We start from the raw sequence: 227,113 nt of genomic DNA, 5'->3' as shown, positions 1-227,113 counted from the left end.
CCCGTCCTCGAGCACGATCGGGTCGGTCACGATGTCGCGATGGTAGAACCGGTCGGATGCCGAGACGTCGCCCGGCAGCGTGAACCCCGGCAGGGCGGCGAGGGCGGCGTTCGCCGCGCGGCCGATGCCCGTCTCGAGCATCCCGCCGCACCAGACCGGCACCCCGGCATCCCGGCACAGGTCGTGGATGCGCACGGCCTCGAGATAGCCACCGACGCGGCCGGCTTTGATGTTGATGACGGATGCCGCGCCGAGCGCCAGCGCGTCCGCGGCGGCTTTCCGCGACGTGATCGACTCGTCCAGGCAGATCGGGGTGCCCAGGCGCGCGGCGAGGGCCGCGTGATCGACCAGGTCGTCCTCTTGGAGCGGCTGCTCGATCAGCAGCAGGTCGAACCGGTCGAGCTCGGCCAGCACGTCGGCATCGGCGAGCGTATAGGCGGAGTTCGCGTCGACCTGCAGGGGAATGGCGCCGAACGCGTCCCGCACCGCGGCGGTCTCGGCGATGTCGCGCCCGGGCTTGATCTTGATCTTGATCCGCACATAGCCCTGATCGAGGTAGCCGGAGACGGCGTCGACGAGAGCGGTGGGACTCTGCTGGATGCCGACGGACACCCCGCTCGGGATGCGATCGACCGTCGCGCCGAGGTAGGCGCCGAGCGGGCGCCCCTCGGCGCGGAGCGCCGCGTCGAGGACGGCCAGCTCGAGCCCCGCCTTGACCATGCGGTGGCCGACGAACGGCTCGAGCGTCGTCGCGACGTCCTCGGGGCGCAGGGTGCGCGCGTCGAGCAGCGCCGGGACGAGCCAGCGCTGCGCGACATCCCACGCGCCCCGCGTGTACTCGCTCGAGTACAGCGGCGCCGCCTGCGTCACGATCTCGCCCCACCCGTCGCCGCCCGCCGTGCGGGCGCGCACGACGATGACCTCGCGCACGGACTCGGTGCCGAACGAGGTCGTGAAGGGCGAGACGAGCGGCAGGTGCAGCACCCGCAGCTCCACCGCCTCGAGGGCTACCGGCGCGGCGGGGCGGGTGATCGGCATGTGGTCAGGGTACGCCCGCGGTCTTCAGCCGGGCGGACGCGTGCCTGTCGGCGGGGCGGCGGGGCCGGCGCGCAGCACGGTCGCAGCAGCGCGGCGGGTCTGGCGGCGGCAGCCGCTGCAAAAGCAGGGCCGATCGGGCCTCGTGAGGCACTCACGCCTCGTACGAGGCGATCGGCCCTGCTTTCCGAACCACAGCAGCCCGGGCGCCCGGCCCGAAGTGCGAGATCAGTCGTCGACGACGGTGACGGTCACGTCGATGTTGCCGCGCGTCGCGTTCGAGTAAGGGCAGACCTGGTGCGCCGCGTCGGCGAGCTGCTGGGCGACGTCGTGCGGCACCTCGGGGATGTTCACCTCGAGCTCGACGGCGAGACCGAACCCGCCCTGCCCGTTCGGGCCGATGCCGACGCGCGAGCCGACGCTCGATCCCTCGATCGCGATCTTCTGCGCACGGGCGACCGACTGCAGCGCGCTGTGGAAGCAGGCCGCGTATCCGGCGGCGAACAGCAGTTCCGGGTTGGGTGCGCCGCCGGCGCCGCCCATCTCCTTCGGCACGCGCACGTCGGTGTCGAGGATGCCGTCGGTCGTGCGCACGTGCCCGTTGCGGCCGCCGCCGGTCGCGAGCGCTTCTGCGGTGTAGAGGATGTCCATGGGGGTTCCTTTCGTGGAGGGGGCGGAGGACGTGGAGGCCGGGGAGAGCGGAGAAGACCGGTTCACGCGGCGGCGCGCAGGTCCGCGGCGAGCGCGCGCATGTTCGCGGTGATGGCGCCGAGCTGCGCGAGCAGGTCGGCGAGATCGCGACCGCTGTCGACGAAGGCGGGCACGAGGCATCCGGCCGCGGCGATCACCTCGCCGTGGATCGCCGACCCTTCATCCGTGAGTGACACCCGAACGATGCGTTCGTCGGTGTCGTCGCGGCGCCGCGCGACGATCCCGCGCTGCTCGAGGCGGCGCAGCAGCGGCGACAGGGTGCCCGAGTCGAGGCCCAGCTCGTCGCCCAGCTCGCCGACCGTGCGCCCCCCCGCCGCGAGCACGATCATGGCGAGGTACTGCGGGTAGGTGAGCTTCCAGGGCTTCAGCACTTCGCGGTAGGCCTGCGTCGTGGCGTGCGACGCGGTGTACATCGCGAAGCACACGAAGTCGTCGAGCGTCGGAGTCGGGGTGGTCACATTCGAAGCATTGCACACAATTCAATTGTGCACAATTAAACTCACACGGATGCCGCGCCGCCCGTCACGGTCGGCGCCCGAAGAGGTACCCGCGCTGGTCGAACCCGATGACGACGAAGCCGTCCTCGCCGAGGCCGCCGAACGCGTCGCGCACCCGGTAGCGCCACTCCAGCGCTTCGGCGGGATCGGTGAGTCGCAGCGCCTCGATGTCGTGCGGCACGGCGACGGAGGTCACGACCTCGCGCTCGGCGGGCACGGATGCCGGGGCGGCGAGCGCCCACGACACCATGAGACGGTCCGACTCGTCGCCGCGGTTGACCGCGTCCTCCATCGCTCCGTAGTGGTCGACGAGGTACTCGGTGACGCGCGCGCCGAGCACCCGCAGGTTGAAGTGCGCGTTGCGCGCGACGAGCGGATCGAACGTCCACGTGATGTGGCCGACGTCGCGCGCGAACGCCCACGCGCGCTGGTGCTGCTTGAGCAGGCGCCCGAGCCCCTGCGAGCGGTACGCCGCGAGGACTCCCGTGATGTGCGAGTGCATCGAGCGTGCCGCAGGCGCCGCGAAGAAGGCGACGGATGCCCCGATCATCCGTTCGTCCTGGCCCGCCGTGTCGTACAGGGCGACCGCGTAGTTGCCCGAGTGCGCGAGCGCGCGCAGCATGTTCGGCGGCATCCCGCCGCGATCGCCCCACACCTCGTCGAGCAGGGCGGATGCCGCGAAGACCTCCTCGACCGTGTCGAGCGGACGGATCTCGATGCCGGCCGGCATCCCTTCGCCGGGAATCGCGTCGGCGGGATCGGTCGCGGGAGCGCTCATGCGCCCACCCTACGCGGCGGCCTCCAGGTAGCGGATGACGGCGAGGACGCGGCGGTGGTCGTCGGCATCCACCTGCAGCCCGAGCGCGTCGTAGATGTTGGAGGTGTGCTGCACGACCGCCTTCTCGGTGAGGAACAGGGTCGCCGCGATCGCGGCGTTGCTGCGGCCCTCCGCCATGAGGGTGAGCACCTCGACCTGGCGCGGCGTGAGTCCCGCGACGACCTGGTCGCCGCGGCTCGCGCGTGTGACCATCACGGACACGACCTCCGGGTCGAGGGCCGTGCCGCCCGCCGCGACGCGGCGGAGGTCGGCCGTGAACGTCGTGACGTCGGCGATGCGCTGCTTGAGGAGGTAGCCGAACCCGCCGCGATCCTGGCCGAGCAGCTCCGAGGCGTAGCGGCGCTGCACGTACTGCGACAGCACGACGACGCCGACCGCCGGGTGCGCGTGGCGGATCCGCAACGCCGCGACGAGACCCTCGTCGGTGTACCCGGGCGGCATGCGGATGTCGGTGATCGCGAGATCGGGGCCGTGTCGCGCGACCTCGCGCTCGAGCTGGGCGGCGGTGCCGACGGCAGCGACGACGTCGAACCCGTCGCCCGCGAGCACGTGCCCGAGGCCCTCGCGCAGCAGCACCTCGTCCTCCGCGATGACTACACGCACGGCAGTTCCACCCTCACCCTCGTTCCCTCCCCCGCAGGCGAGGCGACATCGATCGCGCCGCCCAGCACGTCCACCCGATCGACGAGACCACGGAGCCCCGAGCCGCGGTCCAGCCGCGCACCGCCGACGCCGTCGTCGGCGACGTCGATGCGCAGGCGCCCGCCGTCGATCCACAGCCGCACGTCGACGCGCTCGGCCCGCGAGTGCTTGACCGCGTTGGCGAGCACCTCGGCGATGACGAAGTAGGCCGTGTGCGTCGTCGCGGGCGAGAGCTCCGCGCGATCGATGTCGGATGCCAGGGTCGCGGGCATCCCGAGGCGGTCGACGAGATCTTCCGCGGCGGCCGTGAGACCCTGCTCGACGAGCGTCGCCGGGATGACGTCGTGGACGAGACGGCGGAGGTCTGCCGCCGCCTCGTCGATGCCGCGCCGGAGCGTCCCGAGCGCGGTACTCACGGGTGGCGTCGCGTCGACGGAGTTGGCGATGGTCTGCGCCCTGAGCGCGAGCAGGACGAGCTGCACCTGCAGCCCGTCGTGCAGGTCCCGGGCGATGCGCGCGCGCTCGCGGACGGCCGCTTCGACGAGGCGCAGCCGCGACTGGACGAGCTCCTCGTTCGTCGCGAGCAGCTCGGCGGTGAGCCGCTCGCGATCGATCGCGATCGCGAGCACTTCGCCGGCGCGGCGCACGGCACCGGCATCCCCCGTCAGCCGCGTGTCGTAGCCGATCGCGCCGACGAGCCGGCCGTCGACGCGCACGTCGATCCAGGCCCGGGCGGCGTCGTCGGGGTCATCCGGAATGCGGGCCGCCGGCGCGCCGGTCTCGTCGACGTAGCCGCCAGCCGGCTCCGACCAGTAGACGACCCGCAGCGAGTCGTCGCCGAGGGTGGATGCCAGGGCCCGCTGCGCGGCCGGACGCGCGGGGCCGCTGATGGCGAGCCACGCGCTGAGCGCCTCGAGGGCGGTGGTGCGCTGGAAGCCGCCGCGGAGGACCCCGACGAGGAACGCGAGCGGCAGGCCCGCGATGAGGACGAGCTGGACCGCGACGCTCACCGCGCGGTCCGCCTCCAGCAGGCGCGTCAGGAGCGGAGCCAGGGGGATCGCGAGGACGGCGAGGATGCCGTAGAGGAAGAGCGGCAGCAGCACGCGCCGGTGGCGCGGGTCGGCCGCGATGAGGCGCCGCACGAGGATGACGGCGGTGAGGGTCATGACGGCGAGGCCGACGATCGTCTGGGCGAGCTGCACGAACTGCTCGGCGTCGGCCGCAGCGCCGGGCAGGGCGGCGCCGGACGGGCTGGAGCCGGACGAGGCATCCTTCGCCGCCGCGTGCGCGAGGAGCGTCGTCGCGAGATCGCCGACGATCGCGAGGACGTAGGCGGTCACGACGGTGGCGATCGAGGCCGCGCCGCGCAGACGCCCCGAGGGGAAGGCGTGCAGCAGGTGCACGGTGACGGCGAGGACGCTCGTCGCGAAGATCGAGCTGATCACCTCGAAAGCGGGCACCTGCATGTTGGCCATGCCGCCGAGGAACACGCCGACGCTGCCGACGACGAGGAGCGGCCCGATGCCGTTGCCGGGGCGGCGCACCCACGCGACGATGCCCGCCCCGAGCCAGATCCAGAACAGGATGGTGAACGCGCAGACCGCCCAGACGACGACGTCCATGCCGACCGCGATTCCCGCCGCGATGCCGACGCCGAGCTGCGTGCCGCCGAGCAGGATGCCGAGCGCCGCCACCGCCGCGAGGGCGCGCTCGAGCGAGCCCGCGCCGCCCCCGCGGAGGTGCGCGGGGGTCGGGCTCGTGAGCGGCGAGATCGGCCCGTGGGACGTCATGGCACGAACCTACTCGGCGCGCGCCGCGGCCTCACCGGACCCAGGTCGCGTGGTCGCGCGCCGGTCGGCCCGCTCGACGCGACCCAGGTCCCTTCTGGCCGCCCCCGGCACCCTCGTACCTTCTCCTTAAGACGAGAGAAACAGGGAATGCCATGACGTCGATCATCAGGATGCGGCGGTCACGGCGCGTGGCGCGCGCGACCGCCGCCGCACTCGCCGCGGCCCTCATCGCGGCGGGGGCCACGGCGTGCACGGGCGGCGCACCGGGGCCCGGGCCGTCCGCACCCCCGACCACCCCGATCGACGTCGGCGAGGCCCCCAACCAGGACGCCGTCGCCCTGTACACCGATCGGGACGCAGCGATCGCGGCGGCGCTCGAGAAGCTCCCGGGACACATCGAGGACGCGATGACGCGCTCGAAGGTCCCCGGGGCGCAGGTCGCGGTCGTGTCGGGCGACAAGACCGTCTACACCGGAGCCTTCGGGGTGAAGGACGTGACGACCGGAGACGCGGTCGACGACGAGACCCAGTTCCTCATCGCGTCGATGTCGAAGCCGATCTCGGCGACGATCATCGCGAAGGCCCTCACCGACGACCCGAGCCTGTCCTGGTCGACGCCCGTGCACGACCTGCTGCCCTCCTTCGAGATGGGCGACCCGTACGTCACGACGCACGCGACGGTCGGCGACTACTTCGCGCACCGCACCGGCATCCCGACCGGCGGCGGCGACGACCTCGAGGACCTCGGCTTCGACCGCGACTACATCCTCGCCCACCTGAAGTACATCCCCCTCGCACCCTTCCGCACGACGTACCAGTACTCGAACTTCGGCCTCACGACAGGCGCGGCCGCGATCGCCGCGGCGCGCGGCGAGACGTGGGAGCGGACCGCGAAGGAGCTCCTCTTCGACCCGCTCGGCATGACCTCGACGACGACGACGCACGCCGAGTTCCTCGCCGCGACGAACCACGCCGTGCAGCACGCTCGCCTCGGCGACGACGACTTCGAGCCGCTGTTCGACCGCGATCCGGATGCCGAGGCGCCGGCCGGCGGCATGTCGTCCACCGCGACCGACGTCGCGAAGTGGATGGCGATGGTGCTGGCGAACGGAGAGCACGACGGCGCCCCGTTCATCGACCCGGCACCGCTGACCGAGGCGTTCTCGGCGCAGATCGTGAACTCGCACAATTCGGCGCTCGACCAGCGCCCCGGGCATTACGGCTTCGGCATCAACGTGGGATCCGCCGTCGGCGGCCGCGTCGTGCTCAGCCACTCCGGCGCGTTCTCGATGGGCACGGGGACCGCGGTCTCGCTCGTCCCCGATCTCGATCTCGGGATCACCGTCCTCACGAACGGTGCGCCGATCGGCGTGCCGGAGGCGATCAACCAGGCCTTCCTCGACGACGTCATGTACGGCACGCAGACCCGGGACTGGGTCGACGCGTTCCGTGCGCGTCTGGAGCCGTTCAACCACCCGGTCGGCGATCTCGCCGGACAGACGGCTCCCGCAGGGGCGACGATGGCCGGCCCGGCATCCGACTACGTCGGCACGTACACGAGCCCGTACTTCGGCACCCTCACGGTAACGGAGCACGCGGGCGGACTGCAGGGGGCGCTCGGCCCGACCGGCGGGTACACGTTCGCGATCACCCCGTGGGAGGGCGACACGATGGCGTTCGAGCCGACGGGTGAGAACGCCCCGGTCGGCTCGCTCTCCTCGGCCGTGTTCGCGAGATCGGGCGGCGCGGTGACGGGCGTCACCCTCACCTACTTCAACGGGTACTCGGCGGTGCCGGACCCGTCCGGGCTCGGCGTGTTCACGCGCGTCGGATGAACGGGTGCCAGGTCCCGGCTGGGGAAAACGGGGCCTGGCACCCACTTCTCCCCGCCCTCGCCTCCCCCGCCACCGAGCGCCCGCGCGATACCGTGGCCGCATGAACGCGCGACACCCCGTGGCATCCACGACCGATCCGACCGGGGACCGCGACACGCGCTTCTTCGGGCAGCCGTGGGCGCTCACGCACGTGTTCGGCGTGGAGATGTGGGAGCGTTTCAGCTTCTACGGCATGCAGGGGATCCTCGCGATCTACCTGTACTACTCGGCGACGCAGGGCGGGCTCGGGGTCGAGCAGTCCACCGCCCTGTCGATCGTCGGCGCCTACGGCGGCGCGGTCTACCTCTCCACGATCCTCGGCGCGTGGGTCGCCGACCGCCTCCTCGGTGCCGAGCGAGTGCTGTTCTTCAGCGCGATCGTCATCATGGCCGGCCACATCGCTCTGGCGCTCCTCCCGGGATTCCTCGGTGTCGGCGTCGGCCTCGTTCTCGTCGCGATCGGTTCGGGCGGACTCAAGGCAACGGCGACGAGCGTCGTCGGCACGCTCTACGCCCCGGAGGACGTGCGGCGGGATGCCGGGTTCTCGCTCTTCTACCTCGGCATCAACCTCGGCGCGTTCGCCGGCCCGCTCCTGACGGGCCTCCTGCAGTCGACGCTCGGCTTCCACTGGGGATTCGGGCTCGCGGCCGTCGGGATGGCGCTCGGACTCCTCCAGTACTCGTTCGGGCGTAAAGGCCTCCCTGCGGAGGCGAGCGCGGTGCCGAACCCGCTGCCGAAGGAGCGCTACCCGTTCGTGATCGCCGTCGGAGCGATCGCCGTGGTCGGGATCGCGGTGCTCGTGCTCGTGAGGGTCATCCGCGCCGACAACCTGGCGATCATCGTCATCATCGCGGTCGTCGCGGCGGCGATCGCATACTTCGCCGTCATCCTCTCCAGCCGGCGTGTCACCGGCGAGGAGCGCAGCCGCGTCTGGGGCTTCCTGCCGCTGTTCGTCACGTCCGTGGCGTTCTGGTCGCTCTACCAGCAGCAGTTCACGGTGCTGACGGTCTACTCGGACAAGCGCCTGGACCGCGACCTGTTCGGCTGGGAGATGCCCGTCTCGTGGGTGAACTCCATCAACCCGATCTTCATCATCGTGCTGTCCGGGGTCTTCGCCGCGATCTGGACGAAGCTCGGCTCCCGCCAGCCGTCGACCCCCGTGAAGTTCGCCCTCGCGGCGATCATCATGGGTGCGGCGTTCCTGCTCTTCCTGCCCTTCGCCGGCGGCGGCGAGAACTCGACGCCGCTCCTCGCGATCATCGGCATCCTGTTCGTCTTCACGGTCGCCGAGCTGCTGCTCTCCCCCGTGGGCCTCTCGGTCACGACGAAGCTCGCGCCGGGGAGCTTCCACACGCAGATGGTCGCCCTCTTCTTCCTGTCGGTGTCGCTCGGCACGGCGATCGCCGGCCAGCTCGCGACGCTGTACGACCCCGAGGACGAGGTGCCCTACTTCACGACGCTCGGATTCGTCGCGATCGCGGTAGGCATCCTGCTGCTCGTCTCGGCGAAGCCGGTGCTGCGGCTGATGCGTGGCGTGCGCTGAGGTCGATTAAGTCCGGCGTCACATTCACGTCGAGAAGAGGCCGTCGGCCGTATCCTGGCCCGGCATCGGTCGCATCCGGCCGCGGCCTCGAGGAGGAACCCATGCCCGTCGCCACCACCACATCCGGCAGTCTGCCCCGCACGCAGGCGCTCATCGACGCCAACAGGGCGCGCGCCTTCGAGGACGACGGCTTCACGCTGCGCCGGTCGCCCGAGGTCGACGCGCTCACCGCTCAGGCGGTCGCGGACGTCGTGGAGCGCCAGCGCGACGCCGGCATCACGCTCGTCGGCGACGGCGAGTTCGGAAAGGCGATGACCGGCGCCGTCGACTACGGCGCCTGGTGGGGGTACTCGTTCCAGCGGGTCGCCGGGCTCTCGCTCACGGAGGTCAACGCGTTCAACGAGCCGCCGGTGGAGTCGTCGCCCGGCAACGTGCGCCTGACGAGCTTCCTGAACCGCCGCGACCGGCAGCTGTTCCCCGCCGTCTACGCCGAAGCGGTGGAGGCCGGGCGCACGGCGACCGCGTTCCCCACCACGACCGGCCCGCTGTCGTACCGCGGGCAGGATGCCGTGGCATCCGACATCCGGAACCTGACGGCCGCGCTGCGGCCGGGCGAGCAGGGCTTCCTCACCGCGATCGCTCCGGGATCGGCCGCGCGCGTGCGCAACGAGCACTACGCGAGCGACGAGGAGCACATCTTCGCGTGGGCGGACGCTCTGCGCGAGGAGTACGCCGCGATCGTCGAGGCGGGCCTCATCCTGCAGCTCGACGACCCGTCGCTCGCCGAGAACTTCGACCAGATCACTCCCGAACCCTCCATCGCCGACTACCAGGCGTTCACGCGGATCCGCATCGACGCGATCAACCACGCGATCGCGGGGCTGCCGAAGGAGCGGGTCCGCCTGCACCTCTGCTGGGGATCGTGGCACGGCCCGCACACCACCGACATCGAGCTGAAGGACATCCTGCCGGTCGTCCTGCAGGCGAACGTCGGGGCGATCTCGTTCGAGGCGGGGAACGTCCGGCACGAGCACGAGTTCGGCGCGTGGGCGGAGACGTCCGTACCGGACGACCTCGTCCTCGTTCCCGGCGTCGTGAGTCACGCGACGAACGTCGTCGAGCACCCCGAGCTCGTCGCGCAGCGCATCCGCCGCTTCGCCGACATCGTGGGGCCCGACCGTGTCATCGCGTCGACCGACTGCGGCCTCGGCGGGCGCATCCACCCCGACATCGCGTGGGCCAAGCTCGCCTCGCTCGGCGAGGGCGCCCGGCGCGCCTGACCGGCCGGCCCGGAGTCCACGCCCTCAGCGGCGGCGGCGATGGACGGACTGCGGCGTGAGATACGCCGACAGCCCTTCGATGCCGTACTCGACCCCGAGCCCGGAGTCGTGGCGTCCGCCGAACGGCGCGTGATGGTTCGACGCGAAGAAGTTGATGCCGATCGAGCCGGTGTCGATGCGGCGGGCCACGTCGAAGGCGGCATCCTCGTCGCGCCCGAAGACGATTCCGCCGAGCCCGAACGGGGTGTCGTCGGCGATCGCGACGGCCTCATCGACAGACTCCGCCCGGAGGATCGTCAGGACGGGACCGAAGATCTCCTCGCGCGCGATCGTCATGTCGGGACGCACGTCGGCGAAGACGGTCGGCACGAGGAAGGCACCCTCGGGGAACGGCGCCGGGACGTCGCCGCCGCTCACCACGCGCGCCCCTTCGGCGATGCCGGAGCGCACGTACCCGCGCACACGATCGCGCTGTGCGTACGAGGCGAGCGGGCCGAACACGGTCTCCGGGTCCAGCGGGTCGCCGAGCCGGGCGGCACCGACGGTCGCGGCCGCCATCTCGACGACGGCGTCGTAGTTGGCCTCGGTCGCGATGATCCGCGTCGAGATGTAGCAGGTCTGACCGGTGTTGCGCAGGCAGCTGCGCACGAGGATCCTCGACATCGCATCCAGATCGGCGTCCGGCAGCACGATGGCCGATGACTTCCCGCCCAGTTCGAGGGTGACCGGTCGCAGCAGCTCTCCGCAGATCGCCGCGATCCTCCGCCCCACGGGCGTCGAGCCCGTGAAGGCGACCTTGTCGACGTCGGGATGGCGCACGAGGGCGTCACCCGTCTCTGCGCCGCCCGTGACGAGATTGACGACGCCGGCGGGAATGCCCGCCTCGGCCGCTGCCTCGACGAGGAAGCGGATCGACAGCGGCGTGGTGGGGGCGGGCTTCAGCACGACGGTGCATCCGGCCAGCAGCGCCGGCGCGAGCTTGATCACGACGAGGTTGATCGGGAAGTTCCACGGTGCGATCAGGGCACAGACACCGATCGGGTCGCGCGCGACCACCGTCTCGTCCGCACCGTTCGGAAAGACGCGAACATCGGACCGTTCGAGGAACCAGGCCATGTCCGCGAACACGCGCAGGATGCCGGCGGCGTTCGCCGCGGCGCCGCCGGTCTCGGCGAGGGGCGACCCGTTCTCGAGCGAGTTCGTGATCGCCAGCAGCTCGGCCCGCCGCTCCACGGCATCGGCCATCCGGCGGAGGGCCGATGCGCGCTCCGACGGCGGCGTCGTCGCCCACCCCGGCAAGGCGCCGCGCGCGGCCGCGACCGCGGCATCCACCATTGCGCCGTCCGCGTCGGGCACCGAGCCCCAGGCCACCCCCGTGGCCGGATCGACGACGGGCGTGCGTGCCTCCCCATCGGCGGGTCGGGCGTCACCGCCGATGAGGAAGTCGTGGACGTGCCGGTACGGCAGCCGCGCGGCGGCGTGCTCGTGGGAATCGCGCATCGTGGATGCCTCGTGGGCCGTTGCTGCGTCGATCACGTCAACAGGTCCGTCTTCAGCAGCGCCTCCGACCGGGCGAGGTCGGCTTCGGCCATCTGCACCGCCGCATCGGTGAGCAGTTCGGGAACGATCTCGAGACGGAGGCGCCGGGTGTACTCGGCCGGCGTGAGCGAGAACCAGCCCGAGGCCAGGGCGATCCCGGTGGGCGTGAACCGCCAGAGCCGGTCGGCATCGCGCACGAGCGAATCTTCCAGCGAGCGCGAGACGGGGCGGGTGTCGTGACCGTCGATGATGTCGGTGACGCGCGTGACGAAATCCTCGTCGTACCCGAGCCCCGGCAGCACCTCTCGAGCGATGTCGCAGCCGTGACGCTCGTGCTCGAAGCGGATGTCGGCTTTACGCCAATCACCCGTGAAGCCTTCGGACACGATCTTGGACTCGTCGACCCGTGCCCAGCCGGTGTCGTGCAGCAGGATCGCCACGCGGACGACGAGCGCGTCGGCCGCGGGGTACGCGTCACACAGCCGCTCGGCGAACGCGAAAGAGATGGGGAGGTGGATGTCATTCGATCGCGCCCGCGACTCGGTGACGATCGCCCGCCACAGCGGGTCGAGATCGTCGCATCCGGCCGCCGCCGCGATCGGCGAGGTGTCGACGGGACTCAGCGCGGGAAGGGTCATACCGGCTCCGATGCTCGGGCGAGGGAGGATGCGACGTCGGGTGCGGGCGCCGCGTCGACGACGGACTGCTTGAGGGGGACGGAGGTGTCCGCGGCCGCCGCCGCCGGGATGGTCAGCCCCTTGGCGATGGCGGAGCGCACCGTGAGGAACTCGACCGGTTGGTTCACGCAGTCGGCGGCGATGAGCCGACCGGCGCGGTAGTAGAGGACGGCGAACTTCTCAGCGTCGACGTCTCCGCGCACGACGACGTCGTCGTATCCGGTCGACAGACCCGCGATCTGCAGCTTCAGGTCCGACTGATCCGACCAGAACCACGGCACCGAGCGGTAGGCGGCCTCTTCTCCCATGAGGGTGGCGGCCGCGATCTTCGCCTGCTCGAGCGCGTTGTTCACGCTCTCGATGCGCACGAGCCCCGCGACTCCGAGCGCATACGGGTTCGGCATGATCGCGCAGTCGCCGGCGGCGACCGTGCGCCCGTCCGAGGCTCGGCATGCTTCGTCGACGACGATGCCGGCGGCGACCTCGAGTCCCAGCTGATCCGCGAGCTCGGTGCGCGGCACGACGCCGATGCCGATGACGACGAGGTCCGCCGGGATCACCTCCCCGCTCTCGAGCTGGACTCCCGTGACGCGGCCTCGTTCGCCCGCGACGTGGCCGTCCTCACCGACGATGCATGCGATGCGGGCATCCAGGACGACGCGCGTGCCCCTGCGGCGGTGGGCAGCGAGGTAGAACGCGCTCGTCTCCTCCGCCACGACCCGGCCGACAAGGCGCGGAGCCGCCTCGAGCACGGTCACGCTCTTGCCGAGCCCCCGCGCGACAGCGGCGACCTCGAGGCCGATGAAGCCGCCCCCGATCACGACGATGCTCTCGACGGCAGGGAAGATCCCGCGCAGATCGATCGCGTCATCGGCATCGCGCAGGTAGCGCACGCCCTGATAGTCGGTGCCCTCGAGGAGCAGTCGGCGCGCGGCCGCGCCGGTCGTGAGCGCGAGCCGCTCGAAGGCGAGCGCCCGACCGCCCTCGGTGGTCGCGACGCCTGCCTCTCCCGTCCGATGGACCGTGACGACGCGGTCGCCGGTGATCAGCTCGATGTCTCGGTCGGCGAACCATTCCCGCGTCCGCAGGATGACGTCGTCTGCTTCGAGCTCGCCCTTGATCCATCCCTTCGACAGCGGCGGGCGCTGATACGGGCGATGGGCCTCGTCGCCGATGAGGGTGATGGGGGCGAGCTCGCCCCGCTCGCGGAGCGTCGCGGCCAACTGCACGCCCGCTTGGCAGGCGCCGACGATCAGGATCGGCCCGCCGGTCACCGCGGGGCTCACAACTGCTCCCTCGGGGTGGTCACGTGGTACTCGCACCCCTCCGTCAGGGCGATCTGGCACGACAGACGCGAGGTGTCCTCACGGTCGACGGCGGTGCCGTAGAGCATCTCGTCCTCGAGGTCACCCGGCCCGCCCACCTCGGCGAACGTGGCCGGCGCCGCGAACACGTGGCAGGTGGCGCACGACAGGCTGCCGCCGCACTCGCCGACGATGCCGGGGACCCCGTTCCGGACGGCGGTCTCCATGACCGAGTCGCCGACGCGGCCGGCGATGGTCGTGACGGTGCCGTCGAAGGCGGTGTAGACGACGGTGCTCATCTGCTCTCTCCTGGGTGGGCGCGGGTGGTGCGGGTTCGGTGCGTGGGGCGGGATTCAGAGGAACTGGCGGCCGCCGTCGACGACGAGGGTCTGTCCGGTCACGAACCCCGATGCCGGTCCGGCCAGGAACATCACCGCACCGACGATGTCGACGGGCTCGATGGCCCGCGCGATCGCGCCTCGGTCGACGCCGTACTGCGCGGCATCCGGGATCAGCCCCAGACTCGCCTCGGTGAGGGTGAAACCGGGTGCGACCGCGTTGACCGTGACGCCTCGGGCACCGAGTTCTTTCGCGAGCACGCGGGTGAGGCCGATCACTCCGGCTTTGCTGGCGACATAGTGCGCCCACTGGGCGGAGCCGCTCATGACGGTGGCCGACGAGACGTTCACGATCCGCGCACCGTCGCCGAGGTACGGCGATGCCGCCTTGACGACCTGCCACGGGCCTTTGAGATTGACGGCCATCACGCGGTCCCACTCGGGCTCGTCGATCTCGTCGAACGGCGCGCGGGTGAGTGTCGCGTAGATCGCGGCGTTGTTCACGATGACGTGGATGCCTCCGGCCCCCGCCGCGTCGGCGGCCTCGGCGAGCGCGCGGGCCGACGAGGCATCCGTGACATCCACGGGGACGGCGATCGCCCGGCCGCCTGCGGCCTCGATCTCGGTCGCCGCGCGGGCCGCGCCCGCCGCATCGATGTCGGCGACGACGACGAGATCCCCCGCCGCCGCGAAGGCATCGGCGAAGGCCCGCCCGAGGCCCTGGGCGCCCCCGGTGATCACGACCGTGCGCGCCGTCTTCTCGTTCGTCATCGCCGTCCCGTCAGTCGAGGATCGTCACGGTGCCGTGGTGGCCGTCGACGCGCACCCGCATGCCGGTGCGGATCTCGACGGACGCCGTTCCGGTGCCGGTCACGGCGGGCATGCCGTACTCGCGGCACACGATGGCGGCGTGGCTCATCATGCCGCCGATGTCGGTGACCGTGGCCCGGATCTTGCCGAAGATCGGCCCCCAGCTGGGCGCGGTGACGGGGGCGACCAGGATCTCGCCGTCCTGCACCTCGGAGAGCTGTTCGGCGCTCGAGATGACCCGGGCGGGGCCCTCGGCGACGCCGGGAGACGCGGCCATCCCCTTCAGGGTGCCCTCGGGGACGTCGCCCTTGCCCAGCCAGTTGGCGATCTGGTCGTCGGTGATGCCCCAGAGCATGAGGGTGAAGGGCTCCGTGATCACCGCCGGCGGCGTGTTCAGCGCGGGCTGCGGACGCTCGGTCTGGAGGGCCGCGACGATGCCCCGGCGACGCTCGACCTCGTCGGGCCAGTAGTCGGGACCGATGGCCGGGGCACCGACCATCCAGCCGTTGACGTAGTCGAACAGCGCTTCGCGCACCTCGTCGCGGCGCAGGTAGAACATGTCCTGCGGCTGCGTCCAGAAGCCCGCTCCGTGCAGCACGGCGGAGAGCTGGCGCGCCTTGCGCCAGAACACGCCCATCGTCCAGTGCTCGATGTAGAAGTTGTGGTTCTCGACGTACGGGTACACCGTTCGAGCGAGGCCCAGCTTGCCGCGGAAGGTCTCGAGCGTCTCGCCCGAGAGCAGCTCGGCGTACTCCTCCGTGATCCGGTCGCGCTCCGCGACGAGCTCGTCGACGTGACGGTCGATGTCGGCGCCGGAGAGCAGGCGGTCGATGTAGCCCTTGACGAACGCGAGCGGTTGGCTCGGGTTGTCGCGCCAGTACTCGTCGTGGGCGTAGAAGCCGTTGCCGGTCGTGAAGTTGAACCAGGGGTCCTGCGCGTCCTGCCAGGTGGAGATGAACTCGGCGCCGGCGGGGTGGGCGCCGATGGCCGCAAGGGTGGCCTCGGCATCCGACACATCCGCGAACAGGCTCACGAGGTCGTCACGCACCGCGATCTTCGCGAGTTTCTTCAGCTCGTCGTCGGGACGGAACAGCTCCATGTCGACGCCCTGCACCATCGTGGCGATGGCGAGGTCGGAGATCCGCGGGAAGACCTCCTTGCAGAACATGAAGAGGTCGAGGTAGGCGACGTAGCCGAGGTTCAGGAACTCGAAGTGGTACTGCCACGCGCGGTAGGCGAGCGTGATGAGCCGGTCGTAGTTCTCCAGCAGCTCGCTGGCGGGCCCCACGCCCTTGCCCGAGAGCACGTCGTCGACGGGGATCACGTCGGGCAGCGCCGAGAAATCGAGCGCCTCGAGCTCGGCGATCGTGCCCTTGAGCTTCACGTGCCAGTTCTCGAGCAGGTTCTCCCAGTTCTGGAAGTAGTGACCGGCGCGCTGCATGAACTGCGGCACGCGGGCCTCGATGTGCTCGGGGTCGACGGCGACCGGCGACATGAACACGTACCCGTTGTGGATGCGGTACTCGATGCCGTTGGCGGTCGGGATCAGCAGCTGACGCGCGTTGTACTGGCCGAGGCATCCGACCGCGAACTCGAAGCCGATCGTCTCGAACGGCTTCGTGACCGTCGGCCAGTGCTGACTGTCGCAGAACCAGAACTTCCGCTCCTCGACATCGCGTCGGTTCTGCTGGAAGACCAGGTTGTAGGCGTAGAGATCCTGCCAACCCTCCGCGCCCGCGGGGGCGGCCAGCTCGTAAGGGCTCGGGAAGGAGCTGCGGCCGACGGCCGGGCTCTCGGTGACAGTGGTCGCCTGTGACATGTCGTGCCTTTCGGGTGTATTCGGGTGGTGGTGCGCGATTCGGGTCGTGCGGGTCTGGCGGTCTGGCCGGTCTGGCGGTCAGCGGCCGATCTGGGCCATGAGCGAGCGGGTGATGCTGTCGATGCCGAAGCCCGACGTCGTCGTGGCGGGAGCCTCGGCCGCTTTCGCCGCCCAGACCGTCTCGGGGCGCGATTGCAGCAGCAGCAGGTTCTCGCCCTCGGGCAGCGCGCGGTCGATCGCCCACTCGATGTCCTGGGGCGATCCGAAGTGCTTCTCGGCCCGCTTCGCGATCTCGGCGATGCGGCGCACTTCGGCGTCGCTGAGGCATCGGATGCCTCGCCGCTCGGGTTCGACCTCGCGTTCGGCGACGCCGCCGGTGCCGTCGGGCACCAGCTCGATGTGCTTGTCGCCGATGTGCTCCGCGCTGACGGCGAGCATCACTTTGTCGACGTGCAGGTTGTCGGGCGTGACGGTCCCCGAGACGACCGTCTCGCCGAGTCCCCACGCCGCGTCGATGACGATCGTCGAGCGGTCCCCGTTCGACGGGTCGAGGGTCATCGCGACCCCCGCGCACCGCGCGTCGACCATCTTCTGCACCGCGACGGCCATCGAGAGCCCCTCGTCGGGGATCCCCGCCTTCAGGCGGTAGACGATCGCGCGGGACGTGTAGAGCGACGCCCAGCAGCGGCGGACGTGCTCAGCCACCGCGGCACGCCCGTTCAGCCACAGATAGGTGTCCTGCTGACCGGCGAAGCTCGCGTCGGGCAGGTCTTCGGCCGTCGCGGACGAACGGACGGCGACCGGCTGCGGTTCGCTGAAGCGCGCCTGGAGCGCGGCATAGGCCTCGTCGAACTCGGCGTGGATCTCGTCCGGCACCGGCCGCGAGACCATCAGGTCGCGGATCCGCGCCGACACCTCGTCGACCTGCGTGACGTCGTCGGCGTCGAGTCCGGAGAGCAGCGCATGGATCTCGTCCGAGATGCCGGACAGCTCGACGAACGCCGTGTACGCCGCCGTCGTCACGGCGAAGCCGGGGGGCACCGGCATCCCCGCGTCCGTCAGGTTCACGAGCGACGCGCACTTGCCGCCGAGGTCCTCGATGGCTGCGGGGCCGGCCTCGTCGAAGAAGCGGATGAACAGGCTCATGTCAGGCCTCCCAGGTGACGGGGACGGAGGTGGGCACGCGGAACGACAGGTTCTCGCGGAAGTCGATGTCGGCGCCGTCCTGCAGGCGCAGGGTCGGCGCGAGCGCGATGGTCTCCTCCAGCACGATGCGGTCCTGCAGCTTGGCGAGCATGTTGCCCAGGCAGTAGTGGATGCCGAAGCCGAACGACAGGTGACCGCGCGCATCGGCGCGGGTGATGTCGAAGGCGTCCGGATCGGCGAAGACGTCGGCATCCCGATTCGCGGAGCCCATGAGCAGCAGCACTCCCGCACCCTGCGGAATCGCGACGCCGCCGATCTCGGTATCCACGAGGGCCTTGCGCCGCCAGGCGACGATCGAGCCGCTGTAGCGGAGCACTTCGTCGATCGCGCCCGGCACCAGGACCGGGTCGGCGACGATGCGCTCCCACTGCTCGCGATGCGACAGCAGCACACGGATCGAGTTCGCGATCAGCGTCGTCGTGGTCTCGTGCCCGGCGAACAGCAGGCTGTAGCAGAGCGAAGCGATCTCGTGATCCGTGATCTCCGCGCCGTCCTGCTGCGCGGCGACGAGGTCGGAGATCAGGTTGTCGCCCGCATCCCCCGCCGCGATGCGCGCATGCGCCTCGGCGACCAGGCGCTGGCATTCGGCCCAGTACTCGACGAGGTTGTGCGCGTGCGGCAGCTGCTCGTCGTCACCGAGGTCGCCCCACGTCATCGCGGCACGCGAGTCCGACCAGCGCTTGTACGTGGGGACCATCTCGGGGTCGACGCCGAGCAACGTCAGGATCGTGATCGTGGGGATGTCGAAGGCGACGTCGGCGAGGAAGTCACCGGTCCGTTCGGGTGAGGCGAGCATGCGCTCGATCGCACGACGGGTGTTCTCGCGGATGGTCGGCTCGAGCGCCTTGTACCGGCGCGGCGTGAAAGCGCGCTGCGCGATCGCGCGGAGGCGCGTGTGGTCCGGAGGGATCCGAGCGGAGAGACCGGAGTAGGCCGTGAACCCACCCTCCTTCATGATGCGGGATGCCTCGGCGCCGCGTTCGCGCACCGGCGCCTGAGCGTTCTCGCTCGAGAAGGTCTCCCAGTCGTCGAACACGGCCTTCACGTCGGCGTGGCGGCTGACGACCCAGTAGCCGATGCGTTCGTCGTACATGACGGGCTCGTGCGCGCGGAGCTCGGCGTAGGCGACGAACGGGTCCTTCATCTGGAACGGCTCGTAGCCGTGATGGCGGTCCGAGCCGTCCGCGCCGCCCCCGGTCATCGCGGCCCGCAGCGCCTCGTGGTCGACCGGGCAGCCGGCGGCCCGTGCCTGGTCGGCGATGCTCTCAGCCTGGGTCGGGGTCATGGTCACTCCCTCGTGATGATCGATCTCGGCGCGATAGGGATCATTCAAGGTCGGCCGCCTTCGGGGATGAACTCGCCTTCCGCCCAGTGGAAGCGACTTGGCCTTCCGCGGCGCGCGCGGGTCGCATCGACCGGAGCGGGAAGGCACCGACGCTCTGTTCGATCCGGCGCGCGATCCCGCGCAGCGCCGGCAGGTGCCGTTCGATCGCGGCCAGGTTGTCGTCGGTGGTCACGATCCCCAGCGCCGCCCCGATCCCGCCCTCGCGCTGGAAGACCGGGACGGCGATCGACGCCGAGCCGAGCCGCACTTCGGCGTTGGTCAGCGCGTACCCCCGCTCACGGATGACGGCGAGCTCCGCGCGCAGCGCCTGGGGATCGACGTGGGTGTGCGCGGTCCGGCTCTCCAGCGGCTGGGCGAGGACGGCCTCCCTCAGCCACGCCTCCTCATAGGCCAGCAGCACCTTGCCGACGGCCGTCGCGTGGAGCGGCAGACGCCCTCCCACCCGCGAGGCCTGCGGCACCCGGCGAGATCCGTACACCCGGTCGATGTACAGCACCTCGGTGCGCTCGCGCACCGCGATGTGCACGGTCTCCTGCGTGAGGCTGTACAGGTCCTGCAGCAGGGGGCGCGCGATCTCGCGGACCTGACGTCCGGCGTGCTGACCCAGCTCCCACAGTCGCAGGCCGACCTGGTACCGCCCTTGGGCGTCGCGCTGCAGGGCGCCCCACTGCTCGAGCTCGCCGACCAGGCGGTGTGTGGTGGACAGCGCCAGCCCGGTCTCCTGGGCGATCTCGGTGAGACTCCGCGGCGCGAGAGACTTCTCGAACACCGCGAGGATCGATAGGACGCGACCCGTGACGCTTTCGCCAGGTCCCGCAGTTCCGCCCGCCATTGTGGCCCCCCTCCACGCACGACCTCGTGCGCTTCTGCTGGACGGAAGTGTAGTTGCCGCTTCGGGTACGTCGGTGCGAAGGTCCTGCCATGCGGAGGGAGTCGACGAGCACCCGGTTGGCGCGTGATGTGCACGCCCACATCCCACCCGCGGACGAGGTGCGTTCGATCATCTCCCTGCCGCCGGAGCATCGTGCGATCTGGGAGCTCGCGGCGCCACATCTCGCCGTGCGCAACAACGACAGCCACACGCTCTACGCGTATGGGATCGCACGCGCCCTCGTCGCGCGCATCGCACTCCGCGATGCCGGACTGGACGCCGAGGTGGCGCTGTGCGCCATCCTCCTGCACGACACCGGCTGGTCGACCGTCCGGAGCGACGAGATCCTCGAGGCGATCGCCCCCGGCGGGGGACGCCCCGATCTCGTCCGCCGGCACGAGATCGAAGGCGCGCGCATCGCGCGCGAGATCCTGACCTCCCTGGACCACCCGCCCGAGCGTGTCGCCCGCGTCGCCGAGATCATCGACGGGCACGACTCGCGCCCGTACGCGCTGACCCTCGAAGACGCGATCGTCAAGGACGCCGACAAGATCTGGCGCGTCACGCCCCACGGGCGAGGCATCGTCTGCGGCTGGTTCTCGCTCACACCCGAGGAGTCGCTGCGGATCACCGCGGCGCGCGTCGAGGACGCCCTGTTCACCGACGAGGGTCGCGCGATGGCGGCGGCGTTCATCGCAGCGGCATCCATCGACCTCGCGCCCGAGCGCGCCGGCCTGGTCTGAACGCCGAGGCATCCCCGATCCGGCAGAATCGAGGGATGCCACCTGTGCACCCCGCCCATCTGCCCGCCGACCACGCCTGCCTCATCGTGCACGGCAGCGACAAGCCCGGGATCGTCGCCGCCGTCTCGGCGATGATCACGCGCATCGGCGGCAACATCGTCGCGTTCGACCAGTTCTCCGACGATCACCGCGGCGGCGCGTACTTCCAGCGCGTGGTGTTCCACCGCCCCGATTTCGCGGCCGATCGCCCCGCGATCGAGGCGGACATCTCGGCGACGCTCGACGAGTTCGAGCTCGAGTGGTCGCTGACCGATCAGTCGATCCCCAAGCGCATGGCGATCCTCGCGTCGAAGCAGGACCACTGCCTGCTCGACCTGCTCTGGCGCCACCGCCGCGGCGACCTGCCAGTGACGATCCCGATGGTGATCTCGAACCACACGACGACCGCCGAGGACGTGCGGAGCTTCGGCGTGCCGTTCTTCCACGTGCCGTCGGTCGCCGGCCCCGACAAGTCGGCGTCCGAGGCCGAGATCCTGAAGCTCCTCGTCGGCAACGTCGACTTCGTCGTGCTCGCGCGCTACATGCAGATCCTCTCCCCCGACTTCCTCGAGAAGCTCGGGGTGCCGGTGATCAACATCCACCACTCGTTCCTGCCCGCGTTCATCGGCGCCGAGCCGTACCGCAAGGCCAAGGAACGCGGCGTGAAGCTCATCGGCGCGACGTCGCACTACGTCACCGGCGACCTCGACGAGGGCCCGATCATCGAGCAGGACACCGTCCGCGTCACCCACGCCGAGTCCTCCGCCGAGCTCGCCCGCCGCGGCGCCGACGTCGAGCGTCAGGTGCTCTCTCGCGCCGTGCTGTGGCACGCGCAGGACCGCATCATCCGGCACGGGAACCACACGATCGTCTTCTGAGACTGCGAGCTCCGCCAGGAATGTCCCAGACATCCGCCAGGCATGTCCCGCATCCCGCGCCATGCATGTCCCGCATCCCGCGCCAGGCATGTCCCGCATCCCGCGCCATGCAGGTCCCGCATCCCGCAGCATGCATGTCCCAAAAGTGGTCGGTCTGAGGCGCCGAAACCGACCATTTGTGGGACAACCCCGACCATAAGTGGGACAACGCCCGCCGCAAGTGGGACGACGCGCGGGCCGGGGCGCGTCAGAACACGTACTCCATGAGGTCGGCGCCGAGCGCGCGGAACGCATCGTGCGCGCGCAGCCGGTGGGCGATCGACAGGTCGTCGAACCCGACGACCAGGGCGTAGGCCGCACCGCCCGCGGGACCCGCGAGCACGCCCGCCTCGGCGCGGATGCCGTCGGCGCGGCCGGTCTTGTTGACGAACAGCATGCGGTGGCGGTCGTCCTCGTGCGCGAACGGGTCGAGCGCGGTCGCCGTGCCCACGAGGGCGAGGTCCTGGTTCAGGTTCAGCCACTCCCCGACCTGCGCGCTCACGGCCGGCGACACGATCTGCGCATTGACGATCGCGGCGAACAGCGTGGACAGCTCACCCGCCGACGCCAGCGCCACCTGCGGGGCGTCGTCGAGGCCGCGCTCGTCGCGGAAACGGTCGATCAGGGCGGTCTTCTGCAGCCCGATGTCATCCATGCGCGCGCGCACCGCCGCGAGCCCCACCCGGTTCAGCAGCACGTTCGCCGCCGCGGCGTCGGATGCCGCGGCTGCGAGCACCGCGAGATCGGCGACCGGGAGCGCGGGCGCCTTGAGGTGCTGCCACAGTCCCGCGACACCGACCGGCGGGGTCGAGCCGCGGTCGAGGATCTCGAGCGGGTCGAGCTGTCCGAACTCGATCTGCGCCGCGACCTCGATGAGGAGCGGCACGACCCCGAGCCCCGCGATGGGGAGAGTGAGGTGGTCATCGCCCGTGAGGACCTCCTCGCCCGAGTCGAGGTCGGCGACGCGCACCGAGACGTGAGCTCCGGCCGACGACAGCACGTCGAGGGCCTTCAGCGTGCCGATGAACGATCGCCCGCGCAGGGACGACCGAGTCGGCGCCGTCTCGGTGCCCGACTCCCCGCGGCGGCGGGAGCGGCGGAGCGCCGCGGACCCCGCCGGCGTGGCCGGATCGGCGGCGCGGAAAGTCGCGCGTCGCCCCGCGCGCGACGACGGCGCGGGCTCCTCGCGCGCGCTGTCGTCGTCGGCGCCGTGGCGCCTGCGCAGGGTCTCGCTCACCAGATCGTCACGCGCTGATCGGCGTCGAGCCAGAGGGCGTCCTCGCCCGTCACATCGAACGCGCGATAGAACTCGTCGACGTTGCGGACGATCTGGTTGCAGCGGAACTCGTTCGGCGAATGGGGGTCGATCGTGAGCAGACGGATCGTCTCGGCATCCCGCCCCTTCTGCTGCCAGATCTGCGCCCAGCTGAGGAGCAGGCGCTGGATGCCGGTGAACCCGTCGATCACGGGACCGTCCGGGCCGTCCGCCTCGGCCCCTGAGCCTGTCGAAGGGTCTCCGCTAGCGGCCAGGTGCAGCCGGTAGGCCTTCAGCGCGATGCCGAGACCGCCCAGGTCGCCGATGTTCTCACCGATCGTGAGCGCCCCGTTGACGTGGTGGTCCTCGCTGAGCCCCGCGCCATCCGCCCCCCGGGGCACGAGCGCGTCGTACTGCGCGATGAGGGCCTTCGTGCGCTCCTCGAACGCGGCGCGGTCCTCGTCGGTCCACCAGTCGTTGAGTGCGCCGGTGCCGTCGAACGCCGACCCCTGATCGTCGAAGCCGTGGCCGATCTCGTGACCGATGACCGCGCCGATGCCGCCGTAGTTCGCCGCGGCATCCCGCTCGAGGTCGAAGAACGGGTACTGCAGGATCGCCGCGGGGAAGACGATCTCGTTCATGAGCGGGTTGTAGTAGGCGTTGACCGTCTGCGGGGTCATGTACCACTCGTCGCGGTCGATGGGGGCGCCGAGCTTCGCGAGCTGCCGGTCGTGCTCCCACGCGTTCGCCCGGAGGACGTTGCCGATGAGGTCGGCCGGATCGACCTCGAGGGCCGCGTAGTCCTTCCACTTCACGGGGAAGCCGACCTTCGGGGTGAAGGCCGCGAGCTTCTCCAGCGCGCGCTCGCGCGTCGCCGGTATCATCCACTCGAGGCTCTCGATCGACTGCCGATACGCCTCGATGAGGTTCGCGACGAGCTCGTCCATCGCGTCCTTCGCGGCGGGTGGGAAGTGCCGCTCGACGTAGACCTTGCCGACCGCTTCGCCCATCGCCGCTTCGACGAAGCTCACGCCCCGCTTCCAGCGCTCGCGATTGACCGGCACGCCCGTCAGCTCGGTGCCGTAGAACGCGAAGTTCGCATCGACGAAGTCGCTCGAGAGGAAGGCGGCGGACGCGCGGATGACGTGGAGGCGCAGCCACGCCTTCCAGTCGTCGAGCCGGTCCTCCGTCAGCAGCGCGCCGAGGCCCGCCAGGGCACTCGGCTGGTTCACGTTGATCTCGGCGAACCCGGCCTCATGATCCGGCGCCACCGCGTCGCGCCACGGGTCGAGGTCGATCCCGGCGAGCTCCCGCACGTCGTCCCATGACATGAGGTTGTAGGTCGCGACGGCGTCGCGCGAGCGTACGTTGTCCCAGTGGTGACTCGCGATCTCGGTCTCGAGCGCGAGGACGCGGTCGGCCTGAGCACCCGCATCGCCTGCGGCACCCGCGTCGTCTGCGGCATCCGCCGCGCCGGCGAGGCTCAGCACGTTCGCGACGTACTCGCGGAACGCCGCGCGCGTGCCGGAGAAGTTCTCCAGCCGATAGTAGCTCTCATCGGGCAGCGACAGCCCCGACTGCACGAAGAACACGACGTAGCGCTGCGGGTCGCCCGGGTCGGGCTCGATGTACGCGCCGATGAGCCCTCCGACGCCTTCGCGTTCGAGTTCGCCGGCCGTGCGCAGCAGGGCGGGCACGGAGTCGATCGCATCGATGCGGGCGAGTTGACCCTGAAGCGGCGCGGCCCCCAGCGCCTCGATGCGCTCGGTGTCCATGAAGCTCGTGAACAGGTCGCCGATCTTGCGCGCCTCGGTGCCCGGCTCGGCCGTCGCCGACTCCTCGATGATGGTGCGGACGTCTTTCTCCGCCTGCTCCGCGATGAGGTGGAACGACCCCCACCGCGCCTTGTCCTCGGGGATCTCGGTGCGCTCGATCCACGAGCCGTTCACATACCGGAAGAGGTCGTCCTGCGGCCTGATCTCAGTGCTCAACTCGGACAGCTCGATACCCGAGCGGGGGGAGTTCTCGGTCATTCCTCTACAGTAATCCGCGCTCCCGGCGTCGCCACTCGAGATCGAGACTCTGTGGGTATTCTCATCGATTCCACGCGACGTCGGTCGTCGTGCACGCGGGGGCTCCCGCCGTGTACTCGCCGGCGAATCGGGCATGCGTCCACGCGATGGCGTCGGCGACCATCGGCGAGTAGGTCTCCATGACCTGCGCGTGCTCGTAGCCCGCATAGCGCCGGTAGTCGACGCGCTGCGGACGGAGACCGGGCTCCGCGGGGGCGCAGAGGCGGTCGACGTAGGCATCCTGCATCGCAGGCAGCACGATCGAGTCGCTCTGGCCCTGCCCGAGGAACACCGGTGGGCCGATCTCGGTCGGGGCCATGCTCTCGCGCAGCCGCTGCCCCAGCTCGCCGTAGGCGGGGTCGGTCGAGAAGAGGTCGGGGTCGAGGCTCGTGCCGAGGACGGCTGCGACGGACAGCGCCATCGTCGGGTCGGTGAGGCACCGCTCCGACATCGCGCGCAGCACGGGCTGCAGGCCGGGACGGATGTACCGCTCGTACGTGATGCCAGGGTAGATCTCGGAGTACGCGGCGAAGGCGTACGAGGCGAAGATGAGCCCGCCGGTGACCTCCGAGACGTGGTCGACGAGCGCGGGCGGATCGCTCGCGGGGGCGAACGCGGCCACGCCGCGGATCCACACGTCGGGGGCGTACTGACGCGCGAACCCGCCCGTCCACAGCGCCGCGCCGCCGCCCTGCGAGTGTCCCCACACGACCGTCGCGGGGCTGAGATCGGCTTCGTCGAGCTGGCGCGCGGCGCGCACCGCGTCGAGGGATGCCATGGCACTCGCCTCGCCGAACAGATACGGATGCACGCCGTCGGTGCCGAGTCCGACGTAGTCGGGCGCGACGATCGCCCACCCCTGCGCGAGCACCTTCCTCACGGGGTACAGGCCGCCCGACCAGAACGGCCGCTCCTGCAGGCTCGGCGCGCAGTGCTGCGCGAATCCCGTCGTCGAGTGGTTCCAGTCGATCACCGGCCACGGGCCGCTGCCCCGCTTCTTCGACGGGGTCGGGACGGCGACGAGACCGCTCGCGACCCGGATGCGCCCGTCCATCCCGGTCGTCGTGTAGAGGATGCGCCAGGCCTCGGCATCCTGCGGCACCTCGCGCGTGAACGGCTCGGCCCGGATGAGCTGCCCCGGTCGATCGGGGATCGACCTGGGCGCCGCGTAGAACTCGTCGACGACGGTGGATGCCTCGTGCAGCGGCGCCGTGACGACCGCGAACGCCGTCGCCGCGACGACGGACAGGACCGCGACGGCCGCGCGTCCCCACCGGCGCCGGGGCGGGCGCGGGTCGGGCAGGGCCTGTGCGTCGCGGCGCGCGTCCCGCCGGTGCCGCAGCGCGAGCCAGAGGTCGGAGATGCCGCGCATGATGAGCATCGCCCCGAACACGACGGCGACGACGAGCAGGGTGATGTCGGGCCAGACGAGCGCCAGGATGCCGAAGATGATGCCCGTGCCGCCGAACGCGGCATCCGCGATCCGGGAGTCCCAGCCGCGGTCCTTCGCGAACGCGCCGCCGATGCCGGCAGCGCCCGCCGCGAGCAGGAGGAGCCCTGTGATGACGGCGATCGCGCGCACCGTCAGGCCCGGCCAGGCGAGGACGAAGACGCCGAGGACGATCCACCCGACCGCGAGCGCTCCGCGCCAGCGGCGCTCGCCTTCGTCGACGCGGCCCGTGGCATCGAGGATGCCGGTGAGCACCATGCCGCCGCCGACGAGCAGCGCGAGGAGGTCGAGCGCCGTCGTGGGGCGCAGGACGATGACCGCGCCGAGCACGATCGACAGGATCGACAGCGCGATCCGCACCCACGCGGGCATGCGACGGGTGAGCCTCACGAGGGTGAGGCGCTCCGTCCAGTGCGCGCGGGCCATCCCTCCAGGCTACGAGAGCGCGGGCGGGCGGCGGCGCGGGTGTCGGCGGTGTCGGCGGGCGGCCGTAGGCTCGGAGGCATGGCCGCCGTGACCCTCAACCGTGAGATCCTCCGGTTGGCGGTTCCGGCGCTCGGCGCCCTCATCGCCGAGCCGATGTTCCTCATCGTGGATGCCGCGCTCGTCGGCCACCTCGGTGTCGTGCCGCTCGCGGGGCTCGGCATCGCCTCGGCCGTGCTGCAGACGATCGTGGGCCTCATGGTCTTCCTCGCGTACTCGACGACCCCGGCCGTCGCGCGCCGCTTCGGCGCCGGCGAGCATTCCGGCGCCGTGCGGGCGGGGATCGACGGGCTGTGGCTCGCGCTCGGCCTGGGTGTCGTGCTGGCCGTCGTCGGGTCGGCGCTCACTCCGTGGCTCGCGGGCCTGTTCGGCGCGGCGCCCGACGTGACGCAGCAGGCCGTCGTCTATCTGCAGCTGTCGATGTGGGGGCTGCCGGCGATGCTCATCGTGTTCGCTGCCACGGGACTCCTTCGCGGCATGCAGAACACCGTGACCCCGCTCTGGATCGCGGGGTTCGGCTTCGCCCTCAATGCGCTCCTGAACTGGCTGTTCATCTACGGGTTCGGCTGGGGCATCGCGGGCTCCGCGGCGGGCACGGTCGTCGCGCAGTGGAGCATGGTCGGTGCCTACGCCGTCGTCGTGGGGCGACTGGCGCGGCAGCACGCGGCATCCCTCCGCCCGGAGCGCTCGGGACTGCGCGGGTCGGCAACGTCGGGCGGGTGGCTCTTCCTGCGCACGGTGTCGCTGCGCGCGGCGTTCCTGCTCACGGTCTTCGTCGCGACGGGGCTCGGGACGGACGAACTGGCCGGGTGGCAGGTCGCGTTCACCATCTTCTCGACGGCGGCGTTCGCACTCGACGCACTGGCGATCGCCGCGCAGGCTCTCGTCGGGCGCGGCCTCGGCGCCGGCGACGAGCCGTTCGTGCGACACGTGCTCGGCCGCACGGTCGCATGGGGTGCGTGGTTCGGCGTCGTCGTCGGGGCCGTCATCGCCGCATTGTCCGGCGTCATCGGCCTCGTGTTCACGGGGTCGCCGCAGGTGGCCGCGCTGATCCAGCCGGCGCTGCTCGTCCTCGCGGCCGCGCAACCGGTCTGCGGCCTCGTCTTCGTCCTCGACGGCGTGCTGATGGGCGCGGGCGACGCCCGCTACCTCGCGATCGCGGGCGGGCTCAACCTCGTCCCGTATGTTCCGGCGCTCGTCGTCGTCGCCCTGCTGCACCCGACGGGGGCGGAGGGGCTGGCGTGGCTCGCCGGGTGCTTCTTCGGGGTGTACATGCTCGCACGGCTCGGCACGCTCGGCTGGCGTGTCCGCCGCTCGGAGTGGCTCACCGCCGGGACGTGAGCGCGCCGCCGGATCACGCGAAGCGGCATCCCTCGCACGTCACGAGGGCGGCGGAACGTGCCCGAATCGGTGCGCGAGGATGACGGCGTGCACGCGGTCGCGGGCGTCGATCTTCGCGAGAACGCGCCCCACGTGAGTCTTCACCGTGGACTCGGCGACGAACAGCTCGGCAGCGATCTCGGCGTTCGTGAGTCCACGTGCGATCGCACGGTAGACCTCGCGCTCACGATCGGTGAGCCGAAGGTACGGATCGTCTCGCTCGCCGTTTCTCGCGCCGCCGGGCGCGACCGTGCCGAGGTCGACGTGGTCGAGCAGCCGCCGGGTCGCGCGCGGCGACAGCACCGCGTCGCCGCGATGGACGGCGCGGATGGCCGCGGTCAGCTCTGCCCGCTGGACGTCCTTCAGGAGGAACCCGCTGGCTCCCGCCTGGATCGCGCCGAAGGCGTACTCGTCGAGATCGAACGTCGTGAGCACGAGGACCCGAGTCGCAGGTCGCGCCTGCACGATCGCGGCCGTCGCCGCGATGCCGTCGACATTCGGCATCCGGACGTCCATCACGATCACGTCGGGCTCGAGCGCCGCCGTCTGCGCGATCGCCTCCGCTCCGTCCGCGGCCTCTCCGACCACGGCGAGGTCGGGCTCAGCGTCGACGACGAGCCGGAATCCCAGCCGGATGAGGGGCTGATCATCGACGAGGAGGACGCGGATGCCGTCGCTCATGAGCCAGCGACCGTCCGATGCCCGAGCGGCAGCCGCGCCCGCAGCGCCCACCCGTCCGCCCCGTCACGTTCGGAGCGCACCGACCCACCCACATGCGCGGCGCGCTCGGCCAGGCCGCGCAGACCGAAGCCCGCGTCGGCTCCCGCGGGGGCCAGGCGGGCTCCATCGTTGTCGATCTCGATCTCGACGTCCTCCTCGGCATAGGCGATCCGGACGGCGATGCGCGTCGCGCCCGGCGCGTGCCGCATCGCGTTCGTCACACCCTCCTGAACGATCCGCCCGACGGCGAACGCCACCGGCCCGTCCGGGATCACCGTCCCGCGAACGTCGAGCGTCGCGGGATAGCCGGCCCTCCGCGCTGCGGCGATCGTGTCGGCCGGGCTCACCGGCACGGCCGGGGCGAAGGGCGCGGCGGGATCCCCTTCGCGCAGCACGCCGAGCATGGCGCGCATCTCGGTGAGCGCTCCGCGCGCGACATCGGCCGCGGCATCCGTCGCGTCACGCGCGCGAGCGGCATCCGCCGTCGCGGACGCCCCCTCGGTCAGGGCGACGATGACGGTGAGCGAGTGCGAGACCACGTCGTGCATCTCCCGCGCGATGCGGGCCCGCTCATCGGCCGCGGCGAGCTGCGCCCTCTGGTCGCGCTCGACGAGGAGCTGCCGCGACCGATCGATGACGGCCGCCAGATAGCGTTTGCGGTTGCCGACGTTGACCCCGACGAGCGCTCCCAGCAGTGCCATCAGGAACTCCGCGACCATCCCGTTGAGTGCGATCGACCACGGGATCCTCCCCGTGATCGCGAGCCCCGTCGCGAGGATCGCGAGCGTGCCGATGCCGACCGAGACGGCGATCCAGCACGCCCGCACCGACCGGTACACCGCCACGGTGTAGACCGTCACGAGCACGAGCGGCCCGCCGGTGGCGACCGGAAGCCCCAGGTAGAGCGCAGCGACCACCATCGCGGCCGTCACGTTCACGAGCGGCAGCCGGCGCCGCCAGATCAGGAGCGCGCACGCCGCGATGAGCGCCGCCCCCAGCACCGGCCACCCTTCGGCGCTGCGCACCACGACCGTGCCGCCGTCTCCGGTCGTGCCGACCGTGCTCGACGGGCCGAACGACATGAGGAGGCAGACGACGGCGATGAGGATGTCCGACAGCAGCGGGTGGCGGATCCAGAACTGTCGGATCACGCCAGGGGGGCGGGGCAGCCGCAGCCCTTCCTCCGCCCCCACCATCGAGTCCTCGGCGGGGACGGAGGCGCTGCGGTCGCGGCGGCCAGGCACGGCTCGACTCTACGCGTCGCGGGTTCGCAGCGCCGCCCACGCAGCGAGCAGTCCACCCGCGCTCCACCCCGCGAGAGCGAGGGCTGCGGGCAGCGCCTGCGGGGCCTCGGGGGCGGACGACGTCGATGCGAAGATGAGGTGGTTGGCCGCGGTCATCGGCAGGTAGTCGCCGGCGTCGACGATCCACTGCCAATCGGGCCCGGCGATCGTGAACATGTTCACGACGATCGGCAGGACGAACAGCACCCCGACGGTCACCGCGATCGCGCCGGCGCCCGAGCGCAGGAGGTAGCCGAACGAGAGGCCGATCAGGGCGAAGACGGCCATCGAGACCGAGGCGGCGAGCAGGGGCAGCCACGTGTCGTCGAGCGACGCCCAGTCGATCGCCTGCTCCGACGACAGCAGTGGCGTGACCGCCACCGCGGCGACGAGGAAGATCGCGAGCGACGCGACGAACATCGCCACGGCGACGACGACGGCCTTCGCGGCGAGCGCCATGCCGCGCACCGGCACCGCCGTGAGCGTCGACCGGATCATGCCCGTGCCGTACTCGCCGGTCACGGCGATCGCGCCGAGGATGCCCGCGAGCAGCATCGTGAACTGCACGGGAGAGGTGACCGCGTTGATGCCGGTGAAGCCCGGGGCATCCATCGCTCCGGCGATCAGCAGGGCGATGCCGATCGTCAGCACGGCGGTGATGGCGATCGACCACCACGTCGAGCGGAGCGTCGTGAACTTGATCCACTCGGACCGCACGACGTGCGGGAACGTCAGTCGTTGGGCGGCGGGCTCGGAGACGACGGCGGGGGCGCCCGCGCCGAGCGCGTCGAGGGTGGGGGTGCTCATGAGATCTCCTTCGTCTTGTACTCGACCGACTCGCCGGTGAGCGCGAGATAGGCCTCTTCGAGAGAACCCGTCGTCGGGGTCAGTTCGTGCAGCGGGATGCCGTGGGCGGCGGCCACGTCGCCGATGCGGTCCGCGGGCAGGCCGCTCACCTCGAGCAGCCCTTCCTCGACACGGGCGATCGCGATGCCGTCACCGCCGATGCGGTCCGCGAGTTCGGCCGCGCGCGGACTGCGCACGCGCACCTGCGAGTTCGTCCAGGAGCGGACGAGCTCCGCCAGCGGCGCATCGGCGAGCACCTTGCCGCGACCGAGGACGATGACGTGGTCCGCGGTCTGCGACATCTCGCTCATCAGATGGCTCGACAGCAGCACGGTGCGCCCCTCGCGCGCGAGATAGCGCACGAAATCGCGCACCCAGCGCACACCCTCCGGGTCGAGCCCGTTGACCGGCTCGTCGAGGATGAGGGTGCGAGGGTCGCCCAACAGCGCCGAGGCGATGCCGAGCCGCTGACCCATGCCGAGCGAGAACTTGCCCGCGCGCTTGCCCGCGACCGACGCGATGCCGGTGAGCTCGATCACCTCGTCGACGCGACGATTCGGGATGCCGTGCGTCGCCGCGATGGCGCGCAGGTGGTTGCGGGCGCTCCGGCCGGTGTGGACGGCCTTGGCGTCGAGCAGCACGCCCACGTCGCGCAGTGGCGCACGCAGGTGCCGGTAATCGGTGCCGCCGACCGTGGCCCGTCCCGAGGTCGGGCGATCGAGCCCCACGATCATCCGCATGGTGGTCGACTTGCCGGCGCCGTTCGGCCCCAGAAAGCCCGTGACCTGACCCGGTCGGACGGTGAAAGAGACGTCGTCGACGGCCGTCTTGGCGCCGTAGCGCTTGGTGAGGTTCTCGGCTGTGATCATGCTCCGACGCTACGGGGCAGGGGCCTGCGTCACATCCGCCGCACGGGCGATCTTGACCTGCTCGTGTGGTACCACGGCATGACATCCGCGTGGAGCCCCGGACTCACGCGAAGCGGCGGCACCACTCGTACATGACGACGGCGGCCGCGGCGCTCGCGTTGATCGAGCGCGTCGAGCCGTACTGGGTGATCTCGACGACGGATGTCGCCGCGGCGACCGCTTCGTCGGACAGGCCCGGTCCCTCCTGCCCGAAGAGCAGGACGCAGCGCTCCGGGAGGTCGGCGCGATCCACCGGCACCGACCCGGGAACGTTGTCGACCGCGATGATCGGGATGCCGGCATCCACCGCCCACGCGGAGAACGCGGCGATGTCTTCGTGGTGACGTACGTGCTGGTAGCGGTCGGTCACCATGGCGCCGCGGCGGTTCCAGCGGCGCCGCCCGATGATGTGGACTTCGGCGGCGCCGAACGCATTGGCGCTGCGCACGATCGAGCCGATGTTCATGTCGTGCTGCCAGTTCTCGATCGCGACGTGGAAGACGTGGCGGTGTTCGTCGAGGTCGGCGACGATGGCGTCCATCGTCCAGTACCGGTACCGGTCGATCACGTTCCGGCGATCGCCCGCCGCCAGCAGTTCGCGGTCGTAGCGCGCGTCCTCCGGCCACTGGTCGGGCTCGCCGGGCCACGGCCCGACGCCGACCGGCAGCTCCGGCTCGGCCTCCCGCTCGTCGTTCTCGCCCGTCGCATCACCGTGCAGCACCACCCCGCAAGGCTATCCCCGCCCCAGATTTTTCGGCGCGCCGAAAAATCCCCTGCTACAGTTTTCGGTGTGCCGAAATATCCCACATCGCCTCCCGTGACAGCCCGCGACCGCACGAGCGGCCGCTCCCGCGCGGCCTGGCTGCTGGGGCCGGCGCTCGTCGCGGGCGTGGCCTATCTCGATCCCGGCAACGTCGCGAGCAACATGACCGCGGGCGCGACGTTCGGGTACCTGCTCGTCTGGGTCGTCGTGCTCGGCAACGCGATGGCGTGGCTCATCCAGTACCTCTCCGCGAAGCTCGGCATCGTGACGGGGCGGAGTCTCGCCGAGACTCTCGGCTCCCGTTTCGGGAGCGACACCGCGCGCCGCGCGTACTGGCTGCAGGCCGAGGTCGTCGCAATGGCCACCGACATCGCCGAGGTGATCGGCGGCGCGGTCGCCCTCTGGCTGCTGTTCGGCGTGCCCCTGCCGATCGGCGGCCTCATGACGGGCGCGGTCTCGATCGCGCTGCTGCTCGTCCAGCAGCGGCGCGGCGCCCGCACGTTCGAGTTCGTCGTCATCGGCCTGCTCGCGGTCATCGCGCTCGGCTTCACGTACGGCGTCGTCGTCGCGCCACCCGACCCAGCCGGCGTCGCGGGGGGTCTCGTCCCCCGCTTCGACGGCACCGACTCCGTGCTCCTCGCGGCATCGATCCTCGGCGCGACGATCATGCCGCACGCGATCTACGCGCACTCCGCCCTGGCCCGCGACCGCTTCACCGCAGACACCGCCCACCCCACCGATCGCGCGGCGGGCACACGCCGACTCCTTCGCGCGACCCGCTGGGACGTCACGATCGCCCTCTTCATCGCCGGCACCGTGAACCTCGCGATCCTGTTGCTGGCTGCGGCGAACCTCGCCGGCGTTCCCGGCACCGACAGCCTCGAGGGCGCGTACGCCGCCCTGCAGTCCGGGCTCGGCGCCACCGTCGCGACGCTGTTCGCGGTCGGCCTGCTCGCGAGCGGTCTGGCGAGCACCGCCGTGGGCGCCTACGCGGGTGCCGAGATCATGCACGGTCTTCTCCGGGTGCGCATCCCGCTCCTCGCGCGGCGCCTCGTGACGCTCGTCCCCGCCATCGCGATCCTCGCGGCGGGCGTCGACCCGACCTGGGCGCTCGTGCTCAGCCAGGTGGTCTTGAGCTTCGGCATCCCGTTCGCCCTCGTGCCGCTCGTGTGGCTCACGGCGCGCACGGACGTCCTCGGCGCCTTCCGCAATCGCTGGTGGACGACCGCGGCGGGCGCCCTCGCGGCCGTGCTCCTCATCGTGCTGAACGCCGTGCTCCTGTGGCTGGTGCTGAGCGGCGGCTAGCCTGGACGCGTGCCCGCCGCCGCCCCCTCGACCGCGATCGACGATTATCTGAAGACGATCTACCACCACACCGAGTGGCAGAACGACCCCGTGACGCCCTCGCAGCTCGCCACGACGCTCGGGCTCGCCCCCTCGACGGTGACCGAGATGGTGCAGAAGCTCGCCGCGCAGGGCCTCGTCTCGCATCGACCGTACGGCCCCGTGTCGTTGACGGATGCCGGGAGGCTCCGCGCCGCCGCGATCATCCGCCGGCACCGCCTCGTCGAGACGTGGCTGGTGCGGGAGTTCGGCTACGCGTGGGACGAGGTGCACGACGAGGCCGAAGTCCTCGAGCATGCGGTCAGCGACCGGCTGTTGGAGGGCATCTCCGCGCGGCTCGGCCATCCGGCGCGCGACCCGCACGGCGATCCGATCCCGGATGCCGTGGGCGCCGTCGACCGCGAGCCCTTCCTCCTGCTCGGCGACGCCCCGATCGGGCACACGGGGCGCGTGCTCCGCGTGAGCGACCGTGATCCGGCGCTCCTGCGCGCGCTCGAGGCGGCCGGCGTCGATGTCGGGCACTCGGTCACGGTCACGGGCCGCGGTGCGGTGCGGGTCGACGGCGGGTCGTCGATCGAGCTCGCGGATGCCGCGGCATCCGCCGTCTGGCTCACCGCCTGACGACACCCGCGGACGGCCCCGGGCACAGCCCCCACGGTCGGCCCCGCGGACGGCTCGCGCGGTCGGGGTGTCGCCGGTGCGTGAACTCCGCACGATGCAACGTACTCCGCACCCGCAGGGCCGAAGGGATGCGGAGCACGCGCACATCTGCGGAGTTCATGCAGCACCTCCCGCCCGGGCGACGACGCGCACCGCTCAGAACAGGACGAGACCCGCTCAGAACAGGACGAGCCCCGCGAGGTAGCTGACCGCCATCGTGCCGATGCCGACGGTGAGGCTGCGCACGAGCACGCGCCACACCGTGAGGTGCCCCGCCTTCGCGGCGATGACGGACGTCAGGGTCAGCGAGACGATGACGGCGATGACGATGACGGTGTCCTCGATCTGCACGGGCGCGAGCCACGTGATCAGAAGAGGGATCGCGGCGCCGATCATGAACGCGATCGCGGCCGAGATGCCCGACCACACGGGCGCCGCGGCGGCCATGAGCTCGTCGATGCCGTACTCCGACTCGAGCTGGGCGGCGAGCGCGTCGTGCGCCGTGAGCTGCTCGGCGACCGCCAGCGCCGTCTCGGGTGTGAGCCCCTTCGACTCCCAGTGCGCCGCGAGCTCCGTGATCTCGCCGTGGAGATCGGCCTCGAGCTCCGCGCGCTCTTCCGCGGCGAGGCGCTGCTCGGCCTCGCGCTGGGCGGCCTCTTCCGCCCACTTCGCGCCGCCCGCCGACAGCCCGCCGGCGATCATCGCGGCCGTCGCCGCGAACAGCAGCAGCCGGTCGCTCGCGCCCGCACCGGCGAAGCCCTGCAGGAGGCTCGCCGTCGCGATGATGCCGTCGTTGGCGTCGATGACACAGCCGCGGAAGCTCGAGGCATCCGACACCGCGGCGCGCAGCCGCTGCCACGGTGTGCGCCGCGCGGGGGCGGGCGCGGTCACCTCCGGCGTCGCTTCCGACTGGCCTTGAGGTAGGGCCATTCGACCCCCGTCGCGTGCTCGCAATAGTTCCAGAGGCGCGCCGCGATCTCTTCGTCGCGCGTGATCTTCGCGGCCTCCGCGCGTCGCGGCGCCCCGCCGACGACGCGCGCCGGCCCCCAGAACGATCCGCTCTCGGCGTCGGGGTCGACGAGGGCTCGCACGAGCGACCACGCACCGTGCTCCTTGGACTGCGTGATCGGAGCCTGCAGGTTACCGAAGAAGCGCTTCGTGCGCGAGGGCTCGTTGACTCCGAGGATGCCGCGCGTGCGGCCGCTCACGGAGTATCCCGGGTGCGCCACGATGCTCGAGATCGGGACGTTGGCCGCGCGGAGGCGCCGGTCGGCCTCGAAGCCGAGCGCCGTCGTGACGACCTTGGACTGCACGTACGCCCGCCACGGGGTATAGCCGTTCTCGAGCTCGGGATCGATGGGGTCGTACGGCCACATCGAAGTCGACATGGATCCGACCCACACCATGCGCCCGCGCCCGGCGGCGAGGGGCAGCAGCAGCTCGCCGGCGAGGGCGTAGTGGCCGAGCGCGTTCGTCGCGAAGACGACCTCGTGCCCGTCGGGGGTCGTCTGACGCTCCCGCGGCGGATGCACGACCCCCGCGTTGAGCAGGAGGCCGTGCAGCCCGGCGCGCCCGCGCGCGGTGGCGGCGGCGGCGCGGACCGAGCCGAGGTTGCTCGTGTCGAGCAGGAGGGTGTCGACCTCGGCATCCGTCACCTGCCGCCGGACGGCGGCGCGGGCAGCGGCGAGGCGCTTCGGGTTGCGGCCCGTCATGATGACGTGCGCGCCCGCGGCGGCGAGCTGCAGACACGAGAAGAACCCGAGCCCGGCGGTCGACCCCGTGACGAGATAGCGCTTGCCGCCCAGGTCGGGGAGCTGCGCCGGATCCCAGCGGTCTCGTGCCACGTGTCCGACCCTAGGCGCAATCGCCCCGCTAGGCTGGGCCCCATGCGGACACGCGCCGATATCGAGTGCTGGCTGACCGACATGGACGGCGTGCTCGTCCACGAGAACAAGCCCATTCCGGGTGCGGCCGAACTGCTCGCGCAGTGGCGCGACACCGGGACGCCCTTCCTCGTGCTGACGAACAACCCGTTCTACACGCCGCGCGATCTGAGCGCCCGGCTGCGCATCTCGGGCCTCGAGGTGCCCGAGGACCGCATCTGGACGTCCGCGCTCGCGACGGCGGACTTCCTGCGCTCGCAGCATCCCGGCGGTACGGCGTTCGTCATCGGCGAGGCCGGTCTCACGACGGCACTCCACGAGGCGGGGTACGTCATGACCGAGACGCAGCCCGACTACGTCGTCATCGGCGAGACCCGCAACTACTCGTTCGACCGGATCACTCAGGCGATCCGGTTCATCAACGCGGGGGCGCGGTTCATCATCACGAATCCGGATGCCACGGGACCGACCCCCGCCGGCGTCGTGCCGGCCACCGGCTCGTTCGCGGCGCTCATCACACACGCGACGGGCAAGGCGCCCTACGTCGTCGGCAAGCCGAACCCGATGATGTTCCGCTCGGCGATGAACCGGATCGGCGCCCACTCCGAGAACACCGGCATGATCGGCGACCGGATGGACACCGACGTCGTGGCGGGCATCGAAGCGGGCCTGCACACGATCCTCGTGCGGACGGGCATCTCCGACGACGCCGAGATCGAGCGCTACCCCTTCCGCCCCGACGAGATCGTCGACTCGGTCGCGGATCTGCTGGCGCGAGAGCCGGTCGAGTCGGAAATGCCGGAGGGTCTGTGATCTCCCCCGGCGAGCAGATCGCGCTCTACGTCACGAGCATCGTGATCCTGCTCGGGACGCTGACAACGTTCATCGTCCAGTTCATGCGGTCCCGGCGACGCCGGGGCCCGGGTGGGCCAGGCGGTTCCGGGGGCCCGGGAGATGCCGGCGGGGGCGACCGCTGATGGCGCTCATCCTGATCCTCACGGGGCTCGCGCTGCTCATCATCGCGCTGATCCTCTTCGTGCAGGGGCGGAAGGACGCCCCACAGGGCACGCCGCTGCCCAACGGCCGCGGCATCCTCGCGCTGACGCTCGCCGGCCTGCTGCTGGCCCTGGCATCCCAGCTGCCGGTCTTCCGCGGCTGATCGCCCCGCAACAGAACTCCGGTGATTCACGCGGTCACATCGATCACACTCGCGTGATGCTGCGGGGCTTCGCCGGCGAAACCGCGATTCTTCCGGAGTTTCATCGCACCCGTCGGTGTCACGTCCTTAGTCACGGCGCTGCGAGGGTGCGGGCGGGCGCGCGAATCCGTAGCGTGGAGTCACGGATGCTCCCGACGGAGGGATGGACCATGAACGACGCGATCATCGTCGGCGTCACGGATGCCGCGGTTTCGGAACGAGCGATCGATTGGGCGGTGCGCCGCGCGGTGGACCGCGGCGGGCGCATCGAGCTCCTGTCGGTGGTCGGGGGCGCGATCGGCGCGGTGGGCGAAGACGCCGTCGTCTCCGACGCGCTGCGCGCCGCCGAGGCGATGCTCGAGGACAGGGTCCGCGACATCACGGCCGACGGCATCGAGGTGACGACGCGCACGGAGGCGGGGAACCCGGTCGCCGCGCTGATCGAGGCATCCCGTTACGCGTCGCTGCTGGTGATCGGCAGCGACTATCGCGGGCCGGGCACCGGGCACGCGCGCGGCGCCCACGGCGTGCGGATCGCGGCGGGCGCGCACTGTCCCGTCGTGGTGGTTCCCGATGTGGATGCCGGCGCCGATCGCAACGGCGTGATCGTCGGCGTCGACGGGTCGCCGGTGTCGGAGCATGCGCTGCGCTTCGCAGCCGCGGAGGCTGACCGGCTGCGCGAGAAGCTCATCGCGGTGAGCGTGTGGACGCCCGTCGTCGCGCCGCGGAACGACTTCGCCGTGTACCCCGACCTGTACCTGGAGAACATGCAGGCCGCGACGGAGGAGGTCCTCGCCCTCGCCCTCGCCGGCATCGCGAGCGACTACCCCGATCTCACGGTGGAGCGCGTCGTCGAGCAGGGTTACCCCTCGCAGGTCATCAACACGCACGCGGAGAACGCCCGACTGGCGGTCGTGGGCACGCACGGTCGCGGCGCGATCGCACGCTTCCTGCTCGGCTCGATCAGCCAGGAGGTTCTGGCCCGTCTTGCGACGGTGACCGCCGTCGTCCGCTGAGCCGGGTCCTTCGCTGACCTGTCGAGCAGACAGCGGAGGAGGCGTCAGAGACGCGGGACGTCGGCGCCGCCGTCCGTCCGCCTGCCGATCAGGAGCCACGCGATCGAGCCGACGAACGGGAACAGCAGGACGACGAGCACCCAGATCGCCTTCTCGCCGCCACGAACCTTCGACGCACCGATACTGACGAATGCGCCGATCCAGAGCGCGAGCGCGCCGAGCACCAGCAGCACGATGAGCACATGCGGGAAGTCGACGTCCATCTCTCGATCATCCGTCGCACCGGGAGTGAGTACAAGCGTCCGTCGCCGCTAGCATCGCGATATGACGGACACGACCTCCGCCCCGCGAACGAACACGCTCGCGCTCGTCGGCTTCATCGCGGCCTTCGTGATCCCCGTCGCGGGGCTCGTGATCGGGATCGTCGCGCGCAACCAGCTCAGCCGGCCTGGCAATCTCGAAGGCGGCCGCGGTTTCGCGCGTTGGGCGATGATCATCGGAGCCGCGGGCACCGTCTTTCAGCTCGCCTTTTTCGCCGTCTGGTTGTCGCTCTTCGTGACAGCGATCACCAACGCGCCGCACTGACTTCAGGGCAAGAGCTCGAGCGTCTGCGGACGCGCCTTCATAGCGTGGATGACGAGTTCGTTGCCGCTGTCGAAGACGAGAACGACGGTCGAGGAGGCGCCCCTGGGTATCGAATCCGAGGCGCAATTGGCGGGCGGGCGAATCCTCGTCGAGGTCTTCGACCCACAGCGGCCAGGAAACTGCCTGCCGAATGTCGTCGGACGCGATGCCATGCTTGAGAGCCGCCTGATGAATCTTCACGCCGCGTACGCAGCGATCGCTTCACGAATCAGGTCGGACCGCGATTTGTGTTCCCGGGCGGCCCGGGCGTCGAGGGCTGCGAGCTCATCGGCAGTCAAACGGAGCGCCACCACCTGCGCCGGCTCCGCTCCGCGCCCGGGTCGTCCGCGTCCGCGGCGTTTGAGCGCGTCGACGTCATAGCCGGATGCCGCCTCTGCCGCCCATGCCTCGATCTGCGCTTCGGTGACCGGCGCGCCGTCGATCGCCTCGCCGTCGATCGCCTCGCCGCTGTTCATGAGTACATCGTATTACGAAATTGAGACCAGCTGGAGATTCCGACGCCGCGCCCGCCGCGCGCGGACCTCAGGCCGCGTCTTCGGGGCGGATGCGGTTCGCGGCGGCCAGGTTGGCGCGCATCTCGTCGGCGGTCTGGCGCGCGCCGTACCCGGGGCGGTCGCGCTCGAGTCGCCACGATTCGTCGAGAGTGCCCGCCGAGACGGTGTCGAATCCGAGGGTGTCGTAGACATCGGTGACGACCGCGATCGCCTCCGGGTGATCGGATGCCGTGCCGAGGGCGCGGCGCCCGGCCGTGCCGGCGGGCGTTCCGGTCGTCGTGATCTCAGCGGCGTAGATGTTGTTGAACGCCTTGGCCACCTTCGAGGCCGGGAGATGCGCCTGCAGCAGACCGGACGTCGTCGCCTCACCGGCATCCAGCGCCGGAATGTGGCCATCACGCTCCCAGTAGTAGTTGTTCGTGTCGAGCACGACCTTGCCGGCGAGCGGCTCGACGGGCAGATCGCCGATCGCGCCGAGCGGCACCGTGACGACCGCGACCTCGGCGGCCTCAGCCGCCTCCTCCGCCGTCGCGGCACGGGCGAGCGGCCCGAGCTCCTCGATGAGGTCCGTGAGCGTCTCCGGCCCGCGCGAATTAGCGATCACGACCTCGTGGCCCGCGCGCGTGAGAGCGCGTGCGACCTGGGATCCGATGTGGCCTGCTCCGATGATTCCGAACGTCGTCATGCGCGGTGAAACCAGGTGCACGGGCCGCCTATTCCTGCGCACCCGTGGTTCTTCACCTCGTCCGTCGAAGAAAAGAGAAAGCCCCGACTGTTACCACACAGCCGGGGCGAGACGAATGAGAAGCTCGCCTATCACCACCAGTATACGACGCGTACCTGGGAGGAGCCCGGCATCGGGTAAGCGCCCGGAGGGTTACCTCCGTGGTCTCCCCCAGATAGCCTCGGGGTAACGAAGGGAGACGTCATGCCCGGACTGATCGCGGCGATGACTGCCGGGGGCCTCACGGTACTTGCGGTCGCCCTCATCTCTGCCATCGCTGTGCCGCGCATGCGTCGCAGCCGCGTGGATCCGCGACTCGGCGGCGAGTTGCGCCGCGCGGGCGAAGAGATCCAGGCGCAGATCGACGCGGGTCGTTCCGGCCTGCTGCGCTGACGCGCACCGGGGAGCAGCGCACAGGCCTGTGGCCTCGCTCTACTGCGCCTGCAGCCCCAAGTCGTCGAGGTCGATGATCGACCGCCACTCGAAGCCCGCGGCCTCGACGGCGGCCTGCGCACCGGTCTTCCGGTCGACGACGGTGACGACCGCGACGACGTCGGCCCCGGCATCCCGCGCCACTTCGGCGGCCTTGAGCGGCGAGCCGCCCGTGGTCGACGTGTCCTCGACGATCACGACGCGCTTGCCGGCGACCTCGGCGCCCTCGATCTGGCGACCGCGTCCGTGGTCCTTGGGCTCCTTGCGCACGACGAAGGCATCCACCGGCGTGCCGGCGGCGACCGATGCGTGCAGCACGGCGTTCGCGATCGGGTCTGCGCCGAGCGTCAACCCGCCCACGGCATCCACGTCGAGATCCCGCACGATGTCGAGCACCAGGCGACCGATCGCCGGCGCCGCGCGGTGGTCGAGCGTCAGCTTGCGCATGTCGACGTAGTACGTCGCCTTCTTGCCGCTCGACAGGGTGAAGTCGCCGTGGAAGACGGCCTCGTCGCCGATCAAGGCGATGAGGCTCTGGCGGTCGGACTCGAGGGCGGGCGTGGAGGCGACGGTCATGCCGAGAAGTCTACGGAATGGGGAAGAACCGCGAAGTTTTCCCGGGCCGACCGCGGGTGCGCCCACGAGGCCTCCCCCTATAGTCGGGACGGAACCACAACCGGGGAGCACCATGTCACGCATCGGGATCGTCGCCGAACAGCCCGGGGAGAATCGCGTCGCCGCCTCCCCGACGACCGTCCAGAAGATCATCGCGCTCGGGTACGACGTCGTCGTCGAAGCGGCCGCCGGCGCGCACTCGTCCTTTCCCGACGACGCCTACCGTGCCGCGGGCGCGGAGATCGTCGACACGGATGCCGCGTGGGCCGCCGACGTCATCGCGAAGATCAACGCCCCGACGGATGCCGAGATCGCACGCCTCCGCGACGGACAGACCCTCATCGGCCTCCTCTCCCCCGCCCTCAAACCCGACCTGCTCGCCGCTCTCGCCGCCCGCGGCGTGACGGCGCTAGCGATGGATGCCGTTCCGCGCATATCCCGTGCGCAGTCGATGGACGTGCTCTCCTCGATGGCGAACATCGCCGGCTACCGTGCCGTCGTGGAAGCGGCGAACGAATTCGGCCGCTTCTTCACCGGCCAGGTCACCGCGGCCGGCAAGGTGCCGCCCGCGAAGGTGCTCGTCGCGGGCGCGGGCGTCGCGGGGCTCGCCGCCATCGGCGCGGCATCCAGCCTCGGCGCGATCGTCCGCGCGACGGACCCGCGCCCCGAGGTCGCCGATCAGGTGAAGTCCATCGGCGGAACCTACCTCGATGTCGTCGTGCCCGACGAGGCGAAGGAGGTCTCGAGCGACGGCTACGCGAAGGCGACGTCGGCGGCGTACGACGCGGCCGCCGCGCAGCTCTACAGCGACCAGGCCGCCGATGTCGACATCATCATCACCACCGCCCTCATTCCCGGCCGGGCGGCGCCGCGCCTGATCACCGGCGCCGACGTGGCATCCATGAAGCCCGGCAGCGTCATCGTCGACATGGCGGCCGGCCAGGGAGGCAACGTCGAGGGTTCCGTCGCCGGTGAGAAGGTCGTCACCCCGAACGGCGTCACGATCCTCGGGTACACCGACCTCGCCGGGCGGCTGCCGCAGCAGGCGTCGCAGCTGTACGGCACGAACATCCTGAACCTGCTCGCGCTCCTCACCCCGCAGAAGGACGGTCAGCTCGTGATCGACGAGCGCGATGTCGTGCAGCGGGGCGTCACCGTCGCGCAGGCCGGCGCCGTCACCTGGCCTCCACCGCCCGTGCAGGTCTCGGCCGCACCAGCGGCCGCACCCGTCGCGGTGGCGGCCGGCGCCGCCGCCCCCTCGGCCAAGAAGGGGCTCTCCCGCGGCGCGAGGACGGCGCTCATCGCCGTCGGCATCGCGGCGCTCTTCCTCGTCTGCGCGGTCGCGCCCGCGCCGCTCCCGCAGCACTTCCTCGTCCTCACCCTGTCGGTCGTGATCGGCTTCTACGTCATCGGCAAAGTGGCGCACGCGCTGCACACGCCGCTCATGAGCATCACGAATGCCGTCAGCGGCATCATCATCGTCGGCGCGATGACGCAGATCGTCGTGCCGAACGCGCTCGTGCAGGTGCTCGCCGCGATCGCCGTCCTGCTGGCATCCATCAACATCTTCGGCGGCTTCGCCGTGACCCGCCGCATGCTCGCCATGTTCCAGAAGGGCGACCAGAAGTGACCATCGTGACCACCTCCGCGGCGTCCGGGGCGCTCCTGCTCGCGCAGTCCATCGCCACTGCGGCATACATCGTCGCGGCTCTGCTGTTCATCCTCGCGCTGGCGGGCCTCAGCGCGCAGTCGTCCGCGCGCCGAGGCATCGTCTACGGCATCGCGGGCATGACGATCGCGCTCGTCGCGACCCTGATCCTCGTGCTCGCGCAGGGCGCACTCACGGGCGGCGCGACGCTCGGCATCGTGCTCCTCGTCGGCGCCGTCGTGATCGGCGGCGCCATCGGACTGTGGCGCGCGCGCGTCGTCGAGATGACCGGCATGCCCGAGCTCATCGCGCTGCTGCACTCGTTCGTCGGCCTCGCGGCCGTGCTCGTCGGCTGGAACGGCGCCCTCTACGCCGAGGGGATCGCCCCCGAGCTCGTCGGCATCCACCACGCCGAAGTGTTCATCGGCGTGTTCATCGGCGCCGTGACCTTCACGGGGTCGATCGTCGCGTTCCTGAAGCTCTCGGCGCGCATGTCATCGCGCCCGCTCATGCTGCCGGGCAAGAACGCGCTCAACGTGGGCGCGCTCGTCCTGTTCGTCGCGCTCACGGTCTGGTACGTCATCACGCCGGAACTGTGGCTGCTCATCGTCGTGACGCTCGTCGCGCTCGCGCTCGGGTGGCACCTCGTGGCATCCATCGGCGGCGGAGACATGCCGGTCGTCGTCTCCATGCTCAACAGCTACTCGGGTTGGGCGGCCGCCGCCGCCGGCTTCCTCCTGAACAACGACCTGCTGATCGTCACGGGCGCTCTCGTCGGCTCCAGCGGTGCATACCTGTCGTACATCATGTGCAAGGCCATGAACCGGTCGTTCCTCTCGGTCATCGCGGGCGGCTTCGGCATCGAGGCGCCGCGCGCGGATGCCGAGGAGGAGGGCGAGATCCACGAGACGGACGCCGCGGCGGTCGCAGAACTCCTGCGGGACGCGTCATCGGTGATCATCACTCCCGGCTACGGCATGGCCGTCGCGCAGGCCCAGTACCCCGTCGCCGATCTGACGAAGCGGCTGCGGGAACGCGGCGTGGAGGTGCGCTTCGGCATCCACCCCGTGGCCGGGCGCCTGCCCGGCCACATGAACGTCCTCCTCGCCGAGGCGAAGGTGCCGTACGACATCGTGCTCGAGCTCGACGAGATCAACGACGACTTCGCCTCGACGGACGTCGTGCTCGTCATCGGCGCGAACGACACCGTCAACCCCGCCGCCGCGGAGGACCCGGGCTCCCCGATCGCGGGCATGCCCGTGCTGCACGTGTGGGAGGCGAAGGACGTCGTCGTGTTCAAGCGGTCGATGGCTTCCGGGTACGCGGGCGTCCAGAACCCGCTTTTCTTCCGCGACAACACCCAGATGCTCTTCGGCGACGCGAAGCAGCGCGTGGAGGACATCCTCAGGGCACTCTGACAGCCATCCCGCCTGCCTGCCGGGTCACGGCGGGTGCAGGATGAAGTCGTGGCGGAGGACGAGATCACGACGTCGGCGACGAGCGAGAGCGACCTGGCATCGTTCGCGGCCATGATCGACGAGGCTGAGGTGCCGATGCCGGTCGACGCTGACCTCGCCCGCCGCCGGCGGCGTCGTCGGCGCGTGGGCTGGATCGCCGCGCTCGTCGTCGTGCTCCTCTTCGCCGCGGCGGGCGGCTACGCCGCCTACACGTTGAACGCCCCCATCGCGCTCCCCGCTGCGGCGACGCGCACCCCGCCGCCCACGGCGGGAGCGCCCGTCGCCCTCGCTCTGCCGAGCGAGGGCGCATCGTCGATCGACGTGCAGGGGGCCGCCGACTTCCTCGGCGCCAACGGGCTGACCGCGGCATCCGGCTCCGCCGACCCGCAACCGATGGCGAGCATCAGCAAGCTGGTCACGGCGCTCGTCGTGCTCGATGCGCACCCGCTCGCGGGGCCCGACGATGCAGGCCCGACGCTCACGTTCAGCAAGGCCGACCACGACCTCTACGACGCGTTCTACGTCGAGGGCGCCACGATCGAGGAGATGCCGACCGGCAGCACGATGAGTCTCCACGACGCGCTGGAGCTCATGCTCGTCGCCTCGGCAAGCAACTACGCGCAGGCCGTCGCGGTGTGGGCGTTCGGCTCCGAGAGCGCCTTCCTGCACGCCGCCGACGACTGGATGGCGCGCAACGGTCTCACCCAGACGACGCTCGACGAGCCCACCGGCATCGACGCGCGCAACACCAGCACCCCCGCCGACCTGCTGACACTCGGAAAGCTCGCATTGGCCAATCCGGCGGTCGCGGCGATCGTCGCGAAGCCGCAGCTCGACGTGCCCGGGTTCTCAGGCTCCAACACGAACACCCTCCTCGGCACGGACGGCGTCCGCGGCATCAAGACCGGCACCCTCGACCACTCCAACCTGCTGTACTCGTCACTGCTCGACGTCGGCATCGGCGCGCCGCTCCAGGTCACCGGCGTCATCCTCGGCGGAGCCGACCACGCCAGCGTCGACGCGGACGTCCAGGCATTGCTCTCGAGCATCCGCGGCGGGTTCCACCGCGTTCCGCTGGCGACGAAGGGTCAGTCGTTCGGCAGCTACACCACCGCGTGGGGCGCGGAAGGGAGCCTCGTGCTCGCAGACGACGCGTCGCTGCTCACCTGGTCGGACACTCCGATCACGGCGACCGTCGTGACCACGCCCCTGAAGACCGGGAGCGCCGGAGAGGAGGTCGGCACGGTCACGTGGACCGATGGCCCCCACACCGTCTCGGCTGCTCTCGTGCTCGACCGCGACATCGCCCTGCCGGATGCCTGGTGGCGGCTCACGCACCCGTTCGAGCTCGGCGGCTGACGCCCGCGTCGCGCCAACCAGCGCCGCGAGCGGCACGCGCCGGGCGAGCGGCACGCGCCGGTCGAGATCACCGCGGGCGACGAGGATCGCGGGCGAGGAACGGGCGCGGCCATGCGCCCAGCGCGAGCACCGCGAGCACGACCTGCGCGAGTCCCGTGGCGAAGTACACGCCCTGCAGCGGCGACCAGACGAGCAGCAGTGCGATCTCGACGAAGATCCAGGTCATCATGACGAGCCCGGCCGCCGCGCTCATCCCCGCGGCGAGGCGGTAGCGACCGTGCAGAGCGAAGAGCGCGAGCGCCTGCACCCCGCCCACGACGACGCCGAGGATCACCCCCGGCCACACGAACGACGAGAACCCCGAACGATCGAGCCACTCCTGAGGAACTCCGGCGCCGCCGAAGAACACGCCCATCGCGCCGCCGACGAGCGCCGACGCGAGCTGGAACCAGGCGAGCGCAGCCAGCGCGACGCGGATCCCGCGCGGGACCTTTCCCATACCGGCGAAAGTACGCCGCTCGCCTGCCTCCCTTCGCGCCCGCAGCCGGGACAAACCCCTCCCTCCCGCCCGGGGCGCGGGGGTGTCGGCGCGCGACCCTAGGCTGGATGCCATGCGTATCGCCACCTGGAACGTCAACTCGATCCGCGCCCGGGTCGTCCGCACCGTCGAGTTCTGCGTGCGGGAAGACGTCGACGTCCTGCTCATGCAGGAGATCAAGTGCAAGCCCGAGCAGTTCCCGTACGCCGAATTCGAAGCGGCCGGATACACCGTCGAAGCGCACGGGCTCAACCAGTGGAACGGCGTCGCGATCGCGAGCCGCGAACCCATCGAGGACCTGCAGATCGGCTTCCCCGGCATGCCGGGCTTCGCCAAGGGCCACGACGGACCGGATGCCCCGCAGGAGGCCCGCGCGATCGGCGCGACGATCGGCGGCATCCAGCTGTGGAGCCTCTACGTCCCCAACGGCCGCGGCCTCGACGACCCGCACTACACCTACAAGCTCGCGTGGCTCGAAGCCCTGCGCGGGTACACCGCCGACGCGTTGCGCGCCCGGCCCGATCTGGCGCTGGCGCTCACCGGCGACTTCAACATCGCCCCCACGGATGCCGACAACGGCGACCCGACCGTCATCGAGGGCGTCACGACGCATGTCTCCCCGCCCGAGCGCGAGGCGTTCCAGGCGTTGCTGGATGCCGGTCTGCACGACACCGTGCGCCCCCTCATCCCCACGGGGTACACGTACTGGGACTACAAGCAGCTGCGCTTCCCGCGGAACGAGGGGCTGCGCATCGACTTCATCCTCGGGTCGCACGCGTTCGCGGATGCCGTCGTCGCGGCATCCATCCATCGCGACGAGCGCAAGGGCGAGATCCCGAGCGACCACGTGCCCGTCGCGGTCGACCTCGATCTCGCCGGGCCCGACGACGACGACCGCCCGATGATCTGGTGAGACGGATCTGGTGACAGGGAGCCGGTGACGGGCAGTCCTGGCGTCGGTGACGACGTCCGGGCGGCATGCTCGGGAGGGTTTCTGCATTCGGGAGGGCGAATCCCGATCAGGAGTCCTCCCGAATGCGGATGACCTCCCGAATGATGCCGCCGAGGGCCGCGCGGGTGCCGCGCGCCGCGCTCAGCCGCGCGCGATCGCCATGACGGGCGCGGTGACCAGCACGCTGTCGCGCTCGCGCACCGTCTCGCTGCCGGCACGCCACAGCGCGACGACCGCCCACACGAACAGCCCGACGACCATCGCGTTGCGCGCGAGCAGCACGAATGCGGCGAACGGGTGCCCGTCGATGAGGGGCATGTACAGGATCGGGAAGACGAGCGTCGTGAGGAAGCAGGTCGCCGCCATCCACTGCGCGGCGCGCTTCCACGCGGCCGGCGCGACCGCGAGGCCGACGGCCACGATCGGGGCGAGCCACATCATGTACTGCGGCGACCCGACCTTGTTGAAGACGATCAGCGCCGCGGTGAGGGCGAAGCTGCCGCTCAGGACGAGCTTCTGCTCGAGCTGGGGCGTGAGGCGGTTCTGCGAGACCGCGAGGCGCCGCGCGCGCCAGAGCAGCAGCACGATGACGACGAACGAGATCGGCATGAGCCAGCCGACGACCTCGCCCGCGAGGTGCGCCCCGGGCCCGGCGACCTCGCGCGTCGCGAGCACGTAGTTCTGCTGGATCTGCGAGCCGGGGATGCCGAGGACGGTCGCCCACACCCAGGGCGTCGCGACGGGCGCCTCGAGCTGCAGCGAACGGTCGCCCTGGATCGTCGCGAAGCTCAGCAGGTTCGATCCCCCGCCGGCAACCACGACGCTGGCCGCGATGACGGCGGTCACGACGATGCCGCCGAAGATGATCCGCAGACGCGTGGATGCCACGGTCACCGCCGCCGCCGCGATCGCGGCGGGCCACACCTTGATCCAGGTGGCGGCCGCGATCAGGGCGCCCGCGACGGCGGGGCGACGCAGCAGCACGACGAGACCGGCGATCGCGAGCGGAGCCGAGAAGCCCTCCAGGCGCAGCATCGAGACCGGCGCGAGAAGGAGGACGATGGCGAGCCAGTACCACGCCGCGCGGTAGCCGGAGCGGCGACGGAGGTTGCCCGTGAGGGCGAGCACCGCGAGGAGGTTCGCGCCGATCATCAGCACGAACCAGCCGAGCTGGTAGTTGTAGGCGCCGGCCGCGATCGCTCCCATGATGGGTGCGAGTGCACCGGCGGGGTAGACCCACGGCATGTCCATCACGGGCCAGTAGCCGAGCTTCGCCTGCTCCGCCCAGAGACGGTACAGCGGCAGATCGCCCTGCGTCTGGCCGGAGATCATGGTCGGCAGGAGCGCGAGGAAGAACATCGCGTGCACGACGGCGAAGCCGATCATGAGGCCGCGAGGCGTCTGCGCGGCGCGCAGGAAGGGGTCACGCAGAGCCGAGATGCGTTCCTGCCAGGCGCCCGAGCTCCGGCCCTCCGTCGCGTGGACGGGGGTTTCGAGGGGCTCAGGGGCGTGCTGGGGGGCGCTCGTCACTCGCTTGAGTGTAGAGATCACGACTGCGCGGCAGGTGGATGCGACATGTCGATCTCCTGTCAGTTTGCTGAGCGTGATGGTGCCGCGGCCGCCACCGCGTCGCCCGGATCCCCCGCACGGGGGAGGCTGTGGCATCCGATTCCCCCGTAGTTTTGAAGGATGAGCGAGCCGACCCTCGTGCCTCCATCGACCGCGGCACAGCGCCTCACCGCGGCGCAGCGCCGGCAGGACGCGTGGCTCGCCGCCGGTCTGCTCGTCGCCGCCGTGCTCAGCGCGTGGCTCGGAAGCACGGCGAGCGTCTACGGCACGGAGTCCGCACCGTTCTCGTGGGCGCTCCTGTACGCGGTCGCGCTGACAGTGCCGATCGCGTTCCGACGGCGGATGCCGATCGCCGTCCTCGTCGTCATCGCGGTGGCGTTCTTCGCGGGGGTGTCGCTGCGGATCCCCGAGGTCTATGTCGGCAACGTCACCCTCTTCATCGCGATGTACACGGTCGGCGCGTGGGTCGAGGATCGGCGCCGGGCGACCCTGGCGCGCGTGCTCGTGATCGTCGGCATGTTCGTGTGGCTCACGGTCGTCACGTTCCAGGCGTCCGCCGGCGAGGACGGCAATCTGTCGCGGGCGGGGCTCTTCTCGCCCTTCGCGGCGTACATGGTGCTGCAGTTCCTCGTGAACGCCGCCTTCTTCGGCGGGGCGTACCTGTTCGGCGAGCGCGCGTGGATGCAGGCGCGCTCGCGGGCGGCGCTCGAGGCGCGCACCGTCGAACTCGAACGCGAGCGCGAGCTCACGGCCGCCCAGGCCGTCGCGCTCGATCGCGTGCGCATCGCGCGCGAGCTGCACGACGTCGTCGCGCATCACGTGTCGGCGATGGGCGTGCAGGCGGGGGCGACACGCGTCGTGCTGGACCGCGACCCCGCCGCCGCGCGGGCGGGGCTCGAGGCGGTCGAGCAGTCCGCCCGGGACGCCCTCGTCGAGCTGCGACAGCTGCTGGACACGCTCCGCACGCCGGATGCCGAGACGCCGGGTGATTCGACGGTGCACCTGAGCGCCCTGCCCGAACTCGTCGCGCACGCGGGCGCCAACGGCCTGCCGACGACGCTGACGATCGTCGGCGAGGCCCGCCCCCTCCCCGAGCTCGTCGAGGTCAACGTGTACCGCGTCGCGCAGGAGGCGTTGACGAACGCCCGTCGGCACGGCGGCTCCGGCGCGACCGCCGACGTGCGCGTCCGGTACGGCGCCGACGGTGTCGAGCTGGAGGTCACGAACGTCGGCCGCACCGCGGTGGCGACGCGCCCCGGCCTCGGTCTCGTCGGCATGCGCGAGCGGGCGGCGGCCTCCGGCGGGACCCTCGACGCCGGCCCGCGCCCGCGCGGCGGCTTCCGGGTGCGGCTGCACGTTCCGAGCACGGTGGTGGATGCCGCGGCGGACGCGCCGAGCCGGACCGGAGCGGAGCGGGTATGAGCGACGCGATCCGCGTCCTCCTCGTGGACGACCACGCCGTCATGCGCGCCGGGTTCCGGATGATCCTGGAGGCGCAGCCCGACATCACCGTCGTCGGCGAGGCGGCGACGGGCGTGCAGGCGCTGACGGCGGCATCCGACTGCCGACCCGACGTCATCTGCATGGACGTGCAGATGCCCGACATGGACGGCCTGGACGCGACACGGCGGATCGTCGCCGACCCCGCGCTGCGCGCGGCCGTCGTCGTGGTGACGACCTTCGACCGTGACGACTACCTCTTCCAGGCGCTCGACGCGGGCGCGAGCGGCTTCCTGCTGAAGAACGCCGGGCCCGAGCAGCTCGTCGAGGCGGTGCGAGTCGCGGCGGCCGGCGACGCGCTGCTCGCCCCCGCGGTGACGCGACGCGTGATCGAGCGGTTCGCGGCGTCCCCCGGCGCGAACTCCCGCACGACGGCGGCGCTCGAGACGCTCACCGAGCGCGAGCACGACGTCCTGCGCCTGCTCGCCGATGCCCGCAGCAACGCCGAGATCGCCGCGGAGCTCTACATCGGCGAGGCGACCGTGAAGACGCACGTGTCGAACGTGCTGCAGAAGCTCGGCGTCCGCGACCGCGTGGCCGCCGTCGTCTACGCCCACCGCCACGGGCTCGCCTGAGCGCGTCGGCCGCGTCGGCCGCGTCGAGTGTCCAAGACACGCGGATCATGAGAGCTCGGATTCCGCGTGTCCTGGACACTCGGCGGAGCTCTCCACCGCAACGGGGAGAGCGGAATCCGCCGCGCGGGGGAGGTGCGCGGCATCCGGCGCCCCTAGCGTCGGAAGCATGCTGGAACTGAACGGGATCACCAAGAGCTACGGCACGCACCGCGTGCTCGACGACGTGTCGTTCACGGTCGTCCCCGGCCGCATGACGGGCTTCGTCGGCGGCAACGGGGCGGGCAAGACGACGACGATGCGGATCATCCTCGGCGTTCTCGCCAAGGACGGCGGCGCGGTCACCCTGGGGGGCGCACCGGTGACACCCGCCGATCGGCGCCTCTTCGGCTACATGCCGGAAGAGCGTGGTCTCTATCCGAAGATGAAGGTGCTCGAGCACATCGTCTACCTCGCGCGACTGCACGGCTTCGGGACGGCGGATGCCACGGACCGCGCCCGCGCGCTGCTCGAGCAGCTCGGCCTCGGGGAGCGCCTCGGCGACAACGTCGAGACGCTGTCGCTCGGCAACCAGCAGCGGGCGCAGATCGCCGCGGCACTCGTGCACGAACCCCAGGTGCTGATCCTCGACGAGCCGTTCTCGGGCCTCGACCCGCTCGCCGTCGACGTCGTGGCGGGGGTCCTCGCCGAACGCGCCGCACAGGGCGTGGCCGTCCTCTTCTCCTCGCACCAGCTCGATGTCGTCGAGCGGCTGTGCGACGAGCTCGTGATCATCGCCGACGGCCGCATCCGCGCCGCGGGAACGCGCGAGGCGCTGCGCGCCGAGCACGCGCAGCGCCGATTCGAACTCGTCTCGGATGCCGACCTCGGATGGCTGCGCGACGAGCCGGGCGTCGCCGTCCTCGACTTCGACGGCGGCTACGCGCAGTTCGGCACCGATACCGACGAGACGGCGCAGCGCGTGCTGCAGCGCGCCCTCGCCGCCGGGGCCGTACGCGGCTTCACCCCCCAGCATCCCTCGCTCGCCGAGATCTTCAAGGAGGTCATCCAGTGACCACGACCACCCCTGCCGCCGGCACCGCCGCGGCCGCCCCCGCAACCCCTCCCGCCCCCGCCGCCCCGAGCTTCGCGCAGAGCGCGTGGCTCGTCGCCGAGCGCGAGATCGCGTCGAAGCTGCGCAGCAAGGCCTTCATCATCTCGTTCGCGATCCTGTTCATCGGCGCGCTCGCGCTCGTCGTGTGGGCGGGGTTCCAGGCGAAGACCGTCTCGACGACGTCGGTCGCGGTCACCGCCGACGCGCAGCAGTACGTCAGCGGCATCCCGAACCTGGAGGTGACGGATGTCGCGGACCGCGCCGCCGCCGACGCGCTCGTCGAGTCGGGCGACGTCACCGCCGCGATCGTCGCCGACTCCGCCTCGCCGACGGGCTTCGCGCTCATCGCCGACGACAGCGCGCCGACGTCGCTCCTCATGACGTTCGCGCACGTGCCGACGGTCGAGCTGCTGAACCCGTCCACGACGGATCCGGGGCTCCGCTACATCGTCGCGATCGGCCTGGGGATCGTCTTCCTGCTCTCGGCACAGCTGTTCGGGTCGACGATCGCGCAGAGCGTCGTGGAGGAGAAGCAGACCCGCGTCGTGGAGCTGCTGATCTCGGCGATCCCGGTGCGGGCGCTCCTGGCGGGCAAGGTGCTCGGCAACACGATCCTCGCGATGGGGCAGATCCTCGTACTCGCCGCGATCGCCGTCGTCGGGCTCACCGTCACGGGGCAGAGCGAGGTGCTGCAGGTGATCGGCGCGCCGCTCGCGTGGTTCGCGGTGTTCTTCCTGCTGGGGTTCATCCTGCTCGCGGCGCTGTTCGCCGCGGCCGCCGCGATGGTCTCGCGCATGGAGGACGTCGGCTCGACGACCGCACCCCTCATCTACCTGATCATGATCCCGTACTTCCTCGTCATCTTCTTCAACGACAACCCGCTCGTCCTCGGCATCATGTCGTACGTGCCGTTCTCGGCCCCCGTGGGGATGCCGATGCGGTTGTTCACCGGCGAGGCGCAGTGGTGGGAGCCCCTGCTGTCCCTCGGCATCCTCGCCGCGACGTGCGTGGGCGCGATCTGGGTCGGCGCGAAGATCTACGAGAACTCGCTGCTGCGCATGGGCGCGCGCGTCAAGCTGACGGAGGCGCTGCGGGGCTGAGGCCCCGGTCCGTCATCGCGCCGCGGTTCACGATCCGCGGCGCGATGACGCCGTGCATGAGGATGCTGCCGACGACCGTGAAGACCATGACCGCGAGGACGTCGTAGGCCTCGGCATCCGGCAGCTTGTTGAACGCCAGCAGACCGAACACGATCGTCGCCGTGCCGCGCGGCCCGATGAAGCCGATCATGGTGCGCTCACGCCAGGACACCGGCGACCGGAGCATCGCGAGGTACACCGGCACGACGCGGAACACCGTCAGCGCGAGCGCGGCGACGAGGAGCATCCTCAGATCGAACCCGTCCAGGATGACGACGACCGTCATCGCGCCCAGCACGAACCAGACGAGGCTCGCGGCGAGGGTACCCGCCTCTTCGACGAGCAGCACCTCGGTGTGCGGGATGGCGTGCTCGGTCGTGCCGCGCGTGCGCATGAGGCGGTACAAGATACCGGCGACGAACGCCGCGACGAATCCGTTGGCCGCGACGGCCGAGATCGTCGCCGTGCCGAACGCGAGCAGCGGCACGATCAGCATGACGTAGCGGATGCCGCCCGCCGCCGCCCACCCGCGGCTGTGCGCGAGGCGGGCGAGCAAACCGAACAGGCCGCCGAAGACGACGCCGATGACGACCGCGAGGAGGGTCGCCGGCACGGCGCCGAAGAACGCCGCGATGAACTCGGCGAGGTGCTCTTCGAGCTGCGCCTCCGTGGCGGCGTCGATGGTGTCGGCGTCGGCGGCGGCGAGGAGCGTCGGAAGGACCACCGCGGCGGCGAGCGCCATCGCGAACACGGGTGAGACGAGGCCGTCGTTGTACCCGCTCTCGACGTTGAGGATCTGTCGCACGCGCGGCGGGATCCGCGGTGAACGCAGAAGGGTCGCGGCGGGCGCGAAGTCGGTGGGCATGACGACGCAGGCGATGACGAGCAGCACGAAGACGTTGAGGTGCGGCAGCATCCAGATGCCGCTGATCACCACCGCGAGCAGCGACAGCGGGAGCGCGATGAGCACGAGCCGGGCGGTCGCCCGACCTTGACCGCCGAAGACTCCGCCCCGCACTTCGCACGCGTCGACGAACAGGAGCACCGCGAGGATCAGCTCGACGACGTGCTCCGCGGCCTCGCCCGCGACGGCGGCGGCGAACCCGTTCACATCGATGAAGACGAGCGCGGCGCCGGCGAGGGTGAGTGCCGCGGGCCCCGCGACGCCGTAGCGCGCGAACCGGTGCTCGACGAGCGACCACAGCGCGATCGCGAGGAAGGCGCAGAGGAAGATGAGCGGCATCCGACCTCCCAGACAGCTCCCCTGCGGCCGTGCGGCCGGGGCGGCAGGCGCCGCCCGTCCACACTGTAGCGGGTGCCGGCGTCAGCCCTAGCGTCAGTCCTCGGAGGCTCCGGACTCGGCACCGGCGTCCGCTCGGGCGTCGCTCGCGGCATCCGCGATGACCGACAGGACGTTGCCCGCGGGGTCGCGGAACCACGCGATGTCGGGCCCGCGCCCGCGCGAGATCCCGCGCCGATCGGTGCCGTAGTCGGGGTCGTCGTAGATCTTCGTGACGATGCCCGCCGCGTTCAGCTCGTCGACCGCGACGTCGATGTCGGCGACGCCGAAGTTCAGGATCGTGAAGGAGGCCGGGGTGTGGTCGCCCTTCGGATAGGCGATCGCGTGCCCGCCCCCGGGGAGGGAGATCTCGAGGATCCCCATCTCGTTCACGCGGACGTCGAGGCCGAGGCTCCCGCCGTAGAACCGCTCCGCGGCGGCGATGTCGTCGACGGAGAAGCCGGAGAATGCGTTGTCGATCGTCACCATGATCACTCCTGTCATCGCTCGACGAGGATGCCGTCGGCGTCGGCCCACACGTGCACGCCGGGGCGGAAGACGACGCCGCCGATCTCGACGGGCACGTCCACTTCGCCGATCCCCGCTTTCGCGCTCTTGCGCGGGTTCGACCCGAGGGCCTTCAGCCCCAGGGGCAGTCTGCCGATCGCCTCGCGGTCACGGATCGCACCGTGCACGATGATCCCCGCCCAGCCGTGCTCGACGGCGGATGCCGCGATCAGATCCCCCACCAGGGCCGACTCGAGCGAGCCGCCGCCGTCCACGACGAGCACGGCGCCGTCGCCGGGCGTCGCGAGCGTCGCCTTGACGAGCGCGTTGTCGCGGTGGCAGCGGATCGTCCGGACGGGCCCGTGGAACGCGACGCGACCGCCGATGTCGTGCAGCTGCAGCGCGAGCGAGTCGAGCGCGTCTCCGCGCTCGTCGTACAGGTCGGCGGTCGCGATGGTGGTCATGGATGCCACGCTACGCCGACGGCGGCCACGCCGCCGGGGGTCGCGCCGCGAAGTCTGCGGATTCTTCCGCCGCCGTGGATTCCGTGGAATACCGGCGGGGTGCATACCGTTGCATGCACCGGGTTCTCCGAACCCGTCTCGAAGTTCCGGGCCGACGACGTCCCTCCCTGTTCACACACCCAGGCCCGTTCACACACCCAGGAGGCACCATGAGCGCCGCTGTCACCGAAGCCCCCATCCTCGACGTGCTCGCCGAGCGCTGGAGCACCCGCGTCTTCGACGCCGAGACCCCGATCGACGAGGCCGCTCTCGCGAGCGCGCTGGAAGCCGCCCGGTGGGCGCCGTCGGCCAACAACTCGCAGCCCTGGCGCTTCGTCGTCGCGCGTCGCGGCACGCCCGAGCACGCGCAGATCGTCGCCGCGCTCATGGGCTTCAACCAGTCCTGGGCCGCGGATGCCGCGGCGCTCGTCGTGTTCGCCGCCTCGGCATCCCTCGACGGCAAGCCGCTGCCGTGGGCCGCGTACGACACGGGCCAGGCCGCGGCGCACTTCACGGTGCAGGCCCACGCCTCGGGCCTCTACACGCACCAGATGGGCGGGTTCCACCGCGACCAGATCGCCGAGGCCTTCGGCTTCGGCGAGGACATCGCCGCCGTCACGGTCATGGCCGTCGGCACGCTCGGCGACGTCCAGGCCGCCCCGGACGCCCTGCGTGAGCGCGAGCTCGCCCCGCGCACACGACGCCCGATCGCGGACTCGCTCGTCGTCAACGCCTGAGCCGCGCACACCGCGCACACCGCGTGCAGAGGTGGCGCGTACGCCGAGATCCCTGACGGGTTCCCCGGCGTTCGCGCCACCTTTTTCGTGCCCGTGCGCACGCCGGAGCGGCAGCCCCATTTGTCGTTCCGCAGATGCGGAACTATCGTCCCTCTCATGACGCATTTCAGGATCAGTGAGGCGTCCTCCCTGATCGGCGTGAGCGACGACACCGTCCGCCGATGGGGCGCGGACGGCACCCTCGACATCTCGCACGACGGCGCGGGGCGCCAGGTCGTCGACGGCGCACAGCTCGCGCGCCTCGCGCAGAGTCTCGCCGCAGACGTCGCCGACGTGGGCGGCGTGCGCCGGAGCGCGCGCAACCGTTTCACCGGGCTCGTCACGAAGGTCGAGATCGACGGCCTGATGGCGCAGGTCGAACTGCAGTGCGGTCCGCACCGCGTCGTCACCCTCATGTCTTCCGAAGCCGCGCGCGAGATGCAGCTGGAGATCGGATCCAAGGCCGTCGCCGTCGTGAAGGCGACGATGGTCATCCTCGAGACCGAGAAGGACACCCCCGTATGATCACGCTCCGCCGCCACGCCCTCGCCGCACTGACCGTCGCCGCCGCCCTCGCTCTGGCGGGGTGCGCCTCTGGAGGCGCGTCGACCGATGCCGCCTCCAGCGCCGCGCCCACGCCGACGGCGAGCGCCGGGCCCGAGCTGACGGGGGAGCTCACGATCTTCGCCGCGGCATCCCTCTCCGGCGCGTTCGACGAGCTCGCGACGCAGTTCGAGCAGCTCCACCCGGGTCTGGATGTCGCGCCGATCAGCTACGACGGCTCGTCGGTGCTCGCGACGCAGCTCCTCGGCGGCGCGACCGTCGACGTCTTCGCGTCGGCCGACGAGAAGAACATGGCGAAGGTGACGGACGCCGCCCTCGCGGCGGCGGCCGCGCCGTTCGCCACGAACACCCTCGAGATCGCGGTCGCCCCCGGCAACCCGAAGAAGATCTCGTCGCTCCAGGACCTCGCCGCTCCGGGCCTCACAGTCGTCGTGTGCGCCGCCGAGGTGCCGTGCGGCTCGGCCGCGCAGAAGCTGCTCACCGCCGCGGGCGTCGCCCTGACGCCCGCGAGCGAGGAGCAGAACGTCACTGCGGTCCTCACGAAGGTGAAGTCCGGCGAGGCCGACGCGGGCCTCGTCTACCGCACGGACGTGACCGCCGCGGGCGACGCCGTCTCGGGCGTCGAGATCGACGGGGCGGATGCCGCGACGAACGTCTACCCGATCGCCGCGCTCACGGCGGCCCCGAACCCCGAGGCGGCGCGCGCGTTCGTCGCGTTCGTCCTCTCCGCGGACGGCCAGAAGGTACTGAAGAGCTTCGGCTTCGGAGCGCCGTGACCGCGGCGGGAGCACCGTGACCCCCGCGGGGGCGCCGCGGGCCTCCGCGGGGGCGCGTCGGCGCCCGCCCGCGTGGCTGATCGTGCCTGCCGGCATCGCGACGCTCCTGCTCGCGATGCCGTTCGTGGCCCTCCTCGTGCGCCTCGATTGGGCGGGCGTGCCGGCGGCGATCGCCGCGCCGGCCGCCCTGCAGGCCCTCGCCCTGTCGCTCACGACGGCATCCCTCGCGACCGTCATCTGCCTCGTGCTGGGTGTCCCGCTTGCGCTCGTCATCGCGAGGAGCACGGGACCCCTCGCGGCAGCGCTCCGCACGCTCACCGCGCTGCCGCTCGTGCTGCCGCCGCTCGTCGGCGGGATCGCGCTGCTGTCGCTGTTCGGCCGTGCGGGCCTGCTCGGCGGAGCCCTCGCCCTCGTCGGCGTGCGCATCCCGTTCACGACCGTCGCGGTCGTCATCGCGCAGACGTTCGTCGCGCTGCCGTTCCTCGTGATCTCGGTAGAGGGCGCCCTGCGCACGAACGGCACGGCGCACGAGGCGGTCGCGGCATCCCTCGGAGCGAGGCGCTTCACGGTGTTCCGGAGGGTGACCCTGCCGCTCGTCGCACCGGGACTCGTCGCCGGCACGGTGCTCTGCTTCGCGCGGGCGCTCGGCGAGTTCGGCGCGACGGCCCTGTTCGCCGGCAACGCGCCGGGGGTCACGCGCACGATGCCCCTCGCGATCTACACCGCCTTCAACGGCGCGGGCGTCGGCGAAGACACCGCGATCGCGCTCTCGCTGCTGCTCATCGCCGTCGCGGTGGCCGTTCTCGTGCTGATGCGCGGGTGGAAGGCCGACGCGATCCGATGACTCTCTCCGCCGAGATCCGCTGCCGCACGGGAGGCTTCACGCTCGACGTGGCGCTGCGCGCCGAGCCGGGGGAGGTCGTCGCGGTGCTCGGGCCGAACGGGTCGGGCAAGTCGACCCTGCTCGGCGCCATCGCGGGTCATCGCCCGGACGCCGAGGGGACGGTCACGCTGGGTGAGCGTGCGCTCGGCGCCCGCGTGCCCGCCGAGGAGCGTCGGATCGGGATGCTCGGCCAGCGCGCCCTGCTGTTCCCCCATCTCACAGCCCTCGAGAACGTCGCCTTCGGCCCTCGCGCCCAGGCCGTGCGGCGAGACACGGCGCGAGAACGGGCGCGGGAGCATCTCGCCGCAGTCGGGCTCGAGGAGCTCGCCGCCCGGCGACCGCATCAGCTCTCCGGCGGGCAGCAGCAGCGGGTCGCGATCGCGCGCGCCCTGGCCGCCGCCCCCGACGCGCTGCTGCTCGACGAGCCGTTCGCGGCCCTCGACGCGCTCACCGCGACTCAGGTGCGCCGCATCGTCGCGGAGCTGCGCGATCGCGTCGCGATCCCGATCGTCCTCGTGACGCACGACGCGATGGATGCCGTGGTGCTCGCCGCCCGCACGATCGTGCTGCGCGAGGGCCGGGTGGAGCAGGAGGGCGCGACCGCCGAGGTGCTCGGCCACCCGCGTTCGCCCTTCGTCGCCGCCGTCGCGGGTGTGAACCTCCTGCGCGGCACGGGCACGGCCGACGGCGCTGTCCGGGTGCCGGCGCTCTCGGGACCGGACCTGCGCTTCCGCGGGCACGGCACGGCTCCCGCGGAGGGCGCGCCCGGTTCGGTCGCCTTCGCCCCCGCAGCCGTACGGCTGCGCCCCCTCGCTACAGGTGCGGAAGGCCTCGGGAACGCCGACAACGCGTGGGCGGGCACGATCGACCTCATGGAGCCGGTGCCCGGCGGCATCCGCCTCACCTGCCGGGAAGCCCCGGACATCGCGGTGGTCTGCCCATCGTCCACCGCCGCGGCGCTCGGGGTCGCCACGGGAGCGCGCCTCGTCTTCCACGTCGACGAGGGCGAGGTCTCCACGCGATCCTCGGAGTGAGCAGTGCTACTGTTGCCAGCCAAACGGGGGGCGGGCGATGACGATCACAGCGACGGCGCCGCGCACGGCTCGAGCCGCGCACGCGCAGCGGCTCCCCTCGACGGGCATGCTCGCGGACCGATTCCGCCGGCCCCTGCGCGATCTCCGCATCTCCCTCACCGATCGGTGCAACTTCCGCTGCGTGTACTGCATGCCGCGCGCGGTGTTCGGAAGCGACTACGCATTCCTCGACCGCGATGAACTGCTGTCGTTCGACGAGATCGAGCGGATCGCCCGGGTCGCTGCGGGCCACGGAGTGCGGAAGCTGCGTCTGACGGGCGGTGAACCGCTGCTGCGACGCGGCGTCGAAGACCTCATCGGCCGACTCGCGGCGCTCCGCACCCCCGACGGAGATCGCCTCGAGATCGCGCTCACGACGAACGGGTCGGCGCTCGCGGTCAAGGCACAGGCGCTGAAGGATGCCGGGCTCGACCGTCTGACGGTGTCGATCGACTCGCTCGACGACGAGCTGTTCCAGCGGATGAACGACGTCCGCTTCCCCGTGTCACGCGTCCTCGACGGGATCGGCGCGGCCCACGCCGCGGGCATCGGGCCGATCAAGCTCAACATGGTCGTCAAGCGCGGCCTGAACGACGGCGAGATCGAGGCGATGGCGGCACGCTTCAAGGGCACGCCCTACACCCTGCGCTTCATCGAATACATGGACGTCGGCACATCGAACGGCTGGGAGCTCGACGAGGTCGTCTCCGCCGCCGAGATCGTCGCCCGCATCGCGGCGCTGTTCCCCCTCGAGGAGATCCCCGCCGCGGTCCCGGGCGAGACCGCCCGCCGCTGGCGCTACCTCGACGGCGGCGGAGAGATCGGCGTCATCTCCTCGGTCACGAACACCTTCTGCGGCACGTGCAACCGCGCACGGATCTCGACGGAGGGAAAGCTCTTCACGTGCCTGTTCGCGACGGAGGGGCACGATCTGCGGGCGCTTCTGCGCGGCGGGGCGAGCGATGACGAGCTCGCGGCGGCAATGGCATCCATCTGGGGCGCACGGGATGACCGCTACTCCGAAGAGCGCGCGAGTCTCACGCCGGAGCTGCGCGCCGCCCGCCCGCGCATCGAGATGAGCTACATCGGCGGCTGACACCCGCGGCTCCGGGGCGGGCTTCGGTGATCGAGTGCCGGCGCGCAGCGCGGCTCCGGGGAGCCCTTCGGTGATCGAGTGCCGGCGCGCAGCGCGGCTCCGGGGAGCCCTTCGGTGATCGAGTGCCGGCGCGCAGCGCCGGTGTATCGAGATCACGCTCAGAGGCCGATCCACTCCGAGACGCCGTCGTCGTAGTGCTGACGCTTCCAGATCGGCACGCCGCGCTTGATCTCCTCGACGAGCAGCTCGCACGCGGCGAACGCCTCGGCGCGGTGGCCCGCCGATGCCGCGGCGTACAGTGCGACATCGCCGATGCGGAGGTCGCCCACGCGGTGCACGGCGGCGACGAGGCATCCGGTCTGCGCGTTCACGCGGGCGACGATGTCGGCCAGGAATCGCTCGGCATCGGGGTGCGCGCGGTAGTCGAGCGCACGCACGGAGCGTCCGCCGTCGTGATCGCGGACGACACCGCAGAAGAGGACGACCGCGCCGTCGGCATCCGACCCCACCGCGTCGCGGACGGCCGCCTCGTCGATCGGGCCCTCGACGACGTGCGCGTACAGGGTCATGGCCGGGCTCCCTCGACAGCGGCGACCTCGAATGCGCCGGTCTCGACCGTTCCGCCGAGGTCCGCGTACGCACGGATGCCGCCGGCGAGATACGCGGCCTCGAACCCGCGCCCCTTCAGCACACGTGCGGCGCGCTGCGAGCGCGGACCCTGCGCGCAGTAGACGATCAGCGCCGCTCCCGGCGCCGGGCTCGCCCCCGCCTCGAGAGCGGGCAGGGGCAGCAGCTCGCCGCCGGGGATGCGCTGGAGCTCCGCTTCATCCGGCCCGCGCACATCGAGGAGGCGCACCGGCTCGCCGGCCCGGATGCGGCGGAGCAGCTCGGCCGCGGACACGGCCGCGTCGTCACGATCCGAGCCGTCCGTATCGCGGCGAGCCTCGGCATCCGTGAGCGTCGTGACGGGTGCGCGCGTCTCGTCGGCGGCGTACGCGATCTCGCGCGTCCGCGCCGTGAGGGCGTCGTAGAAGAGCACGCGGCCGATCAGCGGCTCGCCGATCCCGGTGATGAGCTTGATCGCCTCCGTCGCGAGGAAGGAGCCGACGGCGGTGCACAGGCTCGGCAGCACGCCGCCGATCTCGCATGAGAGCACCTCGCCCTCGGCGAGCTCGTCCGGCGGGGCGGCGAAGAGGTCGCGGTAGCCGGGCCCGTGGCCGGGCCCGGAGACGCCGACCTGACCCTGGAAGCGCAGGATCGAGCCCCAGACGAGCGGGACGCCGGCGAGTTGGGCCGCATCGGCGGCGAGGTACCGGGTCGCGAAGTTGTCGCTGCCGTCGATGAGGAGGTCGTAGGACGCCAGGATGCCGGGCAGGGTGGCGCTCGTCGCGCGCACCCGGTGGACCTCGACCACGATGTCGGGGTCGATCGCGCGGAGGGTGTCCCGGAGCGAGTCGACCTTCGGGCGGCCGATGTCGGCGACGCCGTGGCTGAGCTGCCGGTGAAGGTTCGAGAGCTCGACGGCGTCGTCGTCGATGATGCCGATCGCACCGACGCCGGCACCGACGAGGGCCGGAGCCACGGCGCTCCCGAGCCCGCCCGCCCCGATCACGAGGACGCGCGCCGCACGGAGGCGGCGCTGCGCGAGCTCACCGAAGCCGGGCAGCGCCAGCTGGCGGCCGTACCGGGCGATGTGCTCGGGTCCCAGCGCCGGGCCCGGCTCGACGAGCGGGTTCATGGCTCACAGAATACGATGACACTCATGTCGATCGTCTCGGTGCGCTACTTCGCCGCGGCCTCCGACGCCGCAGGGCGTGAGCAGGAGGAGCTCGTGCTCGACGCGAACGCGACCCTCGGCACCCTGCGCACCGAGCTACTGCGCCGCTACGGCGACCCGATGGCGCGCGTGCTGCGGTCGGGTTCGTTCCTCGTCGACGGCATCGCGCGATGCGATGCCGCACATCCGCTCGGGCGCCAGGTCGACGTGCTGCCGCCCTTCGCCGGCGGGTGACGCCGTGACCGTGACGCCCCCGTCGACGCCCGCTCAGCACGCGCGCGCCGTCGAAGCGCTGCTCGCGCCGGTGCTCGCGCGCCTCGCCGACCCGACGCGCGCCGAACGGGTCGACCTCTCGGGCTCCGCGGCGCTCGGCCGGGTCCTCGCCGTCGCAGTGACGAGCCCCGTGGCGGTGCCGCCGTTCGCGAACGCGCAGATGGACGGCTACGCCGTGCGCGCCGCCGATATCGCGGATGCGTCGGCAGAGGCATCCATCCGACTGCCGATCAGAGGGACGAGCGCGGCGGGCGATCCGGTCGGCGCGCACACTCCGGGCTCGGCGACCGCCATCATGACGGGGGCGCCGTTGCCAGTCGGCGCGGACGCCGTCGTGCCGATCGAGGTCGTCGATCCGCCCCGATTCGTCGGCATCGGCGGCGGCATCCATGATGCGCCGGCGGATGCCGCGGTCGCCTTCCTCGCGCCGACCTCCCCCGGCACCTACGTGCGCCCGGCGGGTGCCGACCTCGCCGTGGGCGACACGATCCTGGATGCCGCGACCCGCCTCGGCCCGGCCCAGCTGGGCGCCCTCGCCGCCGCCGGGATCACGACCGCCCTCGTGCGTCCGCGGGTGCGCGTGCTGCTCATCTCGACGGGGCACGAGCTGCGCGCGCCCGGCGCCGCCCTAGGCAGCGGCCAGATCTACGACGCGAACACGTCATCGCTCCGCGCCGCCCTCGTCGACTGCGGTGCGCTCGTCGAGACGGCCTTCGCCCCCGACGACGCGGCAGCCGTGCGCGACGCGATCACCGCCCCTCTCGATGTCGATCTCGTCGTGACGACCGGCGGTGTGAGCGCGGGGGCGTTCGAGGTCGTCCGCGACGCGCTGGAGCCGGTCGGCGTGCGATTCGGGCACGTCGCGATGCAACCGGGCGGCCCGCAGGGGCTCGGAACGGCGCGGCTCGCAGGCGACACCGGCACCGGCACGGACCCGGGCGTGGCTTCGGCGCGCGAGGTGCCGGTGATCGCCTTCCCCGGCAATCCCGTGTCCGCACTGCTGTCGTTCGAGATGTTCCTGCGACCCGTGCTGCGTCGGGCGGCGGGGCTCGCGCCGTACCGCCCCACCGACCGCGCCCCGCTCGCTCATGACATCTCGTCACCCGAGCACAAGCACCAGGTGCGTCGCGGCGCGCTGCGTCCGGACGGTACCGTCGAGGTGAGCGCGCCCGGTTCGCACCTGCTGCGCGACTACGCGCGCGCGACGGTGCTCGTGCACGTGCCCATCGGCGTCGCAGCCCTCCCGGCCGGCGCCGAGGTGGAGATCTGGAGGATCGATGAGTGACCTGACGCATCTGCGCGCCGACGGGTCCGCCCACATGGTGGACGTCACCGACAAGGCGGTCACGCGGCGCGAGGCGCGTGCGCAGGCCGTGCTCGTGACGACGACCGAGGTCGTCGCGCGCATCGCCGACGGGACCCTCCCCAAGGGCGAAGCCCTCGGCACGGCGCGACTCGCCGGCATCATGGGCGCGAAGCAGACCTCGACGCTCATCCCGCTCTGCCACCCCCTGCCCCTCACGAAGCTCGCCGTCGACCTCGAGCCGCAGGGCGACCGCGTGCGCATCGTCGCGACCGCCGTCACGAACGGCGTCACCGGGGTCGAGATGGAGGCGCTGACCGCGGCGAACATCGCGGCGCTCACGCTCTACGACATGATCAAAGCCGTCGACAACCGCGCCGTCATCACGGACGTCAAGGTGCTCGCGAAGTCGGGCGGCAAGAGCGGCGACTGGTCGATCGAGTGAGCCGCACGGCCGCCGTCCTCGTCGCCTCGACCCGTGCTGCGGCGGGCGTCTACACCGATCGCACGGGCCCGATCATCGCCACCTGGCTGCAGGAGCACGGCTTCGGCGAGGTCGACCCGGTCGTCGTCGCGGATGCCGACGTCGCCGCCGCACTGCAGCGGATCGTCGCCGCCCAGCCCGACCTCGTGCTGACGACGGGCGGCACGGGCATCGCGCCCGGCGACCGGACGCCCGAGGCGACGCGCGCGCTGCTGGATGCCGAGCTGCCCGGCATCCCGGAAGAGGTGCGCCGCCGGGGTTCGGCGGCCTCGGCATCCGCCCTGCTCAGCCGTGCCGTCGCCGGCATCGCCGGCCGCACGATCGTCGTGAACCTGCCCGGATCGAGCGGCGGCGTCCGCGACGGCCTCGCGGTGCTGGGCGACGTGCTCGACCACCTGCTCGATCAGCTCGCCGGCGGCGACCACCCCGCCTGAGCCTCGTCGATCCGCCGGCCTCGCCCGGCGTCAGGCTTCCGGCTGTGCGCCCGCGCTCGTGAGCACGAGGCCCGACCCGTCCGCCGCGACGTCGACCCGCACGAGGTCCCCGTCGCGCACACCGCCCGAGAGCAGCGCCATCGCGAGGCGGTCCTGGATCTCCGACTGGATGAGTCGGCGCAGCGGCCGGGCCCCGAAGATCGGGTCGTAGCCGCGCTCGGCGAGCCAGGCGCGCGCGTCGGGCGTCACCGCGAGCGTGAGCCGGCGGTCGTGGAGGCGCCGCTGGAGAGCGTCGACGGACAGCTCGACGATCTGCGCGAGGTCGTCCTCGCTGAGGGCCGCGAACATCACGATGTCATCGAGACGGTTGAGGAACTCGGGTCGGAACGCCGTCCGCACGAGCGCCATGACCTGCTCGCGCTTCTGCTCGACGCTCAGGAGCGGGTCGATGAGGATCGGCGAACCGAGGTTCGACGTGAGGATCAGGATCGTGTTCGTGAAGTCCACCGTGCGCCCTTGACCGTCGGTGAGGCGGCCATCGTCGAGCACCTGCAGGAGGATGTCGAACACCTCGGGGTGGGCCTTCTCGACCTCGTCGAGCAGCACGACCGAGTACGGCCGGCGCCGGACGGCCTCGGTGAGCTGGCCGCCCTGCTCGTACCCGATGTAGCCGGGAGGGGCACCGACCAGGCGCGCGACGGAGTGCTTCTCGCCGTACTCCGACATGTCGATGCGCACCATGGCGCGCTCGTCGTCGAAGAGGAACTCGGCGAGCGCCTTGGCGAGCTCGGTCTTGCCGACGCCGGTCGGGCCGAGGAAGAGGAACGAGCCGGTCGGCCGATTCGGGTCGCTGATGCCCGCGCGCGACCGGCGCACCGCGTCGGAGACGGCCTTCACGGCATCCTTCTGCCCGATCAGACGCTTGCCGAGCTCCGCCTCCAGGTGCACGAGCTTCTCGCTCTCGCCCTGCAGCAGGCGTCCCACCGGGATGCCGGTCCACGCCGCGATCACGGCGGCGATGTCCTCGTCGGTCACCTGCTCGTTGACCATGCGATCCCCGACGGGGTTCGCCTCGGCGCGCTCGGCCTCGGCGACCTCCTGCTCGAGGCGCTTGATCGTCTCGTACTCGAGCTTCGACGCGCGTGCGTAGTCCGCTTCGCGGAGTGCCCGGTCTCGGTCGGTGTAGGCCTGGTCGAGCTGCTTCTTCAGCTCGCCGACGCGGTTGAGTCCCGCGCGCTCCTTCGCCCATCGGGCCTCGAGCGTCGCGAGCTCGGACTCCGCGGCATCCATCTGCTCGCGCAGCTTCGTACGCCGTTCCTTCGACGCGTCGTCCTTCTCCTTCTTGAGGGCGAGGTCTTCGAGCTTCATGCGGTCGACCTGACGGCGCAGCTGATCGATCTCGACGGGCGACGAGTCGATCTCCATCTTGAGGCGGCTCATGGCCTCGTCGATCAGGTCGATGGCCTTGTCGGGCAGCTGACGGCTCGGGATGTAGCGGTTGGAGAGGGATGCCGCGGCCACGAGCGCCGCGTCGGCGATCGTCACGCCGTGGTGCGCCTCGTAGCGGCCCTTGAGCCCGCGCAGGATAGCGACGGTGTCCTCGACCGACGGCTCCCCGACGTACACCTGCTGGAAGCGGCGCTCGAGCGCGGCATCCTTCTCGATGAACTCACGGTACTCGTCGAGCGTCGTCGCGCCGATGAGGCGCAGCTCGCCGCGCGCGAGCATCGGCTTCAGCATGTTGGATGCCGCGACCGAACCCTCCCCGCCGCCGGCGCCCATGAGCACGTGCAGCTCGTCGATGAAAGTGATGATGCGCCCGTCGGACTCGGTGATCTCCTTGAGGACGCTCTTCAGACGCTCCTCGAACTGGCCGCGGTACATGGCGCCCGCGACGAGCGCGGAGATGTCGAGGGAGACGAGCTCCTTGTCCTTCAGCGACTCGGCGACGTCGCCCGCGACGATGCGCTGGGCGAGGCCCTCGACGACGGCGGTCTTTCCGACGCCGGGTTCGCCGATGAGGACGGGGTTGTTCTTGGTGCGCCGCGTGAGCACCTGGCTGACGCGGCGGATCTCGCTGTCGCGCCCGATGACGGGGTCGAGCTTGCCCTGCCGGGCGCGGTCGGTGAGGTTGATGCCGAACTGTTCGAGGGGGCTCTTCTGCTCCTCCTGCCCGGGCTGGGGCTGCGCGTTCATGTGTTCTCCTGAAAACTGCTGGGACTCAAACTTGAGTCGCTTAGGCTCAAGTTTAACACCCCTCGCACGGTGCCGACAAGAGGGCGCGCGCCTCCCGCGGCGTGAGACTCAGGCCGCCGGCGCGCACGCGAAGCGGGCGCGGTACGCGGTGGGGCTGAGCCCGAGCATGCGGGTGAAGTTCTGCCGCAGCACCGCCGCAGAGCCGAAGCCGCTCTCGAACGCGATCGCGTCGAGCCCCAGATCCGTCTGCTCGAGCAGACGCTGCGCGTGGATGATCCGCTGACGGGCGAGCCACGCCGCGGGCGTCGTGCCGTAGTCGGCCTTGAACCTGCGGGCGAAGGTACGCGGCGACATGTGCGCGCGTGCGGCGAGCTGGTCGACCGACAGGTCGAGACTGAGGTTCTCGAGCACCCAGTCGGTGACCGGAGACAGTGAGAGCGAGGTGCTCACCGGCAGCGGCGCGGCGATGAACTGCGCCTGCCCCCCGTCGCGCTGCGGGGGCACGACCATGCGCCGGGCGATCGTGTTGGTCATCTCGGCGCCGAGCTCGATGCGCAGCAGGTGCAGGCAGGCATCCAGCCCCGCCGCTGTTCCCGCGCTGGTGATGATGCGCCCGTCCTGCACGTAGAGGACGTTCGGATCGACCTCGATCTCGGGGTACATGCGCGCCATCGTGTCGGCGTAGCGCCAGTGGGTCGTGGCGCGGCGCCCGTCGAGGACTCCGGAGGCGGCGACGACGAACGAGCCGCTGCAGACCGTGAGCACCCAGGCGCCCCGCGCAACGGCGCGGCGCACGACCTCGCACACCCGCTCGTCGACAGACCCCCACGCCTCGCGCGGGATCGGCGTGATCACGACGAGGTCGGCCTCGTCGGCGAACGCGAGGTCGGCGTCGACGTTGATCGAGAAGCCGATGTTGCTCGGGACGACGCCCGGGTCAGGCGCGACGATGCGGAAGTCGAAGGTCGGGATGCCGTCATCCGACCGGTCGAGCCCGAACGCCTCGCACGCGAGGCCGAACTCGAACGGCGCGAACCCGGGCTGCACGACGCACGCGATGGTCTTCATGGCAGAAATCATACACATGGAGTCACTTCTGCCACTCGTGGCGTGATCCTCGCGGTCGTAGCGTTTCTGCCATGTTCACCGTCATCGCCGTCTTCGGCATCCTCTCGGCCGTCGCGACCGTGGCGACCATCCGTGCCCTGCGGACCGACGGCTACCGCCGCCTCCCCACCGACCCGTCCCGGCTACCGTGACCCGCTCGCCGTCGCCGCACGAAAACTCCGGTGATCCGGGCATCGGCAGCACGATCACATCGATTCGGCGGCCTCTCGTCGCTCGGATCGCCGGAGTTATCGTGTCCGGCGCCGCGGCAGCGCGCCCACGGCGTCGAGCAGAACGGCCGCCGAGCGCGCCCAGTCGAAGCGTGCGATGTGCGCCGATCCGGCGGCCACGACGGCCGCGCGGGTCGCCGGGTCATCCAGCGTGCGGATGCCGGCGGCGAACGCCTCCGCATCCGTCCCGGGCGCATACAGCGCACCGCCGCCGGCGACCTCTCGGAAGATCGGCATCTCGGTGACGACAGCGGGAACGCCCATCTCGACGGCTTCGGCGACCGGCAGCCCGTAGCCCTCGTCGAGGGATGCCGAGACCAGGACCGCGCGATCGGCGAGGAGCGCCGCGTACTCGGCATCCGTCACCCCGCCGTGGAAGACGACGTCGGCACCGGCGGGATCGATGAGCGACGCCAACTCGGCCCGGCGTTCGGGTGAGATGCGTGAGAGCAGGTGGAGCGTCCGCCCGGGCAGGTGCGCCGCTGCGCGGATGAGCGTCTCGACGTTCTTGTAGGGCATGAACGAGCCCATGTAGACGAGGTTCTGCGCTCCGGACTCCACCGCGACGTCGGCGGGGAGCAGCTCGGCGAGCCGCTGCGGTGCGTTCGGGATCACCACGACGGGACGCTTCGTCAGCTTCACGCGCGCGAACTCCGCCGCGCTCGTCTCGCTCACGGTGGCGACGACGTCCGCCGCGTTCAGGGTCAGCCGCTGCGGCACGTACGACAGGTGGAACAGGCGCCAGCCGAGCCGGACATACCAGGGCAGGTCGCGCGGGGGTGTGCGGTGCCGGTAATAGATCGTGTCGTGCAGGGTGAGGATCAGCCCGAACCGACGCCCCATCGACCCGATCGTCTGCATGGGCGAGAACACGGCATCCGGGCGGTAGCGGTTCAGCAGGAGCGCCGTGAACGGCTCACGCACGGCGGTCGGCGCGTGGATGGTCAGGGTCCGCGCCCCATCGGGCAGGAACGGGATCTGGGCGTCGTCCCAGACGAGGAACACCACGTCGACCCCGTGCGTGGGCGCCGCCGCGTGGACGGCTGCGGCCAGCTCCGCCGAGTACCGGCTGATGCCGTCGTGGAAGTCGGTGCGGATGTACCGCGCGTCGAACAGGAGCCGCATGCGTATCCCCGCCTCAGGCGTCGAGCGGCTCGCCGCGGTACAGCTTCTCGAACGTGTCGAGTGTCGTCTCGATGTCGTGGATCTCGACGCCGTCGAGGGATGCCTGCTGCATGCGCAGGTACTCCTCCGGCGAGGCGGTGAGGACCCGACGCAGCTTGTCGGCGAGGTCGTCGACGTTGCCCGGCTCGAACAGGTAGCCGTTGACCCCGTCATTGACGAGGTGCGGCAGCGCGACGGCGTTCGCCCCGACGACGGGCAGGCCGGATGCCATGGCCTCCATCGTCGCGATGGACTGGAGCTCGGCGATCGAGGCGATCGCGAAGACATCGGCCTTGCCGTACGACGCGCGCAGCTCTTCCTCGGATACGCGGCCGTGGAACGTGACCCGGTCGGTCAGCCCCAGCTTCTGGGACACCTGCTCGAGGTTGCGGTGCTGGTCGCCCCCGCCGACGATGTCGAACGTGATGTTCGGCAGCTCGGGCACGAGCTTCGCCACGGCGGCGAGCGTCACCTCGACGTGCTTCTCGGTGGTCAGCCGCCCGACGAACAGCACGCGGTGGTGCTCCCGCGGGGCGAGGTCGGGCGCGTAGTTGCGCTTGTCGATGCCGCAGCTGATCGGGATGACGTTGTGGATGTCGATCGTCTGCTCGAGGAACTCGGCGGCCTTGCGGGTCGGCGTCGTGACGGCGCGCGACATGTCGAACGTGCGCTTGGCATCGGCCCAGGCGAGCTTGACGACATACTTGTCGAGCAGCGGCGGCAGGGTCGTGAAGTCGATGATGTTCTCGGCCATCACGTGGTTCGTGGCGATGACGGGGATGCCGCGCTGCTTCGCGATACGCGTGAGCCCCCGGCCGATCACGATGTGGGACTGGCTGTGCACGACATCGGGCTGCACGGCATCCAGCACCTTGCGCGCGTAGTGCTTGGCGCGCCAGGGCCACACGAAGCGCAGCCAGTCGTGCGGGGGCCAGCGGACTCCGGGCAGGCGGTGGACGGTGAGGTCCTGCCCCTCGATGTGCTCCGTGAACACGCCGTGGTTGCGGTGCCCGACGCTCGGGGTGACCACGTGCACGTGGTGGCCGCGGCCGGCGAGACCGGCCGCGAGGCGCTCGGCGAACCGGGCCGCGCCGTTGATGTCGGGCGCGAACGTGTCGGCAGCGATGACGATCGTCAGCGGGCCAGGAGAGGGGTCGGGAGCACGGCGGGCGGAGGGCTCGGGCGTCGCGGATCCGGTCACGGGGTACGGGGCCAATCTGTGCGGCGGCGGCACCCCGCCGATCGCGCGGGTGCCGATCTCGAGTCTACCCGAGCACCCTCTTCGAGCCCGGAGCCACGGGCGTCGTGCACGTAGCCTGGAATCATGGTGAGACTTCACGCGGACGCCGACCCGACGCGCTGGATGCCGGTGACCGAGTCCTTCGGGTTCCGCGGGCGCCGCGCCCGCAAGAAGGCGATCCGGATGCTGCTCGGCCAGGCCGGCGGCCTGACGGGCGCGCAGCCGCGCCCCGGCGGCGCGTTCGCTGCGTGGGCGATCAGCCAGGCCACGCCCGCGTTGATGCGCAAGGCCGCCGGGCGCGTTCTCGTCTGGGTGTGGAAGGCGGAGCCCGACCTGCTCGTCGTGATGGCGCAGATCCAGGAGCTCACCCCGCAACTGCGCACGGCACGCGCCATGATGCCGATGGAGTACGACGACACCGAGACCTTCCGCGGCACCTATCTCGGCGTCGGCGAGAAGCTCGCGATGCCGCTCCCCGAGACGTCGACGACACCGCCGTTCGCGACCTACACGTGGGACACCGGCACCCACCTGATCACCGTCACCGCCGTCTGCGCGGACCGCGAGCGGTTCGGCATCGTCATCGGCGCGGTCGACGACCTGGCCAGGTCGCTGCGGATCAGCGACGAGATCACCGCCGGAGAATCGCCGTCCGTCCTGCGACTAGACCCCTCATAAGGTCCCGTTCCACGCCCCGGGCAGCGCCCGATCGCTAACCTGGCCGCATGAAGGCATCGACTCACGGCGTCTCGCAGCGCTCGCTCGACTGGGAGGAACGCACGGCGTGGCCCATGTTCGCGCTGTCGCTGATCTTCTTCGCGGCGTGGGTCTGGCTGCTGGCCGACCCCCACCTCCCCTCCGGCTGGAATGCGCTGCTGGTCGCGGTCGTGTCCGCGAGCTGGGCGCTGTTCATCGCCGATTTCGCCGTCCGGTTCCTGCTCAGCGGCGACCGCCGCGTCTTCCTGCGCACGCGCTGGTTCGAGGCCGTGTCGCTCGTCTTCGCCTACGTCCGTCCGTTCGTGATCCTCGCCTATCTCTGGCGCCTTCCGTGGTTCCGGGCGAGCGCCCAACGCCAGCGGATGCGGCTGATCATCATGGTGTCGATGTTCACGTTCCTCTTCGTGTTCACGGCATCCACCCTTGTCTGGCTGGCCGAGCGTCAGGACCCGCACGCGAACATCGTCAATCTCGGCGACGCGATCTGGTGGGGCTTCGCCACCATCGCGACGGTCGGATACGGCGACTTCGTGCCGGTCACCGTGCTGGGGCGCACCATCGCCGTGGGGCTCATGATGGGCGGCCTGGTGGTGCTCGGTGTCACGAGCGCGACCGTGATCTCGGCCCTCACCGACCAGATCCACCGCACCGGCCGCACACTCACCGACGAGCGCGCCGCCCGGTCTCCGGACTCCGACGACGGGTGACCTCACCCCTCGCGGAGAACCATCGCCTCTTCGAGCGTCGGCGGGACCTCCGCGACGGATGCCGGAATGCCCCCGAGTGCGGCGCGCACCTCGTCGGGGGTCGAACCCGCGACCCGGATCGCGCGCCCTGAGAGCATCGTGGGCAGGCCCGCAGCGCTGAGCACGGCGAAGGCGCGCTGCCAATCGTCGGTCTCGACGAGCGTGGCACGCGCTTGTGCCGTCAGCTCGACCACCGATCCGGTGCCCACGAGGCGCCCCTGCGAGAGCAGCGCGAGACGCGTGCACTGCTCGGCCTCCTGCAGGTAGTGCGTCGTGACGATGACTCCGACGCCGGCATCCGCCTGCGCGTGCACGATGTCCCAGAGCCGCGCGCGCGAGAGCGGATCGACGCCCGACGTCGGCTCGTCGAGCACGAGCAGCTCCGGCTCGTGCGCCAGCGCGAGGGCGAAGGCGAGCTGACGCTGGCGCCCGAGGCCGATCGCACCGACCGCGTCGCGGTGGACCGCGGCGAGGGATGCCGGCAGCGCGGGCTCCGGCACGCGGTACACCCGCGAGAAGAACTCGGCGTTCTCGTCCACGCTGATCGTGCGGTACAGCCCCAGCCCCTGCGGCACGTAGCCGAGGCGCTCTCGCGCGCCGGAGCTCGGCGGCGCGCCGAAGAGCTGCACCTCGCCCCCGTCGGGCGTGTCGAGGCCGATGAGGCACCGCAGGAACGTCGTCTTGCCGGCCCCGTTCGCGCCGATGAGCCCCACGATCTCGCCCGGCGCGACCTCGACCGAGACGTCATCGACGGCGAGGTGCGCGCCGAACCGGCGCGTGACGTTCCGCCCGGCTGCGAGAGCCGCGCCCGTCGCAGCCGCACTCGCCGGTTGCGGGTCGCGAACGGGCGCCTCGTCGCGTCCGACACGGGCGATTGCGACCCCCGAACCGTGTGCACCCGCGCCCGCGCGCGCTTCGCGGCGGGTCGCGAGGTGAGACTCGCGTGCGAGCGTGAGCGCGATGAGCGCGTCCTCCAGGTCGACCGTCACCTCTGCGCCATCGCCCGCGGCCCTGCCCGAGGCCGTGCCCGCACCAGCAACGCTGCCCGCTCCCGTCGGCGGCACCCAGCGATGCCGCGCCGTGCCGCGGCGCCAGGTGTCGGCGCCGAAGACCTCCGCCGCCTCGACGATCCGTCCCGGAACCGATGCCACGACCTCGTCGGGGGTTCCCGAGGCGATCACGGCCCCGGCATCCAGCGCCGTCACGGTCGCGGCGCGCGCCGCCTCGTCGAGGTACGTCGTCGCCATCAGCACTGCCGTGTCGCCCGTCGCGGCTTCGGCGATGAGGCGCCACAGCTCGACGCGGCTCACCGGGTCGACGCCCGTGCTCGGCTCGTCGAGGAGGACGAGCCGAGGCTCGTGCACGATCACCAGGACGAAGCCGAGCTTCTGGCGCATGCCACCCGACAGGTCGCGGCCGAGGCGTTTCCGCGCATCGGCGAGGCCCGCGCGCTCCAGCAGCTCGCCGCCGCGCGCACGCAGCGCCCGCGCCGACATCCCGTACGACTGACCCACGAACGCGAGGTTCTCCTCGACCGAGAGACTCCCCCACACCCCCGACGTCGACGGCTGGTACCCGATCTGCTCCTTCCGAAGTGTCTGCACCTCGCCCGCCTGGACGCCGACGCGCCCCGCGAGCACCCGCAGCAACGTCGACTTGCCCGCGCCATCGCCGCCGACGACCGCGGTCACCTCGCCTGCGGGCACCTCCAGGGTCACGTCGTCGAGCGCGACCGTGTCGCCGAAGACGACGCGGATGCCTCGGACGCCGAGCGTCTTCACCCCGGTCGCGGGCGTCATCGCCCGGCCTCGACGTTGCCGTGCCGCCCCGCGCGCGGCTGCTTCGCGGGCGCGATGCTCGCGTGCAGCCGCACGACGGCGAGGGCGAACAGGATGAGCGCCATCCCCGCGAGGATCACGAGCGGCAGCCATAGGGCGTCCCAGCCCGAGCCGCGCAGCATGACGCCCTGCGAGATCATCGTGAAGTAGGTGAGCGGCAGGAGGTACCCGATCCAGCGGACGCCGGCGGCCATGGCATCCAGCGGGAAGATCATTCCCGACAGCAGGATCTGCGGCAGCAGCGTCATCATCGCCATCTGGATCGCCTGCCCGCTCGTCTTCGCGACGGTCGAGATCAGCACCCCGATGCCGAGGACGGCGAACAGGAAGAACGCCGCGCCGACGGCGAAGACCCACACGCTCCCCAGGAAGGGCACGCCGAACAGGAGGATGCCGAGGACGGCGATCAGCACCATGTCGAGGGCCGCCAGCAGGAAGTACGGCGTGATCTTGCCGAGGATCACCGCCGACGCCTTCAAGGGCATGACGGCGAGCTGTTCGAACGTGCCGGCCTCGCGCTCGCGCACCATGCCGATCGAGGTGATGATCGTGCCGATGAAGGTGAGGATCAGTCCGATGATCGCCGGGATCATGACCCACGCGGTCTTCAGATCGGGATTGAAGAGCACCTGGATGTCGACCTTCGGAGCCTGGGGATTCTGCGCGAGCTGGGCGGAGACCTCCGTGAACAGCACCTTCGCGGATTGCGCCGCGAAGAGGTTCGCGCCGTCGATGTGGACCGTCACGGCGCCCGCCGCGTCCGCGAACAGCACGACGTCGGCACGCCGGTCGACGAGGTCTTCGCGCGCGTCCGCTTCGGTGCCCGTGGCATCCGTCGACACGATGTCGAGGTGGCTGCTCACCTCGTCGTTCTGGGCGATGAGGTCGGTGACGTCGGATGTCTGGCTGCCGACCACCGCGACGCGGAGCGTGTCGACCGTGAAGTTCGCCGCGTAGCCGAAGATCACGAGCAGTAGGAGGGGCATGACGATGAGCATCGCGAGGGTCAGGCGGTCTCGCCGCAGCTCCTGGAACTCCTTGAGGAAGACAGCACGCATGAGGCGATTATTCACCGAAGGATGAATATCTGGCAAGAGGCGCCCACCGCGCTTTAGGCTGGCACCATGACCGACTCGCCGCGCCGTCGCCGCGGCCGCCCGCGCGGCGGGTCGAGCGACGCACGCGAGCGGATCCTCGCCGCCGCGGCGGCGGAGTTCGGCGCGCAGGGTTACGACGCCACGACGATGCGCACGATCGCCGAGCGCGCCCGGGTCGACGCCGCGCTGCTGCACCATTACTTCGGCACCAAGGCCGCGCTGTTCACGGCGACCGTCGACGTTCCGGCCGACCCGACACAGCTGCTCCCGGCCGTCATCGAGGGCGACCTCGCCGCCGCCGGCGAGCGGCTCGTGCGCATGATCGTGACGACGTGGGATGCCCCGCACTTCCGCACGCGGGGAGTCGCGCTGCTGCGCACCGCCATCGGCAGCCGCCGCGCCGCCTCGATGCTCGTGGGCTTCCTCTCGCGCGAGGTCCTCGGGCGCATCGGCGAGCGCCTCGGCGGCGACGACGCCGACCGCCGCGTCGCGCTGGTCGGCAGTCAGGTGATCGGGCTGATCGTGACCCGCTACGTGCTCGAACTCGAGCCGCTGGCCTCGGCATCCGTCGACGAGGTCGTCGCCGCGATCGGACCCACGATTCAGCGGTACCTCACCGGCGACCTGCAGGAAGCGCCGCCGACACGCGACGCCTGATGCGCCGTGCGCTCACGCGCCGCCGTCACAGCGAGCGCCCCGTGCCATCATGGCGGCATGGTGATCGTCGATCGGCCCGTGCCCGCGTCGTCCCCCGCGCGCGAGGCGGCCGGGCAGGCGGCGCGCACGGCGGCTCCGCGGCGCACGCTCGCGGAGCTCGTGACGACGGGGCGCGATCCCCTCGGCATCCTCGCGGCGCAGAACTCCACGCGGGTACCCGAGCTGGTGCCGCTGCGGCGTGAGCGCATGGCGGCGAGCGCGTTCGCGTTCTACCGCGGGACGGCCGCGCTGATGGCCGCCGATCTCGCGGCGTCGCCGACGAGCGGCATCCAGGTCGCCTCGTGCGGCGACGCGCACGTCGCGAACTTCGGGTTCTACGCCTCTCCGCAGCGCACGCTCGTCTTCGATCTGAACGACTTCGACGAGGCCGCGTGGGCGCCCTGGGAGTGCGACCTCAAGCGACTCGTCACGAGCATCGTGATCGCGGGGCAGGCCACGGACCGCGCCGAGGATGTGACGACGGATGCCGCGCGCGCCGCGGTGCGCAGCTACGTCACGGCCCTGCGCGGCGGCCGCGATGCCACGCCCCTGGCGCGCTACTACCAGCACTTCGACGCGGTGGGCGGGCTCGGCGCGGGAAGCCGGTCGACGCGACGCGTCGTGAAAGCCGCGATCGCCGACGCGGAGAAGCGCACGGGCGAGCGGGCGAGCCGGAAGCTCACGACGCTGGGCGACGACGGCAGGCTGCGCTTCGTCGAGCGGCCGCCGACCATGACCCACGTCGATGCCGAGCTCGAGGAGCTCGTCACGTCGTCGGTGACCGACTACCTGTCGACGACCCGGGCGGATGTGCGCCTCCTGCTGGCGCACTATGCGGCATCCGACACCGTGCGTCGCGTCGTAGGTGTCGGCAGCGTCGGTACGCGCTGCTACGCGACGGCGCTCGTGGACGGTGACGGCGCGACGCTGCTGCTGCAGACGAAGGAGGCGGGGCGGAGCGTCCTCGCGGAGCACGGCGCGCGCGTTCAGCCGCCCGACGTCGCCGCGTACATCGACGAGCACGGCGAAGGCGGACGGGTCGTCGCGATGCAGCGGATCCTGCAGGGCGTGTCGGACCCGCTGCTCGGGTCGTTCCGCGGCACCGAGCGTGACTACTACGTGCGCCAGTTCCGCGACATGAAGGGCGGCATCGACGTGGAGACGGTGGATGACGCGTCCTTCCGCCTCTACGCGCAGGCGTGTGCCGCCGTGCTCGCCCGCGCGCACGGCCAGTCGCCGACGGCAGCGGAGGTCGTCGGCTACATCGGCGACGGCCGCCTCGTCACGCGCGCGATCGTCGAATGGGCGCGCGCGTATGCGGAGCTGTCACGGCAGGACTACGACCTGTTCGTCGCGGCAGGGTGAGAGCCGCGATCAGTACGGCACGCCGGCATGCAGGATCACGTTCGCGAACGGCGTGAACTCCCCCGTGCGCACGAACGCGCGTGCGCCGCGCGACAGCTGCTTGAACTCGAGGTGCGGCACGAGCACGGGCTCGACGCCGATCGACGCGAGGCGCTCGCGGAGCGCCTCGAACAGCTCGGGGTTCTCCGCGGCGGTCTCCTCGGCGACGGTCGCGCCCTCGACCGACATCTCGGCGAGGATCGCATCGAGGACGTCGACGAAGCCCGGCAGGCCGGGTCGGAGCGCAAGCTCGATGCGCTCCGACCCGGGCGGGATCGGCAGGCCCGCGTCGGTCACGACGACGAGGTCGGTGTGCCCCGCCTCGGCGATCACCCGCGTGAGCGCGGGATGCAGTATGCCTGACCCTGTGCGCATCGTCAGGCGTTGACGGTACCGGTGAGGTTGACCTTGATGCCGATGCGGTCGAACATCGCGGCCTTCGCGACGAGGGCCTTGTCGGCGGTCGCGGCATCCGGCGCGTAGACGACCTGCGCGTGGTTCGCCTTGTGGCGTGCCATGAACTGGTCGCGCGTGATCCCGTGGAGCACGACGTGCGCGATCGGCCACTCGGGGTTGGTGGCGTTCTTCCGGCGCTGCGTCTCGTCGGAGGGGAGCTCGACGACCGTCCCGCGGAAGACGTCGGCCTGGAGGATGCCGTCCTCGATGAACACGCGCGAGAGCACCACCTCGCCCGGCTTCGAGACACCGTTGATCGTGGCGCCGCCGGCGGGGAAGAAGACGTGCCCCTGTCGCCAGCCCTCGGCCTTCTCCCAACCGCCGAGGTGCGAGGCGGGCACGGAGCCCGAGATCTCGTAGACCCAGACGAACTGCCCGTCGTAGTCCTCGCCCCACCTCACGTCGTGCAGGGTGTTGTCGGGGACGAGGCCCATGGCCGTCCACACCCGATCGGTGATCAGCGCGTCGACCGCGACACCCTCGTCGACCTCGTTGAAGTGCGGGAACGCGCGGCCCGCGTGCAGCTCGCGCTTGCCGTCGCGCGAGAACACCGGCGGCCGCTCGGTCGAGTTGAGGATGCCTTCGGCGAGGTCGGATGCCGGGACCACGTCCTTCAGGCCCTGCTGATACTGGATGCCGACGGCATCCAGTCCGAAATCGTCCGCCAGACGCAGCGCCGCGATGTACATCTTCAGCTGCCACTGCACCTGCTCGCGGGTGAGCTCGGTCGCGGCATCCTCGCCGTAGACGAAGGTCATACCGTGACCGATGAGCCAGTCGTACGCCGCGTTCGCGTCGTCCTCGGAGACCGTGAGCATCTCCGCGTACAGCGCCGACTGCGAGAGGCGCTCCTTATAGATGCCGAGCGGGTTCAGCAGTTCGTCATCGAAGATCGCGTTGTACATGCCCATGCAGCCTTCATCGAAGACGCCGATGATCGCCTTGTCGGCGAGCAGCTGATCGCCGAGCGCCTCGCCGAGGGTCTTCTCGGGCGAGTCGGGCAGCGCGGGGAGCGGACGCACGTGCGATGCGTCGTGTGTGATCGTGCCGGTCTCAGTCCACTCCTTCAGTCCCGCGCGGAACCACTCGTCGGTGAAATCGACCGACCAGATCGTCGAGTAGTCCTTGCCCATCTTCGTCAGGCTCGCGTTGAGGTTCAGCAGACCCACGAGGCCTGGCCAGTCCGGCGCGAAGTTCGCGACCGTCAGGATGGGGCCGGTGTGGGTGCGCAGGCCTGCCAACACGTGGTGCGAGTACTGCCAGTTCGCCGTCGCGACCACCAGCGGCGCGTCGGTCGGGATCTTCTTGAATACCTCGAGACCCATGCGCTGACTCGAGATGTAGCCGTGCCCGGTGGCGGGGTCGACATCGAACGGGCGGATGACCGCCCAGCCCAGCGCCTCGAACGCGCGCGTCACCGCGGCTTCCAGGTCGCGCTGCACCGGCCAGCCGGCGACGTTCGCCGACTCGCGCAGGTCGCCCGAGGTGATCAGGTAGAGCGTCTTCGGCTCCGTCGCCGGGCGCAGGGTGGGGGTGGGGAGGATGTAGGTCATGGTGTCTCCTGTGGTGTGAGGTCGAGATGCCCGGTCAGAGTGTCGCCCGCGCGAAGAAGGCGCGGTCCGGATGCCGTGTGCCCCCGGAGGAGCAGCCGTTCGAGGTCGAGTTCGCCGCCGTCGAGCCGCAGTTCGATCGCATCGCCGGTGACCGTGACGCGGCCCCAGCCGGTGCCGGTGGTGAACAGGTGGCGGCCATCGGCGGGCGGATCGAAGGAGAGGCAGCGCTCGGCGGCATCCCACTGCGCGCCGCTGAAGGCGAGCAGCAGCCCCCACGAGGCGAGCGAGCGCGCGTAGTGGTTGCCGCACTCGATCTCGTTCCACGGGTTGCGCACCGTGCCGTCGTAGCGGGCGCGCAGGATGCGTTCCACGCGCAGGGCCTCGTCGGTGAGTCCGGCGAACGCGAGCGTCGTCGCGACCTGGTGCTCGATGCCGGTCCACACCTCATCCGAGTAGACGAACGGGATCGCAGGCTGACCGCCGCGGGGCCAGGAGGCCAGCAGCAGTCCCCCTTCGTCGTTCAGCGCATACACCCGCTGCAGGTTCTCGTGCCCCGTGAGGTCCTCGCGCAGGTTGTGGCGCACGATCGCCTCGAGCGCGCTGCGCAGGTGCTCTCGCGGCAGCAGGTCACCCAGACCGTTCAGGTAGGCGTGAAACTGGCCGAGCAGCTGATCGGAGAGGATGCCGTCGCCGTACTGGTACCGGTGCGCATCGACGTCGTCGATCACCTGACGGTAGTACTCGCCGTTGAACAGCACGGCATCCATCGCACCAGCCGCGCGGTCGGCGCGCGCCGACCAGTCCGCGGCACGCTCGGCTTCGCCCAGGTGCTCAGCCATGCGCGCCCCAGCGCGCAACGCCGCGAGGAACACCGAGTTCGCCAATGGATCGATGCCGTGGAACTCGATGTCGTACGTGTTGTGGAGCTCGCCGTCGAGCAGCCCGTCGCCGTCGCGGTCCCATTCCCGGATCGCGTGGTCGAGCGTGCGGACGGCAGCGGGCCACAGCTCCCTCAGGAACGCGTCATCGCCGGAGAACCGCCACTCGCGATGCAGTCGCAGGAAGGTGCCGAGCTGCCCGTCGACGGCCGGCGTCATGAACCAGGCCGGGCCGTCGAAGACGCGGTTGCTGCGGAACTTCTGCGCACCGTCGGTGTCGGTCTCGAGCAGGAACTCGATGCGCCGGGCGCTGCGCTCCAGCTGCGGGAACAGCCACGCGAGGGTCTGCGCATACGACCATACGTGCGTGCAGGTGCCCTCGCAGGAGCCCCCGTGCTCGAACGAGCCCTCCCACGCGGCGAAGACGGGACCCGCACCCACCGCGGAGGTCGGCGACTCGACGACGAATCCCGTCGTCGATCGCGCCGCGGCGATGTTCGCGCCGACCGCGTCGGCGATGACCGGGTCGAGCGTGCCGCCGTAGAGCGCCTCGACGAAGGCGATCGTGGCCGCCTCGAGCTGCGGCATCCTCTCGTGCAGGTCGCTCGCCGCCGTCCAGGCATCCGGCCAGATCGTGGAGTAGTGGTTACGCACGACCTCGTCCTTGTGCGGATCGGCGAAGACGATGTGCCCGAGCCACCCGCGACGCCGGTTCGGGAAGCTCCAGCTCAGCACGAACTCGAACTCTCGGCACTCGCCCGGGGCCAGCTCGTGGACGATGCCGAGCGTTCCGGTGCGCAGGCGCGGCAGCCTGTCGAACAGCTCGGCCTCGGTCATCGGCGCAGCCGATCCCGCGTCGGCGAACAAGCCGCGCGGGCGATCTTCGAGCGTCAGGTGCGGCTCGGGTTCGAGCAGACCGTCGGCGACGAAGTCGTTCCAGAACAGCCGGGCGCCGTCCGGCCAGAAGCCGACTGCCCACTGCGGCTTGACGGTGGTCGAGGCGTCGGTGGTGGTGAGGCTCATCGTGCCGTACCCGAAGTCGTCCTCGGGCAGGTCGATGCCGAAGTCCAGCCCCCGGACGCGGCCCTCCTCGCGCCAGGCCACCCGCTGCGCAGCACGCGTGCCGAAGGGGCCCTCGCCGCGTCCCGCCGTGTGCGTCAGCGACCCCGCGATGGTCACGGCGACCGGCACGTCGCCCGGGTTGGTCACGGAGTAGCGCAGGACGGCGGCGGGGATGCCGGAGTCATCCGCATCGAGCGGGACGAGCGGCGTGAACGCGCGCAGCGACACGTCGACGGGCAAGACGTCATCGGTGAAGTCGATGTCGACGACGGGATACTCGCCGTGCATCGTCGCGCCGGCGAGTCGCGGCAGTCCTGCGAGCCGGTCGAACGGGTAGCCCGCGTCTGCGTCGTGGCGGCCGGTCATGCGCGCTTCCAGCACGCGCGCGACCCCGTCGCGGCCGGCGGGTCGAGCGTGGATCGCGAAGAACGAGTACGGGTTGAACCGGCCCTTGTCGGGCAGGTTCTCGAGTTCCCAGTCGCGTAGCTCGCCGCGGGCGCCGAGCGAGACGTTGCCGGTGCCGATGCCTCCGAGGAGGAAGGCGGCCGGTTCGGAGGTGTGCGGGATGCCGCGGGCGCGGCGCGGGGTCGTCATACGGACTCCTTCTGCAGGACGGCCAGGTCGTGGGCCAGCGTCTTCGTGGCCTCGTACAGTTCGAGGTAGCGCGCGAACTGCGCGTCGTACCGCGCCGCGACCGTGGGGTCGGGCGTCACGGTGCGTGCGATCGGGTTCCAGTCAGTGATGCGCACTTCGCCATCCGCCCGTGCGGCGGCGGCGAGGAATGCCGCCCCGTAGCTTGCGCCGATCGTGGCGGCCGGCACCTCCTGCACGAGCCCCGTGATGTCGGAGACGATCTGCAGCCAGAGGTCGCCCTGTGTCCCGCCGCCGACGGCGACGATGCGGCGGATGTCGGCGCCCGCGGCGCGCATCGTCTCCACGTTGTGGCGAACCCCCATCGCGGTCGCCTCCAGCGCGGCCCGGTACAGATGCCCGCGACCGTGCGTCAGAGTGAGCCCCGCGATCACCCCGCGCGCGTCCGGGTCGAGGATCGGGGTGCGCTCACCGGCGAAGTAGGGCAGCATCACGAGCCCGTTCGCGCCGGGGCCCGCCGCGGCCGCCTCCGCGAGCAGCGCGGGGTAGTCCGCACCCGTGAGGTCCTTCAGCCACGTCGTCAGCGCGCCGCTGGTGGCGAGCCCGCCCGCCAGGTTGCGGGTGCCGGGGAAGGCTCCGACCGTCGTCCACATCGACGGCGTGCGGAGGGTCTCCTCCCCCGTCGCGACGAGGAACATCGTGGTCCCGTACATCAGCATGAGGTCGCCGAACTCGTGCGCGCCGACGCTGACCGCCTCGGACCACGCGTCGATCGTGCCCGTGATGACGGGTGTGCCCGCCGGGATGCCGGTGCGTGCGGCAGCGGCATCCGTCACCTCGCCGGCGACGTCGCCCGCCCAGCGCAGCTGCGGCGCCTCCAGGCCGCGCGCGTAGCGCTCCCACAGCGGCACGTCCCACGCCTCGGCCTCGACGTCGTAGAGGGGGCTCATCTGGCTCGCCGACTGGTGATCGAGCGCGTATGCGCCCGTGAGCCGCCGTACGAGCCAGGATGCCGGCATGAACAGGCGCCGCGCCCGCGCGTACGCGTCCGGCTCCTCCTCGGCGATCCAGACGACCTTCGGCCCACCGGCCTGCGAGGTCAGCCGCGAACCGCCGACGCGGACGACCTCGTCTTCGCCGAGGTCCTCCGTCATCCGCTCGCCCTGCCGGGTCGCACGGGTGTCGACGCCATAGAGGATCGCCGGGCGCACCGGCTCGTCGGTCGCATCCGTAAGCAGCACGCACGGGCCCATCCCGCTCACACCGACGGCCGCGACAGCGGCATCCGGGACCGCCTCCCGCAGCTCCTGCGCGATCGAGACGAACTCGTCCCACCACACCGCGGCATCCATCTCGACCCAGCCCGCGTGCGGACGCTGGACGTCGTGCGCGCGGGTCGCCGACGCGAGGATGCGGCCGTCGCCGTCGACCAGCACGCCCTTGGTGCTGGAGGTGCCGACATCGACACCGAGCGTGCAGGCCACCGCCATGCGTCCTCCTTGATCGCGATTCCCGTTCACTGTAGACGAAATCGATTTCATGAGCAACCGAAGGAAATCGCTTCCATCGTGAAAGGAGGATGAAACCCGGCTGAAAGCGCTCGGCCTCAGCGCTCGCTGGAGACGCGAGCCGGCTGGACCTCATTGCGCAGCACGATGGTGCGGGCAGGCTGGTCGTCGCCGCCGATCCGCTCCAGCAGCATCTTCGCCGCCGTCACGCCCATGTGCCGAGCGGGGAGCCGGACGACCGTCACCGCCGACGGCGACAGCGTCGTGAACGGCAGCGAGCCCACGACGGCGACGCCGAAGCGCGGCGGCGTCAGTCCGTGCTCGGTGAGGACCTGGATGGCCCCGACCCCGAGCAGGTTGTTGGCGGCGACCACGGCGTCGGGCGGCTCGGGCAGCGCGAGCAGCTCCTCCATGACCTGACGCCCACCGTCGACCCGGAACGTCGAGTACCGCAGGAGCTCGTCGGGGTCCGCGTCGGCGAAGTTCCGCAGGATCACCGAGCGCCAGCCGGCGGCGCGCTCCTGGGCCGTCTCGATCTCCTGCGGGCCCGTGATGCAGGCGATCCGGCGGTACCCGGCCTGAACGAGATTCTCCGTGGCTGCCTGTCCTGCCGGGCGATTCGACATCATGACCCCGTCGATGTCGTACCCGGTGCCACGGTCGACCGCGACGACCGGGCGGCCCGTGGCCAGCAGCGCGTCGAGGTTGGTGTGATCGCTGGAGGCCGCGAGGATGACGCCCGCCATGTGCTCGGAGATCGCGATCTGCAGGTAGGTGGCCTCCTTAGCGATCTGCGAGTCGGAGTTGCAGAGGACGACGGAGTATCCCGCTTCGGATGCCACGTCCTCGACACCGCGCGCCATCTCGGTGAAGTACGGGTTCTCGATGTCGGGGATCACGAGCGCGATCACCTCGGACGCCTGGCGCCGAAGGGTTCGGGCGGTGCGGTTCGGCGTGAACTTGAGCTCGGCCGCCGCCGTTCGCACCGCCTCGGCACGCTCGGCGGAGACGCCCATGCCGTTGAACACGCGGGACACGGTGGCAGGCGAGACACCCGCCAGCTTCGCGACCTCGTAGATCGTCGCCATGGGTGCTCCTCGTTGCGCCGGCGCGCGTTGACATCCGTCGTGATGCCACCATACAGTGAAGCAGTCCATGGTGAAATCGATTCCACCGATGACATGACTGCAGATGAGTCCGCCGGCGCCGCGCGACCGACGCCGTGGACCATCCGACCGCCACGAGGAAGTGCCCCGATGTCTGCTCCCCTGCCCTCCCCTGACCTCTCGTCGATCGCCGCACTGCGCCGCGGAATCCAGACCCGCTCCATCTCGCCGGAGAACTTCGACGGCGCGGTGGGCGGAGGCGGCCGCGCAACCGAAGGCACCGGCGCATCGTGCGCACGTGATCTCGGCCCGGGCTGGAAGATCTCCCCGAGTGTCGACATCAAGGCGGGTGAGACCTTCGACCTCGCGAACATCTCGGGCGCCGGCAAGATCACGCACATCTGGATCACCACGCACACCGACAACTGGCGCACTCTCGTGCTGCGCGCCTACTGGGACGGCGCCGAGGAGCCCGCCGTCGAGGTGCCCTACGGCGACTTCTTCTGCAACGGCTGGGGTGTCTTCGCGCAGGTCAACTCCCAGGTGATCGCGGCCAATCCGCACGGCGGCTTCAATTCCTACTGGCCGATGCCGTTCCGCGAGGGTGCGCGCCTCACGATCGAGAACACGTCCGTGGTCGATGTGCGCATCTACTTCCAGGTGACGTACGAGATCGGCGGCGATTACTCGAACGACGGCTACTTCCATGCGCAGTGGCGCCGGTCGAACCCGCTCGACGAACTCGTCCCGCACACGATCCTCGAAGGCATCGAAGGCGCCGGGCAGTACGTCGGCACGTATATCGCCTGGGGGGTGAACGCCAACGGATGGTGGGGTGAAGGCGAGATCAAGTTCTACCTCGATGACGACACCGACTACCCGACGATCTGCGGCACCGGAACCGAGGACTACTTCGGCGGGGCCTGGAACTTCGACATCCCCGGACAGGGGTACACCGACTTCTCGACGCCGTACCTCGGGATGCCGCAGGTCATCCGCCCGGATGGCCTCTACGTCTCGCAGCAGCGTTTCGGCATGTACCGGTGGCACCTGCTCGACCCCATCTTCTTCACCACGGGGCTGCCGAAGGTCGACATCCAGGCCCTCGGCTGGCGATCGGGGTGGCGCTACCTGCCGCTGCGCGACGACATCGCCTCGACCGCCATGTTCTACCTCGACCGGCCGACCGCCCGCCTCCCGAAGGCACCCAGCGCCGACGACATGGAGGTCCACCTAGGGACCGCTCCGGTTCCCGACATCGGCGCAACGCCGCCGCGGGCCCCTCAGGACTGAGCTCGGCCGGTGAGACCGACACTCGCCGTCGACGGCGCCCCGGTGAGCCTCGACACCGGACCGCTCCGGCTCCGCATCGCCCACGTCGATCAGGCGAACACCGTGCTCACCGCGAGCGACGGAGACCTCTGGCCCTCCACGTGGGCCGATGACGATGCGCTCTACACGGCGGCCGGAGACGGCACCGGCTTCGCGCGCCACGGATGGAGCGACATCCTCGTGCACCGGATCGACGGGATGCCCGAGACGGGTCTCACGGGCGAGCGGCTCAGCGACGGCGACGCCGTCGCGCCGATCTGGGATCCCCCGCGCTGCAACCGCAAACCCACCGGCATGATCGCCGTCGACGGCAACGGCGACGGCCGCGATGAGCTGTACCTCGCGGTGCAGGATCTGCGTTGCGGGGAGGGCCCGGACACGTTCAACGAAGCGCCGACCGCGACGATCGTGCGCTCCGACGACGGCGGCCGCACGTGGGCGTGGGGCGCACAGCCGATGTTTCCCGACCACGTCTTCACGACGATCATGTTCCTCGACCTCGGCCGCTCGGGTGGACGCGGCGACTGGGTGTACGCGTACGGGATCGACGGCAACTGGCGCACCTCGTTCTCGCGCATCGTCGCGGACCCCACGTGCCTGTACCTCGGTCGAGCCCCCGCGCGCGCCGTGCTCGACCGATCCCAATGGGAGTTCCTCGCTGGGTGGACACCTGACGGCGCGCCCGTGTGGTCGTCCGACATCTCAGCCAAGATCCCGGTGCTCGTCGACGAGCGTCGCTTCTACCCCACCCCCGCGTTCGGGATGGGCGCGCACGACTTCACGTGCATCGCGCAAGGATCGGTCGTGTGGAACCCCGGGCTGGGGCGCTATCTCTATTCGACGTGGAGCGAGTACACCTTCGAGTTCTTCGAAGCACCGGCGCCGTGGGGGCCGTGGCGGCACCTGCACAGCCATGACTTCGGGCATTTCCCGTGGCATGGCCCGCGCTCTCCCCTCGCCAAGCACGGCGGATACGCGCCGACGATCCCCTCGAAGTTCATCTCTCCCGATGGCACGTCGATGTGGCTGCAGAGCAACTGGTTCGTCCCGGCATCCACTCGCGGAGGTCGTGCGTACTGCTTCGGGCTGCGGCGGGTCGTGTTCGATCCTGGAACTGATGCCGTGACCCCCGGGTCACGCGCGAACCTCGCGCTCGACGGCGCGTCACCGGTGGTCTCGCGCGTGCGCGAAGGGCAGGAGATCGTCCTCAACGACGGCCGTCGTGACATCGCCGAGGACTCGGCGTTCGGGCCGGGCAGCGGGGAGGATGTCTGGGGCTACGAGTGGGCATCACCCCGACGGATGTCGCGGGTGGTGTACGTCCCGGGCCCTCAGGATTCGCTCGGCGGCTGGTTCGCCGACGGCCCTCGGCTCGAGGCGCGCATCGACGGCACGTGGGTGGAAGTCTCCGCGGAGCCGGCCCCTCCCTATCGCAACGACTACGCGGCGCTGGAGGAGGAGGAGTACGTCTTCCGCTTCGCGCCCGTCATCGCCGACGGCATCCGCATCATCGGCACCGCCGGCGGCCCGATGCGCTTCACCTCGATCGCGGAGCTCGAGGTGTGGGACGACACGGCCCGACGGGCCGGCGCGCCCGGGACGAAGGACGAATGATCGACGTGCTCGTGGTCGGAGCGGGCTTCGGCCGCGACTTCCTGCACCTCTACCAGCTGCACCCCGACGTGGACCGGGTCGGGCTCGTCGAACCCGACGGGGGTGTGCGCCGCACCGTCGCCGACGCCTACGGCCTCGACGCCGACTACGCCGGACTCGACGAGGCGCTCGCGACCGGACGATGGGATGCCGTCCACCTGCTGTCGCCGGTGCGTTTCCACGTGGAGCAGACTCTCTCCGTGCTGGCGAGCGGCCGCGCGTGCGCGAGCGCCGTCCCGATGGCAACGAGCCTCGACGACGTCGATCGGGTCGTGGAGGGTGCCGCTGCGGCATCCGGGCGATACATGATGATGGAGACGGCGCTCTACCAGCGTGAATACCTGCACGCTCTGCATCTGCGCGACACCGGCGCCCTCGGTCGGCTCACCTACCTCAGCGGCGCGCACATGCAGGACCTCGACGGATTCCCCCCGTATTGGATGGGCTATGCGCCGATGCAGTACGCGACCCACATCGTGGCGCCGCTGCTCGGCCTGGCCGACGCGGTCGCGGACTCGGTCGTGTGCGTGGGCTCGGGCGAGCTGCTGCCGCAGCACCGCGGCGACGGGAGCAATCCCTTCCCCCTCGAGTCGGCGCTCTTCCAGCTGACGACCCCGTCGCCGTTGGCGGCGCAGGTGACGCTGTCGTTCTTCGAGAACGCCCGGGCCTACACCGAGGGCTTCAACGTGTACGGAGACCTCGGCGCCCTGGAGTGGCCCTCGATCGAGGGCGACGCCACCGTCCTGTTCACCGCCGGTCCGCAGGACGGTCGGCACCGGGGCCGCCCGATCGAGCGTCGAGAGATCGAGCCGCCCGACCGCGTCGACGCTTTGCCACCCACTATCCGCCCATATACGCGCCCCAGCATGTATCAGCCGCCCGGTGGCCGGCCTGCGCGAGAGGTGCACGCGTGGCACGGCGGCTCGCACCCGCATCTCGTGCACGAGTTCGTGTCGTCGGTGGTCGAGGGGCGCGAGCCGTCCGTCGGTGCGCGGCGCGCAGCGTCCATCACCGCCCCGGGCATCGTCGCGCACGAGTCGTCTCTGCGCGGCGGGCTCAAGCTCGAGGTGCCGCGGTACTGACGCAGAGGGGCTCCGCGACCGTGAAGCGCACGACCTACTTGAGCCCCGCCATCTTGATGTTCCCGATGATCTGGCGCTGGAAGATCAGGAACAGGATGATCACCGGTGCCGCCGCCAATACCGAGCCCGCCATGAGCAGACCCAGCTCGGTGCTGCGTTCGGAGCGGAAGGTCGCGAGGTACTGCTGGACGACGAAGCGCTCGGGCGTGGTGATCGTGAGGATCGGCCACACGTAGGAGTTCCAGTACGCGAGGAATGCCGTGATGCCCATGACCACGAACGGTGGCTTGGACAGGGGCAGGAACAGCCGCACGAAGATCTGGAACCGGCCGCAGCCATCGAGCATGGCGGCTTCCTCGAGGCTCGCCGGGATCGACAGATAGAACTGGCGGATGAAGAAGATCATGCCCGCGCTCGCCGCCCCGGGAATGACGAGCACCGCGAGAGTGTCGAGCATCGAGAGTTTGGTCACGACGATGAAGCTCGTCAGAAGGATCGTCATGCCGGGGATGAACATCGTCGTGATGACGATGACCCAGAGTGTGCGCTTGAAGCGGAAGTCGAGCCGGGCGAACGCGTAGGCGGCGCACGAGTTCACCGTCAAGGCGAGAACCGTGAAGAGGACCGCGCCGCCGAAGGTCCATGCCATGGTCCGCAGGAAGTCCGGGTCGCTGAGGATCTGCGCGTAGTTCTCCCACTTCCACACCTCGGGGAAGAACTGGAACGGCGTCTTGAGCACCTCGGTCTTGGTCTTGAATCCCGCGACGACCATCCATGCGAGGGGGAACAGTGCGGCGAGGAGGAAGACGATTCCGGCGATCGCCTTGCCGATCGCGAACGCCCACCAACGCCCGTCCCGCTGCACCTTGCGGTGCTCGATCTTCATGGGCTTCGCGCCCGCGGTGGAGGTCACGACGGCCATCAGTCGACCAGCCTCTCGGAGTTGACGAAACGGAAGACGAGGGCCGACACGGTGCCCAGGACGACGAAGAGCAGCAACGCTGCCGCAATGGAGTAGCCCACGCTGATGTCGTTGCGGAAGTGGTTGAAGATGAAGAGGTTCGGCAACGTCGTCGAGTCCAACGGACCGCCCTGCGTCATGACGAGCGGCAGCTCGAACTGCTGGATCGCGGCGACGAAACCCGTGATCAGGAGGTACAGCAGGATGTTCTTCATCTGCGGCAGGGTGATGTAGAAGGTCTTCTGCCACCAGTTGGCACCCTCCATCGCCGCCGCCTCGTAGAACTCCGTCGGGATGTCCACCATCGCGGCGACCATGATCAGCGAGGTGAGACCCATTCCGAGCCAGACGGCCGGCACCGCGATCGCCACCAGGGCCCACGCGGGGTCGCCGAGCCAGGCGATGGGATCGATCCCGAACATTCCGAGGACCGCGTTCAGGAGGCCGCCCGAGTAGTCGTAGATCAGCACGAAGATGATCGACGTGATGACGCCCGAGATGATCGTCGGGATGTAGATGCTCACCTTCAGTACCCCGGCGAAGTGGCGGGAGACGCTCACTACGAGACTCGCGAAGAAGAAGGCGAGGACGAGCATGATCGGCACGGTCATCAGCACGAACTGGAACCCGCGAACGATCGCCGCCCAGAAGAGCGGATCAGTCAGGACGTTGACGAAGTTCCGGAACCCGACGAACTGCGGATCCTTGTAGAAGCTCCAGTCCTGGAAAGACAGGAACCCGGCGTAGACCGCCGGCCAGATCACGAAGACTCCGAGCAGGGCGACGGCGGGCGCCAGCATCAGATACGCCATCTTCGTATCGCGATAGCGCGCGCGGTTCATCGCTCTGCGGCGAAGCTTGTCATCGGGAAGCGTCAGGAGCTCGGTGAGTCCGCGCTCACCGACGGTCTGAGTCGTCGTCATCGTTACCTCGCGGTGGATCGATACCGGGCATGGGGCCGGGGGTCGGGAGCGCATCCCGACCCCCGGCGAACGGACATCAGTTCTTCGGAGCCTTGCTGGGGAGCTCCTGCTGCTGGATGACCTTGTTGATCGCATCCTCGGCGGTCTTGATCGCGTCCTCGGGCGAGGCCGCGCCCTTCATGACGGACTCCATCGCGGTGCCCACGGCGAGCGACACGTCCCACGGGTAGGTCGGCTCGGGGATGGCCTTCGGGGCGATCTCGTTGGTGACGACCTGCGACCACGGCGCATCCGCCGCCTTGGCATCCGCCGCGACGGCATCCTGCACCGACGTACGCACCGGGACCTTGGTGAACTGGGTGTCGACGAAGAACGGCACGACGTTCGCCGGGTCGCCGCCGATCGACCACTCGAGGAACTTGCCCGCGGCCTCTGCGTTCTTGCTCTTCGCGTCGACCACCCACTTGAAGTTGCCGAGCGTCGAGGTGGTGTCGCCCTTAGCGTCGTCCGCGCTCGGGAACGCGCCGACACCGGTCTTGGTGAGCAGATCCTTGTAGTCCGAACCGATCTCCGACATCATCCACGAGCCGGAGACCTTGAACGCGACCTTCTGCTCGCCGAAGTCCTTGCCGCCGACGTAGGAGTCCAGGGCCTGCTTGGGCATGTACCCCTTGTCCCACAGCTCCTTGTAGTTGGCCATCAGCTGCTTGTAACCGTCGGTGTTGATGTCCGGCGCGGTCCAGTCATCCGTGAGCGCGAGGTGGCCGTTGAAGTTGTACTGCTGCCCGACCGTCGACCAGGCGAACGTGACCGCGTCACCGGCGGGGGAGATGCAGTACTGGCCGTCCTGCAGCGTGGGCTGGATCTTCGCACAGTCGGCGAGCAGGTCGCTCCACGTCGCCGGGCCGTTCTCGGTATCGACGCCCGCCGCGGAGAGCATGTCCTTGTTCCAGAAGAGGACCGCCTGCGCCTCCTGCAGCAGCGGATACGCGTAGTACTTGTCCCCCATCTTCGAGATCGATTGCGCCGCGGGAAGGATCTGGTTGAGCGAATCCGCCGACACGATGCCGTCGAGCTCGTGTAGCTGGCCCGCGTTCACGGCATCCTGGATCGATCCGGCGTGCGTGTAGACGTCGGGGGCCTTGCCGGCCGCCTGGGCCGCCTTCATCTTCTGGTCCCACGCATCCGCAGGGACCTCCGTGTCGACGACCTTGATGTCGGACTGCGCGGCATTGAACTTCTCGACGATGGACTTGTACCACGCGTTCTCGGCAGGCGTGAACGTGCGGTGCCAGAACTGGATCGTCGTGACTCCGTCCGCTGATCCGCCGTCCGTCGCCCCTTCGCCCGGGGTGCCCGAGCCGCAGCCCGCGAACATCGCGCCGACAGCGACGACCCCCAGAGCGGTAGCGGCGAAGCGCCCCGCACGACGTGTGCTCCTCATCATGTGTCCCTCCTCAGGAACGTGGCTCTCCGCTGAGCCGATGCTCTGCCGATCATTATCGATCGGACGTTCGTGGCGCTCGGTTGTCGCCGTTGACGTTGATCGACACTGTAGGCGAAATCGATTTCATCCGCAATGGCCTCCCACCCGTGATCTCTCCGAGTTCGAGGAAGCTGGCGGGCGGAAGAAGAGCGACATGACGCGCAAATCCGCGGGATGACGGGCCGTATATCGATTTCACAACGACGCGATCAATCGGCCTTATCGAGATCGACGGAGAACCAGAAGACGTTGTATGGACCCCAGAGGGACAGGGTGAAATAGAGCCGCCGCCCGCCGTCATCCGTGTAGCGGGGGTTGAGGTACGGCGAGTAGAGACCGGGGTAGTCGTCCGCGGAAACCATCTCGATCGGTTCACCCCACGGCCCCCAGGGTGCGAGCCCCTCGCGGATGTAGGCGCTCCCGGCGTCCGAGTAGGTCATGACCCACCGCTGCAGGTACTCAGACCACATCACGGAGAGCTCCCCGACGGTCGGATCGACGATCGTCTCCGCTGCGTCGGGGTCCGCGCTCCATTGAGGCGTGCCGGTCTCGTCCGTGCCCGCGAAGTAGGTGTAGGCGGCGATGTCCTCGACAGCCGTCGTGCTCGCAGGCACGCGCATGAGCTCCACACCCCCGAAGCGCCCAGCGGGGATGCCCCAGAGGTACACGTACTCCGCCCCGGCATCCATCACATGGGCTGTCGCGAGCTGCACGAAGTTCGAATCGCCCGGCCAGCGCACATCCGGCAGGTCTGTCCAGGAGGCTCCCCCGTCTCTGGAGACCACCATCCCGGCATGATTCGCCTCCCAGACGCCCGGATCACCCCAGTGGTTCACGGACATGTAGCCGACGTACATCGCGTCTCCGACCGCGAACCCGTAGGTCGGGATCTTCGTGACTTCGCCCCCGCCGTCGTTCGCATCGTGGTCGCCCTCGATGAGCGGCGCGGCCCAATCGAACTCGTCCACCGGCGCCCAGCCTCCGAAGGTGATGCCGTCAGACGGGTCGTCATCGGTCGTCCACGCGGACACATTCGAACGCCAGGCGCCGCCCTGGCCGCCGTACGAGTCCGGACCGCGCTCGCCGAAGGTATCGCCGAAGAAGAAGTACGTGCGATCGCCGACGTTGACCATCGATCCGAGATCGGTCCCGGCGACGCCGACCTTCTCCGTGTCGTTGATCGCGCCCGGACCGGTCAGCTGCGCGACCTGCGTCAGACCGCTCACGCCCGCGAGGACGAAGTCGTCACCCGCACGGTCGGCAGTGGGAGTCGTGGACCCGCACGCACCGAGCATCAGTGTCGCGGCGATCGTGGCAACGGCGCACAGGCGCCGTGAGCGACTTCGGTGATGAGACATGGCATGTGCGCCTCCTTGCGCAAACGGGCGCAGTCGTCCGCCCGCGTGAAATCGATTCCAATCGATCTCAGCAGGACACACGTCGATTGGCAAGCCCCGCGGCCGCGTGGCGCGTCGACGGGCCTCAGTCCGCGGCCGGCGGCCGCCACACGACGACCTCGGTCGCGCGGCGCACGCGCGTGCCGGCACGCAGCGTCACGACCGAGCCGCTCGAGCCGGCCGCGAAGACGCGCGACCTGGTGTCGGCGGCATCCCGCAGCCGACCCTCGAGATCGCTCACCCGGGCACGCAGTGCGCGCACGGTGTTCTCGAGCTCGATGAGGCGCGAGATGGCGGGCAGGCTCATACCCTCGGCCGACAGCGAGGCGACCTCGCGCAGCTGCTTGACGTGGCGCAGCGAGTAGCGGCGCGACCCGCCCTGCGTCCGGGCGGGCACGACGAGGCCGAGCCGATCGTACTGGCGGAGCGTCTGCGGGTGCATCCCGGAGAGCTCGGCCGCCACCGCGATCGCGAAGATCGGGGACTCGTCGTCGACCTCGTCGTGCGCCATGACTACTCCCGGGCCTTGGCCATCATCTCGGCGCGCGGATTCTCCTTGGGCTCCGCCGCCTGGAAGGCGAGAAGCGCCTCCTTCGCCTTCTCGTCGAGGTGCGCGGGCACGGCCACCTGCACTTCGGCCAGAAGGTCACCGGTCCCCTTCGACGATGCGACGCCACGGCCCTTGACGCGCAGCACGCGCCCCGAGGGCGTGCCGGGGGCGACACGCAGCTTCACCGGATCGCCGCCGAGCGTCGGCACCTCGATCGTCGCGCCGAGCGCCGCCTCGGTGAAAGTGACCGGCACGGTGACGCGCAGATTGAGTCCGTCGCGCGTGAAGACGGGGTGCGGACGCACCGTCACCTGCACGACGATGTCGCCGGACTCGCCGCCGTCGGGCGACGGGCGTCCGCGACCGCGCAACCGGATCTTCTGCCCGTCGGAGACGCCGGCGGGGATCTTCACCTTGAACGGCTTGCCGTCCTCGCCCGCGAGCGAGATCGTCTCGCCGCGCACGGCGGTCTGGAAGTCGAGGGTCGTCCGCGCCGTGACATCCGCCCCGCGCTGCGGGCCGCCGAAGCCCTGGAACCCGCCGGTCGACTGGCCGAAACGTCCCGAGCCGAACCTCCCGCCGCCCTGCTGCTGACCGAACATCGCGAACAGGTCGTCGAAGTCCGCCGACTGGTACGAGCCGCCGCGGCCGCCGCCCCCGCCGCCGAAGCGGCTGAACACGTCCTCGAACCCGCCGGAGCCGCCCGCACCGGGCGCCTGGAAGCGGGCGCCGCCCGATCCCATCGCACGGATCTGGTCGTACTCCTCGCGCTGGTCCTTGTCGGAGAGCACGGCGTACGCCTCGCTGATCTCCTTGAACTTCGCCTCCGCGGCGACATCCCCCTGCGTCGAATCGGGGTGGTACTTGCGTGCGAGCTTGCGATAGGTCTTCTTGAGATCGGCTTCGGAGACGTCCTTGGCGACGCCCAGTGTCTTGTAGAAGTCCTTATCGAACCAGTCCTGACTGGCCATGGACACCTCCTCCCTTTACTCGGGCGAACCCGCGACGACGACCTTCGCCGGGCGCAGCTCGATGTCGCCCAGACGGTAGCCGACCTCCACGACATCCAGGATCGTGCCGTCCTCGACGCCGCCGGGGTTCGGTGCGTGGAAGATCGCCTCGTGCTGCTGCGGGTCGAACTTCTCGCCCGCGACGCCGTACGTCTCCACGCCCAAGCGGCTCACGACGCCGCGCAGCTTGTCGGCGATCGCCGCGATGGGCGACCCCTCGGTGAGATCGCCGTGCTTCTCGGCGCGGTCGAGGTCGTCGAGCACGGGCAGCAGGCCCTTCGCGACCGACCCCTTCGCGCGGGCGATCTCGAGCTCGCGCTGCTCCTCGGTGCGGCGGCGGTAGTTGGCGTACTCCGCCTGCACACGCTTGAGGTCGAGGAGCAGATCCTTGTCCTCGTCGGATGCCTCGGCCACGGCAGCCTCATCGGTCTGCTCGGCGCCCAGGATGTCGTCCACCGTCAGGGAGTCCTCCTGCGAGTCGGGGCCGGATGCCGTGGCATCCGACCCCTCGTCGCCGGGGACTTCGTTCTCGAAGTCCTTCGTCATGTTCCGATTCTCTTACTTCTTGTCGTCCTCGTCGTCGACGACCTCGGCGTCGATGACGTCTTCCTCGGGGTTCGGCGTCTCACCGTTGCCGGGCTGGCCGACATTCGGGTCGGCCTGCTCGCCCGCGGCCTGCTGCGAGGCGTAGATCGCCTCGCCCAGCTGCGACTGCGAGGCGTTGAGCTTGTCGAAGGCCGCCTTCACGGCATCCTCGTCCTCGCCGGCGAGCGCGGACTTCAGCGCGTCGACGTCGGCCTGGACGGAGTCCTTGACCTCGGCGGGCAGCTTGTCCTCGTTGTCCTTGATGAGCTTTTCGATCGAGTACGAGAGCGTCTCGGCCTGGTTGCGCACCTCGGCCGACTCGCGGCGCTTCTTGTCCTCGGCGGCGTGCTCCTCGGCTTCGCGCACCATGCGGTCGATGTCCTCCTTCGGGAGGCTCGAGCCGCCCGTGATCGTCATCGACTGCTCCTTGCCGGTGCCCTTGTCCTTCGCGGACACGTGCACGATGCCGTTGGCGTCGATGTCGAAGGTGACCTCGATCTGCGGGATGCCGCGAGGCGCGGGGGCGATGCCGGTCAGCTCGAAGGTGCCGAGCGGCTTGTTGTCGCGCGTGAACTCGCGCTCGCCCTGGAAGACCTGGATCGCGACCGACGGCTGGTTGTCGTCGGCGGTCGTGAAGGTCTCGCTGCGCTTGGTCGGAATGGCCGTGTTGCGCTCGATGAGCTTCGTCATGATGCCGCCCTTGGTCTCGATGCCGAGGCTCAGGGGGGTGACATCGATCAGCAGCACGTCCTTGCGCTCGCCCTTGAGGACGCCGGCCTGGAGAGCAGCGCCGACGGCGACGACCTCATCCGGGTTGACGCCCTTGTTGGGCTCCTGGCCACCCGTGAGCTGCTTGACGAGCTCGGTGACCTGCGGCATGCGGGTCGAACCGCCGACGAGCACGACGTGGTCGATGTCGCCGACCTTGATGCCCGCCTCGGCGATGACATCGTTGAACGGCTTCTTCGTGCGATCGAGGAGGTCCTTCGTGAGGTCCTCGAACTTCGCGCGCGTGATCGTCTCCGAGAGCGACACGGGCCCCGACTCGGTGAGCGACAGGTACGGCAGGTTGATGGACGTGCTCGTCGAGGACGAGAGCTCCTTCTTCGCCTGCTCCGCGGCCTCCTTGAGGCGCTGCAGGGCGATCTTGTCCCCCGAGACGTCGACGCCCGTGGTGTCCTTGAACTGCTTGATCAGGAAGTCGACGAGGCGCTGGTCCCAGTCGTCGCCGCCGAGGCGGTTGTCACCGGCCGTCGCGCGCACCTGGATCGTCGAGAAGTCGTCGTCCTTGCCCACCTCGAGCAGGGACACGTCGAACGTGCCGCCACCGAGGTCGAAGACGAGGATGAGCTCGTCCTCCTTGCCCTTGTCCAGGCCGTAGGCCAGGGCCGCGGCGGTGGGCTCGTTGATGATGCGGAGGACGTTGAGGCCGGCGATCTCACCGGCATCCTTCGTCGCCTGACGCTCGGCGTCGTTGAAGTACGCCGGGACGGTGATGACCGCGTCGGTGACGCTGTCGCCCAGGTACTGCTCGGCGTCGCGCTTCAGCTTCTGCAGGATGCGCGCCGAGATCTCCTGCGGCGTGTACTGCTTGCCGTCGATCGACTGGGTCTTCCAGTCGGTGCCCATGTGGCGCTTGACCGACGAGAGCGTACGGTCGACGTTGGTGACGGCCTGGCGCTTGGCGGTCTCGCCGACGAGCACCTCGCCGTCCTTCGTGAACGCGACGACCGAGGGGGTCGTGCGGAAGCCTTCGGCGTTGGCGATGACCTTCGGTTCGCCGCCCTCGAGGACGGAGACGACGGAGTTGGTCGTCCCGAGGTCGATACCCACTGCACGTGCCATGTGTGTTTCCTTTCGCGGAGAAATCTGTGGAGTTGAGTCACGGAGGCTCAACTTGTGATGGATGCCACGCTACCCGGGCGGTCGGACCATGTCAAGTGAACTTGATGCGACCCATATCAAGTTTCCTGTTCCTGCGACTCAGACCAATGATCGGGCGGCGACCGCGTCGGCGATATCGGTGAGCGCACGCGAGCATGCATCGCCGACCTCGCGTGTGAATCGCGCGATCGGCAGCGCGATGCTCAAAGCGGCGCGCTGACCTCCGACCTCCCCGACAGAGATCGACATCGCCGCCACCCCCGGCTCGCTCTCCTCGAAGTTCCACGCGACGCGAGACTCCCGCACGTCGTCGAGCTGCTCGCGCAGCGCGTCGAGATCGACGTCGAGGCGCTGACCACGCGGGCCGGTGAGCGCCAACCGGTAGCGCGCCTCGACCTCTTCATCGGACAGGTCGGCCAGCAGCGCCTTCCCCCCCGAGGTGATGTGCGCCGGCAGCCAGACCCCGACGCGAAGACCGAAGCGCAGCAGGTGTGTCGTCGCCTCGATGCCGTCGATGTGCTGGATACGGGTGCCGACGAGCGTCGCGACATGCACCGTCTCACCCGTGCGCTCGAACAGCGCCTCCAGGGCGGGGCGCAGAGTGTCGGTCAACTGCGGGGTGGGCGCGCGCAACGCCGGGCTCATCATCGCCGAGCCGGGAAAGTACCGCCGGCCGGCGCCCTGCACGGCGAAGCCGTCGTGCGCGAGCGTCGCGAGCAGGCGCTGCGCCGTCGACGCATTGACGTCGAGTGCCGCCGCCGCGTCGGTGACCCCGATCGAACCCTCCTCGACGATCAGCTTCAGGAGGACGAGGGCTCGGTGAACGGACTCGACGCGGCCGGGCTTATTGCGCTCCACGCAATTGACTCTATCAATACTTGCTTGATCCGCAATCATCCTCCTAGGCTCACACGTCATCCGGGTCGGAGCGGCCCCGGACACCGTGTGAACCGAGAGGACGAAGATGTCGAGGCACCAGAGCACAGCGCGAGGGGCCGTCGTCGTCGGCGCCTCCAGCGGCATGGGGGCAGCCATCACCCGCCGACTCACCGCCGACGGCCTGGCCGTCGCGGCGCTCGACGTCGTCGACGCACGCTGGCCGGACGGATTCGACGCCCGCGTGACCGGCACCATCGACGTCACCGACGCCGCGGGGGTCGAGGCGGCCATTGCCGACGCGGTCGACGCGCTCGGGGGGATCGAGATCGTCGTGAACTGCGCCGGCATCCTCGGCCCCGTGACGGCGACGATCGACTCCGACCAGGAGAGCTTCGAGCGGGTCGTCCGCCTCAATCTCGGCGGCGCCTTCGCCGTGACCCGCTCGGCACTCGCCCACCTCCTGCCCCGCGGCTCCGGACGCATCATCCACATCGCGTCGATCGCCGGCAAAGAGGGCAACCCTCAGATGGCCGCGTACTCGGCCTCGAAGGCGGGGGTCATCGGGCTGGTCAAGGCCGTCGGCAAGGAGTACGCCGCGAGTGGCGTCACCGTCAACGCCGTGGCCCCCGCCTCGATCGAGACGCCGCTGATCCTCGGGATGAGCCCCGAGCGGCGCGAGACGCAGAAGTCGCTCATCCCCATGGGCCGGCTCGGCACGGTCGACGAAATCGCCGGACTCGTCTCGTTCATCGCCTCCCCCGCCTCCTCCTTCACCACCGGGTTCGTCTTCGACGCGTCCGGCGGCCGAGCCGACTACTGAGAGACGCAGCCATGAGCGAGATCCTCACCGCATCCCCCGCGGGCACCGCCCGCAGCGCGATCGTCACCGGTGGTGCGGGCGGCATCGGCCGCGTCGTCTCCGAGCGCCTGGCGCACGCCGGCTACCGCGTCGTGGTCGCCGATGCGTCCGCGGCGGCGGCAGAGGCCGTCGCCGCGGCGCTCCCCGCCGGGCACGGCACGCACCGTGCCGTCGCCGGCGACCTGACCACGGTCGAAGCCAACCGCACCGCCGTCGCCGTCGCGCGTGACCTCGGCACGCTCAGTGTGCTCGTGAACGGAGTGGGCATCTCGCCGAAGGACGACGGGCGAAAGCGCCCCTTCTTCGACGTGACGCCTGAGGAGTGGGACCTCGTCCTGGCCGTGAACGTGAAGGCGCCGTTGCTGCTCGTGCAGGAGGCCTTCCGGCACATGCCGTCGGACGGCTCGGCGTCGATCGTGAACATCCTCTCGATCGTCTCGAAGTGGGGCACCGGCGGCCTGCCGAGCGACACATTCCCGCCGTTCCTGCCCTCCTCCGTCGCCTACGCGGCCTCCAAGGGTGCGCTGCAGAACCTCACCGCGTCGCTCTCACGCGAGCTGTCGAGCTTCCGCATCCGCGTCAACGGCGTCGCTCCCGGATTCGTCCAGACCCAGATGACCGGCGGGATGCCGCAGCAGGAGGCTGCGCAGATGACCGGACAGATCCCGATGGGCCGCTTCGCCCGACCCGACGAGATCGCCGACGCCATCGAGTTCCTGGTCGGCCCGCGAGCCTCGTACATCACGGGCGCCAGCCTCGACGTCAACGGCGGCGCCCTCACCTGCTGAAACCCGCACCACCCGCATTCCGTCCACCCCCTCAAGGAGAGAGCAGATGTCAACGAAGACAGGACTATTCACCCAGACGGCGAGCGTGCGTGCTCCCGGCAATCAGAGCAAGCGCTCCTCGCTCGCGGGCTTCATCGGCTCCGCGCTGGAGTACTACGACATGTACATATACGCGTCCGCCTCGGCGCTCGTGTTCTCACGCGTGTTCTTCCCCGACATGGGCGCGACCGGCCTGCTGTACTCACTGGGCCTCTACGGTGTCGCGTACCTGGCCCGTCCCCTGGGCGGCTTCCTCGCGGGGCACCTGGGCGACCGCTTCGGCCGCCGCAACGTCATGATCCTGACCCTCCTCGTCATGGGCGTCTCGACCTTCCTCATCGGATGCCTGCCGTCGTACGACTCCGTCGGGGTCCTCGCCCCGACGATGCTCATCGTGCTGCGACTGTGCCAGGGACTCTCCGTGGGCGGCGAGCTGTCCGGGGCATCCTCGCTCACCCTCGAGCACGCCCCCGCCGACCGACGGGCGCTGTACACGTCGTGGGCGATCAACGGCATCTGGGTCGGCTACATCCTCGCCACGCTCGCGTTCATCGGCGTCGCCGCCCTGCCTGAGGAGCAGCTGCTCGCGTGGGGATGGCGCGTGCCGTTCTGGCTGAGCGCGGCGATCCTCATCGTCGGCCTCATCATCCGTCGCACGGTGCGCGACACGGAGGCGTTCACCACCGAGAAGGAACTCGGCACCACCGCGAAGGTGCCCCTCGCCGAGGTGCTCCGCACGCAGCCGTGGGACGTCGTGCGTGTCATCTTCGCCGCCTTCCTCGTCGTGATCAGCACGACCGTCCCGGTCTACGGCCTCACCTACGCGACCAACATCGTGCACATCCCCGCGAGCACGATGCTGTGGGCGGTCATCGTCGGCTACGTCATCGCCCTCGTCACCCAGCCGCTCCTGGCACACCTCAGCGATCGCATCGGCCGCAAGCCCGTCCTCATCGGGGGGAACCTCTTCGGCGCGGCAGCGGTATGGCTGTTCTTCTGGGCAGTCGGCGCAGCGAACATCCCGATGATCTTCGTCGGCGTGATCCTGTGCATCGCGGTGGGCTTTGCCGCCACCAACTCGGTCTACCCAGCGTTCTTCAGCGAGATGTTCAACGTGCGCTACCGCGTCACGGGCATGGCCGTGGGCCTGCAGCTCGGCCTTGTGCTGACGGGCTTCTCCCCCGTCATCATCCAGGCCATCTCGTCCGCCAACGGCGACGCCTGGTGGCCGGCCGCGGCCTACACGACAGTCGCCTGCGTCCTGTCGGCGATCGCCGTCGCCACTGCGCGGGAGACCTACAAGACCCCGCTCGACGAGCTCGGAGTGAAGCGATGACCCTGACCACGGACCTTCTCGTCCTCGGCAGCGGCATCGCCGGTCAGACGGCCGCCACCGCGGCGTCCGAGGCGGGTCTCGACGTGATCCTCGCCGAGAAGACGGCGACCCTCGGCGGATCGACGGTGATGAGCGGCGGCTGGTTCGCCTTCAGCGGCACCGACGAGCAACGGGCTGAGGGGGAGGACGACTCGACCGAGCTGTTTCTGAAGGACATGCAGGAGGTCGGCGAGTTCCGTAACGACACCGCGCTGCTGCATGCCTACCTCGACCGCCAAGAGGCCGCATACCGCTGGCTCATCGCCCACGGCGTGCGCTTCCGCGAGATCGAGATCAGCTCGGGGCAGTCCGCCAAACGCAGTCACAACTCGGCGATCGTCGAGGTGATGGCCACGCTCCACCACCAGTTCGCCGAGGCGGGCGGGACCACGCTGCGCGAGCATCGTGCCGTGCAGCTCCTCACGGCCGAGACAGGCGCCGTGACGGGCGCGCGCCTCCTCTCACCCGCCGGCGAGGTCGACGTGAGCGCCCGGTACGGTGTCGTGCTGGCCACCGGCGGTTTCAGCCGGGGCGAAGCGCTGCTGCGCATCTTCGCGCCCGAGCAGCTCGCCGCGATCCCGTTCGGCGGCAAGGGCAACACCGGCGACGGACTGCGCCTGGCGTGGAGGCTCGGGGCCGACATGGCCGACATGTCGTTCGTCAGCGGCACCTATGGCTCGCATCCCGACACAGGAGACGTGCACGAGCTGCTCACCGCCTATTACATGGGCGCGATCATCGTCAACCGCGGCGGCGAGCGCTTCACCGACGAGTCGCAGTCCTATAAGTCGCTCGGGCGGGCGGTGCTCAGGGAGGAGGACGGCCTCGGCATCCAGATCTTCGACGCCGACGTGCGCGCGAAGTCGCACCCCGGCATCCCGCTGAAGGACATGGATGCCATCGAGGCGCTCGGCCACCTGCACCACGCCGCCACGCTGTCCGAACTCGCCACGCTCGTCGGCGTCGACGGGGAGCGGCTCGAGCGCACCATCGAGCGCTACAACGCCGCGATCGCCGCGAACGAGACCGACGAGCAGGGCCGATCGAGCCTGTGCAACGGCGTCGGGGCGCTGCGCCCGATCGTGCGCGCGCCGTTCTACGCCTATCCCGCCAAGTCGCTCATGACGACCACATACTGCGGAGTGAAGGTGAACACCGACGCCCAGGTGATCGATGTCGAAGGTGCCGTGATCGACGGGCTCTACGCGGTCGGCGAGGTCGCGGGCGGGTTCCACGGCGCGGCCTATATGACCGGCACCTCACTCGGCAAAGGCGCGATCTTCGGCCTTCATGTGGCGCGCGAGGCGGCGGCCCGCGCCGAGGCGCAGCGCGACGAGGTCGTCGCGTGAACGCCTTCGACGTCATCGTCGTCGGCTCGGGCATCGGCGGGGCTTCCGCCGCGGCGGCTGCCGCCCGCGCCGGCGCCCGCGTCGCCGTGCTGGAGAAATCAGCCGATTTCGGCGGCTCGGCGGCACTGTCGGCGGGGATGCTCTGGACCGCGCCAGATCTCGACGCGTATCGTCGCCGCATCCCACGCGGCGACGCCGCCCTCGGCGAGCGGCTGGTCGCCGACTTCCCCGCGGCGATCGCCGAGGTGCGCGCCACGGGAGCGCGGGTGGCGGACACCCCCACGACCGGAATCATGACGTTCGGCATCGGCTACTCGACCGACATCCATGCCATCCTCGCCGCCTGCCGGAAGATCGTCACCGACGCGGGCGGGATCGTCGTCGCCAACGCACCGGTCAGCGAGCTGATCATCGAGGGTGGTGCCGTGGTCGGGGTCGTCGCCTCGCCTTCCAGCGGCCCGGTCACCTACCGGGCACCGAGCGTAGTGCTCGCCACTGGCGGGTTCGGGCGCGACCGCGAGCTGCTGACGCGCTACGTGGGGCCCCACGCCGATGCCCTGCTGCTGCGCTCGCATCCGGGGAACGTGGGCGACGGTCTGCGACTGGCGCGCGCCGCCGGCGTCGGCGGCAGCAGCGCGATGGCGTCATACTACGGGCACCTCCTGCCCTGGCCGTTGGCGGAGTTCGAACCGGAGCACTACCTGCCCTACTCCCAGTACTACTCGGGCTCGACGCTCATCCTGAACCTGCGCGGGGAGCGCTTCGTCGACGAGACCCTCGGAGACGAGATCATCAACCAGGTCGTGCTCGACCAGCCGCAGAGCCGCGGCGTGCTCATCTTCGACGAGCACGTCCACCTCGCCGAGGCACGCCAAGAGCCGTTCCCCGGTCTCGGCGCGACCGACCGGTTCGAGACGGCGAAGGCGGCCGGCGGCCTCTGGGCCAGCGCCGACACGCTCGACGCGCTCATCGACCAGGTGGCCGCGTGGGGGGTGGATGCCGCGACGTTGGCCCGCACGGTCGCAGACTACGCGGCGACCACCGCGGCCGGCGGGTGGGTCGGCGGCGCACCGGTCTCGCCGGGAGCACGCGCGCCGCAGACAGCGCCCTTCCATGCCCTCATGGTGCAGCCGTCGATCACCTTCACGTTCGGGGGCGTTCCCATCTCATCGAGCGGCGAAGCGCTCGACCCCGACCGCACACCGATCCCGGGCCTGTACGCGGCCGGCGCCGACGTCGGGGGGCTGTCCAACGTCGGCTATGCGGGCGGGCTCGCGCCCGCCTACATCACCGGACGATGGGCCGGGCGCGCCGCCGCGGAGCGCGCCCGCGCAGAAAGGAGAAACCCGTGAACGTCACGACGGATGTCCTGATCATCGGCGGCGGGGGTTCGGGCCTGAGTGCCGCGATCTCCGCGGCCACGAGCGGTGCGGAGGTGACCGTGCTGGAGAAGTGCCCCCAGCCGGGCGGCAGCACCGGTATGTCGGTCGGCAGTTTCACCGCAGCCAACACCGCGTACCAATACCGGGCCGGCGTGAACGACTCGATCGAGCTGTTCATCGAAGATATGAAAGTCGCCAACGGCCCCGATGAGGCACGCGAGAACACGGCGCTGCGCCGGATTCTCGCCGAGAACGCGGGCCCGACCCTCGAGTGGCTCTCGAGCATCGGCGTGCAGTTTCTGGGCCCGACCCCCGAGCCGCCGTATGAGAAGCCGCGGATGCACAACGTGCTGCCGAACTCGAGCGCCTACGTCACGGCCCTTCTGCGCGAAGCTCGTCGCCGTGGTGTGCGGATCGTGACCGACGCCCGCGTCGACCGGCTGCTGCGCAATGCCCGTGGCGAGGTGGTCGGAGCAGCCGTGGCCGGCACCCGCTATCTGGCCCACCGCGCCGTCGTGCTCGCGACTGGGGACTACTCCGCCGCGGCAGACCTGAAAGCCGCATATGTCGGCGAGGACGCCGCACGCGTACCCGCTGTGAACCCGAACAGCACGGGTGACGGGTTCCGGCTGGGCTGCGAGGTGGGCGGGGTGATGCTCCAGATGGACCGCCTGTACGAAGGGCTGCGCTTTCCGCCCGGACGCTTCCCCGACCCGATCAAGCTGCTGCCGTCGCATCCCTCCGTGTCGCGGGTAGTGCGCCTGATCGCCGAGCGCCTTCCCAAGCGGCTGCTCGCCGTGTTGCTCCGCGGCGCCCTGACTAGCTGGGTCGGGCCCAACAACACGATGTATGCGGCGGGGGCGATCCTGGTCAACAAGCATGGTCGACGCCTCGCGAACGAAGACACCGACCGGGCGCTCGCCCGCGGAGTCGCCGCCGACAGCGGTGCCGGGTACATGATCTTCGACGCCGCAGTGGCAGAGCGCTTCTCGGCCTGGCCGAACCCTGTGTCGACCTTCCCCGGCGTGGCGTATGCGTACGTCCCCGACTATGCCCGCTACCGACCTGACATGTTCCACACGGCAGCGACGATCGAGGAGCTGGCGATGAGCACGGGCATCGACCCGGAGGGCCTCGCCGAAACGTTGGCGAAGATCCGGGAGTATCGGGCGGCGGGCCACGACCCCGAGTTCGGCCGGGAGAGATTCGGCGCCGGCATCGGCGCAGGCCCGTACTTCGCCCTCGGCCCGATGCGGTCGTACGTCACACTCGCCGACGGCGGGCTCGCCGTCGACACGACGCTGCGCGTGACGACCGCCGAAGGCGATGTCATCCCCGGCCTGTATGCCGCGGGTTCGACGGGGCAAGGCGGGCTGCAGCTGCTCAATCACGGTCTCCACATCGGATGGGCGATGGTGTCGGGCCGCATCGCGGGGCGTCACGCCGCGCACGCCGCCGCCCGCGACGACCTCATCCCGGTGGGTGCGACGCACTCGGTGCTCGACACGCCCGTCGCCGAGTTGAGCGTCCTTCCCTGACATCGGATCGCACGACACCCCTGCTGAGCACTGAGAAAGGCACGAGAGATGCAGTTCTACCGCGACGGGTACCGGCCCGGCGACCCCGACGTCCTTCCCGCCGCGGTGGTCGACGAGCGCCGCACCGACTCGCCGGATCTCCCCGATGAGATAGACGTGTTGATCGTCGGCGCGGGCCCGGCCGGAACGGTGCTGGCGGCGCAGCTCGCGGCGTTCCCGTCGATCGCCACACGCCTCGTCGAGCGCCGCGAAGGACCGCTCGAGGTCGGCCAGGCGGATGGGGTGGCCTGTCGCACCGTCGAGATGTTCCACGCGTTCGGCCTGGCCGACGCGCTCCTGCGCGAGGCGTACTGGGTCAACGAGGTGCGCTTCTGGGGGCCGTCCGAGGACGATCGATCCCGCATCCAGCGCACCGGTTGGGTGCACGATACCCCCGAGGGCCTCAGCGAGTTCCCGCACGTCATCGTGAACCAGGCGCGCATGCAGCAATACCTCCTCGACCATGCCGCCCGATCGGCGAGTCGGTTCCAGGTGGACTACGGGGTCTCCTTCGCCGGTCTCAGCATCGGCGAGGGCGACCATCCGGTCACCGTCACGCTGCGCCGAGGCGATCGCGACGTGATCGTGCGCGCGCGCTACGTCGTGGGCTGTGACGGCGCGCGCAGCGAGGTGCGCCGCGCCATCGGACGCGCACTGGTCGGCGACTCGGCGAACCACGCGTGGGGCGTCATGGACGTGCTCGCCGTCACCGACTTCCCCGATTGGCGCACGAAGAACATCGTGCAGTCCGACGGCCACGGCAGCCTCCTGATGATCCCGCGCGAAGGCGGCAACATGGTGCGCCTGTACGTCGACCTCGGCGATATACAGGCTGGCGACACGGCGGTGCGCACGACGACGGTCGAGCAGTTGACGGCGGTCGCCAACGGCATCCTGCACCCCTACGCGATCGACGTGCGGTCGGTCGCATGGTCTTCCGTGTACGAAGTCGGTCAACGCGTCACCGACCGCTTCGACGACGTGGCGGATGCGGACGAGGACCGCGAACCCCGCGTGTTCATCGCGGGGGATGCGTGCCACACCCACTCGGCGAAAGCCGGGCAGGGCATGAACGTGTCCATGCAGGACGCGTTCAACCTCGGCTGGAAACTCGCCGCCGTGCTCGAGGGACGCTCGCCGGCCTCGCTGCTGCACACGTACTCGGCCGAGCGTCACGCGATCGCCCGGGATCTCATCGACTTCGACCGACACTGGTCCGCCTTCATCGCCCAGCCGGTAGCCGACGCCGACCACCCCGAGCGCGGCGGTGTGACCGCCGCGCAGATGCAGGAGGAGTTCGCGCGACAAGGTCGCTATACGGCCGGTCTCGCCACGCGGTACTCTCCCTCGGTGCTCACCGGCACCGACGAGCATCAGCACCTGGCCGCGGGGTTCGAGATCGGTACGCGCTTCCACGCCGTCCCCGCCGTCCGCGTCGCCGACGCCCGCCGCATGCACCTCGGCCACACTCATCGCGCCGACGGACGCTGGCGCCTCTACGCCTTCGACGACTCGCAGGGCACAGGCTTGATCGAGCTCGCGCAGTGGCTCGAGCGCGCGCCGGGCTCGCCACTGCGGCGTTTCGGCAGGGCGGATGACGACCTCGACGCCGTCCTCGACGTGCAGGCCATCTTCCGCGGTTCGCACCACGATCTCGACCTCACGAGCCTGCCGGCGGTGCTCCTGCCCCGCACCGGTCCACTCGGACTCCAGGACTGGGAGAAGGTGTGGACTCCCGACCCCGCGAACGACCTGTTCGCGGCCCGCGGCATCCACGCCGACGGCGCGATCGTGCTGGTGCGGCCCGATCAGTACGTCTCCCGCGTGCTGCCGCTGACGGCCAGGGACGAACTGACCGCGGTGTTCGCCGGGTTCCTGGCGGCGTGATCTCGCCGAGGCATCCGTCGATGCGAGGCCACCGAGTCGCGGGGGCTGCGCTCTGAGCGTCTACCCTTTGACGCCGGTCGACGCGATCCCCTGAACGAACACGCGCTGCGTGAGCACGAAGATGATCAGCGTCGGCAAGGATGCCACGAGGGTTCCGGCCAGCACCACGTTTCGGAAGTCAAAACTCATCGTGTAGGCCATGAGACGGTTGACGGTGAGCACCACGGGGTAGAGCTCTTCGGACTTCAAGAGGGTCACCGGCCACAGGAAGTTGTTCCACGCGTAGACGAACATGAACACGGCTAAAGTGACCATCGCGGGCTTGATGAGCGGTACGACGAACTGGAGCACGATCCGTATTTCGCCCGCACCGTCCACGCGCGCGGCTTCGATGATCTCATCGGGGACCCCCAGGATGAACTGCCGCATCAAGAAAATGCCGAACGCGTTGGCGAGCCACGGCAGCATGACACCGATATAGCTGTCTCCGACGCCCATCGCGTTGACCATCGAATACAGCGGCACGAGTGTGACGACGGGCGGCAGGAACATCGTCGCGACGATCGCCCAGAAGATCGCGTCACGCCCACGGAATGAGTGCTTCGCGAAGACGTATCCGGCGAAGACGCTCGTGATCAGCACCGACAGCGTGCTGCCGCCCGCGATGATCACGCTGTTGAGAAGCGACTGCGCGAACGGAACCGCCGTCAGCGCCGTCTCCATCTGGCCGAGCGTCGGATCTGCGGGAAACCACGTCGGCGGAATCTGTGAGAACTCCTGCGGTGTCTTGAACGACGAGATGACGAGCCAGTAAAGAGGAAAGAGCGGCACGACGGCGACCCCGACGAGGATCACGTAGAGCGCGACGCGCTGGATGCGGGGGCGGGCGGGCCGACGGCGGACGGCGGCGAGCTCCGGGATGACTGTCGCGGTCATCTGAGTCACTTTCTTCTCCTCACCACGATGACGGCGATCGCGCCGACGAGTACGACGATCATCAACAGCGACACCGACAGCGCTGCGGCATCGCCCGCCTTGCCGTACTCGAACGCCGCACGTTGGATCTCGTAGGAGAGAACGTTGGTTGCGTTGGCGGGGCCCCCGCGGGTGAGCAGATAGATGGGGTCGAAGACCTGAATCGAGTTGACGACGGTCATGAGGAGCACGAAGAGCAGCGTCGGGCGAAGCAGGGGCACCGTCACCGACCACGTCTGGCGGAAGATGCCGGCTCCGTCGATCTTCGCGGCCTCGTAGAGCTCTTCGGGGATCTGCGTCAGCCCCGCCGTGATGAGGATCACGTAGTAGCCGAGCATCTGCCACACGTTGAAGATGACCACCGAGAAGAGAGCGATGCGCGGGTCGCTCAGCCATCCCGGCGATGGGAGCCCCACCGCCGTGAAGATGGCGGAGAAGGGGCCGTACCCGGGGGCATAGAGATTGCCCCAGACGATCACGACGGCGATGGTCGGAATGACGTAGGTGGCGAACAGCGCCACGCGGACGAAGCCCGCCCCCTTGAGCTTCGGGAAGTACAGCAGCATCGCCACGAGCGCAGCGAGCGGGACCGTGAAGACGACGGACAGGACGACGTAGGCGACCGTGTTCCATATCGCCTGGAGACGGGTCGTGTTGGCCAGGAGCGCCTCATAGTTGCGCAGACCGACGAACTTCCAATCGCCCAGCGCCCGGAACACCGACCAGTCGGTGAAACTGATCACCACCGTGATGATGAGCGGAATCACCGTGAACAGGCCGATCACGAGGATGGTGGGGCTCAGGAACAGGGCCGACCAGAAGCCGACATGCTGTCGGCCGCCCGTGCGTCGGCCCCTGCGGCCGGTCGTGACCGTGACGGTCGCCATGCGGTCTCCTTCGATGTCAAGGTGCGGGGGAAGAGGCACCGAGATGCCCCTTCCCCCGAGCGGGTAGCGAACTCAGCGGGCGGCGGACAGTGCGGCATTCACCGCGGCGTCGGCATCCTTCATCGCCGTGGCAGCGTCCTTCTGGCCGTTCAACAGCGCCTCCAGCTCCGTCTGGAGGGCGGTGGTCGCCTCGGCGACACCGTTGACCGTCGGGAAGGGCGTTGCGGTGGCCTGTGCCTCGACGTATGACGTGAGGAACGGGGTGTTCAGCTCAGCGGCGTGCGCGTCGAGGTCGCTGGTGCGGCTCGGCAGGATGCCCATGCCGATCAGGATGTCGCCCATGGCCGACGAGCCGGCCGCCCCCGAGTCCGGGCCGTTCAGATAGGTGAGGAACTCCCACGCGGCCTTCTGCTTGGCTTCGTCAGCCTTGCTGCTCACGACGTTGGCCCACGTGTACGAGATCGACGACGACACGTCGCCCGACGGACCGACCGGGATCGGTGCGCTGGCGATGTCGGAGAACCCGTCGCCCATCGCCGACTCGAGCGTCCCCTTCCACCAGTTGGCCATCACGATCATGCCGGTGAGGTTCTGCGAGAACGAGTCGAGATACGGACCGGTCGTGTTGGCATCGGCCGTCGACAGCGAGATGTCGGTGAGCCCCTTGTCCACGAGCTCTTCATAGAGGCGCGCGACTTCGAGCGCTTCGGGCGACGTCAAGGCCGATGCGGTGCCGTCTGCATTGAGGAACGATCCGCCGTTGGAGGCGAGCAGCGACAGGAAGGGGTGGACGACGCCGTTGCCCCACGCCGTGATGAAGCCGTACGGGTTCTTCACGCCCGCGCCCTTCAGCGCCGTCGCATCGGCGATGAGGGCATCCCAGTCGGCGGGCGCCTCGCTGATCCCGGCCGCCTGGAAAAGCTCCGTGTTGTAGTTGAGCTGGTAGAGCGCGACCTCGTTCGGCACACCGTAGACGCTGCCTTCGGTGGATGCCGCGGCCGCGAATCCCGCGCCGTAGTTCGCGGTCACGTCAGCGGCGACGTCGGCCGGTGCCGGGCCGACGATCCCATCGGATGCCAGCTGGGGGAGCCAGGCGGTGTAGATGTTGGTGATCGTCGGGCCATCCGGGCCGCTTCCCTGAGTGGCCAGCGTCGAGAGCAGCTGATCGAACGGCACCGACTGAACCTTGATGGTGACATCAGGGTTCTCCGCCGTGAACGCGGCGGCCGCAGCCTCGAGCTGAGCCGTCTGCTCGGGCCCCCAATGGGTGAGGTACGTGATCTCGACGCCGCTGCCGTCACTCGGCGCGGACGAAGTGGTCCCGGCGCAGCCGGCGAGTGATGCGATGGCCACGAGGCCGATTCCGGCAGCGGCGAGCTGGTGTTTCCTGTTCATGGTGGTGCCTTCCTGTGTGAGTGCGATGTGACTGCAGCGAGGGTGAGAGGGGAGATCAGGGGCCCGCGAGGGTGAACTTCTCCGTGCCGGCGGACTTCAGCGCAACGGCCCGCTCGGCTCCCACGAGGCATCCCTTCACCGTCATGAGGGCCGAGTAGTAGTCGATGAACCGGAACCCGTAGGTCTCTCCGCGGGCGAATGCGTGCTCGCTGATGCCTTCGAGCCAGCGGTCGAAGGCATCTGGCGGGATCTCGATGTAGGTGTCGGCCTCGAACCCCTCCATGTCCTCCCAGTTCTCCGCGTGGAGGATCGTGGGCACGGTGTGACGGGGTGCCTCGATCTCCTCGCGCGGAATCGAGGCGAGGAAGACCGCGCGCAGCGCGGCCTGAGCGGCACGCTCGTGATCGCGGTGCATCGACGACAGCCAGTGGGTGATGACGACATCCGGTCGCGCTTCGCGCAGGATGGCGGAGATGTGCTCGGCCACTTCTTCGTCGTCGGGAAGGAACCCGTCGGAGTAGTCGAGCACGTGCAGTTCGGCCCCGATCGCATCTGCGAAGAACTGCGCTTCGTGCAGTTTCTGGGGGCGGTACTCGCTCGGGGTGAGGCGGGGGTGTCCGCGCTCGCCATAGGTGCAGTCGATGATGATGGCGCGCCCTCCTTCGAGAACGACCTTGGCCAGCACGGGGCCGGCCATCAGTTCGGCGTCACCGATGTGACCTCCGATTGCGACGACTGTTCTGCTCATCGGGCTCTTCCTCTCACAGCTCAGCGCTGAGGATGTCGAACGTCCGGGTCGCGATGAACCCGGTCTTTGCGTACAGGCCAGATGCCGTCGATCCCTCGTCGGCCCACAGGAACCACGCCGAGTGGGCGCCGAGGGCGACCATGTTCTGCATCGTCAGGTGCAGGATGACTTTGCCGAGGCCGAGGCCGCGGCTCGACGGCAGGACTCCGAAGGGCCCGAAGCGTTCGATCACCTGTTCGTAGGTGCCGTGCTGCGCCCACCCGATGAGGGCCCCGGCCGGGTCTTTCGCGATGATGATGCGTTCGAGCGGCAGGGAGCCAGCCACCACTCCTTCTCGGATGGCGCGGGCCCAGTCGGAGTTGAACTCTGTGCCGGCGAGCCGGATCAGGGCGACGAGATCGTCCGACGTCGGGTGACCGAGGTACCACCCGGCCTTGCGGAGTTCGGTGATGCGGTCGGCGACGTCGTCGGGAACGGCGTATCCGATGAGGGTGCGGTCCATCGCGCTCGGGTGTTCGAAGCGGGTGAAGCCGAGCGAAGCGAGGAGCGCGGACGCCTGGGGATAGCGGTCGGCGTCGAGCCCGGGGAGCACGTAATTGGGGGTGTAGGCGGAGAACACGACCGTAGACCGATCGTGCATCCGGAGCCAGTCCATGGCCGCAGTGACCAGAGTGCGCCCGAGCCCGCGACCTCGGGCGGAGGGCACGACGAAGAAGAACGGAATCCAGCCTGTGTCGGGTTCGAGATCATCGCCGTCGTGGGCGACGGTGCGCCGCACAGCGTAGGAGGCGCCGACGATCTGGCCGTTCTCTTCCGCGATGAACAGGCCGGTCTCGTCGAAGTTCCGATCGAGCAGGATCACATCGCGCAGACGCGTGGGGGTGATGGCGTCTTGGGGTGCGGCGGCCGTCCACGCGGCAGCCAGATCGTTCAGATCGCCGGCACGAAAGCGCCGGACGAGCGGACCTGCTGAGCTCACGAAAGCCCTCTCTGATCAAGGTTGTGTTCGGGTGAGCCCCATTCTGACAAGAATGTTCAGAGATTGCGAGTTGAACGGAGAAGTTTTACATGCCCGTTACCAACAGAGCCGTTCCTCAGGGTCGGCCGGAGCCGTGCGTCGCGGCGCGCGTCACCCGCAGCGCCTCGAGCGTCTGCTGATAGCGACCCTGTGCGATCGCGGTGAACAGACAGTCCACGAGCGCCAGTTGCGCAATGCGACTGACCATCGCCCCGGCCCGGAAGTCGGTCTCACGGGCTTGCGTCGTCAGCACGATCCCCACGTTCTGTCCGAGCGTCGAATCACGCACGCTCGTGACGCCCACGGTCGAACCCGCCGCATCACGAGCGATCTGGACGAACCGGTTGGTCTCGGGGGTCTCGCCGCGGTGCGAGAAGGCGATGGCGACCGTCCCCGGGTGCGGGAGTGCGGCACAGGCCCATGCCTCGTGCGGATCGCTGAGCACGACGGCGGGGCGGCCGATGCGCAGGAGTTTATGGCCGAGGTCCGCAGCGATGAACTGACTCGCCCCGACGCCATACAGCAGAATGCGGTCCGACTCGCTGATGAGCGACGCGGCACGACCGAGGTCGTCGACGTCGAGCGCCGCGAGCGTCTCCTCGATGGCGAGAATCTCACGGGAGCGAATCTTCGCGACGATGTCGCTGAGTGAGTCCGCATCGGTGATGTCAGAGCCGAAGCTCATCCCGTCGCCGAACTGCGCGCGCTCCTTGCCCATCTCGGAGGCGAGCGCCATACGGAGCTGCGCATAGCCGGAGAGGCCTATCGAACGGCAGAACCGCACGACGGAGGCGACGGAGGTGTTGCACAGCCCAGCCAGTTCGTTGATGGTGTTGTCGACGACGGCCGCCGGGTTGGCGCGAATGAACTCAGCTACCCGCGCGAGCGACGGCGAGAGCGTGCCCGCCGTCGCGTCGATCGTGGATTGTATGCTCATGGTTCCTCCCGCCCCAGTATGTCGCCAGAGCGCGCAAGGCCGCGAAGCGCACCGTCACTTCTGGCAATGAATTACGCAAAAGGATAGTTCAATGTAGAGTTCTTACGAACTTCCGAGCATCCCTTGAGCAGGAGGCCCTCCATGACGGTACGCACGGTCTTCCTCGCCGACATCGGCAAGTCCACGACGCGCGTCGCCCTCGCCCACAACGGCGTCATCGGGACCGTACTGTCGGGCCCCGGGACTCCCGGCCTGGCCGAGAGCGGTGGGGCGAGAGCCGCGCAGGCGCGGATCGACGCCCTCGCACCCGGGCTCGGGTCCGATGCCTTCCACGCGGTCTCGGTCGGAACCGCTGGGGCGCTCAGCGCTCCGGAGGCCGCAGAAGAGCTCGCCCGCCTGCTCGCGGATCGGTGGTCGACGCCGGCCAGCGTCACCTCCGATGTCGTCGCAGCCCATGTCGGAGCGCTCGACGGAGAGGTCGGCACCGTCCTCATCGCCGGCACCGGCGCCGTGGCACTGGGGGTGCGTGACGACGGCGGCTTTCACCTCGCCGACGGGCTCGGGCCCGAGCTCGGCGACCACGGCAGCGGATACTGGATCGGCCGCGCGGGACTTCGGTCGGCGCTTCGCGCGGGCTCGGAGACGATGCTCGCTGCGCATGCCCTCGAGCACCTCGAGCACCTCGATGCCCCTCGATGGCTGGCGCAGCAGGAGCATCCCCTTGCCGCGGTCGCGCGCTTCGCGCCCGTCGTGCTCGACTGCGCCCGCACCGGCGACGATGTCGCCCGGCGCATCTGCGACGCGGCCATCCGCGAGCTGACCGCGACGACCCGCGACGCGTCGAGTGACGGCGACAGGGTGAGCGTCCTCGGCGGACTCGCCTCACACGCGTGGTTCGCGAACCGGCTGCGAGAGTCGCTCGCCCAGGCCGGATTGCGACCCGAGGGCGCGCGCGGATCTGCGATGGACGGCGCACTCCTCATCGCCGATCGCGCCACCCTCCCCCACGAAAGGCTCATCCATCGTGTCCTCTGATTCCCCCTCGCTGCGCGCGATCATCTCCGAGCTCGAATCGCTCACGACGGAGTCGATGCTGGTCGACCGCGCCGACCTCGACACTCTCGCGACGCGCGATCTCGTCGATGCGATGAACCTCGAGGACACCCGCGTGCCCGCCGCGGTCGCTGCAGCCGGCGACGACATCGCGCGCGCCGTCGACGGCATCGCCGACCGGCTGCGCCGAGGCGGCCGCCTGATCTACCTCGGCGCCGGTACCGCGGGGCGCGTCGGCGTGCTCGATGCAAGCGAATGCCCCCCGACGTTCGGCACGTCACCCGACCTCGTCGTGGGCTTGGTCGCGGGGGGCCCCGGGGCCATCCAGACTGCCGTCGAGGGTGCAGAGGATGACCCCGACGGCTCCGCCGCGGACTTCGATCGTCTTGCGGTCGGACCCATGGATGTCGTGGTCGGGATATCTGCCTCCGGCCGCACCCCGTACGTCACCGGCGCACTCGACCGCGCCCGCGCCCGCGGCGCTCTGGCGATCTCGGTGGCCGCCAATGCGGACTCGGTGATCAGCAGGCATGCTGACGTCGCGATCGAGACGGTGGTCGGTCCGGAGTTCGTGTCGGGGTCGACACGGCTGAAGGCAGGCACCGCCCAAAAGCTCGTCCTCAACATGCTCTCGACCCTCAGCATGATCAAGCTCGGCAAGACCTATCACGGCGTCATGGTCGACCTGCAAGCGACCAACGAGAAGCTCCACGCGCGCTCCGTTCGGACGGTCGCCACGATCACCGGGTGCGACTACGCCACGGCCGCTGATGCCCTGACGGCCGTGGGGGGTGGGGTGAAGCCGGCCATCCTGACGATCCTGACCGGGATGCCGCCGGCCGACACGACTGCTGCGCTGGATGACGCGCAGGGCATCTTGCGCGTGGCGATCGGCAAGGCCCAGGCACGGTGACGACCCCGTCGACCACCGTGCCCGCTGGATCGATTGCGCCCGCGGTCGCAGCGGCGGTGGCGGACGCATCCCGCATCAAGACCCGTGCGATCGACCGCGTCGCCTATGCAAGCGACGCCTCACACTTTCTGCTGACGCCGCGCGCCGTCGTCGTCGCGGAAGATGCGGCGGAGGTCGCCGCCGTGCTCCGGGCGGCGAGTGCGGCCGGCTCGCGCGTCACGTTCCGATCGGGCGGCACGAGCCTGTCGGGACAGGCATCGGGTGACGACCTCCTCATCGACACGCGCCGCGGGTTCCGCCGGATCGACGTGCTGGACGGCGGGATGCGCGTGCGTGTGCAGCCCGGGGCGACCGTGCGACAGGTCAATGCGCGCCTCCTCCGCCACAGCCGCCGCCTCGGACCCGACCCCGCGAGCGAAGTCGCCTGCACGATCGGCGGTGTGGTCGCGAACAACTCGAGCGGCATGGCGTGCGGTATCACGGAGAACACGTACCGGACGCTCGAGTCGATGGTCATCGTGCTTCCGAGCGGTACGACGATCGATACGGGTGACCCCGACGCCGACACCCACCTGCGCGACCGCGAGCCCGACCTCTTCGAGGGCCTCGTGCGCCTGCAGCGCCGCGTGCGGTCGAACCCGCAGTCGGTCGCGCTGATCGAAAGCCAGTTCGCCATGAAGAACACGATGGGCTACGGCATCAACGCGCTGCTCGACTTCGACTCCCCCGTTCACGCACTCGCGCACCTCGTCATCGGCAGCGAGGGGACTCTCGCGTTCGTCGCCGAGGCGACCTTTCGGACGGTGCCGATCAAGCCCAAGACCACCACGGCGCTCGCCGTGTTCCCGACCCTGGACGACGCGACGCGGGCACTCCCGGCACTCGTGGCGACGGATGCCGCGACCCTCGAGCTCATGGATGCCACGAGCATCCGCGTCGGCCAGTCGTTCGCCGATGCCCCGGCGCAGATCCTCGGATTCTCCCCCGCGACGGAGGCGGCACTGCTCATCGAGTACCACGCGACGGGGGATGACGAACTCGCAGCGCTCGCGGCGCGCGGCGCGGACGTCCTGGGCAGCATCGCGCTCCGCGCTCCCGCGGTCTTCTCGTCCGAGGTCAAGGCGCGCGCGACGGCATGGAAGCTCCGGAAGGGCCTCTACACATCGGTCGCAGGGGCGCGGCCCTCCGGAACGACGGCGCTCCTCGAAGACATCGTCGTGCCGGTCCCCTCGCTCGCATCGACGTGCGACGGGCTTCAGCTGCTCTTCGAGAGGTACGGCTACCGCGACTCCGTCATCTTCGGCCACGCGAAGGACGGCAACATCCACTTCATGCTCACCGACCGCTTCGAGGGCGCCGAGGCGATGGCCCGCTTCTCGGGCTTCACGGAGGAGATGGTCGATCTCGTGCTCGGTGCGGGCGGCAACCTCAAAGCCGAGCACGGCACCGGGCGCGTCATGGCGCCATTCGTACGGCGTCAGTACGGCGACGAGCTGTACGGCGTCATGCGCGAGCTGAAGCGGCTGTGCGACCCGACCGGCATCCTCAACCCGGGCGTCATCATCGGCGATGATCCGCATGCGCACCTCCGTGACTTCACGCGCGCCGAGCCCATCGAGGCCGAGGCAGATCGGTGCGTGGAGTGCGGATACTGCGAGCCCGTGTGCCCCTCGAAGGACCTGACCCTCACACCGCGCCAGCGCATCGTCGTGCGACGCGCAACGGCACGGGCCGAGGCATCCGGAGACCACGCCCTCGCGCGCGAGCTCGACCGCGACTACGACTACGCGGGCATCGACACGTGCGCCGTCGACGGGATGTGCGCGACGGCATGCCCCGTGCTCATCGACACGGGTTCGCTCATCAAGCGCCTGCGCCGCGAAGAGGCGAACCCCGTGCTCGCGGCCGGGTGGAAGGCCGCTGCGAAGGTCTGGGGACCCATGACCCGGGTCGGGTCAGTCGCGCTGACGGCCGCCGATGCCATGCCAGCGCGCCTCGTGACGGCGGCGACGACGGCGGGGCGCGCACTTCTCGGTGCGGATACGGTGCCGGCGTACGCCGCAGATCTGCCGGGCGGAGGGCCCGCCAGGCGCGGACGGGCGGGCCGGCTCGGCGCGGGCGCTCGCGCTCCGATCGCGGTGTACCTGCCTGCGTGCGTCAACAGCATGTTCGGCGCGGCGGGTGACGGCATCGGCGTGACTGCGGCGTTCACACGACTCCTCGAACGCGCGGGCATCAGCGTCGTCGTGCCCGAGGGCATAGAGACGCTGTGCTGCTCGACGCCCTGGACGTCGAAGGGCTACGCGGCGGGCCGCGACGTCATGGTGCGGCGAGTCGTCGACTCCGTGCGCGGTGCTTCGCGGAACGGCGAGCTCGTCATCGTGAGCGACGGCGCGAGCTGCACCGAGGGCTTCGCGCATATCTTCGACGACGCGGGGCTCGCCTACCGCACAGAAGACGCCGTCGACTTCGTCGCGCGCGAGGTGTTGCCCGTTCTCGGCGACATCTCACCCATCGTCGACACTCTCGTCCTGCATCCGACCTGTTCGTCGACGCAGATGGGGCTGAACCCGGCACTTCATGCGGTCGGAGACGCCGTCGCCCACGAGGTGAGGGTCCCGGATGCCTGGGGATGCTGCGGTTTCGCCGGTGACCGCGGGATGCTGCACCCCGAACTCACGGCATCGGCGACCGCCGCTGAAGCCGCCGAAGTGCGTGCCCTCGACGCCGATGGTCACGCTTCCTGCAATCGCACGTGCGAACTCGGCATGACGCGGGCGACCGGGAAGGAGTATCGTCACGTGCTCGAACTGCTCGAGGAGGCCACGCGCTCCCTGCCCGCCCCTCAGTCGCGGTAGCGACGCTCGGGGCGCTTCGCGGAGCGCTGGAAGCGATCGGGCTTGATCTCGATCAGACGGCCCGAGATGCGCGTGTTCGCCAGGCGGTCGAGCGTTCCGCGCGGCAGGTCGGCGGGAAGCTCCACGAGCGAGAAGTCCGGGCGGATCTGGATCGCGCCGAAGTCCTCGCGGCGGAAGCCGCCCTCGTTGGCGAGCGCGCCGACGATCTGGCGCGGCTCGACCTTGTGCCGCCGCCCGACCTCGATCCGGTACGTCGCCGTCGCGCCGTCGCGACGCTCACGGCGCGGCCGGTCGCCGCGGTCGCCCTGTTCGCGGTCCCGGCCGCGGTCCCGGTCGAACCGGTCACGTTCTCGGCGCGCGGGCTCGTCGTCCGCGGCATCCAGCAGCAGCGGCGTCTCGCCCTGCGCGACGACGGCGAGCGCGGCGGCGACGTCCGCCTCGGGCACGTCGTGGTGGCGGACGTAGTGGTTGATGATGTCGCGGAAGCGGTCGATGCGCTCGGTCTCGGACAGCGCCGCCGTGATGGCGTCGTCGAAACGGGTGAGGCGCGTCGCGTTGACGTCGTCGGCGCTCGGCAGCGTCATCTCGGTGAGCGGCTGACGCGTCGCCTTCTCGATGGATGCCAGCATGCGACGCTCGCGCGGCGTCACGAAGCTGATCGCGTCACCCGTGCGTCCCGCGCGACCGGTACGGCCGATCCGGTGGACATACGACTCGGTGTCGATCGGCAGGTCGAAGTTGACGACGTGGCTGATCCGCTCGACATCCAGCCCGCGCGCGGCGACGTCGGTGGCGACGAGGATGTCGAGTTTGCCGTCCTTCAACTGGTTCACCGTGCGCTCGCGCTGGGCCTGCGCGATGTCACCGTTGATCGCGGCGGCGGTGTACCCGCGGGCGCGGAGCTTCTCCGCGAGGGTCTCGGTCTCGTTCTTGGTGCGGGTGAAGACGATCATCCCCTCGAAGGGCTCGACCTCGAGGATGCGGGTGAGCGCGTCGACCTTCTGCGGATACGACACGACGAGGTAGCGCTGCGTGATGTTCGTCGCGGTCGAGGTCTTCGCCTTGACGTTGATCTCGTCGGGGTCCTTCAGGTAGGTGCCGGCGAGGCGCCGGATCTGCGCCGGCATCGTCGCCGAGAAGAGCGCGACCTGCTTGTCGTCGGGGGTCTCGGCGAGGATCGTCTCGACGTCCTCGGCGAAGCCCATGCGCAGCATCTCGTCGGCCTCGTCGAGGACGAGGTAGCGGAGCTCCGACAGGTCGAGGGTGCCCTTGTCGAGGTGGTCCATGATGCGCCCCGGCGTGCCGACGACGATGTGCACGCCGCGCCGCAGCGCCGAGAGCTGCTGGCCGTACCCCTGTCCGCCGTAGACGGGGAGGACATGCACGCCGCGCAGGTGCGCGGCGTACGACTCGAATGCCTCGCACACCTGCAGGGCGAGTTCGCGGGTCGGCGCGAGCACGAGCGCCTGGGGCGTCTTCTGCGACAGGTCGAGGCGCGACAGGATCGGCAGCGCGAACGCGGCCGTCTTGCCCGTGCCGGTCTGCGCGGTGCCGAGCACGTCGCGACCCGCGAGCAGCGGAGGGATCGTCGCCGCCTGGATCGCAGACGGCGTCTCGTAGCCGACGTCCTTCAACGCCTTCAGGACGGGGGCGTCGAGTCCCAGGTCGGCGAAAGAGGGGGTGGATGCCGCCTCCGCCGCGTCAGCGGGTTCGGCCGCAGCAGACGTCACTTCGGCAGAGGAGGGTGCAATGTCGGATGCCATGTGACCACGGTATCCGTCCGCGCGGTCATAGTCTGAGGACGCACCGTGACGGCGTCGTCACTCTCTGTTCATCGAAGGGCTTCAGCATGACCGACATGGACCCCGCCTCCGCCCCGCGATCCACGCCGAGATCCGCCCCTCAGACGCCCCCGATGCCTGCCGACACGCGAGCGCTCGGCGCGATCGGCGAGGTGTTCCAGGACTCGGGCGACGAGCGGCACGTGCCGCGCCGCGAGGTCCGCTCGTGGGCGATGTGGGACTGGGCGACGCAGCCGTTCAACTCCGTCATCCTGACCTTCGTCTTCGTGTCGCTGTATCTCGTCTCGGACAGCTTCCTGCCGGCCGACATCGCCGCCCTCGCCGACAAGGATCCGGTCAAGGAGCGCGCTCTCGCCGACCTCTCGAGCGGCTACGGCCTGATCTCGACGCTCGCCGGCATCCTGATCCTGCTCGTCGCCCCGGTCCTCGGCCAGCTCGCCGACCGGGCCGGGCGCAAGAAGCGCTGGCTGCTCGTGACGACGGTGCTCCTCGCTCTCATCCAGTTCAGTCTCTTCTTCGTCTTCGCCGACCCGATGTACTTCTGGTACGGCGCGATCATGGTCTCGATCGGCGCCGTCGTCTCCGAGATCGCCGGCGTCAACTACAACGCGCTCCTCGTCAGCGTCTCGACGCCGCGCACCGTCGGCCGCGTGAGCGGCCTCGGCTGGGGGCTCGGCTACATCGGCGGCATCCTCGCGCTCGGCCTCGTGGTCGCACTGACCTTCGCCGACTGGTTCGGCATGGACACCAGCGGCGGCCTCGCCTACCGGCTCATCGCGGTCGGGTGCGGCGTGTGGACGATCGTCTTCTCGATCCCGCTCTTCCTGAACGTCCCGGAGCCGCCGGCGCGTGACGGCGGCACGCGGCGCGTCAGCTTCTTCGGCGCGTATCGCGAGCTCGTCCGCGACATCGCGCGCCTGCGGCGCGAGCACCGCTCGACGTTCTGGTTCCTCGTCGCCAGCGCCGTCTACCGCGACGGGCTCGCGGGCGTCTTCGCGTTCGGCGGCGTGCTGGCAGCCGTCGCCTTCGGGTTCACGCCCAACGAGGTCATGATCTTCGGCATCGTCGCGAACCTCGTCGCGGGCGTGTCGACGGTGATCGCCGGGCGCCTCGACGACCGCTTCGGCGCGCGGGCGGTCATCGTGACCTCGCTCACCGGACTCGTGGTGATCGCTCTCGCCGTCTTCCTCCTGCACGACGGCGGCAAGGCGCCGTTCTGGGTCGGCGGCCTCATCCTGTGCGCGTTCGTGGGGCCCGCGCAGGCGGCATCCCGCTCGCTGCTCGCACGAGTCACGCCGGTGGGCATGCAGGGCGAGATCTTCGGCCTCTACGCCACGACGGGCCGCGTCGCGAGCTTCATCTCGCCCGCCATGTGGACCCTGTTCATCGTCGCGTTCGGCGCGACCTACTGGGGCATCCTCGGCATTGCGATCGTGCTGCTCGCGGGTCTCGTGCTGCTGCTGTTCGTTCGCCTGCCGAAGCACGTGCGCCGAGACTGACGCGCGCCGGCCGAGGGCTCGTCAGGACGGGGGACGCCGCCGCGCGCGCCACCACCCCGGCATCCGTACGCCCTGCTCGTTGCCGGTCTCGACGTCGAGACCGTAGTGCTCGCCGACGTAGTCGACGAGCTGCGCGCGCTCCGCACGGTCGTAGACGCGGCGCTCGCGGCGGAACGCGATGATCGTCGCCCAGCAGATGAGGAGCATGACGACGCTGAACGGCAACGCGATCGTGATCGCCGCCGTCTGCAGCGCGGAGAGTCCGCCTGCGACCAGCAGCGCGACCGCGAGCACGGCCGTGGCGAGAGTGAAGAACACGCGGATCCAGCGCTTCGGCTCGGCGTCGCCGCCGGTCGCGATCATTCCCATCACGAGGGCGCCCGAATCGGCGGACGTCACGAAGAAGATGCCGATCAGCACGATCGCGCCGATCGTGAGCACCTGCGTCGCGGGGAGATGCTGGAACAGCTGGAACAGGGCGCCCTGCAGATCGACCGACCCGTCGGCGGCGAGCATCGAGCCGGGGCTCTGGACCTCCTGGTACAGCGCCGAACCGCCGAGCACCGCGAACCACAGGATCCCGACGAGCGTCGGCACGACGAGAACGCCCAGCACGAACTGGCGCACCGTGCGCCCCTTGCTCACGCGCGCGATGAAGATGCCGACGAAGGGCGCCCACGAGATCCACCAGCCCCAGTAGAACGACGTCCACGCCGCCTGCCACTGCTCGCCGGCCTCGCCCTGGAACGCGCTCACGGTGAAGCTCAGTCCCACGAAGTTCTGCAAGTACGCGCCGATCGACTGCACCCACTCGCGCAGCAGGTACTCGGTGTGGCCCGCGAACAGGATGAAGACGAGAAGCACCGCGGCGAGGATCAGGTTGATGCTCGACAGCCACTTCATGCCCTTGGCCACGCCGGACAGCACGGAGAAGAGCACGACGACCGTGATGACCGCGATGATGACGATCTGCATGAGCGTGTCCGGCGTGCCGAAGCCTGCGGCATCCAGCCCCGCCCCGATCTGCAGGACGCCGAGTCCGAGGGAGGTCGCGACGCCGAACACGGTGCCGACGAGAGCGAGCGCGTCGATGACGTTGCCCCATGTGCCGCGTACGCGCTTGCCGAGGAGCGGCTCGAGCGCCCAGCGGATCGACACCGGTCGGCGCCGACGGTGGATCGCGTACGCGAGGGCGACGCCGATGACGACGTAGATCGCCCAGGCCTGCACACCCCAGTGCAGGTACGTCTGGATGAGTGCGCTCTGCGCGAGCTGCGCCTCGGTGCCGGTGACGCCGGGGCGCGGCGAGATGAAATGGCTGAGCGGCTCGCTCACGCCGTAGAAGACCAAGCCGATGCCCATGCCCGCAGCGAACAGCAGCGAGAACCAGGCGCCCGTGGAGAAGTCCGGCTCGTCGTCGTCCTTGCCGAGACGGATGTCGCCGAACCGGCTGAAGCCGAGCACCAGCACGAACGCGACGAAGAACGCGGCGATCAGCACGTAGTACCAGTTGAAGGTACGCACGATCGTCGCCTGGATCGCCGCGAAGGTCTGCTCGGCGACGTCCGGCACGACGATCGCGAAGGCCGCGACACCCGCGATGACGACGGCGGCGGGCCAGAAGACCCAGCGGGCGAGAGGGCGAGAGGCCAGCGGGTCGGCGGCCGGAGTCGACACGGTCATGCCTTCCACGGTAGCGAAGCGGCGCGGCGAGGGGTCCCGGGATGCCGGGGCTTGCGCAGCGGCATCCGGATGTGCCTAGGAGGCGAACCGGCCGGTCAGCGGTGTTCGGGCCAGGCGTCGGCGAGCTTCGCAAGAAGGCGGGCGAGTTCCGCGCGCTCGTCGACGGTGAAGTCCTGGAGCGCTTGCGACAGGTGCTCTCGACGCTGGCCCCGGAACCCGCGCGCGACGCGCGCGCCGTCGTCGGTCAGCGCAATGCGCGTGCGACGCGCATCGTCCGGATCGGCCTCGCGACGCACGAGCCCGAGGTCGACGGCTTGCTGAACGAGCCGCGAGGCGCGCGGCTGGTCGACGCCGATCGCCTCGCCGAGCTCGCTGACCGACAGAGGGTGGGATGCCGCGGCCAGCGCCTCGAGCAGACGCAGGCGTGCGGGGCCTCCGATGCGCGCGCCCGGGCCGCCGGGGAAGCCATGGCCGGCGCCGCGCTCGCCGCGCTCGGCGCGCTCGGCGCGGAGCCATTCGTGACCAGGATGACCGTGTCCGCCGAACGGGCCCGCGCCGCGGCCACTCGGACCGCCCGGACCACCGGGACCACCCGGGCCACCCGGGCCGAAACGCCCGGGACCGCGGCCACGGAGGCGCGCCAGGGCGGCGGCTATGGCGTCGAGCTCGGCGGGAGTCGGGTCGGTCATGGCATCCAATTTACATGTGACTTGACATGCTTCGGAAATACATGTCATACTTCATGTACATGCACTATGACATGTACCGCGGCTCACCCGAGCCGCCCACGACTTCAACGAAAGGACTCCCTCATGGAGAACTCACCTGACACCACCCCCGCCCGCCCGTTCGGATACTGGCTGCGCGCCGCCGACCGCCTGCTCGCCCGCGAGTTCGCGTCCGCGTTCGAGCAGGACGGCGCAAGCCGTCGCGACTGGCGCCTGCTCAGCCTTCTCGCCGGAGACGCGTCGTCTCCGGCGCTGCGCGCTCGTCTCGAGCACCGCGGCGGCAAGAAGCTCCGCGGACTCATCGAACGCGGCTGGGTCGCCGAGACCGACGGCGCCTGGACGCTGACCGACGAGGGACGCGCGGCCCACGCGCGCCTCGCCGAAGCGGCGGGCGACATCCGCGCCCGCGTCTCCGGCGCGGTCTCGCCGGAGGACTTCGCGACCACCCTCGCAAGCCTCGAGGCGATCGCGATCGAGTTGGGCTGGAACCCCGACGAGCGGATGCCGCGCGGTCCGCGCGGTCGCCGGGGCTTCGGCCCCGGTCGCCGTGGCCCGGCCTTCGGACCCGCGTTCGGACCCGGGCTCCGCCCGGGGTTCGGCCCGGGTCACCACCGCGGCTTCGGCCCCGATCAGTCCGCCGACGGCGGCTGCGGCGGGGACCACCACGGTCACGCCGGCCACGCCGGTCATCGCGGGCACCGGGGCGGCCACCACGGCCACCACGGCCACGCCGGGCGCGCCGCCGAGACCGCTTACGAGCGCGGCTTCGACGCCGGGTTCCAGCGCGGCGCCACCACGCGCGACGCCTGATCCGCGTCGAGCGGGCACCCCGGCATCCGGCCGACGCCCCGAGAACGCACGACAGCACCGCTTCCCACCCGGGAGCGGTGCTGTCGTGCGTTCTCGGCCGGAGTGGGCGCCGCGTGCCGATCAGGCGACGCGAATCCCGCCCTCGAGACGGACCACGCGATCGGCGCCGGCGATCGCGTCGCCGTCGTGCGAGACGCATGCGACGACGGCCCCGCGGGCCGCCTCTTCCGCGAGGATCCGCTGCATGCGGTCGACACTCGTCGCATCGAGGCCCGCGGCGGGTTCGTCGAGCAGCAGGATGCCGGGGCGCCGCACGATCCCCTGAGCGAGGAAGACGCGCTGGCGCTGCCCACCGGACAGCGCTAGCAGCGGACGGCTCGCGACCTCCCGCATGCCGACGCGGTCGAGCGCCTCGGCCACGGCGGCCCGCGCGGCGGAGCGGGGCATCCGGGCGCCACGCTTCCACGTCCCCATGGCGACCACGTCGGCGGCGCTCACCGGGAGCTCCGCCGGGGCGGCGGGGCGCTGTACGACGAGCGCCAGATCCCCGCGGCGCTGGATCTCGCCGCGGCGCGGTCGGCGCACTCCGGCGAGGAGCTCGATGAGGGTCGACTTGCCGGAGCCGTTCGGACCGGCGATCGCGACGACCTCGCCCGGCAGAAGCTCGACGCTGACATCGTGCAGTACGTCGACGCCGTCGTAGGCGAAGCAGAGATCACGGGTCGTCAGAGCGGGCATCACGCGCACGAGTGTAGCAATTGATAATCGTTATCGTTTATCGCTAGGGTGGCTGACCATGCCCCCGCTCACCCCGTTCGCCGCGGAGTTCTTCGTCCACGCCCTCGCGGGCGGATCGCTCGTCGCGGTCATCTGCGGGGTCGTCGGCACGTGGGTCGTCATCCGCGGCATGGCCTTCCTCGGCGAGGCCATCGGTCACGGGATGCTGCCGGGGGTGGCCCTCGCGACCGTCCTGGGGCTGCCGGTGCTCTTCGGCGCTGCGGTCAGCGCCGTCGCGATGAGCGCGACGATCGGCATGCTGCAGCGGCGCGGTCGACTGTCGTACGACACGAGCATCGGGCTGCTGTTCGTCGCGATGCTGTCGGTGGGCGTCATCATCGTCTCCCATTCGCGCAGCTTCGCGACGGATGCCACGGCGCTCCTCTTCGGCGACATCCTCGCGATCCGCCCCGGCGACATCGCCGTGCTCGGCGTGGCCGCGCTCGTGACGATCGGCGTCTGCGCCGCCTTCCACCGGTCGTTCGTGGCGACGGCGTTCGACAGCAGGATCGCGACGACGCTCGGCCTGCGCCCACAGCGTGCGCACGTCGCCCTCGTCGGCCTCGTGACCCTCGCCGTCGTCGCCTCGTTCCCCGCCGTGGGCACGCTCCTCGTCGTAGGCCTGCTGCTCGCCCCGGCCGTCGCCGCCCGGGCCTGGACGACGCGGATCCCGTCGACGATGATCCTCGCCGCGGCGTTCGGCATCGTCGCCGTCGCCCTGGGCCTGCTCGCCTCCTGGTACCTCGGCACCGCCGCCGGCGCGTCGATCGCCGCCACCGCGATCGCGCTCGCCACCGCCTCCGCCGGTGCCCGAGCGGGCACCGCGCGCCTCATCCCCCGCAACACGCCGCACGCGCCCGCCACCGCTCCCCGCGTGGATGCCGTCTCGGTGGCCCGTCCGGAAAGGACCGCATGACCTCCGCCCGCCCCCTCGTCGCGAGAGCCGCTCTCTTCTCGACCCTCATCGCCGCAATGGCGCTCTCCGGCTGCGCCGGCACGACCGCGCCGGCCATGCCCGGTGCCGCGACCTCGGCATCCGACCCCGCCTCGACCGGCACCGCGCATGGCGTGGTCGCGGGCGCCGAAGAGGTCTCCGAGCCCCCGCTCGCCCTCCTGTCGGTCGACGCCGCGGGGGCGGTCGGACTCGTGGACCTCCTCACCGGCGAGGCGAGCGAGCTCGGCGCGGCGGGCACGCCGTCGGCCCTCGCGAGCGACGGCCGCTACGGCTTCGTCACGACACCGGACGGCGTCGCGATCGTCGACTCCGGACGGTGGAGTTGGAACCACGGCGACCACTTCCACTTCTACCTCGCGCCGCCGCGCGTCATCGGCACGGTGCCCGGTGCGGGCGTTGCCACCGTCACATGGGGCATCCTCTCGACCGCCGGCTCCACCGGCATCCGCTTCGCCGACTCGGGGGACGCGGTGCTCCTCGACAACGCCGCCCTCTCGCGCGGCGAGATCGTCGAGACCTTCCGCCTGCAGACTCCGCCCGGGCCAGGCCTGATCGCCCCGCTCCACGACGGTGCGCTCGTGACTCACGGCGAGCACCTCGTCTACTACGGACCGGGCGGCGAGGCGACGGATGCCGCCGCCCCCTGCGCCGGGGCATCCGGAGCGATCACGACCGTCGCGGCCCTCGCGATCGGCTGCGCCGACGGCGCGCTCCTCGCCACGTGGGAGGACGGCCGGGTCGTCTTCACGCACGTCCCGTTCCCCACCGACGCCGCTGCCGACCGGGCGACCGCGTTCGACGGCCGCAAGGGGAGGCCGACCGTCGCGGCCCTCGCGGGAGCCGCCGGATTCTGGCTGCTCGACACGCGTGCGGCGACCTGGCAGTTCGTCGCGACCCGGAGTCCGCTCGTGCACGTCACCGCGGTCGACGACGCCGACGGGCACGTCGTCGCGCTGGATGTCGAGGGCCGCGTGCGCGTCTTCCGCGACGGCGCCGAGCTCGCGGCGACGGACCCCCTCATCGCGGCGGTGACCGCCGGCGTGTCGCTGACGCTCGACGGCCAGCGCGCCTACCTCAACGATCCGTCCGCCGGCCTCGTGCACGAGACCGACTACGCCGACGGCGCTCGGGTCGCGCGCACTCTGCAGACGCCGACCGCGCCGTTCTTCCTCGCGGAGGTCGGGCGATGATCGGGCGCGCCCTCGCGGGCGCCGCGGGCCTCGCCGCTCTCGCGCTCGCCCTGACGGGCTGCGGGGCCGCGGCATCCACGTCGGCCGACCGCCCGCAGATCGTCGTGACGACCAACATCCTCGGCGACGTCGTCGGCGAGATCACGGGAACCCAAGCGCAGGTCACGACCCTCATGAAGCGCGGCGCCGACCCGCACTCGTTCGAGATCTCCGCGCAGGAGGCGGCGCTCATGGATGCCGCGGCCCTCGTCGTCTCGAACGGGCTCGGCCTCGAAGAGGGCATGCAGCAGCACCTCGACCGAGCCGTCGAGCGGGGCGTGGCGTCGTTCGTCGCGGGCGACCACATCGACGTCCTCGACTACACCTCGGAAGACGCGGGGGGAGCCGCCGACCCGCACTTCTGGACCGATCCCGGGCGCATGATCGACGTCGTCGACGCGCTCGAGCGCGAGATCGCCGGCATCGACGGGGTCGACGCCGCGGCGATCACCGCGAACGCGGATGCGTATCGCGCGCAGCTCCGCGACGTGGATGCCGAGATGACGGCGACCTTCGCGGCGATCCCCCGCGCGCACCGCGCCCTCGTGACGAACCACCACGTGTTCGGCTACCTCGCCGACCGGTTCGACTTCCGCCTCGTGGGCGCGGTCATCCCCGGGGGCACCACCCTCGCCGCGCCGAGCGCCGCCGATCTGCGGACCCTCACGACCGCGATCGAGGATGCCGGGGTGCCGACGATCTTCGCCGAGTCCTCGCAGCCCGACCGCCTGGTGCAGGTGCTGGCCGCCGAGGCGGGCGTCGACGTCGACGTCGTCGAGCTGTTCACCGAATCGCTGACGGCGCCTGGCGACGGCGCCGACACCTATCTGGCCATGATGCGCGAGAACACCCTGCGCATCGGACAGGGGCTGGGAAGCCAGCCCACTCACGAACGCGCCCCTTGAGGCGCACACGAAAGGGAGAAATGCACCACACCATGCGAATCGCGGCGGCCGTCGCGGGGCTCGCGGGCCTCGCGCTCGTCGCCACCGCCTGCGCCGGCACGACCGGAGCCCCCGCCGGAGCGGATACCTCGCCGACCGGCACGGCCACGACCACGGAAGGCCGCGTCGCCGTCTCCTACGCGGGCGGGATCGCCGTCCTCGACGGCGAGACCCTCGAGGTCGTCGACGAACTGGCGACGGAGGAGTTCACGCGGCTGAACGCCTTCGGCGACGGCAAGACGATCGCCGTCACGACCTCCGCCGGCTTCCAGATGCTCGACACGACGGCGCCCGCGCTCACCGACGTCGTCTTCGACGCCACGGCCGCCGGCCACGTCGTCACGCATCACGGCAGGACGGTCCTCTTCGACGACGGCTCCGGCACGACGACGATCCTCGATACGGATGCCTTCGCCCAGGGCTACGGCGTCGCCCCCGAGACCTCGACCTACACGGCGGCATCCCCGCATCACGGCGTCTCGATCGTTCTGGAGGACGGGACGCTCCTGACCACCGTGGGCACCGCGGAGGGCCGCAGCGGCGCCGTCGCGCTCGAACCTCACGACGACCACTACCACGATCTCGCATCGAGCGACCAGTGCCCCGGCATCCACGGTGAAGGCACCGCCGAGGGCGAGGCCGTGATCTTCGGCTGCGAGAACGGCGCCCTGCTGTACTCCGACGGCACCTTCACGAAGTTCACGGCGCCCGACGCGTACGGCCGCATGGGCAACGCCTACGTCTCCGAGACGAGCCCCGTCGTCGTCGGCGACTACAAGAACGATCCGGATGCCGAGGGCTACCTGCTGAACGCGGTCACCCTGATCGACACGGCCGCGAAGACCTACCGGGTCGTGACCCTGCCCCCGAACGTGCAGTACACCTTCCGCGACATCGCTCGCGGGCCCGGCGACCTCGCCTACATCCTCGCCACCGACGGGCAGGTGCACGTGCTCGACCCCGCGAGCGGCGAGATCGCGGCGAGCCACCCGGTGATCGGCGCGTGGACGGGCCCCGTGCAGTGGCAGGATCCGCACCCCGCGATCAAGGTGAACGGCGACCGTGCGTACGTCACGGAGCCGGCGACGAACAGCGTGCACGCCGTCGACCTGACGACGGGCGAGGTCGTGGCATCCGTCGTCCTCCCCCACACGCCGAACGAGCTGGCCGTCGCGCTCGGATAGTCTTCGCCCCGGCATCCCGCCGACTCTCGAGAACGCATGACAGCACCGCTCCCATCGCGAAAGCGGTGCTGTTGTGCGTTCTCGACGGAGAAGCCCGAGTTGAGATTGATAACTAATCTCAGTAAGCTCACCCTGTGAAGAAGATCATCCGCCCCCTCCTCCTGTCCGCGACCGTCCTCACGGCGGCGTCGCTCGTCCTGACCGGATGCGCGGGCGGGTCGTCCGGCGGATCGGGCGGCGCGAGCAGCCCCGGCGACGACGGCGCGATCACGATCGCGGCATCCACCGACGTGTACGGATCGATCGCCTCGGCCATCGGCGGCGACGACGTCACCGTCACGAGCATCATCGAGGGCACCTCGCAGGACCCGCACGAGTTCGAGGCCACCGCACAGGACAAGCTCGCCGTCGCGAACGCCGATCTCATCGTGCTCAACGGCGCGGGCTACGACGACTTCATGTCGACCCTCGTCGGCGACGTCGACATCCCCGAGGTCTCCGCCGAGAAGGTCACCGGACTCACTGAAGAGGGCATGGGCGCGGAGCACTTCTGGTACTCGCTGGAGGGCATGAAGAAGGTCGCGGCGGCGATCGCCGACGAGCTGACCACGCTCGACCCGTCGGCGAAGGACACGTTCGCGGCGAACCTCGACGAGTTCGACGGCAAGCTCGACGCTCTGCTGGCCACCGTGGAGGGGACGAAGGACTGCGGCGACATCCTCATGACCGAGCCCGTCCCCGGCTACCTGCTCGAAGCCGCCGGCTGCACCGACGTCACGCCGCCCTCGTTCGCCGAAGCGATCGAGGAGGGCACGGGCGTCTCCGTCGCCGACCTCAAGTCGGTGACCGACCTCATCACCGGCGGCAGCCTGCACTTCCTCGCCCTGAACACCCAGACCGAGGGCCCGGAGGCCGAGCAGATCATCGCCACGGCGGACACGGCGAACGTTCCGATCGTCAAGTTCTCCGAGACGCTGCCCGAGGGGCAGGATTATGTCTCGTGGATGACCGAGAACGTGGCGAACATTCAGGCAGCGCTGAAGTGAGTGCGGCGCCGGACCCGACCGGCCCCGTTCTCGAGCTCGCCGACGCGGCGATCAGCACGCGCGACAAACCGATCTTCGATCACCTCGACCTGTCCGTCGCGCCCGGGGACTTCATCGTCATCCTGGGCCCGAACGGCGCGGGGAAGACGACGCTGTTCCGGGCGATCCTCGGTCTCGACCACCTCGACCGCGGATCGGTCCGAGTGCTGGGCGAGCCGGCCCGCCGCGGCGATCGACGCATCGGGTACGTGCCGCAGCAGCGGATCATCCCGCGGGGCGCCCCGCTGACGGGACGCGACCTCGTGACGCTCGGGCGCACCGGAACGCGGTTCGGCCTGCCGCTGCTGCGCCGCGGCGACAAGGCGGCCATCGACAAGGCGATCGCGGCGGTCGGCGGCGAGCACCTCGCCCGGCGGCCGATCGGCGACCTCTCGGGGGGCGAGCAGCAGCGGCTGCGCGTCGCACAGGCGATCGTGGACGAACCGGCAATCCTGCTGCTCGACGAGCCGCTGTCGAGCCTCGACGTGGCGCACAAGCAGGGGATCGTGGACCTCGCCATCGCGCAGCAGCGGCGCGGTGCGGCGGTCCTGTTCATCTCTCACGACGTGGCCCCCGTCATCGAGGTCGCGAACCGCGCGCTCGTGATCCGCGGCGACGGCACCCACTGGCTCGGCGCGCCGGAGGACATCGAGCACGCCGACCTCCACGATCACCCCCACCACGCGGAGCATGAGTGATGGACGACATCTTCGACTGGTCCCGGTACGGCGAGCTGCTCGGCCTCGTCGGCAACTCCGTGATCGCGTGCGGCATCATCGGCATCGTCGGCGGGCTCATCGGCGTCTTCGTGATGCAGCGCGACATGGCCTTCGCGGTGCACGGCATCTCCGAGCTCACCTTCGCCGGAGCCGCAGTGGCACTGCTGCTCGGCGTGGACGTCCTCGTCGGGTCGACGATCGGGTCGCTCCTCGCGGCTCTCATCGTCGGGCTCCTGGGCACGCGGGCACGAGATCGCAACTCGATCGTGGGCGTCCTCATGCCGTTCGGGCTCGGCATCGGCATCCTCTGCCTGTCGCTCTACCCGGGGAGGTCGGCGAACAAGTTCGGCCTGCTCACGGGGCAGATCGTCTCCGTCGGCTTCGACAAGCTCGGCCTCCTCGTGGGCGGCTCCGTCGTCGTACTCGCGGCGCTGCTCATCATCTGGCGGCCGCTGTCGTTCGACTCGCTCGACCCCGACGTCGCGCTCTCCCGCGGCGTTCCGACGCGAAGCCTCTCCGTGGTCTTCATGATCGCCCTGGCGCTGACGGTCGCGATCGCCGTGCAGGTGATCGGCGCGCTCCTGGTGCTGGCGCTCCTGGTCACCCCGGCCGCGGCCGCCATGCAGGTGGTGAAGTCGAGCCTTGCGGTGCCGCTGCTCAGCATGGTGTTCGGGCTCGTCTCGGCCGTCGGCGGGATCCTCGTCGCGATCGGCAGCACACTCCCCGTCTCGCCCTTCATCACGACCATCTCGTTCGTGATCTACCTCGTGTGCCGGGTCATCGCCGCGGTGCGGGCACGCAGCCTGGCGTGACGACAGGCGCGCAGTCGGGTGTGAGGACGGGCGCGCGTCCACGGTGCGTGCGCCGTGCGTCCGGCGGGCGTCCGCCCGCGGCGCGGGATGCCGCCGTAGACTGGGCCTTCCAGCCACGGGAGGGGCACCGATGACGGCAGCGACCGGCGTACGCCGCACCGCCCAGAAGGCGGCCATCCGGCAGGCTCTGGACGGCAAGGACGGGTTCACTTCCGCGCAGCAGCTGCACGCCGAGCTCGAGGCGGGCGGCGACCGCGTGGGTCTTGCCACCGTGTACCGCCAGCTGAACGCGCTGACCGCCGCGGGGCTCGTCGACGCGATCACCGTCGAGGGCGAACAGCTCTACAAGGCGTGCGGCGACGGCGCGCACCACCATCACCTCGTGTGCGAGAACTGCGGCAAGTCCGACGAGATCGACCCTCCGTCCGAGGAGTGGATCCAGGCCGCCGCGGCGGCGCGCGGCTACACCGTCACACGACACGTCTTCGAGGTGTTCGGCCTCTGCGCCGACTGCGCGCGCATCGCGCGCTGATCAGCCGCCCGCGCTGATCAGCCCCCCGCCGGGATGCCGCCCGTCGAACCGGCCGGAGTCTGCAGCGATCGGAGCCAGTCGATCTTCGACATGTCCTCCGCGCTCACGTCGCGCGGCGGCCGCTCGGTTCCGTCCACGCGCGTGGGCGGGACGAGCGCGACCGCGATCGCCGTCGTGATCGGGATGGCGAGGACGAGCCCGATCCCGCTGCACACGGCGCGGACGATCTCCGTCGCGATGTCGTCGTAGCTCAGGAGGGTGAGCAGCGGGGTGTCGGCGACGGAGACGAGGAGCAGCACGCCGAGCGAGGCGCCCGCGTAGGCGAAGACGATCGTGTAGATCGTCGACGCGATGTGGTCGCGCCCGATGCGCATGGCCTGTGCGAAGAGGCGGCGGCGGGATGCCTGGGGCGCCGCCGCCCGCAGCTCCCACACCGAGGAGCTCTGTGTGACGGTCACGTCGTTGAGCACCCCGAGCCCCGCGATGATGACCGCGCAGGCGAGAAGGCCCTGGAAGTCGAGATGACTCGTCATCCCGGCCAGCGTGCCAGTGCCGTCGTCGGCGATGCCGCTGAGGCGTGTGCTCACGATGGCGAGCTGCGCGATCACTGCGGTGATCAGCACGCCGGCAAGGGTGCCGGCGAGCGCCGCGCTCGTGCGCATCGAGACGCCGTGCGCGAGGTAGAGCACGACGTAGAGCATCGCCCCGGCGCTGACGAGGGCGACGGCGACGCCGGACGACCCGTTCAAGAGAGCCGGCAGGGTGAAGATCGCGACGACGACGCCGCTGAACCCGAGACCGACGATCGCGAGCAGTCCCCGCCACCGTCCCACGAGCCCGATGATCACGACGAACACGATCGCCCAGAGGAGGAACGGGCCGGTGCGCACGACGCCGAAGACGGAGACCCCCGGCGTCGCCGCGCCGGGCTCCTCCGGGGCCGGCACAGCGTCCTGCGCCGTGCCCTGCCCCGCCTCCTGCGCCGTGCCCTGCGCCAGGCCCTGCGCCGCGTCCTGCACCGTGCCCGGATCGCCGGACGCCTGCGCCGCCGCGGGCGCGATCATCAGCCGGACCTGGTCGCCCGGGCTGATGCCCGCCGCGGCCAGCGGGCCCTGCAACTGGACGTCCGCGCGCGTTCCCGCTCGGTCGCCGTCGAGGATCGTGACCGTCGCAGTCTCGCAGCCCGAGCCCGCCGTCGGCGCACCGGCATCCCCCACTCCCGCGCACGTCGGGGAGATCGACTGCACCGTCGCGGTCGGGAACGTCGTGCCGTCGACGGCCACCTGCGCCGATCCCGGCGTCAGGGCGGCGGCGGCACCGTGCGGCCACATCGCGAAAGCGCCGACCGCCGTGGCGACGGCGATGAGGGTGAGGAGGACGCTGACGACGATCCTCGGCCGGCGCGCGACGACGACCGAGGCATCCTCCGATGCGTGATGATGACGGTGCATGCCACACCTCCCGTCTCCGCTGACGAGGCTAGCCCCGTCGCGGCGAAAACCGGCGTGGACACGGCCTCCGACTCGGGCGACTCAGCCTCCGAGCGCTCCCGCGTCAGTCGACCCGACGTCGGTCCGGTGGAAGTTCTGCGACGAGCGGGATGCCGTGGGGCCGCGCTGCCCGTGATAGCGGTTGAGGTACGGGCCCGTGCCGTAGGGGTTCTCGGCCGCCGAGGACAGGCGGAAGAAGCAGAGCTGCCCGATCTTCATGCCGGGCCACAGCTTGATCGGCAGGGTCGCGACGTTCGAGAGCTCGAGGGTCACGTGCCCCGAGAATCCCGGGTCGATGAACCCCGCCGTCGAGTGGGTGAGGAGGCCCAGACGCCCCAGCGACGACTTCCCCTCCAGGCGCGCGGCGATGTCGTCGGGGAGCGTGACCTGCTCGAACGTCGAGCCGAGCACGAACTCGCCGGGGTGCAGGATGAACGGCTCGTCGGGCGCGACCTCGATGAGGTGGGTGAGGTCGGGCTGGTCCTCGGCGGGGTCGATGAAGGGGTACTTGTGGTTGTCGAAGAGGCGGAAGTAGCGGTCGAGGCGCACATCGACGCTCGACGGCTGCACCATCGACGGCTCCCACGGGTCGAGGCCGACCCGTCCGGTAGAGATCTCGGCTCGGATGTCACGGTCGCTCAGCAGCACGCCGCCAGCCTACTGTGGGCCTCCCGGCAGACGAGCGGCACGCCGCAAGCTCACGGCCGACGGGCAGCCTCGGCCAGCCACGGCACCGGCGCGACGCCACGCCCAGGCACGCCCTCCCGACCGCCCGCACCGCTCGCCCGCTCGTAGACTTGCGGCGACGCGCGGCACACCCGCAGCGCAGATCCGAGGACCATCATGACCCTCTCACCCGCCGGACTCGCGTTCCGCGCCGCCCGCGACCTGCTGCTCGAGACCGCGGCCGATCTTGAGGCCGCCCGCGCCGCGTTCGTCTGGCCCGATGTGGGCGAGCACTTCAACTGGGCCGTCGACTGGTTCGACGGCATCGCCGAAGGCAACGACCACACAGCGCTGCGCATCGTCGAAGAGGACGGCCGAGAGGCATCCGTCACATTCGACGAGCTGCGCCGCCAGTCGAACCGCGTCGCGAACTGGCTGATCGCGCTGGGACTCGGGCATGGCGACCGCGTCATGCTGATGCTCGACAATCGCCTGGAACTCTGGCAGGCGATGCTCGCGATCATGAAGATCGGCGCCGTGATGCTGCCGACGTCGGTCGTGCTCGGCCGCGACGAACTCGCCGAGCGGATCGAGCGGGCGGGCATCCGCGCCGTCATCGCCGATCGGGCGGATGCCGCGAAGTTCGACGACCTCGACCCGACGCTCGTGCGCATCGGCGTCGGGGCGGACCGCCCGGGCTGGCGGGATTTCGACGACGCGGGCGCGGCGAGCGACGACGCACCGGGAATCGTGACGCGGTCGACGGATGCCTCGATCATCTACTTCACCTCGGGCACCACCTCACGGCCCAAGATGGTCGAGCACACCCACCTCACCTATCCGGTGGGACACCTGTCCACGATGTACTGGATCGGCGTGCGCCCCGGCGACGTGCACATGACGATCAGCGCGCCCGGGTGGGGCAAGCACGCCTGGAGCCTCTTCTTCGCGCCGTGGATCGCCGAGGCCACCGTGTTCGTGTACAACTACAGCCGGTTCGATCCGGTCGCCCTCGTCGACCAACTCGACCGCGGCGGCGTCACGACCTTCTGCGCACCGCCCACGGTGTGGCGCATGCTCATCCAGGCATCCCTCGAGAAGCGCCCGCGCGCACTGCGCGAACTGCTGTCGGCCGGCGAGCCCCTCAACCCGGAGGTGATCGCGACGATCGAGGGGTGGTGGGGCGTCCAGATCCGCGACGGCTACGGCCAGACCGAGCTCACCGCTGTCATCGGCAACACCCCCGGGGTGCGGCTGAAGCCCGGGTCGATGGGGCGCCCGCTGCCCGGCAATGACATCGTGCTGATCGACCCCGTCACGGGAGAAGAGACCGACGAGGGCGAGATCTGCCTGCCGACGACGCCCGTGCGACCCGTGAACCTCACCCCCGGGTACGTTGGCGAACCCGACCGCACCGCGAAGGTCGAACACGACGGACTCTTCCACACGAGCGACGTCGCCACGCGCGATACCGACGGCTTCCTCACCTTCGTCGGGCGCACCGACGACGTGTTCAAGGCGAGCGACTTCAAGGTCTCGCCCTTCGAGGTCGAGTCGATCCTGCTCACTCACCCCGCCGTCGCCGAAGCAGGTGTCGTCGGCGCCCCCGACGACGTACGCCTGAACGTCGTGAAGGCGTACGTGCACCTGAGCGCGTCGGCGAGCGCGGATGCCGAAACGGCGCGGTCGATCCTCGCGCATGCCCGCGAGCACATGCCACCGTACATGCGGGTACGCCGTGTCGAGTTCTTCGAGCTTCCGAAGACGATCTCGGGCAAGATCCGTCGGGTCGAGCTGCGCGAGCGTGAAATCGAACGCGCCGGGTCGCGCATCGAGACCGAGTTCCGCGAGAGCGACTTCCGCGGGCTCAAGCGCTGATGGAGCCCGGGGAGCGGACCGGACCGCCCCAGCCGCAACGCGAGTCGCTCGCCGACGCCCCCGAGGGCGGCGATTCACCGTGCGGGCGGCTTTGGGTCTGACCGGATTGGGGCGGTATGCTGGCTGAGTTGCCCTCCGCACCAGGGAGGACTGCGGGGCTGTAGTTCAATGGCAGAACTTCTGCTTCCCAAGCAGACAGCGCGGGTTCGATTCCCGTCAGCCCCTCCACAGATTGATCGCGGAATTACGCGATCTTGCTCGCTGAGTTCTCGAACAGCTTCAATCTGATCAGCTCGGCTTTTCACCTTCGAAGACGCCGCGGCCGCAGCGCGTCTTTGCTGCGCGGCGCACCGGGCATCGGCTTGCCGATGCCCGGTGATGACGCCGAAGTCGTCGAGGATCTTGACGTGCGAGGAACTGATGTTCTTCTTCGACGACTCCCGAAGCGGGACTTCTTCAGCCTTCGCCCCGTCTGCCATTGAATGGGCACTCCGCTTGAATCACGGAGTCCCTCTGCGCACAGTTGGATAGCCTCACGTCGACGCGGGTGACGGGCGCGCCGCGGCCGGCGCTTCGCCCGATCCGAGTCCACCTGTGAGCGGTCCGCACTCAACGCAAAGCAGAAGGAGCGATCGGGCTATGAGCCGACCGAAGGAATCCACCGTCGATGTCCTCGTGATGGGATCGGGAGTCGCCGGACTCGCCGCCGCGCTTCGGGCGGCGGCGGACGGGCTCAGTGTCATCGTTGCCGAACGAGAGCCGTACTTCGGCGGTACCACCGCCATCTCGGCCGGTTGGGCATGGATGCCGGGCAATCGAGCAGGTGCCGCAGGCGGCGACACCCGCGACGACCAGATCACGTATCTGCGCGCCTTGGCACCCGACACCTTCGACGAGGCCGGTGTCGACGCATTCCTCGACCTGGTCCCCGAGACACTCGATTTCCTCGAGCAGCGCACGGCCGTCGAATTCGACTACCCGGCGAAAGCACCGGACTATCAGATGGACCTCCCGGGCGCGCGCCTGGGAGGTCGCGCCATCATCCCCAAGGACACTGACGCGCGCATACTCGGCGACCATCGACTGCTCATGCAGCCCTATCTGTCGTCGTACACGGTCTTCGGCTACATGCCGCAGGTCGGCAACGACATTCAGCAGTTCTTCCGGGTGAACCAGTCGCTCAGCGCATTCACCTATGTCACCGGACGCCTCTTGCGCACCTGGTTCGATGCGGCTCGCTACCGACGTCCCGTCATGCGTTCCAACGGCAACGCGCTGATGACACTGATGGTGCGCAGTGCTCTCGATGCGGGAATCCGGCTCTGGAGGAATGCGCCCATCGAGGAGCTGCTTCGCGACGAGCAGGGTGCGGTGACGGGGGCGCGCGTGGGAGGTGAGCACGCGGGAGTCGTCCACGCACGCCTGGGGGTCATCCTCGCCGGAGGAGGGTTCTCCGGCGACCCCGAGCTTCGCCGACGCTACTTCCCGCACGACCCCAGCGGAGACCAGCACTTCACGCCGACGATCGGGCACCGAGGCGATGCGGCCCGGCTCGCGGTGACAGCCGGAGGCCGGATCGACGACTCGGTCTCATCGGTCGGGTCGTGGGCACCGGTCACCGTCTTCCGCTATCTGCGAGACGGGTCTCCCCGCCTCTTCCCCCACTTACGGGCGATCGGGCTCCCCGGCCTGATCACCGTGGACCGGCACGGACGACGGTTCGGCAACGAGGCGCTCAGCTACCACGACTTCGGCGGACGCATGATCGCTCACAACGCAACCGAGGAAGACACCTGGGCGTACGTGATCGCCGATGCGAAGACGATGCACAAGTACGGCATCGGCTATGCGAAGCCCTGGCCGATGCCACGTGGATACTTCTACCGTTCCGGCTATCTGCAGAAGGGGCGCACCCTGCGCGCGCTCGCCCGACGGATCGGCGTCGACCCTGCGGGTCTGGAGTCCACGGTCGCCGAGTTCAACAAGGACGCCGTCCGCGGGGTGGACACGGCGTTCGGCCGCGGCTCGACGGAGTACAACCACTTCCGGGGCGATGCCACGCACACCCCCAACCCGAACCTGGCTCCGCTCGACAAGGGCCCGTTCTACGCAGCGAAGATCCAGATGGGCGACCTCGGCACCTTCGCCGGAATCGCCGTCGATGACCGCGGTCGCGTCGTCGACGACCAGAACGAACCGATCCCCGGCCTCTACGCGGCCGGCGCGGCGGCCGTCAGCGTGTTCGGAGGCGGCTACCCGGGGTACGGAAGCCACATCGGTCCTGCGTTGGCCTTCGGGTACCGCGCGGGCCGGGACATCGCCGAGCTCTCCGGGAACGTCTCCCGCTCGGCACACACGGAGAGGACAGACGCATGAGCGCTACTACAGGACGGGTGGCCGGCAGAGTCGCTCTCATCTCGGGCGGTGCGCGCGGCATGGGTGAGGCCCACGCGCGTGCCCTCGTCGCAGAGGGAGCGAGCGTGGTCATCGGCGATGTCTTGGAGGAGGACGGAGCCCGCGTGGCCGCCGAGCTCGGTGCGCAGCGCGCCCTGTTCGTCCATCTCGACGTCACCGACGAGGAGTCATGGCGGCACGCGGTGGCGGCGACCGTCGACCGCTTCGGACATCTCGATGTGCTCATCAACAACGCGGGGATCTTCAGTCGCGGCTCCGTCGCGGAAGCGACCGTGGCGGACTGGCGGCGCACGATCGACATCGACCTGACCGGGAACTTCATCGGCATGCACACCGCTGTCGAGGCCCTCAAGGCGTCAGGCAGCGCCTCCGTCATCAACATCTCCTCGATCGCCGGGCTCACCGGCTTCAAGAACCGAGCGGCATATTCGGCAGCGAAGTGGGGAGTGCAGGGGCTGACCAAGACCAGCGCTCTGGATCTGGGGCCGTTCGGCATCCGGGTCAACTCCGTACACCCGGGTTCGGTCCGCACCCCGCTCACCGCGGGTCTGCAGCGCGGCTTCGGTCAGATTCCCCTGGGGAGGGACGCCGCGCCGGAGGAGATCTCGGAGCTCATCGTGTTCCTCGCGTCGGACGAGTCCCGGTTCATCACCGGAGCGAGCATCGCCATCGACGGCGGGGAGACAGCGGGGAACAACCTCCGTCAGGATGCCTGACGGAGGTTGTTCCCCGCGCGGGAGTCAGACCCCGTGCGCAGCGCCCACCGCGGCCACCGCGGCGAGGTAGCCCATCGTCATCAACGGACCCAGGGTCGCACCCGCACCGGGATAGCCTGCGCCATACGCGCTGTCGCTGACATTGCCGACCGCATAGAGCCCGGGGATCGGTCGCCCATCCGCGTCGAGCGCTCGCGCCTCGCCATCGGTCATGACGCCTCCGCTCGTGCCGAAGCACCCGTTGACCACGCGCAGCGCATAGAAGGGGCCCTGCTCCAGCGGTGCAAGGCTCGGGTTCGGGTACGGGTTGTGCGCGTCACCCCAGTAGCGGTCGTAGGCGCTCTGGCCTCGACCGAAGTCGGGGTCCTCCCCCACGCGCGCGAACCGGTTGAAGCGCTCCACCGTTGCGGTGAGGGCATCGACGGGCAGATCGATCGCGGCGGCGAGCTCGGCGAGCGTGCGCCCCGACACGAGCCAGTCCGGCGTCGGCGCATCGGCACGATGCGTCAGCAGGCCGTACTCGTCGAGGTACCGCTGATCGAAGACGACGTGCACGGGGGTGTTGAGCGGGCGGTAGGAAGCCGAGTCCCAGGAGTGCAGCGTGTGTGCGAGATCGTTGTAGTTCTGCGACTCGTTGGCAAAGCGCTCGCCGTGGCGATTGACCATGATCGAGCCGGGCCCCTGACGCTCGAATCGAAGGAGAGTGCCGATCTGAGCGCCGTCGCGCAGTTCGCCCGGAATCACGGCCATGGGTGCCCACCATGCGTTCCGGAGTCCACGGAAGCTCGCACCGACGCGTTGCGCCATGCGATAGCCGTCTCCCTCGTTCGAGGGCGGGGAGCACTTCGTGAAGATCCTCGCGGAGAGGAAGCTGTCCGCGAGTTCGTCGTCCCATTCGAAGCCCCCGCTTGCCAGCACGACTCCCCGGTCCGCCGTGATCGGCGCGCCATCGACGACGATGCCACAGATCGCTCCAGCTTCGTCGCGCAGGAGTTCCTCCGCTCGCGCCTCCACGGCGACCGTCACGCCTCGGGCCACGGCGGCCGCGAGCAGCGAGGCGACGAGCGCTTGCCCCTTCGCGACGAGGCCGGCGCTCTGGCGGGAGTGCAGCTCGTCCAGGGGGAAGCGGGTGAACGCGCCCCACTCCTCGTACTCCTGCATCGTGAAGGGCAGCCGGCCGTCCGTGCGGACGTGACGGCGGAGATCACCCAGCGCGGCATCCGCATCGAACAGCGCCGGCTCGATCGTCCGCCCCCCCGCGACCGCGCCCTCGAGGTGCTGGCAGTAGTCCGGGAAGTTGTCCAGGTAGAGGAACTGCAGCCCGAGCCGCGTCGTGACGTACTCGAGCATGTCGCGACCGCGGAGCACAGCGGCATCGAGGATCTCGCGTCGACCCCGCCCGCGCGCCACCGCTTCGACATAGTGCCGCGCAGCTGTCAGGTCGTCGCGGAATCCGGCGCCCGCAGCGAGATGGTTGCCGGGAATCCACAGCATGCCGCCCGAGACGGCGGAGGTGCCGCCGACTTGGGCGGCCTTCTCTACGACGAGGACTCGCAATCCCCCATCTGCGGCCGTGACGGCGGCGGTCAGACCGCCCGCACCCGATCCCACCACGATGAGGTCGTACCGATCCTGCACTGTCCCGACGATCGTCTGCACGCTGGCTCCTGTCTCCATCGACAATCCCTGCGCCGGGTCCGTACCCGGGGCGCGATCAGACTTTCAAGGATGCCTCCGTGTCGGGAGCTGGTTTCCGTTCAACGGGGGATGGGGCTCAGCCGAGCTCCGAGCGCTCGCGAGATGCCCCGCGCCGCGGTCTTGAGCGCAGGCACCGTCGAGTCGAGACTTTCCTCGCCCACGTTGACGATGACGTTCAATGCGGCGGTGACCTGGCCCTGCGCGTCGAAGACCGGTACGGCGATGCCAGAGGACTCCGGCACGATGATGCCGGGCACAGACGCGAAGCCCAAGGTGCGCACCTGGGCGAGGAGCGCCCGCAGGCTCCGCTCATCGGTGACGGTGCGATCGGTGAACCTCGTCAGCGTTCGCGCGAGGATCTGGTTCTGATAGTCCATCGGCGAGAACGCCAGGAGCACCAGGCCGGACGAGCACGCATGCACCGGCAGACGGCCCGCGACCGTCGTGATGTTGCGAGTGCGGGAGTGCGACGACAGCCGCGTGATGTAGAGCACTTCGTCCGAGTCGAGCACCGCGAGGGTCGTGTGCTGCTGCACGACGGAATGGACGTCCTCCATGTACGGAAGCGCGACTTCTGCGAGGTTGACGGTGCGCGACCCACGCGAGGCGAGCTCCCAGAGCCGCTGGCCAAGCCGTACGCGGCCTTCTGTGACGTCGAGCAGCCCCTCGCCAACGAGCTCGCGCACGAGCCGATGCGTCGTGGTCAGCGGCAGGTCAACGAGGCGCGCCAGAGCCGAGACCGTCATCGATGTCCGACGCTTGTCGAAGGCGCCGATGATCCTCACCACGCGCTGGACGACGGACTCCCCTGAGCGCGAGTTCGCCATGCCCCATCCTCCGTCCCACTCGCGGCCTGCACAGGCCCTCCCCTCGCCGCTGCGTGCGAGGAGGGCCCGTAAGTCCGCACTGACCTAGCCGACCCATGCGTCGACGCCGCTCTGTGCGACATGACGATGGTGGGGAACCTCGACCCCTACGACAAGGCCCCGTGGGAGATGGTCCCATACGTGGTCGACTTGAAGGAGTCCGTCAGCCGAGCAGGTCGAGTCCCAGCCCGGTCGGGGCGGGGAGCACCGCACGGTCGGATGCCTCCGCACGCGCTGCTCTCCGCCCCGCGACCCTCACCCCGCCGGGGCGGGTGTGGAAGCCCATATGGACCCTCGGTCCACGACCGGCCGCGCCAGTTCGGTGTAGCTGGCGATTCGCTCATGGGGCTCGCCGACATCGAGAGGCGGGCGTCCGGGATACCCGTACGCCCGTGTGACGACCGGCTCGGTCAGGTAGATGCCGGCAGCGCACGACGTCACCGCGCTGAACCGTGCCGGGTCGCGGTCGCGCAACACCGATGCGCTGTCGAGAGCGTGGTCGGCGGCGAAGACGAGCGCGTCCTCGAGCGGCTGGATCAGATCCGGACGCACTCGCGCGAGCCGGTCCAGACCCGTGGTGTGCACGCCGATCTCCGAGGGCGCCGGGAACCCGGGAACGGCGGGGATGAGCTCGTCAGCGAGACGGGCGAAGAGCTCGCGATCGATCGAGGTCATGACGGCACCTCCTGGGACGAACGGTTCTCAATGAGCTTCTCCGTGTTGCGCAGTGCGAGCGCGACGACGGTGGCCGTCGGATTTGTTCCCGACGAGGTCGGCCACGTGCTGCCGTCGAAGACGAACAGGTTCGGAACGTCATGGCATCGACCGTCGGCATCCACCACCGAGGTACGTCGGTCCGCGCCCATCTTCGCCGTTCCGAGTAGATGCCACCCCGTGTTGCGGATGGCGGGGGCCACCACAGTACTGGATGCACCTGCCGCCTGCCACGACTCCACGGCACGCTGCTCATGCCAGCGCAGCAGATCCGAGCTGTTCTTGTCGATCCGATAGGTGATCTTCGGCACGGCGAGTCCGTTCGCGTCGGTCACCGTGTCACTGACGGTCACTGTGTTGCTCTCGTACGGCAGATCCTCGCTGATGATCGACCAGGATGCCGCGTGGCCCATTCGCGCGGCGACGGTGCGATGGAAGCCCTCACCCCAGAAGTCGGCTTTGCCCCACGGATACTCGAGGGTCGTTGCGAGCGGCCCGCCGGCGGGGGTGAGCGCCCACTTCGCACCCCGAACGAACCCGCGCGACGCGTCCGTCTCGTAGAACTGCATCGAATAGGCCTGCTGACCCCATGCCCCCTGCCACGACTGGATCGGGTCGTCGAAGACTCCGACGACCGTGCTCAGCGGATGCATCATCAGCCGCTTGCCGACGAGCCCACTCGTGTTGGCCAGGCCATCCGGGAATCGCTTGCTCGTCGAGCGGAGGAGCAGCCACGGGGTGTGAACGCCGTTGGCGGCGAGGATCACGATCCTCGCCCGCTGGCGGCGTTCGACGCCGTCAGCGTCGAGGTAGACGACGGCGTTCGCTCGACCCGCTTCGTCGGTGTCGATCCCCACCACGGTGGAGCGCACTCGAAGCTCGACCCCGGCGGCGATGGCATCGGGCCAATGCGTGACATCGGGGGTCGACTTCGAGCCGTCCGGACTGCCCGCCATCTCCGTCCCGCGTTCGGTGTTGGGCCGAAGCCGACCGTATGACGTGGTCGCGATCGCGTTCGAAGCTGGCCACCAATGCCAGCCGAGCTCGTTGTGCGCCCGGGCGATGCGCTCGCCCCAGGCGCGCAAACGAACAGGCGGCATCGGGTAGTCGGTGTCGGGGAACGCGGGGTCGCCGTTGAGCCCAGACACGGCGAAGTCGCGTTCGATACGGCGATAGTAGGGCGCCAGCTCTTCGTAGGAGATGGGCCAGTCGTCACCGACACCGTCGAGCGTTCTCGTGCGGAAGTCGGACGGCATGTTCCGATGCCATTGCGCGGCATACGCGACCGCTGATCCCCCGACCCCGTTCCAGATCATGACCCCGACATCCGAGTCACTCTCGTCGATCGCCTGGTCCCAGGGACGCGCCCGGTCGTGCGGCCGGGGGCTCCAGTCCCGTCCCCCGGACAGCTCGAAGTCGGGCTCGTCCGCTCTGATCGTCGAGTAGTCCTGCCAGTCGCCGCGCTCGAGCACGACGACCGAAACGTCGCCCTCCTCAGACAACCGTTTGGCGGCGACGGCGCCCGCCGGCCCCGCCCCGATGATGACGACATCGACCGCGTCTTCGTCACGATAGGTCCTCACGTGCATTCTCCGTTCGATTCTTCTCTCGCTCAGCCGTAGATCGGCGAGCGCGGTGCGACCTGGACGGTGATCGTCTTGAGCTGGGTGAAGCCGACGAGCCCCTCGACGCCCTTCTCCCGACCGATGCCGCTCCCCGCGACCCCGCCGAACGGCAGCGTCCCGGGAGTGTCGTGAATCGTGTTGATCCACACGGTTCCGCTCTTGAGCGCGCGCGCGACCGTGAGGGCGGTCGAAGTGTCGGACGTCCAGATGCTGTTCGCCAGTCCGTAGACGGTCGAGTTGGCGAGCCGGACCGCCTCATCCACGCCGGAGAAGCGCTTCACCGCGAGCACAGGGCCGAAGACCTCCTCCTGGAAGAGCCGGCTGTCCGTCTCGACGCGATCGATGATCGTCGGCGCGACGAAGGACTCGGGGCTCGTCGAAGCGGGAAGCTCGGGGCTGATCACCACGCTGCCCGCGGCGGCAGCCTCATCGATGAAACCGCGCACGCGTGCCGTGTGCTGGGCATGGATGAGAGGACCCACGACGGTGGACTCGCTCCACGGGTCGCCCACCGTAAGCTGCGCGGCCTTCTGCGCGAGCCTCGCCACGAACTCGTCCGCGATGGCGTCTTCGACGAGCAGCCGAGTACCCGCGGTGCACGTCTCACCGTTGTTGATGGCGAAGCCGAACAGTGCGCCATCGACGGCCTGATCGAGGTCGGCATCGGCGAACACGATCGTCGCCCCCTTCCCACCGAGCTCGAAGTGCTGCACCTGCGGGTAGGGGCGATCCACTGCAGCCAACAGCCGTGCCGTCCGTGTCGAGCCGGTGAACGAGAGGAGGTCGACGTCGGTCGACTCCGCGAGCGGCTGGCCCGCATCGGGACCGGTCCCGGTCACCAGGACCAGCGCATCCTCCGGCACGCCCGCCCGATGCGCGAGCCGTGTCAGCAGGATTGCACTGCCGGAGGTGAACTCGGACGGCTTGACGACGACGGTGCAGCCGGCGGCGAGGGCGAACGCCACCTTGTGTGAGTACAGCAGCGCCGGGAAGTTCCAGGGCACGATCGCCCCGACGACGCCGACCGGCTCACGCCGCACGAGACCCATGATGGCGCCGCCGAGGTCATCGTGCAGCTCTCCCTTCACGTGCGCGGCGGCGAGCGCCGCCGCCTCGATGGTGTCCAGCGTCGCGGGGACGTCCCCGGCACGAGCGAAGCCGATGGGCTTTCCGACCTCCGCCGTCTCCAGCCGCGCCAACTCCTCCGCGTTCTCGCGCACGAGGCCGGCCCAGCGCAAGAGGATCTTCGCGCGCTCGGTTCCTGGGAGCTTCGGCCACGGTCCGTGGTCGAATGCGTTTCGAGCCGCAGCGATCGCCGCGCGAGTGTCGGCAGGGGTGCCCAGGACGACCTCGGCAACGAGGCTGCCGTCGAAGGGGCTCCGGCGTTCGAACACGGGGGCGTCGGCGGCCGTGATGTGGCCCGGGATCAGATGTCCGCGGCGCGCGGCGACGGTGCCGGGGTTGTCGATGACGGTCATTGTCATGCCTTTCTGTTCTGGTCTTTCAGGTCGTAGTACTCATTTGATGACGGACAGCTTGCGCCGGTCTGTCGTCACGGCGACGGCGACGACGACGAGGACGCCGAAGGCGAGATTGAGGACGACGGGATCGAAGCCCATGACGACCAGACCGGCCTGGAGCACCACGATGATCAGCGCGCCGCACAACGTGCGCCACACCGACCCGACTCCTCCGGAGATGGCGGTGCCGCCCACGAGGACGGCCGCGAGCGCCGGGAGCAGGTAGGCGTCGGCCATGGTCGGTGACGCATAGGACGTGCGAGCGACGAGGAAGCACGCTGCCAGTGCGGCCGAGCCGCCCGACACCGCGAACGCCGCCACGCGCACCCGCCGCGGCGAGATGCCGGACATGATGCTGGCCGGCTCGCCGGCGCCGAGCGCGTAGAGGCGACGCCCCCACGTGGTCGCGTGGAGCGCCCACCCCAGCACGAAGATCAGCACGATCCCGATCAGGAAGCTCACCGGGATCAGCGCGACGGTGCCGCCGAGCCAGGCGATCGACGCGGCTCCCGCACCGAGCGGCTTGCTCGTGGCGCCGGAGAGCACCAATGCCAATCCCGAGTAGACGCCCAGCGCGCCAAGCGTCACCACGAACGAGGGGATCTGCGCAAAGGACTGGACGAAGCCGACCAGCGCGCCCGTCGCAGCGGCCGCCGCGATCACGATCACGACGCCGACCATGCCCAGTCCCGGGGTGAAGATCGCCAGCAGCACGGCACTCAGCGAGGCGAGCGCACCGATCGACAGATCGATGCATCCGAGCAGGATGACCGGCGTAAGACCGACGGCCAACACGAGGATCGGCGCAGCCTGCACGAGCTGGCCTTGGAGGGCGCCGATCCCCAGGAAGCTCGGCTGCGCGATCGAGACGATCGCGAGCAGAACGATCAGCGTGATGACAGGGATCAGCGCCGACAGACGACGCCGACGCGCGAGGGAACGCGCTGTCGGGACGACGGAGGTGTCGGTCGTGAGGGCAGTGCCGCCGGGCACCTCGGCAGTGGAGATGTCAGTCATGTCACACCATGTTCTTCAGCACGTCGTCGAATGAGGGACTGGATGCCGCGACGTCACGGTACTCCGCGGTGACCGTCCCGTCACGCATGATGAGCACGTCGTCGCTGAGGCCGAACAACTCATCGAGGGTGTCGGAGAGGAGGAGGACGGCGAGACCGTTCACCGTCGCCTCCCGAATGGTGCGGTACACGTCGGCCTTCGCGCCGAGGTCGAGTCCTCGCGTGGGGTGGTCCAGGATGAGCACCTTGAGCTCCGGAAGGCACAGCCACTTCGCAAGGGCGATCTTCTGCTGGTTCCCGCCACTGAGCGTCGCGATGTCATCGGACGGGTCACCGAGCTTCACGCGCAGCCGAGCGGTCCAGGACGACACCCTCGCGACCTCGCTCCTCGTGCGCACGACGCCGGCGACGGCGAGTCGATCCAGGAGCGCGTAGGTGAGGTTGCGCGCGATGCTCTGACCCATCACCACTCCTTCCACCTTGCGTTCGGCCGGCACGAAGCCGATGCCGCGTGCAATGGCGCGACGAGGGGACAACGGCAGGAACTCCTCTCCGTCGAGGCGGATGCGCCCACGAACGCGCGGACGCGCGCCGAACAACGCTCGACACAGTTCTTCTCGTCCCGATCCGACCACTCCGCCGATGCCCAGGACGCGCCCCGACCGCAACGAGAACGAGACATCGGTGAAGCCGTGCGGAGAGGAGAGTCCCTCCACGACAAGCCTCTCCTCCTCGCTGCCGCTGTGCGGGCGAAGGCCGGCGAAGTAGTAGTCCTCCTGCTTCTCCTCACCGACCATCAGCCGGTACAGCTCCTCCTCGTCGCACTCCGCGGGGTCCCGCTCGGCGACGCAACGGCCGTTGCTCATGACGTAGATGCGGTCCGAGACGGCCAGCACCTCGTCCATGCGATGCGACACGAAGACCACGGAGGATCGCTGCTTGATGCGCTGGATCTCGGCGAACAGGAGCTCGATCTCCGTCGGTGAGAGCACCGAAGTCGGCTCATCGAGAAGGATCGTGAGGTGACCGTCCACGTGCTCTTCGAGCGAGAGGACCTTCGCGAGTTCCACCATCTGCTTCTCGACGAACGAGAGCGTGCCCACCACGCGCGCGGGATCGACGGGGGAGTCGATCTTCGCCAACTGCGTTGCGGCTTCCTGACGCAGTGCGCTCCATCGGTACAGCCCGCCCCGCGTGGCGCGGGGCCTGCGCCCCAGGAAGATGTTCTCGGCGACCGTGAGGTTGTCGATGAGGGACTGCTCCTGGAAGACGATGCCGATCCCCTTGTGCGCGGCATCGGCGGGCGAACGCACCGTCGTCGGTCGCCCGCCGATCAGCACGTGGCCGCTGTCCGGCTGGATCACGCCGGCGAGGGTCTTCAGGAGAGTGGACTTGCCTGCGCCGTTCTGACCGACGATGCCCACGACTTCCCCGGGGTTGACGTGGAGCGTGACGCCATCCAGCGCAGAGACATGCCCGTACCGCTTGGTCAGGTTCTCGACGGCGAGGCTCGACGTCGCGGTCAGTGGTGCAGTGCTCATTTGATGGCCCTCAGCCTTCCCCGTTCACGCCAGGTCGCAGCGGCGACGATGACGACCAGTGCGACCCCGATGACGGCCTGCTGCAAGTAGGGGTCGATGCCCACCAACAGCATCCCGTTGCGCAGCACGACGAGGGTCATGACTCCTACGACGGTGTGCAGGATGCCTCCGCGCCCTCCGCTCAACAGCGTGCCGCCGATGACGACGGCGCTGATGGCGGGAAAGAGCTGGTCGTACCCTGCGGTCGGGCTGCCCAGGCCGATCTGCGCGGTGATCATCACGCCTGCCAGGGCGGCGCACACGCCGCTGATCGCGAAGGCGCCGATCTTGTAACGGCTCACGCGCACTCCCGCCAGGAGCAGCTGAGGCTCGCCGCCGCCGATCCCGTAGACAGTGCGACCGAACGCGCTCCACCGCAGGGCGGCGAACAGGATCGCCACCACGGCGAGCGCTAGGAAGAAGTTCAGTGTCAACCCTCCGACACGCACGAGCGCGAGAGCGCGAAGCCCCTCGTCCTCGATGCCCGACTGGCGCGCTGGGTACAGCAAGCTGGCCAGCCCCAGCCCGACGAACCACATTCCGAGGGTCACCATGAGCGAGGGTATGCGAAGTCGGGTGACCAGCAGCCCGCTGACCGCACCGAAGGTCGCTCCGATCGCGAGCGCGGCGAGGACACCGACGAGCCCGAGGTCGAGTCCGTTGGTCGTGTTGGCGACGAGGAGCGACGTTGCGACGCCGACCGTCGCCATGACGCCTTCCGTGGACATGTCGATGCTCCCCATGAGGATCACGACCGTCATCCCGCAGGCCACCACGAGCGGGACGGCGGCCTGGTTCAGGATGGTGATGAGGTTGCTCGTCGTCGCGAACTGCGGTTGGACGATGGTCAGTCCGATGCACAATACGACCAGAAGCAGGAGCGGACCGCCGCCCCGGAGAACATCGCGACCGAGAGATCCCGCAGTGCGGCCCGCGGTGGGGACGGCGACTGCACCCGCCCCCACCGCGTCGAGGACCACGTGCGACCTGGATGACATCGTCCGCCTACTCGCTCGGAACCTCGTCGCGAACCTGACCGGAGCTGAGCTTCCACGGGTTTGCGAGATATGCCTCATAGGTGACGGCGCTGAGGTCGAAGGGGGTCAGGAAGTCCACGACGTTCGCGGCCGTTGCCACGCCCACCTTGAGGTAGAAGTCACGCTGCTCATTCGTCAGCTTCGACACGTCGAGGTCGCCGACCGTGGCTGCGTACGCGAGCGTCGTCGTCACGAGACCCTCCTCGATGCCCGGCACGACCGCCGAGGCGGCGAACTCGCCCGACTGGATGGCCTTCAACGCCTTCTGTGTTCCATCCAGTCCGTTGGACGGGACCTTGCCCGACTTCCCCTGCGCACGCAGCGCCTCGACGGCTCCGAAGCCCATGTCGTCGTTGCCGCCCCACACAGCCGAGATCTGATCCCCATACTTGCCGAGGAACTGCTCCGTCACCGCCTGTGCCTTCGCGGCCTGCCAGTCTGCCGGCTGCGAGTCGAGCAGCGTGACACCGGGGTTGGCGGCCAACGCCCGCGCGAGCCCGAGCTTGCGCTCCTGCGCGGTCGGGTTGTCGGGCACGCCGTCGATCGCAACGATGCCTCCCTCGCCGCCGATCGCATCGAAGAGGGCCTGGCTGGTCTCCTGACTCGCCTGGATCATGTCGAACGACTGATGCGCGATCCAGCAGCCACCACCGGTGTCCCAGGGGTGGATGTCGCCGGGGCGGTTCCAGATCGTGACGATGCGAACGCCTTTGCTCTGCGCGAGCTCGACGAGCGATTTCGTGTAAGCGGAGGATGCGGGATCGGCGATGATGATGTCACCGTTCTTCGCGGTGGCCAGGACCGAGCTCATCGTGTCGATGAGCTTCTGTCCGTCGTAATCGTCGGTGTAGACGCTCACCTGGTCGTCGGAGAGCCCGATCGCCGCAGCCATCGTGTTCACCCCCGTGATGAAGTCCTGGAAATAGTCGTTGTCGAGCGTGCCGATACCGAGATAGATGTGGACGTCCTCCTTCTTGGCTGGCGTCGCGCACGCCGCGCCCCCGGAGGGGTTGTCGTTGACGGTGGTCGCCGAGCACCCTGCCAGAGCGAGCACAGAGGCTAGAGCGCCTGCGGCGACCACTGCCACTGATCGGAGATGTGGACGGTGCATGTGACTGCGTTCCTTTCGTCATTGAAAGATGATCGACGGCTTCGTCGATGCGCGCCTTTCGGGGGGCGCTAGCCGACGACGATACGGGCGGCTCGCATCGCCGTATCCTCGCATTCCGTTCAACGGCAGCCCGTCGCCATCCGCTGCCCGCACCTGATCGGCTTGTCTGACCCGCACACGCCGAAAGGACCGCATGCCGATCTACGCCGTCTCCTATCGCTATCGTCCCGACACGGAAGCTGCTCGCGACGAACTGCGTCCTTCGCACGTTGAGTTCCTCGAATCCCTGTTCACGGCAGGCGCGCTGCGAGCGAGCGGGCCGACGGGCGACGATGCCACACCCGGAGCTCTCCTCGTGGTCTGCGCGGACGACGCCGCACAGGTGGCTTCTCTGATCGACGACGACCCGTTCAACCAAGCCGGACTGCTCGACAGGACGATCCGCGAATGGCGGCTGTTCTTCGGAGCAGAACGACTGGTGGGGTAAGGCCAGTCGTTCCGCACGGCCCGGCGGTCGGCAGAACCCGCGATCCGCCGATGTGGTGAAGAATGCTGTTGGTCATCGCGGCGTAGGTCCGTCGCTCCTCCCGGCAGCACCTCTGGGCACCCCTCGGCCGACCCGCCACCGTTCTGAGCACCGTGTGGCAGATATCCGCCGCTGCTCGGCACAAACCCGGCGACCGCTCGCGAGACGTGCGCCCCAGACTGATCCCATGCGCCTCGCCGACATCACCGCGCCCGACACGATCGCCGCGCGCGGAGCGCTCGCCCTCGCCCGCGAGTACCAATCACCCGCCCTCACCGCGCATGCCCTCCGCTCATGGCTGTGGGCCGAAGCTTTCGCCCGCGTCGACGGCATCCACGACATCGATCACGAGCTGCTCTACGTCGCGGCCGTGCTGCACGACATCGGCACCGTCACCGCGTTCGACAACCACACGATCTCGTACGAGCACGCCGGCGGTCACGTCGCCGTCGCCCTCACCGCGGGCGCCGGGTGGGGGCCGGGTCGACGTCAGCGGGTGCTCGACGTGATCGTCCGCCACAACTGGCCCGCCGTCGACCCGGCGATGGACGCCGAGGGGTATCTGCTCGAGATCGCGACCGGTCTCGACATCTCGGGCGCCCGCCCCGACGCCCTCCCCGAAACCTTCCGGCGCGAGGTCCTCGCCCGCCACCCCCGCGGCGCCCTCGCCGCCGAGTTCGGCGCCTGCGTCATCGATCAGGCCGCCCGCAAGCCCGACACGGCCGCGCGGCGCCTGGTCGACGGAGGCATCATCTCGAAACTCGCAGCCAACCCGCTCGAGCGATTCGAATGACCGCTCGCCCCGCTCCCCCGGCGGCGCGGGGACGTACCCTGGAGAGGTGAGCTCAGACGCGCACGACCGCGACCCCCGCACCCGTGCGACGGAGTATCGGGCTACGCAGAGCGATCGAGCCACGGAGCCCACCGGCGGCGACGACCAGACCCGTGCCGCGGCATCCACTCCACCCCCGCTGCGCACCGCCCACGACCGCGCGGCGTACATCGAGACGGCGATCCAGCAGGCGATCCGTCGGGGCGAGTTCGACGACCTCCCCGGCGCGGGCAAGCCGATCGACGGCCTCGGCACGCACCACGACCCGGACTGGTGGATCCGGCGCAAGATCCAGTCGGAGAACATCGAAGGGCTGGGTCCGCCCGCGCTCCGCCTACGCGTCGAGCACGCCGAGATGGCGGAGCGCCTCGATGCCCTCACCCGCGAAGCCGACGTGCGCGAGCACGTGACGGACTTCAACGCGCGCGTCCGACGCGCCCGCATGCAGCTGCAGGGCGGGCCGCCCGTCGTCACGCCGGAGCACGACGTCGACGCGGAGGTCGCCGCGTGGGTGGAGCGCCGCGTCGCGCGGGCCGCAGCCGCGACGCCAGCCACCGACGCCCCGCACGAACCCAGGTGCGAACCCAGGCGCGGATGGTTCCGCCGCCGACGCGACGCACGCGCGTAGAGACACCGCACCGACAGCGAAAGGAACCCCGCCATGCGTGGAGTCATCATGTACGCCCCCGGCGACGTCCGGGTCGAAGACCGACCGGACCCCATCATCGTGGAGCCCACCGACGCGGTCATCCGGCTCGCCGCGACCTGCATCTGCGGGTCCGACCTCTGGCCCTACCGCGGCGCCGAGCCCGTCGACCACACGCCGATGGGCCACGAGTACGTCGGCGTCGTCACCGAGATCGGCGCCGCGGTTGCGACACTGAAGGTCGGCGATTTCGTCGTCGGATCGTTCTTCACCTCCGACAACACGTGCGAGATCTGCCGAGCCGGCTATCCGTCGCACTGCGTCCGCCGCACTCCCATCGGGCGCGAAGGCACGCAGGCCGAGTTCGCCCGCATCCCCAACGCCGACGGCACGCTCGTCGCGACGCCCGGGCAGCCCGACGCCGACCTCATCCCCTCGCTGCTCGCCGCCTCGGACGTCCTCGGCACCGGCTGGTTCGCCGCCGTCGCCGCGCAGGTCGGGCCCGGGAAGACCGTCGCGGTCGTCGGCGACGGTGCGGTGGGACTGTGCGGCATCCTCGCCGCCAAGCAGCTCGGCGCGGAGCGCATCATCGCGATGAGCCGCCACGCTGACCGACAGGCACTCGCCCGCCGCTTCGGCGCGACGGACATCGTCGAGGAGCGCGGCCAGGACGGCATCGCGCGCGTCAAGGAGCTCACCGGCGGGCTCGGCGCGCACAGCGTGATCGAGGCGGTCGGCACGCAGGATGCCATGGATCAGGCGATCCGTTCGACCCGCGCAGGCGGCCACGTCGGCTTCGTCGGCGTCTCCCACGATGTGTCCATCGACGGCAAGGGGCTGTTCTTCTCGGGCGTGCACCTGCACGGCGGCCCGGCGCCGGTGCGACGCTTCCTCCCCGAGCTCATCCAGCTGATCTGGGATCGGGAGATCGATCCGGGCGTCGTGTTCGACCTGACGCTCCCGCTCGAGGATGCCGCGGAGGGCTACCGCGCGATGGACGAGCGGCGCGCCACGAAAGTCCTCCTCACGGTCTGAGGGCAGCCGGACAGCGATTGTCGCTCGCGGGGCGCGAGGAACCAGGGATCGGCGATACCCGAGGCAGCCCGGTCAGCCCACGCGCGCGGTTGACGCTCGGGGGATCAGAGTCGGCAGCACCGCGCGGATGCCACCAGGCGTCGAATCGACCCCGAACAGCATGTCGACGGCATCGGCGGCGATCTGGTCGAACGGCGTGCGGACACTCGTGAGCGGCACGGGCAGATGCGCGACGAGCGGGATGTCGTTGTACCCCACGACGGAGAGGTCCTGGCCGGCGTGCAGGCCGTACCGACCGGCGGCCTGCACGACGCCGATCGCGAGGTTGTCGTTTGCGGCGAAGATCGCCGTCGGGCGGTCGGGGGAGGACAACAGCCGCTCGCCGGCGGCGATACCCGCTTCCACGCCGTATCCCGTAGCGATGACACGTTCGTCGGGCAGCCCGATGTCCGCCTCGGCGAGCGCGCGCTGGGCGCCGGCCCGGCGATCCCGCCCACTCGAGGTGAACCAGGGACCCGTCACGACGGCGATGTCGCGATGCCCGAGATCCACGAGGTGGCGCACCGCGAGGTAGCCGCCGGCTTCGTCATCGCCGAGCGCCGACGGGCTGACACGGTCGGTGCGGAGCGCAAGGACATGCGGGATGCCGCGGTCCCGCAGCGATCGCGGCAGGTCATCGTCGAGTCGGGCCGTCGCCAGGATCAATCCGTCGACGCCGCGGTCGAGCAGCGTCTCGGTCGCGCGCCGTTCGTCGTCGACGTCGTCGCCGCTCGTCGCCACGACGGCGAACGCACCGACGCGGCGCGCCTGTCGTTCGACGGCCTCGAACATCAACGCCATCACGGCATCCGTGAGACGCGGCACGAGCACTCCGACGGTCCCCGTCGTCCCGCGTCGCAGGCTCGACGCGGAGACGTTGCGGCGGTAGCCGAGTTGGTCGGCCATCGCGCGTACGCGTTGAGCCGTCGGCGAACGCGACGCCGGAGTGCGGTCGTCGAGGATGCGGCTGACGGTCGACACGCTCACTCCCGACGCCTGCGCGACATCACGCAGAGTCACGACTACGCGTTCCATGCGCTCTGCCATGTGCCCTCCCCTCCGCAGTCTAGGTGTTGGCGGCCGCGCTGCCGGGAACGTTTGCATATTCCTCTTGACACTCCTTCACGCGGCATCCATACTCGATGCAAACGTTCCCGCAAACGTTCCTGTTTCTGCTGAACCCACTCTCACACAACGACGTAAGGAGCACCCCATGGTTCTCGACCTCCGCGGCCTCAATCCCGCCCCCGTCACTCCGTTCACCGAAGACGGCGCCGTCGACTACGCCGCCATCCAACGCTTGGGCTCGTGGCTCGGCTCGATCGACGGCGTCAAGAGCCTCGTCGTGCTCGGCCACGCCGGGGAAGGCACGTTCCTCACGGAGGCCGAGCAGCTCGATGTCATCCGCGCCTTCCGCGACTCCGTCGAAGACCGGCTGCCGATCATCGCCGGCATCACGAAGGAAGGCAACCTCACCGCCGCACTCGAGGCCAAGGATGCCGCGTCCGCCGGCGCCAAGGGCGCGCTCGTCTACCCCTCCCACGGCTGGCTGCGCTTCGGCTTCCAGCCCGGCGCCCCCCAGACCCGCTACCGAGCGATCTGGGAGGAGTCTGGCCTCGAGGAGATCCTCTTCCAGTACCCCGACAACACGAAGGCCAGCTACGACCTCGACACCCAGCTCGAGATCGCCGGCCAGGAGGGCGTCAACCACACGAAGAACGGCGTGCGCAACATGCGCCGCTGGTACACCGAGATCCCGGCGCTGCGTGCGGCCTACCCCGAACTGCAGATCCTCTCCTGCCACGACGAGTACCTGTTGCCGACGATGTTCGACGTCGATGGGCTGCTCGTCGGTTACGGCAACATCGCCCCCGAGCTGCTCGTCGACCTCATCGCCGCCGGCAAGGCGCGCGACTACTCCGCCGCGCACGCGATCCACGAGCGCCTGCTGCCGGTCACGAAGAACGTGTACCACCGCGGTTCCCACATGGAGGGCACCGTCGCCCTCAAGTGGGGCCTCGTGAACCGCGGCATCCTCGATCACACCACCGTGCGCGAACCGCTGCTCCCGCTGCCGGCGGGGGCGGATGCCGAGATCGCAGCCGCGTTCGCCGCCGCCGACCTCGGCAACGTCACGGTCACCGTCTGATCTCGCACCCAGCCCGCTCGGCCGGGGAGAGCGTGCGCACACCGCAGCTCTCCCCGGCCGTCACCCCGACGGCGCTCACCGTCGACACCCCGCGTCAATGACGACCACTCGGCTTCGGCCCTCCGATGAAGGAGAACCCGCACCATGAGCAACGACACTCGCCACACCTCTACGACACCCGGCACCGGCTACGGTCGGGTCTCGACCGAGACAATGAAGTCCATCGTGAACTCCCACCGCACCCGCCGCAGCTTCTGGCAACAGCTCGCCCTCATCGGCCCCGCCTTCGTCGCGGGCGCCTGGCAGTTCGGGCCCGGCAATCTGACGACCGCCGTCCAGGCCGGCAGCGGCTACCAATACACGCTGATCTGGGTCATCGTCGTGTCGACCATCCTGATGATCTTCCTGACCGACATGAGCGTGCGCCTCGGCATCCGCTCACCCCTCTCCCTCATCTCGTCGATCAAGGAGCACCTCGGCACCTGGGTGGGGGTCGCTGCGGGCATCGGCGTCTTCCTCATCACGCTGTGCTTCTCGGTCGGCAACGCGGTCGGATCGGGACTCGGACTGTCGATGCTCTTCGGTGGCAGCCCGATCATGTGGACGATCATCTGCACGGTCGCCGTCGCCGGGCTTCTGCTTCTGCGCAACGTCTACCGCGTCATCGAGAAGGTCCTCGTCGTCATCGTCGCTCTGATGGCCGTCGCCTTCATTGCGAGCGCCTTCATCTCCCACCCCGACTGGGCAGCAGTCGGGGTGGGCCTGCTCCCGTCGATTCCCGACGGAGCATGGCTGCTCATCGTCGCCCTCGTCGGCACGAACTTCTCGATCAACGCCGCGTTCTACACGGCCTACGGCACGAAGGAGCGCGGACGCACCGAGGCCGACTACCGCGACGTCACGATCGTGGACACCGTCCCGGGCATCGTCGCCCCCGGGGTCATGACGGCGCTCGTCATCGTCGTGGCGGCATCCGTCCTCGGCAAGACCGGTGAGACGGCGCCGACGATCGTCGCCCTTGCCGGCATCTTCGAACCGCTCGCGGGCCCCGTCGGGTCCACCATCTTCGCGCTCGGGTTCTTCGGAGCCGCGTTCTCGTCCATGATCGCCAACGCAACGGCCGGGGGCACGATGCTCTCCGACGGCCTCGGCCGCGGGGCTTCATCGAGCTCGCGGACCGCGAAGACCGTGAGCGGGGCGATCCTCGCCTTCGGTGTCGCCATCACGGTGATCTTCCAGAGTTCCCCCGTGCAGCTGATCGTGATCGCGCAGGCGCTGACCGTGCTCGTCGCACCCGTGCTCGCACTCCTCATCATCGTGATGGCCAACCGGCGCTCGCTCATGGGCGATCTGCGCAATCGTTGGTGGCAGAACCTGGCAGGCGGCATCGGCCTCGTGGCTGTGCTCGCACTGTCGGTCCGACTGGTGACGAGCCTCCTCGGGATCTGATCTCGCGATGTGACCGCGCCGTCAGCCCAACGGCGCGGTCACATCGCGTGCGCGGCGCCCCGCGGCGCGCACGGCGCCGATGGATGCCGCGACGACCAGCGCGACCCCGACGACCTCGAGCGCGCTCAGGCGCTGGCCGAGGAGGACCAGCCCCGCGAGGGCGGCGGTCGCCGGCGCGAGGCTCATGAGGATCGCGAAGGCGGATGCCTGCAGCCGCCGCAGCGCGACGAGCTCGAACGCGTATGGCAGCGTCGAGGAGAGCACGGCCACCGCCGCGCCGAGACCCAGGAGCCCGAGCGTGTGGAGACCGAAGGGTGCCAGGCCGGGGCCGGCCGTCGCGATCCCGAACGGCAGCGACACGAGCGCGCCGACCGTCATCGCGAGCGCCAGCCCGTCGAGCTTCGGGAACGCGGCGCCCACACGCGCCGACGAGAGGATGTAGAGCGCCCACATCGCGGCGGCACCCAGCGCGAAGAGGACGCCGACGAGGTCCAGCCGGTCCCACCCGCCCCCGCCGAGCGCGACGACGCCTGCGAGCGCGAGAGCGGCCCACAGCCAGGCGGAGGCCCGCCGGCTGGCGAGGATCGACAGGGTCAGCGGGCCGAGCACCTCGATCGTGACCGTGACGCCGAGCGGCAGCCGTTCGAGCGCGAGGTAGAACAACCCGTTCATCACGGCGAGGGCGAGACCGAGCCGCATGACCGCGCCCCACGCCGCCCGGTCATGACCGCGCACACGGGGGCGCGACACCGCGAGGAGGATGAGCGCCGAGAACACGAGCCGCAGCATGACCATGCCGAGCGCACCCACCTGCGGGAACAGCAGCACTGCCAGCGACGCACCGACCTCTTGGCACGCGAGCCCCGCGACGACGAGCACGACGGCACCGCCCGGCGCTCCGCCCGACGCACCGCCCGGCCTGCCGACGCCACCGTTCGCGCCGGCGGCAGCGGCGGCCGCGGTCACGGAATCGGGCAGACCGCCGCCGCCGTCACCTGGGCGGCCATGTCATCCGCGGTCCAGGGCAGGCCGGCGTCGGGGGCGGTCTGCCCTGTCGCGGCGGGGGCCTTCGACGTGATCGCCGCGAGCTCCCACGCGAGGGCGCGGACGAGCACGTCCGACGCGCGCGAGTTGTTGAGCGCGACGACGACCGTCATCCCGGTGTTGCGGTCGGCGAACGCCGCCGTGAGAAAGCCCGGGATCGATCCGTACTGCCCGACGAGCGTGCCCGCCTGGTAGGTGCCGCCTGTCGCGGTGAACCACGACGCGGCATCCCCGGCCGCCGGCAGCGGCGCATCGAACCGTCCGCCCTTGTCGTACGACCGCACGCCCAGCGCGAGCGCCTGCGTGTACCGGCCCAGGTCCTCGAGGTCGGAGACGACACCGCCCGCGGTGTGCTCGACCGTCGGCGAGAGGTCGCTCAGATCGATCGGCGCCGCGCACTCCACCGCACCCTCGGCGTTGTTCGGCGACCACAGTCCGTGCATCGACGCCGCCGCCGACGCCGGCAGGGAGGTGTCGGGCATGCCGATCGGATCGAAGACGTACTTCTCGTAGAGCGCCTCGATGCTGACGCGGGACGCGCGCTCGAGCGCGATGCCGAGGAGGACGTACCCCGTGTCCGAGTCGGCGAACGACCCGGGGGCGGTGCCTGCGCGCGTGATACCGTAGCCGACCAGCTCGCGCTCGTTCCACACGCGGTCCGGCGTCGCGATGATCCGGCCGAAGACGGCCGGCAGGTACGGAGCCAGGCCGCTCGTCGAGTTGCACAGCTGCGCGAGCGTGATCCCCTCGAGCGCCGGAACGCCCGGCACATACGTCGCCACGCTGTCCTCGAGCTTCACGACCCCGTCGGCGACCATGCCGTAGAGGACGTCGCACGTCATCGCGCGGGTGATACTCCCGGCCGTGAAGCTGGCGCCGTCGTCGACGCCCGCCGCCCCCGGAGCCACGGTCCCCGCGCCGGCGAGCCACGTCCCGGCCCAGGGCGCCCAGACGCCGACGACGGCACCGCTCGCACCGGATGCCGCGACCGCGCGATCGACCGCCGCCTGCAGCTGCGCCTGCGTGTCGTCCGCGAAGGCGGCATCGACCTGCGCGGGGAGGTCTACGGTGGGACCGGATTCAGGGGCACATGCGGCCAGCGACAGCGCCAGTGCTGCGGCGGTCACGACCGCACCGATCCGTGTCGCGCGTACAGTACGCGGCATCCCTCACCCCCGAAAGTTCCTTCTCAGCGTAGGACACATTGCCTGTGTGCCCTGCCAGCGTGACGCGATCGATGCAGAACCGGCGCACGGGCCGATGCCAGGGGCTGCCTAGGGTAGGAGCATGCCGCACACCTTCGACGCCGACGCCCTCGCGGGCGTGCTCGGTCACATGAACAACGACCACACGGACGACAACCTGCTCATCGCGCGCGCCTTCTCGCCGGTGCAGGACGTCATCTCGGCGTCGATGACGACGTTCGACGGCGCCGCCGGTCACTGGCACGTGATCACCGCCGACGGCGCCGAAGACGTCATCCGGGTGCCGTGGCTCGGTGGCGAGATCACGGAGCGCCGCGAGGTCCGTCGCGAGATCGTCGCACTCTATGACGAGGCGTGTGCGCGCCTCGGGGTCACCGCGCGCCCGCACGACTGAGCGCACGCGCCCGGCGCTCTCGCGAGACACACAGCGACATCTTCACAAACCTTCAGTTTAGGTGAGCCTTAGTTTCAGCTATGCTGACGGTCATGACCGACATCACCCCGTTCTCGACCGCTCTGCGCGAGCGGTCGCGCGCTGCCCACTCCGGCAGCGAGCACGCCGGTTTCATGGCCGACCTCATGCGCGGCAAGGGCACGCGCGAGGACTACGTCGCGCTCGTCGCGCAGCACTGGTTCATCTACGAGGCCCTCGAATCCGCGGCATCCACGTTCGCCGGCGACCCGGTCGCCGCCCCGTTCATCACGTCGCGGCTCACGCGCCTGCCGGCACTCGAAGCCGACCTCGAGTACCTGATCGGCGCCGACTGGCGCGCGCGCATCACGCCGGTCCCGACGACCGAGCGCTACGTCGACCGCATCCGCGAGATCCAGGCCACCGGCTGGGCGGGCGGTTTCGTCGCGCACCACTACACGCGCTACCTCGGCGACCTCTCCGGCGGGCAGTTCATCGGCAAGCTCATGTCGCGCCAGTTCGAGCTCGGCACGAACGGCATCGGCTTCTACGTGTTCGACGAGATCGCCGACCCGGCCGCTTTCAAGGACGTCTACCGCGAGCAGCTGGATGCCGCACCGTGGGATGCCGCCGAGGCCGAGCGCGTCATCGACGAGGTCCTGTACGCGTACCAGCTGAACACCGACCTGTTCGTCGACCTCGCCGCCGCCAAGTCCGCCGCGGCCTGACGTCAGAAGCCCGACGCGCGCACGCCGGCCATGAAGCGGCGCACGTCGGCATCCACGAGGATGTCGCTCGGCCGGAGCGGCCGCGTCAGGTACAGCCCGTCGAGCGACGTCAGCCGCGACAGCGCGACGTAGGTCTGCCCCGGGGCGAACGCACCCGACCCGAGGTCGATCACCGCGCGATCGTAGGTCTTGCCCTGCGACTTGTGGATCGTGACCGCCCACGCGAGCCGCAGCGGGAACTGCGTGAACTCCGCCGCGATCTCGCGCGTGAGCTTGCGGGATGCCGGGTCGTACGCATACCGGAACCTCTCCCACACGGCGGGTTCGACGTCGTGCTCCTCGCCGTCCAGTTCGACGCGCACGGTTCCGCCCGCGATCCGTGTGACGGTGCCGATCGATCCGTTGACCCAGCGCGGTCCACCCCCGCCCGGGGCGCCGTAGCCCGCGACATCGTTGCGCAGGAACATCACCTGGGCGCCGACCTTCAGCTGCAGCTCCGCGTCGGCCGGGTACCCGGCATCCCCCCGCCCGAAGTCGCCGGAGACCTCGGCGCGCGCCGTCTGCACAGGCCCCGTCAGCGCGTCGAGGTGCCGCTGGTTGATGCGGTTCACGATGTCGTTGCGCGTCGCGAGGGTGATGATCGGCGGTTCGCCGTCGGCCGGCTCGGGCACCGGTCGCGCACCCGCGGCGTTGAGCGCGCCGGCGATCTCGGCCGTGACGACGCCGTAGCGGACGGCGTTCAGCATCGCCTTGAAGGAGTCGTCCGCCTGGCGATGGATGTGACCGAGCTCGCGGATGTTCAGAGGCGTGCCGACCCGCCCGAGGTCGAGGAGGCCATCCGACCGGACCGCTCCGCCCCCACCGCCGACCCCGGCCGCCGAGCCCGACGAGGGCCCCGCCCACACCTGCGCGTCGAAGAACCAGAACGAGCGGTAGTGGTCGTCGACGTACTTGCGCTCGTCTCCGCGCGGGGGCACGGGGGCGAGCTGGTACGGGTCGCCGAACATGACGACCTGCACGCCGCCGAACGGCTCCGACCGCTTGCGGCGGGCCTGCCGGAGGGAGCGGTCGATGGCATCCATGAGGTCCGCATTCACCATCGAGATCTCGTCGATCACGAGCGTGTCGATCGCGTTCATGATCTTCCGCGCGGGCTCCGACTGCTCCAGCTCACTGTCGGCGATGAGCCCGATCGGCAGCCGGAACAGCGAGTGGATCGTCTGCCCCTCGACGTTGAGCGCCGCGACTCCCGTCGGCGCGCAGACGGCGATCTGCTTCTCGGTGTTCCAGGCGAGGTGCTGCAGCAGCGTCGACTTGCCCGTCCCCGCGCGCCCCGTCACGAAGACATGCTCGCGGGTGTCTTCGATGAGGCGGAACAGCTCCTCCTGCTCGGGGGAGAGCGGAGGGATGTTCACCGACACAATGCTAGCCATCAGCGTCCATTTCCTAGACTGGGCGCGTGGGTGCGGAAGCGGAAGGCGAGACGGTGGATGCCGCGGCGGGTGGTGTCGCGTCTCCCGCGTCCGCCCGCTCGACGCGCCGTCGCGGCCGTCGCCGCAGCTCGCTCGGCCGCGACCTCACCGCACTCGGTGTCATCGGCGTCCTCCTCGCCGGCGCGTTCGGCGCTGCGGGCGTGGTGCTCTACGACGACCTCTACAGCCCCGCGGCGTTCGTGCGCCGCTACCTCGATCTGCTGAGCCGCGGCGACGCGGCGGGAGCCCTCGCCGTCCCCGGCGTCGCGGTCGACTCCGCCGCCCTCCTGCGCTCGGGCCTCCCCGCCGATGCCGACGAAGCCCTCCTGCGCCGCGCGGCGCTGGCGCCGCTGACGGATGCCGAGGTCACCTCGGTCACCGCCGAGCCGGGCGATTCCGGTGATTCCGGTGGGACGACGATCATCACGGTGTCCTACGCCGCCGGTCCGCATGCGGGCTCGACGGCGTTCCACGTGGAACGAGCCGGGTCCATCGGGCTCCTGCCGACGTGGCGGTTCGCGACGAGCCCGCTCGCCGCGATCAGTCTGACGCTGCGCGGCGCGACCCAGTTCGCGGTCAACGGCTTCGACCTCGACACGCGACAGGTCTCGCCGGACAGAGAGGCCGCCGACCCGCTCGATCCGGTGTCGCTGCTGGTGTTCTCGCCCGGCCTCTATTCGATCTCCGTCGACACCGCGATCTCGTCGAGCCCCGGGGTCGCCGTGCTCTCCGACACCCCGCTCGCGAAGATCCCCGTCGACCTGCAGACCCAGCCGACCGAGAAGTTCGTCGCCGCCGTGCAGGAGCAGGTCGAAGCGTTCCTCACCGCGTGCGCCACGCAGCAGGTGCTGCAGCCCACCGGATGCCCCTTCGGCCTCGTCGTGCAGAACCGCATCGCGAGCGCGCCGACCTGGTCGATCGCTCAGCAGCCGAAGATCTCGCTCGTCCCGGACGGCGCGAACTGGGCGATCGAGCGCGTGCAGGCCGCCGCGCACATCACGGTCGACATCCGCTCGCTCTTCGACGGCAGCGTCCGCACCCTCGACGAAGCGGTGCCCTTCTTCATGGGGGGCACGGTGACGATCCTGCCCGACGGCACGGCATCCATTCAGGTCACCGACGGCGACTGACGCGGTCAGCGGCGTGCGCGGGCGTCGCGGTCGGCGAGTGCCTGCAGCCGCGCGTTGTACTCCACGAGCTCGGCGTCGTTCGTGCGGTCGGCCTGCCGATCGGCCCGGCGCTGCAGCCGGTCGTCGGATCGGCTCCATTGGATCGCCACCGTGATCGCGAGGATGAGCGTCGGGATCTCACCGATCGACCACGCGACGCCGCCGCCGGTGTACTGGTCTGCGAGCGGCGTCTCCCCCCATGTGCGCCCCATCGAGCCGAACCACTCCGCGACGAACAGCCCCGTCGACATCATGATCGAGATGCCGAAGAACGCGTGCATCGCCATGACGCCGATGAGCGTCAGCAGGCGGAACGGGTAGGGCAGGCGGTAGGGCACCGGGTCGATGCCGACGAGCGACTGCACGAACAGGTACCCCGAGATGAGGAAGTGCGCGATCATCCACTCGTGGCCGATGTGGTCGTACAGGCTCCAGCGGAAGAGGTCGGTGTAGTAGAACGCCCACAGCGACCCGATGAACATCGCCGCAGCGAAGAGCGGGTGCGTGATGACGCGCGAGAACGGCGTGTGCACGGCCCACAGGATCCACTCCCGCCCGCCGCGCGTGCCGTCGTCGCGCTTCGCGATGGCACGGGATGCCAGGGTCACGGGAGCCCCGAAGACGAGCATCATCGGGATCGCCATGGACAGCAGCATGTGGCCGACCATGTGCATGCTGAACAGGTAGTCCTGGTACGCGTTGACGGACCCGTTCGTCACCCAGAGCAGCATCGCGAGACCCGCGAGCCACAGGACGGTGCGGTAGGCCGGCCATCGATCGCCGCGGCGGTGCAGCCGCCACACGCCCGCGAGGTAGAAGAACACGCCGAATCCGACGGCGAACGCCCAGAGCAGGTCGGCATCCCAGCTCGTGATCCAGCGGAGCGGTGTGAGCTCGGGCGGCAGGGGGGCGCCGGTCAGCACCTCGGCGGGCGTCGGCGTGTCCGGCAGGCTCGTGTCGACGGGCGGAGGCGTGCGCGCGAGCGCGACCGCAGCGCCCGAGGCGATGCCCATGAACGCCAGCTCGAGAGCGATCAGACCCCAGAAGCGCCCCGTGGCGCGGCGGGCGGCGTCCGCGGCATCGGACCCGATCCGCCCGATGAGGCCACGGCGATACCAGGCGCCGAGCACGCCGATCGCGAGGAGGGCCACGACCTTCACGGTGAGGATCGCGCCATACGGAGAGAACAGGTGCTCCCACGAGACGACGCCGACGACGGCGCGCACGGTGCCCGAGAGGGCGACGACGACGAAGGCGGCGAGAGCGATCGACGAGTAGCGGCGCAGCACGTCGGCGAGGGCGCGGCGCTCGAGCTGCGGGCGCAGCGCGACGAGCAGGAGCACGCCGCCGAGCCACACCGCCGCGGCGATGATGTGCAGCGCGAGCGCCACGACGGCGGTGTTGTGGTTGGCCTCTTCGCCGGAGTGGCCCTGCGTCGCCATCGGGATGAGCGCCGCGACGGCGAGCGCCGCGACGACGAGCGTGGGCGTCCAGCCGCGTACAGCGAAGGTGAGGACGGTGAGCGTCGCACCGGCGAGCGTCGTCAGCGACCACGCCCGACCGGGATCGGTGTCGACGAGGAACCGGCCGAGCTGCTGGCCGAACTCGGCGCTCGCACTCGGCGTCGCGTTGAAGATGTTGAGGAAGGTCAGGAACGCGACGGCGGCGCTCGCGACCGTGAAGATCGCCGCCGAGACGGATGCCAGGTCGAGCGCCGTGTCGAACGGCCTCGTGTGCGCCTCGAGGGCGAAGAGGGCGAGGACGAGCGCCCCGACCATGCCCGCGGCGGAGAGGTTGACCCCGAGCGTCGCGATCGGCAGACCCCAGCGCACGAGCGGACCCGGGTCGGCGATCAGCAGCGGTGCCGCTCCGCCGCCGTAGACGAGGCCCACGACGAGCGCCGCGAGCGCGGCGACGACGAGGATCGCAGGACCTGCGACCCGGAAGACTCGGGTGGGCACCCGTCCAGCCTACGCGGGCCGTGGCACATGATCGGTGGGCGGAGTCGGTGGTCGAGTGCCGCCGCGCAGCGGCGGTGTATCGAGACCAGGACGGACGACGGAGGGGGATGCCTCGTGGCATCCCCCTCCGGAGGTGGTGGCGAAGGTTTCGATACGCCCGCTTCGCGGGCTACTCAACCTGAGCCGCAGGCGCATCAACGCCGCTGCGCGGCATCGACCCGCTTCCGCTTACTTAGCGGCAGCCTTGAGCTTCGAGCCGGCCGTGACCTTGACGCGCTTGCCGGCCGCGATCTGGATCTCGGCACCGGTCTGGGGGTTGCGGCCCGTGCGGGCGGCGGTCTCCACCGTCTCGAACGACAGGAAGCCGGGGATCGTGACCTTCTCGCCCTTGGCGACGGCCTCGGAGACAGCCGAGAACAGGCCGTCGACGACGCGGCCGACGGTGGCCTGGCTCTCGCCCGTGGCGCTGGCGATGCTGGCGACGAGCTCGGTCTTGGTGATAGCCATGGGATTTCCTCCAGACGGCAGCGTGTGCCGCCTTTTCCTTACTTCGAACCGGGCGACCGCCCGGGTTGGTCGGATGGACCGGTCCCGAATATACCCATGACAGGCGGAATTCCGCGGATTTCCGGCCTTCTCACGTCATCTTCCCCGGCGTGTCGCGTGGCGGAAGGGGCGGATGTGACGGATGTGGCTCCGGCATCCCTTCTGCATGCAGGAAGGCCCGCCCCCTCGCGGGGACGGGCCTTCCTGCTGTGGTGCTTACCAGCTCGACTTGGTCACGCCGGGCAGCTCGCCCTTGTGCGCCATGTCGCGGAAGCGGACACGCGAGATGCCGAACTTCGACAGGTAGCCGCGGGGGCGACCGTCGATCGCGTCGCGACCGCGCAGGCGGACGGGCGACGCGTTGCGCGGCAGCTTCTGCAGGCCGACGCGCGCGGCCTCGCGGGCCTCGTCGGTCGCGTTCGGGTCGACGAGGGTCTTCTTCAGCTCGGCACGCTTCTCGGCGTAGCGGGCGACGACCTCCTCGCGCTGGTTGTTGCGCGCGATCTTGCTCTTCTTGGCCATGAGATCAGCGCTCCTCTCGGAATTCGACGTGCTTGCGGATCACCGGGTCGTACTTCTTCAGCACGATGCGGTCGGGGTTGTTGCGACGGTTCTTGCGCGTCACGTAGGTGTACCCCGTGCCGGCGGTGGAACGCAGCTTGATGATCGGACGGACGTCCTGAGCCTTCTTCGCCATTAGAGCTTCACACCCTTCGCGATCAGGTCCTTCACGACCGACTCGATGCCGCGGGCGTCGATGACCTTGATGCCCTTGGCCGAGACGTTCAGCGTGATCTTGCGACCAAGCGAAGGAACGTAGTAGGTCTTCTTCTGCACGTTCGGGTCGAAGCGGCGCTTCGTCCGGCGGTGCGAGTGCGAGATGTTGTGACCGAAGCCGGGAACCGCTCCAGTCACCTGGCACACTGCTGCCATGGTGATTACTCCTTCTGTACCGTGAGGCCGGACGGCCTCACCCAAGATCCCTTGTCTGCACCCCACACCTCAGCGCGGCATTCCTGCCGATGGTGAGAGGTGGGATACGAACTGCGTGCTCGAGGAGATGAAACTTCCGCGCGCAGACGAAGAGTCAGTCTAGCACGGCTGGGCGTGTCGCCTTGACGGGTGCCGCTCCTCGGCCCCACCGGAACGCCGACACCGTGGGGTCACCCGCAACCCAGAAGCGCCAGGGGAAGGCATCCGTCCCCGCGACGCCGGCGACGCCCACACGCGGGCCGCTCGCGATGTCGTCGCGCACGGACGTCGGCAGCCAGAGCCGCGCGGCGGCTCCGCCGTGTTCGGCGCCGGTCACCGCGTCGATGCCGTCGTGGACGGGATGCCGCAGGCCCACGGCATCCCCGAGCCGCCCCGGCCCACGGGCGAGATCCCGCGGGCTGCGCGCCGCCGGTCGCCGTGAGAACGCGGCATCCTGCCCCTCGACGACCTCGCCGGCCCGCAGCAGCACACCGCCCGCGGTCCCGTCCGGACCGCACACGACGTTGACGCATGAATGGATGCCGTGGCTGAGGTACACGTACAGATGACCGGGCTCGCCCCACATGGTGGCGTTGCGCGCGGTGCGGCCCATGCGGGCGTGCGATCCGGGGTCGGGGAGCTCTCCCGTGCCGGCGCCGTGGTAGGCCTCGACCTCGGTCACGCGCAGCGCGACGGTCACACCGACCGCGGTGACCTCGAGCACGCCCCCGAGCAGCCGCGGCGCGACCTCGACGGGCAGCTCCTCGAGCGCTGCACGGGTCGCGCGCACGAGGCCCGGGAGCGGCGGATCGGCACGCGGCGGAGTGGTGTGCACTTTCTCAGGAGGAGTCGCCGGCTCCGCGCGGCCGGGCCCGGTGTTCTCAGCCGCCGCGCGCTCCGCGCCCGGCTCGCGTCCTGAGAAAGCGTTCGCGCGCGCCGCCGACGGCCCCGACACGCCGCTCACATCCGCGGCGGTGTCTGGCACCACGAGATGTCGAAGCCGCTCAGCGCGACCAGCTCGGTGCCGTCGGCGAGGGAGACGATGTGCGTCTGCACCTGCTCCGGCAGCGGCAGCCGGTGGGCGTCATAGGTGTTGGAGACGGCGTCGGGGGCGACGAGGAAGGCGGCGTAGCGCCCGCTCGGCGACACGCACGTGTCGATCAGGGTGTCTTTCGGGTCGACCCCGAAGACCGGCCGTGCGGCCCCCGCGGCATCCACGACATTCACGGTCGTCGAGCGCACGGTGAACCCGTCGAGGAGGGCGAGGACGCGGAGTGTCGTCCCGTCCTGCAGGGGGATGACGCGGTTCACCTGGCCGAGCGCCTCGTCGGTCGCCGGGAGCGGGACCTCCTGCGCGGTCGCGAGATCGATCGCGGCCGGCCCCGCGACCCGCTCGATCACGACGGTCGTGGTGCCGCGCGCGATCCCGTCGATCGCGAGCGCGTTGCCGAGCGCGACGGGGTCGCCGCCCGATCCTCCCGATGCGGTCGGCGGCGAGACGAGGGTCAGCGCCCCGTCGTAGGTGAGCGTGAGAAGGCTGTCGGTGCCGGGCACGAACCGCCAGTCGCCGACGCGGGACTCTCCGCCCGTGCGGGTGATCGCGGTCGGGTCGGCCTGTGCCTGGGCGTCGGCGAGGGATGCCGTGAAGAGCACGTTCTCGCGCGCCCCGGCCGCCCCGACGTTCGCGTCGGTGAAGGTGTAGCCGATGAGGTCACCCCGGTCGGCGCTCTGCAGGTTGGTGACGGTCCCGGTCCCCGGAAGTGTGAGCTCGCGCTCGTCCTGCCCGTCGAGATCGGTGACGACGAGGTGCGAATGGTCGTCGTCATCGATCGTCGAGATCACGAGATGCGAACTCGTCGCGCGGAAGTCCTCGATCTGCGGCGCCGTGTAGACCGGCACCGCGGCATCCCCCTCGAGGTCCGTGCGGAAGACGGTGTCGGCTCCGCCGTCTGCGCCACCGCGCTGCAGGATGTACGTCTGGAGCTTGGGCGTCGTGAACGTCTCGGTGAGGGTCGTGGATGCCGCGCCCCCCGCCCCCGCGACGTCCCGGATCGTCACGGTGTACGCCGTGTCGTCCCACAGCGGGAGCGCGAAGCGCACGCCCACGCTGCGGCCGGACGTGTCGACCGTGAACGCGGCCGCCGGCGTGACCGTCACCTGGTCGGGGTTCACCTCGGCGAGGGACTGCGTCGTCGTGAAGATGACGCGCGCGCCGGCGTTGCGGGTCGCGGCATCCGGGTCCACACTGACGCGCGTCGCCCGAGGGCCCTGCACCGTCGTGACCGCCGCACCGGCGAAGCCGACGACGGCGAGGAGTGCCACGACGATCGCGAACGCGCCGAGGAACGCGCGCGCACGCTGCCGTTGCCGCCGCGTGCGCCGAGAGTCGGTGCTGCGCCGGGACTCAGTACTCATACGGGTCCTTCGGCTCGGCGATCTGCTCGACCGAGGACGCGTGGATCGCAAGACGGCCGTCGTCGTCGCGGATCGTGCCGGTCACCGTCACCCATTGGCCGGTGTCGTAGGCAGCGCCCGCATCGCCGCCCGCATCACCCGAGGCGACGCGCACGCTCGCGGGCTGCGCGTCGATGACGCAATGCGTGATGACGAGGCGCGTGAGCGAGAACCCGTCGTCGCCCGGGGTCACGAATCCCGTGAGCGTCACCTGACTGCCGTCGAAGGACTCCGGGTTGGTCGCGGTCGCGAACACGCTCGCCCATTCGCCGACGCCGAACGACGCGGTGTCGCCCGTCGCGGCGAGAGCGATGTTGTCGGCGCCCTGGAAGAGGGGTGGGGTGCCGGTGTCGCGCTCCATCGCGAGCTGCGCGGAGAGCGTCGCCGGTGGTGTCAGCACGATCGCCGCGACGACAGCGGTCGCGAGGACGCCGCCTGTCACGGTCGCGGCGGTCGCCCATATTCCCAGTGGGGCATGCGCGTGGTCGTGGTCTTCGTGGTCGTGGTCTTCGCCGTGATCGTGGTCGTGCCCGCCGCCGTGATCGTGCCCGTGATCGGCCTCCGCCCCGCGCGGCAGCGCGAAGCTCACGGCGCAGCCGACGAGCGCGATGACCGCCATCGTCACGGCGAACCAAGCCGAGTCGGGGTTGATGTACAGCCCGAGCTGTCCGGTCAGCCACAGTCCGATCGTCACGGCCGACAGCGCCGCCGCAAGGCCGACCCCCAGCAGGCGAGGCCCCCAGCCCGAGAACACGTCACGCAAAGAGGTTCACCACCGATCCGACGGCGACAGCGAACAGCACGACGACCACGACGAGCCCGACGAGCACCCGGTTGCGGAACGTCGTGCGCAGCAGGGCCAGCATCTTCACGTCGACGAGCGGCCCGACGAGCAGGAACGCGACGATCGACCCGGGCGTGAACGTCGAGGCGAACGACAGCGCGAAGAACGAGTCGACGTTCGAGCAGATCGACACGATCATCGCGAGGAGGATCATCGCGACGATCGACAGCGCCGGGTTCGACCCGATCGCGAGCAGCGCCGAGCGCGGCACGAGCACCTGCACGGCCCCCGCGAGCGCCGATCCGATGATGAGCGCGGGGAGCACGGCGCGCAGTTCGATGACGAACTGCGCGAGGCTGCGCCGACCGCGGTCGCTCGCACCTCCGGCGTGCGCGTCGGCCTCGAGCGCGACGACGCACGAGGCCGCGAAGCGCTCCGTGAGGAGTCCGTCGGGATCGGGATGCCTGCTGTACAGCCACCCGATGAGGTTCGCGACCGCGAACCCGCCGAGCAGGCGAGCGATCAGGATGCCGTCGTCGAACCCGAACGCCTGATGCGTCGTGATGATCACGATGGGGTTCACGATCGGCGCCGCGATGAGGAAGGTGAGCGTCTCGGGCACGGTGAACCCGCGCATCATGAGGCCGCGGGCGAAGGGCACGTTGCCGCACTCGCAGACGGGCACGAGCATGCCGAGGAGGGAGAGCACCATGCGGCGCGCCCATGCCCGCCGCGGCATCCATCGCTCGATCATGCCGGGCGGCACCCACACCTGCACGACGATCGACAGCAGGACGCCGAGGACGACGAACGGCATCGACTCGATCAGGACGCTGATCGAGAGGGTCAGCCCGTCCTGCAGGCGCGTCGGGAGTGCGGGGCCGGGCGAGACGATCGCGATCGCGATGAGCGCGGCGACCACCGCTGCGCCGAGCAGGATGAGTCCCGCGCGCGCGACCCGGGGGTCACGATCGAGCCGCTGCGTGCGCGGCGTGTACGTCGGCCGCGATGCGGTCTGCTCAGGCACGCGCATCGGGATCGAGGGCGGATGCCGCGGGCGCCGCAGCCGCCGCGCTGCACGCCGCGCACAGTCCGAAGATGTCGACGACGTGCTCGGCTTCGGTGAAGCCGTGGGCCGCCGCGGTGCGCTGCGCCCACGACTCGACCTCGTGCGCTTCGATCTCCACGGCCTTGCCGCACGACCGGCAGATCAGGTGATGATGGTGGCCCGTCGTGGAACAGGCGCGGTAGATGGCCTCGCCGTCGGGGCTCTGGAGCTGATCCGCCTCCCCGCTCGCGGCGAGCGTCGCGAGGGCACGATAGACGGTCGCGAGGCCGATGCCCGTGTTGTCGTCGCGGAGGGCGGCGTGGAGATCCTGCGCGCTGACGAAACCCGCGGCGTCGCCGAGCGCCTCGCGCACGCGATCGCGTTGCCAGGTGTTGCGCTGGACCATGACGGGGAGTCTACCGACGCGGTCTTGGAGCGGGCTGGATGCCTCGGCGCCGCGCGCTGGCCGCTGCCGCGGCATCCCATCACGTCTCACCCCGACCATGTCCCACAAATGGCTTCCTCACCGCCACCATGTCCCACAAGTGGCCGCCTCGCCGCGACCATGTCCCACAAATGGCTGTTCCCGCGCGCCGAAAACAACCACAAGTGGGACATGGTGCGCACGAATGGGGACAACCCGTGCCGCAAGTGGGACAAGGGTCGAGCGCTGATCAGACAAGGTGTCGAGCGCTGATCAGTCGAGGAGCAGCGCAGGTTCCTCGAGGATGGATGCCACGTCGGCGATGAACCGGCTCATGCCGTCGCCGTCGATGACGCGGTGGTCGAACGAACCGGACACCGTCGTGACGAACCGCGGGCGCACCTCGCCGTCCACGACCCACGGCTTCTGCCGAATCGTGCCCATCGCGACGATGCCGGACTCGCCGGGGTTGATGATCGGGGTGCCGGCATCCATGCCGAAGACGCCGATGTTCGTGATCGTGACGGTCCCACCCTGCTGATCGGCGGGCGTCGTCCGACCCTCGCGCGCCGTCAGCGTGAGCTTCTCGAGCGCGCGGGCGAGGTCGCGCAGCGAGAGATCCTGTGCGTCCTTGATGTTCGGCACGAGCAGGCCGCGCGGCGTCGCCGCCGCGATGCCGAGGTTCACGTAGTTCCGCACGCGGATCTCGGCCGAGCCGTCTTCGTTGTCGACCCACGCGGCGCCGATCAGGGGCGTACGACGGACCGCCCAGATGACGGCGCGCGCCATGATGAGCAGCGGCGACACCCTGATGTCGGCGAAGTCGGGCGATGCCTTCAGGCGCTTGACGAGCTCCATCGTCCGCGTGGCATCCACGTCGGTCCACACCGAGACGTGCGGCGCCGTGTACGCGGAGCGCACCATTCCGGATGCCGTGGCCTTGCGCACGCCCTTCACCGGGATCGCCTCTTCGCGGCCCTCGAAGAGAGCGGGCGCGCGCACAGGCGCCGGTGCCGCGGGCGCGACCGGGGAGACCGCGATCGTGTGCTCGCGCTCGGTCGGAGCCTCCGGCGTCGCGATGTTGCGGAAGACGCTCGCCTGCTCGGCGTGGCGCACGACGTCCTCGCGGGTCACCTCGCCCGCGGGGCCCGACGACGTGACGTCGGAGAGCGTGACGCCGAGGTCGCGCGCGAGTTTGCGCACGGGCGGCTTCGCGACGACGCCGACCGACGCGCGCACGGCCTCAGTGCGCACCTCGACGCGTTCCGGACGCTTGCGGCGCGAGGTCGCGCCCGCGCCCGTCCCGTAGCCGACGAGAACGGCCCCCGCAGCGTCGGGCTCGGGCTCGGCGGCGGGTTCGCCGTGCGCGGAGAGGCCCGCCGCGGCATCCTGCCCACCCTCGTCACCCGCGATGGTGATGACGGGCGCGCCGACCGTCACCGTGTCGCCCTCGGCCGCGAGCAGCTCGCCGACCGTGCCGGCGAACGGCGACGGCAGTTCGACGAGCGACTTCGCCGTCTCGATCTCGACGAGCACGTCGTTGACCGCGACCGTGTCGCCGGGCGCGACGCGCCACTGCACGATCTCGGCCTCGGTGAGCCCTTCGCCGACATCCGGCAGGTGGAAGGTCTGCGTGCTCATGGCGACTCCAGTCAGTAGGCGAGGGCGCGGTCCACGGCCTCGAGGATGCGGTCGGCGTCGGGCAGATACGTTCCCTCGAGCTTCGCGGGCGGGAACGGCACATCGAAGCCCGACACGCGCAGCACCGGTGCCTCGAGGGCGAAGAAGGCCCGTTCCATGACGGTCGCGGCGATCTCCGACCCGACCGACACGTTGCCGGGCGCCTCCTGCGCGTAGACCATGCGGCCCGTGCGCCGCACCGAGTCGAGGATGGGCGCGTAGTCGATCGGCGACAGCGATCGCACGTCGACGACCTCGCACGACGTGCCCTCCGACTCGGCGAGCGCCGCCGCCTGCAGCAGCGTCGTCACCATCGCGCCATGGCCGACGAGGGTGACGTCGGTGCCGCGGCGGACGACCCGGGAGGCGTGCAGCGGCAGCGCGCGCTCAGCCGTGTCGACCTCGCCCTTCATCCAGTACTTGGCCTTGGGCTCGAGGAAGATCACGGGGTCGGGCGAGCGGATGGCATCCTGGATCATCCAGTACGCGTCGTTCGGCGTCGACGGCGACACTACGCGCAGGCCCGGAGTGTGCGCGAAGTACGCCTCGGGGCTCTCCTGGTGGTGCTCGACCGCGCCGATGTGTCCGCCGTAGGGGATGCGGATCACGATCGGCATCGACAGTGCGCCCTCGTGCCGGTTCGTGAGCTTCGCGAGCTGCGTCGTGATCTGGTCGAACGCGGGGAACACGAACCCGTCGAACTGGATCTCGATCACGGGGCGGAAGCCCGCCATCGCAAGCCCGATCGCCGTGCCGACGATCCCCGATTCGGCCAGCGGCGTGTCGAGCACGCGGCGGTCGCCGAACTCCGCCTGCAGACCCTCGGTGACGCGGAAGACACCGCCGAGCTTGCCGATGTCCTCACCCATCAGCAGGACGTGGTCATCGGAGGTCATCGCGGCGCGCAGACCCGCGTTGAGCGCTTTCGCGAGCGGCATCGACTCCACCATCACGCACCTCCTTCGAACGAGGCCTCGTAGGCGGCGAGCCACCGCTGCTGCTCCTCGATGAGCGGATGCGCGTCGCTGTAGACGTGCGCGAACATCGTGTCGACGTCGAGCCCGCCGAGGGCGTTGGTGCGGGTGCGCACATCGTCCGCGTAGGCCTGCGCCTCGGCATCCACGTCGTCGAAGAAGGATGCCGCGGCGCCCCTGCCCTCGAGATACGCGCGCATGCGCACGATCGGGTCGCGGCGCCCCCAGGACTCCTCCTCGTCCGAGGTGCGGTACTTCGTCGGGTCGTCGCTCGTCGTGTGCGCGCCCATGCGGTAGGTCGTCGCCTCGATCGCCTGCGGGCCTGAGCCCGAACGCGCCTCGTCGAGCGCGAGGCGGGAGACGGCATAGCTCGCGAGGACGTCGTTGCCGTCGACGAGGATCGAGGGCATGCCGTAGCCGGCACCGCGCTGATACAGCGGCGCGCGAGCCTGCGTGGAGACCGGCACCGAGATCGCCCACTGGTTGTTCTGCAGGAAGAAGACCTCGGGGGTCCGGTAGGTGTTCGCGAAGACCATCGCCTCGTGCACGTCGCCCTGGCTCGACGCCCCGTCGCCGTAGTAGACGATGACGGCCTCGTCGCGTTCCGGGTCGCCGGTGCCAGAGCGCCCGTCGAAGGCGAGACCCATGCCGAAGCCCGTGGCGTGCAGCGTCTGCGAGCCCAGGACGAGGGTGTAGATGCGGGTGTTGCCGTTCTTCGGGTCGGTCGGGTCCCAGCCGCCGTGCGTGAGCCCTCGCATCACCCGGATGATGTCGATCGGGTCGACGCCGCGGATCGTCGCCACGACGTGCTCGCGATAACTCGGGAAGACATGGTCCTGCGTCCGCGTCGCGCGCACGGAGCCGACCTGCGCCGCCTCCTGCCCGAAGGACGGCGGCCAGAGGGCGAGCTGCCCCTGACGCTGCAGGTTCGTCGCCTGCCGGTCGAAGGCACGCACCACGACCATGTCGCGGTAGAACGTCTCGAGCTCGGCCTCGGTCAGCGCGTCGATGAGCGGGAGGTACCGCTCGGCCTCGGGCGTGGGCGCGAAGGTTCCGTCGGATGCCAGGACGCGCACGAGCGCCGGGTCGTCGGGCAGGGTCATGTGTCCACGCTAGACCCGCGCGTATGCGCAGCTCTGCATGCACCCCACAACGGATGCCGCGATCCGCCGTGCGCTCGCCACAGACAGCTGGTCGGCGTCGGGGTCAGGGGGCCACCGATGCGGCGACCGCGACGATCGGGTCGAGCGACTCGGCTTCGCCGATCGAGATGCGCACGCCGTCGCCGGCGAAGGGACGCACGATGAGGCCCGCCGCATCGAACGCGGCCGCGACCTCGAGCGCGCGGTCGCCGGCGGGGAGCCACACGAAGTTGCCCTGTGCGACCGGGACGTCCCAGCCCGCCTCGCGCAGCCGCGCGGCGAGCGCGTCGCGGCGCTCGGCGAGCTCGGCGACGCGCGCGTGCAGCTCGTCCGCGGCATCCAGACTCGCGAGCGCGGCCTCTTCCGCCGCGGCCGTCACCGACAGCGGGATGCCCGTGGAGCGCGCCGCCGCGAGGACCCGCGGGTCACCGACCGCGTACCCGACGCGCAGGCCCGCAAGGCCGTACGCCTTCGAGAACGTGCGCAGCACGACGACGTGGGGATGCCGCGCCGCCACCACACGCGCGCCGTCGACCGCATCCGCGTCGGTGACGAACTCGGCATACGCCTCGTCGAGGACGACGAGCACGTCGCGGGGAACGCGCGTGAGGAACGCGTCGAAGGCCGCCTGCGTGACGACCGGGCCGGTCGGGTTGTTCGGCGTGCAGACGATGATCATGCGGGTGCGGTCGGTGACGGCATCCGCCATCGCGTCGAGGTCGTGCCCGCCGGCCGCATCGTTCGGCACCGTCACCGCGGTCGAGCCGGCGACGACGGCCAGGCTCGGGTAGGCCTCGAAGGAGCGCCACGAGAACAGGATCTCGTCGCCGGGTCCACTCGTCGCCTGTGCGAGCTGGAAGAGGATCGACACGGAGCCCGCCGCGACGTGGACGTGGTCGTCGGCGACGCCGAATCGCTCGGCGAGGCGCGCGCGCAGGCGCGCGGCGGTGGCATCCGGGTAACGGTTGAATCCGTGCGCGGCCTGCACCGCCTGCACGACGCCCGGGAGGGGGTCGAACGGGTTCTCGTTGCTGGAGAGCTTGAACGCGTCGGTGCCGGCCTGCTTGCCCTGCTTATAGGCGGGCAGCGCCGCGATCTCGGGGCGGATACGCACGGGCAGCTCGGGAAGATCGCTCACGCGAGCAGTCTACGAAACAGCGGGCAACCGCGTTGCCACCGAAATGGTACCGAGATACCATTTCGGTATGGCCATGACGCTGCGACTGCCCGAAGATCTCGATGCTCGCCTCGAAGAGCTGGCTGCGAGCCGCCACATCTCCAAGCATGCGCTCCTGCTGCAGGCCGCCGAGGCGATGGTGGCCCGCGACGGCAGGCGAGCAGAGATCCTCGGCGCCGTCGACTTCGTCCGCACGCATGACGCGGAACTGCTGCAGCGCCTCGAAGACGCGTGACCGAGTTCTTGACTCTGGATGACGCGCTCCTCATCACGAAGGAGTTCGGCTTTCACGTGCGCGACCACGGCCTGCTCGCATCCGCCCTGGCGCGGCCGGCGACGACGGTCTTCGGGGCGGATGCCTATGTCTCGCTCGATCGGAAGGCCGCGGCGCTCCTGGAAAGCGTCGTGAGGAACCCCCCCTTCTTCGACGGCAACAAGCGCAGCGGGTGGACGTTCATGGTGTCGATGCTGTGGATCAACGGGTCCGCGCACGACTTCACGACGGACGACGCCTTCGGCCTCGTCGTCGGGGTCGCGGAGAGCATCATCGACCTTGACGAAGCGGAGCGTCAGATCGCCGCGCATCGAGTCCCGCGCTGATCGCCGATTCCCTCCGCGCGCACGCCGTGCGAGACTGACCGCACCATGCGCTTCCTCATCCGAGTCATCGTCAATGCGTTCGCGATCTGGGTCGTGACGCTGATCCCCGCCCTCATGACGGTCGTCACGCCGTTCCCGCCGGGCGAGACGCTGCAGCTCGTGCTGTCGCTCCTCGCCGTCGCCGCGGTGTTCGCGATCGTCAACAGCATCATCGGCACGGTCATCAAGGTCGTCGCCTTCCCCCTCTACATCCTGACGCTCGGTCTCATCTCCTTCCTCATCAACGGACTGCTCCTCGTGATCACGGCGTGGTTCACGCAGTGGTGGGGCTGGGGACTGCACGTCGAGGACCTCTGGCACGGCATCCTCGCCGCGATCGTCATCTCGCTCATCAACTGGGTGTTCGGCATCATCCTCCGTCCGCAGTCGAGCGATCGGCGGCGCTCCCGCTGACTCCCGCCGCACCGTAGGACGGACCCGGCGCGGCCGGCGACGATTCGCCGGTCGCATAGCGCGCCGGCGCGAGGTCGATGTCGCGCGTCGCGCTGTAGGTGAACACCTCGACCGAGCCGGCCTGAGCGAGCTCGGCGAGCCGCTCGCGCACGCCGCCCATGCGCGGATCGGTCGAGGCATCCAGCATGGTCGCCGTCTCGCGATAGGCGCCCAGCAGATGCGGGTCGATCGGGCTCTGCCCCGTGGCCAGCGTGCCGGGCGTCTCGCGCGTCGCGACGAAGCTGCCCGCCGCGCCGACACCCGCCGCGGTGCCACCGCCGGCGAGCGCCGAGACCGGGTCGTCGAGGTGACGCACGGCGACGCTCAGCGTGCTCTCGCCGACCTCGGCCTGAACGGGATCGCCGTATGTGACGAGGAGCGGCACGTCGTACTCCTCGGACAGGGCGAGGGAGGAGGCGGCCATACCGCCCTGCGAATGCCCGAAGAGCTCGACGCTGTCGCCGGGCCGGGCGCCTGCATCGGCGAGCGCGGCGGCGACGGCGGCCTCGGATGCCGCGTGCCCACGCCCGTACAGGGCGAGGTTCGACCACCAGTCCATCGGCTCCCGCCGGTCGGTCGTGGTGACCGTGCCGGCGACGTAGGCGGCGAACCGCCGGGAGCCATCGGGCATCGTGTAGCGCTCGACCCGTACGCGGCCCTCACCGCGCGGGATGCGGTCCACCGTGTCGGCGAGGGATGCCGGGGGTGCCACAACCCCGCCCGACGTGCCCAGCCGGGTAACCGTCACCGGGGCTTCCGGCCCGCCGAGCCGCGTGCCGCGCGGGACCGTGCCGAGACCCAGAGTCGTCGCCGCGCCCGACAGCAGGACCCCCGCGAGGCCGAGCAGCGTGACATCCCCGCCCGGTGCGAGCGGCAGGAAGGGAAGGTCGTTCTGCCGCCACAGAGCGCCCGGCTCCGCGGTGCGCCAGCGCGCAGTCTCGACGGCAAGAGCGGCGAGGAGCCCCGGGTCCGCCGCCACGAGGGCGAGGATGCGGCCGCGCAGCGCATTCGCGAGGTCCTGATCGCCGGCCGCGCCGGCCAGCTCGATCTGGGCCGACACCTCGACGAACTCGTACACGTCGGCCATGCGGTCGAGGTCTCCCGCGATCCGGGCGACCTGCGCCGCGGCGTCCTGCGCCGCCGCGCTCGCACCGGCGAGTTCCACCGCGTGCGCGCCGAGCCCCCGGCGGGCGGCGCCCAGCTGCGCCTCGATGTCGTCGCACTCCGCGCCGAGAGCGCGCAGCGCAGCGGCGGCCGCACGGAGGCTCTCGGTGTCGACGGCGACGATGCCGCCGCTGCCGATATCGAGATCCCCCGGAGCGCTCACGGCACGCTCCCGTACACCTGGGCGATGCGGATGCCTTCGCGCCGCGCGGCATCGTCGAGGGCGGCCTCGGCGCCCCGCAGCAGGTCGGCGAGGCGCGCGCACCCTCCGTCCAGATCGGCGAGCCCGGTGCGGTAGCGCTCGGTAGCGCGCGAGCGCCAGTCGGTGGCATCCGCGAGCGCGCCGACGCGCGTCCGCACGCGGACGGCGCTCTGCTGCGCGCGGTGCACGTGCCGGCGCGCCGCGTCGAGCGCCTCGAGGAGGGGGGAGTCGATGAGCGAGACCATGCCCCGACACTGGCGGCATCGCCGGGCCCGCGGGAGCGCCGAGCGCGGATCTGTGGACGGATTCGCGGATCCCGCTTCTGGGGAGGAGGCGATGGACACTTCCGCGAGGGCGCGCGGCTCGCCAGAATGAAGGGATGCCGCACGTGCTCGCGCCCTTCCGCGTCGTCTTCGTGTGCACCGGCAACATCTGCCGCTCGCCGATGGCGGAGATCGTGTTCCGTGACGTCGCCGAACGTGCGGGGCTCGGGGATCACGTCGTGTCGTCCAGTTCCGGAACCGGGGACTGGCACGTGGGCGAGCGCGCCGACGTGCGCACGATCGAGGCCCTGCATCGTCGCGGGTACGACGGCGAGCACCACCGGGCCCGTCAGTTCACGCTCGCCGACTTCGACCGCAACGACCTGGTCGTCGCGCTCGACCGCTCCCACGAGCGCATCCTCACGAGCTGGGCGCGCACGAACGACGACGTCGACAAGCTCGCGCTCCTTCTGTCCTTCGCCCCGTCTGTCGGCGACGGGTGGGATGTGCCCGATCCCTACTACGCCGGCCCGGCGATGTTCGACGAGGTGCTCGCTATGATCGAGAGTGCGAGCCGGGCGCTCTTCCGGCAGCTCGAACCCGCCATCCGCCCTTCGTCCCCTCGACTCGAAACCTGAGCGCCCGTTTCATCGAACGGAGCCTCGTGACCACCTCCCTGCCTCCCCAGCCCCTGAGCCCCCTCGACGGGCGCTACCGCGGCGCCGTCGCCGGCCTCGCCGACTACCTCTCCGAAGCCGGCCTCAATCGCGCGCGGGTCGAAGTCGAGGTCGAGTGGATCATCACGCTCGCGGATCGAGGTCTGTTCGGCGCGACGCCGCTGACGGATGCCCAGAAGGACGGCCTGCGCGGGCTCTACCGCGACTTCGGCCAGGCCGAGATCGACTGGCTCGCCGAGAAGGAGGCCGTCACACGCCACGACGTGAAGGCCGTGGAGTACCTCGTGCGCGACCGTCTGTCATCCCTCGGGCTCGACGCGATCGCCGAGCTCACGCACTTCGCCTGCACGAGCGAGGACATCAACTCCGCGTCGTACGCCCTCACCGTCAAGCGCGCCGTCGAGAACGTGTGGCTGCCGAAGCTCCGCTCCGTGATCGCCGCGCTCTCGGACCTCGCCCGGGAGCACCGGGATGCCGCGATGCTCTCCCGCACCCACGGCCAGCCCGCGACCCCGTCGACGATGGGCAAGGAGCTCGCCGTGTTCGCGTGGCGCCTCGAGCGGGTCGCGGCGCAGATCGAGGGCGGCGACTACCTCGCGAAATTCTCCGGCGCGACCGGCACGTGGTCGGCGCACCTCGCGGCCGCCCCCGACGTCGATTGGCCGGAGCTCTCGCGGACCTTCATCGAGGGTCTCGGCATCCACTTCAACGTGCTGACGACGCAGATCGAGTCGCACGACTGGCAGGTCGAGCTGTACGACCGCGCGCGCCACGCGGGCGGCATCCTGCACAACCTCGCGACCGATGTCTGGACGTACATCTCGATGGGCTTCTTCGCCCAGATCCCCGTCGCGGGCGCGACCGGGTCGTCGACGATGCCGCACAAGATCAACCCGATCCGGTTCGAGAACGCGGAGGCGAATCTCGAGATCGCGGGCGGCCTGTTCCAGACCCTGGCATCCACGCTCGTCACGAGCCGCATGCAGCGTGACCTCACCGACTCGACGACGCAGCGCAACATCGGGGTCGCGTTCGGGCACTCGCTGCTCGCGCTCGACAACCTGCAGCGCGGCCTGACGGAGATCCTGCTCGCGCGGGGCGTGCTGCTGGCGGACCTCGACGCGAACTGGGAGGTGCTCGCCGAGGCGATCCAGACCGTCGTGCGCGCCGAGATCGTCGCCGGTCGCTCCGAGATCACCGACCCCTACGCGCTCCTCAAGGAGCTCACGCGCGGCCGCCGCGTCGGGGGTGCGGAGCTCGTCGCGTTCGTCGAGGGGCTCGACATCGGGGCGGATGCCAAGGCGCGCCTGGTCGCGCTGACGCCCGCGACCTACACGGGCCTCGCCGACCGCCTGGTCGACGAGCTCTAGCCGGCCGCGCCGTCAGGCGCGAGGGCCGTCGGATGCCTCGGCGTCCGACGCGTCGTCGTCACCCGGCTCCGGCAGCAGGACTCCGTGATCGACCGGCTTGGTCACCTGCGCGGGATCGACCGCGAGCATGAGCAGCGCGATGATGACGAGGGTCGCGATGAAGGCGATGCCGGCGACGACGAGCGAGACGATCACGACGTGCATGCGCTGGTCGTCGCTGAGGTCCTGGAAGAAGCCCATCGAGACGAGCGCGATGACGCCGCCGAACGCGGCCGCTCCGAATGCGAAACCGAGCAGCTGGACCGGCTTCATGAGGTCGCGGCGGGTGGGTCGGTTCTCGCTCATGCGCGCTCTCCTGCCGTCGGCGCGACGGTGACGGCGCGCGGGGAGAAGCCCGCAATGCCGAGGAACACTGCGATGATCGCCGCGTACCCCCCGAACACGCCGACGCCGATCGCCGTGCCGGTGAGGGTCAGGTCCTGCGGACCGACCGTATAGTCCAAGCGGAACGCCGGGTTGACGACCAGCAGGCCCGCGGCCAGCGCGAGCGTGAAGGCTCCGATGAGGATGCCGTCGCGGGCGTACACGTCGCCGGCGCGGCGCGCGCGCAACCCCCCGACGAGCTCGATGACGCCCGCGATGACCGCCCACGCGATGACCGCGACGAAGAAGAGCGTCGTGGAGCGCAGCGGCGGGATGCCCGTGACCATCCCCGCGACGACCGTGACGACGCCGAGGAGCACCGGCACGGCGCGCGATCCCGAGGGGTACACGAGCCACACGGCGAGGAACATCGCGATCGCCGTCGCGATGGCGAACCCGCTGAACACGGAGAGGCCCACGGCGGCCGAGTGGTCGGCCGAGAAGGTGATCATGATCGCCGCGATCGCCGCGAACAGGGCGCGCACGAGTTGCAGGTGTCGCACGGCGAAGGTGCGCGTCGAGGCGTCGGTCACGTGGAGCTCATCCGGACGGGGAGGAAAGGACCCGTCCAGTCTAGGCGCGATCCTCCGGGGCGCCCGCCGCGGTGGCGACGAGCTCGCGCAGCTTCGCCTTCACGGCATCCGTCACCTCGACCACCGCGTAGACGACGGCCCACATCGCGCCGTCGTCGAGCTGCGCGGCATCCTGGAACCCGACCGTCCCGTATCGGGTCTTGAACTTCGCGGCCGGCTGATAGAAGACGACGACCTTGCCGTCCTTCGCGTACGTCGGGAAGCCGTACCAGGTCTTCGGCGCGAGCTCGGGTGCGACGTCGGTGACGATCTGATGCAGAGCGACCGCGACCTCTCTGTCGACGCCGGTGAGCGCGTCGATCGCGGCGATGCAGTCCTCGTACTCCTTCGCGGTCTTCGCGGCGCCCTTGAGGCCTTTGTCGGCGCGGATCTCCGCCGCGCGCTGCTTCATCGCCGCGCGCTCGTCGGCACTGAACCCGCTCTTCGTGTCGGCCATGTCAGGCTCCCCTCTCGTCGTGCGTCGTCTCGTCGTGCGTCGTCTCGGTGTGCGTCGTCGAAGGCGCGCCGTTCCGCCGCAGCGTCTCGACGATACGCAGGACGGCGAGCGTGCGCGCCTGGTCGGCGGCCGGGTCTTCGCCGCGCACGAGCGCGGCGAAGCGCCGCACCTCGTAGACCATGTTGTTGGCGGATGCCTCGACGTGCTCGGCGGTGCGGACGGCGGCCGCGCCACCCCGGGCACGCAGCGACAGCGCGATCTCGCGCGGAGCCGTCACCTCGTCGAACTCGATCGTGCCCCACTCGCCCTGGATCTCATTGGGCCGGTGCGAGACGCCGATCTTCGAGAACGCGACCTGCGCGACGGCGTCGGGGTAGCCGAGCACCGCGGCGCCGGCCCCATCGGCACCCGTCGCGATCTCGACGAGGTGGCCGGCGACGGATGCCGGGGCGCCGAGCAGATGGACGAGCGCGCTCAGCGGGTAGACGCCGAGGTCGAACACGGCGCCGCCGGAGAGCTTCGGGTCGAAGATGTTCGGGGTCTCGCCGCGCAGCACCAGGTCGTAGCGGGCCGAGTACTGCGATTGGCCGAACGAGACGAGCCGCACGGGCCCGACCTGCGGCAGCAACTCCGCGACGCGCTGAAGGCCCGGATCGTAGACGTTGCGCATGCCCTCGAAGACGACGACGCCGTGCTCGCGCGACAGCTGGACGAGCTCGGCGAACTCCTCCGCGGTCGGCGTCGCGGGCTTCTCGAGGAACACGTGCACACCGGCCGCGATCGCCCGCCTCGCCTGATCGGCGTGCGCCCCGTTCGGCGAGCCGACGTAGACGGCGTCGACGTCGCCGGAATGCAGCAGCGCGTCGAAGTCGGTCGCGGCGTGCGGCGCGCCGATCCGGTCGGCGAAGGCACGCCCGCGCTCCGCATCGCGGGAGAAGGCGACATCGATGCGGATGCCGTCACCCGCGGCATCCGCATCGATGACGGCGGCGGCGAACCGCTCCGTGATGCTGCTCGTGCCGATGGTGGCGAGGCGGATCGTGTCGGCGCGCGTCATCGGGAACCCTCCTGGAGGAACGCGATCGCCCGCTCGCGGAAGACGCGCGAGCCCGGGGCGTTGAAGTGGTGGCGGCCGGGGATCTCGAGGAACCTCCCCTGCGGCGTGGCGGCCGCGAGCGCGCGGGACCCCGCGATGATGGCGTCCTCCGACCCGGTCGCGAAGAGGACGGGCTGCTGGGGCGCGTGCGCCGGGTCGGGGTCGACGGTCTTCGACTCGCGCATGCCGCGGGCGATCGCGAGGAGCGCCCGCAGGTCGTTGCCGGGCACGCGCTCGGTGAGGGCGATGTAGTTCTGCGTCACGCGGTCGGTGACCGGCGTGCCGTCTTCGACGTAGGCGCGCACTTGGTCGATGTCCAGGCGGGCGAGCGGGATGCCGTCGGGCACACCTCCGAGGACGGCCCGCGGGATGCGCGGCGCGATGTCCTGGACGACCTCCCACCCGACGCGAGCGCCGAGCGAGTATCCGACGTAGACGGCGTCGTCGACGAGGTAGGTGTCGAGCACGGTCTCGACGTCGCCGGCGAGCTGGCGCAGGTCGTAGTCGTTCGGATCGTGCGGCTTGTCGCTCGCGCCGTGCCCGCGCTGGTCGAGCCCGATGACGCGGTAGCCCGCCCGCAGCAGATCGCGCACCCAGCCGGTCGCGACCCAGTTGTCCTTCGTGCTCGAGGCGAACCCGTGCACGACCACGACCACCGGGTCATCCAGCTCACCCCAGGAGTAGGTCGCGATGCGGAGGCCCTCGCCGACCATGATGAACTGCGGATCGGGCAGTCGGGTCAGTTCGACCAGGGGCGCAGGCACCTGCTCACTCGATGACACGGATCTCCTTCCAGAACGCGACATAGTCGGAGAAGTCCTTGCCGACGCGCTCTATTCCAGACGCGTACGGGTGCGGATAGCTCCAGGCACGGTCGGGCAGCGTCTCGTCGCCCACCGTGACGGTGAAGTACTGGCACTCGCCCTTCCACGGACAGGTGTACGGCGTCGGGCTCGCGCTCAGGTGCTCTGCATGCACGCTCGAAGGTGGGAAGTACCAGTTGCCCTCGATCGAGATGAGATCCTCGCGCGGAGCCTCGGCGATGACGGTGTCGTTCAGGACGGCTTTCATGAAAACCCCTTCCGCATGAACGAGAGGCTACTCCCGGCTGCCGACCTTGCGGTCCCGGCGGCGCGTCCGGGCGAGCCCGCCGCGGCGGCCCGCTCGCCCGCGGCCCGCGTCCTGCGGGGGGATGACGGGCATGGATGCCGTGACGACGGCATCCACCACCATCGACCCATCGGTCGGGCCGATGACGGGGATCGCGGTCGTCTCGGTGACCTCGAGCGGGTCGACGGGCATGGCCGCGAGGGCGCGATGCGCGCGGACGTAGGCGGGGACGAGCACGACGCACGCGCCGATCCAGGCGAGCGGGTTCGACCAGACGACGCCTTCGAAGCCGAGCAGGTGCCCGAGCAGCAGCGCGGCGGCGACGCGCATGACGAGCTCGATGACGCCCGTCACGGTCGGGATGATGGTCGACCCGAGCCCCTGGAGCGATCCGCGCAGGATGAACAGGATTGCGAGCGCCCAGTACCAGAAGCCGTTCACGTGCAGCATCAGGGTCGCGAGCTCGGCGACACGCTCGGACTCGTCGCCGACGAACAGGCGCACCATCGACCCGCCGAACGCGATCAGCAGCGCGCCGAGCACGAGTCCCGTCCCGAGCGCCATCCACCCCGCCTGCACGACGCCGCGGCGGATCCGGTCGGGTCGGCGTCCGCCGAGGTTCTGCGCCGCATACATCGATGCCGCGAGCCCCAGCGACTGCAGGAGCGCCACCGCGAGCCCGTCGACGCGCGAGGCCGTCGTGTACGCCGCGACCGCGTCGGCGCCGAGCGTGTTGAGGGCGATCTGCACCGCGAGGGTGCCGATGCCGATGATGGATGCCTGGAATCCCATCGGCAGACCGAGCCGCAGGTGCTCGGCGATGTCGGCGCGCGTCACGCGCCAGTCGAAGCGGCGCACGTGCAGCACCGGGACACGCCGCCGCACGTAGTCGAGGCACAGCACCACCGATACCGCCTGCGCGACGACGGTCGCGAGCGCGGCGCCGGCGATGCCCCACGCGAGGGGGCCGACCATGAGGATCACGAGCCCGGCATTGAGCAGGCACGAGATCGTCAGGAAGATCAGCGGCGTGCGCGAGTCGCCGATCGCGCGGATGATCGACGCGAGGAAGTTGAACGCGACGATCGCGCCCGTGCCGAGGAAGCTGATCTGCGCGAACACCGTCGCGCCGGGCAGGAGCTCAGCAGGAGTCTGCAGGAGAACCAGGATCGGCCCCGCGAACATCGGCGCGAACACGGTCAGCACGATCGTGATCGCCCCCGACAGCAGCGCGCCCGTCGCGACTGACCGTCGCACAGCGGCGAAGTCGCGCGCGCCGAACGCCTGCGCGGTCGGGATCGCGAAGCCGCTCGTCAAGCCCCACGTGAACCCGAGGAGCAGGAACAGCAGCGCGCCCGTCGCACCCACGGCCGCGAGCGCGTCGACGCCGAGGAGGCGCCCGACGACGATCGCATCGACGAACTGGTACAGCTGCTGGACGACGTTGCCAATCAGCAGCGGCACCGAGAAAGCGAGGATGACGCGCCACGGGCTGCCGGTGGTGAGGGTACGGGACATGAGGCTTTCTGGGGGTTCGGGGGGAGGGCGAACTGCCGCGGAAACAGCGAAGGGCGCTCCGAACGGAGCGCCACGGCATCCACTCTATCGAATCGATTCGACGTCGGCAAGCCCCGTCAAAGCCGCATCCCGGCCCCGTCGCTCGAGCCGGTACTGTGAATCGCATGTCCGTGGGTCTGCTCGCTGTTGTCGACGACATCCTGAGCGCCGCGCTCAAAGCCTCCGCGAAGTCGGCCGGCGTCGTCATCGACGATGCCGCCGTCACGCCCCAGTACGTGCAGGGCCTGTCGCCCGCGCGCGAGCTGCCGGTCGTCGGGCGCATCGCGCTCGGATCGCTCGCGAACAAGTTCCTCGTGATCATCCCGATCGCGCTGCTGCTCACCGCTTTCGCGCCGTGGGTGCTGCCGTGGCTGCTGATCGTGGGCGGCAGCTACCTGTGCTTCGAGGGCGCAGAGAAGGTGCTCGAGTGGTTCGGCTTCCACCACGGCGGTCATGACGGCGAGGAGGGAGCGCGCGACGAGAAGCGTCTCGTCGCGGGCGCCGTCCGCACCGACCTGATCCTCTCGGCCGAGATCATGCTGATCGGCCTCGCCGCGATCGACCCGAGCCTCGGCTTCTGGATGCGCCTGGCCGTCCTCGCGATCATCGCTCTCGCCATGACAGCCCTCGTCTACGGCGCCGTCGCCCTGCTCGTGAAGCTCGACGACATCGGCCTGAAGATGGCGACCGGGGATGCCCCGGGCCTCCGACGGTTCGGCGAGGGAGTCGTCCGTTCCATGCCGACGGTGTTCCGCGTGATCTCGATCGTCGGCACCGTCGCCATGCTGTGGGTCGGTGGCCACCTCGTGCTGCAGAATCTCGGCGAGGTCGGCTGGCACGCCCCGATCGATCTGCTGCACGCCGTCGAACACGCGCTCGAGCCGGCCGGCGCCGTCGTCGTCTGGCTCGGCAACACGCTCGTGTCCGCTGTGGTCGGGCTCGCCTGGGGACTCGTCATCGTCGGCGTCGTGCTCCTCATCGGCAAGGCGTTCGGGCGGAACCTCTCGTTCGCCGAAGGGCACGCGCCGGTCAAGCCGGGCGAGTAGGCCGCGTCGCTCGCGGTGTCGCGGACTCAGAGCAGCCCGGCGCCGGAGAAGCTCACGATCTCGACGCCGGCATCCCGCAGCAGCAGACGCGACTCCGGTGCGGTGACCAGTTCGAGGTCGCGCGCGCGGATGATCGAATAGGTGCTGACCTCCAAGATCTCTGCATCGACGTAGCCGGGATGCACGATGAGCAGGCTCAGGTCGTTGGAGGTGATCGCGGGCAGCATTCGCTTCAGAGCGCCAACCGCATCCGCTGCGGCCTGCGCCTCCCACGGGAACGGCGTCGCGTACCAATCGTTCGGAAGGAGCGGGATCGTGCCGTCGCGGTAGAGGTCGTCGACGTACGGGACGCCCAGCTCCGCTCCGACCTGTCGCACGACCTCGTCGCTGGCGGCGGAGACGAGGGAGTGGGGGTGCACGTAGGCGGGGGGTCGACCCATGAGCTCGACGAACCGATCGACCTGTGCGTGTGCTTCGGCGAGCGTCTGCTCCGCGTCGAACGGTTCGCGCTCGAACGCCGTGACGAGATCGGCGGTGTGCGCCGCGTGGAACGCCATGCGGATCTGCCCGGAGCTGCGGAACGCGCCATCCGCGTTGACGAGATCGGGAACGCGACCGGTGGGAAGGAGGGGCCGGCCCGTGACGAAGTTCAGGTCGATCCCGACATCCACCCCCTCGAGCTCTCGCAGGCGTTCGGCCGCGAACGCGGCATCCGGACGGTTCGTGAAGATGCCGGTCGCACGCACGATTCCGTCGGTGATGGCGTCGAGGATGCCGAGGGTGGTGCCGTGCGTGATGGCGATGTCGTCGGCCTGCACGATGAGTCGGGGCATGTCGGTCCTTTCGGGGTGAGGTCAGTCGTCGGCCGCGCGCTGCTGCTCGTCGCGCAGAGTGATGAGGTGAAGCAGCAGATAGATGCGCTCTTCGTCGGTGATGCCCGCATCGAAGGTGTCGTCCAGGTAGCGGCCGATGTGCTGGACGCAGGCGTACATGTCAGGGTTCTCGGCGATGAGCCGCTGGTAGTAGTCGTCGGCGGCGCCGTGGTGCGCGCGACCGCGGGTGAGACGCTGCACGACGAACTTGATGTGCGTGAGGAAGCGCGCGCTCGCCGTCGTCGATCCGTCGACGTCGATGCCGACGTCCTCCCTGACGATGTCGATGATCGCGCGGATGGTGGCGCCCAGAGTCATCGCACGGCCGGGATCTCCGACGAGCCCGGCGTTGACGAGATGGAGGGTGATGAACCCGGCTTCGTCGAGCGGCAGCTTTCGACCGAGCTCCTCGTGGACGACCTCGAGCGCGTGCAGAGCGATCGCGAACTCGGAGGGGTAGGTCATCTTCGTCTCCCACAGCATCGAGTTGTAGAGCGGGATGCCTTCGTCCATGCGTCGGATCGACGACGCGAGATGGTCGGCGAGACCCACCTCCACGGTCGCCGGCAGATGCACTCCATACGTTCTGGCGAGCATCTCCGACACGCGTGAGGTTGCGCGCAGCACGGGGTACGGCACCTCGAGCAGCACGCGAAAAGCTCCGCTGCGGGCGACGCCGGTGAGGTGGAACTCACGCTCGACACGCTCCTCGTCGACGGCCGCGCCCTTTGCGGTGAGGTAGCCGACGCCGGCTCCGACGAGGATGACGTCCTCGCCGTCGGCGTCGACGGCGCTGATGATGTTGTTGTTGAAGATCTTCGTGATGGTGCGCATGGCTACTCCCTCTGCGGCCGCCGGTCGGTGCCGGCGGCCGCAGCGAGCGGACGGGGGCTACCCCGCGGGGTTGACGGTGAAGAGGGCGGCGCCTTCGCTGACGACGCCTTCGGCGACGTCGACGACGCGCTGGTCGCCGGCGATGTTGGTGACGACGACCGGTGTGACCAGCGAATAGCCGGCTGCGGCGATCGCCGCGGCGTCGAACCGGATCAGCGGCTGCCCGGCTTCGACATGATCGCCCTGGCCGACGACGAGCGTGAAGTGCTCCCCGTTCAGCTTCACGGTATCGATGCCGACATGGATGAGCAGCTCGGTGCCGTCGTCGGCCCGCAGACCGACGGCGTGCCCGCTCACGGGTGCGGCGACGACGACGCCGCTGACGGGCGCCACGACGCGGTCGGCCGTCGCCGACGGGGCGATCGCGACACCGGGACCGATGAGCGACCCCGCGAAGATCGGATCGGGCACCTTCGCGAGAGGGATGACCTCGCCCTCGATGGGCGCGACGACGATCACCGTCGCGGTGCGCGTTCCGGTGTCGACGAGGCCGCGGAATCCGACGCCTGCCGACCCGGTGCCGCGCGTCGCCGATGCGGCGGCATCGCCGGCATCCGCAGCATCCACGGCTTCCGCGGCGCCCTTCTTCTGGAAGCCCCACACCTGCAGCAGGATGATGGGAAGAGCGAGCCCGACCACGAGGGCGAGCACGGCCCCGAGCGTGGGCGACAGGAGAGGAAGCGCGAGGATCGGCGCCGGGCTGAAGCCGATCGCGAACGTGCTGAACAGGCCGAGGACGAGTCCGGATGCCGCGGCCGAGATCATCTCGATCGCGAGCACCCGGCGGTACGGCAGCACGAGCCCGTACAGTGTGGGCTCGGTGATCCCGCCGACGCCGACCGAGATCGTCGCGGCAACCGCCGTGTCACGCAGCTTCTTGTTCCGCTGGCGGGCGGCGAGGATCACCATCCCGAGCGCGACTCCGAACATCGCGTACTGGTACCCGAACGCAGCTCCCAGGATCACGCTCTTGCCGGCGGCGAGCTCGACGAGGGCGATCGAGATCAGCGCCCAATGGATGCCCATCGAGACGAGGAAGATCCACAGCGCCGGAACGATCACGTAGAACGCGAAAGGCACGTTGCCGCTGAGCCACGCGAGGCCATCGCCGATCACATTGCCGAACAGGACGCCGATGGGCCCGAAGACGAGCGCGGTGGCGGGAACGAGGACGAGGATCTCGATCGTCGGGACGAACACCTGCTGCAGCGCCCGCGGCAGGTAGCGCTTGAGCAGACGGTCGAGGCCGCCCAGAGCGAGCGCCAGCATCAATGCGGGGAACATCGAGCTCGCATACGAGTACAGGAACAGCGGCAGGCCGAACGCCTGGACCTGCGTGCCCTGCGCGCCGAGCGCCGTGAACGCGGGGTGCAGCAGCGCGGCGGCGATCGCGGCGCCGACGAACGGATTCGCTCCGAGTTTGCGCGATGCCGTGAACGCCGCGAAGACCGGGAGGAAGTAGAAGATGGCGTTTCCGGCCGCCGTCATCACCCCGGCCGTCGGGCTGTCGGCGGCGAGCCAGCCGAACTGCGTCAGCAGCAGCACGAGCACCTGCACGAGTGCGGCGCCCGTGATGGCGGGGATCAACGGCTGGAATGTCGCGCCGAGGAAGTCGAAGACGACGTCGAGGGGCCGACGCTTTCCCGCGCCTTCGGCCGCGCCATCGCCCATTGCCGACCAGCCCGGAAGTCCGACCAGGTCGTCACGTACTCGATCCACATGCGTCCCGATGACGACCTGCACCTGTCCGCCCGCCTTCACCGCCTGGATGACGCCGGGCGTCTGCGACAGCCCTTCGTAGTCGACCTTGCCGTCGTCGCGGACGACGAAGCGCAGCCGAGTGGTGCAGTTGTGGACAGAGGCGACGTTGGCGGGGCCGCCGACGAGGTCGCCGATGCGCCGCGCAAGCGCCGCGTCCGTCGTGGTTGTGCTCACGGTGTTCTCCTTCATTGGAAGACGTCCGAAGTCTCGCCTGCCGGGCAACAAAAAAGACCTCGCACTACGCATCCGTAGAGGAGGTCTCGCCTGCCGTGCAGTAACAATCCTCGCGGAGCCCACGCTCCGCGAGGACAGTATGCAGGCGCACGCCCAGATGTGTCAAGAACGGGCCGCGGGCATCACCCCGCGATCGAGACGCGCACGCCCGCGCCGTCCGGAATGGGCGAGACCTGGATGCCCGTGGCATCCGCCACCGCCCAGGTCGGCCCGGCCGCCGCGGCGTGCGGGCCGACGCCGATGACGCGCATCCCGGCGGCAAGGCCCGCCGCGATGCCGTTGGCCGAGTCCTCGACGACGATGCAGGCGGCCGGCTCGACGCCGAGAGCGCGGGCCGCGGCGACGAATCCCTCGGGGTCGGGCTTGCTGCGGGCGACGTCCTCCGCGGTGACGGCGAGCGGCGGCATCGCGAGGCCCGCGGCATCCATGCGCGCCTGCGCGAGCTCACGGGTGGCGGAGGTGACGAGCGCGTGCGGCAGTCCCTCAAGGGCTCCGAGCAGAGCCGCGGCTCCGGGGATCGCGACGACCCCCTCGGTCTGCGCCGTCTCGGCGACGAGCAGCTCGCGGTTCTCCGCGAGGTTGATCTCGTGGGGGCGGTCGGGGAGGAGGAGCGCCATCGAGTCCTGCCCCTGACGCCCGTGGATGATCGCGAGGGTGCGCGCGGGGTCGACGCCGTGCTCGATCGACCACTGCGTCCACAGCCGCTCGACGACGGCCGTCGAGTCGACGAGCGTGCCGTCCATGTCGAGGAGGAGCGCCGCGGCATCCGTCGTCGTCGTGCCTCTCGCCTCGGCGACGGATGCCGGGACCTGCAGCCCCTCCCATCCGTTCGCCAGTGGCGGCACGTGCCACCCGGCCGTCACCGCGCCGGCGGCGTCGCGCGTGACGATCATGCGATGCGGCGACGTCGTGTCGACGACGTGCACGAGCACGGAGCCGTCGGGGCGGGTCTCGCCGCGCGTCGCGAGGTGCAGGCGGTCGGCTTCGCCGTTCCGAACGCAGGCGGAATCGTCGCCCCCGACCCCTGTGGCGGCCGATGCGGCCGGTTCGGCCTGCTTTCGGAACAGGATCTCCGTCCACCGGGTCGCGACGGGGAGCTCACCGACGTCGGGCAGGGTCAGCGACCAGCCGTCTCCCGTGTCGACGAGCGTGAGGCCCTCTTCCGCGGACGGCGCCTCGCCCGGCCAGAGCGCGATGCGATCGCGGGCGTCCCACGTGTCGCGCGCCTCGGACGGCGCGGGCAGGGCCGCCCCGGCGGCACCGGCAGCAGGCGAGCCCGCTCCGCCCGCGGCCTCCGCGACCGCGACGGCGTCGACGAAGGCCCAGAACGCCCGCAGCGTCGCCTGCGTGTCCGCCGTCGCGCCCTGGTAGGCGAGCACGAGGTCGTGCTCGGGGATGACGAGCCCGAACTGGCCGGCCGCGCCGTCCAGACGGAAGCCGTGCGTGCTGCGCCACACCTGGTAGCCGTAGCCGAGCGCCCAGTCGTTCGCCTCGCCGGCGGCCGCCGCGGGCCCGTCGAAGGAGGCGGTGACCGACCACGGCCGGCTCATCTCCTCGACGTACCACGCCGGCGCGACCTGCGCGCCGGCGAAGGCGCCGCCCGCACCGAGCATGATCGCGACGCGGGCGAGGTCCTCGACCGTGAGGTGGTAGCCGGATGCCCCGTGTTCGACGCCTCCGCGCGAGCGCATCCACCGCTCGCCGATCCCGAGCGGGTCGAGCAGCCGCGGGCGCAGGTACGCCGTCAGCGCCTCGCCCGTGAGGGCCGTGACGATCGCCGAGAGCGCGTGCGTCGCGGGTGAGCTGTATGCGAAGTGCGTCCCGGGCTCACGCTCGGGAGTGACGTGGAGCAGCTCGCGCGGATCCTCTCCCAGCGCGTCGATCTGCGCACTCGTGTGGCCCGTGTTCATCGTCAGCAGGTGGCGAACGGTGATGACGGGGGCGCCGGTCGGAGGCACGACCGCGAGCAGGTCCGCGGCCGCGGCGTCCAGGGACACCCGGCCCTCATCCGCCAGGAAGCCGATCGCGAGCGACGTGAACGTCTTGGATGCCGAGTAGACGAGCGCCGGACGGTCCTGTCGATACGGCGCCCAGGCCGTCTCGAACGCCACCTCGCCGCGACGGGCCACGAGCAGCGCGTGCGGGTCGAGGCCGTCCTCGGCGAGCCGGTCGGCGAGTGCGAGAAGTGCCGCGGTGGGGATGCCGAGCTCCTCGGAAGATCGGCGGACGAGCGGGCGCGACGAGAAGGTGGACGTCATAGCTCCACCCTACGAGCGGGAAATCGCCCGATCGTGCGGTGGGAGCGCTACCGTGACGGTATGCACCCCGGTGATTACGATGTCGCCGACATCGCGCAGGCCTCCGAGACCGGCCGTGTCCCCGCGGACGCGCGGATCGATGACCTCCTCGACTCCGCCTATCGGCGCGCCCTCACGCACCGGGAAGGCACGGTCGCCGACTACATCCCGATCCTCGGTCGCGCCGACCCGGAGGCGTTCGGCGTCAGCGTCGTGGACGTCGACGGCGGCATCCATTCGGTCGGCGACACCGCGACCCGCTTCTCGATCCAATCGATCTCGAAGGCCTTCGTCTACGCCCTGCTGTGCGAGGCGGTCGGACACACCGACGCGTACCGCATCGTCGGCGTCAACAACACGGGGGCGCCATTCAACTCGGTGGTCGCGATCGAGCTGAACGGCGGGCATCCCGGCAACCCGATGGTCAACGCGGGGGCGATCGCCACGACGGCGCTCATCCCCGGCGGGAGCGCCGCCGAGAAGTGGGATGCCGTGCACGCCGGACTGTCGCGCTTCGCGGGGCGCGCGCTCGATGTCGACGACGAAGTGTATCGCTCGGAGTCCGAGACGAACCAGCGCAACCGTGCGATCGCGACGCTCCTGCAGAGCTACGACCGCATCCGCTGCGATCCGCTCGAGGCCGTCGACGTCTACACCCGGCAGTGCTCTCTCCTGGTCGATGCCCGCGACCTCGCCGTCATGGGCGCCACCCTCGCCGACGGCGGCGTCAACCCGGTCACCGGCGAGCGCGTCGTCTCCGCCGAGGTCGCGCGCGACACGCTCGCGGTGATGGCGGCGAGCGGCCTCTACGAACGCTCAGGCGAATGGCTCTTCGAGATCGGGATGCCGGGGAAGTCCGGGGTCGCGGGTGGACTCGTCACGATCGCGCCGGGCAAGGTCGGCATCGGCGCCTACGCGCCGCCGCTCGACAGCGCGGGCAACAGCGTGCGCGGTCAGATCGCGACCGCCTATCTGTCTCGCGCCCTCGGCCTCAACATCTTCGCCTCCGCTTCACACGCCTGAGAGGACCCCTCATGAGCACCACCGACTCCGCCGCCACCTCCACGCGCACCTCCTGGGTGCCCATGATCGGGCTCTTCCTCGCCCAGATCCTCATGTCGTTCAACGTCGCCGCCCTCCCCGTGACGCTCGGCGGCATGGTCGACACGTTCCAGGTGCCACCCACCGACGTCAGCACGGCGATCGTGACGTACGGCCTCGTCGTCGCGGCCCTCGTGATGGTCGGCGCGAAGATCGGGCAGCGCGTCGGCTGGGTGACGATGTTCCGCGTCGTCGTCGCCCTCTTCGCCGGGTCCGCCCTCATGATGATCCTCGCCCCCTCGGTGGGATGGGTCATCGCCGCGCAGGCGATGGCGGGGGCATCCGCAGCGATCATCGTCCCGTCGCTCGTCGCGCTGATCGCCGAGAACTACCACGGGTCGCAGCAGGCGACCGCGATCGGGTCGCTCGGTTCGGCCCGCGCGCTCGCGGGCGTCAGCGCCTTCCTCATCGGCGGCACGCTGGCGACCCTCGTGGGCTGGCGCCAGGTCTTCATCGTCGTGCTCGTCATCGCCGTCGCGGTGTTCGCGCTCAGCTTCCGCCTGCGCGGGGCCCCCGGCAACCGCGACATCAAGATCGACGTCGTCGCGGCGCTCCTCATCGGCGCGGGCATCATGTCGCTGACCCTCGGCGTCAACAACCTGAACCGGTGGGGCCTCCTGTCGGCGACGCCCGATGCGCCGTTCCAGGTCGGCGGGCTCTCCCCCGCACCGCTGCTGATCGTGATCGGCGTCATCCTGGTGCAGCTGTTCTTCCTGCGCACGCGACAGCGCACGAAGGCCGGGAAGGTGCCGCTCGTCGCCCTGTCGGTGTTCGGGTCGGCGCGCGAGCGCGCCGCGGTCTACGCGATGTTCATCGTGGTCGCGCTCGAGGCGGCGCTGAACTTCACGGTGCCGCTGTACATCCAGATCGTGCAGGGGCGAACCCCGTTCGACACGTCCCTCGCGATGCTGCCGTTCAACCTCACAGTGTTCTTCGCGGCGATGCTGGTCGTGCGGTTCTACCCGCGGTTCGCACCCCGGACGATCGGCGTGTTCGGCTTCTGCCTGACGACCGTCGCGCTCATCTGGCTGTCGTTCGTCGTGACGAACAACTGGGAGACGCTGCCGACGATCCTCGGACTCTTCGTCTTCGGCGTCGGCCAGGGCGCGCTCGTCACGCTCGTGTTCAACGTGCTCGTGACCGCCTCGCCCAAGGAGCTCGCGGGGGATGTCGGATCGGTGCGCGGCACGACGCAGAACCTCGCCTCCGCCGTCGGCACCGCCGTCGCGGGTGCGCTCCTCGTCGGCATCCTCTCGACGAACGTCGTCACCGCGCTGGCCGACCACCCCGAACTGCCGCCTGAGCTCGTGTCGCAGGTGGCCCTCGACCGCACCAACTTCGTCAGCAACGATCGGCTCCGCGCGATCCTCGATGAGACGGATGCCACGACCGCCCAGGTCGATGCGGCGGTCCAGGTCAACGAGGACGCGCGTCTGAGCGCGCTGCGGCTGGGGCTGCTCATCCTGGCCGGAGTGAGCGCGATCGCGATCGTGCCCGCGAGCAGACTGCCGCGCTACCGACCGGACGAGATCCCCGAGTCCGTCGCCACGGGGCGCTGACCGTCGAGGCGGCGAACGCTCCGCTCGTCGCCGCGGCGGGATCCGTTCCTGGTACCGTGCGAAGGTGACCGACGCCGCGGCATCCCCCCGTTCCATCCGGGTATCGGCGGCCGTCATCACCGACGCGGAGGGTCGCCTGCTGCTCGTGCGCAAGGCGGGCACGACGGCCTTCATGCAGCCGGGCGGCAAGCCCGAGCCGGGCGAGACCCCGGACGTGACGCTCGTGCGCGAACTGCACGAGGAGCTCGGGCTGCGGCTCGATGAGGCGGCGCTGGAGCCGCTCGGCGAGTTCACCGCCGCGGCCGCGAACGAACCCGGGTTCCTCGTGGTGGCCGACGTCTTCCGCGTCGACATCGGCGGCCAGACCCCGGTGGCGGATGCCGAGATCGACGAACTGCGCTGGGTGACGCGCGCCGAGGCATCCGACCTCGACGTCGCGCCGCTCGCCGCGACCTACTTCCTGCCGGACGCGTAGCGCGCCCGACGGCGGGTTTCCGCCTGCGATACGGGTGGTTAGGCTGACGGGGTGACTCCGCCGAATCCGCTGGTCGCCGGGCACGTCGACACCGCGACGGCTCCAGACGGATGCCGCAGCCCGATGACCTCCCCGCCACCGCCCATCACGGATGAACTCCGAGCGGAAGCACGATCGAATCCGGGCGCATGGGTGTGTGCGATCGACCCGGAGTTCAAGGGCGCTGATCGGGTGCCGCCCGAGGGCATCATCGGGGCGTGGCGATCGGACGACGCGGGCGAGCTGAGTGACGATTTCACTCCCAATCCCCGCTACGTGCCGTCCCCTATCGCACGGGGCTGGCCTCGCCCGATCACCAAGCTCGAACGAGTACTCCAGCTCGCCCGGGCCGGACACGCAACGAGTCGACAGCTGGATGAGGAGTTCGCCGCTTCGGAACTCGTCATCATCACTCGTCCGGAAGGTGAGATCGTTCTTGCCACGGCCAAAGACGGAAGCCGCTTGGCCTACGCTTTCACCGATGCCGAGAAAGCAGCGGCCTCGGGGTATCCCGATCTCATCGTTGTTCCCGGCCGGGACTACGCGCGGACGCTTCCTGAGGGCGTTCGGATCGCTCTCGACCCCGGCGCCGAGTTCGCTGCAATCATCGACCCAGCCGACATCCTGAAGGCATGAGCGGCAGGTCGCGCGGGATCAAGGTGAGTCGCGAGACGGAACGACTGTACCGAGCAATCCAACGCTCCCTCGATGGTGGTTAGGCTGACCGGGTGATCCCCTTCCGCGAACAGGGCTGCGACTACTGTCGCGAGAAGTGGATCTATCGTTCGGATCAGCCCGGGTTCATCGGGGAGGCGGACGGTTCACGCTTCTACCGATGCGCACTGTGCAGGTCGTACTGGGAGCTCGGGTTCGACTACCCCTCGGTCGTGGATCGCCAGCGCGTCCTCGCGATGCTGGGTACTGGACGGGTGTGAATGGACGACACTCCCGAGGACATCGCCAACCGAGGTCGATCCGCTGAGATCACGGCGGCGGAGCTTCTGGCCGCTGCCCGCGAACGGTGGGGCGGTGCCGCGCAGCACGCGGCGACCAGCGAGGGGCAGACGACTATCGCGCTCTTCGACCTCTTCCGACTCCACGTGGACGGCGGAGGCGGCCCTGGGCGACTCAGCGGGTGGGATCGCGATCTGACGGGGATGCTGCGCAGCCCGGCATCCGACGACCTGGCGCGACTCTTCGCCGACGTCGACCGCGTCATTCATGACGTCGCGACGCCCGAGGCGCTCGATCCGACCCTAGAACGCGCTCACGCGCTCGGCCTGCTCGAGACGCGTCCGGAACTCACGTGGAGCGAGAAGCGCGACGCCGCCGTGCGCGCTCGTGAGCTGCGCGCGAATAGAGATCCCGCGTTCAAGACCGTCGATCACGATGACCTGCGACGTCGCATCGCGCAGAAGTGGCCCGGCGTACCCATCACCCAGGCCGCCGAGATCGATTGGATCTCCCTCTTTCGTCTCCGCCCGTATGGCACCTTCCGCGTGGGGATCGGCCACTTCTTCCGTGAGGGCATCCGGGCCGACATCCTCGCGGCGACTCCGCTCCGCGAAGCGGTGGGGACGCTCGGCTCGCTCGGCTCCGACAGCACCGCGGCGTCGGTCGACGACTTGCTCGCCCGGATGGATGCCTGGCTGCGCCTGACGCTGCCGCCCGCAGAGATCCTCGCGCTGCCGCTCACCGACGCGGAGTGACCGCGCCACTCACCACGAGCTCTTGCGGTAGTCCTTCAAGAAGATGCCGAACAGGTCTTCGCCGGCCTCGCCGCGCACGATCGGATCGTAGACGCGCGCCGCCCCGTCGACGAGGTCGAGTGGTGCGTGGAAGCCCTCTTCGGCGAGACGCACCTTCGTGAAGTGCGGGCGCTCGTCGGTGATCCAGCCGGTGTCGACGGCCGTCATAAGGATGCCGTCCGTCTCGAACATCTCGCGGGCGCTCGTGCGCGTGAGCATGTTGAGCGCGGCCTTCGCCATGTTGGTGTGCGGATGCCCCGGGCCCTTGTACCCGCGGCCGAAGACGCCCTCCATCGCCGACACGTTGACGATGTACTTCCGCCGGGCCGGCGCTGCGGCCATCGCCGGTCGCAGGCGGCTGACGAGCAGGAAGGGCGCCGTCATGTTCGCGAGCTGCACCTCGAGCATCTCGAGCGGCTCGACCTGATCGACGTGCTGCGTCCAACTGTTGATGTGGTTCTCGTCGGGCACGAGGCCGCCCGCGTCGATCGCCGTGCCGGCGGCCAGGCGCTCCAGCGACGAGGAGCCGGCGGCCATCGCCTCCGCCGTGAGCGCCTCCGCACTGAGCTTCTCCGACGAGGGCGCCGCGGCGGCCAGGATCGGATGCGACGAGACCGACTGCGCGAGGGCGAGCGGGTGCGCGTCGTTCGTGTGCCCGAAGGTCAGCAGCTCGGGCAGCGGACCCTGCGGCAGGGGCGCCAGCTCGGCATCCACCAGCGGCTTGTACGCGCCGGTCGAGCGGCGCACCGTCTGCGCCGCGTTGTTGATGAGGATGTCGAGCGGCCCGTCGGCGGCGACGGCGTCGGCGAGGCCGATCACCTGCGCCGGGTCGCGCAGATCGATGCCGACGATCTTCAGGCGGTGGAGCCAGTCGGCCGCGTCGGGCAGCGCCGAGAAGCGGCGCACCGCGTCGCGGGGGAAGCGTGTCGTGATGGTCGTGTGGGCCCCATCGCGCAGGAGGCGCAGCGCGATGTACATGCCGATCTTCGCGCGTCCGCCGGTCAGCAGCGCGCGGCGACCGGTGAGGTCGGTGCGCGCGTCGCGCTTCTCGTGGCTCATCGCCGCGCAGTCGGGGCAGAGCTGGTGGTAGAAGGCATCCACCGTCGTGTACTGCTCTTTGCAGATGTAGCAGGCGCGCGGCTTGATGAGCTCGCCCGCCGTCGGCGCGGCGGTGCGGGCGGCGAGGGGGATGCCGCGGGTCTCGTCGTCGATGCGGTCGGGAGCGCCCGTCGCGGTCGCCGCGACGACGGCGCGATCGGCGTCGGCGATCCGCTGGCGCTTGTCCTTGCGGGCCAGCCGCTTGACGTCTTTGTACATCTTCCCGGTGGCGCGGCGCAGGGCGATGTAGTCGGGGTCCTCCGGGTCGAGGTCGGCGGTCGCGGCGATCACACGCAGCGCGATCTCGAGCTCGGCGGGGTCGATGGAGGAGTTTTCGGGCACAGGAGAGTGTACCGAGCGGGTCTGAACGGATGCCGGGGCGGGCGCCGTCCGGTCGTTCGCTGCCCCGCGGGGTCAGTCGCGATGCGCGGCCGCGCCGTACAGCAGCGCTCCCTGGAGCGAGACGACGAGGCTCAGCAGGAGCGCGAGGCATCCTGCGCCGATCGCGGGGACGGACCCGAGCAGCCCGCCGAACACGATGCCGAGCACGGCCCCCGCGACGCCGACGACGAACGAGAGGATCGTGAACAGCCGGATCGGTCCCGTCATCGCCGACGCACCGGCGGCGCGGGCGACCCGGTAGCCGACGATGCCCAGGAGCGCGCTCAGCACGCCGAGCACCAGCATCGCCGCGGCCGGGCCGACGAAGGCGCCGTCGCGGGCCCCCGCCCAGAGGAGCGCGGCGCCGAGCGCGACGGCGCCCGCGGCGACGATGACGCTCACCGTCGCCGTCACCCGCGGGCGGCGAGAGCGGAAGGCCGGACGCTCCGGGGAGCTCATCGCGTCGCGATCTGCGGCCAGGAGGCGATCCCCGCCGATGTCGAGCGCAGCGTCGAACGCGCCCCGCCGGCGGCGACGTAGAGGACGGCGACGCCGGCCCCGGCGGCGACGAGGAAGGCGACGATCCCGAGCGTGACGAGGACGGGGACGGCCGGCAGGCCGATGATCGTCCCGGTCGCGACCGCCGCCCCCGCGAGCGCGCTGAGCAGGGCGATGATCGCCACCGCGACGCCGGCCCAGAACGCGATGATCGCCCCGGCCATCGTGGTCATCGCGCCCGCGATGTTCTCCGCGTAGTCGGACAGGATCGACGTGTTGGCGCGTCGCTGAGGCTCGATCGACTGCTGGTACTGGTCGGCGGCGCGCCCCGTCCAGCGGTCGTCCACCGACAGGTTCAGGTCGGTGATGTCGTCGTTCAGCCGTGCCACCTTCGCGGCCATCTGCTTCCACCCGTCGGCGGCCCCGTTGAGCGTGAAGGGGTCACCGCAGTACGACAGCTTGTCCGCGAACCAGTCCCAGAACTCGCCGAGCTTCGTGAGCATCGCGTCCCAGCCGTCGCGAAGACGATCGGCCACCCACTTCAGGGAGAAGGGGATGCGCCCGAGCACGGCGTTCACGAGTCGGGTGATCTGGTCGATCCTGTCCTGGATCTTCCGCAGCAGTTCGATGATTCGGTCGACGGGATTCATGGTGCGTCTCTCTCGATCTCAGGCGATCGGCTGCCACAGGGCGTACAGCTCGGACTGGGCGATGTCTTCGTAGCGGCTGAAGTCGTCCCGCACGGTCCGCAGCGCATCGGCGCCCGCGTGCGTCGCTTCCGCTCCGTCGCGCAACAGCCCGGCGACGGTCGTGTGGAGCTGCGCGTAGGAGTCGGCGAGGTCGATCGCCGCGAACGAGAACGCACCCCGATTGACCTCGATCGCGGCCACCTCGCTCTGCGCCGCCGACAGCGCGTCACCGACGCCGTCCCACACCGAGGCATCCTTCGTCAGCGCCTCGAACGCGACTCTCAGTTCGGGATCCATCCTCAGTCCTTCCCTCTCAGATACCGCACGAACGCGTCGGGGTCGTCCACGAACCTCTGGTACTCGCCGAGCGGCGTGCCCTCGAGCGGGGAGGACGATGTCGGCGTCTGCCGCCCTGCCTCCTCGATCGCCGCGTTGATCTGCCGCGTGATGTCGCCGGGGGTGGCTGCCTCCAGCCACCGCTCCGACATCTCCATCGCCCGCAGCTCGCCGGTCGGGGCCAGCCGGACCACGACGTGGCGTCCGTCCGCGGCGCCCTCCGTCGTCACCTGTCCTCGGCGCACGGCGGCGTCGAAGCTCGCATCGACGTTCTCCGCGACGTCGTCGAGGAAGGTCAGGACCCGCTCGAGCATCGCCGTCACGGCGGCGGACGCGTCCGGGTCGTCTTCGAGCGATGCCTGGATTCTGCCCGCGACCGAGTCGCTGAGCGCGGGAAGCGGGACGTTGGCGCGCTCCGCGTCGAACTCTTCGCCGAGGCCCGTGGCCCACGCCTCGGTGCGGGCCTCGCCGAGACGGGCGAGGGTGGACAGGACGACCCCCGACAGCTCGCTCGGCTCGTAGACCGCCAGCCACCCGTCGCGCACGGTCACGACCGGCGTGCCGTCCTCACCCAGCTCGACGCGGACCACGTCCTCGTCGTCGACGGCGGTCGCGGGAAGGGGGCGGGCGGCGGCGGCCGCATACGTCTGGGCGTCGCGGACGATGCCGTCGCGCAGCTCGTAGATCGTCTCGGCCTCGTCCGACACTCGCACCTCCGGGGCGTTTTCGCGCGATCAGCCGTCGTTTCCCGTCGACGGGACCGCCGTGACGGTCACGATGCTACCCGGTGTCTGCTCGTCCTTGAAGGTCCTCCTTCTCGCCGAAGCCCGCCTCCACGAGCGCGGCCACGGCGCCGACGGACGCGGCCGCATCCGGTCCCGTGGCCGTCACGCGCAGCACGTGGCCGACGGTCGCGCCGAGGGCGAGCAGCGCGATCATGCTGTTCGCGGGGGCGGGCCCTTTGCCGTTGGTCGTGTCGGTGAGGGTCGGCACGGAGGCGAATCCGCCGACGGCCTTCACGATCAGGGATGCCGGGCGCGAGTGCAGCCCGACGGGGTTGATCAGCGTGACGTCGCGCACGACGGCGTCCGCCGCAGGAGGGCGCGCGCCGGCGTCGGATGCCGCGGCTGCCGGAGGCTCGGCATCCGCGGACTGCTCGTCGAGGCCGTGCGGCTGCTTCGCGATGAGCGCCTGCGCCGCCTCTGCGGCGACCTCGGCGAGGGTGCCGCCGGTCGCGGCGCGGACGATGCCCGCCGTCGCGCCCTCGACGAACGGACCCCCGCTGATGCGCACGGGCTGCGTGCTCTCGCGCAGCTCGAGGGCGAGCTCCGAGCTGATCACGGCCGATCCGAGGTCGGTGAGGATCAGCACCCCGTCTGCGTCGGCGAGGTCGTCGATCGCCGCGGCGATCGCGGCGGCATCCGTCCCGAACCCGCCGTCAGCGCCCGCCGCGACACGCACGGGCGGGGCGTCGCCGTGGACCATCTGCATCGCGAGGTCGACCGCGGCGTGCGCCAGCGGCGCGCTGTGCGAGACGACGACGAATCCGATCATGCGCTCTTTCCGTCGCTCGCCGACTCCGCCGTCACTCGCGCCAGGGTGTCGAGAAGGATCGTCGTCGACGCGGCGCCCGGGTCGATGTGCCCCGCGCTGCGCTCGCCCAGGTATGACGCACGGCCCTTGCGCGCGATGAGCGGCTCGGTCGCATCGCGCCCCTGCGCCGCGGCCGCGGCGGCGGCGGCGAACGCGTCGGCGGCCGACGCTCCGGATGCCGCGGCATCCTGCAGCGCCGTCACGGCCGGCTCCCACGCATCGATCATCGTCTTGTCGCCGACGACGGCGTGTCCGCGGCCGACGACACCCGCGACGCCCGCCGCGACGACGTCCGCGGCCTGGGCGAGCGTGAGGGCGTCCTCTGCGGGCGACGCCTTCGCCATGTCGAGGAAGAGGGTTCCGTAGAGCGACCCGCTGGCGCCGCCGACCTTCGAGACGAGGGTCATCCCCACGGACTTCAGCAGCGCCGGGACGGTGGGCTCCCCGCCGGATGCCGCGTCGAGCTTCTCGATGACGGCGGCGAACCCCCGGGCCATGTTCGTGCCGTGGTCGGCGTCGCCGATCGCGGAGTCGAGCGCCGTCAGCTCGTCGGCGTGCGCCGCGAGCTCGACCGCGGCCGCGCGCAGCCACGCCTCGAGTTCGGCGGAGGTGACGGTGCTCGCCATCAGACGCCCCAGCGCAGCGCGGTCGTGTTCACCGGGGCATCCCACAGGCGCAACAGCTCGTCGTCGGCCTTGACGAGGGTCAGGGAGCAGCCGGCCATGTCGAGACTCGTGATGTAGTCGCCGACGAGCACCCGGGCGATCTCGATGCCGCGCTCGGCGAGCGCCGCGGCGATGTCGGCGTAGATGACGTACAGCTCGATGAGCGGCGTGCCGCCGAGGCCGCTCAGCAAAGCGATGACCGGGGCGCCGGTGAAGTCGAGGTCGTCCGTGATCGCCGAGACGATGTCGTGCGCGATGTCGTGGGCGCTTTCCAGCGGCACGCGCTTGCGTCCCGGCTCACCGTGGATGCCGACGCCGACCTCCATCTCGTCGTCGGGAAGGTCGAAGCTGGGGTGGCCCACGGCGGGCAGAGTGCAGCTCGTGAGGGCGACGCCCATCGAGCGTCCGGCGCGCGAGACCTTATCGGCGATCGCGGCGACATCGACAAGGCTCTTCCCCTCGGCAGCGGCGGCGCCCGCGATCTTCTCGACGATGACGGTCGTCCCGACTCCCCGTCGGCCGGCCGTCCACGTCGAGTCCTGCACCGCGACGTCGTCGGCGACGACGACGGATGCCGTCTGGATGCCCTCATCCGCCGCGAGCTCCGCCGCCATCTCGAAGTTCAGGACATCGCCCGTGTAGTTCTTGACGATGAAGAGCACGCCCGCTCCCGTGTCGACCGCCTGCGCGGCGGCGAGCATCTGGTCGGGCGTCGGCGACGTGAAGATCTCACCCGCGCACGCGGCATCGAGCATGCCCACCCCGACGAACCCGCTGTGCAGCGGCTCGTGACCCGATCCGCCGCCGGAGATGAGTGCGACCCGCCCCTCGCGCGGCGCCGTCGAGACGACGAGGCGGTTCTCGTGATCGACGGCCAGCTCGGGATGGGCGGCGGCGACGCCGCGCAACGCGTCGGCGAGCACCGCGTCGGGCGCGTTGATGAGCTTCTTCATGTGCGGATCTCCTCTTCATCGAGACACGAGCGGACGCTCTCTCGCATCCTCCCCCGTCCTGGCAGTGCTGTCGAGCGGCAATCGCGCGGACGCCCGACACACACGGCTCGGGCGCGACGCACCTCCGCCACCCGCTACCCTGGCGCGCATGAGTTCCCCGACGGCATCCCGATTCCGACTCGTCCGCATGCGGCCGCGCGACGCGCACGAGCCGCACCGCGCGGCATCCAGCCTCGAGCTCTTCTTCGACCTCGTCTTCGTGATCGCGATCAGCACGGCGGCGGTGCAGCTGCACGACAAGCTGACCCACGGCGAGATCCTCATCGGGATCATCCACTTCGCGGTCGTGTTCTTCGCGATCTGGTGGGCGTGGATGAACTTCACCTGGTTCGCGACGTCGTTCGACACCGACGACTGGCTCTACCGGGTGCTGACGATCCTGCAGATGAGCGGGGTGCTGATCCTCGCCGCGGGCATTCCGCCCCTCTTCGCGCACAGCGACTTCACGATCATGGTGATCGGGTACGTCGTCATGCGGCTGGCCCTGCTGACCCAGTGGCTGCGCGCCTCGCGGTCCGCCGGGCCGCTGCGCCGGACGACCCTGACCTACGCCGTCGGCATCGCGATCGTGCAGGTGCTGTGGCTGCTGTCGCTGCTGCTCCCCGCCAATGTGGGGCCCGCGGCGATCGTGGTGCTCATCGCCGCCGAACTGGCCGTGCCGGTAATCGCCGAGCGTCACGGCACGACGCCGTGGCATCCGCACCACATCACCGAGCGCTACGGCCTGTTCACGCTCATCGTGCTGGGCGAGAGCCTGCTCGCGTCGGCGAATGCGATCATCCATGCGCTCGAGGATGCCGAGTCGATCGCGCCCCTCATCGGCGTTGCGGCCCTCGCGCTGATCGCGACGGCGGCGCTGTGGTGGATCTACTTCTGGCCGCCGCACCACCACGCGATCGGAACTCTGAGGCAGTCGATCGCGTACGGCTACGGCCACTACTTCATCTTCGCCGCGGCGGCCGCCTTCTCGGCCGGCATCGAGGTCGAGATCGACGTGCTCACCGGCCACAGCGAGCTGCACGCACCGTGGGCGGCGTTCTCTTACACGATCCCGATCGCGGTCTTCATCTTGGGCGTGTGGCTGCTCGCGATCCGCCGCGTCGCCGACCGCGTCGTCAACACGGTCGTGCCCGTGGGTGCCCTGCTCGTCCTCGTCGATCCGCTGATCCCGGTGCCCTTCGCCGTGACGACGGTCATCCTCGTCGCCGTCGTCGCCGTGCTCGTCTGGCGTCAGCCGGTCGGCGACGGCGAGCACGCGGACACGCCCGCGAGAGCGCACGCCTGAGCGCTCGCGGGCGTGCTTCCGCCGGTCAGGCGAACGCGCGGGCTCGCGCGACGAGTTCGTCGAGCACCGCGCGGAGAGCGGGTGAGTCGCCTTGCGTGCGGCGATGCACCGCCAGCACGTCGCGCGTCGAGGCGGGACCGGCCGTCGGGATGGCGACGAGGTCCGGCCCCAGGTCGCCGCGGCCGAGTCGCGGGACGAGAGCGACGACACCGCCGGCGCGCGCGAACGCGATGTGGTTCTCGAACTCCATCGACTCGTGCACGATCCGGGGCGCGCCCGGCACCCCGTCGAACAGGCGCCGCAGCCACTGCCGGCAGATCGTCGCCTCGAACGTCGCGACCCACGCCTCGCCGGCGAGGTCTTCCGGGTGGAGGACGGCGCGGTCCGCGAGCGGGTGGTCGCGGCGGAGGATCACGTCGGCGACATCCGTGAACAGCGGCGTCGCGACGAGCGGCTCGGGCATCGCGAGGGCGACGCCGCCCCAGCGGTGCACCACGCCGAGGTCGCGCTGCCCCGACGCGACGAGCGCGATCGTCTCCCACGGCTCGCTCTCCCGCAGCGGCAGAGAGAGGTCGGGATGCCGCGCCTCGAGGCCCGCCACGGCGGGGATCATGAGTCCGCGCACGACCGTCGAGAACGCGGCGAGCCGAATCTCGCCCGTGACCCGTTCCTCGCCGCCGGCGAGCTGGAGGTCGGCGCCGAGGCGGTCGAGGCCCTCGAGAATGGGGGTGGATGCCACGACGAGCCGCGTCCCGGCATCCGTCAGCACGACACCGCGCCCGACGCGTTCGAGGAGCGCGACGCCGACCTCGCGTTCGAGACGTTTGATCTGCTGGGACACCGCCGACGGCGTGAACCCGAGGGTCGTGGCCGCGGCGGAGACGCTGCCTCCGGTCGCGACGGCGCGGAGCGAGACGACGGCCTCCAGATCGATCATGAAGCAAGGCTACATGATCATGCGCAGAAATGATTGCTTGTGCTTCATCGTGGGTCACGCTGGAGTGGGAGCGTGAGCAGACGTGACATGATCCTGGCCGCCGCGGTCGCCGCCCTGTGGGGCTTCAACTTCGTCGTGATCGACTGGGGCATGCGCGGCGTGCCCCCGCTCCTGTTCGTCGCGATCCGCTTCCTCGTGGTGTCGGCGGCAGTGCTGTTCGTGCCGCGGCCGCGCACGTCGTGGCGGACGATCGTCGGCGTCGGGCTGTTCATGTCGCTCGGCCAGTTCGGCCTGCTCTACACGTCGATGGCGCTCGGCCTGCAGCCGGGGCTCGCCGCCCTCGTCCTGCAGGCGCAGGCGGTCTTCACGATCCTCTTCGCCGCGCTCGCGCTGCGCGAGCGCCCGACCCGGCCGCAGCTCTTCGGGGTCGCCCTGGGCGTCATCGGTCTCGCGATCGTGGCCGCGGGGAGGGGCGGCCAGGCGCCCGCTCTCGCGGTCGCGCTCGCCCTCGCCGCCGCGGCATCCTGGGCGATCGGGAACGTCATCTCCCGCCGTGCGGGCGTCGTCGCGGGCCCCGGTCGCGCGGGCAGCCTTTCCCTCACGGTGTGGTCGGCGCTCGTCGTGCCGGTGCCGGCGCTCGCGCTGTCGCTGCTCGTCGAGGGCCCGACCGCGATCGCCGCGGGCCTGGCCGCGTTCGGGTGGACGTCGGCGCTCTCGACCCTCTACACGGCGGGGCTCTGCACGCTCGTGGGCTACTCGATCTGGAACGCGCTCCTCTCCCGCAACCGCTCCGCCGCGGTCGTCCCGTGGGTGCTCCTCGCGCCGGTCGTCGCGATGACCTCGGCGGCACTGCTCCTCGGCCAGATCCCGAACACCGCAGAGATCGCGGGCGGCCTCCTCCTCATCGGCGGCGTCCTCGTCGCCTCGATCCCCGGCCCGCGCGCCCGCGCGTCGACGGCGCCCGGCTCAGTTGACGCTTCGACCGGAAACCGCGCCTCTGTTGCCGGCGGAAGCGTCAACTGAGCCGCGCGTCAACCCCGGGTCTCGAGAAGATGCTGTCGAGCGAGGTCGGCGGCTGCCGCGACCGCGCCGACCACCACGACGTCACCGCCGAGCGTCGAGACGACGAGCTCGGGAGCGGGCAGGTGCAGATCGGTCGGCAGGGCGGCGCGCGCTGACGCGGCGACCTGCTCGATACCTGCGGAGACGGCACCCGATACGACCACGATCTGAGGGTCGAACATGCTCCCCAGTACGCTCACGATGCGCGCGAGCACGGCGCTCATGCGGTCGACGATGCGCTGCGCGTCGGGGTCGCCGGCGGCCGCGAGGGCGAGAACGACCCGCCCATCGAGCCGTTCGGCACGGGCGAGCGCACCCCGCGGATCGGCTTCACCCGCGTCGATCGCCTCCTGAGCCCACTGCGTGGCGACGTACCCGAGCCCGTACGCCGACCCGACGCCCTCGACATGATCGAAGGCGACCATCTCCCCAACGCCACCGTGGGCGCCACGCAGCAGCCGTCCATCGACGACGACCCCGGCCCCGAATCGTTCGCCCGCGAGCAGTGAGATGTAGTCGCGGTACCCGACCGCTGCGCCTTCCGCCCCTTCGGCCACGGCGGCGAGGGAGGCATCGTTGTCGACGCGCACGAGAGGCGCCCAGTCGAAGAGGTCGACCAGGTCGGGGTTCATGAGCTCCCAGAACCCCTCCGGATGCCGTGGCGAAACTCCCGCGCGGTCGACCGGAGCCGGGACGCCGACGCACAGAGCGGCGACATCAGCGCGCGCGCGATCGGCGCGCGCGAGCGCCTCGTCCACAGCGGCGACGAGCACCCGTCGCCGCTCCACGACGTCGTCGCTCACCCCGTCGGCGGTCACGTGGTGCGTCACGAGAGGTTGCGAGCGCAGATCGCTCACGACGACGGTCACGTGCGCGCGCCCGGCATCCATGCCGACCAGGAGCGCGGCATCCGCGGCGAGCTCGAAGCGGCGCGCCGGCCGCCCCTTCCGGTACTCGCCGGCGTCGCGCGCGTTCGCCAGCTCACGCAGGAGCCCGATCTCCGCGAGTCCGTCCATCGCGTCGATCACCGTCGATCGGGTCATGCCGGTCGCGGCCATCGCGTCGCTCGCGGTGAACTCGCGCACGCGCCACGCGTACTGCCACACCGCCGTCTGGCTGGGAGGCGGCGCGGCAGACACGGCGGGCGATACGGACACGGGGTCTTGACCTTTCGACGATGCTCCTGCAATATTGCCTGCATCCATTTAATTTGGCGAGTAAATCTACTCATCGAAGCTGGCGGCGCTGCCCGCTCGGAGGAGGACGACGGTGTCTGCACGAACGCGAAGAGCAGGGCGTTTCATCGCCGCGCTGGCGGTGACCGCCCTCGCGGCGACCACCCTCGCCGGCTGCTCCGCCGACGGGAAGGAGACGATCCGCTTCACCTTCAGCAAACGCGAGGCGCTCGACTTCATGAACAAGGTCGTCGACGACTACAACGCCTCCCAGGACAGGGTGCAGGTCGTCATGGACACGTCGGGCGTCGACGTCGTCTCGGCGAGCTTCGTGCGCGGCAATCCGCCCGACATCATGCTCGCGAACTACAACTACGAGATCGCCCGGTTCGTCGAGCGCTGCGCGCTCAGCGACCTGTCCGGCACTCAGGCCGCGGGCGAGTCCGACCAGAGCCTGCAGCCCCTCCTCGACCAGTACGGCAAGTGCGATGGACGCATCAGTGCACTCCCGTACTCGGTCATGGCGGCATCCGTCATCTACAACACGCAGATCTTCGCCGACAACGGCCTCGACGTTCCGGCCACGTGGAGCGAGCTCATCGACGTCTGCGAGAAGCTCAAGGCGGCAGGGGTCACGCCGTTCTACGCGACCTTCAAGGACGACTGGACCATTGGGCAGGGCTGGTACGACTACTCGGTCGGCGGCTCGCTCGATGTGCTCGACTTCTTCGACCGGCTGAAGTCGCAGGGCGCGGACGTGGGCCCGGATTCGGCCGCCTCGTTCGAGAACGACTTCGCCGGCGCGACGGAGAAGATGCTGCAGCTCACGTCGACATACACGAACCCGGATGCCGCGAGCCGCGGCTACGGCGACGGGAACCTCGCCTTCGCGAAGGGGGAGGCGGCCATGTACCTGCAGGGCCCATGGGCGTTCAGCGAGATCGCGAAGACGTCGCCCGACCTGCAGCTCGGGACCTTCCCCATGCCCATGACCGACGATGCCGCCGACCGCAAGGTACGGGTCAACATGGATCTCGCCGCGATGATCCCCGAAGGATCCCGTCACCAGGAGGCGGCCCGCGACTTCCTGGAATACCTGTTCCAGCCCGACCGCGTCGAGGCCTACAACGCCTCGCAGCTCGGGTTCACCCCCCTCACGGGCGCCACCGAACCGGACGATCCCCGTATCGCGGGCATGATCCCCTTCTACAACGCGGGCGAGGTCTATCAGGGGCCGTCCGTCCTCGTGCCGAAGACGATCCCGGTCTTCAACTACGCGCAGGCGATGGTGTTCGACGGCTCGTCGGCATCCATCCTGCGCACCATGGACCAGGACTGGGCGCGCCTCGCGTTCCGCCAGCCCGCCAGTGCAGAAGAGGAGGGTCAGCGATGACCACGACGTCGACCCTCGTCACGCAGGGGAACCAGACCGCTCGGCGCAGCACCCGCCGCGTCGAGCCGATCTACTATCTGTTCCTGCTGCCGAGCCTCGTGCTGTTCACGCTGGCGATCACGGTGCCGGGCGTCATCGGCATCTTCTTCAGCTTCACGGACTCCATCGGCATCGGCGACTGGAACTTCATCGGACTGACGAACTACATCGCGCTGTTCAGCGATCCGGCCATCCTGCAGAGCTACCTGTTCACGTTCGGGCTGTCGATCGCGTGCGTCATCGTGGTGAACGTCCTCGCCTTCCTCCTCGCGGTCGGGCTCACCTCGCGAATCCGCTTCAAGACGGGCCTGCGCGCGATCTTCGTCATCCCGATGGTGATCTCGGGCATCATCATCGCCTACGTCTTCAACTTCCTCTTCTCGAACTCGCTGCCGGCCGCGGGCGGCGCGATCGGCATCCCGTGGCTCGAGACGAGCCTGCTCGCGAACCCCGACCTGGCGTGGGTCGCGATCGTCATCGTGACGGCCTGGCAGGCGATCCCCGGGACGCTCCTCATCTACATCGCGGGCCTGCTGTCGGTGCCGGGCGACGTGTACGAAGCCGCCGACCTGGACGGCGCCAGCAAGGCGCAGCAGCTCGTGCGCATCACGCTGCCGCTCGTCGCGGGATACGTCGTGATCAACGTCATCCTCGGTTTCAAGGGCTTCCTCAACGCCTACGACATCATCGTCGGCCTCACGAACGGCGGTCCGGGAACGGCGACCCGCAGCATCGCGATGACGATCATCGCCGGCTTCAACGGCGGCGACTACGCCTACCAGATGGCCAACGCGACCATCTTCTTCATCGTCGCCGTGCTCATCTCCGTCCTCCAGCTCTCGCTCACGCGCGGAAGGAACCAGTTCTGATGACCACCACACAGCCGGCCCTCGCTTTCGAACAGGCCGAGGTCACCGTCGACGCGCGTCGCGCCGGGCGCCGCACGCGCACCCCGCGCCCGGGTCTCGAACGGGTCAACTGGTCGACGACGATCATCCTCATCCTCTGCGCGGTGACGGTGCTGCTGCCCCTCTACGTCACGATCTCGATGGCGTTCAAGACGACCGGCCAGGCCGTCGACGGCAATGCGTTCTCGCTGCCCGCTCCCTTCTCGGTCGATGGATTCGTACAGGCGTGGAACCTCACGAAGTTCCCGGTGGGCGCCACGATCTCGCTGCTCGTGACGGCGGGCACCGTGTGCGCGACGATCGTCCTGGCGGCGTTCGCGTCGTACGCGATCGTGCGCAACTGGGATCGGCGTCTGTTCCGGTACTCGTTCTTCTACCTGCTCGCCGCGATGTTCATCCCGTTCCCCGTCGTCGCGCTGCCCCAGATCCAGCTGACCGGCCGCGTCGGGCTCGACAATCCGTTCGGTGTGATGATCCTCGCGACGATGTTCCAGCTGAGCTTCAGCGTGCTGCTGTTCACCGCGTTCCTGAGGTCGATCCCCCTCGAGCTGGAGGAGAGCGCCCGCATCGACGGGGCATCCACGTGGCAGACGTTCTGGAGGCTGATCTTCCCGCTCCTCGCCCCCATGAGCGCGACGGTCGGCATCTTCGCGTTCCTGTACGCCTGGAACGACTTCATGATGCCGTCGCTCATCATCTCCGACCCGGCCCTGCAGACGCTGCCGGTGCGGCAGAACCTGTTCCAGACGCAGTTCAGCAACAACTACAACGTGTCGTTCGCGTCCTACCTCATGGCCATGGCCCCTGCGATCGTCGTCTATCTCTTCACTCAGCGCTGGGTGATGGAGGGCGTCACGCAGGGGGCCGTCAAGGGCTGACACGCCCTCCGCCGCCGTCTCGATCTGTCGATTCCCCGATCGGTCGACACCCGGACCCCCGATCCTCTGACCCGAAAGGCCCCTTCTCCGTGACCGTCTCGATCGACGCCGCCCGTCTTCCGCTCGACGCCCTCGCCGACACCCCGCCGTGGTGGCGGCAGGCGACCGTTTACCAGATCTACCCCCGCAGCTTCGCGGATGCCGACGGTGACGGCCTCGGCGACATCCGCGGCATCCTCTCCCGCGCCGACTACCTCGCCGAGCTCGGCATCGACGCGGTGTGGCTCAGCCCGTTCTACCCGTCCGAGCTCGCCGACGGCGGGTACGACGTCGCCGACTACCGCGACGTGGATCCGCGCCTCGGAACCCTCGCCGATGTCGACGACATGCTCGCAGCGCTGCACGCGCGGGGGCTGAAGGTCGTGATCGACATCGTGCCGAACCACACCTCCGACCAGCACGCCTGGTTCCGAGAGGCACTGGCGGCCGGGCGCGGATCGGCGGCGCGGGAGCGCTACATCTTCCGCGAGGGGTCGGGTCCCGACGGCGCCGAGCCGCCCACGGACTGGACGGCGGCGTTCGGCGGCAGCGCCTGGGTGCGGGTCGCCGACGGACAGTGGTACCTGCACAGCTTCGCGATCGAGCAGCCCGACCTGAATTGGGCGCACCCCGAGGTCCGCGCCGACTTCGTGAGGACGCTGCGGTTCTGGTCCGACCGGGGCGTCGACGGGTTCCGCATCGACGTCGCGCACATGCTGACGAAGGATCTCAGCGAGCCGCTGCCGTCGGCGGCCGAGCTCGCGGCGATCCCCGTCGACGGCAACCACCCGCTCCTCGACCGCGACGACGTGCACGAGGTGTACGCCCAGTGGCGCGAGGTCTTCGACTCGTACGACCCGCCGCGCACGGCGGTCGCCGAGGCGTGGGTCGCATCCGACCGCGTCCCGAAGTACGCGAGCCCGGAGAGCCTCGGGCAATCGTTCAACTTCGACCTGCTCGTCGCCGATTTCGACGCGGGGCAGTTCCGCGCGATCGTGACGCACAACATCGACCTCGCCGCGCGGTCGGGGTCGTCGTCGACGTGGGTGCTGTCCAATCACGACGTCTTCCGGCACGCGACGCGCTACGGGCTGCGGGACCTCCCCGCGGTCGACGAGGACGGCGCGGTGCCGCGCAGGCACGGCGCCGGGTGGCTCGAGTCGGGAGCCGACCAGGCGCGGCTCGATCGCGTCGGCGGCGAGCGCCGGGCGCGCGCGGCGACGCTCTTCCTGCTCGGCCTGCCCGGATCGGCCTACCTCTACCAGGGCGAGGAGCTCGGGCTGCACGAGGTCGCCGAGATCCCCGGCGACCAGCGGCAGGACCCGACGTACTTCCGCACGCACCAGGAGCAGTACGGACGGGATGGATGCCGCGTGCCGCTCCCGTGGACGACCGAGGGCCCGTCCTTCGGCTTCGGCGACGGCGGCGCCCACCTGCCGCAACCGGCGTGGTTCGCCGGCCATTCCGTCGCCGCGGAGGAGGCCGACCCCGACTCGACGCTCTCGATGTACCGCCGCGCGCTCGCGCTGCGGCACGACCTCCAGACCGCCGAGGAACTCGTGTGGATCGACACCGACCGTGCTGATGTGCTGCACTTCGCGCGCCCGAACGGGTGGCAGGTCGTGACGAACTTCGGCACGGAGCCGTATCCCCTCCCCGAAGGGGCCGGTGCCGTGCTGCTCACGAGCGCGCCGGTGGATGCCGACGCCGCGGCATCCACCGGTGTCGTCGCCGCCGAACAGACGGTCTGGCTCGCGCCCGCCTGAGTCGACTCCGGTTCGACTGACTCGTGTGCCGGAAAAGCCGACGGCGATTCCGGCACACGCGTCAGGTGAAAGGCGCTCGACGTCACGAGGAGGACGACCAGCCCTCCTCGTGGCGCCGCTGGAGGCCGTCGAGGAGCAGATCGAGGGCGAACGCGAACTCCTCGTCGTCGTCGCACGCCGCGCCCGCGTGCGGCGACGTGGTCATCATGCGGGCGATCGCGGGATAGGCGGACACGAAGGCATCCAGCGCCACCGCACGCTCCTCCGGGTCGTCGGGGGCTGTCGGTGTCGGCATCACGTCGCGCGTGAAACCCCACATGCGCGTGCTGAGTGCATGCATGCCGTGGTGTACGAGATCGGCGGAGAGCCCGCCGGCGAACATCGCGGCCATGAGCGCGTCCATGTGGGCGAGGACGACGGAGCTCGCCGTGGTGCGTGTCTCGATCGCGTTCTGCGCCCAAGGATGCCGGCTCAGGATGCCGCGCGCCGCGAGGATGCGCCCGCGGACCGCGGCACGCCAGTCCCCGGTCGCTCCGTTCGCGCCCACCGTCAGGGGTGCACTGTCACCGATGTCACCGACGACGCGATCCACCATCTCGTCGATCAGCTGCTCACGGTGGGCGACGTGTTTGTACAGGGCCATCGGTGTGACCTGGAGCACGTCTGCGAGCCCCCGCATCGTCGTCGCTTCGAGCCCTCGCGCATCGGCCAGGGCGATCGCGGCGGAAACCACTCCCGCCCGGTCGAGCGGAGGACGGCGCGCGACTGTTGACACGTATACACCGTAGACCGTACGCTCGGCGTCAATTGGTATACGCCGTATACCTCTGCGAGAGGGCACTATGAACGACATCGCACGGACGTACGCGCGCACCGCGGGTGTGCTGTATCTCGTCACCCACGTCACCTCGGTGACAGCCGTCGCCGCGTACGGCGCCGGCGAGCTGACACTGGGCGTCGCCCTCGAGTTCGCTCTGGCTCTCGGATGCCTCGGCACCGGCATCCTGCTCTGGCTGCTACTGGCCCCCGCCGGACCCTCCCGCGCCGCGACGTTCGCTGGGCTCCGCGCTGTCGAGGCCGCTGTGATCCTCGCGGGCACGCTCCCGATGGTCGCCCGGACGCTTGTGCCGCTCTCCGCTGAGGCGACGGCCGGGCTCACCGTGATGCACACGGCGTCGTTCCTGGTCGGTCAGGGTCTCGTCATCGGCGTGAACACGGTCGTGCTGGGGTCGCTGCTGCTCTCATCGCAGGCGGTGCCGCGCGCGCTCGCGGCGCTGGGAGTGATCGGGGGTGCGCTCGTGCTGGTGAGCGACCTCGCACAGCTGTTCGGAGTCATCCCCCTGAGCGGCGCGATCGCGGGCGTGTGCGCCGTCCCGATCTTCGCGTTCGAGATCTGGCTCGCGATATACCTGATCGTCCGCGGCATCCGCCTGCCGTCGTCGGATGCCGCCCTCACGGGTGCGCGCGCCGAATGACAGCAGCCCGGCGTGCTCGACGCGTCTGCTCAGGATGCCGTGCGCATCCGCACCTCGCGTTCCATCCGCGCCTCGTGGCGCGCCCGGCCCTTGATCGCCTCCGCCTCGCGGCTCTTGGGCGGAGCGTTCGTGACGAGGGCATCGAGGAGACGCCGGGTGGCGAGCGCGATCTCGTCGATCGCTCTGTCGAACGGCTCGGCGTTGGCGCGCGACGGGCGGGTCGACCCGCTCACCTTGCGGACGAACTGCAGCGCGGCCTCGCGCACCTCGTCATCGGTCGTCGGCGGTTCGAAGTTGTGGAGGACGCGGATGTTGCGGCACATGCGGCGAGCGTAGACCCGCCCGCGCCCCTCCCGAAACGACACGGCAGAGTCGGCAGCGCCGCACCGGTCACTCGCGCGCGGCGGCGTAGTGCCCCGCTCGGATCTCCTCGAGAAGCGACGCGCGCGAGGGCGTCCAGCCGAGCGACCGCGCCTTCGCGCCGCGGCCCTGCTGGTCGAGCATGAGCGCGTCGGCGTAGGCCGCGCCGAGGCGGGCGCGCGAGGCATCCGCGCCTTCCGGCACGACCGGCCCGCCCGCGAAGGCCTCGCCGAGCTCGGCGACCGTCGGGTTCTGTCCGCTGAGCGCGAGCATACGCCCGGCCGGGACCGGACTCTCGACGATCAGCGCGTAGAGGTCGGCGACGTCATGGACGTGCACGGTCGCCCAGTGCTGAGTGCCGTCACCGACGACCGTGAGACGGCCCTCGGCATCCCTCGGCGCATCGGCAAGGGATGCCGGGATGCCGGCGGCGTGCCCGTAGACGATGCCGGGCTCCACGATCGAGAGTGCGAGGTCGGCCGCCTCGAGGCGTGACTCGACGCCCTCACGCCACGCGACGAGCGCGGGCGGGGCGAACGGCGTCTCCTCCGTGAGGTCGTCGGAGGGGCCGTGGATCCACAGGCCGCCGGTGTGGACGTAGGGCTTGCCGGAGCCGGAGAAGGCGGAGATCACGGCATCCGCCACGGCGCCGTCGAACTGCGGGCCGTCGCCCGCGCGCGACGCGGCGAGGTGGATCGCGGCATCCGCGTTCTGCAGGAGCGGCACGAGGAATGACGCGTCGGTGATGTCGCCGACGACTGCGGTGGCGCCCGCGCCCGTCGCCGTGGCGGCGGATGCCGCGCTGCGCACGGGCGCGATCACGTCGTGGCCGCGCGCGACGAGCGCTGCGAGGACGGAGGAGCCGATGTACCCGGTCGCGCCGGTCAGGACGATTCTCATCCCGCCATCGTAGGCACCCCCATGGTGCGTGGGGGTGGTTCGCACGAGCGCCGGCGCCGGCTGCGGACTCGCCCGTCGTGCGCCCGACGCGCCTCGCACGTGGCAGTCGTTGCGAGGCCGCTCGTCGGCGCGCGCCACCGGAAGAACCCGGGGATCCGCTGCGAGAATGGGCCGGTGAGTGACACGTTGCCGACTCCTTCGCCCACGATCGGACGCAAGCGCTCACCCGCGCACCAGATCCTGACGCTCTTCGGGGACTACTGGTGGGGAGTCCCCGAGTCGTTGCCCACGGGAGCGGTCCTCGCCTCGATGGCGGACCTGGGGGTCAAAGCGCCGGCGGCGCGTGCCTCCCTCGCTCGGCTCACCGACCGCGGCTTGCTGGAGATGACCAAGACGGGCCGTCGGACCAGCCACGCGCTCACCGACCGCGGACGGGCCATCATGACGGAAGAGGCCGACTGGCTGCGCCGGTTCGGCCAGGAAGACCCCGATTGGGACGGCCTGTGGAGCGCGATATTCTTCTCGATCCCCGAGAAGAACCGCCCACTCCGTCATGCCGCCCGGACCCGTCTGCGCTGGCTCGGCTATGCGCCGCTCTACGACGGCGTGTGGATCTCACCCTTCGATTCGGTCAGTCGCATCACCGCCGAGCTCGCGTCGCTCGGGGTCCTCGAGATCGCGTCGCTGCGGGGGGCGCTGACCGTGGCGACCGGCGACACTCCGATGCGGGCCTGGGACCTCACCTCGCTCCGCGGCGAGTACGAGGAGTTCCTGGCGAGGCTGGGCGACTGCACGGAGCCGGTGGTCGCGGGTCCGCACCCGCACGCCGCGCTCGCCCTCCGCACGTCGTTCATGCTCACGTGGCAGTCCTTCCGTCATGCGGACCCGGGACACCCCATGACGCTCATGCCACCGGACTGGCCCCGCGCGCGCGCCCGCGAAGCCTTCGTCAGCATCTACAACGCGCTCGGCCCTGCGGCAGAGGAGCGCGTGCGCGCACATATCGCCCAGATCGCACCCGGACTCGACGGTCTCGTCACGTCTCAGCGCTTCGGCTGAAAGAAGCTTATGTAAAGTTCTGTTGACGAGCGTCAGCATTACTTCTACTCTCATCCCCGAGAGGGTGCAACGACGCATGCCTCATGACGATGACGTCAATCGGAGGACGACCCATGTTCAGACAACGACGATCCCGCGCGCGACTGCTCGTGTGCGCGACTGCCGCGATCGGCTTGATGGCGGCGCTGGCCGCACCCGCGCCCCCGGCCGTCGCCGCAGACGAGATCACTCTGTCGGTGCTCTCCGGCCGCGCCGACACGGTCACCGGCGGGGACGCGCTCATCGCGCTCACCGGCGCGGATGCCGATGCCCGGGTCACCGCCGACGGACGCGACGTGACCGCCGCCTTCTCCGTCGTCGACGGCCGGCTGGTCGGCCTGGTCGAGGGGCTGCCCGTGGGTGTCAGCGAGCTCGTGGCCACGTCCGGCTCGGCGACCACGAAGCTCGAAGTGACCAACCACCCGATCACCGGGCCCGTGTTCTCCGGCCCCCAGCATCCGATGTACTGCACCGCCTCCGGTGCGCCGTGGAACCTCGGCGAGACCGACGCGAACTGCCACGTCGCGGAGCCCAAGGTGACCTTCCGCTATCGCACCACCGGCGGCGGATGGGCCGACTACCCGACCGACGGCAGCGTGCCCGCCAACCTCAATACCGCCACGGTCGAGGGCCGCCAGGTGCCCTACGTTGTGCGGATCGAGCGCGGAACGATCAACCGCGGCGTCTACGAGACCGCGATGCTCGCCGGTCCCACCGACCCGGCGCCGAGCTACACGGCCCGCGCCGCCGGCTGGAACGGCAAGCTCGCCTACACCTTCGGCGGCGCCTGCGGCGTCGGCTACTGGCAGGGCACCGGCACCGGCGGCGTCGAGAACGACCTGCTGCTCTCGCGCGGCTACATCGTCGCCTCCGCCACCTTCAACGTCTACGCCCAGAACTGCAACGACGTGACCAGCGCCGAGACCGCGATGATGGTCAAGGAGCACGTGGTCGAGCAGGTCGGCCCGCCCGTCTACACGATCGGCTCCGGCGGCTCCGCCGGCACGATGCAGCAGCTGCTGCTGTCCAACAACTACCCCGGCATCATCGACGGCGTGATGGGCGAGATCGGCTTCCCCGACGAGCGCACCACCACCGTGGGAGGACACGACTGCGTCAACCTGCTCGACTTCTGGGGCACCCCTGCCGGCGCCGGTTGGTCCACCGCCCAGAAGCTCGCCGTCACGGGCCAGGCGCAGCTGCAGACCTGCACCGGGTTCACGTGGTTCACCGGCGTCGACAACCCGAAGTCGGGCTGCAACGCCGCCGTCCCCGTGGGTGACCGGTGGTCGACGTCGAACCCGGACGGCCTGCGCTGCACCATCTCCGACATGGTCAAGAACGTGTACGGCACCGACGACCAGGGCCGCGGCCAGCGCGTCATCCCCGACAACGTCGGCGTGCAGTACGGTCTGCAGGCCTACCAGGACGGCGTCATCTCGGCAGAGCAGTTCGTCACGCTCAACGAGAAGGCCGGCGGCATGGATGTCGACGGCAACCGCACCGCCGCCCGCTCCGAGGCGAGCGTCGCCGCGATCGAGCAGGCCTTCCGCACCGGGCGGGTGAACATGATGACCGGTGGCCTCGCCTACACGCCCGTCATCGAGATGCGCAAGTACACCGACCTCACCGGCGACTTCCACGAGCGCTACCGCAGCGCCATCATCCGTGAGCGGATGCTGGACGCCTACGGCAACGCCGACACCCATGTCAGCTGGACCAGCAAGGACGCGTGGTACTCGAGCTTCATGTACAGCGATGCGTTGAACAAACTGGAGGAGTGGCTCGACAACATCGTCGAGCTCGGCGGCTTCGGCGATCGGGAGCGCACCGTCGCCGCGCGCCCCGCGGGCCTCGGCGACGGCTGCTACACCGACAACGGGTTCGTCTCGGAGCAGCTCGACTACGACAACCCGACCTCCACGTGCAACCAGCTGTTCCCGTATCACTCGGAGCCCCGGCACGTCGCTGGGGAGGGGTTGGCACGCGACGTGCTGAAATGCCAGTTGGCCACCCCCGTGCGCGGTGACTATCCGGGCATCACCGACGATCAGTGGACGCGCCTGCTCGCCACGTTCTCGACGGGCGTGTGCGACTGGACGAAGCCGAGCCAGGGCCGGGTGGAGTACGCCGGCACTTGGCAGAGCTTCGACACCACAGGCGATGCCGAGCTCGGCACCCCCGTGATCGCCGGCGATCCGCACGTCGGTACCGAGCTCGTGGCGACGGCGAACAGCTCGACGCCCGGCGCGACGCTGTCCTACCAGTGGTTCGCCGACGGTGTAGCGATCGAGGGGGCTGCGGCATCCTCCTTCACACCGGACGCCGCGCTGGTGGGCGCCGAACTCACCGCGCGGGTCTCGCTCACCGCCGACGGCTACCACCCGGTCTCCCGGGTGTCGGGCTCCACCGCGGCCGTCGCGCTCGCGCCGAGCCCGTCGCCGACTGCGACGAGCTCGCCGTCGGCGTCGCCGAGCTCTTCGGCGTCACCGAGCTCCTGGGCGACGGTGGATGTCGGAGACGGCAGGTTCGAGCAGGGCGGCGCCCTGCTGGTCACCGTCAGCAGACTCGCCCCCGGGCAGGTCATCGGCGCTGAGATCCACAGCGACCCGTATGTGCTGACCGGCATCCCCGCGGCCGATGCGAGCGGACGCGTCGTGATCCGCGCGACGATCCCCGCCGCACTCCCCACCGGCGCCCACACCCTGGTGATCACCTCGGCCGGGCACGACCCCATCCGCGCGGCGATCACGATCGTGCCGGCGGGGTCGCTGGCATCGACCGGCGGTCATGCGCCGTGGGCTGCCGTCGCAGCCGCGTCGGCGCTGCTGGCCCTAGGCGCGGCGGGGATAGTGATCGCCCGCCGTCGACGTATGAACGCGCGGCCGTGACACAGCGGGGAGGGGCGCCTCGGTGCTCCTCCCCGCTGCCCGTGGCCACCTCTGCTGCCCGCGGCCATCCCCGCCTCGCTGCGCCCGGGGGCTCCTTCCCGCCCGCGATCGACCCGCCCGAGGGTGCCGACGACGAGACGCGGCTGCTGTGCGCCGTGGTGTTCTGGCAGCGCTGAGCGCCGGATAGGCTCTGCCGGTGAGCGTTCTTCCCGCCGTCATCATCGGACATCTCGCCCGCACGACGAACGCCGCCGAGGCCGATCCGCAGCGCGCGCAGCTGGGCGCCCTGTGGGGTCGCGTGCTCGCCGACGACGCACTGCTGAACCTGGCCGCGCGCGCCGACGCGCGCCTGTACGCCGCGCTCTTCGACTACGACTCCGACGAGTCTGGCGCATACACGCAGGTCGTCGGCGTGGGGGTGGATGCCGCGGCGGACCTGCCGCCGCACTACGCCGCCGTCCACCTCGCCGAAGCGCCGCGCGAGGCCTACCCCGCCTCGGGCGAGATGCCCGCGGCGCTCATCGCAGCGTGGGGTCGCGTGTGGGCGGACACCGCCGCCGGTGCGCTGCGCCGAGCCTTCACATGCGACATCGAGGTGCACGAGCCGGACGGCTCGGCGACGATCCTCGTCGCGACCCGGGAGTAGGGCACCCGCCCCGGAAGCCTCACCCGTTGAGCACGACGAGGCGCTGCGTCGCACGAGTCATAGCCACGTAGCGGTCGACGGCGCCGATGAGACCCTCGCCCCAGCGTTCCGAGTCGACGAGCACGACGAGGTCGAACTCGAGCCCCTTCACGAGCACGGGATCGAGCGAGAGTACGCGCTCGCTCGGGGCGAAGTCCGGCGCGCCGACGACGACCGCCGTGCCGTCGCCGCTCTCCCGCTCCCACTCGGCGACCACGGCGGCCAGCTCGGCGCGGCGGCCGATGTGCACGGGCACGCCGGTGCGGCGGATCGACGTGGGCACATTCGCGTCGGGCAGCACCGCTCGGATGACGGGGCCTGCGGCATCCATCACCTCCTCCGGCGTGCGGTAGTTCACCGTGAGCGTCGCGACCGCGACGCGGGCGACGCCGACACGGGCAAGGCGCTCTTCCCACGACTCGGCGAATCCCCGCCGCGCCTGGGCGCGATCACCGACGATCGTGAGGCTCCCGGATGGGCAGCGCCGCAGCAACATGCGCCACTGCGCATCGGTGAGCTCCTGCGCCTCGTCGACGACGATGTGGGCGAACGGCCCCGCGTAGCGATCGGAGGGGGATGCCGCGGCATCGGTGAGCGTGCGGCGCAGATCCTGCCCGCGCAGCATCGACATGATGCGCAGGTCGCCGTCGTCCGCGGCGATGAGGTCGGTGACGACATCGGACATGATCCGCTTCTCCTCCGCCGCTTCACGCTGCGCGCGGCGGGCGCGGACCTCCGCGCGGGGGTCGCCGACCAGGAGCCGCGCGGCGTCGAGGAGCGGCAGGTCGGCGTCGGTCCATGCGGCGTCGCGGTCGCGCGCGGCGGCGGTGATCACGGCGATCTCCGCGGCAGTCATCCACGCGGCGCAGCGGGCGAGCATGTCGGGTGAGGTGAGCAGTCCGCGCAGCAGCGCGTCGGGGTCGAGGAGGGGCCAGGCGCGATCGAACAGCTCGCGCAGCTCGGCGTCGTTCTCCAGCACCTCGCGCACCGATTCGTCGTCGTCCCAACCCGAACCGTAGGCGTCGAAGCCCTCCTCCGCCCACGGGTCACGGTCGCCGTCGCGGTCATCGTCGATGCGCTCTTCGACCAGGTCGAGCAGGCGCTCCCACGCCCGGGAACGCAGGGCGTTGTGCGGCATGGTGTCGACCTCGGCGAACACCTCCGCCCAGTCGGCAGGCATCACGAGGACGGCGCCCCACGCGGTCTCGATCGCCTGCGCGCGGCGCGGCGGACGCTGCCACAGCGTCACCGCGGCCTCGACCGCGTCGATCATGCGACCGTCGCCCTTCACGCGGCGCACCGCGGCCTCCGTCTCCTTCCCGACGTCGCCCGATATGGCGACGAGGTCGTCAAGAGCGCACACGAGCGCGCCGTCCTCGCCGAGGCTCGGCAGCACGTCGTCGACATAGGCGACATAGGGTCGATGCGGCCCGACGAACAGCAGCCCGCCGCTCCCGTGCTGCAGACGCGCGTCAGCGTAGAGCAGGTAAGCGGCGCGATGCAGTGCGACGACGGTCTTGCCCGTCCCGGGGCCGCCGTCGACGACCAGAGCGCCGCGCGCGTTCGTGCGGATGATCGCATCCTGGTCCGACTGGATCGTCGCGAGCACGTCCCTCATCTTCGGCGAGCGGCTCGCGCCGAGGCTCGCGATGAACGCCGACTGGTCGTCCAGCGCGGAGGTCCGGTCAATGCCGTCAGGCACGAACACCTCGTCCCAGTAGTCCACGACGCGCCCCCCGCGCCAGCGGTAGCGCCGCCGATTCGCGAGGCCCATCGGATCGGCGCCGCTCGCCGCGAAGAACGGGGCGGATGCCGGCGCCCGCCAGTCCGTCAGCAGGCGCTCCTCGCCGTCGCCCGCGAGTCCGAACCGACCGATGTACGTCACCGTCCCATCCGTGCCGACCATCCGCCCGATGCACGCGTCGAGCCCGAAACGCCGCAGCACCTGCAGGCGCGCGGACTCGGCGCGGATCTCGAGGTCTCGTTCCAGCGCGCGCTGCCCCGCCGACGCCGGTTCGCGGCGGAGAGCATCGAGCCGGGCGCTCGTGCGCGCTGTGTCGTCGGCGAGCGCTGCGCCGATCGCCGCGAAACGGATCTCGTCGTCGGCGATCAGCGCGGGGTCGGTCTTGCGATGCAGACGTTCGGGCAGGGCGAACGCACTCGTGCTGTCATCGGTTCTCGGCATCCCGCTCCCTCGCCATCGGTGCGCCTGGTCGAAATGGCGCGCGATCAGCGATTCTGCCTCACTGAGGGGGCCTTGCCGCAAGCCCGGGATCGTGGAGGATAATAGAAGGGGAAAGCGGGTCGCCCGGCCCTTTCGCGGAGGTCAGCGTCAGGGTCCAGAACGCGTACCGGATGCCCGATCTCGACGAAATCGAGATGTAGGAGCGCGCGCACTCGATCGGAATCACACCTGACTCCACTGTCGAGGAGAGCCCATTCCGCGAACGTCAGCCGCCAATGCTGTCAGAGCTCGCGATCTCGGCCGAAGTGTCCAGATGGACGCACCATGGACGTTTCAGCTGCGAAACGGACAACTCCGGCGTAACCCCACAGCTCCTGTAGGTTCCCGCTCGGAAATCTCGTCGATCCGCGCGATCAGCGCGACCGAACGTCGAAATATCTGTGTCGTGGACGACTCACCCGATCTCGACTGTGCCTTCTAGGCCGATCTTGGTTCATCGGCCCACGGCATTGGCTTCGTCGGATTGCGGGAGCTGTCGTCCGGCATCGCGGGTAGTTGCTCTCCTCCCGCTCGGATGCACAGCCATCGCAACTGACCGGCGCTGTCGGGCCGTGCCCGCCACGTGCGCCACACGCCCGGCCCGACGCGGACGACACTGCCACTAGACACCTGCACCAGGTCGTCGTCCAGCCCCATCTCTCCCCGCCCATCGAGGAAGACGTAGAGCTCTTCGATGCGCGAGTGACTATGCCAGTACCCGGCTTCTTCTCCCGGCTCGAGTGCGTTGGCAGTGAGCCCGATGTACGTCATCGTGAGCTCGTGATCGACCACTCGTCGGCCATCGCGCGAACGGGCGTAGTCGAACCCGCCGAAGTGGTCCCGCCACGAGTCGAGGCAACCGATGGATGTGATCTCGTAGTCGCTCACTGCTCTTCACCGCTCCCGTCTTCGATGCCGTCGCGAGCAACGAGGCCATTGTCGATGGACCAGCCGCCGTCGGCTCGCGTGTACACGATGCGAGTATGTCTGCGATCGAAGGAGGCCTGCCAGAACTCCACACGTACTGGCCGGATACGCCAGACCACCCACTCACCGGGCTCGATTCCAGCTCGCGCAGATGCCGAACGAGCGGCGAGGTCGGCATCGCTCTCGGCGCGGGATGCTTCCTCAACGACTCCTCGCACGCGCACTGCCCGCATGATCGGCTGCCACCAAAAGTTGAGCGCGGCCGCTGGTTGTACGGCGAGATGCTCCGCCTTCTGAGAGAACCGCGATCCGGCTACGGCCCAACCTCGCTCATCCAGGCTCTTCAGGATCAACGTCCTGGCATCCGGAATCCCGCTTCGGTCCACGGTAGCGAGCGTGGCCGCGTGGGGCTCGGCGACTCCTGCTTCAAGTGCATGATCGAACCACTCGACGAAGAGTGCCACGGGATCGATGGGCAATCCGCCCATCGCGAGGCTCTGAGGCTCTCCCGTCAGCGATGGAATCTCACGCAGTCGCTCAGCCGGAAGTCGTAGGGTCACAGAAACCATCATGCCGCTGGCGCCGAGTCGGTCGTTCCCTGGAGCTGCGTCACAATGCACCAGCTCACCGCCTCCCGACGCACGCCGCTGGCCGAAATGTCCAGATGGACACCGCGCGGACATGTCCCCTGCGAAACGGACAACTTCAATAGGTCCCTACATCTACCCGAAGTTCAATAGGTCCCTACATCTACTGTAGGTTCCCGCGGGTGAGTCCCATAGCGTGGTGTCACTTCCCGCGGGGGTCTCGTCGTTGTAGACGATGGGGGGCCACCGTGGGATGACCAGTTGTTTCCGGCAAGAAGCAAAGAAGAGATCCCACGATGACCCAGAACCAGTCTGCCTTGACGACCCT

General features: G+C 70.2%; 217 protein-coding genes and 1 tRNA gene (1 of these 218 cut by a window edge). 94 read left to right on the top strand and 124 right to left on the bottom strand.

Annotated elements, in window-relative coordinates:
• From menC to J0I43_RS09570, 6 genes are all read right to left on the bottom strand, one after another.
• Positions 1-1,038, bottom strand: the 5' portion of a protein-coding gene (menC, locus tag J0I43_RS09595) for an o-succinylbenzoate synthase (RefSeq protein ID WP_292862591.1). 96 nt of this gene lie to the left of the window's left edge; only the first 1,038 of its 1,134 coding nucleotides appear in the window; its start codon is at positions 1,036-1,038; its stop codon lies off the left edge, out of view.
• Between the two features lie 225 nt (positions 1,039-1,263).
• Complete coding sequence (locus tag J0I43_RS09590; RefSeq protein ID WP_292862588.1) at positions 1,264-1,686, bottom strand: organic hydroperoxide resistance protein; 423 nt, start codon at positions 1,684-1,686, stop codon at positions 1,264-1,266.
• A gap of 62 nt (positions 1,687-1,748) precedes the next feature.
• Entirely contained in the window at positions 1,749-2,159 is a 411-nt protein-coding gene (locus tag J0I43_RS09585) for a MarR family winged helix-turn-helix transcriptional regulator (RefSeq protein WP_292863245.1), read from the bottom strand.
• A 109-nt stretch (positions 2,160-2,268) separates the two neighbouring features.
• Positions 2,269-2,973, bottom strand: a complete 705-nt coding sequence (locus J0I43_RS09580) for a GNAT family N-acetyltransferase (protein WP_292863242.1) — start codon at positions 2,971-2,973, stop codon at positions 2,269-2,271.
• A gap of 57 nt (positions 2,974-3,030) precedes the next feature.
• A complete protein-coding gene (locus J0I43_RS09575) occupies positions 3,031-3,684 on the bottom strand; it encodes a response regulator transcription factor (protein ID WP_292862585.1) in 654 nt (217 codons plus the stop codon).
• On the bottom strand, positions 3,675-5,513 hold the full coding sequence (locus tag J0I43_RS09570) for a histidine kinase (RefSeq protein WP_292862582.1): 1,839 nt from the start codon (positions 5,511-5,513) through the stop codon (positions 3,675-3,677). The genes J0I43_RS09575 and J0I43_RS09570 overlap by 10 nt, the downstream gene beginning before the upstream one ends.
• A gap of 152 nt (positions 5,514-5,665) precedes the next feature.
• Here J0I43_RS09570 and J0I43_RS09565 point away from each other — a divergent pair, with 152 nt between their 5' ends.
• From J0I43_RS09565 to J0I43_RS09555, 3 genes are all read left to right on the top strand, one after another.
• Positions 5,666-7,348, top strand: a complete 1,683-nt coding sequence (locus tag J0I43_RS09565) for a serine hydrolase (RefSeq protein WP_292862579.1) — start codon at positions 5,666-5,668, stop codon at positions 7,346-7,348.
• A 100-nt stretch (positions 7,349-7,448) separates the two neighbouring features.
• Positions 7,449-8,930 carry a peptide MFS transporter gene (locus tag J0I43_RS09560; RefSeq protein ID WP_292862576.1) on the top strand — a complete coding sequence of 494 codons (1,482 nt, stop codon included), beginning with the start codon at positions 7,449-7,451 and terminating at the stop codon, positions 8,928-8,930.
• A gap of 101 nt (positions 8,931-9,031) precedes the next feature.
• Complete coding sequence (locus J0I43_RS09555) at positions 9,032-10,210, top strand: cobalamin-independent methionine synthase II family protein (protein ID WP_292862573.1); 1,179 nt, start codon at positions 9,032-9,034, stop codon at positions 10,208-10,210.
• Between the two features lie 24 nt (positions 10,211-10,234).
• On the opposite strand, the gene J0I43_RS09550 is transcribed toward J0I43_RS09555, so the two are convergent.
• The 9 genes from J0I43_RS09550 to J0I43_RS09510 form a co-directional block, all read right to left on the bottom strand.
• Positions 10,235-11,746 (bottom strand): aldehyde dehydrogenase family protein, encoded by a 1,512-nt coding sequence (locus tag J0I43_RS09550; protein WP_292862570.1) that lies wholly within the window; start codon positions 11,744-11,746, stop codon positions 10,235-10,237.
• Positions 11,743-12,387 carry an HD domain-containing protein gene (locus J0I43_RS09545; protein WP_292862567.1) on the bottom strand — a complete coding sequence of 215 codons (645 nt, stop codon included), beginning with the start codon at positions 12,385-12,387 and terminating at the stop codon, positions 11,743-11,745. The genes J0I43_RS09550 and J0I43_RS09545 overlap by 4 nt, the downstream gene beginning before the upstream one ends.
• Positions 12,384-13,712: an FAD-dependent oxidoreductase gene (locus tag J0I43_RS09540; protein WP_292862564.1), complete on the bottom strand. Its 1,329-nt coding sequence runs from the start codon at positions 13,710-13,712 to the stop codon at positions 12,384-12,386. The genes J0I43_RS09545 and J0I43_RS09540 overlap by 4 nt, the downstream gene beginning before the upstream one ends.
• Positions 13,709-14,029 (bottom strand): 2Fe-2S iron-sulfur cluster-binding protein, encoded by a 321-nt coding sequence (locus J0I43_RS09535; RefSeq protein ID WP_292862561.1) that lies wholly within the window; start codon positions 14,027-14,029, stop codon positions 13,709-13,711. Before J0I43_RS09535 ends, J0I43_RS09540 begins: the two co-directional genes overlap by 4 nt.
• A 54-nt stretch (positions 14,030-14,083) precedes the next feature.
• Positions 14,084-14,839: an SDR family oxidoreductase gene (locus J0I43_RS09530; RefSeq protein ID WP_292862558.1), complete on the bottom strand. Its 756-nt coding sequence runs from the start codon at positions 14,837-14,839 to the stop codon at positions 14,084-14,086.
• Positions 14,840-14,849: 10 nt separating this feature from the next.
• Positions 14,850-16,697: a PEP-utilizing enzyme gene (locus J0I43_RS09525; protein ID WP_292862556.1), complete on the bottom strand. Its 1,848-nt coding sequence runs from the start codon at positions 16,695-16,697 to the stop codon at positions 14,850-14,852.
• Between the two features lie 78 nt (positions 16,698-16,775).
• Positions 16,776-17,843, bottom strand: a complete 1,068-nt coding sequence (locus J0I43_RS09520) for a PEP/pyruvate-binding domain-containing protein (protein ID WP_292862553.1) — start codon at positions 17,841-17,843, stop codon at positions 16,776-16,778.
• A 1-nt stretch (position 17,844) separates the two neighbouring features.
• Complete coding sequence (locus J0I43_RS09515) at positions 17,845-19,188, bottom strand: cytochrome P450 (RefSeq protein ID WP_292862550.1); 1,344 nt, start codon at positions 19,186-19,188, stop codon at positions 17,845-17,847.
• Positions 19,189-19,228: 40 nt separating this feature from the next.
• A complete protein-coding gene (locus J0I43_RS09510; protein ID WP_292862547.1) occupies positions 19,229-20,080 on the bottom strand; it encodes an IclR family transcriptional regulator in 852 nt (283 codons plus the stop codon).
• 89 nt (positions 20,081-20,169) lie between these two features.
• Here J0I43_RS09510 and J0I43_RS09505 point away from each other — a divergent pair, with 89 nt between their 5' ends.
• On the top strand, positions 20,170-20,862 hold the full coding sequence (locus J0I43_RS09505) for an HD domain-containing protein (RefSeq protein ID WP_292862544.1): 693 nt from the start codon (positions 20,170-20,172) through the stop codon (positions 20,860-20,862).
• 35 nt (positions 20,863-20,897) lie between these two features.
• Positions 20,898-21,779, top strand: coding sequence for a formyltetrahydrofolate deformylase (gene purU, locus J0I43_RS09500; RefSeq protein WP_292862541.1), 882 nt, complete (start codon positions 20,898-20,900; stop codon positions 21,777-21,779).
• 247 nt (positions 21,780-22,026) lie between these two features.
• Here purU and J0I43_RS09495 read toward each other — a convergent pair whose 3' ends face one another.
• The 3 genes from J0I43_RS09495 to J0I43_RS09485 all read right to left on the bottom strand — a co-directional run bounded on the left by J0I43_RS09495 (position 22,027) and on the right by J0I43_RS09485 (position 27,021).
• On the bottom strand, positions 22,027-23,055 hold the full coding sequence (locus J0I43_RS09495) for a serine hydrolase (protein WP_292862539.1): 1,029 nt from the start codon (positions 23,053-23,055) through the stop codon (positions 22,027-22,029).
• Positions 23,052-25,106 carry a M13-type metalloendopeptidase gene (locus J0I43_RS09490; RefSeq protein ID WP_292862536.1) on the bottom strand — a complete coding sequence of 685 codons (2,055 nt, stop codon included), beginning with the start codon at positions 25,104-25,106 and terminating at the stop codon, positions 23,052-23,054. The genes J0I43_RS09495 and J0I43_RS09490 overlap by 4 nt, the downstream gene beginning before the upstream one ends.
• 61 nt (positions 25,107-25,167) lie before the next feature.
• The gene (locus J0I43_RS09485) at positions 25,168-27,021 is read right to left on the bottom strand and encodes a lipase family protein (protein WP_292862533.1); all 1,854 of its coding nucleotides are present in this window, start codon (positions 27,019-27,021) and stop codon (positions 25,168-25,170) included.
• A gap of 78 nt (positions 27,022-27,099) precedes the next feature.
• Between J0I43_RS09485 and J0I43_RS09480 the strand changes: the two genes are divergently transcribed.
• On the top strand, positions 27,100-28,419 hold the full coding sequence (locus J0I43_RS09480; protein WP_292862530.1) for an MATE family efflux transporter: 1,320 nt from the start codon (positions 27,100-27,102) through the stop codon (positions 28,417-28,419).
• A 39-nt stretch (positions 28,420-28,458) separates the two neighbouring features.
• Here the strand turns inward: J0I43_RS09480 and J0I43_RS09475 are convergent, their stop codons facing one another.
• The 5 genes from J0I43_RS09475 to J0I43_RS09455 form a co-directional block, all read right to left on the bottom strand.
• Positions 28,459-29,139 (bottom strand): response regulator transcription factor, encoded by a 681-nt coding sequence (locus J0I43_RS09475; RefSeq protein WP_292862527.1) that lies wholly within the window; start codon positions 29,137-29,139, stop codon positions 28,459-28,461.
• Positions 29,136-30,422 (bottom strand): histidine kinase, encoded by a 1,287-nt coding sequence (locus tag J0I43_RS09470; RefSeq protein ID WP_292862524.1) that lies wholly within the window; start codon positions 30,420-30,422, stop codon positions 29,136-29,138. The genes J0I43_RS09475 and J0I43_RS09470 overlap by 4 nt, the downstream gene beginning before the upstream one ends.
• A 9-nt stretch (positions 30,423-30,431) precedes the next feature.
• The gene (locus tag J0I43_RS09465) at positions 30,432-31,268 is read right to left on the bottom strand and encodes an ABC transporter permease (protein ID WP_292862521.1); all 837 of its coding nucleotides are present in this window, start codon (positions 31,266-31,268) and stop codon (positions 30,432-30,434) included.
• Positions 31,265-32,176, bottom strand: a complete 912-nt coding sequence (locus tag J0I43_RS09460) for an ABC transporter ATP-binding protein (RefSeq protein WP_292862518.1) — start codon at positions 32,174-32,176, stop codon at positions 31,265-31,267. Before J0I43_RS09460 ends, J0I43_RS09465 begins: the two co-directional genes overlap by 4 nt.
• Positions 32,177-32,279: 103 nt before the next feature.
• Entirely contained in the window at positions 32,280-32,933 is a 654-nt protein-coding gene (locus J0I43_RS09455) for an RNA methyltransferase (RefSeq protein WP_292863239.1), read from the bottom strand.
• A 99-nt stretch (positions 32,934-33,032) separates the two neighbouring features.
• Between J0I43_RS09455 and J0I43_RS09450 the strand changes: the two genes are divergently transcribed.
• Both J0I43_RS09450 and J0I43_RS09445 read left to right on the top strand, forming a co-directional pair.
• The gene (locus tag J0I43_RS09450) at positions 33,033-34,283 is read left to right on the top strand and encodes an Nramp family divalent metal transporter (protein ID WP_292863235.1); all 1,251 of its coding nucleotides are present in this window, start codon (positions 33,033-33,035) and stop codon (positions 34,281-34,283) included.
• 9 nt (positions 34,284-34,292) lie between these two features.
• A complete protein-coding gene (locus J0I43_RS09445; RefSeq protein ID WP_292862515.1) occupies positions 34,293-34,943 on the top strand; it encodes a metal-dependent transcriptional regulator in 651 nt (216 codons plus the stop codon).
• Positions 34,944-35,159: 216 nt separating this feature from the next.
• Here J0I43_RS09445 and J0I43_RS09440 read toward each other — a convergent pair whose 3' ends face one another.
• Positions 35,160-35,873 (bottom strand): VIT1/CCC1 transporter family protein, encoded by a 714-nt coding sequence (locus tag J0I43_RS09440; protein WP_292862512.1) that lies wholly within the window; start codon positions 35,871-35,873, stop codon positions 35,160-35,162.
• Positions 35,870-36,826, bottom strand: a complete 957-nt coding sequence (locus tag J0I43_RS09435; RefSeq protein WP_292862509.1) for an SDR family NAD(P)-dependent oxidoreductase — start codon at positions 36,824-36,826, stop codon at positions 35,870-35,872. The genes J0I43_RS09440 and J0I43_RS09435 overlap by 4 nt, the downstream gene beginning before the upstream one ends.
• A 42-nt stretch (positions 36,827-36,868) precedes the next feature.
• Here J0I43_RS09435 and J0I43_RS09430 point away from each other — a divergent pair, with 42 nt between their 5' ends.
• From J0I43_RS09430 to J0I43_RS09420, 3 genes are all read left to right on the top strand, one after another.
• The gene (locus J0I43_RS09430; RefSeq protein ID WP_292862507.1) at positions 36,869-37,678 is read left to right on the top strand and encodes an HAD-IIA family hydrolase; all 810 of its coding nucleotides are present in this window, start codon (positions 36,869-36,871) and stop codon (positions 37,676-37,678) included.
• A 163-nt stretch (positions 37,679-37,841) separates the two neighbouring features.
• Positions 37,842-38,024 carry a hypothetical protein gene (locus tag J0I43_RS09425; protein ID WP_292862505.1) on the top strand — a complete coding sequence of 61 codons (183 nt, stop codon included), beginning with the start codon at positions 37,842-37,844 and terminating at the stop codon, positions 38,022-38,024.
• 209 nt (positions 38,025-38,233) lie between these two features.
• Positions 38,234-39,079 (top strand): universal stress protein, encoded by an 846-nt coding sequence (locus tag J0I43_RS09420; RefSeq protein ID WP_292862502.1) that lies wholly within the window; start codon positions 38,234-38,236, stop codon positions 39,077-39,079.
• A 44-nt stretch (positions 39,080-39,123) separates the two neighbouring features.
• Here J0I43_RS09420 and J0I43_RS09415 read toward each other — a convergent pair whose 3' ends face one another.
• Positions 39,124-39,342 (bottom strand): PLD nuclease N-terminal domain-containing protein, encoded by a 219-nt coding sequence (locus J0I43_RS09415; RefSeq protein WP_292862499.1) that lies wholly within the window; start codon positions 39,340-39,342, stop codon positions 39,124-39,126.
• 61 nt (positions 39,343-39,403) lie between these two features.
• On the opposite strand from J0I43_RS09415, the gene J0I43_RS09410 reads away from it, so the two are divergent.
• Positions 39,404-39,664: a DUF4190 domain-containing protein gene (locus J0I43_RS09410; protein WP_292862496.1), complete on the top strand. Its 261-nt coding sequence runs from the start codon at positions 39,404-39,406 to the stop codon at positions 39,662-39,664.
• Positions 39,665-39,900: 236 nt separating this feature from the next.
• Here J0I43_RS09410 and J0I43_RS09400 read toward each other — a convergent pair whose 3' ends face one another.
• The gene (locus tag J0I43_RS09400) at positions 39,901-40,179 is read right to left on the bottom strand and encodes a ribbon-helix-helix protein, CopG family (RefSeq protein WP_292862493.1); all 279 of its coding nucleotides are present in this window, start codon (positions 40,177-40,179) and stop codon (positions 39,901-39,903) included.
• A gap of 67 nt (positions 40,180-40,246) precedes the next feature.
• The gene (locus J0I43_RS09395; protein WP_292863232.1) at positions 40,247-40,918 is read right to left on the bottom strand and encodes an NAD(P)-binding domain-containing protein; all 672 of its coding nucleotides are present in this window, start codon (positions 40,916-40,918) and stop codon (positions 40,247-40,249) included.
• Between the two features lie 228 nt (positions 40,919-41,146).
• On the opposite strand from J0I43_RS09395, the gene J0I43_RS09390 reads away from it, so the two are divergent.
• Positions 41,147-41,335 carry a hypothetical protein gene (locus J0I43_RS09390; protein WP_292862489.1) on the top strand — a complete coding sequence of 63 codons (189 nt, stop codon included), beginning with the start codon at positions 41,147-41,149 and terminating at the stop codon, positions 41,333-41,335.
• A gap of 39 nt (positions 41,336-41,374) precedes the next feature.
• Here J0I43_RS09390 and pyrE read toward each other — a convergent pair whose 3' ends face one another.
• Complete coding sequence (pyrE, locus tag J0I43_RS09385; protein WP_292862486.1) at positions 41,375-41,950, bottom strand: orotate phosphoribosyltransferase; 576 nt, start codon at positions 41,948-41,950, stop codon at positions 41,375-41,377.
• A gap of 112 nt (positions 41,951-42,062) precedes the next feature.
• On the opposite strand from pyrE, the gene J0I43_RS09380 reads away from it, so the two are divergent.
• From J0I43_RS09380 to J0I43_RS09370, 3 genes are read left to right on the top strand one after another with little or no spacing between them, the layout of a single operon-like run.
• Positions 42,063-43,619, top strand: coding sequence for a Re/Si-specific NAD(P)(+) transhydrogenase subunit alpha (locus tag J0I43_RS09380; protein ID WP_292862483.1), 1,557 nt, complete (start codon positions 42,063-42,065; stop codon positions 43,617-43,619).
• Positions 43,620-43,624: 5 nt separating this feature from the next.
• On the top strand, positions 43,625-45,055 hold the full coding sequence (pntB, locus tag J0I43_RS09375; RefSeq protein ID WP_292862480.1) for a Re/Si-specific NAD(P)(+) transhydrogenase subunit beta: 1,431 nt from the start codon (positions 43,625-43,627) through the stop codon (positions 45,053-45,055).
• A 48-nt stretch (positions 45,056-45,103) separates the two neighbouring features.
• Positions 45,104-46,453 (top strand): D-alanyl-D-alanine carboxypeptidase family protein, encoded by a 1,350-nt coding sequence (locus J0I43_RS09370; RefSeq protein ID WP_292862477.1) that lies wholly within the window; start codon positions 45,104-45,106, stop codon positions 46,451-46,453.
• 67 nt (positions 46,454-46,520) lie between these two features.
• Here J0I43_RS09370 and J0I43_RS09365 read toward each other — a convergent pair whose 3' ends face one another.
• On the bottom strand, positions 46,521-46,952 hold the full coding sequence (locus J0I43_RS09365; protein WP_292862475.1) for a hypothetical protein: 432 nt from the start codon (positions 46,950-46,952) through the stop codon (positions 46,521-46,523).
• A 112-nt stretch (positions 46,953-47,064) separates the two neighbouring features.
• Here J0I43_RS09365 and J0I43_RS09360 point away from each other — a divergent pair, with 112 nt between their 5' ends.
• Positions 47,065-47,904: an exodeoxyribonuclease III gene (locus J0I43_RS09360; RefSeq protein ID WP_292862472.1), complete on the top strand. Its 840-nt coding sequence runs from the start codon at positions 47,065-47,067 to the stop codon at positions 47,902-47,904.
• 180 nt (positions 47,905-48,084) lie between these two features.
• On the opposite strand, the gene J0I43_RS09355 is transcribed toward J0I43_RS09360, so the two are convergent.
• The gene (locus J0I43_RS09355) at positions 48,085-49,473 is read right to left on the bottom strand and encodes a hypothetical protein (protein ID WP_292862469.1); all 1,389 of its coding nucleotides are present in this window, start codon (positions 49,471-49,473) and stop codon (positions 48,085-48,087) included.
• Between the two features lie 159 nt (positions 49,474-49,632).
• Here J0I43_RS09355 and J0I43_RS09350 point away from each other — a divergent pair, with 159 nt between their 5' ends.
• The 4 genes from J0I43_RS09350 to J0I43_RS09335 all read left to right on the top strand — a co-directional run bounded on the left by J0I43_RS09350 (position 49,633) and on the right by J0I43_RS09335 (position 53,777).
• Complete coding sequence (locus J0I43_RS09350; RefSeq protein WP_292862466.1) at positions 49,633-50,934, top strand: histidine kinase; 1,302 nt, start codon at positions 49,633-49,635, stop codon at positions 50,932-50,934.
• Positions 50,931-51,587: a response regulator transcription factor gene (locus J0I43_RS09345; protein WP_292862464.1), complete on the top strand. Its 657-nt coding sequence runs from the start codon at positions 50,931-50,933 to the stop codon at positions 51,585-51,587. Before J0I43_RS09350 ends, J0I43_RS09345 begins: the two co-directional genes overlap by 4 nt.
• A 166-nt stretch (positions 51,588-51,753) precedes the next feature.
• A complete protein-coding gene (locus J0I43_RS09340) occupies positions 51,754-52,638 on the top strand; it encodes an ABC transporter ATP-binding protein (RefSeq protein WP_292862461.1) in 885 nt (294 codons plus the stop codon).
• Positions 52,639-52,745: 107 nt separating this feature from the next.
• Positions 52,746-53,777, top strand: coding sequence for an ABC transporter permease (locus tag J0I43_RS09335; RefSeq protein ID WP_292863229.1), 1,032 nt, complete (start codon positions 52,746-52,748; stop codon positions 53,775-53,777).
• On the opposite strand, the gene J0I43_RS09330 is transcribed toward J0I43_RS09335, so the two are convergent.
• From J0I43_RS09330 to rraA, 3 genes are all read right to left on the bottom strand, one after another.
• Positions 53,749-55,059: a cation:proton antiporter gene (locus J0I43_RS09330; RefSeq protein ID WP_292862458.1), complete on the bottom strand. Its 1,311-nt coding sequence runs from the start codon at positions 55,057-55,059 to the stop codon at positions 53,749-53,751. The two genes, J0I43_RS09335 and J0I43_RS09330, sit on opposite strands and share 29 nt — an antisense overlap.
• Positions 55,060-55,152: 93 nt before the next feature.
• Entirely contained in the window at positions 55,153-55,584 is a 432-nt protein-coding gene (locus J0I43_RS09325) for a VOC family protein (RefSeq protein WP_292862455.1), read from the bottom strand.
• Positions 55,585-55,595: 11 nt separating this feature from the next.
• On the bottom strand, positions 55,596-56,066 hold the full coding sequence (rraA, locus tag J0I43_RS09320; RefSeq protein WP_292862452.1) for a ribonuclease E activity regulator RraA: 471 nt from the start codon (positions 56,064-56,066) through the stop codon (positions 55,596-55,598).
• A 209-nt stretch (positions 56,067-56,275) separates the two neighbouring features.
• Here rraA and J0I43_RS09315 point away from each other — a divergent pair, with 209 nt between their 5' ends.
• From J0I43_RS09315 to moaA, 6 genes are all read left to right on the top strand, one after another.
• Positions 56,276-56,842, top strand: a complete 567-nt coding sequence (locus J0I43_RS09315) for a nitroreductase family protein (RefSeq protein WP_292862450.1) — start codon at positions 56,276-56,278, stop codon at positions 56,840-56,842.
• A gap of 156 nt (positions 56,843-56,998) precedes the next feature.
• On the top strand, positions 56,999-57,406 hold the full coding sequence (locus tag J0I43_RS09310) for a molybdopterin-binding protein (protein ID WP_292862447.1): 408 nt from the start codon (positions 56,999-57,001) through the stop codon (positions 57,404-57,406).
• Entirely contained in the window at positions 57,403-58,221 is an 819-nt protein-coding gene (gene modA / locus J0I43_RS09305; protein ID WP_292862444.1) for a molybdate ABC transporter substrate-binding protein, read from the top strand. Before J0I43_RS09310 ends, modA begins: the two co-directional genes overlap by 4 nt.
• Before the next feature lie 115 nt (positions 58,222-58,336).
• Positions 58,337-59,065, top strand: coding sequence for an ABC transporter permease (locus J0I43_RS09300; protein WP_292863226.1), 729 nt, complete (start codon positions 58,337-58,339; stop codon positions 59,063-59,065).
• The gene (locus J0I43_RS09295) at positions 59,062-60,138 is read left to right on the top strand and encodes a sulfate/molybdate ABC transporter ATP-binding protein (RefSeq protein WP_292862441.1); all 1,077 of its coding nucleotides are present in this window, start codon (positions 59,062-59,064) and stop codon (positions 60,136-60,138) included. The genes J0I43_RS09300 and J0I43_RS09295 overlap by 4 nt, the downstream gene beginning before the upstream one ends.
• Positions 60,139-60,244: 106 nt before the next feature.
• A complete protein-coding gene (gene moaA, locus J0I43_RS09290; RefSeq protein WP_367267549.1) occupies positions 60,245-61,273 on the top strand; it encodes a GTP 3',8-cyclase MoaA in 1,029 nt (342 codons plus the stop codon).
• A gap of 158 nt (positions 61,274-61,431) precedes the next feature.
• On the opposite strand, the gene J0I43_RS09285 is transcribed toward moaA, so the two are convergent.
• Together J0I43_RS09285 and J0I43_RS09280 are read right to left on the bottom strand one after the other, a co-directional pair.
• Positions 61,432-61,842: a molybdenum cofactor biosynthesis protein MoaE gene (locus J0I43_RS09285; RefSeq protein WP_292862436.1), complete on the bottom strand. Its 411-nt coding sequence runs from the start codon at positions 61,840-61,842 to the stop codon at positions 61,432-61,434.
• Positions 61,839-63,011 (bottom strand): ThiF family adenylyltransferase, encoded by a 1,173-nt coding sequence (locus J0I43_RS09280; RefSeq protein WP_292862433.1) that lies wholly within the window; start codon positions 63,009-63,011, stop codon positions 61,839-61,841. Before J0I43_RS09280 ends, J0I43_RS09285 begins: the two co-directional genes overlap by 4 nt.
• Positions 63,012-63,035: 24 nt before the next feature.
• On the opposite strand from J0I43_RS09280, the gene J0I43_RS09275 reads away from it, so the two are divergent.
• Genes J0I43_RS09275 through J0I43_RS09260 form a run of 4 tightly spaced genes read left to right on the top strand, consistent with a single transcriptional unit; the run spans position 63,036 to position 65,544 of the window.
• Positions 63,036-63,284 carry a MoaD/ThiS family protein gene (locus J0I43_RS09275; RefSeq protein ID WP_292862430.1) on the top strand — a complete coding sequence of 83 codons (249 nt, stop codon included), beginning with the start codon at positions 63,036-63,038 and terminating at the stop codon, positions 63,282-63,284.
• Positions 63,285-63,288: 4 nt separating this feature from the next.
• The gene (gene glp / locus J0I43_RS09270; RefSeq protein ID WP_292862427.1) at positions 63,289-64,608 is read left to right on the top strand and encodes a gephyrin-like molybdotransferase Glp; all 1,320 of its coding nucleotides are present in this window, start codon (positions 63,289-63,291) and stop codon (positions 64,606-64,608) included.
• Positions 64,601-65,071: a cyclic pyranopterin monophosphate synthase MoaC gene (gene moaC / locus J0I43_RS09265; RefSeq protein ID WP_292862424.1), complete on the top strand. Its 471-nt coding sequence runs from the start codon at positions 64,601-64,603 to the stop codon at positions 65,069-65,071. Before glp ends, moaC begins: the two co-directional genes overlap by 8 nt.
• The gene (locus tag J0I43_RS09260; protein WP_292862421.1) at positions 65,068-65,544 is read left to right on the top strand and encodes a MogA/MoaB family molybdenum cofactor biosynthesis protein; all 477 of its coding nucleotides are present in this window, start codon (positions 65,068-65,070) and stop codon (positions 65,542-65,544) included. The genes moaC and J0I43_RS09260 overlap by 4 nt, the downstream gene beginning before the upstream one ends.
• 30 nt (positions 65,545-65,574) lie before the next feature.
• Here the strand turns inward: J0I43_RS09260 and J0I43_RS09255 are convergent, their stop codons facing one another.
• From J0I43_RS09255 to J0I43_RS09240, 4 genes are all read right to left on the bottom strand, one after another.
• The gene (locus J0I43_RS09255) at positions 65,575-67,740 is read right to left on the bottom strand and encodes an AAA family ATPase (protein WP_292862419.1); all 2,166 of its coding nucleotides are present in this window, start codon (positions 67,738-67,740) and stop codon (positions 65,575-65,577) included.
• Between the two features lie 108 nt (positions 67,741-67,848).
• A complete protein-coding gene (locus J0I43_RS09250) occupies positions 67,849-68,808 on the bottom strand; it encodes a GlxA family transcriptional regulator (RefSeq protein WP_292862416.1) in 960 nt (319 codons plus the stop codon).
• 287 nt (positions 68,809-69,095) lie between these two features.
• On the bottom strand, positions 69,096-70,202 hold the full coding sequence (locus tag J0I43_RS09245) for a glycosyltransferase family 1 protein (protein WP_292862413.1): 1,107 nt from the start codon (positions 70,200-70,202) through the stop codon (positions 69,096-69,098).
• Positions 70,203-70,215: 13 nt separating this feature from the next.
• The gene (locus J0I43_RS09240; RefSeq protein WP_292862410.1) at positions 70,216-71,442 is read right to left on the bottom strand and encodes a glycosyltransferase; all 1,227 of its coding nucleotides are present in this window, start codon (positions 71,440-71,442) and stop codon (positions 70,216-70,218) included.
• A 123-nt stretch (positions 71,443-71,565) separates the two neighbouring features.
• Between J0I43_RS09240 and J0I43_RS09235 the strand changes: the two genes are divergently transcribed.
• Together J0I43_RS09235 and J0I43_RS09230 are read left to right on the top strand one after the other, a co-directional pair.
• Positions 71,566-72,159: a hypothetical protein gene (locus tag J0I43_RS09235; protein WP_292862407.1), complete on the top strand. Its 594-nt coding sequence runs from the start codon at positions 71,566-71,568 to the stop codon at positions 72,157-72,159.
• A 47-nt stretch (positions 72,160-72,206) separates the two neighbouring features.
• Entirely contained in the window at positions 72,207-72,905 is a 699-nt protein-coding gene (locus tag J0I43_RS09230) for a potassium channel family protein (protein ID WP_292862404.1), read from the top strand.
• A 2-nt stretch (positions 72,906-72,907) separates the two neighbouring features.
• On the opposite strand, the gene J0I43_RS09225 is transcribed toward J0I43_RS09230, so the two are convergent.
• A complete protein-coding gene (locus J0I43_RS09225) occupies positions 72,908-74,743 on the bottom strand; it encodes an ATP-binding cassette domain-containing protein (RefSeq protein ID WP_292862401.1) in 1,836 nt (611 codons plus the stop codon).
• Positions 74,740-75,840 carry an ABC transporter permease gene (locus J0I43_RS09220; RefSeq protein WP_292862398.1) on the bottom strand — a complete coding sequence of 367 codons (1,101 nt, stop codon included), beginning with the start codon at positions 75,838-75,840 and terminating at the stop codon, positions 74,740-74,742. Before J0I43_RS09220 ends, J0I43_RS09225 begins: the two co-directional genes overlap by 4 nt.
• A 66-nt stretch (positions 75,841-75,906) precedes the next feature.
• On the opposite strand from J0I43_RS09220, the gene J0I43_RS09215 reads away from it, so the two are divergent.
• Both J0I43_RS09215 and J0I43_RS09210 read left to right on the top strand, forming a co-directional pair.
• Positions 75,907-76,536 carry a TetR family transcriptional regulator gene (locus J0I43_RS09215; protein WP_292862395.1) on the top strand — a complete coding sequence of 210 codons (630 nt, stop codon included), beginning with the start codon at positions 75,907-75,909 and terminating at the stop codon, positions 76,534-76,536.
• Between the two features lie 57 nt (positions 76,537-76,593).
• Positions 76,594-77,940 carry a DUF2252 domain-containing protein gene (locus J0I43_RS09210; protein ID WP_292862393.1) on the top strand — a complete coding sequence of 449 codons (1,347 nt, stop codon included), beginning with the start codon at positions 76,594-76,596 and terminating at the stop codon, positions 77,938-77,940.
• 9 nt (positions 77,941-77,949) lie between these two features.
• Here J0I43_RS09210 and rbsD read toward each other — a convergent pair whose 3' ends face one another.
• The 5 genes from rbsD to J0I43_RS09185 form a co-directional block, all read right to left on the bottom strand.
• Entirely contained in the window at positions 77,950-78,354 is a 405-nt protein-coding gene (gene rbsD, locus J0I43_RS09205) for a D-ribose pyranase (RefSeq protein ID WP_292862390.1), read from the bottom strand.
• 2 nt (positions 78,355-78,356) lie between these two features.
• The gene (locus J0I43_RS09200) at positions 78,357-79,988 is read right to left on the bottom strand and encodes a fucose isomerase (RefSeq protein WP_292862387.1); all 1,632 of its coding nucleotides are present in this window, start codon (positions 79,986-79,988) and stop codon (positions 78,357-78,359) included.
• Positions 79,985-82,522: a GH116 family glycosyl-hydrolase gene (locus J0I43_RS09195; RefSeq protein ID WP_292862384.1), complete on the bottom strand. Its 2,538-nt coding sequence runs from the start codon at positions 82,520-82,522 to the stop codon at positions 79,985-79,987. Before J0I43_RS09195 ends, J0I43_RS09200 begins: the two co-directional genes overlap by 4 nt.
• Positions 82,519-84,009, bottom strand: coding sequence for an FGGY family carbohydrate kinase (locus J0I43_RS09190; protein WP_292862381.1), 1,491 nt, complete (start codon positions 84,007-84,009; stop codon positions 82,519-82,521). Before J0I43_RS09190 ends, J0I43_RS09195 begins: the two co-directional genes overlap by 4 nt.
• A gap of 116 nt (positions 84,010-84,125) precedes the next feature.
• Entirely contained in the window at positions 84,126-85,115 is a 990-nt protein-coding gene (locus J0I43_RS09185; RefSeq protein WP_292862378.1) for a LacI family DNA-binding transcriptional regulator, read from the bottom strand.
• A gap of 168 nt (positions 85,116-85,283) precedes the next feature.
• On the opposite strand from J0I43_RS09185, the gene J0I43_RS09180 reads away from it, so the two are divergent.
• The 3 genes from J0I43_RS09180 to J0I43_RS09170 are packed head-to-tail and all read left to right on the top strand — an operon-like array spanning position 85,284 to position 89,200.
• Positions 85,284-86,426 carry a glycoside hydrolase family 172 protein gene (locus tag J0I43_RS09180; protein WP_292862375.1) on the top strand — a complete coding sequence of 381 codons (1,143 nt, stop codon included), beginning with the start codon at positions 85,284-85,286 and terminating at the stop codon, positions 86,424-86,426.
• Positions 86,427-86,435: 9 nt separating this feature from the next.
• Complete coding sequence (locus tag J0I43_RS09175; RefSeq protein ID WP_292862372.1) at positions 86,436-88,079, top strand: hypothetical protein; 1,644 nt, start codon at positions 86,436-86,438, stop codon at positions 88,077-88,079.
• Positions 88,076-89,200, top strand: a complete 1,125-nt coding sequence (locus J0I43_RS09170) for a Gfo/Idh/MocA family oxidoreductase (RefSeq protein WP_292862369.1) — start codon at positions 88,076-88,078, stop codon at positions 89,198-89,200. Before J0I43_RS09175 ends, J0I43_RS09170 begins: the two co-directional genes overlap by 4 nt.
• A gap of 34 nt (positions 89,201-89,234) precedes the next feature.
• Here J0I43_RS09170 and J0I43_RS09165 read toward each other — a convergent pair whose 3' ends face one another.
• The 9 genes from J0I43_RS09165 to J0I43_RS09125 form a co-directional block, all read right to left on the bottom strand.
• The gene (locus tag J0I43_RS09165; protein WP_292862366.1) at positions 89,235-90,122 is read right to left on the bottom strand and encodes a carbohydrate ABC transporter permease; all 888 of its coding nucleotides are present in this window, start codon (positions 90,120-90,122) and stop codon (positions 89,235-89,237) included.
• On the bottom strand, positions 90,122-91,084 hold the full coding sequence (locus tag J0I43_RS09160; RefSeq protein ID WP_292862363.1) for a carbohydrate ABC transporter permease: 963 nt from the start codon (positions 91,082-91,084) through the stop codon (positions 90,122-90,124). Before J0I43_RS09160 ends, J0I43_RS09165 begins: the two co-directional genes overlap by 1 nt.
• Positions 91,085-91,160: 76 nt before the next feature.
• The gene (locus tag J0I43_RS09155; RefSeq protein WP_292862360.1) at positions 91,161-92,531 is read right to left on the bottom strand and encodes an ABC transporter substrate-binding protein; all 1,371 of its coding nucleotides are present in this window, start codon (positions 92,529-92,531) and stop codon (positions 91,161-91,163) included.
• Positions 92,532-92,779: 248 nt separating this feature from the next.
• On the bottom strand, positions 92,780-93,928 hold the full coding sequence (locus J0I43_RS09150) for a DUF4185 domain-containing protein (protein ID WP_292862357.1): 1,149 nt from the start codon (positions 93,926-93,928) through the stop codon (positions 92,780-92,782).
• 124 nt (positions 93,929-94,052) lie between these two features.
• On the bottom strand, positions 94,053-94,478 hold the full coding sequence (locus J0I43_RS09145) for a MerR family transcriptional regulator (protein ID WP_292862353.1): 426 nt from the start codon (positions 94,476-94,478) through the stop codon (positions 94,053-94,055).
• Between the two features lie 2 nt (positions 94,479-94,480).
• Complete coding sequence (locus tag J0I43_RS09140; RefSeq protein ID WP_292862350.1) at positions 94,481-95,488, bottom strand: DnaJ C-terminal domain-containing protein; 1,008 nt, start codon at positions 95,486-95,488, stop codon at positions 94,481-94,483.
• Positions 95,489-95,503: 15 nt separating this feature from the next.
• Positions 95,504-96,073, bottom strand: coding sequence for a nucleotide exchange factor GrpE (locus J0I43_RS09135; protein WP_292862347.1), 570 nt, complete (start codon positions 96,071-96,073; stop codon positions 95,504-95,506).
• A gap of 12 nt (positions 96,074-96,085) precedes the next feature.
• Positions 96,086-97,957, bottom strand: a complete 1,872-nt coding sequence (dnaK, locus tag J0I43_RS09130; protein ID WP_292862345.1) for a molecular chaperone DnaK — start codon at positions 97,955-97,957, stop codon at positions 96,086-96,088.
• Between the two features lie 138 nt (positions 97,958-98,095).
• A complete protein-coding gene (locus J0I43_RS09125) occupies positions 98,096-98,854 on the bottom strand; it encodes an IclR family transcriptional regulator (protein ID WP_292862343.1) in 759 nt (252 codons plus the stop codon).
• Positions 98,855-98,960: 106 nt separating this feature from the next.
• Between J0I43_RS09125 and J0I43_RS09120 the strand changes: the two genes are divergently transcribed.
• From J0I43_RS09120 to J0I43_RS09090, 7 genes are read left to right on the top strand one after another with little or no spacing between them, the layout of a single operon-like run.
• Positions 98,961-99,695 carry an SDR family NAD(P)-dependent oxidoreductase gene (locus J0I43_RS09120; protein WP_292862341.1) on the top strand — a complete coding sequence of 245 codons (735 nt, stop codon included), beginning with the start codon at positions 98,961-98,963 and terminating at the stop codon, positions 99,693-99,695.
• Between the two features lie 11 nt (positions 99,696-99,706).
• Complete coding sequence (locus J0I43_RS09115) at positions 99,707-100,522, top strand: SDR family oxidoreductase (protein WP_292862339.1); 816 nt, start codon at positions 99,707-99,709, stop codon at positions 100,520-100,522.
• Between the two features lie 46 nt (positions 100,523-100,568).
• Positions 100,569-101,897, top strand: a complete 1,329-nt coding sequence (locus J0I43_RS09110; RefSeq protein ID WP_292862336.1) for an MFS transporter — start codon at positions 100,569-100,571, stop codon at positions 101,895-101,897.
• Positions 101,894-103,285, top strand: coding sequence for an FAD-dependent oxidoreductase (locus tag J0I43_RS09105; protein ID WP_292862333.1), 1,392 nt, complete (start codon positions 101,894-101,896; stop codon positions 103,283-103,285). The genes J0I43_RS09110 and J0I43_RS09105 overlap by 4 nt, the downstream gene beginning before the upstream one ends.
• Positions 103,282-104,637, top strand: a complete 1,356-nt coding sequence (locus J0I43_RS09100; RefSeq protein ID WP_292862330.1) for an FAD-dependent oxidoreductase — start codon at positions 103,282-103,284, stop codon at positions 104,635-104,637. The genes J0I43_RS09105 and J0I43_RS09100 overlap by 4 nt, the downstream gene beginning before the upstream one ends.
• Positions 104,634-106,205: an FAD-dependent oxidoreductase gene (locus J0I43_RS09095; protein WP_292862327.1), complete on the top strand. Its 1,572-nt coding sequence runs from the start codon at positions 104,634-104,636 to the stop codon at positions 106,203-106,205. The genes J0I43_RS09100 and J0I43_RS09095 overlap by 4 nt, the downstream gene beginning before the upstream one ends.
• A 48-nt stretch (positions 106,206-106,253) precedes the next feature.
• Positions 106,254-108,131, top strand: coding sequence for an FAD-dependent monooxygenase (locus J0I43_RS09090; RefSeq protein WP_292862324.1), 1,878 nt, complete (start codon positions 106,254-106,256; stop codon positions 108,129-108,131).
• A 60-nt stretch (positions 108,132-108,191) separates the two neighbouring features.
• Here the strand turns inward: J0I43_RS09090 and J0I43_RS09085 are convergent, their stop codons facing one another.
• From J0I43_RS09085 to J0I43_RS09060, 6 genes are all read right to left on the bottom strand, one after another.
• Positions 108,192-109,067, bottom strand: coding sequence for a carbohydrate ABC transporter permease (locus J0I43_RS09085; protein ID WP_292863223.1), 876 nt, complete (start codon positions 109,065-109,067; stop codon positions 108,192-108,194).
• Between the two features lie 5 nt (positions 109,068-109,072).
• Complete coding sequence (locus tag J0I43_RS09080; RefSeq protein WP_292862321.1) at positions 109,073-109,993, bottom strand: carbohydrate ABC transporter permease; 921 nt, start codon at positions 109,991-109,993, stop codon at positions 109,073-109,075.
• Positions 109,994-110,065: 72 nt separating this feature from the next.
• Positions 110,066-111,388, bottom strand: coding sequence for an ABC transporter substrate-binding protein (locus J0I43_RS09075; RefSeq protein ID WP_292862318.1), 1,323 nt, complete (start codon positions 111,386-111,388; stop codon positions 110,066-110,068).
• Between the two features lie 55 nt (positions 111,389-111,443).
• Positions 111,444-112,136: a PIG-L deacetylase family protein gene (locus J0I43_RS09070; protein ID WP_292862315.1), complete on the bottom strand. Its 693-nt coding sequence runs from the start codon at positions 112,134-112,136 to the stop codon at positions 111,444-111,446.
• Positions 112,137-112,149: 13 nt separating this feature from the next.
• Positions 112,150-113,115: a GNAT family N-acetyltransferase gene (locus J0I43_RS09065; protein WP_292862312.1), complete on the bottom strand. Its 966-nt coding sequence runs from the start codon at positions 113,113-113,115 to the stop codon at positions 112,150-112,152.
• 115 nt (positions 113,116-113,230) lie between these two features.
• Positions 113,231-114,091 carry a MurR/RpiR family transcriptional regulator gene (locus J0I43_RS09060; protein ID WP_292862309.1) on the bottom strand — a complete coding sequence of 287 codons (861 nt, stop codon included), beginning with the start codon at positions 114,089-114,091 and terminating at the stop codon, positions 113,231-113,233.
• 141 nt (positions 114,092-114,232) lie between these two features.
• Between J0I43_RS09060 and J0I43_RS09055 the strand changes: the two genes are divergently transcribed.
• From J0I43_RS09055 to J0I43_RS09045, 3 genes are read left to right on the top strand one after another with little or no spacing between them, the layout of a single operon-like run.
• Entirely contained in the window at positions 114,233-115,126 is an 894-nt protein-coding gene (locus J0I43_RS09055; RefSeq protein WP_292862306.1) for an N-acetylglucosamine kinase, read from the top strand.
• Positions 115,116-116,057, top strand: coding sequence for an N-acetylmuramic acid 6-phosphate etherase (gene murQ / locus J0I43_RS09050; protein WP_292862303.1), 942 nt, complete (start codon positions 115,116-115,118; stop codon positions 116,055-116,057). Before J0I43_RS09055 ends, murQ begins: the two co-directional genes overlap by 11 nt.
• Positions 116,054-118,915 carry an FAD-binding and (Fe-S)-binding domain-containing protein gene (locus J0I43_RS09045; RefSeq protein WP_292862300.1) on the top strand — a complete coding sequence of 954 codons (2,862 nt, stop codon included), beginning with the start codon at positions 116,054-116,056 and terminating at the stop codon, positions 118,913-118,915. Before murQ ends, J0I43_RS09045 begins: the two co-directional genes overlap by 4 nt.
• Here J0I43_RS09045 and J0I43_RS09040 read toward each other — a convergent pair.
• Positions 118,903-120,678 (bottom strand): DEAD/DEAH box helicase, encoded by a 1,776-nt coding sequence (locus J0I43_RS09040; RefSeq protein ID WP_292862298.1) that lies wholly within the window; start codon positions 120,676-120,678, stop codon positions 118,903-118,905. The two genes, J0I43_RS09045 and J0I43_RS09040, sit on opposite strands and share 13 nt — an antisense overlap.
• 152 nt (positions 120,679-120,830) lie before the next feature.
• On the opposite strand from J0I43_RS09040, the gene J0I43_RS09035 reads away from it, so the two are divergent.
• A complete protein-coding gene (locus tag J0I43_RS09035; RefSeq protein ID WP_292862295.1) occupies positions 120,831-122,216 on the top strand; it encodes an MFS transporter in 1,386 nt (461 codons plus the stop codon).
• A gap of 21 nt (positions 122,217-122,237) precedes the next feature.
• Here the strand turns inward: J0I43_RS09035 and J0I43_RS09030 are convergent, their stop codons facing one another.
• A complete protein-coding gene (locus J0I43_RS09030; protein WP_292862292.1) occupies positions 122,238-123,899 on the bottom strand; it encodes a BCCT family transporter in 1,662 nt (553 codons plus the stop codon).
• A 95-nt stretch (positions 123,900-123,994) separates the two neighbouring features.
• Complete coding sequence (locus J0I43_RS09025; RefSeq protein ID WP_292862289.1) at positions 123,995-124,588, bottom strand: MarR family winged helix-turn-helix transcriptional regulator; 594 nt, start codon at positions 124,586-124,588, stop codon at positions 123,995-123,997.
• 123 nt (positions 124,589-124,711) lie between these two features.
• Between J0I43_RS09025 and J0I43_RS09020 the strand changes: the two genes are divergently transcribed.
• Positions 124,712-125,437 carry a hypothetical protein gene (locus J0I43_RS09020; RefSeq protein WP_292862286.1) on the top strand — a complete coding sequence of 242 codons (726 nt, stop codon included), beginning with the start codon at positions 124,712-124,714 and terminating at the stop codon, positions 125,435-125,437.
• A gap of 120 nt (positions 125,438-125,557) precedes the next feature.
• Here J0I43_RS09020 and J0I43_RS09015 read toward each other — a convergent pair whose 3' ends face one another.
• Complete coding sequence (locus J0I43_RS09015; RefSeq protein WP_292862283.1) at positions 125,558-126,175, bottom strand: metal ABC transporter ATP-binding protein; 618 nt, start codon at positions 126,173-126,175, stop codon at positions 125,558-125,560.
• A gap of 58 nt (positions 126,176-126,233) precedes the next feature.
• Here J0I43_RS09015 and aztB point away from each other — a divergent pair, with 58 nt between their 5' ends.
• From aztB to J0I43_RS08975, 8 genes are all read left to right on the top strand, one after another.
• The gene (gene aztB / locus J0I43_RS09010; protein ID WP_292862280.1) at positions 126,234-127,130 is read left to right on the top strand and encodes a zinc ABC transporter permease AztB; all 897 of its coding nucleotides are present in this window, start codon (positions 126,234-126,236) and stop codon (positions 127,128-127,130) included.
• Positions 127,127-128,359: an ABC transporter gene (locus J0I43_RS09005; protein WP_292862278.1), complete on the top strand. Its 1,233-nt coding sequence runs from the start codon at positions 127,127-127,129 to the stop codon at positions 128,357-128,359. Before aztB ends, J0I43_RS09005 begins: the two co-directional genes overlap by 4 nt.
• The gene (gene aztC / locus J0I43_RS09000) at positions 128,356-129,303 is read left to right on the top strand and encodes a zinc ABC transporter substrate-binding protein AztC (RefSeq protein WP_292862275.1); all 948 of its coding nucleotides are present in this window, start codon (positions 128,356-128,358) and stop codon (positions 129,301-129,303) included. Before J0I43_RS09005 ends, aztC begins: the two co-directional genes overlap by 4 nt.
• 32 nt (positions 129,304-129,335) lie before the next feature.
• The gene (aztD, locus tag J0I43_RS08995) at positions 129,336-130,526 is read left to right on the top strand and encodes a zinc metallochaperone AztD (protein ID WP_292862272.1); all 1,191 of its coding nucleotides are present in this window, start codon (positions 129,336-129,338) and stop codon (positions 130,524-130,526) included.
• Between the two features lie 134 nt (positions 130,527-130,660).
• Positions 130,661-131,572 (top strand): zinc ABC transporter substrate-binding protein, encoded by a 912-nt coding sequence (locus J0I43_RS08990; protein WP_292862269.1) that lies wholly within the window; start codon positions 130,661-130,663, stop codon positions 131,570-131,572.
• Entirely contained in the window at positions 131,569-132,309 is a 741-nt protein-coding gene (locus tag J0I43_RS08985; RefSeq protein WP_292862266.1) for a metal ABC transporter ATP-binding protein, read from the top strand. Before J0I43_RS08990 ends, J0I43_RS08985 begins: the two co-directional genes overlap by 4 nt.
• Entirely contained in the window at positions 132,309-133,142 is an 834-nt protein-coding gene (locus J0I43_RS08980; protein WP_292862263.1) for a metal ABC transporter permease, read from the top strand. The genes J0I43_RS08985 and J0I43_RS08980 overlap by 1 nt, the downstream gene beginning before the upstream one ends.
• Positions 133,143-133,272: 130 nt before the next feature.
• Complete coding sequence (locus J0I43_RS08975) at positions 133,273-133,674, top strand: Fur family transcriptional regulator (protein WP_292862260.1); 402 nt, start codon at positions 133,273-133,275, stop codon at positions 133,672-133,674.
• A 17-nt stretch (positions 133,675-133,691) separates the two neighbouring features.
• Here the strand turns inward: J0I43_RS08975 and J0I43_RS08970 are convergent, their stop codons facing one another.
• Entirely contained in the window at positions 133,692-135,125 is a 1,434-nt protein-coding gene (locus tag J0I43_RS08970) for a YibE/F family protein (RefSeq protein WP_292862257.1), read from the bottom strand.
• An 81-nt stretch (positions 135,126-135,206) separates the two neighbouring features.
• A complete protein-coding gene (gene dcd / locus J0I43_RS08965; RefSeq protein WP_292862254.1) occupies positions 135,207-135,812 on the bottom strand; it encodes a dCTP deaminase in 606 nt (201 codons plus the stop codon).
• A gap of 195 nt (positions 135,813-136,007) precedes the next feature.
• Between dcd and J0I43_RS08960 the strand changes: the two genes are divergently transcribed.
• The 4 genes from J0I43_RS08960 to J0I43_RS08945 all read left to right on the top strand — a co-directional run bounded on the left by J0I43_RS08960 (position 136,008) and on the right by J0I43_RS08945 (position 140,839).
• Positions 136,008-137,708 (top strand): AMP-binding protein, encoded by a 1,701-nt coding sequence (locus J0I43_RS08960; protein WP_292862251.1) that lies wholly within the window; start codon positions 136,008-136,010, stop codon positions 137,706-137,708.
• Positions 137,709-137,862: 154 nt separating this feature from the next.
• Positions 137,863-137,936, top strand: a tRNA-Gly gene (locus tag J0I43_RS08955).
• Positions 137,937-138,347: 411 nt separating this feature from the next.
• Positions 138,348-140,084: an FAD-dependent oxidoreductase gene (locus tag J0I43_RS08950; protein WP_292862248.1), complete on the top strand. Its 1,737-nt coding sequence runs from the start codon at positions 138,348-138,350 to the stop codon at positions 140,082-140,084.
• The gene (locus J0I43_RS08945; RefSeq protein WP_292862245.1) at positions 140,081-140,839 is read left to right on the top strand and encodes a glucose 1-dehydrogenase; all 759 of its coding nucleotides are present in this window, start codon (positions 140,081-140,083) and stop codon (positions 140,837-140,839) included. The genes J0I43_RS08950 and J0I43_RS08945 overlap by 4 nt, the downstream gene beginning before the upstream one ends.
• A 24-nt stretch (positions 140,840-140,863) precedes the next feature.
• Here J0I43_RS08945 and J0I43_RS08940 read toward each other — a convergent pair whose 3' ends face one another.
• The 9 genes from J0I43_RS08940 to J0I43_RS08900 form a co-directional block, all read right to left on the bottom strand.
• The gene (locus J0I43_RS08940; protein ID WP_292862242.1) at positions 140,864-142,516 is read right to left on the bottom strand and encodes an FAD-dependent oxidoreductase; all 1,653 of its coding nucleotides are present in this window, start codon (positions 142,514-142,516) and stop codon (positions 140,864-140,866) included.
• Between the two features lie 80 nt (positions 142,517-142,596).
• The gene (locus J0I43_RS08935; RefSeq protein WP_292862239.1) at positions 142,597-143,364 is read right to left on the bottom strand and encodes an IclR family transcriptional regulator; all 768 of its coding nucleotides are present in this window, start codon (positions 143,362-143,364) and stop codon (positions 142,597-142,599) included.
• A 294-nt stretch (positions 143,365-143,658) separates the two neighbouring features.
• Positions 143,659-144,078, bottom strand: a complete 420-nt coding sequence (locus tag J0I43_RS08930; RefSeq protein WP_292862236.1) for a hypothetical protein — start codon at positions 144,076-144,078, stop codon at positions 143,659-143,661.
• Positions 144,075-145,700, bottom strand: a complete 1,626-nt coding sequence (locus J0I43_RS08925; protein WP_292862233.1) for a GMC oxidoreductase — start codon at positions 145,698-145,700, stop codon at positions 144,075-144,077. The genes J0I43_RS08930 and J0I43_RS08925 overlap by 4 nt, the downstream gene beginning before the upstream one ends.
• A gap of 29 nt (positions 145,701-145,729) precedes the next feature.
• Positions 145,730-147,220, bottom strand: a complete 1,491-nt coding sequence (locus tag J0I43_RS08920) for an aldehyde dehydrogenase family protein (protein ID WP_292862230.1) — start codon at positions 147,218-147,220, stop codon at positions 145,730-145,732.
• Positions 147,221-147,259: 39 nt separating this feature from the next.
• Positions 147,260-148,279, bottom strand: coding sequence for an ABC transporter permease (locus J0I43_RS08915; RefSeq protein WP_292862227.1), 1,020 nt, complete (start codon positions 148,277-148,279; stop codon positions 147,260-147,262).
• Position 148,280: 1 nt separating this feature from the next.
• Complete coding sequence (locus tag J0I43_RS08910; RefSeq protein ID WP_292862224.1) at positions 148,281-149,819, bottom strand: sugar ABC transporter ATP-binding protein; 1,539 nt, start codon at positions 149,817-149,819, stop codon at positions 148,281-148,283.
• Entirely contained in the window at positions 149,816-150,856 is a 1,041-nt protein-coding gene (locus J0I43_RS08905; protein WP_292862221.1) for an ABC transporter permease, read from the bottom strand. Before J0I43_RS08905 ends, J0I43_RS08910 begins: the two co-directional genes overlap by 4 nt.
• Before the next feature lie 7 nt (positions 150,857-150,863).
• Entirely contained in the window at positions 150,864-151,949 is a 1,086-nt protein-coding gene (locus tag J0I43_RS08900; protein ID WP_292862218.1) for a sugar ABC transporter substrate-binding protein, read from the bottom strand.
• 250 nt (positions 151,950-152,199) lie between these two features.
• Here J0I43_RS08900 and J0I43_RS08895 point away from each other — a divergent pair, with 250 nt between their 5' ends.
• The 4 genes from J0I43_RS08895 (at position 152,200) to J0I43_RS08880 (ending at position 155,045) form a co-directional block, all read left to right on the top strand.
• Positions 152,200-152,493 (top strand): YciI family protein, encoded by a 294-nt coding sequence (locus J0I43_RS08895; protein ID WP_292862215.1) that lies wholly within the window; start codon positions 152,200-152,202, stop codon positions 152,491-152,493.
• 226 nt (positions 152,494-152,719) lie between these two features.
• Positions 152,720-153,325: an HD domain-containing protein gene (locus J0I43_RS08890; protein WP_292862212.1), complete on the top strand. Its 606-nt coding sequence runs from the start codon at positions 152,720-152,722 to the stop codon at positions 153,323-153,325.
• 46 nt (positions 153,326-153,371) lie between these two features.
• Positions 153,372-153,992, top strand: coding sequence for a DUF1992 domain-containing protein (locus J0I43_RS08885; protein ID WP_292862209.1), 621 nt, complete (start codon positions 153,372-153,374; stop codon positions 153,990-153,992).
• Between the two features lie 33 nt (positions 153,993-154,025).
• On the top strand, positions 154,026-155,045 hold the full coding sequence (locus J0I43_RS08880; protein ID WP_292862206.1) for a zinc-dependent alcohol dehydrogenase family protein: 1,020 nt from the start codon (positions 154,026-154,028) through the stop codon (positions 155,043-155,045).
• Positions 155,046-155,117: 72 nt separating this feature from the next.
• On the opposite strand, the gene J0I43_RS08875 is transcribed toward J0I43_RS08880, so the two are convergent.
• On the bottom strand, positions 155,118-156,131 hold the full coding sequence (locus J0I43_RS08875) for a LacI family DNA-binding transcriptional regulator (RefSeq protein WP_292862203.1): 1,014 nt from the start codon (positions 156,129-156,131) through the stop codon (positions 155,118-155,120).
• Between the two features lie 166 nt (positions 156,132-156,297).
• Between J0I43_RS08875 and J0I43_RS08870 the strand changes: the two genes are divergently transcribed.
• Positions 156,298-157,233: a dihydrodipicolinate synthase family protein gene (locus tag J0I43_RS08870; protein ID WP_292862200.1), complete on the top strand. Its 936-nt coding sequence runs from the start codon at positions 156,298-156,300 to the stop codon at positions 157,231-157,233.
• Between the two features lie 144 nt (positions 157,234-157,377).
• Entirely contained in the window at positions 157,378-158,682 is a 1,305-nt protein-coding gene (locus J0I43_RS08865) for an Nramp family divalent metal transporter (RefSeq protein ID WP_292862197.1), read from the top strand.
• 21 nt (positions 158,683-158,703) lie between these two features.
• Here the strand turns inward: J0I43_RS08865 and J0I43_RS08860 are convergent, their stop codons facing one another.
• Both J0I43_RS08860 and J0I43_RS08855 read right to left on the bottom strand, forming a co-directional pair.
• Positions 158,704-159,561: an EamA family transporter gene (locus J0I43_RS08860; protein ID WP_292863220.1), complete on the bottom strand. Its 858-nt coding sequence runs from the start codon at positions 159,559-159,561 to the stop codon at positions 158,704-158,706.
• A gap of 83 nt (positions 159,562-159,644) precedes the next feature.
• A complete protein-coding gene (locus J0I43_RS08855) occupies positions 159,645-160,853 on the bottom strand; it encodes a serine hydrolase (protein WP_292862194.1) in 1,209 nt (402 codons plus the stop codon).
• Positions 160,854-161,013: 160 nt separating this feature from the next.
• Between J0I43_RS08855 and J0I43_RS08850 the strand changes: the two genes are divergently transcribed.
• A complete protein-coding gene (locus tag J0I43_RS08850) occupies positions 161,014-161,325 on the top strand; it encodes a DUF2470 domain-containing protein (RefSeq protein ID WP_292862191.1) in 312 nt (103 codons plus the stop codon).
• A gap of 92 nt (positions 161,326-161,417) precedes the next feature.
• Positions 161,418-162,071, top strand: coding sequence for a heme oxygenase (biliverdin-producing) (locus J0I43_RS08845; protein ID WP_292862189.1), 654 nt, complete (start codon positions 161,418-161,420; stop codon positions 162,069-162,071).
• 2 nt (positions 162,072-162,073) lie between these two features.
• On the opposite strand, the gene J0I43_RS08840 is transcribed toward J0I43_RS08845, so the two are convergent.
• Positions 162,074-163,486: an ATP-dependent RecD-like DNA helicase gene (locus J0I43_RS08840; protein WP_292862186.1), complete on the bottom strand. Its 1,413-nt coding sequence runs from the start codon at positions 163,484-163,486 to the stop codon at positions 162,074-162,076.
• Between the two features lie 44 nt (positions 163,487-163,530).
• Between J0I43_RS08840 and J0I43_RS08835 the strand changes: the two genes are divergently transcribed.
• Entirely contained in the window at positions 163,531-164,673 is a 1,143-nt protein-coding gene (locus tag J0I43_RS08835; protein WP_292862183.1) for a hypothetical protein, read from the top strand.
• 5 nt (positions 164,674-164,678) lie between these two features.
• On the opposite strand, the gene J0I43_RS08830 is transcribed toward J0I43_RS08835, so the two are convergent.
• The 14 genes from J0I43_RS08830 to J0I43_RS08765 form a co-directional block, all read right to left on the bottom strand.
• Positions 164,679-166,673, bottom strand: coding sequence for a bifunctional copper resistance protein CopD/cytochrome c oxidase assembly protein (locus tag J0I43_RS08830; protein ID WP_292862181.1), 1,995 nt, complete (start codon positions 166,671-166,673; stop codon positions 164,679-164,681).
• Between the two features lie 228 nt (positions 166,674-166,901).
• Positions 166,902-167,180: an HU family DNA-binding protein gene (locus J0I43_RS08825; protein WP_292862178.1), complete on the bottom strand. Its 279-nt coding sequence runs from the start codon at positions 167,178-167,180 to the stop codon at positions 166,902-166,904.
• Positions 167,181-167,435: 255 nt separating this feature from the next.
• Complete coding sequence (gene rpsN, locus J0I43_RS08820; RefSeq protein ID WP_005051773.1) at positions 167,436-167,741, bottom strand: 30S ribosomal protein S14; 306 nt, start codon at positions 167,739-167,741, stop codon at positions 167,436-167,438.
• A gap of 4 nt (positions 167,742-167,745) precedes the next feature.
• Entirely contained in the window at positions 167,746-167,916 is a 171-nt protein-coding gene (rpmG, locus tag J0I43_RS08815; RefSeq protein WP_005051772.1) for a 50S ribosomal protein L33, read from the bottom strand.
• A complete protein-coding gene (gene rpmB / locus J0I43_RS08810; RefSeq protein WP_005051771.1) occupies positions 167,916-168,152 on the bottom strand; it encodes a 50S ribosomal protein L28 in 237 nt (78 codons plus the stop codon). Before rpmB ends, rpmG begins: the two co-directional genes overlap by 1 nt.
• 154 nt (positions 168,153-168,306) lie before the next feature.
• On the bottom strand, positions 168,307-169,026 hold the full coding sequence (locus J0I43_RS08805) for a DNA-3-methyladenine glycosylase (protein WP_292862175.1): 720 nt from the start codon (positions 169,024-169,026) through the stop codon (positions 168,307-168,309).
• 125 nt (positions 169,027-169,151) lie between these two features.
• Positions 169,152-170,606, bottom strand: coding sequence for a hypothetical protein (locus tag J0I43_RS08800; RefSeq protein ID WP_292862171.1), 1,455 nt, complete (start codon positions 170,604-170,606; stop codon positions 169,152-169,154).
• Complete coding sequence (locus J0I43_RS08795) at positions 170,596-171,408, bottom strand: TIGR03943 family protein (RefSeq protein WP_292862168.1); 813 nt, start codon at positions 171,406-171,408, stop codon at positions 170,596-170,598. Before J0I43_RS08795 ends, J0I43_RS08800 begins: the two co-directional genes overlap by 11 nt.
• On the bottom strand, positions 171,401-172,351 hold the full coding sequence (locus tag J0I43_RS08790) for a permease (RefSeq protein WP_292863217.1): 951 nt from the start codon (positions 172,349-172,351) through the stop codon (positions 171,401-171,403). Before J0I43_RS08790 ends, J0I43_RS08795 begins: the two co-directional genes overlap by 8 nt.
• 97 nt (positions 172,352-172,448) lie before the next feature.
• Entirely contained in the window at positions 172,449-172,883 is a 435-nt protein-coding gene (locus J0I43_RS08785; protein WP_292862165.1) for a Fur family transcriptional regulator, read from the bottom strand.
• A 291-nt stretch (positions 172,884-173,174) separates the two neighbouring features.
• Complete coding sequence (locus J0I43_RS08780) at positions 173,175-174,542, bottom strand: dihydrolipoamide acetyltransferase family protein (RefSeq protein ID WP_292862162.1); 1,368 nt, start codon at positions 174,540-174,542, stop codon at positions 173,175-173,177.
• A gap of 11 nt (positions 174,543-174,553) precedes the next feature.
• Positions 174,554-175,531, bottom strand: coding sequence for an alpha-ketoacid dehydrogenase subunit beta (locus J0I43_RS08775; RefSeq protein ID WP_292862160.1), 978 nt, complete (start codon positions 175,529-175,531; stop codon positions 174,554-174,556).
• Complete coding sequence (locus tag J0I43_RS08770; RefSeq protein ID WP_292862157.1) at positions 175,531-176,658, bottom strand: thiamine pyrophosphate-dependent enzyme; 1,128 nt, start codon at positions 176,656-176,658, stop codon at positions 175,531-175,533. The genes J0I43_RS08775 and J0I43_RS08770 overlap by 1 nt, the downstream gene beginning before the upstream one ends.
• A gap of 103 nt (positions 176,659-176,761) precedes the next feature.
• Positions 176,762-177,835: a histidinol-phosphate transaminase gene (locus J0I43_RS08765; protein WP_292862154.1), complete on the bottom strand. Its 1,074-nt coding sequence runs from the start codon at positions 177,833-177,835 to the stop codon at positions 176,762-176,764.
• A gap of 67 nt (positions 177,836-177,902) precedes the next feature.
• Between J0I43_RS08765 and J0I43_RS08760 the strand changes: the two genes are divergently transcribed.
• From J0I43_RS08760 to J0I43_RS08750, 3 genes are read left to right on the top strand one after another with little or no spacing between them, the layout of a single operon-like run.
• Complete coding sequence (locus J0I43_RS08760; protein ID WP_292862151.1) at positions 177,903-178,109, top strand: ribbon-helix-helix protein, CopG family; 207 nt, start codon at positions 177,903-177,905, stop codon at positions 178,107-178,109.
• Positions 178,106-178,474, top strand: coding sequence for a Fic family protein (locus J0I43_RS08755; protein WP_292862148.1), 369 nt, complete (start codon positions 178,106-178,108; stop codon positions 178,472-178,474). The genes J0I43_RS08760 and J0I43_RS08755 overlap by 4 nt, the downstream gene beginning before the upstream one ends.
• Positions 178,475-178,519: 45 nt before the next feature.
• Positions 178,520-178,927, top strand: a complete 408-nt coding sequence (locus tag J0I43_RS08750; protein WP_292862145.1) for a phage holin family protein — start codon at positions 178,520-178,522, stop codon at positions 178,925-178,927.
• On the opposite strand, the gene J0I43_RS08745 is transcribed toward J0I43_RS08750, so the two are convergent.
• Positions 178,884-180,293 carry a hypothetical protein gene (locus J0I43_RS08745; RefSeq protein WP_292862142.1) on the bottom strand — a complete coding sequence of 470 codons (1,410 nt, stop codon included), beginning with the start codon at positions 180,291-180,293 and terminating at the stop codon, positions 178,884-178,886. The genes J0I43_RS08750 and J0I43_RS08745 overlap by 44 nt on opposite strands.
• Positions 180,290-180,577 (bottom strand): hypothetical protein, encoded by a 288-nt coding sequence (locus tag J0I43_RS08740; RefSeq protein ID WP_292862139.1) that lies wholly within the window; start codon positions 180,575-180,577, stop codon positions 180,290-180,292. Before J0I43_RS08740 ends, J0I43_RS08745 begins: the two co-directional genes overlap by 4 nt.
• A 134-nt stretch (positions 180,578-180,711) precedes the next feature.
• Between J0I43_RS08740 and J0I43_RS08735 the strand changes: the two genes are divergently transcribed.
• Positions 180,712-181,233, top strand: coding sequence for a low molecular weight protein-tyrosine-phosphatase (locus J0I43_RS08735; RefSeq protein WP_292862136.1), 522 nt, complete (start codon positions 180,712-180,714; stop codon positions 181,231-181,233).
• Between the two features lie 26 nt (positions 181,234-181,259).
• The gene (purB, locus tag J0I43_RS08730; RefSeq protein ID WP_292862133.1) at positions 181,260-182,642 is read left to right on the top strand and encodes an adenylosuccinate lyase; all 1,383 of its coding nucleotides are present in this window, start codon (positions 181,260-181,262) and stop codon (positions 182,640-182,642) included.
• A 12-nt stretch (positions 182,643-182,654) separates the two neighbouring features.
• Here the strand turns inward: purB and J0I43_RS08725 are convergent, their stop codons facing one another.
• The 7 genes from J0I43_RS08725 to J0I43_RS08695 are packed head-to-tail and all read right to left on the bottom strand — an operon-like array spanning position 182,655 to position 187,818.
• Positions 182,655-182,987, bottom strand: coding sequence for an amino acid transporter (locus tag J0I43_RS08725; RefSeq protein WP_292862130.1), 333 nt, complete (start codon positions 182,985-182,987; stop codon positions 182,655-182,657).
• Entirely contained in the window at positions 182,984-183,598 is a 615-nt protein-coding gene (locus J0I43_RS08720; protein ID WP_292862127.1) for an acyl-CoA synthetase, read from the bottom strand. Before J0I43_RS08720 ends, J0I43_RS08725 begins: the two co-directional genes overlap by 4 nt.
• A 40-nt stretch (positions 183,599-183,638) precedes the next feature.
• A complete protein-coding gene (locus J0I43_RS08715) occupies positions 183,639-184,094 on the bottom strand; it encodes a hypothetical protein (RefSeq protein WP_292862124.1) in 456 nt (151 codons plus the stop codon).
• A 1-nt stretch (position 184,095) separates the two neighbouring features.
• Positions 184,096-185,151: a Gfo/Idh/MocA family oxidoreductase gene (locus J0I43_RS08710; RefSeq protein WP_292862121.1), complete on the bottom strand. Its 1,056-nt coding sequence runs from the start codon at positions 185,149-185,151 to the stop codon at positions 184,096-184,098.
• Positions 185,148-185,954, bottom strand: coding sequence for an alpha/beta fold hydrolase (locus J0I43_RS08705; RefSeq protein WP_292862118.1), 807 nt, complete (start codon positions 185,952-185,954; stop codon positions 185,148-185,150). The genes J0I43_RS08710 and J0I43_RS08705 overlap by 4 nt, the downstream gene beginning before the upstream one ends.
• A 4-nt stretch (positions 185,955-185,958) precedes the next feature.
• Complete coding sequence (locus J0I43_RS08700; protein ID WP_292862115.1) at positions 185,959-186,261, bottom strand: DUF427 domain-containing protein; 303 nt, start codon at positions 186,259-186,261, stop codon at positions 185,959-185,961.
• 27 nt (positions 186,262-186,288) lie between these two features.
• On the bottom strand, positions 186,289-187,818 hold the full coding sequence (locus J0I43_RS08695; protein ID WP_292862112.1) for an MATE family efflux transporter: 1,530 nt from the start codon (positions 187,816-187,818) through the stop codon (positions 186,289-186,291).
• Positions 187,819-187,982: 164 nt separating this feature from the next.
• Here J0I43_RS08695 and J0I43_RS08690 point away from each other — a divergent pair, with 164 nt between their 5' ends.
• A complete protein-coding gene (locus J0I43_RS08690) occupies positions 187,983-188,903 on the top strand; it encodes a DUF808 domain-containing protein (RefSeq protein ID WP_292862109.1) in 921 nt (306 codons plus the stop codon).
• A 26-nt stretch (positions 188,904-188,929) separates the two neighbouring features.
• Here J0I43_RS08690 and J0I43_RS08685 read toward each other — a convergent pair whose 3' ends face one another.
• The 4 genes from J0I43_RS08685 to J0I43_RS08670 form a co-directional block, all read right to left on the bottom strand.
• Complete coding sequence (locus J0I43_RS08685; RefSeq protein ID WP_292862106.1) at positions 188,930-189,736, bottom strand: ChbG/HpnK family deacetylase; 807 nt, start codon at positions 189,734-189,736, stop codon at positions 188,930-188,932.
• Positions 189,737-189,757: 21 nt separating this feature from the next.
• Positions 189,758-190,609 carry a PRD domain-containing protein gene (locus tag J0I43_RS08680; protein WP_292862104.1) on the bottom strand — a complete coding sequence of 284 codons (852 nt, stop codon included), beginning with the start codon at positions 190,607-190,609 and terminating at the stop codon, positions 189,758-189,760.
• Positions 190,610-190,666: 57 nt separating this feature from the next.
• Entirely contained in the window at positions 190,667-192,604 is a 1,938-nt protein-coding gene (locus J0I43_RS08675) for a glucose PTS transporter subunit IIA (RefSeq protein WP_292862102.1), read from the bottom strand.
• A gap of 182 nt (positions 192,605-192,786) precedes the next feature.
• The gene (locus J0I43_RS08670; RefSeq protein ID WP_292862100.1) at positions 192,787-194,922 is read right to left on the bottom strand and encodes an HAD-IA family hydrolase; all 2,136 of its coding nucleotides are present in this window, start codon (positions 194,920-194,922) and stop codon (positions 192,787-192,789) included.
• 60 nt (positions 194,923-194,982) lie between these two features.
• On the opposite strand from J0I43_RS08670, the gene glsA reads away from it, so the two are divergent.
• From glsA to J0I43_RS08640, 6 genes are all read left to right on the top strand, one after another.
• Complete coding sequence (glsA, locus tag J0I43_RS08665; protein ID WP_292862098.1) at positions 194,983-195,984, top strand: glutaminase A; 1,002 nt, start codon at positions 194,983-194,985, stop codon at positions 195,982-195,984.
• 11 nt (positions 195,985-195,995) lie between these two features.
• The gene (locus J0I43_RS08660) at positions 195,996-197,621 is read left to right on the top strand and encodes an MFS transporter (protein WP_292862096.1); all 1,626 of its coding nucleotides are present in this window, start codon (positions 195,996-195,998) and stop codon (positions 197,619-197,621) included.
• 64 nt (positions 197,622-197,685) lie between these two features.
• On the top strand, positions 197,686-198,096 hold the full coding sequence (locus tag J0I43_RS08655; RefSeq protein ID WP_292862093.1) for an NUDIX domain-containing protein: 411 nt from the start codon (positions 197,686-197,688) through the stop codon (positions 198,094-198,096).
• 192 nt (positions 198,097-198,288) lie between these two features.
• Positions 198,289-198,771, top strand: a complete 483-nt coding sequence (locus J0I43_RS08650; RefSeq protein WP_292862090.1) for a type VII secretion system-associated protein — start codon at positions 198,289-198,291, stop codon at positions 198,769-198,771.
• Positions 198,772-198,863: 92 nt separating this feature from the next.
• Positions 198,864-199,070: a hypothetical protein gene (locus J0I43_RS08645; RefSeq protein ID WP_292862086.1), complete on the top strand. Its 207-nt coding sequence runs from the start codon at positions 198,864-198,866 to the stop codon at positions 199,068-199,070.
• A complete protein-coding gene (locus J0I43_RS08640) occupies positions 199,071-199,844 on the top strand; it encodes a hypothetical protein (RefSeq protein ID WP_292862083.1) in 774 nt (257 codons plus the stop codon). It begins immediately after the preceding gene.
• 9 nt (positions 199,845-199,853) lie between these two features.
• On the opposite strand, the gene J0I43_RS08635 is transcribed toward J0I43_RS08640, so the two are convergent.
• The 8 genes from J0I43_RS08635 to dhaK form a co-directional block, all read right to left on the bottom strand.
• On the bottom strand, positions 199,854-201,323 hold the full coding sequence (locus J0I43_RS08635; protein WP_292862079.1) for an SDR family NAD(P)-dependent oxidoreductase: 1,470 nt from the start codon (positions 201,321-201,323) through the stop codon (positions 199,854-199,856).
• A 72-nt stretch (positions 201,324-201,395) separates the two neighbouring features.
• Positions 201,396-201,821: a hypothetical protein gene (locus J0I43_RS08630; protein WP_292862077.1), complete on the bottom strand. Its 426-nt coding sequence runs from the start codon at positions 201,819-201,821 to the stop codon at positions 201,396-201,398.
• A complete protein-coding gene (locus J0I43_RS08625) occupies positions 201,818-202,510 on the bottom strand; it encodes a hypothetical protein (RefSeq protein ID WP_292862074.1) in 693 nt (230 codons plus the stop codon). Before J0I43_RS08625 ends, J0I43_RS08630 begins: the two co-directional genes overlap by 4 nt.
• Before the next feature lie 18 nt (positions 202,511-202,528).
• The gene (locus tag J0I43_RS08620; RefSeq protein ID WP_292862071.1) at positions 202,529-202,846 is read right to left on the bottom strand and encodes a hypothetical protein; all 318 of its coding nucleotides are present in this window, start codon (positions 202,844-202,846) and stop codon (positions 202,529-202,531) included.
• A 2-nt stretch (positions 202,847-202,848) separates the two neighbouring features.
• Positions 202,849-203,592, bottom strand: a complete 744-nt coding sequence (locus J0I43_RS08615) for a hypothetical protein (RefSeq protein ID WP_292862068.1) — start codon at positions 203,590-203,592, stop codon at positions 202,849-202,851.
• Between the two features lie 73 nt (positions 203,593-203,665).
• Entirely contained in the window at positions 203,666-204,439 is a 774-nt protein-coding gene (locus tag J0I43_RS08610; RefSeq protein ID WP_292862066.1) for an HPr family phosphocarrier protein, read from the bottom strand.
• Positions 204,436-205,104: a dihydroxyacetone kinase subunit DhaL gene (gene dhaL, locus J0I43_RS08605; protein WP_292862063.1), complete on the bottom strand. Its 669-nt coding sequence runs from the start codon at positions 205,102-205,104 to the stop codon at positions 204,436-204,438. Before dhaL ends, J0I43_RS08610 begins: the two co-directional genes overlap by 4 nt.
• Entirely contained in the window at positions 205,104-206,096 is a 993-nt protein-coding gene (dhaK, locus tag J0I43_RS08600) for a dihydroxyacetone kinase subunit DhaK (protein WP_292862060.1), read from the bottom strand. Before dhaK ends, dhaL begins: the two co-directional genes overlap by 1 nt.
• 148 nt (positions 206,097-206,244) lie before the next feature.
• Here dhaK and J0I43_RS08595 point away from each other — a divergent pair, with 148 nt between their 5' ends.
• Positions 206,245-207,441 (top strand): low temperature requirement protein A, encoded by a 1,197-nt coding sequence (locus J0I43_RS08595; RefSeq protein WP_292862057.1) that lies wholly within the window; start codon positions 206,245-206,247, stop codon positions 207,439-207,441.
• Positions 207,442-207,466: 25 nt separating this feature from the next.
• Here the strand turns inward: J0I43_RS08595 and J0I43_RS08590 are convergent, their stop codons facing one another.
• Positions 207,467-208,378, bottom strand: a complete 912-nt coding sequence (locus J0I43_RS08590; RefSeq protein WP_292862054.1) for a LysR family transcriptional regulator — start codon at positions 208,376-208,378, stop codon at positions 207,467-207,469.
• A gap of 72 nt (positions 208,379-208,450) precedes the next feature.
• On the opposite strand from J0I43_RS08590, the gene J0I43_RS08585 reads away from it, so the two are divergent.
• Positions 208,451-209,401, top strand: coding sequence for an EamA family transporter (locus J0I43_RS08585; RefSeq protein ID WP_292862051.1), 951 nt, complete (start codon positions 208,451-208,453; stop codon positions 209,399-209,401).
• Between the two features lie 8 nt (positions 209,402-209,409).
• Here the strand turns inward: J0I43_RS08585 and J0I43_RS08580 are convergent, their stop codons facing one another.
• On the bottom strand, positions 209,410-210,597 hold the full coding sequence (locus tag J0I43_RS08580) for an ROK family transcriptional regulator (protein WP_292862048.1): 1,188 nt from the start codon (positions 210,595-210,597) through the stop codon (positions 209,410-209,412).
• A gap of 145 nt (positions 210,598-210,742) precedes the next feature.
• Here J0I43_RS08580 and J0I43_RS08575 point away from each other — a divergent pair, with 145 nt between their 5' ends.
• The 4 genes from J0I43_RS08575 (at position 210,743) to J0I43_RS08560 (ending at position 215,638) form a co-directional block, all read left to right on the top strand.
• Complete coding sequence (locus tag J0I43_RS08575) at positions 210,743-212,008, top strand: ABC transporter substrate-binding protein (protein ID WP_292863214.1); 1,266 nt, start codon at positions 210,743-210,745, stop codon at positions 212,006-212,008.
• Positions 212,005-212,916 (top strand): carbohydrate ABC transporter permease, encoded by a 912-nt coding sequence (locus J0I43_RS08570; protein ID WP_292862045.1) that lies wholly within the window; start codon positions 212,005-212,007, stop codon positions 212,914-212,916. The genes J0I43_RS08575 and J0I43_RS08570 overlap by 4 nt, the downstream gene beginning before the upstream one ends.
• Complete coding sequence (locus J0I43_RS08565; RefSeq protein WP_292862042.1) at positions 212,916-213,833, top strand: carbohydrate ABC transporter permease; 918 nt, start codon at positions 212,916-212,918, stop codon at positions 213,831-213,833. Before J0I43_RS08570 ends, J0I43_RS08565 begins: the two co-directional genes overlap by 1 nt.
• 89 nt (positions 213,834-213,922) lie before the next feature.
• Positions 213,923-215,638, top strand: coding sequence for a glycoside hydrolase family 13 protein (locus tag J0I43_RS08560; protein WP_292862039.1), 1,716 nt, complete (start codon positions 213,923-213,925; stop codon positions 215,636-215,638).
• Between the two features lie 82 nt (positions 215,639-215,720).
• Here J0I43_RS08560 and J0I43_RS08555 read toward each other — a convergent pair whose 3' ends face one another.
• Complete coding sequence (locus tag J0I43_RS08555) at positions 215,721-216,413, bottom strand: TetR/AcrR family transcriptional regulator (RefSeq protein ID WP_292862036.1); 693 nt, start codon at positions 216,411-216,413, stop codon at positions 215,721-215,723.
• A 67-nt stretch (positions 216,414-216,480) separates the two neighbouring features.
• Here J0I43_RS08555 and J0I43_RS08550 point away from each other — a divergent pair, with 67 nt between their 5' ends.
• A complete protein-coding gene (locus J0I43_RS08550) occupies positions 216,481-217,113 on the top strand; it encodes a DUF4386 domain-containing protein (RefSeq protein WP_292862034.1) in 633 nt (210 codons plus the stop codon).
• Between the two features lie 29 nt (positions 217,114-217,142).
• On the opposite strand, the gene J0I43_RS08545 is transcribed toward J0I43_RS08550, so the two are convergent.
• Both J0I43_RS08545 and J0I43_RS08540 read right to left on the bottom strand, forming a co-directional pair.
• A complete protein-coding gene (locus tag J0I43_RS08545) occupies positions 217,143-217,436 on the bottom strand; it encodes a DUF2277 domain-containing protein (RefSeq protein ID WP_292862031.1) in 294 nt (97 codons plus the stop codon).
• 67 nt (positions 217,437-217,503) lie between these two features.
• Entirely contained in the window at positions 217,504-218,373 is an 870-nt protein-coding gene (locus tag J0I43_RS08540; protein ID WP_292862028.1) for an NAD-dependent epimerase/dehydratase family protein, read from the bottom strand.
• 174 nt (positions 218,374-218,547) lie between these two features.
• Here J0I43_RS08540 and J0I43_RS08535 point away from each other — a divergent pair, with 174 nt between their 5' ends.
• From J0I43_RS08535 to J0I43_RS08520, 4 genes are all read left to right on the top strand, one after another.
• Positions 218,548-219,432: a PaaX family transcriptional regulator C-terminal domain-containing protein gene (locus J0I43_RS08535; RefSeq protein WP_292862025.1), complete on the top strand. Its 885-nt coding sequence runs from the start codon at positions 218,548-218,550 to the stop codon at positions 219,430-219,432.
• Positions 219,433-219,545: 113 nt separating this feature from the next.
• Complete coding sequence (locus tag J0I43_RS08530; RefSeq protein ID WP_292862022.1) at positions 219,546-222,362, top strand: DUF6351 family protein; 2,817 nt, start codon at positions 219,546-219,548, stop codon at positions 222,360-222,362.
• Between the two features lie 41 nt (positions 222,363-222,403).
• Positions 222,404-222,538: a hypothetical protein gene (locus J0I43_RS08525; protein ID WP_292862020.1), complete on the top strand. Its 135-nt coding sequence runs from the start codon at positions 222,404-222,406 to the stop codon at positions 222,536-222,538.
• A 20-nt stretch (positions 222,539-222,558) separates the two neighbouring features.
• Positions 222,559-223,008 (top strand): GyrI-like domain-containing protein, encoded by a 450-nt coding sequence (locus tag J0I43_RS08520; RefSeq protein ID WP_292862017.1) that lies wholly within the window; start codon positions 222,559-222,561, stop codon positions 223,006-223,008.
• A gap of 19 nt (positions 223,009-223,027) precedes the next feature.
• On the opposite strand, the gene helR is transcribed toward J0I43_RS08520, so the two are convergent.
• The 3 genes from helR to J0I43_RS08505 form a co-directional block, all read right to left on the bottom strand.
• Entirely contained in the window at positions 223,028-225,232 is a 2,205-nt protein-coding gene (gene helR, locus J0I43_RS08515; RefSeq protein ID WP_292862014.1) for an RNA polymerase recycling motor ATPase HelR, read from the bottom strand.
• Positions 225,233-225,709: 477 nt separating this feature from the next.
• Positions 225,710-226,159 carry a cupin domain-containing protein gene (locus tag J0I43_RS08510; RefSeq protein ID WP_292862011.1) on the bottom strand — a complete coding sequence of 150 codons (450 nt, stop codon included), beginning with the start codon at positions 226,157-226,159 and terminating at the stop codon, positions 225,710-225,712.
• Positions 226,156-226,662, bottom strand: coding sequence for a pyridoxal 5'-phosphate synthase (locus J0I43_RS08505; protein ID WP_292862008.1), 507 nt, complete (start codon positions 226,660-226,662; stop codon positions 226,156-226,158). The genes J0I43_RS08510 and J0I43_RS08505 overlap by 4 nt, the downstream gene beginning before the upstream one ends.
• Between the last annotated feature and the right edge of the window lie 451 nt (positions 226,663-227,113).

Source organism: Microbacterium sp., assembly GCF_017305435.1.
Taxonomy (GTDB): domain Bacteria; phylum Actinomycetota; class Actinomycetes; order Actinomycetales; family Microbacteriaceae; genus Microbacterium.
The sequence above is the reverse complement of the archived record's forward strand: the minus strand, read 5'-3'. Positions and strand labels throughout refer to the sequence as shown.

Coding starts and splice junctions, on each gene's coding strand:
- J0I43_RS09090 (WP_292862324.1), top strand. CDS start 106,254: ATGCAGTTCTACCGCGACGGGTACCGGCCCGGCGACCCCGACGTCCTT.
- J0I43_RS09555 (WP_292862573.1), top strand. CDS start 9,032: ATGCCCGTCGCCACCACCACATCCGGCAGTCTGCCCCGCACGCAGGCG.
- J0I43_RS09590 (WP_292862588.1), bottom strand. CDS start 1,686: ATGGACATCCTCTACACCGCAGAAGCGCTCGCGACCGGCGGCGGCCGC.
- J0I43_RS09380 (WP_292862483.1), top strand. CDS start 42,063: ATGTCACGCATCGGGATCGTCGCCGAACAGCCCGGGGAGAATCGCGTC.
- J0I43_RS09220 (WP_292862398.1), bottom strand. CDS start 75,840: ATGCGTGCTGTCTTCCTCAAGGAGTTCCAGGAGCTGCGGCGAGACCGC.
- J0I43_RS09295 (WP_292862441.1), top strand. CDS start 59,062: ATGACTCTCTCCGCCGAGATCCGCTGCCGCACGGGAGGCTTCACGCTC.
- J0I43_RS08920 (WP_292862230.1), bottom strand. CDS start 147,220: ATGACCGTCATCGACAACCCCGGCACCGTCGCCGCGCGCCGCGGACAT.
- J0I43_RS09490 (WP_292862536.1), bottom strand. CDS start 25,106: ATGACCGAGAACTCCCCCCGCTCGGGTATCGAGCTGTCCGAGTTGAGC.
- J0I43_RS08980 (WP_292862263.1), top strand. CDS start 132,309: ATGGACGACATCTTCGACTGGTCCCGGTACGGCGAGCTGCTCGGCCTC.
- J0I43_RS08715 (WP_292862124.1), bottom strand. CDS start 184,094: ATGGCCGACACGAAGAGCGGGTTCAGTGCCGACGAGCGCGCGGCGATG.
- J0I43_RS09530 (WP_292862558.1), bottom strand. CDS start 14,839: ATGACGAACGAGAAGACGGCGCGCACGGTCGTGATCACCGGGGGCGCC.
- J0I43_RS09085 (WP_292863223.1), bottom strand. CDS start 109,067: ATGACCGCGACAGTCATCCCGGAGCTCGCCGCCGTCCGCCGTCGGCCC.
- J0I43_RS08890 (WP_292862212.1), top strand. CDS start 152,720: ATGCGCCTCGCCGACATCACCGCGCCCGACACGATCGCCGCGCGCGGA.
- J0I43_RS08700 (WP_292862115.1), bottom strand. CDS start 186,261: ATGAAAGCCGTCCTGAACGACACCGTCATCGCCGAGGCTCCGCGCGAG.
- J0I43_RS09420 (WP_292862502.1), top strand. CDS start 38,234: ATGAACGACGCGATCATCGTCGGCGTCACGGATGCCGCGGTTTCGGAA.
- J0I43_RS09025 (WP_292862289.1), bottom strand. CDS start 124,588: ATGACCGACCCGACTCCCGCCGAGCTCGACGCCATAGCCGCCGCCCTG.
- J0I43_RS08905 (WP_292862221.1), bottom strand. CDS start 150,856: ATGTCATCCAGGTCGCACGTGGTCCTCGACGCGGTGGGGGCGGGTGCA.
- J0I43_RS09325 (WP_292862455.1), bottom strand. CDS start 55,584: ATGGTGACGATCGACAACGCATTCTCCGGCTTCTCCGTCGACGACATC.
- J0I43_RS09245 (WP_292862413.1), bottom strand. CDS start 70,202: ATGCGGCTCCTGTTCGACGCGCGGTACATCCGCACCGACTTCCACGAC.
- J0I43_RS09315 (WP_292862450.1), top strand. CDS start 56,276: ATGAGCGCCGCTGTCACCGAAGCCCCCATCCTCGACGTGCTCGCCGAG.
- J0I43_RS08785 (WP_292862165.1), bottom strand. CDS start 172,883: ATGGTCCAGCGCAACACCTGGCAACGCGATCGCGTGCGCGAGGCGCTC.
- J0I43_RS09195 (WP_292862384.1), bottom strand. CDS start 82,522: ATGACGACCCCGCGCCGCGCCCGCGGCATCCCGCACACCTCCGAACCG.
- J0I43_RS09015 (WP_292862283.1), bottom strand. CDS start 126,175: ATGCCCGCTCTGACGACCCGTGATCTCTGCTTCGCCTACGACGGCGTC.
- J0I43_RS09345 (WP_292862464.1), top strand. CDS start 50,931: ATGAGCGACGCGATCCGCGTCCTCCTCGTGGACGACCACGCCGTCATG.
- J0I43_RS08565 (WP_292862042.1), top strand. CDS start 212,916: ATGACCACCACACAGCCGGCCCTCGCTTTCGAACAGGCCGAGGTCACC.
- J0I43_RS09185 (WP_292862378.1), bottom strand. CDS start 85,115: ATGGCGACGATCTACGAGGTCGCGAAGCTGGCGGGTGTCTCGCCTGCC.
- J0I43_RS09360 (WP_292862472.1), top strand. CDS start 47,065: ATGCGTATCGCCACCTGGAACGTCAACTCGATCCGCGCCCGGGTCGTC.
- J0I43_RS09225 (WP_292862401.1), bottom strand. CDS start 74,743: ATGACGCCCGCGACCGGGGTGAAGACGCTCGGCGTCCGAGGCATCCGC.
- J0I43_RS08875 (WP_292862203.1), bottom strand. CDS start 156,131: ATGGCAGAGCGCATGGAACGCGTAGTCGTGACTCTGCGTGATGTCGCG.
- J0I43_RS09535 (WP_292862561.1), bottom strand. CDS start 14,029: ATGAGCACCGTCGTCTACACCGCCTTCGACGGCACCGTCACGACCATC.
- J0I43_RS08880 (WP_292862206.1), top strand. CDS start 154,026: ATGCGTGGAGTCATCATGTACGCCCCCGGCGACGTCCGGGTCGAAGAC.
- J0I43_RS09070 (WP_292862315.1), bottom strand. CDS start 112,136: ATGAGCAGAACAGTCGTCGCAATCGGAGGTCACATCGGTGACGCCGAA.
- J0I43_RS09250 (WP_292862416.1), bottom strand. CDS start 68,808: ATGAAGACCATCGCGTGCGTCGTGCAGCCCGGGTTCGCGCCGTTCGAG.
- J0I43_RS08735 (WP_292862136.1), top strand. CDS start 180,712: ATGCCGCACGTGCTCGCGCCCTTCCGCGTCGTCTTCGTGTGCACCGGC.
- J0I43_RS09165 (WP_292862366.1), bottom strand. CDS start 90,122: ATGGCCGTCGTGACCTCCACCGCGGGCGCGAAGCCCATGAAGATCGAG.
- modA (WP_292862444.1), top strand. CDS start 57,403: ATGATCACGCTCCGCCGCCACGCCCTCGCCGCACTGACCGTCGCCGCC.
- J0I43_RS09580 (WP_292863242.1), bottom strand. CDS start 2,973: ATGCCGGCCGGCATCGAGATCCGTCCGCTCGACACGGTCGAGGAGGTC.
- rbsD (WP_292862390.1), bottom strand. CDS start 78,354: ATGCGCACAGGGTCAGGCATACTGCATCCCGCGCTCACGCGGGTGATC.
- J0I43_RS08770 (WP_292862157.1), bottom strand. CDS start 176,658: ATGACCCTGCCCGACGACCCGGCGCTCGTGCGCGTCCTGGCATCCGAC.
- aztD (WP_292862272.1), top strand. CDS start 129,336: ATGCGAATCGCGGCGGCCGTCGCGGGGCTCGCGGGCCTCGCGCTCGTC.
- J0I43_RS09310 (WP_292862447.1), top strand. CDS start 56,999: ATGACGCATTTCAGGATCAGTGAGGCGTCCTCCCTGATCGGCGTGAGC.
- J0I43_RS08545 (WP_292862031.1), bottom strand. CDS start 217,436: ATGTGCCGCAACATCCGCGTCCTCCACAACTTCGAACCGCCGACGACC.
- J0I43_RS09170 (WP_292862369.1), top strand. CDS start 88,076: ATGATCGACGTGCTCGTGGTCGGAGCGGGCTTCGGCCGCGACTTCCTG.
- J0I43_RS09135 (WP_292862347.1), bottom strand. CDS start 96,073: ATGACGAAGGACTTCGAGAACGAAGTCCCCGGCGACGAGGGGTCGGAT.
- J0I43_RS09485 (WP_292862533.1), bottom strand. CDS start 27,021: ATGGCCCGCGCGCACTGGACGGAGCGCCTCACCCTCGTGAGGCTCACC.
- J0I43_RS09030 (WP_292862292.1), bottom strand. CDS start 123,899: ATGACCGTGTCGACTCCGGCCGCCGACCCGCTGGCCTCTCGCCCTCTC.
- J0I43_RS09275 (WP_292862430.1), top strand. CDS start 63,036: ATGTCGATCGTCTCGGTGCGCTACTTCGCCGCGGCCTCCGACGCCGCA.
- J0I43_RS09365 (WP_292862475.1), bottom strand. CDS start 46,952: ATGGGAAAGGTCCCGCGCGGGATCCGCGTCGCGCTGGCTGCGCTCGCC.
- J0I43_RS09080 (WP_292862321.1), bottom strand. CDS start 109,993: ATGGCGACCGTCACGGTCACGACCGGCCGCAGGGGCCGACGCACGGGC.
- J0I43_RS08740 (WP_292862139.1), bottom strand. CDS start 180,577: ATGGTCTCGCTCATCGACTCCCCCCTCCTCGAGGCGCTCGACGCGGCG.
- J0I43_RS09400 (WP_292862493.1), bottom strand. CDS start 40,179: ATGAACAGCGGCGAGGCGATCGACGGCGAGGCGATCGACGGCGCGCCG.
- J0I43_RS09115 (WP_292862339.1), top strand. CDS start 99,707: ATGAGCGAGATCCTCACCGCATCCCCCGCGGGCACCGCCCGCAGCGCG.
- J0I43_RS08975 (WP_292862260.1), top strand. CDS start 133,273: ATGACGGCAGCGACCGGCGTACGCCGCACCGCCCAGAAGGCGGCCATC.
- moaA (WP_367267549.1), top strand. CDS start 60,245: ATGCTCGCGGACCGATTCCGCCGGCCCCTGCGCGATCTCCGCATCTCC.
- J0I43_RS08670 (WP_292862100.1), bottom strand. CDS start 194,922: ATGACGTCCACCTTCTCGTCGCGCCCGCTCGTCCGCCGATCTTCCGAG.
- J0I43_RS08695 (WP_292862112.1), bottom strand. CDS start 187,818: ATGTCCCGTACCCTCACCACCGGCAGCCCGTGGCGCGTCATCCTCGCT.
- J0I43_RS09200 (WP_292862387.1), bottom strand. CDS start 79,988: ATGACCTACATCCTCCCCACCCCCACCCTGCGCCCGGCGACGGAGCCG.
- J0I43_RS08685 (WP_292862106.1), bottom strand. CDS start 189,736: ATGCCCCGACTCATCGTGCAGGCCGACGACATCGCCATCACGCACGGC.
- J0I43_RS09215 (WP_292862395.1), top strand. CDS start 75,907: ATGACCGACTCGCCGCGCCGTCGCCGCGGCCGCCCGCGCGGCGGGTCG.
- aztC (WP_292862275.1), top strand. CDS start 128,356: ATGATCGGGCGCGCCCTCGCGGGCGCCGCGGGCCTCGCCGCTCTCGCG.
- J0I43_RS09150 (WP_292862357.1), bottom strand. CDS start 93,928: ATGTCTCATCACCGAAGTCGCTCACGGCGCCTGTGCGCCGTTGCCACG.
- J0I43_RS09480 (WP_292862530.1), top strand. CDS start 27,100: ATGGCCGCCGTGACCCTCAACCGTGAGATCCTCCGGTTGGCGGTTCCG.
- J0I43_RS09525 (WP_292862556.1), bottom strand. CDS start 16,697: ATGTCACAGGCGACCACTGTCACCGAGAGCCCGGCCGTCGGCCGCAGC.
- J0I43_RS08950 (WP_292862248.1), top strand. CDS start 138,348: ATGAGCCGACCGAAGGAATCCACCGTCGATGTCCTCGTGATGGGATCG.
- J0I43_RS09565 (WP_292862579.1), top strand. CDS start 5,666: ATGACGTCGATCATCAGGATGCGGCGGTCACGGCGCGTGGCGCGCGCG.
- J0I43_RS09075 (WP_292862318.1), bottom strand. CDS start 111,388: ATGAACAGGAAACACCAGCTCGCCGCTGCCGGAATCGGCCTCGTGGCC.
- J0I43_RS08625 (WP_292862074.1), bottom strand. CDS start 202,510: ATGAATCCCGTCGACCGAATCATCGAACTGCTGCGGAAGATCCAGGAC.
- rpmG (WP_005051772.1), bottom strand. CDS start 167,916: ATGGCGAAGAAGGCTCAGGACGTCCGTCCGATCATCAAGCTGCGTTCC.
- dnaK (WP_292862345.1), bottom strand. CDS start 97,957: ATGGCACGTGCAGTGGGTATCGACCTCGGGACGACCAACTCCGTCGTC.
- purU (WP_292862541.1), top strand. CDS start 20,898: ATGCCACCTGTGCACCCCGCCCATCTGCCCGCCGACCACGCCTGCCTC.
- glsA (WP_292862098.1), top strand. CDS start 194,983: ATGCACCCCGGTGATTACGATGTCGCCGACATCGCGCAGGCCTCCGAG.
- J0I43_RS09210 (WP_292862393.1), top strand. CDS start 76,594: ATGGTGATCGTCGATCGGCCCGTGCCCGCGTCGTCCCCCGCGCGCGAG.
- J0I43_RS09255 (WP_292862419.1), bottom strand. CDS start 67,740: ATGAACGCGCAGCCCCAGCCCGGGCAGGAGGAGCAGAAGAGCCCCCTC.
- J0I43_RS09475 (WP_292862527.1), bottom strand. CDS start 29,139: ATGAGCGACGGCATCCGCGTCCTCCTCGTCGATGATCAGCCCCTCATC.
- rraA (WP_292862452.1), bottom strand. CDS start 56,066: ATGACCACCATCGCGACCGCCGACCTGTACGACGAGCGCGGAGACGCG.
- rpmB (WP_005051771.1), bottom strand. CDS start 168,152: ATGGCAGCAGTGTGCCAGGTGACTGGAGCGGTTCCCGGCTTCGGTCAC.
- J0I43_RS09145 (WP_292862353.1), bottom strand. CDS start 94,478: ATGGCGCACGACGAGGTCGACGACGAGTCCCCGATCTTCGCGATCGCG.
- J0I43_RS09280 (WP_292862433.1), bottom strand. CDS start 63,011: ATGAACCCGCTCGTCGAGCCGGGCCCGGCGCTGGGACCCGAGCACATC.
- J0I43_RS08800 (WP_292862171.1), bottom strand. CDS start 170,606: ATGAGTACTGAGTCCCGGCGCAGCACCGACTCTCGGCGCACGCGGCGG.
- J0I43_RS09505 (WP_292862544.1), top strand. CDS start 20,170: ATGCGGAGGGAGTCGACGAGCACCCGGTTGGCGCGTGATGTGCACGCC.
- J0I43_RS08610 (WP_292862066.1), bottom strand. CDS start 204,439: ATGATCGGATTCGTCGTCGTCTCGCACAGCGCGCCGCTGGCGCACGCC.
- J0I43_RS09005 (WP_292862278.1), top strand. CDS start 127,127: ATGACCTCCGCCCGCCCCCTCGTCGCGAGAGCCGCTCTCTTCTCGACC.
- J0I43_RS09285 (WP_292862436.1), bottom strand. CDS start 61,842: ATGACCCTGTACGCGCACGTCGTCGAGGGCCCGATCGACGAGGCGGCC.
- J0I43_RS09390 (WP_292862489.1), top strand. CDS start 41,147: ATGCCCGGACTGATCGCGGCGATGACTGCCGGGGGCCTCACGGTACTT.
- J0I43_RS09040 (WP_292862298.1), bottom strand. CDS start 120,678: ATGGCATCCGACATTGCACCCTCCTCTGCCGAAGTGACGTCTGCTGCG.
- J0I43_RS08630 (WP_292862077.1), bottom strand. CDS start 201,821: ATGAGCTCCCCGGAGCGTCCGGCCTTCCGCTCTCGCCGCCCGCGGGTG.
- J0I43_RS08865 (WP_292862197.1), top strand. CDS start 157,378: ATGAGCAACGACACTCGCCACACCTCTACGACACCCGGCACCGGCTAC.
- J0I43_RS09235 (WP_292862407.1), top strand. CDS start 71,566: ATGGTGAGACTTCACGCGGACGCCGACCCGACGCGCTGGATGCCGGTG.
- dhaK (WP_292862060.1), bottom strand. CDS start 206,096: ATGAAGAAGCTCATCAACGCGCCCGACGCGGTGCTCGCCGACGCGTTG.
- J0I43_RS09060 (WP_292862309.1), bottom strand. CDS start 114,091: ATGAGCATACAATCCACGATCGACGCGACGGCGGGCACGCTCTCGCCG.
- J0I43_RS09520 (WP_292862553.1), bottom strand. CDS start 17,843: ATGAGCCTGTTCATCCGCTTCTTCGACGAGGCCGGCCCCGCAGCCATC.
- J0I43_RS08935 (WP_292862239.1), bottom strand. CDS start 143,364: ATGGCGAACTCGCGCTCAGGGGAGTCCGTCGTCCAGCGCGTGGTGAGG.
- J0I43_RS09110 (WP_292862336.1), top strand. CDS start 100,569: ATGTCAACGAAGACAGGACTATTCACCCAGACGGCGAGCGTGCGTGCT.
- J0I43_RS09340 (WP_292862461.1), top strand. CDS start 51,754: ATGCTGGAACTGAACGGGATCACCAAGAGCTACGGCACGCACCGCGTG.
- helR (WP_292862014.1), bottom strand. CDS start 225,232: ATGCCGAGAACCGATGACAGCACGAGTGCGTTCGCCCTGCCCGAACGT.
- J0I43_RS08725 (WP_292862130.1), bottom strand. CDS start 182,987: ATGAGCGAGAACCGACCCACCCGCCGCGACCTCATGAAGCCGGTCCAG.
- J0I43_RS08845 (WP_292862189.1), top strand. CDS start 161,418: ATGACCGACATCACCCCGTTCTCGACCGCTCTGCGCGAGCGGTCGCGC.
- J0I43_RS08895 (WP_292862215.1), top strand. CDS start 152,200: ATGCCGATCTACGCCGTCTCCTATCGCTATCGTCCCGACACGGAAGCT.
- J0I43_RS09190 (WP_292862381.1), bottom strand. CDS start 84,009: ATGGCGGTGGCCTGCACGCTCGGTGTCGATGTCGGCACCTCCAGCACC.
- J0I43_RS09415 (WP_292862499.1), bottom strand. CDS start 39,342: ATGGACGTCGACTTCCCGCATGTGCTCATCGTGCTGCTGGTGCTCGGC.
- J0I43_RS08750 (WP_292862145.1), top strand. CDS start 178,520: ATGCGCTTCCTCATCCGAGTCATCGTCAATGCGTTCGCGATCTGGGTC.
- aztB (WP_292862280.1), top strand. CDS start 126,234: ATGCCCCCGCTCACCCCGTTCGCCGCGGAGTTCTTCGTCCACGCCCTC.
- J0I43_RS08530 (WP_292862022.1), top strand. CDS start 219,546: ATGTTCAGACAACGACGATCCCGCGCGCGACTGCTCGTGTGCGCGACT.
- J0I43_RS08620 (WP_292862071.1), bottom strand. CDS start 202,846: ATGGATCCCGAACTGAGAGTCGCGTTCGAGGCGCTGACGAAGGATGCC.
- J0I43_RS08915 (WP_292862227.1), bottom strand. CDS start 148,279: ATGACTGACATCTCCACTGCCGAGGTGCCCGGCGGCACTGCCCTCACG.
- J0I43_RS08780 (WP_292862162.1), bottom strand. CDS start 174,542: ATGAGCACGCAGACCTTCCACCTGCCGGATGTCGGCGAAGGGCTCACC.
- J0I43_RS09515 (WP_292862550.1), bottom strand. CDS start 19,188: ATGACCCCGACCCAGGCTGAGAGCATCGCCGACCAGGCACGGGCCGCC.
- J0I43_RS08970 (WP_292862257.1), bottom strand. CDS start 135,125: ATGCACCGTCATCATCACGCATCGGAGGATGCCTCGGTCGTCGTCGCG.
- rpsN (WP_005051773.1), bottom strand. CDS start 167,741: ATGGCCAAGAAGAGCAAGATCGCGCGCAACAACCAGCGCGAGGAGGTC.
- J0I43_RS09140 (WP_292862350.1), bottom strand. CDS start 95,488: ATGGCCAGTCAGGACTGGTTCGATAAGGACTTCTACAAGACACTGGGC.
- J0I43_RS08550 (WP_292862034.1), top strand. CDS start 216,481: ATGAACGACATCGCACGGACGTACGCGCGCACCGCGGGTGTGCTGTAT.
- moaC (WP_292862424.1), top strand. CDS start 64,601: ATGAGTGACCTGACGCATCTGCGCGCCGACGGGTCCGCCCACATGGTG.
- J0I43_RS09300 (WP_292863226.1), top strand. CDS start 58,337: ATGCCGTTCGTGGCCCTCCTCGTGCGCCTCGATTGGGCGGGCGTGCCG.
- J0I43_RS08640 (WP_292862083.1), top strand. CDS start 199,071: ATGGACGACACTCCCGAGGACATCGCCAACCGAGGTCGATCCGCTGAG.
- J0I43_RS08825 (WP_292862178.1), bottom strand. CDS start 167,180: ATGGCTATCACCAAGACCGAGCTCGTCGCCAGCATCGCCAGCGCCACG.
- J0I43_RS09020 (WP_292862286.1), top strand. CDS start 124,712: ATGGAGAACTCACCTGACACCACCCCCGCCCGCCCGTTCGGATACTGG.
- J0I43_RS08660 (WP_292862096.1), top strand. CDS start 195,996: ATGAGCACCACCGACTCCGCCGCCACCTCCACGCGCACCTCCTGGGTG.
- J0I43_RS08930 (WP_292862236.1), bottom strand. CDS start 144,078: ATGACCTCGATCGATCGCGAGCTCTTCGCCCGTCTCGCTGACGAGCTC.
- J0I43_RS08570 (WP_292862045.1), top strand. CDS start 212,005: ATGACCACGACGTCGACCCTCGTCACGCAGGGGAACCAGACCGCTCGG.
- J0I43_RS09105 (WP_292862333.1), top strand. CDS start 101,894: ATGACCCTGACCACGGACCTTCTCGTCCTCGGCAGCGGCATCGCCGGT.
- J0I43_RS09425 (WP_292862505.1), top strand. CDS start 37,842: ATGGCGCTCATCCTGATCCTCACGGGGCTCGCGCTGCTCATCATCGCG.
- J0I43_RS08910 (WP_292862224.1), bottom strand. CDS start 149,819: ATGAGCACTGCACCACTGACCGCGACGTCGAGCCTCGCCGTCGAGAAC.
- J0I43_RS09180 (WP_292862375.1), top strand. CDS start 85,284: ATGTCTGCTCCCCTGCCCTCCCCTGACCTCTCGTCGATCGCCGCACTG.
- J0I43_RS08940 (WP_292862242.1), bottom strand. CDS start 142,516: ATGGAGACAGGAGCCAGCGTGCAGACGATCGTCGGGACAGTGCAGGAT.
- J0I43_RS09585 (WP_292863245.1), bottom strand. CDS start 2,159: ATGTACACCGCGTCGCACGCCACGACGCAGGCCTACCGCGAAGTGCTG.
- J0I43_RS08680 (WP_292862104.1), bottom strand. CDS start 190,609: ATGCGCACCATCACGAAGATCTTCAACAACAACATCATCAGCGCCGTC.
- J0I43_RS09035 (WP_292862295.1), top strand. CDS start 120,831: ATGCCTGCCGACACGCGAGCGCTCGGCGCGATCGGCGAGGTGTTCCAG.
- J0I43_RS08760 (WP_292862151.1), top strand. CDS start 177,903: ATGGCCATGACGCTGCGACTGCCCGAAGATCTCGATGCTCGCCTCGAA.
- J0I43_RS08710 (WP_292862121.1), bottom strand. CDS start 185,151: ATGACGCGCGCCGACACGATCCGCCTCGCCACCATCGGCACGAGCAGC.
- J0I43_RS08775 (WP_292862160.1), bottom strand. CDS start 175,531: ATGGTGGAGTCGATGCCGCTCGCGAAAGCGCTCAACGCGGGTCTGCGC.
- J0I43_RS09160 (WP_292862363.1), bottom strand. CDS start 91,084: ATGACGACGACTCAGACCGTCGGTGAGCGCGGACTCACCGAGCTCCTG.
- J0I43_RS09155 (WP_292862360.1), bottom strand. CDS start 92,531: ATGATGAGGAGCACACGTCGTGCGGGGCGCTTCGCCGCTACCGCTCTG.
- J0I43_RS08850 (WP_292862191.1), top strand. CDS start 161,014: ATGCCGCACACCTTCGACGCCGACGCCCTCGCGGGCGTGCTCGGTCAC.
- J0I43_RS08540 (WP_292862028.1), bottom strand. CDS start 218,373: ATGAGAATCGTCCTGACCGGCGCGACCGGGTACATCGGCTCCTCCGTC.
- J0I43_RS09350 (WP_292862466.1), top strand. CDS start 49,633: ATGAGCGAGCCGACCCTCGTGCCTCCATCGACCGCGGCACAGCGCCTC.
- dhaL (WP_292862063.1), bottom strand. CDS start 205,104: ATGGCGAGCACCGTCACCTCCGCCGAACTCGAGGCGTGGCTGCGCGCG.
- J0I43_RS09560 (WP_292862576.1), top strand. CDS start 7,449: ATGAACGCGCGACACCCCGTGGCATCCACGACCGATCCGACCGGGGAC.
- J0I43_RS09055 (WP_292862306.1), top strand. CDS start 114,233: ATGACGGTACGCACGGTCTTCCTCGCCGACATCGGCAAGTCCACGACG.
- J0I43_RS09570 (WP_292862582.1), bottom strand. CDS start 5,513: ATGACGTCCCACGGGCCGATCTCGCCGCTCACGAGCCCGACCCCCGCG.
- J0I43_RS09460 (WP_292862518.1), bottom strand. CDS start 32,176: ATGATCACAGCCGAGAACCTCACCAAGCGCTACGGCGCCAAGACGGCC.
- J0I43_RS08690 (WP_292862109.1), top strand. CDS start 187,983: ATGTCCGTGGGTCTGCTCGCTGTTGTCGACGACATCCTGAGCGCCGCG.
- J0I43_RS09120 (WP_292862341.1), top strand. CDS start 98,961: ATGTCGAGGCACCAGAGCACAGCGCGAGGGGCCGTCGTCGTCGGCGCC.
- J0I43_RS08595 (WP_292862057.1), top strand. CDS start 206,245: ATGAGTTCCCCGACGGCATCCCGATTCCGACTCGTCCGCATGCGGCCG.
- J0I43_RS08870 (WP_292862200.1), top strand. CDS start 156,298: ATGGTTCTCGACCTCCGCGGCCTCAATCCCGCCCCCGTCACTCCGTTC.
- J0I43_RS09510 (WP_292862547.1), bottom strand. CDS start 20,080: ATGGCGGGCGGAACTGCGGGACCTGGCGAAAGCGTCACGGGTCGCGTC.
- J0I43_RS09330 (WP_292862458.1), bottom strand. CDS start 55,059: ATGCCGCTCATCTTCCTCTGCGCCTTCCTCGCGATCGCGCTGTGGTCG.
- J0I43_RS09465 (WP_292862521.1), bottom strand. CDS start 31,268: ATGAGCACCCCCACCCTCGACGCGCTCGGCGCGGGCGCCCCCGCCGTC.
- J0I43_RS09410 (WP_292862496.1), top strand. CDS start 39,404: ATGACGGACACGACCTCCGCCCCGCGAACGAACACGCTCGCGCTCGTC.
- J0I43_RS08960 (WP_292862251.1), top strand. CDS start 136,008: ATGACCCTCTCACCCGCCGGACTCGCGTTCCGCGCCGCCCGCGACCTG.
- J0I43_RS08945 (WP_292862245.1), top strand. CDS start 140,081: ATGAGCGCTACTACAGGACGGGTGGCCGGCAGAGTCGCTCTCATCTCG.
- pyrE (WP_292862486.1), bottom strand. CDS start 41,950: ATGACCGTCGCCTCCACGCCCGCCCTCGAGTCCGACCGCCAGAGCCTC.
- J0I43_RS09545 (WP_292862567.1), bottom strand. CDS start 12,387: ATGACCCTTCCCGCGCTGAGTCCCGTCGACACCTCGCCGATCGCGGCG.
- J0I43_RS09230 (WP_292862404.1), top strand. CDS start 72,207: ATGAAGGCATCGACTCACGGCGTCTCGCAGCGCTCGCTCGACTGGGAG.
- J0I43_RS09430 (WP_292862507.1), top strand. CDS start 36,869: ATGCGGACACGCGCCGATATCGAGTGCTGGCTGACCGACATGGACGGC.
- J0I43_RS08590 (WP_292862054.1), bottom strand. CDS start 208,378: ATGATCGATCTGGAGGCCGTCGTCTCGCTCCGCGCCGTCGCGACCGGA.